Source organism: Sorangium sp. So ce117 (assembly GCF_051524395.1).
GTDB lineage: Bacteria > Myxococcota_A > Polyangia > Polyangiales > Polyangiaceae > Sorangium > Sorangium cellulosum_B.
Map to the genome: position 1 here is coordinate 576,717 of NZ_CP150309.1, position 230,686 is coordinate 807,402.

166 protein-coding genes and 6 tRNA genes (2 of these 172 only partly in view) are annotated in these 230,686 nt (G+C 71.4%); 102 read left to right on the plus strand and 70 right to left on the minus strand.

The window, feature by feature from the left end; genetic code table 11:
* Together WMF46_RS02205 and WMF46_RS02210 are read left to right on the plus strand one after the other, a co-directional pair.
* Positions 1–33 carry the 3' end of a hypothetical protein gene (locus WMF46_RS02205; protein ID WP_437984081.1) on the plus strand. 720 nt of this gene lie to the left of the window's left edge, so only the last 33 of its 753 coding nucleotides appear in the window; its start codon lies beyond the left edge, outside the window; it ends in the stop codon at positions 31–33.
* 5 nt (positions 34–38) lie between these two features.
* Positions 39–1,517, plus strand: a complete 1,479-nt coding sequence (locus tag WMF46_RS02210) for an MXAN_5187 C-terminal domain-containing protein (protein WP_437984082.1) — start codon at positions 39–41, stop codon at positions 1,515–1,517.
* Between the two features lie 662 nt (positions 1,518–2,179).
* On the opposite strand, the gene WMF46_RS02215 is transcribed toward WMF46_RS02210, so the two are convergent.
* Positions 2,180–3,982 (minus strand): serine/threonine-protein kinase, encoded by a 1,803-nt coding sequence (locus WMF46_RS02215; RefSeq protein ID WP_437984083.1) that lies wholly within the window; start codon positions 3,980–3,982, stop codon positions 2,180–2,182.
* A 590-nt stretch (positions 3,983–4,572) separates the two neighbouring features.
* On the opposite strand from WMF46_RS02215, the gene WMF46_RS02220 reads away from it, so the two are divergent.
* The 18 genes from WMF46_RS02220 to panB all read left to right on the plus strand — a co-directional run bounded on the left by WMF46_RS02220 (position 4,573) and on the right by panB (position 23,663).
* A tRNA-Thr gene (locus tag WMF46_RS02220) sits at positions 4,573–4,645 on the plus strand.
* 81 nt (positions 4,646–4,726) lie between these two features.
* Positions 4,727–4,808: transfer RNA gene (locus WMF46_RS02225), tRNA-Tyr, on the plus strand.
* Positions 4,809–4,881: 73 nt separating this feature from the next.
* Positions 4,882–4,957 (plus strand) — tRNA-Gly (locus WMF46_RS02230).
* Positions 4,958–4,970: 13 nt separating this feature from the next.
* Positions 4,971–5,046, plus strand: a tRNA-Thr gene (locus tag WMF46_RS02235).
* Positions 5,047–5,098: 52 nt separating this feature from the next.
* A complete protein-coding gene (gene tuf / locus WMF46_RS02240) occupies positions 5,099–6,289 on the plus strand; it encodes an elongation factor Tu (RefSeq protein ID WP_437984084.1) in 1,191 nt (396 codons plus the stop codon).
* 9 nt (positions 6,290–6,298) lie between these two features.
* Positions 6,299–6,469 (plus strand): 50S ribosomal protein L33, encoded by a 171-nt coding sequence (gene rpmG, locus WMF46_RS02245; protein ID WP_437531315.1) that lies wholly within the window; start codon positions 6,299–6,301, stop codon positions 6,467–6,469.
* A 29-nt stretch (positions 6,470–6,498) separates the two neighbouring features.
* A tRNA-Trp gene (locus WMF46_RS02250) sits at positions 6,499–6,571 on the plus strand.
* Between the two features lie 87 nt (positions 6,572–6,658).
* The gene (secE, locus tag WMF46_RS02255) at positions 6,659–7,288 is read left to right on the plus strand and encodes a preprotein translocase subunit SecE (protein ID WP_437984085.1); all 630 of its coding nucleotides are present in this window, start codon (positions 6,659–6,661) and stop codon (positions 7,286–7,288) included.
* A gap of 30 nt (positions 7,289–7,318) precedes the next feature.
* Positions 7,319–7,849, plus strand: coding sequence for a transcription termination/antitermination protein NusG (gene nusG / locus WMF46_RS02260; RefSeq protein ID WP_012233040.1), 531 nt, complete (start codon positions 7,319–7,321; stop codon positions 7,847–7,849).
* 117 nt (positions 7,850–7,966) lie between these two features.
* Entirely contained in the window at positions 7,967–8,410 is a 444-nt protein-coding gene (gene rplK, locus WMF46_RS02265; RefSeq protein ID WP_272097520.1) for a 50S ribosomal protein L11, read from the plus strand.
* 145 nt (positions 8,411–8,555) lie between these two features.
* The gene (gene rplA / locus WMF46_RS02270; protein WP_272097521.1) at positions 8,556–9,266 is read left to right on the plus strand and encodes a 50S ribosomal protein L1; all 711 of its coding nucleotides are present in this window, start codon (positions 8,556–8,558) and stop codon (positions 9,264–9,266) included.
* Positions 9,267–9,269: 3 nt separating this feature from the next.
* Positions 9,270–9,800 carry a 50S ribosomal protein L10 gene (gene rplJ / locus WMF46_RS02275; RefSeq protein ID WP_437549104.1) on the plus strand — a complete coding sequence of 177 codons (531 nt, stop codon included), beginning with the start codon at positions 9,270–9,272 and terminating at the stop codon, positions 9,798–9,800.
* Between the two features lie 98 nt (positions 9,801–9,898).
* Positions 9,899–10,285 carry a 50S ribosomal protein L7/L12 gene (gene rplL, locus WMF46_RS02280; protein WP_437743924.1) on the plus strand — a complete coding sequence of 129 codons (387 nt, stop codon included), beginning with the start codon at positions 9,899–9,901 and terminating at the stop codon, positions 10,283–10,285.
* Positions 10,286–10,651: 366 nt separating this feature from the next.
* Entirely contained in the window at positions 10,652–14,788 is a 4,137-nt protein-coding gene (rpoB, locus tag WMF46_RS02285) for a DNA-directed RNA polymerase subunit beta (RefSeq protein WP_437976274.1), read from the plus strand.
* Between the two features lie 141 nt (positions 14,789–14,929).
* Positions 14,930–19,213, plus strand: a complete 4,284-nt coding sequence (rpoC, locus tag WMF46_RS02290) for a DNA-directed RNA polymerase subunit beta' (protein WP_437984086.1) — start codon at positions 14,930–14,932, stop codon at positions 19,211–19,213.
* Between the two features lie 406 nt (positions 19,214–19,619).
* The gene (locus WMF46_RS02295) at positions 19,620–21,857 is read left to right on the plus strand and encodes an HD domain-containing phosphohydrolase (RefSeq protein WP_437984087.1); all 2,238 of its coding nucleotides are present in this window, start codon (positions 19,620–19,622) and stop codon (positions 21,855–21,857) included.
* 21 nt (positions 21,858–21,878) lie between these two features.
* Positions 21,879–22,508 carry a GNAT family N-acetyltransferase gene (locus WMF46_RS02300; protein ID WP_437984088.1) on the plus strand — a complete coding sequence of 210 codons (630 nt, stop codon included), beginning with the start codon at positions 21,879–21,881 and terminating at the stop codon, positions 22,506–22,508.
* A 207-nt stretch (positions 22,509–22,715) separates the two neighbouring features.
* Positions 22,716–23,663 carry a 3-methyl-2-oxobutanoate hydroxymethyltransferase gene (gene panB / locus WMF46_RS02305; RefSeq protein WP_437549113.1) on the plus strand — a complete coding sequence of 316 codons (948 nt, stop codon included), beginning with the start codon at positions 22,716–22,718 and terminating at the stop codon, positions 23,661–23,663.
* Positions 23,664–23,780: 117 nt separating this feature from the next.
* On the opposite strand, the gene WMF46_RS02310 is transcribed toward panB, so the two are convergent.
* Positions 23,781–25,925: a VWA domain-containing protein gene (locus WMF46_RS02310; protein WP_437984089.1), complete on the minus strand. Its 2,145-nt coding sequence runs from the start codon at positions 25,923–25,925 to the stop codon at positions 23,781–23,783.
* The gene (locus tag WMF46_RS02315; RefSeq protein ID WP_437984090.1) at positions 25,922–26,881 is read right to left on the minus strand and encodes a DUF58 domain-containing protein; all 960 of its coding nucleotides are present in this window, start codon (positions 26,879–26,881) and stop codon (positions 25,922–25,924) included. The genes WMF46_RS02310 and WMF46_RS02315 overlap by 4 nt, the downstream gene beginning before the upstream one ends.
* A 255-nt stretch (positions 26,882–27,136) precedes the next feature.
* Between WMF46_RS02315 and ftsH the strand changes: the two genes are divergently transcribed.
* Positions 27,137–28,996: an ATP-dependent zinc metalloprotease FtsH gene (ftsH, locus tag WMF46_RS02320; protein WP_437984091.1), complete on the plus strand. Its 1,860-nt coding sequence runs from the start codon at positions 27,137–27,139 to the stop codon at positions 28,994–28,996.
* A 3-nt stretch (positions 28,997–28,999) separates the two neighbouring features.
* Here the strand turns inward: ftsH and WMF46_RS02325 are convergent, their stop codons facing one another.
* The 3 genes from WMF46_RS02325 to WMF46_RS02335 form a co-directional block, all read right to left on the minus strand.
* Positions 29,000–30,445 carry a choice-of-anchor D domain-containing protein gene (locus WMF46_RS02325; RefSeq protein ID WP_437984092.1) on the minus strand — a complete coding sequence of 482 codons (1,446 nt, stop codon included), beginning with the start codon at positions 30,443–30,445 and terminating at the stop codon, positions 29,000–29,002.
* A 105-nt stretch (positions 30,446–30,550) separates the two neighbouring features.
* Positions 30,551–31,819 (minus strand): serine/threonine-protein kinase, encoded by a 1,269-nt coding sequence (locus WMF46_RS02330; protein WP_437984093.1) that lies wholly within the window; start codon positions 31,817–31,819, stop codon positions 30,551–30,553.
* Positions 31,816–32,769: a LysM peptidoglycan-binding domain-containing protein gene (locus WMF46_RS02335; protein WP_437984094.1), complete on the minus strand. Its 954-nt coding sequence runs from the start codon at positions 32,767–32,769 to the stop codon at positions 31,816–31,818. The genes WMF46_RS02330 and WMF46_RS02335 overlap by 4 nt, the downstream gene beginning before the upstream one ends.
* A gap of 163 nt (positions 32,770–32,932) precedes the next feature.
* Here WMF46_RS02335 and WMF46_RS02340 point away from each other — a divergent pair, with 163 nt between their 5' ends.
* A complete protein-coding gene (locus WMF46_RS02340) occupies positions 32,933–33,955 on the plus strand; it encodes an OmpA family protein (RefSeq protein WP_437984095.1) in 1,023 nt (340 codons plus the stop codon).
* Positions 33,956–33,995: 40 nt separating this feature from the next.
* Here the strand turns inward: WMF46_RS02340 and WMF46_RS02345 are convergent, their stop codons facing one another.
* Both WMF46_RS02345 and WMF46_RS02350 read right to left on the minus strand, forming a co-directional pair.
* The gene (locus WMF46_RS02345; protein WP_437984096.1) at positions 33,996–35,531 is read right to left on the minus strand and encodes a glycosyltransferase family 39 protein; all 1,536 of its coding nucleotides are present in this window, start codon (positions 35,529–35,531) and stop codon (positions 33,996–33,998) included.
* Positions 35,524–37,182 (minus strand): helix-turn-helix domain-containing protein, encoded by a 1,659-nt coding sequence (locus WMF46_RS02350; protein WP_437984097.1) that lies wholly within the window; start codon positions 37,180–37,182, stop codon positions 35,524–35,526. Before WMF46_RS02350 ends, WMF46_RS02345 begins: the two co-directional genes overlap by 8 nt.
* A gap of 218 nt (positions 37,183–37,400) precedes the next feature.
* Here WMF46_RS02350 and WMF46_RS02355 point away from each other — a divergent pair, with 218 nt between their 5' ends.
* From WMF46_RS02355 to WMF46_RS02375, 5 genes are all read left to right on the plus strand, one after another.
* On the plus strand, positions 37,401–38,624 hold the full coding sequence (locus WMF46_RS02355) for a DUF1015 domain-containing protein (RefSeq protein ID WP_437984098.1): 1,224 nt from the start codon (positions 37,401–37,403) through the stop codon (positions 38,622–38,624).
* Positions 38,625–38,657: 33 nt separating this feature from the next.
* On the plus strand, positions 38,658–39,095 hold the full coding sequence (locus tag WMF46_RS02360; RefSeq protein WP_012233061.1) for a rhodanese-like domain-containing protein: 438 nt from the start codon (positions 38,658–38,660) through the stop codon (positions 39,093–39,095).
* 95 nt (positions 39,096–39,190) lie between these two features.
* Entirely contained in the window at positions 39,191–39,901 is a 711-nt protein-coding gene (locus WMF46_RS02365; RefSeq protein WP_437984099.1) for a glycosyltransferase family 2 protein, read from the plus strand.
* Positions 39,902–40,187: 286 nt separating this feature from the next.
* Entirely contained in the window at positions 40,188–42,332 is a 2,145-nt protein-coding gene (locus WMF46_RS02370) for a HAMP domain-containing sensor histidine kinase (RefSeq protein WP_437984100.1), read from the plus strand.
* Positions 42,329–42,697, plus strand: a complete 369-nt coding sequence (locus WMF46_RS02375) for a response regulator (protein ID WP_437549138.1) — start codon at positions 42,329–42,331, stop codon at positions 42,695–42,697. Before WMF46_RS02370 ends, WMF46_RS02375 begins: the two co-directional genes overlap by 4 nt.
* On the opposite strand, the gene WMF46_RS02380 is transcribed toward WMF46_RS02375, so the two are convergent.
* Complete coding sequence (locus WMF46_RS02380; RefSeq protein WP_437984101.1) at positions 42,685–43,680, minus strand: squalene/phytoene synthase family protein; 996 nt, start codon at positions 43,678–43,680, stop codon at positions 42,685–42,687. The genes WMF46_RS02375 and WMF46_RS02380 overlap by 13 nt on opposite strands.
* A gap of 947 nt (positions 43,681–44,627) precedes the next feature.
* Complete coding sequence (locus WMF46_RS02385) at positions 44,628–48,587, minus strand: serine/threonine-protein kinase (RefSeq protein WP_437984102.1); 3,960 nt, start codon at positions 48,585–48,587, stop codon at positions 44,628–44,630.
* 716 nt (positions 48,588–49,303) lie between these two features.
* Between WMF46_RS02385 and WMF46_RS02390 the strand changes: the two genes are divergently transcribed.
* Positions 49,304–49,828: a hypothetical protein gene (locus WMF46_RS02390; RefSeq protein ID WP_437715353.1), complete on the plus strand. Its 525-nt coding sequence runs from the start codon at positions 49,304–49,306 to the stop codon at positions 49,826–49,828.
* A gap of 323 nt (positions 49,829–50,151) precedes the next feature.
* On the plus strand, positions 50,152–51,321 hold the full coding sequence (locus WMF46_RS02395) for a hypothetical protein (protein WP_437984103.1): 1,170 nt from the start codon (positions 50,152–50,154) through the stop codon (positions 51,319–51,321).
* Between the two features lie 85 nt (positions 51,322–51,406).
* Here the strand turns inward: WMF46_RS02395 and WMF46_RS02400 are convergent, their stop codons facing one another.
* Genes WMF46_RS02400 through WMF46_RS02410 form a run of 3 tightly spaced genes read right to left on the minus strand, consistent with a single transcriptional unit; the run spans position 51,407 to position 54,609 of the window.
* Entirely contained in the window at positions 51,407–52,909 is a 1,503-nt protein-coding gene (locus WMF46_RS02400) for an AMP-binding protein (RefSeq protein WP_437984104.1), read from the minus strand.
* A 10-nt stretch (positions 52,910–52,919) separates the two neighbouring features.
* Positions 52,920–53,189 (minus strand): acyl carrier protein, encoded by a 270-nt coding sequence (locus tag WMF46_RS02405; protein ID WP_012233072.1) that lies wholly within the window; start codon positions 53,187–53,189, stop codon positions 52,920–52,922.
* Between the two features lie 34 nt (positions 53,190–53,223).
* Positions 53,224–54,609, minus strand: a complete 1,386-nt coding sequence (locus WMF46_RS02410; protein ID WP_437715358.1) for a cystathionine beta-synthase — start codon at positions 54,607–54,609, stop codon at positions 53,224–53,226.
* A gap of 378 nt (positions 54,610–54,987) precedes the next feature.
* Between WMF46_RS02410 and WMF46_RS02415 the strand changes: the two genes are divergently transcribed.
* On the plus strand, positions 54,988–56,355 hold the full coding sequence (locus tag WMF46_RS02415; protein ID WP_437984105.1) for a sigma 54-interacting transcriptional regulator: 1,368 nt from the start codon (positions 54,988–54,990) through the stop codon (positions 56,353–56,355).
* 118 nt (positions 56,356–56,473) lie between these two features.
* Here WMF46_RS02415 and WMF46_RS02420 read toward each other — a convergent pair whose 3' ends face one another.
* The gene (locus WMF46_RS02420; protein ID WP_437984106.1) at positions 56,474–56,773 is read right to left on the minus strand and encodes a CsbD family protein; all 300 of its coding nucleotides are present in this window, start codon (positions 56,771–56,773) and stop codon (positions 56,474–56,476) included.
* A gap of 433 nt (positions 56,774–57,206) precedes the next feature.
* On the opposite strand from WMF46_RS02420, the gene WMF46_RS02425 reads away from it, so the two are divergent.
* Entirely contained in the window at positions 57,207–57,464 is a 258-nt protein-coding gene (locus tag WMF46_RS02425; protein ID WP_437984107.1) for a GlsB/YeaQ/YmgE family stress response membrane protein, read from the plus strand.
* Positions 57,465–57,881: 417 nt separating this feature from the next.
* Positions 57,882–59,096: a pyridoxal-phosphate-dependent aminotransferase family protein gene (locus tag WMF46_RS02430; RefSeq protein WP_437984108.1), complete on the plus strand. Its 1,215-nt coding sequence runs from the start codon at positions 57,882–57,884 to the stop codon at positions 59,094–59,096.
* On the opposite strand, the gene WMF46_RS02435 is transcribed toward WMF46_RS02430, so the two are convergent.
* Both WMF46_RS02435 and WMF46_RS02440 read right to left on the minus strand, forming a co-directional pair.
* Complete coding sequence (locus WMF46_RS02435; protein ID WP_437987841.1) at positions 59,093–60,922, minus strand: chloride channel protein; 1,830 nt, start codon at positions 60,920–60,922, stop codon at positions 59,093–59,095. The genes WMF46_RS02430 and WMF46_RS02435 overlap by 4 nt on opposite strands.
* A gap of 61 nt (positions 60,923–60,983) precedes the next feature.
* The gene (locus WMF46_RS02440; protein ID WP_437984109.1) at positions 60,984–61,529 is read right to left on the minus strand and encodes a MarR family winged helix-turn-helix transcriptional regulator; all 546 of its coding nucleotides are present in this window, start codon (positions 61,527–61,529) and stop codon (positions 60,984–60,986) included.
* 268 nt (positions 61,530–61,797) lie between these two features.
* On the opposite strand from WMF46_RS02440, the gene glyQ reads away from it, so the two are divergent.
* On the plus strand, positions 61,798–62,745 hold the full coding sequence (gene glyQ, locus WMF46_RS02445; RefSeq protein ID WP_437984110.1) for a glycine--tRNA ligase subunit alpha: 948 nt from the start codon (positions 61,798–61,800) through the stop codon (positions 62,743–62,745).
* Positions 62,746–62,859: 114 nt separating this feature from the next.
* Here the strand turns inward: glyQ and pyrE are convergent, their stop codons facing one another.
* From pyrE to WMF46_RS02465, 4 genes are read right to left on the minus strand one after another with little or no spacing between them, the layout of a single operon-like run.
* Complete coding sequence (pyrE, locus tag WMF46_RS02450) at positions 62,860–63,438, minus strand: orotate phosphoribosyltransferase (protein ID WP_437984111.1); 579 nt, start codon at positions 63,436–63,438, stop codon at positions 62,860–62,862.
* Positions 63,435–64,136: a bactofilin family protein gene (locus WMF46_RS02455; RefSeq protein WP_437984112.1), complete on the minus strand. Its 702-nt coding sequence runs from the start codon at positions 64,134–64,136 to the stop codon at positions 63,435–63,437. Before WMF46_RS02455 ends, pyrE begins: the two co-directional genes overlap by 4 nt.
* Positions 64,137–64,139: 3 nt before the next feature.
* The gene (locus tag WMF46_RS02460; RefSeq protein WP_012233083.1) at positions 64,140–64,454 is read right to left on the minus strand and encodes a bactofilin family protein; all 315 of its coding nucleotides are present in this window, start codon (positions 64,452–64,454) and stop codon (positions 64,140–64,142) included.
* Positions 64,455–64,508: 54 nt separating this feature from the next.
* The gene (locus WMF46_RS02465) at positions 64,509–64,937 is read right to left on the minus strand and encodes a bactofilin family protein (protein ID WP_437715364.1); all 429 of its coding nucleotides are present in this window, start codon (positions 64,935–64,937) and stop codon (positions 64,509–64,511) included.
* Between the two features lie 610 nt (positions 64,938–65,547).
* Between WMF46_RS02465 and WMF46_RS02470 the strand changes: the two genes are divergently transcribed.
* Together WMF46_RS02470 and WMF46_RS02475 are read left to right on the plus strand one after the other, a co-directional pair.
* Entirely contained in the window at positions 65,548–66,912 is a 1,365-nt protein-coding gene (locus WMF46_RS02470; protein ID WP_437984113.1) for a styrene monooxygenase/indole monooxygenase family protein, read from the plus strand.
* Between the two features lie 166 nt (positions 66,913–67,078).
* Positions 67,079–67,552: a hypothetical protein gene (locus WMF46_RS02475; RefSeq protein ID WP_437984114.1), complete on the plus strand. Its 474-nt coding sequence runs from the start codon at positions 67,079–67,081 to the stop codon at positions 67,550–67,552.
* 258 nt (positions 67,553–67,810) lie between these two features.
* Here WMF46_RS02475 and WMF46_RS02480 read toward each other — a convergent pair whose 3' ends face one another.
* The 6 genes from WMF46_RS02480 to WMF46_RS02505 form a co-directional block, all read right to left on the minus strand.
* Entirely contained in the window at positions 67,811–68,518 is a 708-nt protein-coding gene (locus tag WMF46_RS02480) for a hypothetical protein (RefSeq protein ID WP_437984115.1), read from the minus strand.
* The gene (locus WMF46_RS02485; protein WP_437984116.1) at positions 68,515–69,498 is read right to left on the minus strand and encodes an alpha/beta fold hydrolase; all 984 of its coding nucleotides are present in this window, start codon (positions 69,496–69,498) and stop codon (positions 68,515–68,517) included. The genes WMF46_RS02480 and WMF46_RS02485 overlap by 4 nt, the downstream gene beginning before the upstream one ends.
* A 75-nt stretch (positions 69,499–69,573) precedes the next feature.
* Complete coding sequence (locus WMF46_RS02490) at positions 69,574–70,629, minus strand: AraC family transcriptional regulator (protein ID WP_437984117.1); 1,056 nt, start codon at positions 70,627–70,629, stop codon at positions 69,574–69,576.
* 393 nt (positions 70,630–71,022) lie between these two features.
* Positions 71,023–71,670, minus strand: a complete 648-nt coding sequence (locus WMF46_RS02495) for a hypothetical protein (RefSeq protein WP_437984118.1) — start codon at positions 71,668–71,670, stop codon at positions 71,023–71,025.
* 11 nt (positions 71,671–71,681) lie between these two features.
* On the minus strand, positions 71,682–72,047 hold the full coding sequence (locus WMF46_RS02500) for a hypothetical protein (RefSeq protein WP_437984119.1): 366 nt from the start codon (positions 72,045–72,047) through the stop codon (positions 71,682–71,684).
* Positions 72,048–72,420: 373 nt separating this feature from the next.
* Positions 72,421–75,528, minus strand: coding sequence for a VWA domain-containing protein (locus WMF46_RS02505; RefSeq protein WP_437984120.1), 3,108 nt, complete (start codon positions 75,526–75,528; stop codon positions 72,421–72,423).
* A gap of 385 nt (positions 75,529–75,913) precedes the next feature.
* Here WMF46_RS02505 and WMF46_RS02510 point away from each other — a divergent pair, with 385 nt between their 5' ends.
* Positions 75,914–77,053: a serine/threonine-protein kinase gene (locus tag WMF46_RS02510; protein ID WP_437984121.1), complete on the plus strand. Its 1,140-nt coding sequence runs from the start codon at positions 75,914–75,916 to the stop codon at positions 77,051–77,053.
* A 42-nt stretch (positions 77,054–77,095) separates the two neighbouring features.
* On the opposite strand, the gene WMF46_RS02515 is transcribed toward WMF46_RS02510, so the two are convergent.
* The 3 genes from WMF46_RS02515 to WMF46_RS02525 form a co-directional block, all read right to left on the minus strand.
* Positions 77,096–78,802 carry an FG-GAP repeat domain-containing protein gene (locus tag WMF46_RS02515; protein WP_437984122.1) on the minus strand — a complete coding sequence of 569 codons (1,707 nt, stop codon included), beginning with the start codon at positions 78,800–78,802 and terminating at the stop codon, positions 77,096–77,098.
* A gap of 381 nt (positions 78,803–79,183) precedes the next feature.
* Positions 79,184–81,226 (minus strand): vWA domain-containing protein, encoded by a 2,043-nt coding sequence (locus tag WMF46_RS02520; RefSeq protein WP_437984123.1) that lies wholly within the window; start codon positions 81,224–81,226, stop codon positions 79,184–79,186.
* 1 nt (position 81,227) lies between these two features.
* Positions 81,228–82,274: a DUF58 domain-containing protein gene (locus WMF46_RS02525; RefSeq protein ID WP_437984124.1), complete on the minus strand. Its 1,047-nt coding sequence runs from the start codon at positions 82,272–82,274 to the stop codon at positions 81,228–81,230.
* Between the two features lie 159 nt (positions 82,275–82,433).
* On the opposite strand from WMF46_RS02525, the gene WMF46_RS02530 reads away from it, so the two are divergent.
* The 5 genes from WMF46_RS02530 to WMF46_RS02550 all read left to right on the plus strand — a co-directional run bounded on the left by WMF46_RS02530 (position 82,434) and on the right by WMF46_RS02550 (position 89,123).
* Complete coding sequence (locus tag WMF46_RS02530) at positions 82,434–83,591, plus strand: zinc-dependent alcohol dehydrogenase (protein ID WP_437984125.1); 1,158 nt, start codon at positions 82,434–82,436, stop codon at positions 83,589–83,591.
* A gap of 354 nt (positions 83,592–83,945) precedes the next feature.
* Positions 83,946–85,508, plus strand: a complete 1,563-nt coding sequence (locus WMF46_RS02535) for a hypothetical protein (protein ID WP_437984126.1) — start codon at positions 83,946–83,948, stop codon at positions 85,506–85,508.
* A gap of 11 nt (positions 85,509–85,519) precedes the next feature.
* Complete coding sequence (locus WMF46_RS02540) at positions 85,520–87,085, plus strand: vWA domain-containing protein (RefSeq protein WP_437984127.1); 1,566 nt, start codon at positions 85,520–85,522, stop codon at positions 87,083–87,085.
* 266 nt (positions 87,086–87,351) lie between these two features.
* Positions 87,352–88,209: a hypothetical protein gene (locus WMF46_RS02545; RefSeq protein ID WP_437984128.1), complete on the plus strand. Its 858-nt coding sequence runs from the start codon at positions 87,352–87,354 to the stop codon at positions 88,207–88,209.
* Between the two features lie 8 nt (positions 88,210–88,217).
* Positions 88,218–89,123 (plus strand): hypothetical protein, encoded by a 906-nt coding sequence (locus WMF46_RS02550; RefSeq protein ID WP_437984129.1) that lies wholly within the window; start codon positions 88,218–88,220, stop codon positions 89,121–89,123.
* Between the two features lie 95 nt (positions 89,124–89,218).
* On the opposite strand, the gene WMF46_RS02555 is transcribed toward WMF46_RS02550, so the two are convergent.
* Positions 89,219–90,760 (minus strand): WD40/YVTN/BNR-like repeat-containing protein, encoded by a 1,542-nt coding sequence (locus WMF46_RS02555; protein WP_437984130.1) that lies wholly within the window; start codon positions 90,758–90,760, stop codon positions 89,219–89,221.
* A gap of 74 nt (positions 90,761–90,834) precedes the next feature.
* Here WMF46_RS02555 and WMF46_RS02560 point away from each other — a divergent pair, with 74 nt between their 5' ends.
* Both WMF46_RS02560 and WMF46_RS02565 read left to right on the plus strand, forming a co-directional pair.
* Positions 90,835–93,468 carry a hypothetical protein gene (locus WMF46_RS02560; RefSeq protein ID WP_437984131.1) on the plus strand — a complete coding sequence of 878 codons (2,634 nt, stop codon included), beginning with the start codon at positions 90,835–90,837 and terminating at the stop codon, positions 93,466–93,468.
* A 43-nt stretch (positions 93,469–93,511) separates the two neighbouring features.
* Positions 93,512–94,267, plus strand: a complete 756-nt coding sequence (locus WMF46_RS02565; RefSeq protein WP_437984132.1) for a hypothetical protein — start codon at positions 93,512–93,514, stop codon at positions 94,265–94,267.
* Positions 94,268–94,313: 46 nt separating this feature from the next.
* Here WMF46_RS02565 and WMF46_RS02570 read toward each other — a convergent pair whose 3' ends face one another.
* Positions 94,314–95,282 carry a hypothetical protein gene (locus WMF46_RS02570; RefSeq protein ID WP_437984133.1) on the minus strand — a complete coding sequence of 323 codons (969 nt, stop codon included), beginning with the start codon at positions 95,280–95,282 and terminating at the stop codon, positions 94,314–94,316.
* 386 nt (positions 95,283–95,668) lie between these two features.
* On the opposite strand from WMF46_RS02570, the gene WMF46_RS02575 reads away from it, so the two are divergent.
* Positions 95,669–97,042, plus strand: a complete 1,374-nt coding sequence (locus WMF46_RS02575) for a hypothetical protein (RefSeq protein ID WP_437984134.1) — start codon at positions 95,669–95,671, stop codon at positions 97,040–97,042.
* A gap of 18 nt (positions 97,043–97,060) precedes the next feature.
* Here the strand turns inward: WMF46_RS02575 and WMF46_RS02580 are convergent, their stop codons facing one another.
* Positions 97,061–98,035 (minus strand): tetratricopeptide repeat protein, encoded by a 975-nt coding sequence (locus WMF46_RS02580; RefSeq protein WP_437984135.1) that lies wholly within the window; start codon positions 98,033–98,035, stop codon positions 97,061–97,063.
* Between the two features lie 467 nt (positions 98,036–98,502).
* Between WMF46_RS02580 and WMF46_RS02585 the strand changes: the two genes are divergently transcribed.
* Positions 98,503–100,212 (plus strand): serine/threonine protein kinase, encoded by a 1,710-nt coding sequence (locus WMF46_RS02585; protein ID WP_437984136.1) that lies wholly within the window; start codon positions 98,503–98,505, stop codon positions 100,210–100,212.
* A gap of 99 nt (positions 100,213–100,311) precedes the next feature.
* On the plus strand, positions 100,312–102,501 hold the full coding sequence (locus WMF46_RS02590; protein WP_437984137.1) for a bifunctional alpha,alpha-trehalose-phosphate synthase (UDP-forming)/trehalose-phosphatase: 2,190 nt from the start codon (positions 100,312–100,314) through the stop codon (positions 102,499–102,501).
* Positions 102,502–102,517: 16 nt separating this feature from the next.
* Here WMF46_RS02590 and WMF46_RS02595 read toward each other — a convergent pair whose 3' ends face one another.
* Complete coding sequence (locus WMF46_RS02595; protein ID WP_437984138.1) at positions 102,518–104,230, minus strand: right-handed parallel beta-helix repeat-containing protein; 1,713 nt, start codon at positions 104,228–104,230, stop codon at positions 102,518–102,520.
* A gap of 178 nt (positions 104,231–104,408) precedes the next feature.
* On the opposite strand from WMF46_RS02595, the gene WMF46_RS02600 reads away from it, so the two are divergent.
* The gene (locus tag WMF46_RS02600) at positions 104,409–105,188 is read left to right on the plus strand and encodes a Maf family protein (RefSeq protein WP_437984139.1); all 780 of its coding nucleotides are present in this window, start codon (positions 104,409–104,411) and stop codon (positions 105,186–105,188) included.
* Between the two features lie 409 nt (positions 105,189–105,597).
* Entirely contained in the window at positions 105,598–106,932 is a 1,335-nt protein-coding gene (mgtE, locus tag WMF46_RS02605) for a magnesium transporter (RefSeq protein ID WP_437984140.1), read from the plus strand.
* 78 nt (positions 106,933–107,010) lie between these two features.
* Here the strand turns inward: mgtE and WMF46_RS02610 are convergent, their stop codons facing one another.
* Entirely contained in the window at positions 107,011–107,616 is a 606-nt protein-coding gene (locus WMF46_RS02610; protein ID WP_437715422.1) for a hypothetical protein, read from the minus strand.
* 314 nt (positions 107,617–107,930) lie between these two features.
* Here WMF46_RS02610 and WMF46_RS02615 point away from each other — a divergent pair, with 314 nt between their 5' ends.
* The 3 genes from WMF46_RS02615 (at position 107,931) to purU (ending at position 110,095) form a co-directional block, all read left to right on the plus strand.
* Complete coding sequence (locus WMF46_RS02615) at positions 107,931–108,236, plus strand: hypothetical protein (protein WP_012233127.1); 306 nt, start codon at positions 107,931–107,933, stop codon at positions 108,234–108,236.
* 122 nt (positions 108,237–108,358) lie between these two features.
* Positions 108,359–109,096, plus strand: coding sequence for a histidine phosphatase family protein (locus WMF46_RS02620; RefSeq protein ID WP_012233128.1), 738 nt, complete (start codon positions 108,359–108,361; stop codon positions 109,094–109,096).
* Positions 109,097–109,189: 93 nt separating this feature from the next.
* Positions 109,190–110,095: a formyltetrahydrofolate deformylase gene (purU, locus tag WMF46_RS02625; protein WP_437906858.1), complete on the plus strand. Its 906-nt coding sequence runs from the start codon at positions 109,190–109,192 to the stop codon at positions 110,093–110,095.
* A 290-nt stretch (positions 110,096–110,385) separates the two neighbouring features.
* On the opposite strand, the gene WMF46_RS02630 is transcribed toward purU, so the two are convergent.
* From WMF46_RS02630 to WMF46_RS02640, 3 genes are all read right to left on the minus strand, one after another.
* Positions 110,386–111,096: a hypothetical protein gene (locus tag WMF46_RS02630; RefSeq protein ID WP_437984141.1), complete on the minus strand. Its 711-nt coding sequence runs from the start codon at positions 111,094–111,096 to the stop codon at positions 110,386–110,388.
* A gap of 503 nt (positions 111,097–111,599) precedes the next feature.
* Positions 111,600–112,289 (minus strand): glutathione S-transferase N-terminal domain-containing protein, encoded by a 690-nt coding sequence (locus tag WMF46_RS02635; RefSeq protein ID WP_437984142.1) that lies wholly within the window; start codon positions 112,287–112,289, stop codon positions 111,600–111,602.
* A gap of 168 nt (positions 112,290–112,457) precedes the next feature.
* Positions 112,458–113,348, minus strand: coding sequence for a homocysteine S-methyltransferase family protein (locus tag WMF46_RS02640; RefSeq protein ID WP_437984143.1), 891 nt, complete (start codon positions 113,346–113,348; stop codon positions 112,458–112,460).
* 397 nt (positions 113,349–113,745) lie between these two features.
* On the opposite strand from WMF46_RS02640, the gene WMF46_RS02645 reads away from it, so the two are divergent.
* From WMF46_RS02645 to WMF46_RS02680, 8 genes are all read left to right on the plus strand, one after another.
* Positions 113,746–114,366, plus strand: coding sequence for a hypothetical protein (locus WMF46_RS02645; RefSeq protein WP_437984144.1), 621 nt, complete (start codon positions 113,746–113,748; stop codon positions 114,364–114,366).
* A 119-nt stretch (positions 114,367–114,485) separates the two neighbouring features.
* On the plus strand, positions 114,486–116,018 hold the full coding sequence (locus tag WMF46_RS02650) for a S53 family peptidase (protein WP_437984145.1): 1,533 nt from the start codon (positions 114,486–114,488) through the stop codon (positions 116,016–116,018).
* A 23-nt stretch (positions 116,019–116,041) separates the two neighbouring features.
* Positions 116,042–116,971, plus strand: a complete 930-nt coding sequence (locus WMF46_RS02655) for a hypothetical protein (RefSeq protein ID WP_437984146.1) — start codon at positions 116,042–116,044, stop codon at positions 116,969–116,971.
* Between the two features lie 133 nt (positions 116,972–117,104).
* Positions 117,105–118,655 carry a L,D-transpeptidase gene (locus WMF46_RS02660; RefSeq protein WP_437984147.1) on the plus strand — a complete coding sequence of 517 codons (1,551 nt, stop codon included), beginning with the start codon at positions 117,105–117,107 and terminating at the stop codon, positions 118,653–118,655.
* A 207-nt stretch (positions 118,656–118,862) separates the two neighbouring features.
* On the plus strand, positions 118,863–119,210 hold the full coding sequence (locus WMF46_RS02665; RefSeq protein WP_437984148.1) for a hypothetical protein: 348 nt from the start codon (positions 118,863–118,865) through the stop codon (positions 119,208–119,210).
* Complete coding sequence (locus WMF46_RS02670) at positions 119,200–120,681, plus strand: TolC family protein (protein ID WP_437984149.1); 1,482 nt, start codon at positions 119,200–119,202, stop codon at positions 120,679–120,681. Before WMF46_RS02665 ends, WMF46_RS02670 begins: the two co-directional genes overlap by 11 nt.
* A gap of 1 nt (position 120,682) precedes the next feature.
* On the plus strand, positions 120,683–122,017 hold the full coding sequence (locus tag WMF46_RS02675; RefSeq protein ID WP_437984150.1) for a multicopper oxidase family protein: 1,335 nt from the start codon (positions 120,683–120,685) through the stop codon (positions 122,015–122,017).
* 241 nt (positions 122,018–122,258) lie between these two features.
* Positions 122,259–122,861 (plus strand): DUF2914 domain-containing protein, encoded by a 603-nt coding sequence (locus WMF46_RS02680; RefSeq protein ID WP_437984151.1) that lies wholly within the window; start codon positions 122,259–122,261, stop codon positions 122,859–122,861.
* A 44-nt stretch (positions 122,862–122,905) separates the two neighbouring features.
* Here the strand turns inward: WMF46_RS02680 and WMF46_RS02685 are convergent, their stop codons facing one another.
* The 8 genes from WMF46_RS02685 to WMF46_RS02720 all read right to left on the minus strand — a co-directional run bounded on the left by WMF46_RS02685 (position 122,906) and on the right by WMF46_RS02720 (position 134,710).
* Positions 122,906–123,511, minus strand: coding sequence for a Uma2 family endonuclease (locus WMF46_RS02685; protein WP_437984152.1), 606 nt, complete (start codon positions 123,509–123,511; stop codon positions 122,906–122,908).
* Positions 123,512–123,597: 86 nt separating this feature from the next.
* Complete coding sequence (locus WMF46_RS02690) at positions 123,598–124,935, minus strand: metallophosphoesterase (RefSeq protein ID WP_437984153.1); 1,338 nt, start codon at positions 124,933–124,935, stop codon at positions 123,598–123,600.
* A 58-nt stretch (positions 124,936–124,993) separates the two neighbouring features.
* Positions 124,994–127,096, minus strand: a complete 2,103-nt coding sequence (locus tag WMF46_RS02695) for an alpha/beta hydrolase (protein WP_437984154.1) — start codon at positions 127,094–127,096, stop codon at positions 124,994–124,996.
* Between the two features lie 42 nt (positions 127,097–127,138).
* Complete coding sequence (locus tag WMF46_RS02700) at positions 127,139–128,185, minus strand: hypothetical protein (RefSeq protein ID WP_437984155.1); 1,047 nt, start codon at positions 128,183–128,185, stop codon at positions 127,139–127,141.
* Positions 128,178–129,407 (minus strand): tyrosine--tRNA ligase, encoded by a 1,230-nt coding sequence (tyrS, locus tag WMF46_RS02705; RefSeq protein ID WP_437984156.1) that lies wholly within the window; start codon positions 129,405–129,407, stop codon positions 128,178–128,180. The genes WMF46_RS02700 and tyrS overlap by 8 nt, the downstream gene beginning before the upstream one ends.
* A gap of 158 nt (positions 129,408–129,565) precedes the next feature.
* Positions 129,566–129,910, minus strand: coding sequence for an HU family DNA-binding protein (locus WMF46_RS02710; RefSeq protein ID WP_437297590.1), 345 nt, complete (start codon positions 129,908–129,910; stop codon positions 129,566–129,568).
* 134 nt (positions 129,911–130,044) lie between these two features.
* A complete protein-coding gene (locus WMF46_RS02715; protein WP_437984157.1) occupies positions 130,045–132,447 on the minus strand; it encodes a hypothetical protein in 2,403 nt (800 codons plus the stop codon).
* A 1-nt stretch (position 132,448) separates the two neighbouring features.
* Entirely contained in the window at positions 132,449–134,710 is a 2,262-nt protein-coding gene (locus WMF46_RS02720) for a hypothetical protein (protein ID WP_437984158.1), read from the minus strand.
* A 584-nt stretch (positions 134,711–135,294) separates the two neighbouring features.
* Between WMF46_RS02720 and WMF46_RS02725 the strand changes: the two genes are divergently transcribed.
* From WMF46_RS02725 to WMF46_RS02825, 21 genes are all read left to right on the plus strand, one after another.
* Positions 135,295–137,724 carry a thioredoxin domain-containing protein gene (locus tag WMF46_RS02725; RefSeq protein ID WP_437984159.1) on the plus strand — a complete coding sequence of 810 codons (2,430 nt, stop codon included), beginning with the start codon at positions 135,295–135,297 and terminating at the stop codon, positions 137,722–137,724.
* A 463-nt stretch (positions 137,725–138,187) separates the two neighbouring features.
* Complete coding sequence (locus tag WMF46_RS02730; protein WP_437984160.1) at positions 138,188–140,083, plus strand: GAF domain-containing protein; 1,896 nt, start codon at positions 138,188–138,190, stop codon at positions 140,081–140,083.
* 12 nt (positions 140,084–140,095) lie between these two features.
* Positions 140,096–141,787 carry a sensor histidine kinase gene (locus tag WMF46_RS02735; protein WP_437984161.1) on the plus strand — a complete coding sequence of 564 codons (1,692 nt, stop codon included), beginning with the start codon at positions 140,096–140,098 and terminating at the stop codon, positions 141,785–141,787.
* Positions 141,784–142,782, plus strand: coding sequence for a TIGR02757 family protein (locus tag WMF46_RS02740; protein WP_437984162.1), 999 nt, complete (start codon positions 141,784–141,786; stop codon positions 142,780–142,782). Before WMF46_RS02735 ends, WMF46_RS02740 begins: the two co-directional genes overlap by 4 nt.
* Before the next feature lie 819 nt (positions 142,783–143,601).
* Positions 143,602–144,801: an alpha/beta fold hydrolase gene (locus tag WMF46_RS02745; protein WP_437984163.1), complete on the plus strand. Its 1,200-nt coding sequence runs from the start codon at positions 143,602–143,604 to the stop codon at positions 144,799–144,801.
* 134 nt (positions 144,802–144,935) lie between these two features.
* A complete protein-coding gene (locus tag WMF46_RS02750) occupies positions 144,936–147,839 on the plus strand; it encodes an MXAN_6577-like cysteine-rich protein (protein ID WP_437984164.1) in 2,904 nt (967 codons plus the stop codon).
* A 232-nt stretch (positions 147,840–148,071) separates the two neighbouring features.
* Positions 148,072–150,609, plus strand: a complete 2,538-nt coding sequence (locus WMF46_RS02755; protein ID WP_437984165.1) for an MXAN_6577-like cysteine-rich protein — start codon at positions 148,072–148,074, stop codon at positions 150,607–150,609.
* A 362-nt stretch (positions 150,610–150,971) separates the two neighbouring features.
* Positions 150,972–152,078 carry a hypothetical protein gene (locus WMF46_RS02760; RefSeq protein WP_437984166.1) on the plus strand — a complete coding sequence of 369 codons (1,107 nt, stop codon included), beginning with the start codon at positions 150,972–150,974 and terminating at the stop codon, positions 152,076–152,078.
* Positions 152,079–152,334: 256 nt separating this feature from the next.
* Positions 152,335–152,691 (plus strand): NADH-quinone oxidoreductase subunit A, encoded by a 357-nt coding sequence (locus tag WMF46_RS02765; protein ID WP_437297602.1) that lies wholly within the window; start codon positions 152,335–152,337, stop codon positions 152,689–152,691.
* Positions 152,692–152,717: 26 nt separating this feature from the next.
* On the plus strand, positions 152,718–153,263 hold the full coding sequence (locus WMF46_RS02770) for an NADH-quinone oxidoreductase subunit B (protein WP_437987842.1): 546 nt from the start codon (positions 152,718–152,720) through the stop codon (positions 153,261–153,263).
* Entirely contained in the window at positions 153,260–153,913 is a 654-nt protein-coding gene (locus tag WMF46_RS02775) for an NADH-quinone oxidoreductase subunit C (protein ID WP_437984167.1), read from the plus strand. Before WMF46_RS02770 ends, WMF46_RS02775 begins: the two co-directional genes overlap by 4 nt.
* A 3-nt stretch (positions 153,914–153,916) precedes the next feature.
* Positions 153,917–155,131 (plus strand): NADH-quinone oxidoreductase subunit D, encoded by a 1,215-nt coding sequence (locus WMF46_RS02780; protein ID WP_437984168.1) that lies wholly within the window; start codon positions 153,917–153,919, stop codon positions 155,129–155,131.
* A 79-nt stretch (positions 155,132–155,210) separates the two neighbouring features.
* Positions 155,211–156,893 carry a 2Fe-2S iron-sulfur cluster-binding protein gene (locus WMF46_RS02785; RefSeq protein ID WP_437984169.1) on the plus strand — a complete coding sequence of 561 codons (1,683 nt, stop codon included), beginning with the start codon at positions 155,211–155,213 and terminating at the stop codon, positions 156,891–156,893.
* Entirely contained in the window at positions 156,890–158,656 is a 1,767-nt protein-coding gene (locus WMF46_RS02790; protein ID WP_437984170.1) for a complex I subunit 1/NuoH family protein, read from the plus strand. Before WMF46_RS02785 ends, WMF46_RS02790 begins: the two co-directional genes overlap by 4 nt.
* Before the next feature lie 11 nt (positions 158,657–158,667).
* Complete coding sequence (locus tag WMF46_RS02795; protein ID WP_437984171.1) at positions 158,668–159,342, plus strand: NuoI/complex I 23 kDa subunit family protein; 675 nt, start codon at positions 158,668–158,670, stop codon at positions 159,340–159,342.
* A gap of 102 nt (positions 159,343–159,444) precedes the next feature.
* Positions 159,445–160,902 (plus strand): Asp-tRNA(Asn)/Glu-tRNA(Gln) amidotransferase subunit GatB, encoded by a 1,458-nt coding sequence (gatB, locus tag WMF46_RS02800; protein WP_437984172.1) that lies wholly within the window; start codon positions 159,445–159,447, stop codon positions 160,900–160,902.
* A gap of 141 nt (positions 160,903–161,043) precedes the next feature.
* Complete coding sequence (locus tag WMF46_RS02805) at positions 161,044–161,889, plus strand: lysophospholipid acyltransferase family protein (protein WP_437549283.1); 846 nt, start codon at positions 161,044–161,046, stop codon at positions 161,887–161,889.
* 105 nt (positions 161,890–161,994) lie between these two features.
* The gene (locus WMF46_RS02810; protein ID WP_437984173.1) at positions 161,995–165,396 is read left to right on the plus strand and encodes a GAF domain-containing protein; all 3,402 of its coding nucleotides are present in this window, start codon (positions 161,995–161,997) and stop codon (positions 165,394–165,396) included.
* Between the two features lie 635 nt (positions 165,397–166,031).
* On the plus strand, positions 166,032–166,814 hold the full coding sequence (locus WMF46_RS02815) for a hypothetical protein (RefSeq protein ID WP_437984174.1): 783 nt from the start codon (positions 166,032–166,034) through the stop codon (positions 166,812–166,814).
* Between the two features lie 79 nt (positions 166,815–166,893).
* The gene (locus tag WMF46_RS02820; protein WP_437984175.1) at positions 166,894–167,724 is read left to right on the plus strand and encodes a hypothetical protein; all 831 of its coding nucleotides are present in this window, start codon (positions 166,894–166,896) and stop codon (positions 167,722–167,724) included.
* A 98-nt stretch (positions 167,725–167,822) separates the two neighbouring features.
* Complete coding sequence (locus WMF46_RS02825) at positions 167,823–168,146, plus strand: hypothetical protein (protein ID WP_272097631.1); 324 nt, start codon at positions 167,823–167,825, stop codon at positions 168,144–168,146.
* 6 nt (positions 168,147–168,152) lie between these two features.
* On the opposite strand, the gene WMF46_RS02830 is transcribed toward WMF46_RS02825, so the two are convergent.
* The 4 genes from WMF46_RS02830 to WMF46_RS02845 all read right to left on the minus strand — a co-directional run bounded on the left by WMF46_RS02830 (position 168,153) and on the right by WMF46_RS02845 (position 171,800).
* On the minus strand, positions 168,153–168,296 hold the full coding sequence (locus WMF46_RS02830) for a hypothetical protein (RefSeq protein WP_437984176.1): 144 nt from the start codon (positions 168,294–168,296) through the stop codon (positions 168,153–168,155).
* 118 nt (positions 168,297–168,414) lie between these two features.
* Entirely contained in the window at positions 168,415–169,584 is a 1,170-nt protein-coding gene (locus tag WMF46_RS02835; protein ID WP_437984177.1) for a hypothetical protein, read from the minus strand.
* A 212-nt stretch (positions 169,585–169,796) separates the two neighbouring features.
* Positions 169,797–170,393 (minus strand): RNA polymerase sigma factor, encoded by a 597-nt coding sequence (locus tag WMF46_RS02840; protein WP_437984178.1) that lies wholly within the window; start codon positions 170,391–170,393, stop codon positions 169,797–169,799.
* 237 nt (positions 170,394–170,630) lie between these two features.
* The gene (locus tag WMF46_RS02845; RefSeq protein WP_437984179.1) at positions 170,631–171,800 is read right to left on the minus strand and encodes a sigma-70 family RNA polymerase sigma factor; all 1,170 of its coding nucleotides are present in this window, start codon (positions 171,798–171,800) and stop codon (positions 170,631–170,633) included.
* A gap of 425 nt (positions 171,801–172,225) precedes the next feature.
* Between WMF46_RS02845 and WMF46_RS02850 the strand changes: the two genes are divergently transcribed.
* From WMF46_RS02850 to WMF46_RS02860, 3 genes are read left to right on the plus strand one after another with little or no spacing between them, the layout of a single operon-like run.
* Complete coding sequence (locus WMF46_RS02850; RefSeq protein ID WP_437984180.1) at positions 172,226–173,188, plus strand: hypothetical protein; 963 nt, start codon at positions 172,226–172,228, stop codon at positions 173,186–173,188.
* Positions 173,189–173,223: 35 nt separating this feature from the next.
* Complete coding sequence (locus WMF46_RS02855) at positions 173,224–174,318, plus strand: hypothetical protein (RefSeq protein WP_437984181.1); 1,095 nt, start codon at positions 173,224–173,226, stop codon at positions 174,316–174,318.
* The gene (locus WMF46_RS02860) at positions 174,294–175,397 is read left to right on the plus strand and encodes a hypothetical protein (protein ID WP_437984182.1); all 1,104 of its coding nucleotides are present in this window, start codon (positions 174,294–174,296) and stop codon (positions 175,395–175,397) included. Before WMF46_RS02855 ends, WMF46_RS02860 begins: the two co-directional genes overlap by 25 nt.
* A 120-nt stretch (positions 175,398–175,517) precedes the next feature.
* Here WMF46_RS02860 and WMF46_RS02865 read toward each other — a convergent pair whose 3' ends face one another.
* On the minus strand, positions 175,518–177,092 hold the full coding sequence (locus WMF46_RS02865) for a hypothetical protein (protein ID WP_437984183.1): 1,575 nt from the start codon (positions 177,090–177,092) through the stop codon (positions 175,518–175,520).
* Positions 177,089–177,520: a hypothetical protein gene (locus tag WMF46_RS02870; protein WP_437984184.1), complete on the minus strand. Its 432-nt coding sequence runs from the start codon at positions 177,518–177,520 to the stop codon at positions 177,089–177,091. Before WMF46_RS02870 ends, WMF46_RS02865 begins: the two co-directional genes overlap by 4 nt.
* 988 nt (positions 177,521–178,508) lie before the next feature.
* Between WMF46_RS02870 and WMF46_RS02875 the strand changes: the two genes are divergently transcribed.
* From WMF46_RS02875 to WMF46_RS02885, 3 genes are read left to right on the plus strand one after another with little or no spacing between them, the layout of a single operon-like run.
* Positions 178,509–178,787, plus strand: coding sequence for a metal/formaldehyde-sensitive transcriptional repressor (locus WMF46_RS02875; protein ID WP_437987843.1), 279 nt, complete (start codon positions 178,509–178,511; stop codon positions 178,785–178,787).
* 11 nt (positions 178,788–178,798) lie between these two features.
* Entirely contained in the window at positions 178,799–179,824 is a 1,026-nt protein-coding gene (gene dmeF / locus WMF46_RS02880) for a CDF family Co(II)/Ni(II) efflux transporter DmeF (RefSeq protein ID WP_437984185.1), read from the plus strand.
* A complete protein-coding gene (locus WMF46_RS02885) occupies positions 179,821–180,396 on the plus strand; it encodes a manganese efflux pump MntP (RefSeq protein ID WP_437984186.1) in 576 nt (191 codons plus the stop codon). Before dmeF ends, WMF46_RS02885 begins: the two co-directional genes overlap by 4 nt.
* Before the next feature lie 79 nt (positions 180,397–180,475).
* Here the strand turns inward: WMF46_RS02885 and WMF46_RS02890 are convergent, their stop codons facing one another.
* Both WMF46_RS02890 and WMF46_RS02895 read right to left on the minus strand, forming a co-directional pair.
* Positions 180,476–181,828: a glycosyltransferase gene (locus tag WMF46_RS02890; RefSeq protein WP_437984187.1), complete on the minus strand. Its 1,353-nt coding sequence runs from the start codon at positions 181,826–181,828 to the stop codon at positions 180,476–180,478.
* A gap of 600 nt (positions 181,829–182,428) precedes the next feature.
* Positions 182,429–184,771: a membrane dipeptidase gene (locus WMF46_RS02895; RefSeq protein ID WP_437984188.1), complete on the minus strand. Its 2,343-nt coding sequence runs from the start codon at positions 184,769–184,771 to the stop codon at positions 182,429–182,431.
* Between the two features lie 420 nt (positions 184,772–185,191).
* Here WMF46_RS02895 and WMF46_RS02900 point away from each other — a divergent pair, with 420 nt between their 5' ends.
* Both WMF46_RS02900 and WMF46_RS02905 read left to right on the plus strand, forming a co-directional pair.
* Positions 185,192–190,876: a DNRLRE domain-containing protein gene (locus WMF46_RS02900; RefSeq protein ID WP_437984189.1), complete on the plus strand. Its 5,685-nt coding sequence runs from the start codon at positions 185,192–185,194 to the stop codon at positions 190,874–190,876.
* A 91-nt stretch (positions 190,877–190,967) separates the two neighbouring features.
* Entirely contained in the window at positions 190,968–192,632 is a 1,665-nt protein-coding gene (locus WMF46_RS02905; protein WP_437984190.1) for a VWA domain-containing protein, read from the plus strand.
* A gap of 73 nt (positions 192,633–192,705) precedes the next feature.
* Here WMF46_RS02905 and WMF46_RS02910 read toward each other — a convergent pair whose 3' ends face one another.
* From WMF46_RS02910 to WMF46_RS02935, 6 genes are all read right to left on the minus strand, one after another.
* Positions 192,706–193,704, minus strand: coding sequence for an AraC family transcriptional regulator ligand-binding domain-containing protein (locus tag WMF46_RS02910; RefSeq protein WP_437984191.1), 999 nt, complete (start codon positions 193,702–193,704; stop codon positions 192,706–192,708).
* Between the two features lie 149 nt (positions 193,705–193,853).
* Entirely contained in the window at positions 193,854–195,245 is a 1,392-nt protein-coding gene (locus tag WMF46_RS02915; RefSeq protein ID WP_437984192.1) for a DUF1552 domain-containing protein, read from the minus strand.
* The gene (locus tag WMF46_RS02920) at positions 195,242–196,987 is read right to left on the minus strand and encodes a DUF1592 domain-containing protein (protein WP_437984193.1); all 1,746 of its coding nucleotides are present in this window, start codon (positions 196,985–196,987) and stop codon (positions 195,242–195,244) included. The genes WMF46_RS02915 and WMF46_RS02920 overlap by 4 nt, the downstream gene beginning before the upstream one ends.
* A gap of 161 nt (positions 196,988–197,148) precedes the next feature.
* The gene (locus tag WMF46_RS02925) at positions 197,149–197,856 is read right to left on the minus strand and encodes a hypothetical protein (protein WP_437984194.1); all 708 of its coding nucleotides are present in this window, start codon (positions 197,854–197,856) and stop codon (positions 197,149–197,151) included.
* A complete protein-coding gene (locus WMF46_RS02930) occupies positions 197,853–198,605 on the minus strand; it encodes a tetratricopeptide repeat protein (protein WP_437984195.1) in 753 nt (250 codons plus the stop codon). The genes WMF46_RS02925 and WMF46_RS02930 overlap by 4 nt, the downstream gene beginning before the upstream one ends.
* Positions 198,605–199,150 (minus strand): RNA polymerase sigma factor, encoded by a 546-nt coding sequence (locus tag WMF46_RS02935; protein ID WP_437984196.1) that lies wholly within the window; start codon positions 199,148–199,150, stop codon positions 198,605–198,607. The genes WMF46_RS02930 and WMF46_RS02935 overlap by 1 nt, the downstream gene beginning before the upstream one ends.
* A gap of 209 nt (positions 199,151–199,359) precedes the next feature.
* On the opposite strand from WMF46_RS02935, the gene WMF46_RS02940 reads away from it, so the two are divergent.
* Entirely contained in the window at positions 199,360–200,352 is a 993-nt protein-coding gene (locus WMF46_RS02940; protein ID WP_437984197.1) for a hypothetical protein, read from the plus strand.
* 788 nt (positions 200,353–201,140) lie between these two features.
* On the opposite strand, the gene WMF46_RS02945 is transcribed toward WMF46_RS02940, so the two are convergent.
* The 3 genes from WMF46_RS02945 to WMF46_RS02955 form a co-directional block, all read right to left on the minus strand.
* On the minus strand, positions 201,141–201,287 hold the full coding sequence (locus WMF46_RS02945) for a GxxExxY protein (protein WP_437984198.1): 147 nt from the start codon (positions 201,285–201,287) through the stop codon (positions 201,141–201,143).
* A 149-nt stretch (positions 201,288–201,436) separates the two neighbouring features.
* Positions 201,437–205,969, minus strand: coding sequence for a two-component regulator propeller domain-containing protein (locus tag WMF46_RS02950; RefSeq protein WP_437984199.1), 4,533 nt, complete (start codon positions 205,967–205,969; stop codon positions 201,437–201,439).
* Positions 205,966–207,420 carry a TIR domain-containing protein gene (locus tag WMF46_RS02955; RefSeq protein ID WP_437984200.1) on the minus strand — a complete coding sequence of 485 codons (1,455 nt, stop codon included), beginning with the start codon at positions 207,418–207,420 and terminating at the stop codon, positions 205,966–205,968. Before WMF46_RS02955 ends, WMF46_RS02950 begins: the two co-directional genes overlap by 4 nt.
* 199 nt (positions 207,421–207,619) lie before the next feature.
* Here WMF46_RS02955 and WMF46_RS02960 point away from each other — a divergent pair, with 199 nt between their 5' ends.
* The 5 genes from WMF46_RS02960 (at position 207,620) to WMF46_RS02980 (ending at position 210,565) form a co-directional block, all read left to right on the plus strand.
* Positions 207,620–207,928: a hypothetical protein gene (locus tag WMF46_RS02960; RefSeq protein WP_437987844.1), complete on the plus strand. Its 309-nt coding sequence runs from the start codon at positions 207,620–207,622 to the stop codon at positions 207,926–207,928.
* Positions 207,913–208,323: a hypothetical protein gene (locus WMF46_RS02965; protein WP_437984201.1), complete on the plus strand. Its 411-nt coding sequence runs from the start codon at positions 207,913–207,915 to the stop codon at positions 208,321–208,323. Before WMF46_RS02960 ends, WMF46_RS02965 begins: the two co-directional genes overlap by 16 nt.
* A 326-nt stretch (positions 208,324–208,649) precedes the next feature.
* Entirely contained in the window at positions 208,650–209,597 is a 948-nt protein-coding gene (locus WMF46_RS02970) for a hypothetical protein (protein WP_437984202.1), read from the plus strand.
* Positions 209,598–209,719: 122 nt separating this feature from the next.
* Complete coding sequence (locus tag WMF46_RS02975) at positions 209,720–210,028, plus strand: hypothetical protein (protein ID WP_437984203.1); 309 nt, start codon at positions 209,720–209,722, stop codon at positions 210,026–210,028.
* 105 nt (positions 210,029–210,133) lie between these two features.
* Positions 210,134–210,565 carry a DUF6968 family protein gene (locus WMF46_RS02980; protein ID WP_437984204.1) on the plus strand — a complete coding sequence of 144 codons (432 nt, stop codon included), beginning with the start codon at positions 210,134–210,136 and terminating at the stop codon, positions 210,563–210,565.
* Between the two features lie 102 nt (positions 210,566–210,667).
* On the opposite strand, the gene WMF46_RS02985 is transcribed toward WMF46_RS02980, so the two are convergent.
* Positions 210,668–210,931: a hypothetical protein gene (locus WMF46_RS02985; protein WP_437984205.1), complete on the minus strand. Its 264-nt coding sequence runs from the start codon at positions 210,929–210,931 to the stop codon at positions 210,668–210,670.
* A gap of 268 nt (positions 210,932–211,199) precedes the next feature.
* Here WMF46_RS02985 and WMF46_RS02990 point away from each other — a divergent pair, with 268 nt between their 5' ends.
* Together WMF46_RS02990 and WMF46_RS02995 are read left to right on the plus strand one after the other, a co-directional pair.
* Entirely contained in the window at positions 211,200–211,532 is a 333-nt protein-coding gene (locus tag WMF46_RS02990; protein WP_437984206.1) for a hypothetical protein, read from the plus strand.
* Positions 211,533–211,589: 57 nt separating this feature from the next.
* On the plus strand, positions 211,590–212,732 hold the full coding sequence (locus tag WMF46_RS02995; RefSeq protein WP_437984207.1) for a D-alanine--D-alanine ligase family protein: 1,143 nt from the start codon (positions 211,590–211,592) through the stop codon (positions 212,730–212,732).
* A gap of 9 nt (positions 212,733–212,741) precedes the next feature.
* Here WMF46_RS02995 and WMF46_RS03000 read toward each other — a convergent pair whose 3' ends face one another.
* Both WMF46_RS03000 and WMF46_RS03005 read right to left on the minus strand, forming a co-directional pair.
* Entirely contained in the window at positions 212,742–213,836 is a 1,095-nt protein-coding gene (locus WMF46_RS03000; protein ID WP_437984208.1) for a GHMP family kinase ATP-binding protein, read from the minus strand.
* A 160-nt stretch (positions 213,837–213,996) separates the two neighbouring features.
* Entirely contained in the window at positions 213,997–214,500 is a 504-nt protein-coding gene (locus WMF46_RS03005; protein ID WP_437984209.1) for a hypothetical protein, read from the minus strand.
* 349 nt (positions 214,501–214,849) lie between these two features.
* Between WMF46_RS03005 and WMF46_RS03010 the strand changes: the two genes are divergently transcribed.
* The 4 genes from WMF46_RS03010 to WMF46_RS03025 all read left to right on the plus strand — a co-directional run bounded on the left by WMF46_RS03010 (position 214,850) and on the right by WMF46_RS03025 (position 222,149).
* Entirely contained in the window at positions 214,850–217,192 is a 2,343-nt protein-coding gene (locus WMF46_RS03010; RefSeq protein ID WP_437984210.1) for an ATP-binding domain-containing protein, read from the plus strand.
* A 160-nt stretch (positions 217,193–217,352) separates the two neighbouring features.
* Positions 217,353–217,429 (plus strand) — tRNA-Met (locus WMF46_RS03015).
* 765 nt (positions 217,430–218,194) lie between these two features.
* Positions 218,195–220,171 (plus strand): globin family protein, encoded by a 1,977-nt coding sequence (locus WMF46_RS03020; protein ID WP_437984211.1) that lies wholly within the window; start codon positions 218,195–218,197, stop codon positions 220,169–220,171.
* A 97-nt stretch (positions 220,172–220,268) separates the two neighbouring features.
* A complete protein-coding gene (locus WMF46_RS03025; protein ID WP_437984212.1) occupies positions 220,269–222,149 on the plus strand; it encodes a protein kinase domain-containing protein in 1,881 nt (626 codons plus the stop codon).
* Between the two features lie 99 nt (positions 222,150–222,248).
* Here the strand turns inward: WMF46_RS03025 and WMF46_RS03030 are convergent, their stop codons facing one another.
* Positions 222,249–222,887, minus strand: coding sequence for a hypothetical protein (locus WMF46_RS03030; protein ID WP_437984213.1), 639 nt, complete (start codon positions 222,885–222,887; stop codon positions 222,249–222,251).
* Positions 222,888–223,357: 470 nt separating this feature from the next.
* On the minus strand, positions 223,358–224,641 hold the full coding sequence (locus WMF46_RS03035; RefSeq protein ID WP_437984214.1) for an MFS transporter: 1,284 nt from the start codon (positions 224,639–224,641) through the stop codon (positions 223,358–223,360).
* A 261-nt stretch (positions 224,642–224,902) separates the two neighbouring features.
* On the opposite strand from WMF46_RS03035, the gene WMF46_RS03040 reads away from it, so the two are divergent.
* Positions 224,903–225,112 carry a hypothetical protein gene (locus WMF46_RS03040; RefSeq protein WP_437984215.1) on the plus strand — a complete coding sequence of 70 codons (210 nt, stop codon included), beginning with the start codon at positions 224,903–224,905 and terminating at the stop codon, positions 225,110–225,112.
* A 12-nt stretch (positions 225,113–225,124) separates the two neighbouring features.
* Here WMF46_RS03040 and WMF46_RS03045 read toward each other — a convergent pair whose 3' ends face one another.
* From WMF46_RS03045 to WMF46_RS03055, 3 genes are all read right to left on the minus strand, one after another.
* The gene (locus WMF46_RS03045) at positions 225,125–226,051 is read right to left on the minus strand and encodes a glutamate--tRNA ligase family protein (protein WP_437984216.1); all 927 of its coding nucleotides are present in this window, start codon (positions 226,049–226,051) and stop codon (positions 225,125–225,127) included.
* A gap of 67 nt (positions 226,052–226,118) precedes the next feature.
* Positions 226,119–227,915, minus strand: coding sequence for a glutamate--tRNA ligase (locus tag WMF46_RS03050; RefSeq protein WP_437984217.1), 1,797 nt, complete (start codon positions 227,913–227,915; stop codon positions 226,119–226,121).
* Between the two features lie 132 nt (positions 227,916–228,047).
* On the minus strand, positions 228,048–229,802 hold the full coding sequence (locus WMF46_RS03055; protein WP_437984218.1) for an adenylate/guanylate cyclase domain-containing protein: 1,755 nt from the start codon (positions 229,800–229,802) through the stop codon (positions 228,048–228,050).
* Positions 229,803–230,239: 437 nt separating this feature from the next.
* Here WMF46_RS03055 and WMF46_RS03060 point away from each other — a divergent pair, with 437 nt between their 5' ends.
* Positions 230,240–230,686, plus strand: the 5' portion of a protein-coding gene (locus WMF46_RS03060; protein ID WP_437984219.1) for a hypothetical protein. It continues 279 nt past the right edge of the window; only the first 447 of its 726 coding nucleotides appear in the window; it begins with the start codon at positions 230,240–230,242; the stop codon falls past the right edge of the window.

Genomic DNA, 230,686 nt, shown 5'->3' on the forward strand with positions numbered 1-230,686 from the left:
TGCTTCGACAACCTGCGCATCACGCCCCTCTAGCCGCGATGGAATCGGGTGAGGTCGAACGGGAGCTCGAGGAGCTGGAGACGCGCATCGAGCGGCTGCGCGCGCTCTACGAGCAGTACTTCATGGGGATCGAACGGCTGGAGCCGCTCATCCCGCGCAAGGACGTCGAGCGTCGCATCTGGGTGATGCGGCGGGAGCAGATCAGGAACACCGGACTCCGGTTCAAGTTCCAGATGCTGATCCAGCGCTACAACACGTTCCAGCAGTACTGGGGCCGCATCTCGCGCGAGATCGAGAGCGGCACGTACCGTCGCGACGTCATCCGCGCAGCGAAGCGGGTCGGAGCGAAGGAAGCGCTCACGATCGTCGGCCGCAAGCGGGCAGAGCGCTACGCGGAGCTCGCCGAGCAGCAGGAGACAGCGCGCGAGCCGGTCCACCGCGCCGAGGGCAGCGGCGATCACGAGGAGATCGACGTCGACGACGAGGCGGTCACGCTGGCGCCCCCGCCTTTGCCCGCCGCGTCGCTGCTGGGAAAGCGATCGCTGGCCGCGCTGGCCGCCGAGGAGGCCGCGCCTCGCGCCGCGGTCGCGCCGCTGACCGCACCGGAGGCGTCGAGCGCGGCGCCCCCGAGCTCGCCGGTGCGCCCCGCGCTCGCGCCGCCTGCCATGCCGCAGGCCGTCGCGGTCGTGAAGCCCGCGCCGCTGGGAGGGCTGCCCCGGGGGCTCGGCCTGACCAGGCCCCAGCAGAAGCCGGCGGAGAGCAAGCCGGCCGAGGCCTCGCCAGTGGGCGCGAAGTCGCCGGCGCGCCCTGCCGTCGACAAGGCTCAGCCTGCGGCGGGCGCGAACAGCCGTCAGCGGCTCGCCGAGCTCGCGGCGGAGATGCGCGCTCAGCGCACCAAGGCCGGCGACGCGGCGAAGACCGCGGCCGGGCCTCCAGACGTGTTGACGGACGTCGCGTCCGAGCCTCCGCCTGCTCCGAAGCGACCGCCGCCACCGAGCCCGGTCAAGCCTTCTCCCGGCGCTCCGGCCGAAGCCCCAGCGGTCGCTGCCGCCGCCGCGGCGGGCGAAGCGAAGGGCACCGGAGCGAGGCGGCAGGAGCGCGTCCACTCGGAGCGCCCGCCGTCGGCCCGGCGCCGTCGCTCCACCGCGCCGCCTGCCGCGGAGACCGGCGCGGCCAGCGGCGCTCGGCATACGGCGCCGCGGACGCCGTCGCGCCCCCCGGAGGCCGCGCGCGCCGGCGTCGACGCCGCCGCGGTGCGCGCGCGACCCGCGCCCCCGCAGCGATCTGCTGCGCGCGACGACGAGCTCCCGGAGCAGCGGCTGCGTCAGATCTACGCGAAGTACGTCGAGACGAAGCGCGCTGCGCGTGAGTCGACGGCCGGCGTCACCTACGAGCGCCTGGCCGAGAGCCTCCGCGCGCAGGCCGCGAAGCTGCGTGCGACGAACCCGGCCAAGTCCGTCGACTACGATGTCGTCGTCAAGGACGGCAAGACCCTGCTGAAGCCGATCCTCAAGTAGCCGAAGATCGGCTGGCGGCAGGGCGGACGCGACGTCCCAAGGCAGGGATCGACGCGGGACCGACGCTCGGCGAACGTGAGGAGCATGAGCGCTCCGAGCTACGCTCGGTTCGCCGAGACGCTCCCGAGGGCGCTCGCCTCGTCAGACGGTCGGGCTGGGCGGATGAGGATGTTCCGGCGGATCAGTGGTGCGCGACGCGGCGCCAAAGCTGCGGCAGTCGCTGGACCCGCGGAGGTACTCCGGCGTCGTCCTCGACGAAGAGGATCGCACACGCCGTGCGGTCGGCCTCGCGCATCCTCGCGCATAAGTCGGCGAGGTCATCGTCGGCGTCCACAACGTCGGCTTCGGCCGGCTGGGAACAGCCTTGAACGTATTTGACATTGTCAAGGGCGATCCATCGCCCAGCGAACTCTCTAGATCGACATATGTCGCGCCAGCTCATTCGAGGCGCGACCAAACGAATCTTACTGCCCATTTCCCGTGAGCGACCTTCTCCCCCGTGTTCCAAAGTCAAGCGCCGACCAAGCAAAGCCAGGGCGCGGCGTGCACTGAACTTTCAGAACTGTCAGGGCAGGATCTAGCACCGGTCAAAATCGGGCGTCAAGGCAAGCCTGGAACAGCCCGGACCCGCTGAGCGTTGTGCCCGATCCGACCCACCTCCTTCATCGACATTGCGCTGGCAGCTGGGACATCGCCTCGCCCGCCCCGATCCGCGCGGCGGCCAAAGCGTGGGACTTCGCCGCGCACCCCTTGGACGCGACCGCCCGCTTGGCGCTCGCGCTGATGGCGGCCCTCGCCTCGGCCTTCTTGGGGCCATCGCACGACGCAAAGCGCTTCACTGCGAGATCCGTGTTGCCGCCGTTCGCCAGGTTGATCGCGGCCCTGCACTCCTGCTCCGCCTTCTCGTTGCCAGGCGGCGGGGCCTTGGGCCCGGTGGTCGCGGTCGGGGTCGTCGGGGTCGTCGTGTTCTTCGGGGTGTCCGGAGCCGTCTTGTCCGGGCTGGTGGGCTCGGGCGGGGGAGGCTCCGGGGTGGCGGTGGGCGTGCTCGTGGGCGTGCCCACGGGATCCGACGCCACGGTGACCGACGGCGCGCCCGTGGGCAGCGGGATCGCGGTCGACGTGCTCTCCTCCGTCGTGCTCCCGCCGCTCCCCTTCGTCATCATGACGACGCCCACGACGCCGAGCACCGCGACGGCCGCGACCGCGGCGAGGATCGGAGCTGCCTTGCTCTTCTGCGGCGCCGGCGGCGGCGCGGGGAACACCTGGCCGCTGCCCGTGGGCACGGCCGGGTGCGCCGGAACGACAGCCTGATCCATGACCGTCGGGGCCTGATGGGCCTGATGGTTGACGACGGTCCTCACCGGTCCCGATCCCGTGGGCGGCCCCGCGACGAACAGCGGCTCCCCGAGCTGCGTCTGACCCGAGCGCGACGGCATCAGCGCCGTCCCGCTGGTCGGCGCGTCGCTCCCGACGAGGGTGCGCGGCGCCGCCGCGAGCACCGAGAGGCGAGCGCCCGCGCCGATCGTGAGATCCTCGTAGAAATCCCGCGCCGACTGCTGCCGGTCCTCGCGCCTCTTGCTGAGGGCCCTCATGACGGCCGCCTTCATCTTCGGCGGGGCCGCGGCGCCCATCGGCACGGCCTCGAACGGGAACGGCTGCGCCGTCATGTGCTGCGTCGCCCATGCCCACGGCGTGTCGGCGTCGAACGGCAGGCGCCCGGTGAGCATCTCGTAGGTCAGCACGCCGAGCGAGTAGATGTCGCTCCGCGCGTCGAGCTCGGTCCCCGTGAACTGCTCGGGGCTCATGTACGGCGGGGTGCCGAGCACCGTCCCCTGCTGCGTCAGCTTCTGCTCGGCCTTGGCGCTGCGCTCGTCGCGCTTCGCGATGCCGAAGTCGAGGACCTTGACGTAGTCCTCCTCGCCGGCGCGCTTGGTCAAGAAGATGTTGGCGGGCTTCAGGTCGCGGTGGACGATCCCCTTCTCATGGGCCTCCTGGAGCGACCCGCACGTCTGCGCGATGATGCGATCGACGCGCTCGGGAGAGAGCGCGCCGCCCCGCTCGAGCGCCGTCTCCAGCGACTGCCCGTTGAGGAGCTCCATCGCGATGTAGAGCTCCCCGGTGTTCGTCTGCCCGAAGTCGTAGACCTTGATGGTGTTCGGGTGCTCGAGCTCGCTGACCGTGCCGCACTCCCGCATGAAGCGCGCGACCACCTGCGGATCCTTCGCGTGCTGCGAGAGGAGCGTCTTGATGGCGACCTTCCGCACCGACGTCCCCATCGGCTGCTCGCCGTTGTAGACGCGGCCCATCCCGCCCTCGCCGAGCACGCCCATGATGCGGAACCGGCCGCCGACGATGGCGCCGATGAGCGGGTCTGCTTCCACCGGCGCGACAGGGAGGAGCGCGCCGCACGTGGCGCAGAAGCGCGCCCCATCGATGTTTGGCTGATGGCAAGCGGGACATTCCATGCGATCGAACCTCTACCCCCGAAGCATGACGGAACGCGATCGTCGCCTCGGGCCGCTCCGCGGCGCGCCCGGGCGAGCGTGCGCCGGGCAGGATCGCAGCAGCCGCGAGCGGAGCGCAAGGGACCCGGGCGAGCAGCTGCGCGAGCGCCTCGCCGCTGCGCTCCGCGCGCCGCGGGAGCGTGCTTCTCGACGTCCGCACTTGAAAACCGGGAGCGCTCGAGCGAGATCGGCGCCGTCGGAGGACGCCGACGCTCTGGAGCGCCCAGCTCGACCGCGCGGCCAGACCGCGCTCTCGCAGCCGATTCCAGCGAAACGGACGAAAACGATGCACACCGCTTGACACGTCTCTTGCAGGGGGCTAAGAGCCTCCTCCCTTCGCGGGACTCGTCTACCTTCGGAGCGACGTGAGCGGCACCAACAGCTTCACCTCGCTGCGGTCCAGCCCGGTCGGGACACTCCGAACCGCGCAGGCAGGTGGTCCAGCAGGGCCGGGAGTTGATTGCTCGCACAGAAGTGATCGGTCTTGGGACATTTCGCTAGGTCAGCACGCACGTTTCCCGGAGCCCGGGGACGGGCAGCGGGTGGATGCCGCTGGCGTAGCTCAATCGGTAGAGCACCTGCCTTGTAAGCAGGGGGTTAGGGGTTCAAGTCCCCTCGTCAGCTCCGATGCAAGGCGACCGGTCGGTGATTCGGGAGGTCAGGGCAGAGACAAAGTCGGCAAAATCTAATAAGTAGAGAAAATCTGGAGGGTTGCCCGAGCGGCCAAAGGGAGCAGACTGTAAATCTGCCGGCAATGCCTACGATGGTTCGAATCCATCACCCTCCACCGGAGCGACGCTTCGCTCCGAAGGCGGTCCGACCAGGAACCAGATCCGCCGGGTCACTCCCGACGGAAGCGCGCGGGCGTAGCTCAGTTGGTAGAGCGTCAGCCTTCCAAGCTGAACGTCGCCGGTTCGAACCCGGTCGCCCGCTCCATGGTCGGTCGTTTGCCCACCTAGCTCAGTTGGCAGAGCACGTCCTTGGTAAGGACGAGGTCGTCGGTTCAATCCCGATGGTGGGCTCCAACGAGGACAGCGAAACGCAGTCGCGAACTTCATTTCGGCAGGAGACATCTCGATGGCCAAGGAGAAATTCACTCGTACGAAGCCGCACGTGAACGTGGGCACCATCGGCCACATCGACCACGGCAAGACCACGCTCACGGCGGCGCTCGTCAAGGTGCAGTCGAAGCGCAACCTTGCGAAGGCGATCTCGTACGCCGACATCGCGAAGGGCGGGACGGTCCGTGACGAGACCAAGACGGTGACCATCGCGGCGGCGCACGTCGAGTACGAGTCGGCGAACCGCCACTACGCGCACGTCGACTGCCCCGGGCACGCCGACTACATCAAGAACATGATCACCGGCGCGGCGCAGATGGACGGGGCGATCCTCGTCGTGTCGTCGCTCGACAGCGTGATGCCGCAGACGCGCGAGCACGTGCTGCTCGCCCGCCAGGTCGGCCTGAACCACATCGTCGTGTTCCTCAACAAGTGCGACGCGGTGGACGACCCGGAGATGCTCGACCTTGTCGAGATGGAGGTCCGCGAGCTCCTGTCGAAGTACAAGTTCGACGGGGACAACGCGCCGGTGGTCCGCGGCGCGTCGCTGCCCGCGCTCCAGGGCGACCCGAAGTGGGAGGAGACCATCCAGCAGCTGCTCAGCGCGCTGGACAGCTACATCCCCGAGCCGGTGCGCGACATCGACAAGCCGTTCCTGATGGCGATCGAGGACGTGTTCTCGATCAAGGGCCGCGGCACGGTGGCCACGGGCCGCATCGAGCGCGGCGTGATCAAGGTCGGCGACGAGGTGCAGATCATCGGCTTCAAGGACACGAAGAAGTCGATCGTGACCGGCGTCGAGATGTTCCGCAAGCTGCTCGATCAGGGGCAGGCGGGCGACAACGTCGGGTGTCTGCTCCGCGGCGTGGAGAAGGAAGAGATCGAGCGCGGCCAGGTGCTTGCGAAGCCCGGGTCGATCACGCCGCACACGAAGTTCACCGGTGAGGTGTACGTCCTCAAGAAAGAGGAGGGCGGGCGCCACACGCCGTTCTTCACCAACTACCGGCCGCAGTTCTACATCCGGACGACGGACGTGACCGGCACGGTGAACCTCCCCGAGGGGGTGAAGATGGTGATGCCGGGCGACAACATCACGATGACGATCGAGCTCATCGCCCCGGTCGCGCTGGAGGAGCAGATGCGCTTCGCCATCCGCGAGGGCGGCAAGACGGTGGGCGCCGGCGTCGTCACCAAGATCCTCGCGTAGGAGGCCGACGTGGGCGAGCAGGCCGGTGGGTGGCGTGCGGCGCGCATCGCCGTCTCACTGGCCTGCAGCGAGTGCAAGTCGCGGAACTACAAGACCACGAAGGCACCGGATCAGGTGGTGTCGCTCAAGAAGTTCTGCAAGCAGTGCAAGAAGCACACGGTTCACGACGAGACGAAGTGAACGAGTGCTCAGGAAGGCGCAGCGATTCTAGGGGTATAGCTCAGTTGGTAGAGCAGCGGATTCCAAATCCGCAGGTCGGGAGTTCGAGCCTCTCTGCCCCTGCCGGGGGATGTGGGCGCCTCAGGGCCGCCCCTGGATCCTCACCGAGCAGGCCTTTGTCTGCCGCGGTTCGGCGCGTTTGGTGTTGTTATGGCGAAGGGTCAAAAAGACAAGCCGCCGACGAAGGTCGCGGAGGACGAGGAGCCGGAAGAATCCGGACCGAACTCGCCTGCCGAGGACTCGTCCCTCGTGAAGCAGAGCGAGGGGACGGGGGCTGCTGACGCGAAGGACGCCGAGGCGCCGCGTGCCGATGAATCGAACGACGCCGATGAGGCCGAGGACGAGGAGGTCGCGGCCACTCAGCTTGGCTCGGAGCGCTATGTGCTCGCGGGCTTCTTCGCCGCGGGGATGCTGCTCGCCTACCTGCTCGGCAAGGTCGTCCATGGCGTCTGGGCGACACTCGCCAACAAGGACTGGTTCAGCCGGACGCTGCCGGCGCTCTCCGCGGTGGGTGACGACGACAAGACGACGTACGGCATGATCGTCGGCGGCGTCGTCGCGCTGGTCGTCGTGTTGCGCGCGTTCCGCAACCCCGAGCTTCGCGCCTGGAGCGACGAGGTCGCCGCCGAGCTGGCGAAGGTGAAGTGGCCGACCAAGAAGGAGGTGACGAATGCGACGTTCGTCGTCATCGCGACGACCACCGTGGCGACCCTCTACCTGGCGCTGCTCGACCGCTTCTGGGCATTCGTGACCAACATCGTTTACGGCGATGGAAGCTGAAGCAGGGAGACCCTGAGGGAATCAAGCGCCATGGCCAAGAAGTGGTACGTCATCCATACCTACTCGGGATACGAGGCGAAGGTGCGCGACGCGCTCCAGCAGCGCGTGAAGCAGTACAGCCTGGAAGATCGGTTCGGCGAGATCCTCATCCCGAGCGAGACGGTCACGGAGAACCGTCCCGGCGGTAAGACCCGCGTTCGTCAGAAGCTCAGCCTGCCCGGCTACATCTTCGTGGAGATGGAGATGAACGAGCAGGTCTGGCACCTGGTCAAGGACACGCCCAAGGTGACCGGCTTCATCGGCAACCAGACGCCGCAGGAGGTCCCGATCGTTCAGATCGACAATCTCCGGCGGGGGATCGTCGAAGGGGCGGTCAAGCCGAAGCCGCGGCTCACGTTCGAGGTGGGTGAGGAGGTGCGGGTCCTCGACGGCGCCTTCGCGAACTTCACCGGCACGGTCGATGACGTGAAGATGGACAAGCAGAAGCTCAAGGTGAAGGTCAGCATCTTCGGCCGACCCACCAGCGTTGAGCTCGACTTCTCAGCCGTGGAGAAGCGCTAGCCAGGAACGGACGGCTGCAAACCTGCGGGCGAGCACCGCGCCTCCGCGGTGCTTCGCTGTTTCTCTGAATAGTAGACCGCCCGTCGGGCGGCGGTTCGATAGGGTGCGAGATTCATCATGGCGAAGAAAGTCACAGGGTACGTGAAGCTGCAGCTTCCGGCGGGCAAGGCCAACCCGTCGCCCCCCGTCGGTCCGGCGCTCGGCCAGCACGGCGTCAACATCATGGCGTTCTGCAAGGACTTCAACTCGCGGACGGCGGCGCAGGGGGACATGATCATCCCGGTGGTGATCACGGTCTACTCGGACCGCTCGTTCACGTTCATCATGAAGACGCCGCCGGCCTCCGTGCTCCTCAAGAAGGCGGCGGGGCTCGAGACGAAGAAGAAGCCGGGCGCGGGCTCCAAGGAGCCCAACAAGGTCAAGGTGGGCAAGGTCACGCAGAAGCAGCTGCAGGAGCTTGCCCAGCTCAAGATGCAGGACATGAACACGACGAACCTCGAGTCCGCGATGCGCAGCATGGCGGGCACGGCGCGCTCGATGGGCATCGACGTCGTCGACTGAGGTGGTCGTGGCGCTCCCCGCCGTCGGGGATGCGCCCCGCCGCGCCGGGCGCCTGAGAGGGGCGCCCAGCGGGGCCAGAAGCAAGATTTACCACGGTAGTTTTAGGCGCACCGTGGGAGGCGAGAGCCGTTAAGAAGGAGGGCATGTGCCGAAAGTCGCCAAGAAGAAAGTCGCAGCGCGGGCGGTCGTCGACCGCGCTCGAAAGTACACATTGCAGGAGGCGTGCGCGCTCGTGAAACAAGCGGCGCCCGCCAAGTTCGACGAGACGGTGGATCTCGCGGTCCGGCTGGGTGTCAACCCGCGGCACGCAGACCAGATGGTCCGTGGCGCCGTCGTGCTCCCGCATGGGACGGGGCAGTCGCTTCGGGTCCTGGTGTTCGCCAAGGGCGAGAAGGCCAAGGAGGCCGAGGCGGCCGGCGCCGACTTCGTCGGCGAGGCGGATCTCGTGAACAAGGTCCAGGAAGGCTTCATGGACTTCGATCGCGTGATCGCCACGCCGGACATGATGGGTCTGGTGGGCAAGCTCGGCCGTATCCTCGGTCCGCGCGGCCTGATGCCGAACCCGAAGGTCGGGACCGTGACGTTCGATGTGAAGACGGCCGTCTCGGAGGCGAAGGCCGGCAAGGTGGAGTACCGTGTCGAGAAGGCGGGCATCGTGCACGCGCGGATCGGCAAGGTCTCCTTCGCGGAGAACGCGCTCCATGTGAACGCGGACGCGCTGATCCAGGCGCTCGTCCGGGCCAAGCCGGCGACGGCCAAGGGCATCTACCTCCGGAGCATCACGCTGTCTTCGACGATGGGCCCCGGGGTTCGCATCGACCCGGTCCATTTCATCGGCAAGACGGAGGAGGCGTAGCCCATGGAACGGTCCCAGAAGGAAGTGCTGATCGGCTCCGTCCGGCAGAAGTTCGAGCGGATGTCTTCCGCGGTCTTCCTGGATTTCAAGGGGATGAACGTCGAAGCGGTCACCAAGCTTCGCGATGAGTTCCGGAAGTCCGGCGTGGAGTACCGGGTCGTGAAGAACACGCTCGTCCGCCACGCCATCAAGGAGCACCCCTGGGCGAAGACCCTCGCGAAGAGCCTGACCGGCATGACCGGCGTGGCCTGGAGCTACGAGGATCCGAGCGCGGCAGCCAAGGTCGTCAAGGCGTTCCGCAAGGACAACCAGAAGCTGCAGGTCAAGGCGGGGCTCATCGAGGGGCAGATCCTCTCGGGGGATGCCGTCGAGACGCAGCTCGCGACGATGCCCGGCAAGGATGAGCTTCGTGCCACGCTGCTCGCGACGCTGCAGGCGCCGCTCCAGCAGTTCGTGCAGCAGCTCAACGCGCCTCTCCAGAATTTCGCCTATCTCCTGAAGGCGAAGGAAGAGGAAGCGGGCAAGCAGGCCTGAGAGGGTGCTTTCGTATCAATTGGGCCTTGCGCCCGTCTGGTTTTGGTTTACATGGCCCCCTCCCCGGGGCGCGCAGAAGAGTTTGAAGGAGTCTTGCAATGGCTGAGATCACGCGCGAGCAGGTCGTCGATTACCTCTCCAACCTCCCTGTCATCCAGATCGCCGAGCTCATCAAGGACCTCGAGAACAAGTGGGGCGTCAAGGCTGCCCCCGCGGCCGTCGCCGTCGCGGCCGGCCCCGCGACCGCCGCTCCGGCCGAGAAGGCCCCGGAGCAGACCGAGTTCGACGTCATCCTCGCGAACGCGGGCAGCAACAAGATCGGCGTCATCAAGGCGATCCGCGAGATCACCGGTCTGGGCCTGAAGGAGGCGAAGGACCTGGTCGAGGCCGCGCCGAAGACCGTCAAGGAGCAGGTTTCCAAGGCGGACGCGGAGGAGATGAAGAAGAAGCTCGTCGAGGCAGGTGCTACCGTCGAGCTCAAGTAACGATCACCGCTCCCTGCAAGGGAAATCGGGATCCGCCGGCGGACGGCGGCAGGGGCGGTCGTCCCTGCCGCACGTCCCGCTTTTGTCTGATGAACGGGACCGCGTTTGCGGGCCCTCGCGCAACGCTGAAGAGGGCCGCGAGTACGGGTCCTCGGTCAATCCTGAAGAGGACCGCGGGTGCGGGTCCTCGGCCAACGTCGGAGCTCAATGGGTCGCCACGCGGTCCGCTCTGCCCCCACAACCAAGATGTTTTGGGTCCTCATACCCTGGGGACGCTCGCTCGCCATTCGTGCGTAGCTTCGTGTTCGTTGCTCGGTTCGAGCCGTGCGCCCGCCCCGCACTGCTCGTGTGAGCCGGAGGAAATCGATGCCGTCGGTCGTCCAATCCAACTTCCGCGTCCGTAAGAACCTGGGTCGCGTTCGTCGCATCATCGACGTCCCCAACCTGATCGACATCCAGAAGTCGAGCTACGACAAATTCCTCCAGATGAGCGTTCCGCCGAACGAGCGGGAGGAGGTCGGGCTGCAGGCGGTGTTCCGCTCGGTCTTCCCGATCAAAGACTTCAACGGCACGAGCGAGCTCGTCTTCGTCTCGTACAACCTCGAGCCGCCGAAGTACGACGTCGATGAGTGCCGCCAGCGCGGTATGACCTACTCGGCGCCGATCAAGGTCACGAACCAGCTGATGATCTACGACACCCGCGACGGCGGGGAGCGGATCGTGCGCGACATCAAGGAGCAGGAGGTCTACTTCGGCGAGCTCCCGCTGATGACCGAGACGGGCACGTTCATCATCAACGGCACCGAGCGCGTCGTCGTCAGCCAGCTGCACCGTAGCCCCGGCGTCTTCTTCGACCACGACAAGGGCAAGACGCACTCGAGCGGCAAGCTGCTCTACTCCGCGCGCGTGATCCCGTACCGCGGCTCGTGGCTCGACTTCGAGTTCGACCCGAAGGACATCATCTATGTTCGCATCGATCGCCGGCGGAAGATGCACGCGACGGTGCTTCTGCGCGCGCTCGGGTACTCGACGCAGGACCTGCTGAACTACTTCTACTCGACCGAGACCGTGTACCTCGAGAAGGGTGGCAAGTACGCGAAGAGCATCGAGTACGATCTCCTCGCCGGCCAGCGGACGACGCGCGACATCAAGATCGGCAACGACGTCATCGTCAAGAAGAACACCAAGTTCACCCGCGCCGCCATCCGGAAGATGAAGGAGGCGAAGCTCGAGCGGCTCAGCCTCGAGCCGGAGGAGCTCGTCGGGAAGGTCGCGGCGCACGACATCGTCGACCCGGAGACCGGCGAGGTCGTGGTCGAGGTGAACGAGGAGCTCACCGAGGCGAAGCTCGAGCGGCTGCGCGACGCGAACATCGAGCAGTTCCGCATCCTCTTCATCGACGGCCTGAACGTCGGCTCGTACCTCCGCGACACGCTGCTCACCGACAAGGTGAAGACGATGGAGGACTCGATCCTGGAGATCTACCGGCGGCTGCGGCCGGGCGATCCGCCGACGCTCGAGACCGCCAAGACCCTGTTCCACAACCTGTTCTTCAACGCCGAGCGTTATGACCTGTCGAAGGTCGGCCGGCTGAAGCTGAACTACAAGTTCTACCGCGATGTCCCCGAGGACGAGCGGCCGGGGCTCGACCTCACGGTGCTCACGCCGCAGGACATCCTGGAGACCGTGCGTCACCTGATCGAGCTCAAGAACGGGCGCGGCTCGGTCGACGACATCGATCACCTCGGCAACCGCCGCGTGCGCGCGGTCGGCGAGCTGATGGAGAACCAGTACCGCATCGGCCTCGTCCGCATGGAGCGCGCGATCAAGGAGCGCATGAGCATGTCGCAGGAGATCGACACGCTCATGCCCCACGATCTGATCAACGCGAAGCCGGTCAGCGCGGTCGTGAAGGAGTACTTCGGGAGCTCCCAGCTCTCGCAGTTCATGGACCAGACCAACCCGCTCTCGGAGGTCACCCACAAGCGCCGCCTCTCGGCGCTCGGCCCGGGCGGCCTGACCCGCGAGCGCGCCGGGTTCGAGGTGCGCGACGTCCACGCGACCCACTACGGTCGTATCTGCCCCATCGAGACGCCGGAAGGTCCGAACATCGGCCTCATCGCCTCGCTGTCGACGTTCGCCCGCGTGAACGAGTTCGGGTTCGTCGAGACGCCGTACCGGAAGGTCGAGAACGGCCGGGTGACGGAGGACGTGATCTGGCTCTCCGCGCTCGAAGAGGAGGGCAAGTACATCGCGCAGGCGACCGTGAACCTCGACGAGGGCGGTCGCTTCAAGGAGTCGCTGGTCTCGGCCCGCTACAACGGCGAGTTCAAGATCGTCACGCCCGAGATGGTCGAGCTGATGGACGTCGCGCCGAACCAGATGGTGTCGGTCGCCGCCGCGCTCGTGCCGTTCCTCGAGCACGACGACGCGAACCGCGCGCTCATGGGCGCCAACATGCAGCGTCAGGCCGTGCCCCTCGTGCAGTCGCACGCGCCCCTCGTCGGCACCGGCATGGAGGAGCGGCTCGCCCGCGACTCCGGCGTCTGCGTCATCGCGCGGCGCCCCGGGGTCGTCGAGAGCGTCGACGCGACGCGCATCGTCGTCCGCGCCGAGGGCGAGGGCGCCGAGGTGCCCGATATCTACCACCTCATGAAGTTCCAGCGCTCGAACCAGTCGACCTGCTACACGCAGAAGCCGGTCGTCAGGACGGGCGAGGTGGTGAAGAAGGGCGACGTGCTCGCCGACGGCCCGTCGACGGACATGGGCGAGCTCGCGCTCGGCCAGAACGTGCTCGTCGCGTTCATGCCGTGGCAGGGCTACAACTTCGAGGACTCGATCCTGGTCTCGGAGCGCATCGCCAAGGACGACGTGTTCACCTCGATCCACATCGAGGAGTTCGAGTGCGTCGCCCGCGACACGAAGCTCGGCAAGGAGGAGATCACCCGCGACATCCCGAACGTCGGCGAGGAGGCGCTCAAGGACCTCGACGACTCCGGCATCGTGCGCATCGGGGCCGAGGTGCGGCCGGGCGACATCCTGGTCGGCAAGATCACGCCGAAGGGCGAGACCCAGCTCTCGCCCGAGGAGAAGCTGCTCAGGGCGATCTTCGGCGAGAAGGCCGGCGACGTCCGCGACAGCTCGCTCAAGGTGCCGCCCGGCGTCGGCGGGATCGTCATCAACGCCCGGGTGTTCTCGCGCAAGGGGACCGAGAAGGACGACCGCGCGCGGGACATCGAGGATCAGGAGCGGGCCAGGATCGAGCGGACGCGCGACGAGGAGATCAAGATCCTCCGCGACTCGTTCTTCCGCCGCATCCGCGAGCTCCTCCTCGGCAAGGAGGCGACAGGCAAGCTCGTCGACGACAAGGGCAAGGTGCTCTTCCAGAAGGGCGCCATCATCGACGAGCCCTCGCTCGCCGAGATTCCCCGCAAGTACTGGGGGGAGATCCCCGTGGACGACGCCGAGCGGGTCCAGCAGATCCTGCGCGACCTCGAGGAGCTCGTCCGCACGCGCGAGGAGCACTTCCGCGACAAGATCGATCGCCTCTCCAAGGGCGACGAGCTGCCGCCGGGCGTCATCAAGATGGTGAAGGTCTATATCGCCATCAAGCGCAAGCTCCAGGTCGGCGACAAGATGGCGGGCCGCCACGGCAACAAGGGTGTCATCAGCCGCATCCTCCCCGAGGAGGACATGCCGTATCTGCAGGACGGCAGGCCGGTCGATCTCGTGCTGAACCCGCTCGGCGTGCCGAGCCGCATGAACGTCGGTCAGATCCTCGAGATCCACCTCGGGTGGGGCGCCTTCGAGCTCGGCAACCAGCTGCAGCGGATGCTCGAGCAGCAGCGGGCGAGCGCCGAGATCAAGGAGCACCTGAAGGCCATCTACGCGGGCGACGAGACGATGAACGGCTTCTTCGACAACCTCGATGACGGCGACGTCAAGCGCTTCGTCAAGACGGTCGATGAGGGCGTGTTCATGGGATCGCCGGTGTTCGACGGCGCTCATGAGTCGGATATCAAGGGCGCTCTCGCCCTCGCGGATCTCCCGACCTCGGGCCAGGCGATCCTCTTCGACGGGCGCACGGGTGACGCGTTCGATCAGAACGTCACGGTGGGCATCATGTACATGCTGAAGCTCCACCACCTGGTCGACGACAAGATCCACGCTCGCTCGATCGGGCCCTACTCGCTCGTCACGCAGCAGCCCCTCGGCGGCAAGGCGCAGTTCGGCGGGCAGCGGCTCGGCGAGATGGAGGTCTGGGCGATGGAGGCCTACGGCGCGGCCTACGCGCTGCAGGAGTTCCTCACCGTGAAGAGCGACGACGTGATGGGCCGCACCCGGATGTACGAGGCCATCGTGAAGGGGGACTACACCCTGGAGGCGGGGCTGCCGGAGAGCTTCAACGTGCTCATCAAGGAGCTCCAGTCGCTGTGCCTGAACGTCGAGCTGGTCGAGACGAGCGCAGGGGTGGAGGCGTCGGCCGCGGAGGAAGAGGAGTGATGCAGTTCGTCACGTCACGAGCGCCGCGCGCCTTCTCGGTGACGGCAGGGGAGGCGCGCCGCGCGGGCGGCGCGCTCCCGAACGCTCAAGCAGTGGGCGCGGACAGGTTCATCGGTTTCGTTTCTGTCTCCGGAGGTCTCCATGCGTGACATCTTCAGCTTCTTCGAGAAGCCCAAGGACCCGCTGTCGTTCAGCGCCATCCGCATCTCGCTCGCGAGCCCGGAGAAGATCCGCGAGTGGTCGCACGGCGAGGTGAAGAAGCCGGAGACCATCAACTACCGGACGTTCAAGCCGGAGCGCGATGGTCTGTTCTGCGCCAAGATCTTCGGGCCCGTGAAGGACTACGAGTGCAACTGCGGCAAGTACAAGCGCATGAAGCACCGTGGCATCGTGTGCGAGAAGTGCGGCGTCGAGGTCATCCAGTCGAAGGTCCGGCGCGAGCGGCTCGGGCACATCTCGCTGGCCACGCCGGTCGCCCACATCTGGTTCCTGAAGAGCCTGCCGTCGCGCATCGGCAACATGCTCGACATCACGCTCAAGGACCTGGAGAAGGTGCTCTATTGCGAGGCGTACATCGTCATCGATCCCAAGGAGACTGGCCTCATGCGGGGCGATCTCCTGAGCGAGGAGCGGTATCTGCAGCTCCTCGACGAGTACGGTGACGACAAGTTCAGCGCCGGGATGGGCGGCGAGGCGATCCTCGAGATGCTCAAGCAGGTCGACGTCCACGGCCTGGCGGAGCTGCTCAGGACGGAGATGCGCGCCGCGACCAGCGAGGCCAAGCGGAAGAAGCTCGCGAAGCGGCTCAAGGTCGTCGAGGCGTTCCGCGAGAGCGGCAACCGGCCCGAGTGGATGATGCTGACCGTGATCCCGGTGCTCCCGCCGGATCTGCGCCCGCTCGTCCCCCTGGACGGCGGCCGCTTCGCGACCAGCGATCTCAACGACCTCTACCGCCGCGTCATCAACCGCAACAACCGCCTGAAGCGGCTCCTCGAGCTGAACGCGCCGGAGATCATCATCCGGAACGAGCGCCGGATGCTGCAGGAGGCGGTCGACGCGCTGTTCGACAACGGCCGCCGCGGCAAGACGATCACCGGCCCGAACAAGCGCCCGCTCAAGTCGCTCTCCGACATGCTGAAGGGCAAGCAGGGCCGGTTCCGCCAGAACCTGCTCGGCAAGCGCGTCGACTACTCGGGCCGCTCCGTCATCGTCGTGGGCCCGACGCTGCGCCTGCACCAGTGCGGCCTGCCCAAGAAGATGGCGCTCGAGCTCTTCAAGCCGTTCATCTACAACAAGCTGGAAGAGCGCGGCTACGTCAACACCATCAAGAGCGCCAAGAAGATGGTGGAGAAGGAGCGCCCGGAGGTCTGGGACATCCTCGAGGAGGTCATCAGCGAGCACCCGGTGCTCCTGAACCGCGCCCCGACGCTCCACCGCCTCGGCATCCAGGCGTTCGAGCCCGTCCTCATCGAGGGCAAGGCGATCCAGCTGCACCCGCTGGTCTGCGCGGCGTTCAACGCCGACTTCGATGGCGACCAGATGGCGGTCCACGTGCCGCTGTCGGTCGAGGCGCAGATGGAGGCGCGCGTGCTCATGATGAGCACGAACAACATCCTCTCGCCCGCGAGCGGCAAGCCGATCATCAACCCGACCCAGGACATCGTGCTCGGGCTCTACTACGCGACCCGCGAGCGGAAGTTCGAGAAGGGGTCGTACCGCGCGGACACCCTCGCCTTCGGCGAGGACGGCGTGGCGCAGGGCTACCTGCGGGGCGTCTACGCCTCCCTCGAGGAGGTGCGGATGGCGTACGACAACGGCGAGGTCGCGCTGCACGCCGGCGTCCGCGTCCGCGTGCCGATCATCGACGACGACGGCAACCCGCAGCTCGACGAGTTCGGCCACGTGAAGCGCCGCATCGTCGAGACCACGGTGGGCCGCGTCATCATCTCCGAGGTCCTCCCGAAGGGGGTCGCGTTCGAGTACGCGAACAAGACCCTCGACAAGAAGGCGCTCTCGGCGCTCATCGACGTCTGCTACCGCATCCACCGCAACAAGGAGACCGTCCTCCTCGCGGACCGGCTCCGCACGCTCGGCTTCGACCACGCGATGCGGGCGGGTATCTCGATCTGCATGGATCACATGGTGATCCCGGCGGCCAAGAAGGTTCTTCTGGGCGAGGCGCAGAAGGAGGTCGAGCGCGTCGTCGAGCAGTACCAGGAGGGGCTCATCACCGACGGCGAGCGGTACAACAAGATCGTCGATATCTGGGCGAGCATCGCCGACCAGGTCACGACCGAGATGATGGCCGGCATCGGCAAGGAGACGATCGTCGACCACGAGACGGGCAAGGAGTCGATCGAGCCGAGCTTCAACCCGATCTACATCATGGCCGACTCCGGCGCGCGCGGCTCCACGCAGCAGATCCGGCAGCTGGCCGCGATGCGCGGCCTGATGGCCAAGCCGTCCGGCGAGATCATCGAGACGCCGATCACCGCGAACTTCCGCGAGGGTCTCAGCGTGCTCCAGTACTTCATCTCGACGCACGGCGCCCGGAAGGGGCTCGCCGACACGGCGCTCAAGACGGCGAACTCCGGGTACCTCACCCGGCGGCTCGTCGACGTGGCGCAGGACGCGGTCATCTCCGAGTTCGACTGCGGCACGCTCGACGGCATCCGCGTGGCGAAGCTCGAGGAGGCCGGCGAGGTCATCCAGCCGCTCGGCGACCGCATCCTCGGCCGCGTCGCGCTGGAGGACGTCGTCGACCCGCTCACCGGCGAGGTGCTCATCACGGCGAACACCGAGCTCGACGAGCAGGCGGTGCGGTCCATCGAGGACGCCGGCATCGAGGAGGTCGTCATCCGCTCGGTGCTCACGTGCCAGCTCCGTCGCGGGGTCTGCGCGCTGTGCTATGGGCGCGACCTCGCGCGCGGTTACCGGGTCAACATCGGCGAGGCGGTGGGCATCATCGCCGCCCAGTCGATCGGCGAGCCGGGCACGCAGCTCACGATGCGCACCTTCCACATCGGCGGCACCGCGGCGCGCGGCAAGATCGAGGCGAGCTACCTCGAGGCCCGCACCGAGGGCACCGTCCGCCTCCGCCGCGCGGTCGTCCAGAAGAAGAAGGACGGCACCATGGTGGTCATGAACCGCCACGGCGAGATCGTGGTCGTCGACGAGACGGGGCGCGAGCGCGAGCACAACCGCCTCGTCTACGGCGCCATCCTCAAGAAGGCCGACGGCGAGCGCACCAAGCCCGGCGAGCTGCTCGCCGAGTGGGACCAGTTCGCGACGCCGATCCTCACCGAGGTCTCCGGCGTGGTGAAGTTCGGCGACCTCATCGAGGGCGTCAGCGTGCAGGATCGCCTCGACGAGGTGACGGGCCTCTCGCGAAAGGTCGTCATCGAGTCGAAGGCGGCCGACGTCCGCCCGCGCATCTCGCTGAAGGACCCGGAGTCGGGCAAGACGCTGAAGCTCCTGAACAGCGAGCTCGAGGCGCGCTACCTGCTCCCTGTCGGCGCCCACATCGTCGCGCAGGAGGGGGATCTCATCGAGGCCGGCGAGGTCATCGCCAAGATCCCGCGCGACACGACGAAGGTGCAGGACATCACCGGCGGTCTGCCCCGCGTCGCCGAGCTGTTCGAGGCCCGAAAGCCGAAGGATCACGCGATCATCAGCGAGATCGACGGCGAGGTCACGTTCGGCAAGGACACGAAGGGCAAGCGGAAGGTCATCATCACGCCGTACTCGCCGGACGGGCACGCGCTCGGCGATCAGGCGCGCGAGTACCTGATCCCGAAGGGCAAGCACATCCAGGTGCAGCCGGGTGACCGGGTGCGCGCGGGCGATCCCCTCCAGGACGGCCCGCCGAACCCGCACGACATCCTCCGGGTGAAGGGCGAGAAGGAGCTGTCGGCCTGGCTCGTGAACGAGATCCAGCAGGTGTACCGGCTCCAGGGCGTCGGCATCAACGACAAGCACATCGAGGTCATCGTCCGGCAGATGCTCCGGCGTGTCCGCGTGCGCGAGGTCGGCGACACGAACTTCCTGGTGGACGAGCAGGTCGAGAAGCACATCTTCGAGAAGGAGAACGAGACCGTGCTCGAGCGCGGCGGCAAGCCCGCCATCGCCGAGGCGCTCCTCCTCGGCATCACCAAGGCCAGCCTGTCGACCGAGTCGTTCATCAGCGCCTCGTCGTTCCAGGAGACGACCAAGGTGCTCACCGAGGCCGCGATCAACGGCAAGACGGACGATCTCCGCGGTCTCAAGGAGAACGTCATCATGGGCCGCCTGATCCCGGCCGGGACGGGGCTGCCCGCCTACAAGCGCCTCCAGGTCGTGGTCGAGGGCGAGCCGGTGGCGCAAGCGCCGTACGTCGCCCCCCGGCCGCGTCCCGAGGAGACGCTCACGGCCGTGAACGAGGAGTAGCCGGCCTGCCGGCGCGCCCAGGGCGGGATCCAACCCCGACCCCGGGCGCGCCGCCCATCTCCCGAAGCACGCTCGCAGCGGCTCGGGAGGCGTTTTGCCCTTCGCCCCAGGCTTATCGGCCTCGCGAGTCGCGCCGGACGTGGCGCGCGCGCCTACCCGGAGCCAGTCTTCACTTCCACGTCGCAGCGTATCGGGTCGAGCGGGCCTCGCCAGCCTCGCCAGCCAACCGGCGTCGGCTGGAACGCTCACGGGGCTCGCGCGCCGCGCCGAGCTCTGCTCTCATTCCTCGAGCGCACCCCATGGCTGCATACGCCGCGAGCGGCTGGCCAGCTCTCCCCGCGTGCTCCCGTTCCGCGAGGGTTCTTGGGCGCGCCACCTCCAATTTCTGGGTAGAATCAGGGTTTCGATGGCTTCCGTTCAAGGATTGAACCAGCGGATTGCCGATCGCCTCGTCCTCGAGGGGCGCATCACCCCGGACGATCACCGTCGTGCGGTGGAGTACGCGATGCGTACGCGCGGCCGTATCGAGGACGCCATCATCGAGCTCGACATCGTCAACGAGGCCGAGCTCCTGAAGTTCATCGCGACCGTCCACAACACCCGCTTCGTCTCGACCGAGAAGCTCTCGAAGGCGATCATCGAGCCCCGCGTGCTCGCCAAGGTCTCGGCGATCACCGCGACGTTGCACGGCGTCTTCCCGGTGCTGCTCGACGATCGGAACACGACGCTCTCGGTCGCGACGGCGGATCCCGACAACGACGTCGCGCTGCACGAGATCCGGCTCGCCGCGGGCGTGCGGGACGTACGCGCCATCGTCGCCAGGCCGGCCGCGGTCCGCGCGGCCATCGCGTACCACTACCGGGGCGACACGACCGCGTTCAACTCGCTGCTGCGCCCGGTCAACTCGTTCGACGAGATCCTCTACACCAACAGCAATAACCCCTTCGAGCGCGCGTCGATGACGCACGAGCGCGCATCGATGACGCACGAGCGCGCGTCGATGACGCACGTGCCGGCGGTGGTCCCGCAGCCGGCGCACGGGCAGACGATGCACGGCATGCCGGCGCACGGGGCGCCCACGCAGGCGGCGCCGATGCACCCGCAGGCGATGCACGCGCAGCCGGCGCACGCGGCGCCCACGCAGGCGGCGCCGGTGCCCGCGGCGCTCGTGACGTCGCCGCAGGTGCCCGCGGTGATGCGGGCGCCCTCCGCGCCGCCCCGCGTGGCCCCGGCCGGGCCGCCGCCCACGCCGGTGCCCCCATCGCCGCCCCCCCAGCAGCACGTCGCTCCCGCGCCGATCTCCGCGCCGGTCGCCGCGGCGCCGCCCCCGCCGCCGCCGCACCCGACGACGACCCACGCGTACGTCGAGACGCTCAACGTCCTTGTGAGCCTGCTCGAGAACGCGCGGCAGGACCTCCGAGGCCACTCCTCCACGGTCGCCCGCATCGTGCGCAAGCTCTGCGAGCGCATCGGCCTGCCGCCGACGACGGTCGCGAGCTACGTGGCCTCGGCCTACCTGCACGACCTCGGCAAGAACGGCCCGTACCACCTCACCGCGCTCAACGTCGCCGAGTACGAGGGGCACCGGCTCGCCGCGACGAAGAGCGTCGATCTTCCGGCGCACCTCATGGAGTCGGTGGGGCTGCCGCAGGAGGTCGTCTCGGCGATCAGCATGATGTACGAGCGCTACGACGGCAGCGGCTTCCCCGATGGCCTGTCCGGCAAGGAGATCCCGCTCGGCGCGCGCATCCTCGCGGTCGCGGACACCTACGCCGATCTCACGCAGAACCCGCGCAACCCGTACCGCAAGGCGCTCCGCCCGCCGGAGGCCTGCGACGTGCTCGCCCAGTACCGCGCCACCATCTTCGATCCGAACATCGTCGATCTCTTCCGCCAGGTCATGACGGGCGACGACATGCGCGCGAAGCTGCTCTCCGATCGGCACCAGGCGCTCATCGTCGACCCGGATCCCGAGGAGACGACGGTGCTCGAGCTGCGCCTGCTCGAGCAGGGCTTCGAGGTCTCGATCGCGCGCAACGTGGCGCAGGCGCGCCGCGAGCTCGAGACGAAGGACATCGAGGTCGTCGTCAGCGAGATCGACCTCGAGGAGCCCGACGCCGGCCTCGCGCTCCGCTCCGACGCGCTGAAGCTCGGCTTCGGCCGCGACAAGACGTGGGTCATCCTCACCGCGAAGACGGACCGGCAGACCGCCCAGCGCGCCTTCGATCTCGGCGTCGACGACTTCGTCTCGAAGCCGGCGTCGACCGACGTCATGGCCGCCAAGCTCCGCCAGCTCATCGAGCGGCGCTCCACGACCACCGTCCCCCGCGGCGTGTCCGGCTCGCTCGCCGAGATGGGCCTGCCGGACATGATCCAGATCCTCTGGCACGGCCGGAAGACGTGCGCGCTCAAGATCCAGGCGAACTCCATGGCCGGCGAGATCCACTTCGCCGACGGGCAGGTCGTCCATGCGCTCTGGGCCGGCGCGCTGGGCGAGGACGCGTTCTACCGGATGCTCACGCTCCGGGAGGGCGACTTCCGCCTCGACCCGAGCTTCTCGCCCAGCACCCGCAGCATCACCGCGTCACCCGAGGCGCTGCTCCTCGAAGGGATGCGCCGCCTCGACGAAGGGACCTTGTCCTAGGCGCGTCGCGCTGGAGGCCCCTTGAAGAGCCCCGTCTGCATCGAGACCCCGCGGCTGCGCCTCTTCATCCCTCCCGTCGAGCTCGCTGGCCGCTACCTCGCCTATTTCGAGCGCAACCGCGATCACCTGGCGCGGTGGGATCCGCCGCGCCCCGAGGGCTTCTACACCGAGGCGTTCTGGCGCGAGCGCCTCCTCCGCGACCTCGAGGACTTCGCCGCGGATCGCGCGCTCCGGCTCGCGCTGCAGTGGCGCGGCGCCCCCGGCGGCGAGGTGATCGGGGTCTGCAACTTCACGCAGTTCGTCCGCGGCGCCTTCCAGGCCGCGACCCTCGGCTACTCGCTCGACCAGCGCGTCGTGGGCTCGGGCCTGATGTTCGAGGCGATCGAGGCGGCGATCGCATACATGTTCGACACGCTCGGCTTCCACCGCGTGATGGCGAACTACCTGCCGCACAACGAGCGCAGCGGCCGGCTGCTCCGGCGCCTCGGCTTCGCCGTCGAGGGGTACGCGCGCGATTACCTGTTCATCGACGGCGCGTGGCGCGATCACGTCCTGACCGCGCTGACCAACCCGAGGCCCGCGCCTCCGGGGGGCTCGCGAACGACGGGGGCAGCGCACCCCGTCCGCGGCGCCGGCCCCCGCCACGGTTGATCCGGCAGCTCCTGGGATCGCGCCGCCGCGCGGCGTCCTGGCCGCACGCCCCTGCCGGGCGGCGACCGGCCGGCAACCAGGCGAGAACGCTGAAGATTGCGGCTTGCCGGCCCGCGACCGCCGCGCGCCGCGTCTTGCCCCGCAGCGGGCGCCGCCCTAGCTTGTCCCGAGGCGTGGACCGCGAGTGCGGCCGCGACCCGGAGGCACATGTACGGTCCGCAAGGCAACGGTGGCGGCAGCGCACGCAGGCCAGCGCAGCGCTCGACGAAGGTCACGGTCCCCGAGATCCGCTCGCGCAAAGGGGCCTCGCCGATCGCGATGGTGACTGCCTACGACTTCACGATGGCGCGGCTGCTCGACGAGGGCGGCGCCGATCTGCTGCTCGTCGGCGACTCGCTGGGGATGGTCGTGCAGGGGCACACGACGACGCTCCCCGTGACGGTCGAGGAGATCTGTTACCACGGGCGCGCGGTGGCGCGCGGCGCGCGGCGAGCCCACGTCGTGGGCGACATGCCGTTCATGAGCTTCCAGCTCTCTCCGATGCACGCGCTCGAGAACGCCGGGCGCATGATGAAGGAGGGCAGCTTCGAGAGCATCAAGCTCGAGGGGGGCGAGGAGATCGCCGAGCACGTGCGCCGGATCGTCGCCGCGGGCATCCCGGTGATGGGTCACCTCGGGCTCACGCCGCAGTCGGTGCACGCGATGGGCGGGTTCAAGGTGCAGGGCAAGGGCGACGAGGCGGCCGAGCGCCTCATCGCCGACGCGCGCGTCCTCGACGAGGCGGGCGCCTACGCGATCGTGCTCGAGGCCATCCCGCCGGACCTCGCGCAGGAGGTGACGGCCGCTGTCTCCGTCCCGACGATCGGGATCGGCGCCGGGGCCGGCTGCGACGGGCAGGTGCTCGTCTGTTACGACCTGCTCGGGATGTTCCGCGAGCTGACGCCGAAGTTCGCGAAGCGCTTCGCCGAGGTCGGCGATCAGATCGTGGAGGCGACGCGCGCCTACGTGGACGAGGTGCAGTCGCGCACGTTCCCCGCCGCAGAGCACAGCTTCAAGCCGAACGGGCCTCGCCGGGCCGCGACCGTGCCCGCCGCGCCGGCCAAGCCCGAGTTCGCGCCGGCGGACGAGATCCCCCCGCACTGGCAGACGCACTGAGCGCGGCAGCGCGGCGAGGCGCGGTGCGGTCGGTTGACTCGACTCGACTCGACGCCGGCTGCTCCGCGTCGGCAGGCGCGCGCCCCGCGCGGGCAAGCGCGCCGGAGGGGGCCGGCCTCAGCTCGCCTGGCCTTCCGCCGGCTCCTGCCGCCCTCCGATGGAGCGCAGCAAGAGCTCGACCGCGAGCAACAGGAGCAGCAGGAGCGCGACGTAGGGCGACCCGTCGATGGATGCGGCCATGCCGCCCAGCTCCGCCGCGCGGGCGCTCTCGGCGACGCGCCTGGGGCGGAGGTCGATCTCGCGCTCGGGGACCGACACGACGCGCGTCGAGCGCTCGCCGTCCAGGGTGAGCTCGTAGAGGCCCGCGAGCGGCGGAGAGACGCGCAGGCGCCGCTCGACCTCGGCGACGGGGAGCGCCTCGCGCGACCGCGAGCCCTGCGAGGCCCCGTCGCGGTCGACCCGCACGCGCTCGACCTTGACGTCGTGGTAGCCGTCGAACGTCCACAGCTCGCCCGCGGCGAGGCGCCGCGCGCCGCCGCGGGCGCGCGCGGCGCCGACGAAGCCGTCGAGCAACGACAGGAACGCGGGCCGCAGCGCGACGTCGCTCTCCTCCGTGCTGAGGGGCAGCGTCATGAACAGCACCACGCCGCGCCCGAGCGGGCGGCGCACGAGGAATGGGGCGCCGTCCGCCCACCGGGCGAGCACCTCGGCGCCCTCCGAGGCCTCCGCGCCCAGCGTCGCCCGGCCGCGCGGGGCGACGTCGGCGAGGCCGGGCGCGGACGGGCCGAGCCAGCCCGCCGTCGCCGGATCCACGCCGGGCACCGGGGAGGCCGACCAGCGGACGACGCCCGGGACCAGCGGCTCGAACCCGGCGCCGAGCGGTGCCGCGGCCGCGCGCTGGCCGAGCGTCAGCAGCGCGACGCCGCCGCGCTCGACCCACGCGGCGAGCGAGCGGCGCACCTCCGGCGTGAAGCCGGGCGCGTCGTCGACGATGAGCCCCGCGTGCGCGGCCAGCTCGTCCGCGTGCTCCGGGACCGAGGGCAGCGGCCTGATCTGCGCGTCCAGGTCGAGCGCCGAGAGGGCCTGCTCGAGCGGCGGCGGGCCGCCCGTCTCGACGTGCGTGGTCGCGGGGTCGACCACGACCGCGATTGAGAGCGGGCCGCCGGCGGAGATGATCGGGGCGCGGTCGTCCTCGACGATCGCGTCGCCGCCGGTGAGCGCGGCGATCAGGATCTCGGGCGTCCCGGCCGGGAGGTCGATCGAGAGCTCCTCGGCGCGCAGGGCCGGATCGAGCGCGACCTTGCCGAGCACGGCGTCGCCGGCGCGCACCTCGAGGGATCGCCCCGCCGCGGCGGAGGCGCCCGTCGCCGAGGCGCCTGCGGCGGGCGGCGCGTCCGCGCCGCCGTCTCGCTGCGCGACGGCGATGTCGGGCCCGCGCGCCGCGGTCGACGCGGCGGTGCAGACGACGCGGACGCGCGCCTTCTGGCCGGATCGATCGGCGCGGACGATCCCGCAGTCCTGGCCCGTCGCCTCGAGCTCCTGGAGCGGCACCCACGTGGCGATGTCGGGGGTGCCCGAGATGGGCGGGGCGCCGGGCGTGCCGTCAGCGAGGTCGCTGAGGAGCACGATGCGTTTGTCGCTCTGAGGCAGCCCACGGAGCAGATCGCGAGCGAGCGCGAGGGCGCCGTCGATGTCGGTGGCGCGGTCCGACGGCGCCACAGCGTCGAGCGCCTCGCCGACGGCGGCGAGGTTGGTTGTCGACGCGAGGGCGACGCGGGCCGGGGCGCCCGCGAGGACGAGCGCCGCGGCGTCGCCGGGAGCGAGGCCGCCGGCGAGCTCGCGCGCGGCCGTGAGCGCGCGCTCGAACCGCGAGGGCGCCTGCGAGGAAGCGCGCGAGGAATCGTCGATCGACCGCGCGGCGCCCTCGGCGCCGTCCGGGCGCGCCCGCATGCTGAGCGAGTCGTCGACGACGATGGCGAGCGCGACCGACGCACCGGCCCTGCGGCTGAGCGACAGGTGCGAGCAGCGCAGGAGCGGCGTGGCGCCGAGCACCGCGAGCGCGATCACCGAGACGGCCCGGGTGGCGAAGAGGGCGCGGTCCTCGAGGAGGCTCCGGCGCCGCGCCGTCGGCGGCGTGGGCGGGACCAGGCGCGCCGGCGGGAACGGCCGCTCCTCGGCGCGGCGGCGGCGCAGGAGGTGCGCGGCGACCGGCGCCCCGACGAGCAGCGCGACCAGCAGCGCGCCGAGCGTGACGAAGCTCATCGGCGCACCTCGGCGATCGCCTGCACGAGCGAGCGGACGACGTCGGTCGGAGGATCGGCGCTGGTCGCGCGGAGCAGGCGGCCGCCGCGCGACGCGAGCGCCCGCGACCAGGCCTCGGCCAGGGCGGCGAGGCGCGCCTGGTACTCCGCGCGGACCGCGCCCGCGTCGGCCTCCACGACGGCGCCGCCCTCCAGGGCGCGGAGGCGCACGTTGCCCTCGAAGTCGAGCGTCGCCTCGCTGGGATCGAGGACCTGGAGCGCGATCAGCGTGCGGCCGCCGGTGCTCAGCGACGTGAACGCCGAGAGCGCGCGATCGACGCCCGACGGGGCCGCGCCGGGTTCATGAGCAAGATCGATGAGATCGGAGATGAGCAGGACGACGGCGCCGCGGCGGGCCTTCTTCGCGATGGGCGCGAGCGCGCGCTCGACAGCGCCGGCGTCGCCGCTCCAGTCCTGGGCGGCGGAGGTGGCCTCGAGGGCGCCGACGATCCGCTCGAACGCCTCGCGCCCCGCCATCGCGGGCAGGCCGTGGGTGCCGGCGCCGCCGAGCCAGGCGAGCCCCACCGGGTCGCCGGTGGCGAGCGCGACGCGGGCCATGGCCGCGGCGATGAGCGCCGCGTAGGCCAGCTTGGCGCCGGGCGCGCGCCGGCCGCGGTACGACATCGAGGCGGTCGCGTCGACGCACAGCCACAGGGCGCGATCGGTCTCGGTCTCGAACTCGCGCACCATGAGGCGATCGTGGCGGAGCAGGGCGCGGCGATCGAAGAAGCGGAGATCGTCGCCGGGCACATAGGGCCGCTGGCCGCCGAACTCGACGCCCGCGCCCTTGCGGACGCTCCGGTGCATGCCGGCGTAGACGCCCTCGGCGACGGCGCGCGACTTGAGGCGGAGCGGGGCGAGCCCGCCCCAGTCGATGGGGAACGCGGCGAGCGAGGCGCGGTCGGAGGCGAGCGGCACGGTGTCGCTTCTTAGCCTGGATCCACCGGGCGATCACCTCGCGGCAGCGGCGCGCCGGCGCTGCGGGGGGACGCGCGGCAGCCGTGCGCCGGCGCTGTCGGTGGACGCGCGGCAGCCGTGCGCCGGCGGCGCGCCGAGCCGCGCTCGGGGACGCTCCTGGGCTCCCTCCCTCGCGCGGCTTTCTCGTGGGCTTTCCCGTTGTTCCGGGGGCGAGGGCTTGCCGAAGCGACGCCCGCCGCACATCAGCTCCGTGGAATGGCTGACGAGAAGAGGCCGGCGTCGCGCGCGTGGCTCGGGTACCTGCTGATCGCCGTCGGGATCCTGGTCCTTTCCGGGATCGTCAGGTCACGAGGGCGCCCGCTCGTGCCGTACGACGAGGCGGTCGCCGAGGTGCAGCGCGGGGAGGTCTCCGCGGCGATCGTGAAGCCCGACGAGATCGAGCTGATCCGCCGCGAGAGCCCGCAACGACCGGAGGAGCGCGTCCGCGTGACGCGGCTGCCCGGCGTCGAGGACGAGCCGCTCGTGAGGGCGCTGCTCGACAAGCAGGTCCGCATCGAGGCGAAGAGCCCCCAGACGTCGGTGTGGATGCAGGTGGCGATCTGGATGTTGCCGCTCCTGCTCATCAACGCGGCGTTCTTCATGGTGCTGCGGCGGGCGGGGCAGGGGGCCGCCGGGCCGCTCGGGTTCCTGCGCAGCAAGGCGAAGATCTACGATCGATCCAGGCAGGATCCGGTGCGCTTCTCGGACGTCGCCGGCGTCGACGAGGCCAAGGACGAGCTCGTCGAGGTGGTCGACTTTCTCAAGGAGCCCTCGAGGTACCGCTCGCTGGGCGGGCGGATCCCGCGCGGCCTCCTGCTCATCGGGCCGCCGGGCACCGGCAAGACGCTGCTCGCGCGGGCGGTGGCGGGCGAGGCGAACGTGCCGTTCTTCTCGCTGAACGCGAGCGAGTTCGTCGAGATGTTCGTGGGGCTCGGGGCCGCGCGGGTCCGCGAGCTCTTCGAGGAGGCGCGCAAGAGCGCGCCCAGCATCGTGTTCATCGACGAGATCGACGCCGTGGGCAGGACCCGGGGCGGCCTCGGCGCCCTCGCGACCCACGACGAGCGAGAGCAGACGCTCCACCAGCTCCTCGCCGAGCTCGACGGCTTCGACGCGCGCACCACCGTGATCCTGATGGCCGCCACCAACCGCCCCGAGGTGCTCGATCCGGCGCTCCTGCGGCCCGGGCGCTTCGATCGCCAGGTCATCGTGGATCGGCCCGATCTGCGGGGCCGCGAGGCGATCCTCGCCGTCCACGCGCGGCGGGTGCCGCTCGCGAGCGACGTCGAGCTCGGGCTCGTGGCGCGCCGCACGCCGGGCATGGTCGGCGCCGATCTCGCGAAGATCGTCAACGAGGCCGCGCTGGCCGGGGCGCGGCGCGGCGCAAGGGAGATCGGACAGGCCGATTTCGACGAGGCGCTCGATCGCTCGCAGCTCGGGCTCCGGCGCCGCGGGCAGATCATGACCGCGGAGGAGCGGCGGCGCGTGGCCTACCACGAGGCCGGGCACGCCCTCGTCGCGCTCGCGCTGCCGGCCGCCGATCCGGTGGAGCGGGTGTCCATCGTGGCCCGCACGATCGGCGCGCTCGGCGTCACGATCCAGGTGCCCCGCGACGAGCGCCAGCTGGTCACCGAGCAGGAGATCGAGTCGCGCGTCACGGTGATGCTCGGGGGCAGGGCGGCGGAGGAGATCGCGCTGGGGCAGGTGTCGAGCGGCGCGCACGACGATCTCGGGCGCGCCACGGCGCTCGTCCGCGAGATGGTGACCCGCCTCGGGATGAGCCGGCGCCTCGGGCTGGCCGCGCTCGCGCGCACCGTCGGCGCGCCGATGCTCGGCGTGCTCCAGGAGGAGCGCACGTGCAGCGAGGAGACCGCCCGCGAGGTCGACGAGGAGGTGAGGGAACGGCTCGGCGAGATGTACCTGAAGGCCAAGCAGCTGCTCGTCGATCGCCGCGAGGGCCTCGAGGCGGTCGCGGAGGCGCTCGTGCTCAAGGAGACGCTGCGCGGCGAGGAGCTGGAGGAGATCGCGGCCGTGTCGACGCGGCGGAAGATCGCCGTGGGCCCGCCGAGCGCGGCGTGAGCCTCAGGCGGCGCGCCGCCGGCGCCTGAGGCCGCCCGCGAGCGCGGCGAGCGACAGGCCGGCGGCCGCCCACGCCCGGCCGCCGGCGCTGCCGCGCGGCGCGCCCCCGGCCGCGCGGCAGGCGCAGCCCCCATCCTCCTCCGCGAGGTCGCCGCCGCCTGCCGGTGCCTCCGGCTCGCCGACGCCGATCCCTCGCACCGCGATCATCTGCAGGGGTCGATCGGGGTCGTTGGACTCGACGAGGACGGTCGCCGCGAACGCGCCGCTGGCCTTCGGCGCGAAGCGGATCGCGAAGTCGACCTCCGTTTCCGGATCGATCCCGAGCGCCGCGTCCGCGAGCTCGAAGCTCTCCGCGTCGTCGGTCGTCACGACGGCATCGAGCAGCGCCTCTCCCGCGTTCGACAGGCGGACGAGCTCCACGTTGGCCTGCCCCACCTCCACGGCGCCGAAATCGATCTCCTGCTTGTCCAGCGCGAGGTCCGGGAGCGGCACATGGACGCGCTCGCTCTCGAAGATCCATTCCCGCTCGGTGAGCGGGAAGGCGAGCGGGATGTCGGCGAGCGGGATCGACCACGAGCGGCCCAGCAGGCTGACGCCGAACGCGGGGACGAGGTGGAGCGTGCCGTCGTACCGCACCGAGCCCTCCGGACGAACGTTGAGCTCGACCGACGGGCCTCCCAGGTAGTCCACGGAGGAGGCTCCGCCCTCGGAGGTGATGTCGCCTCCGCTCACCGTCGCCTGATCGAGCGTCTCGATGGCCACGCGATGGGTCGTGTAGCGGGCCGCGACGTCCATCGCGATGTCGAGCTCGAACCTCCCGTCGATTCCGGGGATCGAGCCGCCGATGAGGTCGCCGAGCGACACGGACGCAATGCGCTGCAGCGCGGTGGAGCTCTCCAGCGTGATGCCCGGCTCCCAGCCCCAGGCGTCGAACTGCTCTCGGGTGTGCACCTGGAGATCGATCTGGGGCAGATAGGGGATATCACCCGTCCAGTCGAAGTCCTGGCCCAGGACGGAAATGCTGATGCGTCCCTGTGCGCTGACATCGAGTCCGTAATCGCAGCTGAACGCGCCGCCGTCCGGGGCGCCTGGTGCCTTGAGCGCGAGCGCCTCTGGCCACGACGCCTCGAGCGCTCCGCTCAACGAGACCTGGGTGTCGGCGTAGACCGCCGCCCCGAGGTTGACCTGGAGCGGTGAGCCCGGCGGGACCCAGCCTGTATCGAAGTCGAGCTCGAGCGGGATGGCGTCTTTGCGCTGGAACGTGAGCGGCCCCCGCGCGCACTGGAGCGGGTCGTCCGCGCACGGCACGGCGAGCGAGTCATAGGCCGAGGCGGCCGCGGGGACGAGGAGCGCGAGCGCGGCGGCGACGCCGGGGAGAGCGCGCCGCCGCCGGGGCCGAGCAGGGCGGAGCGCCGCGAGGGCTGCGCCGCCGGACAGCAAGGAACGCATGAGAACGATTACCACGATCCTCGCGCTCCACGCCATAGCCGCAGCCCCCCGATGGCGGCGCGCCAGGCACGCCCCAGCTGCGTTTCAGCTGCGTTCCAGCGCGTCCTAGCGCGCCCCGAACAGCGTGCCGACCACGATGCCGGCGGCCGCGCAGAGAATGGCCACCACGGTCCAGAGGATGAGCTCACGCGAGGTGCCGCCCGCCGTCGGAGCAGCGCCAGCGGGCGTCCCGCGGACCACCGCGGCCGCGCTTTCGGGCAGCGCTCTCCTCACCGCGCTCGCCACCGCGCTCGCCACCGCGCTCTCCGGACGCGTAACCGGATGGCCGACGTGGCCAACATGGCCGACGCCCGAGACGGAAGCGCCGTCCTGGAGGGGCGCGGCGTAATCCAGGCCGGTCCGCTCGAGCGCGAGATCGGTGATCGAGACGGCGTCCGCGAGGCTCGCGGGGGTGTGGTGCACGACGCGCCGTTCTTCTCGGCAGGCGCGCAGGGCGTCGGCGAATGCCCTGGCGCTCGGGTGCCGCTCGGAAGGGCTCTTGGCGAGGGCCCTCAGGAGGACCGCCTCCAGGCCGGCCGAGATGAGCCCGGAGCGCTCGCTGGCGCGCGGCGGCAGCGGCTGCTCGGCGATCTGCGCCGTCATCACGGCGATGGGCGTCCGCTTGCTGAACGGCACGGCGCCGACCGCCATCTCGTAGAGGATGCAGCCGAGCGCGTAGATGTCGCTGCGCGGGTCGACGTCCTCCCCGCGCACCTGCTCCGGCGCCATGTACTCCGGCGTCCCGAAGATCATGTCCTTCTCGGTGAGCCCGGTCGTCTGCTGCTCGCCGTGCACCACCTTCGCGAGCCCGAAATCGACCACGCGGACGCGGCCCGCGAAGGGGGACGGCGCGGCGCCCGAGCGCCCGTCCGGGCGCTCGATGAGCACGTTGGCCGGCTTGAGATCGCGGTGCACCACGCCCGCCGCGTGCGCGGTCTCGAGCGCGGCGCAGATCTGCAGGGCGATCTCGATCGCCAGGTCGATCTCGATCGGCGCGTGGTCCCGCAGGAGCTCCTCGAGCGAGCTGCCGTCGATGTGCTCCAGCGCGATCACGAGGAGCCCGCCCTCCTCGACGAAGTCGAGCATCCGGACGACGTGCGGGCCCTCGACGCGCTCCAGGATGGCGGCCTCCCGGTGATAGCGCCTGAAGATCTGGGGCGTGCCCGAGAGGTGCCTGTGGATCACCTTCAGCGCGACGGGCTGGCCGTCCTCGTCGCGGGTGGCGCGGTAAACGACGCCGGACGCCCCCTCGCCGATGACGGACTCGACGGTGTACCGCGACGCGACGCCGTGCCCGGCGGGCAGGCGATCGGGCGCGGGCTGCTGCGAGGTCACCGCCCACCGCCCGCGTCCGCCGGGATCGGCGGCGCGGGGTCCGGCGACGGCGCCCTGAGGTGCAGCTCCGTCGACGAGGTGCAGGCGCGCACGATCTTCGGGCTGAGCTCGATGGGATCGAGCCGCGCGGCGGGGTCGGCCTCGCGCCACGCGGCGCACGCGGTCTCGGCGAGCCCTGTGGCGTCGAGCGCGACGTAGGCCTCGAGCAGGTGCCGCTGCACCGTGGCGATCTGCACCCGGGCGAGATCGCCGTAGCCGAGCAGGCGGCTCGCTCGCGCCACGGCGTCGATGTAGCGGCCGCTCCGCACGTCGCCGGCGAGCTGCGGCAGCTCGGCGTCGACCCGGCGCTGGGCGTCGCGCGCGCGGCCGGCGCCCTCGGAGCGCACCAGCGCGCCGGAGCTCGCGGCCTCGGCCTTGCCCTCGGCCGAGAGCGGCAGATCCGTGAGCGGGACGAGGATCACCATGCCGCGGCGCAGCGGGCGCTGCTTGAGGTGGTTGTACTTGTCGAGCATCCACGCGTGGTCCCGCTTGCCCAGGAAGCGATAGGCGATGGTGAGCAAGGTGTCGTGCTGGCCGACGACGTACCGCAGGTTGTACGGCACGATGATCTCCTGCCCGTCGGTCGGCTCGAGCCAGGGCCACGTGTCGTTCGAGATCGCGAGGACGTCGCTCCGGTTGGCGGTGCCGAGCAGCCGCTCCGCGAGGATCGCCCAGGTCTCGCCCGCGGTGACGCGGTGGTGGCCCAGCGCGGGCACCTCCAGGCGCAGGCCGGGCATGATCGGCACGCCGGCGCCCGCGTCGAGCGCGTTGGCGGCGACGAGCACCTGCTCCATCTGCACGCGGCCGTAGGTGCGCTCCGCGATCTGCGCGAGCGTCTCGCCCTCGCGGACGACGTGCGGGAACGCCGCCGCGGCGCTGCCGACCAGCGTCGTCGCTGCGAGGGCGCCCACGGAAAACCAAGCTCGCGGAGACATCACGCCGCCGAGGGTACCAGGGGTTCGCGCGCGGTGGGACGGCTCGCGACGGCTCGCGACCGCTCGCGCGGCGGCGCGCGGGGAACGTTTGCCACGATTTCGTCGCGCCCGGGGTTTCGTGCCAGAGTGCGCGCGACGCATGAAAGACACGACGACGTCCGGCAGGATCCCGACGTGGCTCTCGCGGCGCTCGCCTGCGGCGGCGCGGCTCCTCACGGCCGGCCTGCTCGGGCTGGCGACGCCGGGCTGCCTCGTCCGGCAGGGGCTCTACGACGAGGCGCGCGCGGAGATCCGGAGAGAGCGCGAGGCGGGTGACAAGGCGCGGGCCGAGGCCCAGAGCGCCCGCGCCGAGGCCACACAGCGGTCCGCGCAAATCGCCGCCATCGAGGAGGAGCTGGCGCGCCTTTCGGACGACGTCCGGGCGCGCGATCTCAGGCTGTCGGAGGCGACGACGGCCGAGGCGGGGCTCGCGCGGCGGCTCGACGAGCTCGCCGCCATGAACGAGGAGCTGTCGGCGCGGCTCCGGAGCGCCGGGCAGAGCGTGGGGCAGCTCGCCGGCGAGCGGGGCAGCCTGTCGGCGGAGCTCGCGGAGACGCGGGCCAAGCTCGACGATCTGCGCCGGAAGCAGGCGGCGGCGGAGGCGCGCGCGGCCGGGATCCGCGACGCCGTGGACCGGCTGAAGGGCGCGGCCCTCGCGGGGAAGGTCCGTGTCGGGCTCCGCGCCGGGCAGCTCGTGATCGAGGTGCCGAGCGACGCGCTGTTCGCGGCGGGGAAGGCCGAGATCCAGCGCGAGGGGCGCGCGGTGCTGGCCGAGATCGCCGCGGTGCTCCGGACGATGCCGGAGCACAGGTTCCAGGTCGCCGGGCACACCGACGACGGCGGCGACGCGAAGAGCAAGAAGGCGAAGGGCGCGCGCTTCCCGTCGAGCTGGGAGCTCTCGTCGGCCCGCGCGGTGGCGGTGGTCCAGGCGCTGATCGCGGAGGGCATGGCGCCCGGGAGCCTGTCCGCAGCTGGATACGGGGAGTTCGCGCCAGCGGCGACGAACGTCACGGCGGAGGGGCGGGCGAAGAATCGGCGGATCGAGATCGGCCTGGTGATGGACCAGGAAGCGTTGGAGAAGGAGAGAGCAGGCGGCCCGAGCGTGGCGGCGCCAAAGCCCTGACGGGTCGCCTCCTGCGCCTCCGGGCGCCGCCCGCGTCACGTCATCGATCGCCCGCCGGCTCCCCGGCCGCCTCTCCTCGCCGCAGCGCGCACGCCGCGAGGATGCACAGCGCCGGCGTCACGACCATGTGATACCGGTCCTCGCCGAAGAACACGGCGTGCGTCAGCGCCACGGACGCGACCGCGAACGCGAGGTAGCCGACGACGCCCCCGTTCCCGGGCCGGCCCGGCAGCGGCAGCGCGGCGATCAGCGGGATCGCCACCGCGAGCGGCCAGAACGCGTGCACGTCGCCGAGCACCCCCCACGCGACCAGCCCGAGCACCGCCGCGAGCGCGAGGAGCTGCGCGACGAGCTCGCGCCGCGTCTTCCGCCGGGGCATCGCCACGACCCCGAGCGCCGCGGCGGACAGCAGGCCGAGGTGCGACGCCGTGAGCACGCGGCGCCCCGCCGCGCGCCGCTCCTCGGGCCACGCCGCAGGGTTCGCCTCGCCGAGATAGCCGATCGGGAACGACTCGTGATCGAAGGTGAAGCCCAGCTTCCTCGGGATCAGGGCCAGCCAGCGACCTGGATCATCCTTGATCCATTGAAGCCCCGCGGCCATCCAGCAGCGGTCCTGCGCCACCTGGCCGCGCGCGATCGGGCAGCCGTCTCCCGCGCGCAGCGTCTCGAAGCGGCCCGTCGCGCGCGGGAACGCGCCGATGGCGAGGTTCCAGCCGCCGTTCGTCGACACGAGCGCGCAGCCGTCCATCACGCGGCAGTTGCGGATCGTCCACGGCGCCACCACCGCGAGGGCCGTCGCGGCCGCGAGCGCCGCCGTGAGCGCGCCGCGTTTCCACGCGGCCGCCCCTCCAGACGCCGTTGCCGCCGCTCCTCCGGACGCCACCCCCTGCGGGGCACGCATGGCCAGCAGCGCGAGCGCCGGCGCGCAGAGCAGGCTCTGGGGCCGCACCAGCGCCGAGAGCCCGAGCGCCACGCCTGCGAGGACCGCGCCGCGGGCCGGGCGACCGCGCGCGGTGTCGCGCGCGAGCAGCCAGGGCGCCGTCACCAGGCCGAGCGCCGCGAGCGGCTCCGTCATGAGGAGCGCCGCATAAACGATGAGCCCCGGCGAGAGCGCCGCGAGGAGCGCCGCCACGCGGGCGCGCGCCGGCGTTGTCGCGTACCGGGCGAGGCGGTGGACCACGACGACGAGCAGCGCGCCGGTCACCGCGTTCGCGACGGTCGCCGCGTGCGGCCCGGCGCCGAACAGCCGGTAGACGAGGGCGAGGAACCCGCTGTAACCGACCGGATAATGGCACCACGGGTGCCATACGGCCTGGCCCCCGACGATGAGATCGTCCGAGTAGCCGAGCCCGGCGGCGATGCGGCGCGCGCCGAAATCGTAGTAATGGCCGTCCCACACGGGCTCGCGCGCCCACGCGATCGCCACGTAGAGCCGCGGCAGCAGCGCGAGCGCGAACGCGAGCGCCGAGAACGCGAGATCCCCGCCGGCGCGTTCTGACGTGCCGCCCGTGCCGCGCCCGCCGCGCCCGCCTCCGATCCGCGCCGCCCCGTCGCTTCCGCGCGACGCCTCAGCCATGCGGCTTGGCGCGCGAGCCGGCGGAGATCTCGCGCAGGCGACGCATGTAGGTCTTCGCCACCTGCGCCCGATCGAGCCGCAGGTACTTGGCAATTTCCTGAACGAATCCCTGTACGTAGACGGTCGCCGGAAGGTCGCCTATCGCCTCGTTCTCGATCGCCTGGAGGTGCGCCAGCGAGATCTTGGTCCGCTGCGAGATGTCGGTGAGCTCGACCCCCTGCGACTCGCGCACCTTGCGGAGCAGCGCGCCGCTGAACTGCGTCTCGGCGTTGATCTCGCGCGCGAGATCGGCCTGGAGCATGGCCAGCTCGGCCACGGCGGCGGCGTTCTCGGCGCGCACCGGGCCGAGCTGCGTGCGCGGATCGTCCGGGTAGGTCGAGAGATCGTACGCGCGGCGGCGCACCGGATCGAGGAGGGTGTCGTGCGCCTCCTCGATGCGCGCCTGCTCCTTCTGGAGCACCGCGGGGCTCAGCACGCTGACCACGGGCAGGCTCCCCTCCCGGTAGGTGTCGCGCTGGCGCTTGTAGGCGCGCCGGATCTCGTCGTCCGCGGCCGTCCGCGCGAGGCCGAGCGCCTCGTAGAGCGTCGGCGGCGCGGCGCTCTTCGAGGCGGCGGCGAGGGCGCGGGCGTGCGCCTCGGCCGGGCGGGAGTCGCGCGCGGCGAGCAGCGCGAGGATGCGCCGGGCCACGCGCTCGAGGTTGCGCGCGCTCTTCGACGTCGGGCTGTCGATGAGGAGCGGCTGGCGCCGGCGCGCGGTCAGCCACACGGCGTCGTCGTGCTCGATGTGGCCGAGGTAGTCGAGGGAGATGCCGAGGAAGCGCTCCGAGACGGCGCTCATCGCGGGGCCGAGCTCCAGGTCCGAGCGGTGCCGGGTCTGGCTGACCACGAGGTGCGGCTTCACCCGCGGCAGCTGCGCGGCCGCGAGCGACGCGACCCCCTCGTCGAACCGCTTCACCTCCATGATGAAGTCGCGCGGCGTCGCGAGCGCCGGGAGCGACGCGGCGACCTTCTCCACGAGCCGGATCTTGAAGCGCTCCTTCATGAGCGCCCGGCGCAAGGTGCGCTGGTAGAGCGCGCGGCAGAAGCGGTAGGAGTGCTCGACCGCGAGCGGCTCGGGCGTGGTGGCGCAGATGCCGACGTCAGCGTGCAGGAAGAGGTCGAGCGTCGAGGAGCCGGTCGCCGCGCCGAGGCTGACGATCACGTAGTCGACGTCGAGCTCCTGGATCATCTTCATCCAGTAGGCGGCGCGGCTTGGCCGGTGCGGCGTGGCCGTCATCGGGTCGTACGCGGTCGGGACGAGCCGGAGCCCGGGCACCGTTGTCGCGATCGGCTCGGCCTTGCCCTCCTCGATGTCCTCGCGCGTGACGAGCGACGGCGCCTCGATCCCCAGCGCGGCGTGCAGCCCCGGGCTGTAAGCGTCGGTGTCGATGATGATCACGTCGCGCCCGAGCTGCGCGAAGTACACCCCCAGGTTGACCGCGAGCGTCGCCTTGCCGACGCCCCCGCGGCCGCCCCCCACGGCGATCACGCGGCGGGATCGCGAGCTGGAGAACGAGGTGATCTCGCCCGGCAGGGGGAGATCGTCGTCCGCCGAGCCGGGCGGGAGGGTCGAATAGCGCGGCGGAGGGTAGGACTCACCGGAGCTGGACAAGGTTCCTCTTCGTGCGGCGCGCGGCTGCGCGGGCGGGATGGTGCGGCGGCGAGCGGATGCGAGCGGCTCGCGGCGCGAGTCCCTCCTAGCACGCGCCGCGCGCGGCCATGAGCGCCGCCGACGCCGGGGCTCCGCGCCGGTTTGCCCGCCCCGCCTGCCGCGGCTCCCGCCGCGCGAGCCGCCTCGACGCGCCCAGGCCGCTGGGCTAGTCGCTCCGCGTGGCTACCGTCCGACCTTTCCGCGCTTACCGACCCCCCCAGGCCCAGGCGGCTCGCGTCGCGAGCCCGCCGTACGACGTCATCTCCACCGCCGAGGCGCGCGTCCTCGCGGCGGGAGGCCTGCACAGCTTCCTCCGCGTCTCCCGCCCCGAGATCGACCTGCCCGAGGGGACGGACGAGCACGACGACGCCGTCTACGCCCGCGGCGCGCAGAACCTCGCCGATCTCATCGCGAGCGGCGACCTCGCGCAGGACCCGGAGCCGCACCTCTACCTCTACGCCCAGAGGATGGGTGCTCACCGGCAGATCGGCGTCGTCGGCTGCGCCGCGGTCGCCGAGTACGAGCAGGACGTCATCAAGAAGCACGAGAAGACGCGCCCCGACAAGGAGGACGACCGCACCCGCCACATCGAGGAGCTCGGCGCCCACGACGAGCCGGTGTTCCTCACGTACCGCGCCGACGCGGGCATCGACGGCGCCGTCGCGGAGGCCTTGCAGTCGCCGCCCATCTACGATTTCACGACGGCCGACGGCGTCGAGCACAAGCTCTGGGTCCTCGGTCGAGCGGCGACCGCCGACCTCGAGGAGCGCTTCCAGGCGATCCCGACGCTCTACGTCGCCGATGGCCACCACCGCAGCGCCGCGGCGGCGCGCGTCCACAGGAAGCTGCGCGGCGACGGCGGCGAGCACGACGTCTTCCTGGCCGTGGTCTTCCCGCACGACCAGATGAACATCATGCCGTACAACCGCGTCGTGCGGGACCTCGCCGGCCGCAGCGCGGAGGCGCTGCTCGCGGCCCTCGGCGAGCGGCTCGACGTCGCGCCGGCGACGGACGGCGCGGCCGCGACCCCGGCCGAGCCGCGGACCTTCGGGCTCTACCTTGGCGGCCGCTGGTACACCGCCAGGGTCCGCCCGGGGTCGTTCGACGCGAAGGATCCGGTGGCCTCGCTCGACTGCTCCATCTGCCAGGACCAGATCCTCGGCCCGATCTTCGGCGTCAGCGATCCTCGCCGGGACAAGCACGTCGATTTCGTCGGCGGCATCCGCGGCGTCGCCGAGCTCGAGCGACGCGTCGACTCGGGCGCGTTCACGATGGCGATCCACCTCTATCCCACGCAGATCGACGAGCTCTTCGCGGTGAGCGACGCAGGGCTGCTCATGCCGCCGAAGAGCACGTGGTTCGAGCCGAAGCTCCGCAGCGGGCTCTTCATTCATACGTTCTGACGAGCGCGCCGCGCCGGGGGTAGACTGCGCCCCATGGCGGACATCAAGCGTGTATCCCCCCAGCAGGCCAAGAAGCTCATCGACGAGGAGGGGTATCTCTACCTCGACGTCCGGAGCGAGCCCGAATATGCGGCCGGGCACCCGAGCGGCGCGCACAACGTGCCGCTCATGCACGCCGGCGCCGGCGGCATGAAGCAGAACCCCGACTTCCTCGATGTGGTCCGCGCCCTCTATCCCAGGGACGCGAAGATCATCGTGGGCTGCAAGTCCGGACAGCGCTCGATGCGCGCGGCCGAGGCCATGGTGTCGGCCGGCTACACGGCCGTCATCGAGCAACGCGCCGGCTTCGAGGGGCCGCGCGACGCGTTCGGCGCGATCACCGAGCCGGGGTGGGGGCCGGCCGGGCTGCCCGTCGAGACGGCCACGCCTGGCGGCTCCTACGCCGAGCTCCGCAAGAGCGCTGGCAGGTAATACGTCCGGCGCGCACGGCTCGCGGCGCGGCGCCGAGCGCGTCGTCGCGGCGTCGATCGCGTTGCCGGAGACCGCTCGCTCCGCTAGGAATCCGCGTGCTCCACGGTGCGCGCGTCGCAGTGGTCATCCCCGCGCGGGACGAGGCGCGATGGATCTCCGAGGCGGCGGCGTCGGTCCCCGCCTTTGTCGACCACGTGATCGTCGTGGACGATGCCAGTCGAGATGGCACGGCCGAGATGGCGCGCGCGGTCGGGGACGAGCGCCTCGAGGTGCTCGTCCACCCGGAGTGCCGCGGCGTCGGCGCGGCGATCGTCGCTGGCTACCGGCGCGCTCGCGCCCTCGGCGCCTCGGCCGTCGCGGTCATGGCCGGCGACGGGCAGATGGATCCGCGCGATCTCCCGCGCGTCGTCGCCCCGATCGCCTCGGGCGAAGCCGATTACGTGAAGGGCGATCGGCTGCGCCACCCCGACGTGTGGCGCGTCATGCCTCTCCAGCGGCTCGCCGCGACGGCGGCGCTCGCAGAGCTCACCCGCCGTGCGGCGGGGCTCGACGCCCTCTCCGACAGCCAGTGCGGGTACACCGCCATCTCGGCCCGCGCGATCGACGCGCTCGACCTCGACGGCCTCTGGCCCCGCTACGGTTATCCGAACGACTTGCTCGCCGCCCTCGCGGCTCGCCGGCTCCGCGTCTGCGAGGTCAGCGTGCGTCCCGTCTACCGCGGTGAGGCGAGCGGCCTGCGCGCGCGCCACGTGCTTACCATCCTTTTCCTGATCGCCAGGAACGCCATAAGGCAGTCCCTGAGCTGATCAGGAAAATCGCAGAACGCCCGCGCGCGGACGGAACGTGTGAGTCGGAGTCGATCGAATCGACACGAGCCGCTGCGCAAAACGGTCGACAACTCGCTCATTGGTTTTCATAGCAAAGCTGCCTGGCGACCTGACTCATCAACTTGGCGCGGAGGGGCTCCAGAGGCGCGAGCCCCGCAGCCATGCTTCAACAAGGGGGGTGACGGACGTGGCCATCAGCCGAGCCGCCTGGGCTAGAATCTGGAATCCGGGGAGGTCGCGGACTCTGTCGTTCACGCCTCGGGTCGTGGCCTATGCATTCGGCATCGAGCTGCCGTACAGCCTGCTTGTCCCGGTCGCTCACCTGCGCCTCCTCGGCGTCGTGGACTCGGCGGTCCAGGCGCGGCTGCTCGGGCTGATCGGGCTCATGTACCTCGTCAAGACGGGGGGGCTTATCGCGCTGCTCGTCCACATGCTGCGCCCGATCGAGCGCCTGCGGCAGTACTCCGTGGCCCATCGCCTCCAGAGCGGCGCGGGCGTCGAGGACACGAGCAGCGGCGGCGCGGCGCCCCCGGAGGAGGTCGTCCTCGCCGCGGCGAACGCCGCCTACGACACCCCGCTCGCGTTCGCGACGGTCTGGGCCGTGTCGTGGGGGCTCCTGTACCTGCCGGTCACGATGGCGCTCTACGTCATCGCGCCGGACCAGAGCCCGCTCGGCGTCCAGCGCGGCGTCGCGCTGGCCCTGTTCGCGCTGGCCCTGTTCGCGGCCGCGCTGCCGCTCGCCTACAGCATCCTCGGCCGCCTGCTCGCCCCCGCCGCCGGCGTGATCTCGCTCATCGCGCGCGAGCGCGGCCTCTCCATGCCTGGCAAGGGCTACTCGCTCGCCGTCCGCCTCGTGATCCTCGGCGCCTGCCTCGCCATCGCGCCGACGAGCTGGATGGCGGCGATGGTGCTCGGCGAGACGGCGGGGCCGGCCAAGCCCGGCCTGAAGCTCACCCTGGCGATCTTCTCGATGGTCGCGGTCACCTGGGCGCCGGTCTGCGCGGGCTTCCTCGCCGGCGCCCTCGCGGGCCCGCTCCAGCAGGTCGCCGCGGTCATCCAGAAGATCGTCCAGCGCGGCGAGGTCGACCGGCTGGAGCGGATCCCGGTCTATTTCAAGGACGAGATCGGCGCGCTGGCGGGCGGCGTCAACGCGATGGTCGATCGCCTGGAGGAGTCGTCTCGGCGCACGCGGAGCTACCTGGCGGAGCGCGAGCGCCTGCTGCAGGACGCGGCGCAGCGCGCGGCGCAGCTCGGGGCCGTGCTGGACAACCTCGTCGAGGGGGTGTTCGCGTGCGACCGCCAGGGCCGGCTGACGATGATCAACGCCTCGGGGCTCAGGCTGCTCGGCCTCTCGGGCCGCTCGGAGCAGGCCGGCCGGATGGTCGAGGAGGTGATGGACCTCGGCCGGATGCGCCACAGCGACGGTCGCGCCTTCACGCGCGACGAGCTGCCCATGGTGCGGGCGCTCGCCGGCGAGACCATCGTGCAGGAAGAGCAGGTGCTCGCGGACGGCCGCGCGGGCCGCGACGTCTTCCTGCGGACCAGCGCGGCGCCGATCCGCAGCGAGGGCGGGGCGGTCCTCGGCGCGGTCGCGGTCGCCCGCGACGTGACGGAGCTCATGGAGCTCGATCTCGTCAAGGATCAGTTCATCCGGGTCGGCGCGCACGAGCTCAAGACGCCGGTCGCGATCATGAAGGGATACGCGCTCGCGCTCCTGCGCAACTCGAACGATCTGCCGGCGCCGCGCCGCAAGATGCTGGAGGCCATCGACCGCGGCGCGGACAGGATCAACCGCATCGTCGACGATCTCCTGGCCATCTCGCAGGTCACGCTCGACGTGCTCCAGGTCTCCGAGGAGGACGTCGATCTGAAGGAGCTCGTGCAGGAGTCGGTCGATCGCGTCGCGAAGTCGGCGAGCCGCCACCGGGTGCGGCTGTCGCTCGACGCCGAGCGGCCGCCCGTCGTGCGCGCCGATCCGGAGCGGCTGCGCCAGGTGCTCGCGAGCCTCCTCGACAACGCGGTGAAGTACTCGCCCGACGGCGGCGATGTCGACGTGCGCGTCGCCGTCGCCGAGCGCGCGCCGGCGTCGTCGCGGCCGTCCTCCTGCGACGCCGCGCTCTTCTCGCAGCGGCACGGCGCGGCGCCGCGCTTCGAGGCGGTCGTGTCCGTGCGCGACCAGGGCGTCGGCATCCCCGCCCACAGGCAGGAGCGCATCTTCGAGCGCTTCTTCCGCGCGCACACGGACACCCGACACGACTACGGAGGCATGGGGATAGGGCTGTTCCTTGCGAAGGACATGATCACCCGCCATGGCGGCCGTATCTGGTTCGAGAGCGAGGAGGACAGCGGCAGCACGTTTTATTTCACCCTTCCACTCAGCAGCGAGGCCCCCGCGGCCGATCGACGATGAGCGACAGACACGCAAAGACGGTGCTCCTCGTGGAGGACGACGCGGATCTCGTGGCGCTCGTCTCCCTCGTGCTCCAGGAGGACGGCTACCGGGTCAAGATCGCGTGCAACGGTCGCGAGGCGCTGGCCAAGCTGGAGCACGACCTGCCGGATCTCATCCTGCTCGACATGAAGATGCCGGTGATGAACGGCCCGGAGTTCGCGCGCGAGCTCGAGGTCCGGCACGGGCGTCAGGCGCCCATCGTCGTGCTCACCGCGGCGGCGGACGCGCACCGGCGGGCGGCCGAGGTCGGCGCGGACGCGTGGCTCGGCAAGCCGTTCGATCCGGACGCGCTCCTCTCGACGGTGAGGCGTTACACGGGGTGAGCGCGGAGGAGCTGCCGCCGCTCGGCGAGGTCGCGCCGCACCTCGGCCCAGTACCGCGCGGGGAACCGGCGGTGATCGAAGCCGGTCGCGCGGAACACCCGTGTGATGCGGGCATAACGGCGCAGGCTCCACTCCCTCATGATCTGGAGCGAGGGGTGGAGGCCGCGCGCCTCGATGAACGGCGCCGCCCGCGCGTAGAGCGATGGCATGACCTCATCGAGCCAGTACCGCATCAGGGCCTGGTATCCGGGCGTGTCGACGCACCGTCCGGAGATCACCTGAGCGCGCGTGACGCCGTGGCGCGCGAGCTCCTCCTCGGGCAGGTAGCAGATGCCGCGATCGGCGTCCTCCTGCATGTCCCTCAGGTTGTTGAAGAACTGATCGAGCCGGCCGAACTCCCCGGCGGCGTCCCAGTGCTCCTTCGTCAGGAACGGAACCAGCTGAAAGATATGGCCTGACAGCCGCACGAGCATCGTGTCGTGCTCCTTCAGGGTGCGGATGAGCAGGCTGGGAGCGTGGTAGTCGGCGAGGGCGAGCAGGTAGGCGTCCCAGGCGGCGAGCGAGCGCGGTTGCATCTCGTCGAGGTCGGGACGATCGAGCGCGGGGCGGCGGAGCCACAGCGCGTGGATGGCGGAGAGCTCGCGCGCGAAGGGGCAGCACGGATCGACGAAGCCGCAGGAACGGACGCGCCTCCACGCCACCATGAAGCGGCTGAATCGCCGCGCGTGCGGCTCGATGCGCTCGTTCTCGGCGAGGCGATCGACGATCCGGATCCAGCGGATGCGATCGAGCCACGCCCGCTTCACGTCGGGCGCGAGGCCGAGCACCCACGCGGCGTTGTCCTCGTCTTTCAGCGCGTCGTCCGACAGGGCGCGATAGTGCGATGAGCCGACGATCGCCGAGATCGGCTGGTAGGGAGTCCGCTCCGATGCCGGTGCGGCAGCGGGCAAGTAGGGCGCGGAGATGTGTTGAATAGGTTTCACGATGTCGAGTGCCGCACGTTGAACGTGCTTGTCGCCGGTGTGTCGCCCTGGCTTCGCGCGGTCACTGGCGATGATGGACGTAGCTCACCGTGTTTGCTTGGGGGCGCCTGCGTCGGTGATGGATGGTGGCTCTCTACCGTGTAGAACTTTCCGATCCTCCGAGAGATGCGCGGTGACGCCTGTTCGCCTTCCTTTATGAGGCCTTATCGTCCCCCAGTCGACGCGGAAATTCGTCGTCCAGGGCACGGGCGCCGGAGATAATGCATGGATTCCCTGTGTGTTTTGCCGGTGTGTTGGGAACATGCCGTCAATGATCGTCGGTGTATACCCTGGGTCGCTACATTGTCCAACGGATAACGTCAGTGATGGCCTGACGTCTCGGCCCTGTCTCGCTCCGTCTCGGCGGTAGATCGCGTGTTCTAGGCACATGGATTATTCCGGAGTTCCTGGCGGATGGCCTCTACGCCCCACGTGAGGGCGGGTGAGCGCCGGGGGCCAGCCTCTCTCTCTGCTGCTCGGTCTGCCTCGGTGAGCGGCGCGACGGGAACGCTCCGATTCGCGATCGGACGCGATGCTAGACGCGCTCGTGAGAGGGGGGATTCAGCGGTTGTGCTCGCGCCGTGCGTGCTGCGGTGAACGGCCCCGATCTGTGATTGTGACCACGGTCCAAAACGGTCATCCGCGCTCGGCGCGCCCGAGCGGCGTCCGCTCCAGACAGAGGGGATCGAGCCGCGTCCCCGCGCATTCATCGTGTTCAGACCTGCAATCGAGAATCTCAGGTTCGAAAGACGTCAGGAGCATCCTTAAGGTCAACTCCATGAATCAAGCAAGGTCGGGCCCTGGCCCATGTCCTGCTAAAGCGGAAGGGCAGAGCGCCCGTGACGGCTTCCCCCCCGCCGTCGAATGGGCGCTCTTTTTTTTGTGTTCTTCGTCCGGGACGCGAGGTCCTAGCGCTCGCGCAGCCGGGCCACCCGGTCGCGCCAGTACTGGAGATCGAGCGAGGAGAAGACCGCTGCGGCGCGCGCGATCTGGCGCTCGCGCTCCGGATCGCGGCGCGGGAGGTGCCGCGCGAGCTCGAAGCGGGCGCGCGCCTCCTCGACGGGCAGGCCGCGCTGCAGGGCGTCGTCGATCGCCGCGGTCCAGAGCCGCCTCGCACGCGCGTGGCCGCCGGCGAGCCACGCGGCGAGGCCGCGCAGGCGGAGCGAGGTCGAGCGGCCGAGGGGGAAGATGCGCGCGTACCGGCCGAGCGCGCGGCACGCCTCCGCAGAGAGGTGTGAGAGCTCGCGCCGCTCCGCCGGGCCAGGCGCGTCCTCGAGCAGCGCGAGCAGCACCTCGCACGCCGCCGCATAGCCGTACAGGCAGTGGTAGCCGGCCGGCTGTCCCTCGCGGAGCATGGGGAGCGTCCGCTCGGCGGCCGCGCGGGCCTCGCCCTGCGCGCCGCGGAGCAGGTGCCCCAGCGCGACCTGGCCGTGCGTGATCTGCTGCGTGCGGTCGCCGAGCCGCTGCACCTCGGCCGACAGCGCGTCGAAGATGGCGATCGCGCCCTCGCCGTCGCCGAGCAGCAGCCGGCACTGCGCGCGGCCGCTCTCCGCCCAGATGTGGCCCTGCGCGTTGTCGCTCTCGCGCGACGCGATCACGAGCGCGCCGTACAGGTCGAGCGCCTCCCTCCAGCGGCCCTCGGAGTACGCCGCGCCGGCGAGCAGCGTGATGCACTCCTCCTTGCGGCGGCGGTCGTGCAGCGCCTCGGCCAGCCGCTCGGCCTGGGTGAGCAGCGCCCGCGCGTCGCGGCACCGGCCCTCGCCGAGCGCTGTCAGCCCGCGCAGGCACGAGACGAACGCGACGCCTTGCGGATCGTCGAGCGCCGCGGCGACCGCCGTCGCGCGCGCGGCGTAGGCGTCGACGACGGCCTTCCACGGGACGTACCCGAACGCGACGCTCAGGGTCGCGTACCCGCGCGCGAGCGCGAGCGACGGGCCGAGCCGCGCCGCGGCGTTGGTCGCCGCCAGCGCGGCCAGGAAGGCGAGCGTCGGCTCGTTGCGGAACAGGTAGGTCTCCGACAGCTTCTCCGCCGCGAGCGACGCCTCGGCGAGGCGCTCGCGCTCGGCCGCGTCGCGCGCGACCGGGGCCGGCAGGCCAGCGACGTGCGCGAGCTGCAGGCCGAGCTGCTTCAGCGAGGCCATCGCCGGGCGCAGCCGCTCCCCGAGGCCCGCGCGGCCGCTCGCCGCGCGCTCCCCCGCGCGGAGCCACGCGGCCTCGTCCCGGGAGAGCAGCTCCAGCGCCGCCGCGCAGTGCCGCTCCGCGCCGAGCAGATCGCCGAGGTTGTAGTGGGCCTGGCCGAGCCGCCGCTCCCAGCGCGCGCGCCGGATCGGCGGCGCGCGCTCCTCCGGCGGGTGCGCGCCGTCGAGGTCGAGCGCCCTCTTGTAGAAATCCACCGCGTCGCCGGAGGCGCCCGTCGCGAGGGCCTGGGCGCCCGCCTTGTCGAGGTACTCCAGCGTCTCCTGGACGGCGCCCGCGATTCCATAGTGGTGGGCGAGGAGCGGGTACGACAGCGCGAGGCCCGGCGCGTCGCGGTGGCGCTGCTCGATCGCGCGCGCGGCGGCGGCGTGCAGGGCCCGCCGCTCCGACTCGGGGATGCCCGCGTAGACGATCTCCCGCAGCTTGTCGTGCACGAAGCCGAGCCGCCCCGGCTCCGTCTCCTCGAGCACGTGGCGGCGGGCGAGCTCCGCGAGCGCGTCCATGGCGTCGACCTCGGCGAGGCCCGCGGCGTCGAGCAGCAGGCGCTCCTCGAGCTCGCGGCCCAGCACCGAGGCGAGCCGCGCGAGCGCGAGCGCCCCGTGGCTCAGCCCCGACAGCCGGCGCGCCACGAGCTCGCGCAGCGAGCCCGGCAGCGGCAGCGGCGCGGGCGGCTGGCTCCCGCGCGCGGCGCGGGCGAGCCGCTCTGCGGCGGCGCCCTCGGCGCCCGCGCGGATGCGCCACGCGTAGGCCTCGTCCCGGTAGATCACCCGCTCCTGGATTGCGGCCCGGAGGTACTCGGCGATGAAGAACGGGTTCCCCTCCGACTGCTCGAAGAGGTACTGCACGAACGCCTCCGGCGGCTCGTCCAGGGCGAGCATGTCGCGCACCATCCGCCCGACCGAGCCGCGGTCGAGCCGCCCGAGCTCGAGCCGCGAGGCCCAGGGGGCGCCGAGGAGCGAGGAGAGCGCGGGCGACGTCTCCTCGGTCCGGTACGCGCACAGGAGGACGACGGGATGGGCCGAGAAGTAGTCGGCGTCGAGGTGCTCGAGGACGGCGCGCGAGTTCTCGTCGGCCCACTGGAGGTCGTCGAGAACGAGCAGGACGGGCCGCGCCGCGGCGAACGCGGCGAGCGTGTCGGCGAGCGCGGTCCGCAGCCGGTAGCGGGCGGCGTCCGGCGGCAGCTCGGGCGGCTCGGGGTAGCGGTCGTGGCCGCGGAGCTGGGCGAGCGACGGCTCGTGCGGCGCGAGGACCCTGCCGCGCGGGCCGAGCAGCGCGTCGTAGCCCGCGGGGCCGAGCTCGTTGCACCGGTCGGCCACCGCGAGCAGGAGCGGCCGGAACGGGTGCAGCGGCGCGGCCTTGACCGCGCCCTCGCGCTCGACCTCGGCGGACACGGCCGCGCACGCGCCCGTGACCACGGCCATGCGGTTGAGCGCCGCCTGGTGCGCCGCCTCGACGGCGAGGCGCGTCTTGCCCACGCCGCTCTCGCCGCCGACGACGACGAGGCTGCCCTGGCGCCGCTCGTGGGCGCGCTCGAGCGCCGCGGTGATCTGCTGCAGCGCCTCCCCACGCCCGGCGAGGCGAGGCCGGTACAGGTACGGCTGCGCGTTCGGCACGCGCACGCGCGCGCGCGCCGCGCCGCTCCAGTCGTGCGGCGGGGTGTCGGCCGCGCCGAGCTCGGCGAGGGCGGTCGCGACCTCGTCGGCGTAGCCGAGCCGGTCCTCGGGGCGCTTCTTCAGGAGCCGCGCGATGAGGGCGTCAAGCGCGGGAGGCACGTCGGCGACGAGCTCGGAGGCCGGGAGCGGCTCGGCGTAGAGGTGCATGGACAGCACGACGGCGCTCGAGTCGCCGAGGAACGGGACGCCCCCGGTCACGGCCTCGTAGATCATGCAGCCGAGCGCGTAGAGGTCCGCGCGCGCGTCGACGAGGTCGCCGCGGATCTGCTCGGGGGACATGTAGTCGGGGCTGCCCATCAGCCTGCCGCCCGCCTGGAGCACGTCGCGCCCGGTGTGCCCTTCGAACTGGAAAGCGAGGCCGAAGTCGAAGAGCACCGGCGTGCCGTCCGGGCGGATGAACACGTTGTCCGGCTTGAGATCGCGGTGGACGAGGCCCCGGCCGTGGACGTACGCGAGCGGCCGGCAGATCGCGCGGAGGAGCGTGAGCGCCTGGCGGAGCGCGCCGCCCGCCGCGCGGTGGAACGGGCGCGGCGCGAACGGCTGGCACGAGCGCGGGATGATCGACGCGGGCGCGATCTCCGCCGTCGCGGTGCTGGCCTGCGCGTTCATGGCCGTGGAGACGCTCACGGTCGGCTCGCTGCTCACGCTCCCGCGGGCGCGCCAGCGCTCCTGGTTGTGATCGCGGAGCGTGCGCCCCTCGATCAGCTCCATCGCGTACCACGGGAGCCCGCCCTGGACCCCCTCGTCGAGCACCCGCACGACGCCCGGGTGCTCGACGCCGCGGAGCGCGTGGATCTCGCGGCGGATGCTGGAGACGAGGCTCTCGTCGCCCACGCAGACGGTCTTCAGCGCCGCGAGCGCGCCCGTGACGCTGTGCTGAGCGCGGTAGACGACCCCCATCCCGCCGCGGCCGAGCGGCGCGAGCACCCGCCACGGCCCGATGGACACCGGGACATCCGGAGGGTGCCTGGCCTGTTGCGAGCTCGGCGTCGTGATCATCGAGGGACCGACGCAGCCTTGGCCCGGGCCTGGATTCGCCCCAGGTGGTAGGTCAAAAGCGGTTTCCCGACATCCACGCTGGAGCTGAGTACATCCACCCGACGGCGCGCGATGATGTCACGGCGCGGCCGACCGTACAACAGGTCTGTGTGGAGGCCAGCTCATCGCACGAACGCCGGGCGGCGGGGCTGCCGCACCGACAGACGACTACACATGAGGCGGCGGAGCGTGGCTATCGAGGCTCGCGCCGGGGCGGAGGCGCGGCGCGTCTCGAGGCGCCGGCGCGCCGCGCCGCGCCGCCGTCACGCCGCGCCGCCGTCGCGCCGCGCGTCCGCGCGGCGCGTGCACGGAGGGAGCGCCGGCGCGCGGGCCCTCTGGACGCTAGCGCCGCGCGAGACACGGTGAACCCGGGACTCCGCGGAGGCGCGCTCTGCCGCCGCGGTCGTCGCCGCATGTCGAGGCGCGATGTCGAGGCGAGCCCCGCCGCGCGGCGCTCGGGCGGGGACGTCTCGGTCTCTCGCGGCGAGCGGAGCGCCGGGGATCGCCTGCTTTCCCCGCTTGGTGGATTCGACATCTCCGATGTCGTTGTCCCGTTTCATCGAGCTTCGACCGCGCCGTGCGATCCCATCGTGCACAGCTGAGCTTGCGGTACACGGTTTGCTCCCGGTGCGCTCACGGCCCGCGCTGGCGGCCGCACTTAGAAAGGGAACCAACGAATGAAGCATTCGACTCATCTCGGGGCCTTGTTGACCGTCCTGTTCCTCGCTGCGTGCGGCGGCGAAGGTGCAGATTCCGCCCCGACGGACAGCGCCGTGAGCTCCAAGCAGCTCAGGGATCTGACGGCCGATGACGTCCAATCCGCCTGCGATTCGCTCGCGGCGAGGGTGAAGCTCTCCAAGGAAGATGCCTGTGAGTACCTGGGCCTCGTCGCGTCTCCCGCCGTCGGGCAGCCGTGCGGCACGGTGAAGGACGAGTGCCTCTCCACGGCCGACGAGGCGGCCGCGGAGCAGGACGACCACGCAGCGGATTGCATGCCTCCGACCGAGCACCGCGCCGGCTGCTCCGCCACGGTGGCCGAGTACGAGGTCTGCTTGCTCGCCCAGACGCAGCGGGTCCGGGCGCTCACGTGCGACTCGGCGCTGAGCTCGCTCGAGACGGCTCCTCCGGAGTGTGATGCGGTGGCGCGCAAGTGCCCGCAGATCCTGGACGCAGGCGGAGATCAGGGCGCCGAGAGCCCCTGAACACGGCGCCGGGGCGCGGGCGGCCACCGATCATGGGCGATCGATCATCGATCATCGCGCTCGACGTGGACGCACGGCTCGCTGAACGAATCGCCGGTAGGCACGACACGGCCGCTTGGCGGCCGTGAGTGCCATTGTCCTACCTCTGTTTCCCTGGATCTTTTGATTCCTACCGATATTCGTGCTCGTCCGCGCCTTCCAGGGCATCTCGGCGTATGATGGGCTCCGCAGCCGGCGCGCCCGGGGAGGTTCAACCCTCGGCGTCTCGGCTCAAGCGAAGTCGCGGCTCCCGCCGAGGGTTCGCTGGCACAGAGGAGGATTTCATGAAGATCACCAAGGTTTCCGGAGTGCTCGCCCTGCTGCTGATCGCCGCCGCGGCTGCTTGCGGCAAGAGCGAGCAGCCGGCTGAGGCGAACGCGACGGTCGAGGTGACCGCCACCGCCACCGCCGAGTCGGCGATCGGCGAAGGCGCTTACGTCGAGGAGCACGAGAGCGGCAAGGCCGCCTTCAACGTCGCTGCCGACGGGAACGTCAAGGCCGCGGTCACGGGTCCGGACGGCAAGCCGATCCGCGAGGACGTCAGCGGCACGCTTGTGTGGAAGGACGCTTCCGGGGAGAAGACCGTGCCGCTCACGCTCGACGCGAAGACCGGCCTCCTGGTCGCCGCCGGCCCGAAGCTGGAGGCGGATCTCACCGAGATCGGCTACACGCTCAGCGTCGCCGGCAAGCCGTGGAACGGGACGCTGCACGTGCCCGCCGGCGGCACCGCCGAGCTCTTCGCCAACGCCAAGGCGTCGGCGGAGCTCGGGCTGCCGGAGGGCAAGCTCGGCCCGCACGGCGGGCGCATCGAGATCGTGGGCGACGACCGCCTCGAGCTCCTGGTCGACGAGGTGACCGGCGAGGTCCGCGTCTATGTGCTCGACGCCGACCTGAAGCCCATCGACCTCGGCGAGCGCAAGATCACGCTCGGCGTGGTGGCCGAGGCGCCGCAGGTGGTCGTCCTCGCTCCGGCGGTCGCGACCGCGGACGTGGCCGCGACCGCGGCCGCGGGGGTGGCCGCGGGGGCGTACTTGACCGGCAAGCTCGCGCTCGCCGCCGATCCGCTGAAGCTGACCATCGCGGTGCGGAACACGGGCCGCTCGGCGGTGGCCCTGTGCGGCTACCGTGCCGGGGCGGCGTTCGCCGTCCACGCGCGCGCCCCGCGGGTGAAGGTGCGCGTGAAGACCGACTGGGACGCGCACGCCCGCGCGCTCGCGCACGCCGACCTGAAGGCGAAGGCCGACATCGACCCGAAGGTCCACGTCCACGCGGGGGCCGGCGCCGCTGCCAAGGCCAACGCGAAGGCCAACGTCCACGTCAAGGCGCCGAGCATCCGCGTGACGCCGCCCAGCGTGAACGTGCAGATCAAGGCGCCGAAGATCTCGATCCCCAAGCCGAGCTTCAAGGCGTCGGCGTCGGCCCGCGCGAGCGCGGGCGCCAAGATCGGGCATTGATGCATTGATGCGGCGCGCGGCGGTGACGGGCGCGCCTGTCACCGCCGCAATCCACGAAGCCGCGGCGCCGGCTCGCGACCCGCGCTCACCCGGGGAGCGCGCGATAATCGATCTTCCCCGTCGAGGTCCGCGGCAGCTCGTCCATCGCGACGATCGTGTCCGGGACCATGTACGGGGGCAGCCGCTCCGCAAGATACAGCCTGAGCGAGCGATCGTCCGCGTCCCCTGCGAGGGCGACGAAGCCGCGCAGCGTCTTGCCGAGGCGCGCGTCCTCCACGGCGATCACCGCGGCCTGGCGCACGGCGGGGTGCGACGCCAGCGCGGCCTCGACCTCGCCCGGCTCGACCCGGTAACCCCGGATCTTCACCATCCGGTCGATGCGGCCGCGGAAATAGAAGAGCCCGTCGGCCTTGCGCTCCACCCGGTCGCGGGTCCGGTACGGGCCGCCGTCCACGGTCGTCGGCCCCGAGACCACGAGCTCGCCCGTCCCGGGGCCCTCGATGACCTGGCCGCTCTCGCCGTCCGGGTCCAGCGCGCGCAGCGCGCAGTCGGCGTAGGGGCACGCGACGCCGATCGGGACCTCGCTCGCCCCGTCGAGCGCCGCGCGGTCGACCTGGTGGAACGTGCAGACGTTCGTCTCGGTCGGGCCGTAGAGGTTGTAGAGCGCCGCGTCGGGCGCCCGCGCCGCCAGGGCCGCGAGCTCGCGCGGCGGGAAGACCTCGCCGGCGAAGAGGATGGCGCGCACGGGCGAGAGCGCGAAAGCCGGCGCCGGCGCGCCCGCGTCCGCTGCGGGGAGCGCCGCGACGAGCTTCATGAACATCGACGGCACGCCGTAGATGACCGTCGGCGCGAGCGCGCTCACCGCGTCGCGGAGCGCGCGGCCCGAGGCGAGGTCGCGCCGCGCCATCGTGGCGAGCGTGGCGCCCGCGCGGAACGTCGCGAGGTGGTCGAACCAGGCGAGATCGAAGACGAGCTCGGCCACGCGGAGGACCCGATCCGCCGGCGTGAGCCCGACGAGGTCGATGCAGAAGGCCGTGAACGCGTCGAGCCCCGCCCACGTGATGGGGACCGGCTTCGGCTCGCCCGTGCTGCCCGAGGTGTGCAGGATGCACGCGACGTCCTGCGCCCCGGCGCCGCTGGCCCCGCCGCCGCCCGCGTCGGCGCGCGCGGCCCCGCGCAGGGTGCGCCCCTCGGCGTCGAGCTCCACGCGCGGCAGGCCGCCGCCGAGCTCGGCGTCGATGCCGTCCGCAAGGCCCGCGGCCGCGACGTCGAGCACGAGCGCCCGGCACCCCCGGGCCCGCGCGATCCGCCCGAGCCGCGCCGGCGGCGCCGTCGCGTCGAGCGGGACCGCCGCGGCGCCGGCCGTGAGCACCCCGGCGAGCGCCACCGGCTCGTCGTGCGCCCGGCCCAGCGAGAGCAGCGCCACCCGGTCGCCCGGGCGCACGCCCGCCCCGGCGAGCGCCGCGCCCACGGCCGCCGCGCGCGCCGCGAGCTCGGCGTAGGTCACCGCGGCGCCGCGCGACGCGAGCGCGACGGCGTCGCCGCGCGCGGCCAGGTCCTCGGCGCGCAGGCGGAACGTGCCGGCCACGCGCTCCCCGCTAGCCCTGCGCGGCCGCGATGCGGCCGGCGACGAAGCGCGCCATGCTGTCCACGGTCGACACCGCGTCGAGGTCGACCTCCTCGTCCGGGATCTTCACGCCGAAGCGCTGCTCGATGAACACGAGCACCCGCGTCAGCGACATCGAGTCGAAGCCGGACCCGCCCGCGAACAGATCCTCGTCCAGGGCGAGCGGCGCCTTGCGCAGCAGGATCTCCTTCGCGATATGGTCGTGCAGCGCGCGCCGCACCGTGTCGAGATCGTAGGTCACCGCAATGGTCCCTTTCCAGCCGGAGCCCGGGCGCTCAGCCGATGGCCGGCGTCGCCTTGCGGGCAAGATAGTCGATGAGGTCGATCTTGGACACGACGCCGAGCACCGTCTCCTTGTCGACGACGAGCGCGATCTTCGCGTCGCTCAGGACGCCCTTCAGGAGCTCGACCTTCGTCGCGGGCGTCACGGTCGCATAGTCGCTCTCGACGAGCCCGCCGATGCTCGAGTCGAGCGTGCCGCTCCCCGTCACGAGGTGCCGGAGCAGGTCGATCTCGTGGACCATCCCGCGCAGCTTGCCGTCCTGGGTCACCGGGAGCTGGCTTATCCCGTGTGATTTCATCATGTCGATGACCTCGCGGACCCGGGCGTTCGCGTCGGCGGTGACCACCGCCCCGCTGGGCTTGACGGCGAGCAGGTCGCGCACCGTCCCGAGGCCCTTGTCCTCCTCGAGGAAGCCGTTCTCTCGCATCCAGTCGTCATTGAAGATCTTCGAGATGTACTTGGATGCGCCGTCGGGCAAGAGGACGAGGATGTTCTCCTTCTTCCCGCTCTGACGCGCATACTTGATCGCGCCGGCCACCGCCGCGCCCCCGGAGCCGCCCACGAAGAGGCCCTCGAGCCGCACGAGGTCCCGCGTCATGAGGAAGCACTCCTTGTCGTCGACCCGGATGATCTCGTCGATGATCTTGAGGTTCATCGTGCTCGGGAAGAAATCCTCGCCGATCCCCTCGACCTTGTAGGCAAACGGCTTCGTGATCCGCTGGGTCTTCACGTAATCGTAATAGAGCGAGCCGACCGGGTCGACGCCGACCATCTTGATCTCCGGCTTCCTCTCCTTGAGGAACTTGCCAATGCCGCTCAGGGTGCCCCCTGTCCCCATGCCGGCGACGAAGACGTCGAGCTCGTCGCCGCACTGCGCCCAGATCTCGGGGCCGGTGGACTGGACGTGGGCCTCGGGGTTCGACGGGTTGTGGTACTGGTTCGCGTAGAAGCAGTTCGGCGTCTCGTCGGCGATGCGCTTCGCCACCTGGTAGTAGCTGCGCGGGTCGTCGGGCTCGACGGCGGTGGGACAGACCACGACGCGGGCGCCATAGGCGCGCAGCGTCGCGATCTTCTCCTGCGACATCTTGTCCGGCATGACGAAGACGCACTTGTATCCCCGGATGGCCGCGACCATGGCGAGCGCGGCGCCCGTGTTGCCGCTGGTCGCCTCGACGATCGTCCCGCCGGGCTTGAGCCCGTTCGCCTCGGCGTCGCGGATCATGTTCAGCGCGACCCGATCCTTGTGGCTGCCGCCCGGGTTCAGGTACTCGCACTTCACATAGATGTCGCTCTCGAGCCCCTCCGTGACCCGGTTCAGCTTGACGATCGGCGTGTCACCGACGGCCTTCGTGATATCGCTGCGCGCGCCTCGCATCATGGGGAGACCTCTTAGCCGCCGCGCGCCGAAGCGACAAGGGGAGCACGCGAGAGGCAGGCTCGCCGAGGCGCTGGCGAGGGCGCGCGCCTGCCGTGACGGCCGTGACTGCCGGGCCCGGCCGCCGGTCATCCTTCCTATCCTTCCGGAGACAACGACAAAAGAAATTGTATTTACGATGAGTCCACACTGCCCCTATCCGGCACGTCATCGTGACGGGCTCAAAGGCCCTGACGGTGGCGAGCCAGAGCTCTCCGGCGCGAGCCGCCGGGGCGCGGCGCTGGCGCGCTGACGTCAACGCCACGCGGCGCTGCTGCGCGCGCCGGGGCGAGCGGGCCGGCGGGCGAGCTCGCGCCGCGCTCCCTGTGGTAGGCTGGCGAAATGGCGTCCGAGCCGAAGATCCATCCGAGCGCCGAGACGGCGCTCCTCAAGGTCCGCTCCAAGGAGATCGCGTTCAGCCGCTTCCGCGTGCAGGTGACCGCCGGCCCGGACGCCGGGGCGTCCCAGACGTCGGACGCGACGGAGTTCGTGATCGGCACGGCGCCCGGCAACCAGCTCATCCTCACCGACCGGGCGGTGTCCCGGCACCATTGCGTGATCTCGGTCACCCCGCGGGGGTTCTTGCTCCGCGATCTCGGCAGCAAGAACGGCACGACCCTCTCCGGCTTCCGCGTCGAGGCGGCCTATCTCCTGCCGGGCGCCTCGCTCGGGGTCGGGCAGTCCACGCTCCGCTTCGAGCCGCTGGCCGAGGAGATCCGCGAGCCGCTCGGCGACGAGGAGCGGTACGGCCGGGTGCTCGGGCAGAGCGCCGCGATGCGCCGCATCTTCGGGGCGCTGCCGCGGATCGCCGCGTCGGACTCGACGGTGCTGATCGAGGGCGAGACGGGCACGGGCAAGGGCCTGCTCGCCGAGGCGATCCACGAGAGCAGCCCGCGCGCGGGGGGGCCGTTCGTCGTGATCGACTGCGGATCCATCCCGCCGACGCTCATCGAGGCCGAGCTCTTCGGGCACGCGAAGGGGGCGTTCACGGGCGCGCAGGCGGCGCGCGCCGGCGCCTTCGAGGCGGCGCGGGGCGGCACCGTGCTGCTCGACGAGATGGGCGAGCTCCCGCTCGACATGCAGCCGAAGCTCCTGCGCGTGCTCGAGGAGCGGCAGATCCGGCGCATCGGCACGATCGAGCCGACCAAGCTCGATATCCGGGTCATCGCCACGACCAACCGCGATCTCCGCCAGGAGGTGAACCGCGGAAACTTCCGGTCGGATCTCTACTACCGGCTCAACATCGTCCGCCTCCGCGTCCCCGCGCTGCGCGAGCGCCCCGACGACATCGCGCTGCTCACCGCGCATTTCTACCGGCAGCTCGCCCAGGGGCAGGACCAGAGCCCCCCCGGCGAGCTGCTGGAGGCCTTCATGCGGCAGGACTGGCCGGGCAACGTCCGCGAGCTCCGCGGCGCGGTGGAGCGCGCGGTGCTGATGATCGATCCCGCGCTGTTCCGCGAAGCCGTGATGGGCTCCGAGGGGGCGGACAGCGGCGCTCCGGCGCTCCCGGCGCCCCGGGACGACGAGCTCAGCCTGTCGTTCCGCGAGGCGAAGGAGCGCGCCGTGGCGCGCTGGGAGCGCACGTTCCTCACGGCGCTCGTGCGGGCGAACGGCGGCAACCTCTCGCGCGCGGCCCGCGCGGCGCGGATGGACCGCAGCCACCTGCGCGAGCTCCTCCAGCGGCACGGCGTCTCGGCGACGGAGGCGTGACGGCCGGGCCCGCGGGCCAGCGCCGCGCGCGCGCCTGGTGAGCGGTTAGGGCGGCGCCGGGGCGGACCGCCACGCCGGACCTCCGGCGGACGGCGCCAGGGCGCGCCCTCTCGCTCGGCTACTGATTGGCCTTCTGCCGGTTCTCTCCCTTGAGCTCCTTGGCCTTCCCTTCGGCGGCCATCTGCTCGTTGTCGACCAGCTTGCCGACCCGGTTCTTGATCGCGCCGGCGGCCTCCTCGAGCGCGCCCTTCGCGCGCTCCTCCGTCTTGGCGTCCTCCTTTTGGACCTTTCCCCGGAGCTCCTTGGCGCGCCCCTCCGCTTCCATCTGCTCGTCGCCGAGCACCTGGCCGAGGCCCTTCTTGATCTTGCCGCCCAGCTCTTCGGCGGCCCCTTCGTTGCGATCGCTTGCGTTGCTCATTGCATCCTCCTCGTGGCGTGGCCGCCGCAGAGCCTCTCTGCGGCGCGCCGCCGCCGTTGACCTCGCATTGGCAACCTCCGGATCTAGCAACCGGTGCGCCATCCCATCGCAAACGGTCTTTTCGAGGACGCGGAAGGGCGATTGGGGCAGGCTACCTCGCCTGCGCTCTGCCTCTCGGCTCGCCTGAGGCAATACGCCACGCGGCGGCCAAGCAAGCAGTCCCACGGTCCGACCGGACGGCCCCCGCTCTTCTGGGGGCGCACCGCGCTGTGGTCGGATTTCGCGGCGAATGCGGCGATGCGAGCGCTCTGTCCGCGGCGTTCAGCTCGGCTGGGCGTCTGTGGAGAGCCGGGACTCCAGGGCATGGCGCGGCGTTTGCTGAACAGCCTGCATAGCAACGAGGAGCGCTTCGCTCCTTTCTGGGAGGTTCACCATGTCGTTCATTCTCTTTCTCCTGTTTGGCCTCGTCGTCGGTGCTCTGGCGCGTCTCATCGTTCCTGGACGTGAGCCGGGCGGGTGGGTCGTCTCGATGATCATCGGCGTTGTCGGCTCGTTCATCGGCGGGCTGCTCGGCCGCATGTTGTTCATGTACCGTGAGGGTGAGCCGGCCGGCTTCTTCATGTCGCTCATCGGCGCCATCGTGCTGACCGCCGGCTATCAGGCGATCGCGCGGCGCCGTACGGTGGCATGAGCGGGCGGAGCGATCCTCTGTTGAGGCGCCACGCCCGATACCGGCCCACGGCGCTGCATGAAGGAGCTCTCGATCCGCCGCCCCGATCTGTAACGTCCGGGAGCACCTCGGGCCGAGAGCGGGAGGCGTGGAGGAGGCGCCGCGGTCCGTGAGCGCGATCTCGGCTCAGGCGGCGCGGCGCGCTCCCCACCCGCTCGTCCCGCTCGGCAGGCCGGAGGGGCCCCGCTCGTCGCACGGCCCATCCCCCAGGGTCGTACGACGAGCAGGGCCTTCGGCGGCCTGTGGCGGCCTGACGCGGACTCCAGCGCCGGCTCCGCATTTCCGCCGGCGCCGCGTCCGCTCGCCGGGTAACGCTTGACGCCGCAGGACGCTTTGGGCTTGCTAGCGGGCTCCGCGCTTTTGCCCAAGGTCCTGGCCATGTCGTTCTCGATCCTGCCCCCGCCGATCACGCCCCTCGCCGCGATCCTGCCGTCCGAGCCGCTGCTGCTCATGGGCGCCGGGCCGGTGCCCATCCCGCAGGCGGTGGCCCAGGCGAACGGGGTCATCATCAATCACCTCGGCCCCACCATGGATCGCGTCATCCAGAACGTGAAGTACATGGCGGCCTATGCGTTCCAGACGCGCAGCGACAAGATCCTCGGCATCGCCGGGCCCGCGTCCGCGGCGATGGAGATGGCCGTGGCGAACCTGTGCTGGCCCGGGCGCAAGGTCCTTTGCCTGAAGGTGGGGACGTTCAGCGGGCGCCTCGGCGAGATGGCGCTCGGCGTGGGCGCCGATGTCACGTTCCTCGAGGGGCCGCCCGGGCGGCCCGTGTCGCTCGCGGACGTGCGGGAGGCGATGAAGAAGCAGCGCTACGACGTGGTCACGATGGCGCACGGCGAGACGTCCTGCGGCGTCCGCATGGTCGAGATGCCGGAGATCTGCAAGCTCGCGAAGACGCAGGGCGCCCTCACGATCGTCGACGCGGTGGTCACGCTCACGGCCATGCCGGTGCACATGGACGAGTGGGGCATCGACGTCGGCATCGTCGGCGGGCAGAAGGCGCTGTCGTCGATCCCGGGCGTCTCGGCCTGCGCGTTCTCGCAGGACGCGTGGAAGGTCGTCGAGGAGCGCCCCCTGCCGCGCCCGCACTGGTGCTACGACGCGACGCGCGCGCAGCGGTTCTGGGGCTACCAGCAGTACCACTACACGGCGCCGGTGCCCGGCGTGCTCGCGCTGCACGAGGCGCTGCGCCTCGTCTGCGAGGAGACGCTCGAGCGGCGGTTCCGTCGCCACGAGATGAGCTCTCTGGCCATGCAGGCGGGACTCGAGGCCATGGGGCTCGATCTGTTCGCGTCGAAGGACGTGCGCCTCAACAGCGTGCTCGCGATCAAGCTGCCGTCCGGCGTCGATAGCGCGCGGATCCGCGAGTACATGACCAAGGCGTTCCGCGTCGAGATCTCGGGCGCCTTCGGCCTCAACATCGTGCGTGTGGGCCAGATGGGCGAGCAGTGCCGCTCGCACAACCTCTTCAAGACGCTCTATGCGATGGGCATGAGCTTCCAGCGAGAGGGCGTGAAGCTCGACGTCGCCAAGGGAATGGCCGCGCTCGAGCAGGGTCTGGCGGGCGATCGCGATTACTTCGTGGACTAGCCCTGCCCCACGGTGGCCCGGTCCGGGATGGCCGGAGCTCCGCGCCGCCTCGCGGCGGCAAGGGCTTGCTCGCGGCGCTTGCCAGCGTCGATCCGGCTCCGATGCGCGTCGAGCAGGTCGCTGCGCGTCAGGATCCCGAGGACCTTGCGGGGGGCCTGCCTGGACACGACAGGGAGCCTCCCCACCCCCTCGGTGACCATGTGATCGGCGGCTTCGCGCAAGGAGCTGTCCTCGAACACCACGGCGGGCGGCCGCCGGACCAGGTGGCGGATCGAGATGGTACCGGCCTGCTCGGTGAGCACATCGCGCTGGGTGACCACGCCGACGAGCTCCCCCCGATCGTCCACGACCGGGAAGCCCTGGTGGCGAGAGCCCGCCGCCTGCGACAGCAGGAAGGCGCGGGCCGTCTCGACCGTATCGTCGGCGGCGAGCGTCACGACGGGGCGCGAGGCGGCCTCGCCGGCGGTGATCTGCGCCAGGTGATCGGCCGCGTACTCGACCGTCACGCGCGCGCCGCGGCGGGCGATCTTCTCCGTCATGATGGAGTGCCGCATCAGCAGGCTGGAGACAAGGAAGGCCGCGCTGCAGCCGCCGAGCAGCGGCAGCAGCCCCATGGGCTGCCGCGTCGTCTCGAAGGCGAAGACGACGGACGCGAGGAGCGCCCGGGACGCGCCCGCGAAGATCGCCGCCATCCCGACGAGCCCGGCGACGCGCGCGTCCACGCCGAGCCCAGGGAGGAGCGCTGTCGCGGCCAGGCCGAGGATCGCGCCGAGCCCGCCGCCGACGGTGAAGAGCGGCGCGAGCGTCCCGCCCGAGGTGCCGCTGCCGAGCGCGATCGACCAGGAGACGAACTTCATCAGCGAGAGCGACACGAGCGCGGCGAGCGCCAGGCGGCCGCTCAGGATGTCGTCGATGTTGCTGTACCCGACCCCCAGCGTCCGCGGCGAGAAGTAGCCCACGACGCCGATCGCGACGGCGCCGATCGCCGGCCACCACATCCAGTGGAGCGGCAGCCGCTCGAACGCCTCCTCGATCGCGTAGATCGCGCGGGTGGCGCCCATCGCCGCGAGGCCGAGGACCGCGCCGAGCACGATGTAGAAGGCGAGCGCGGGGCCTGTCGAGGGCGCCACGGACGCCATCTCGAACGCGGGCGCGGTGTGGCCAGCGCAGAGGCGCGCCGCCGTCGCCGCGGTCGCGGCGAGGGCGACGGGGATCACCGAGCGCGGGCGGTACTCGAAGAGCAGGAGCTCGATCGCGAGCAGCACGGCCGCCACCGGGCTGCCGAAGGTCGCCGACATGCCCGCCGCCGCGCCCGCGGCGAGCAGCGTCTTGCGCTCGTCCGCCGTGATCCGGAGCAGCTGCCCGAGCAGTGAGCCGAGCGCGCCGCCGGTGGCGATGATGGGGCCCTCGGCGCCGAACGGACCGCCGGTGCCGATGGCGATCGCCGCGGAGAGCGGCTTGAGCAGCGTCATCCGCGGCGGGATGCGGCTCTGGTTGAACAGCACCTGCTCCATCGCCTCCGGGATGCCGTGGCCGCGGATCGCCTGCGAGCCGTAGCGCGCCATCACGCCGACGACGAGCGCGCCGAGGATCGGCACCACGAGCACGAAGAGGCCCAGGTGGTGCTCGGCGGGCGACGCGGGGGCGGCGGATAGCCGGCCGAAGAACGCGAGGTTCGTGATGACGGCGATGAGCGTGGTGAGCAGCTCCGCCGCGACGAAGGCCACGCCGCCGAGCGCGATCGCGAGGCCGCTGACGAGGACGACCCGCCGGTCGACGGCGGCGCTGGGCGCGGGGACGCGGAGGTCCTCGAGGGTCGGGCCCATCGAGGGGGCGACCGGGATGCTCTCGGTGACTGTTGGAGGGGGGGCGTTCGATCTGGACAATTCAGCTCTCCTCGCGGTCTGTCGCTTCGGGTCCGGCTCCGGCGGGGGTCTCCTCGCCTTCGAAGAACAGCGGGGGGGCCTCGTCGCCGGCGCCGAGCGCCCGGGCGAGGGTGGCGAGGCTCTGCGCGAGCGCGCAGCGCTCGTCGGCGGGCAGGCGGTCGACGGCGGTGACGAGCTCGGCCTGCGCGGTGCGGGGCGCGCGGCGGAGCAGCGCGCGGCCGGCCGCGGTGAGCGAGATCTCGGTCCGGCGCGCGTCCTCGGGCGAGGCGCGCCGCGTGACCATCCCTCGCTCGGCCAGGCGCGTCACCACGACCGACACCGAGCTCTGGTGCGTCAGCGTGCGCTGCGCGAGCTCGGCGATCGAGGACGCGGCGGCCTGATCGAGCTGCTGCAGCACGAACAGCTGCGCGCTGCTCAGGCCGAGCTGCCGCTCGCACGCGCGCGACGAGACGCGCAGGCGCTGGACGATGGAGCGGATCGCATCCATGACCCGCTGCGCGTCGGGCCCGCCGGGGGGCAGCCGTGCGGGGCTCTTTCGCCGCGTCATCGAGGATGCATGGGCTCCCATATAATTGCGCGGGAACCTACGCCGCTCGCCGGTCGACCGCAAGCAGTCCGCGGACCTCCGAGGGGCTCGGGCGGATCGAGGCGGGCCGTCCTCGACGGGGTGGTCGCGGGCGGCGGTGGATGGCGGCGGGGCGCCGGTGCGGCGTCCGGCGCGCGGGCCCGGAGGCAGCGCGCCGGGCGGACCGTGCGGGCGACGCTACGCGGGGCGTCGCCTGCGCGGGCGATCCAGGCTAAGAACCGGCCCTCCCATGACCTTCCAAGACCTCATTCTCACCCTGCAGAAGTTCTGGGCCGATCGCGGCTGCCTCATCGTGCAGCCGTACAACTCGGAGGTCGGCGCCGGCACCTTCAACCCGGCGACGTTCCTGCGCGCGCTCGGCCCCGAGCCCTGGAATGTGGCCTTCGTCGAGCCTTCCCGGCGGCCCGCGGACGGTCGTTACGGGGAGAACCCGAACCGTATGCAGCAGTTTCACCAGTTCCAGGTGATCCTCAAGCCGAGCCCGATCGACATCCAGGACCTCTACCTGGAGTCGCTGCGGGCGATCGGCACGAACCCGCTCGATCACGACGTCCGGTTCCTCGAGGACGACTGGGAGTCGCCGACGCTCGGGGCGTGGGGGCTCGGCTGGCAGGTGTGGATCGACGGGCTCGAGATCTCGCAGTTCACCTACTTCCAGCAGATCGGCGGGATCGACTGCCGCCCCGTGTCCGGCGAGCTCACCTACGGGCTCGAGCGGATCGCGATGTACCTGCAGGACAAGGACAGCATCTACGACGTCGTCTACTCGAACAGGGGCGGGAAGATCGTGCGCTACGGGGACATCTACCAGCGCGCCGAGTGGGAGTGGTCGACCTACAACTTCGAGGAGGCCGACATCGCCGAGCACTTCGCGGCGTTCGACGTCTGCGAGGCCGAGGTGAAGCGGCTCCTGTACCGGGGCGCGGATCCGGCGGCGAAGGGGGCGGCGATCGATCCGAAGAAGGCGCTGGTGCTCCCGGCCTACGATTTCGTCGTGAAGGCGGCCCACCGCTTCAACGTCCTCGACGCGCGGGGCGCGATCAGCGTCACCGAGCGGCAGCGCTTCATCGGCCGGGTCCGCGCGCTCGCGCGGGCGGTCGCCGAGACGTACGTCGCGCAGCGCGAGGCGCTCGGCTACCCGCTCCTCGGCGAGCAGCACGCGAAGGCGGCGGAGTAGCGCACGCAGCCGAGGTGGTGGAGCAGCGCGCAGCCGAGGCGGCGGAGCAGCGCGCCGCAGTCGAGGCGGCGGGCAGCGCGCCGTCGCCTCGGCCAGGCCGCGCGTCGCGCAGCCTCAGCCGGGAGGGTTGTCGGGGATGAAGTCGTGGCGGGTGCAGATCGCGACGACCGGCAGCCCCGCCGCGCGGATCGCCTCCGCGCCGCCCTCGAGGCGGTCGACCAGGGCGATCACGCCGACCACGGAGGCGCCCGCGGTGCGGAGCTTCTCGACCGCCTTCAGCGTCGAGCCGCCCGTCGTGATCACGTCCTCGAGGATCGCGACGGGCATCCCGGGCACGAGGCCGCGATCGCCCTCGACGAGGCGCCGCGAGCCGTGGTCCTTGACCTCCTTGCGCACGTAGAGCGCGGGGAGGGGGCGGCCGCGCAGGAAGCTCGTGAGCGACACAGCGCTCGCGAGGGGGCACCCCCCGAGCTCGACGCCGGCGACGGCCTCGCACCGCGGGAGCGCGCCGAGCGCCTCGAACATGAGCGAGCCGACGAGGGCGTGGCCCTCGGCGGTCAGCACCGACTGCTTGCAGTCGATGAAGAAGTCGCTCTCCCGGCCGGACGCGAGGACGACGCGCTTCTGCTCGAACGAGCGCTCGCGCAGCAGCGCGACGAGCCGCTCCCGCTCCGAGGCGCCGGCGGCGCTCACCGGCCGCCCCGCTTGCGCAGCGAGGCCTTCGCGGCCCCCTTCCGGAGCGCGGGGACCACGGGCGGCGGCGGCCCGCCGGCGCTCTCGGCCGCGTCGGGCTCGTCACCCTCACCGGCGGCCGAGGCCGACAGATCGGCCTCCTCGTCGTCGTGAACGGCCGCGAGGCGCGGCTCCGGCGCAGGGGCGGGCCTCGCTTCGACGACCGGGCGCGCCGCCGGGGCGGGGCGCGCGGGGACAGGCGCGGCGCGCGGCGCAGGCCGGGCGGGCGGCGCAGGCGCTCGCTGCTCCGCCGGTGCGCGCGCCGGCCGCGCCGCGGCGGCGCGCGGCGCAGGTGCAGCGGCGGCGGCCCGCGCTGGGGCGGGGGCGGCGGCGGCCGCGAGCGGCGCGCCGGTGGTGACGTTGCCGCGCACCAGGGCGCCCGCATGGATGCCGATCTGCGGCGCGCCGAGGTCGCCGACGACGCGCGCGCCGGGCTCGAGGATCACGGCCTCGTCGCCGGAGATGTTCCCGGCGACTGCGCCGCGGACGACGACGCGCCGCCCGCGGACGTCGCTCTGGATGAGCGCGCCCTCGCCGATGGTCACGTCGCCGGTCATGACGACGCTCCCCTCGACGCGGCCGAGGATCTCGAGATCCCCGTCGCCCTGCACGTTGCCGCGGATGGCCGTCGTCGGCCCGATCGAGGACTGGGCGGTCATCGGCTACACGTCCATGTCGACGTTGCCCTTGAACGAGGCTCCGTCCGCGATGGTCAGCCGCGACGCCTTCACGTCGCCGACGAGGCGACCGCCGGCGAGGAGATCGACGCGATCGGCCGCCGTGACGTTGCCGGTCACGTTGCCGCCCACCTGGAGCGACGCCGCCCCGATGTCCGCTTCGATCAGCGCCCCTGCGTCGATGGTGAGAGGCCCCTCGACGGTGAGCTTTCCGCGCACCGTCCCGGCGACGATCACCTCCTCGTCGGAGGTGATCTCGCCCTCGATCGTGAGCCCGTTTCCGATGATCGTACCCGCCACGTTCGTGCTCCTCGCCGCGCCCTCGCGGCGCGATTCTTCGTCCGTCAACGCGCGCTATCGCCCTGCCGGTTCACGCCGGGGGGCGTGCCCGCGCCCGGCGGTCGCCCGCTCCGAGAGCTCGGCCGGGAGGTCGAACTCCGCCTCGATGCGGCCGGCGAACGCCGCGCCTTCCTCGAGGATCACCTCGCTGCCGCCCACGTTTCCGGCGTACTGCGCGGTCGCCCGGATCGTGACGGGGCCGCGCGAGACCACGTCCCCCGTGAGCTGGCCGGAGACGACGAGCGAGCTCGCCTCGACGTCTCCGGTGACCGTCGCTCCGTCCTCGATCTCGAGGTCGCCAGCCAGCTGGATGTTCCCCTCGACGCTCCCCTCGACCCGGAGCGAGCCGTCGCCGTGGACGCGCCCGCGGATGCGGGCGCCCCGTCCGATGAGCGATTCGGCAGCGTCCGATTCGCTGCGCGTCGTTGTCGAGCCTCGGGCCATTCTCGTCTCCTGTGCGCGGAGGGAGCCGCGCGAGCCGGGGCGCGCACCAGACGCCCGGCTCGTCCGCTGGAGCTGGGCGAACAGGATCGCTCGGCCCCGCGGCGGCGCGGACGCTACTCCAAGCGGCTGCGCCTCGCAACCGGCGGGCGGCCTCGGTGGCGGCGCGCTCCATGGACCGACTGCAGCGGAGCCCTCGGGGGGAGGGGGCGTCGCGCGGGGGGGTGAGGGGGGCCCTCCCACGAACTCGCGCCTTTTGGTGGCAATGACCTGCTGAACGGAGCTGGCGAGTCCGTGAGGCGTCGCTGCGATGCGGGCCGGCGCTCGGGTTCGTGGGGCCCTCCCCCTCACCCCCCCGCGCGACACCCCCTCCCCCCGAGGGCTCTCTCCGGCGGACACGGGGAGCGTGGTGGGAGAGCGAAGCGCGGTACGGAGGGGGGAGCGCGGTACGGGGGGAGCTTCCTGCGGGGCTGGCTCGGGTGATACGGTCTCTCTTGACTGGGCTTTCCTTGCTCGCGACGCCTGCTGTGGTCCTGACGGCGAACCGACTCGGATGGCTCGGCGCGCGTCGCCCGTGAGGCGAGCGCAGACCAACCCAACCCGGGGGTTCCTCATGCGGAAGATAGCTATCGTGGGGTCTGGACAGGCCGGCCTGCTCGCGGCGCACGCCCTGGTGAAGGCCGGCTACGAGGTGACGCTCTACTCGGATCGCACGCCCGAGCAGTGGCTCAACGAGTCGAAGCCGACCGGCACCGCTGCGCGGTTTGACGTGGCGCTCGCGTTCGAGCGCGAGCTCGGCTTGGCATTCTGGGAGGACGCCGCGCCCCGGGGCCACGGCGCCCAGCTGACCGCGTGCGCCGCTCCGGGCAACCGCCTCCTGACGCTGGCAGGCCGCCTGGAGCAGCACTTCTTCGCGATCGATCTCCGGCTCCAGAGCCACCGGTGGATGCTCGAGCTCGAGCGGCGGGGCGGCAAGATCGTGATCGAGCCCGTCACGATCGCGCGGCTCGACGCGATCGCCGCCGAGAACGACCTCACCGTCGTCGCTGCTGGACGGGGCGATCTGTGCAACCTGTTCGAGCGAGACGCCGCGCGCAACGTCCACTCGGAGGCGCAGCGCAACGTCGTCATGATGTGCGTGACCGGCCCGAAGCTCGGGTTCGACGGCATCCCGATGCTGCCCGTCAAGTTCAACCTGTTCGCGGGCATCGGGGAGGCGTTCTGGGTGCCCTACCACCACAAGGACGTGGGACCGAGCTGGAACTGTCTCGTCGAGGCGGTGCCCGGAGGGCCGCTCGACAGGTTCCAGGGCGCGAAGTCAGGCGAGGAGATCATCGCGATCGCGAAGGGGCTGGTGAAGGAGCTCATCCCCTGGGACTACGAGTGGTTCAGGGGAGCCGAGCTGTCGGACAAACACGGATGGCAGAACGGGCGGGTCGTCCCCGCGGTGCGCAAGCCCGTCGGACGGCTGCCCTCCGGCCGGATCGTGACGCCGCTGGGCGACACGGCGATGTCGATCGATCCGATCGGCGGCCAGGGCGCCAACAGCGGCAACAAGATGGCGCGCAACCTGGTCGAGTGCATCGTGCAGCACGGCGAGCGCCCGTTCGACGCCGACTGGATGACGCGCACCTTCGATCGCTTCTATGCGCGGCACGGCGGGCCCACCGACCGGTTCAACAACATCCTGCTCGCCGGGGTTTCGCCCGCGATGGCCCACCTCCTCATGGCGCAATACGGCAGCGACGGGCGGGCGGACAACACGAGCGGGCAGCAGGCGCTCGCCAACGCCTTCGTGAACAACTTCAACGATCCGGCGCGGCTGACGGCGGTGCTCGAGGACGTCGGGCGGGTGCGCGCCTTCATCCGGCAGACGACCGGGAGGCCATGGCCCCTCGCGCTCGCAGCAGGGGGCGTGGGCGTCGGCATCGCGCAGGTGCGGCAGCGCATCGGGCTCCTGCCCGGGCACCCGGCGTAGCGCGGCATGACGCAGCAAGAGCTCGCCAGCGCAGCCGGAATCGCCCTGATGGGCCGCGACTTGTCCTCGGGAATATGGAGATGGGGCGCCACGGTTCGCGGCCTACATGTGAAATTGCGTAGACTTGTCGCGCATCACGGCTGATTGCGACGTTGGGTGTTTCGACATGACGAAACAATGCGACAATGTTCTATTTCGTGAGAAGATTCGCCAGTACGACGCGCTGTTGATGCGAGTTCAGGTATGCGGCGCTCAGCAGTACACAGGCTTCGTCGAGAAGGTTTTCTCGAGACGGTTCGAGGGCCCAAAGCGCTATGGTGACGGCCTGTTGGAATTTGTCGGTTCACCGGGTCATTGGGGCCAAGTGACCCTTAAGGACGGAGAGAGGGCGATAGTCTTTGTTCGCTACCTGACTCACTCCGACCGCTACTACCAAGACCATTGGCGAGGGCACCTGACCATCGTCGAGGGTGGCGATATCGCTGTTGCAAACTGGCCGCTCCTCAAAGAAGGAGGAGTCTGGGAGCCCGAGTATTTGCGCAGTGCTGCGAGGCTTCTTGAACCGTCAAACCCAGGAAAGGTTGCGCTTCCCTATAAGCTGTTGGAGCAGCATCTACACGAAGAAATCGCTCTCCTATGAAGCAAACGCCTGACCCTTCCATCGAGCGGATGTCCTGCCGGCTGCGCCGTCAAGTCACCGCTCATGTCAAACGTTAGGCCACTCCGCGCGCCCACGTTCGCCCGCATCGAGTGAGGTCGCGCCCCACCGCAGGCCAGCGATCGCGGCGACAAAAACAAGCGTGGTGCCGAGCACTTGCCCTCCCGTCCACGCCACCGCCTCGCGATGGCCGAGAATCCATGTCACAGGCGAGCGGGGGAGGGCCGCCCGTGCGCCACGCTACTGCGTGATCTCTCGGGGCGCCGCCGACGCTCCGAACGCGTAGGACACGCCCAGTTCGGCGCGGAAGGGGACGAGCGGGGGCGGCTCGAGGCCGTGGGTGGAGCGATAGCCCGCGCGCAGCCCGAGCTCGACGCTCGAGCCGATCGACAACCCGAACGCGAGGCTCGCGTCGAGGTAGCCCCCCGTGGGCGCATAAAAGCCGTCGCGAATGCCCTCGTAGGTTGCGCGCGCGCGATCGCTCGCCGCGATGTACGTGCTCAGGATCGCCGTGTACTCCACCTCCAGCGCGATGAACCAGCCGCGCTGGAAATACCCGCCTGCGAGCCCGGGGTGCGCGCCCACGCTCACGAACCGAAACGTCTGGTTGTCGCCCGTCTGCACCGGCAGCCCCAGGCGCCCCGCGAGCCCCCAGCCGCCGTGCTGCAAGAGCGTCGCGCGCGCCGCCGGCTCCAGGCGGAAGGAGTCGAGCGCTGGCACGAGGAAGACCGGCAGCGTCAGCCCGATCTCGAGGTCGAGGCGGCGCACGAGCCGTTCCACCGGGATCGCCCGCCCGTAGGCGAGCTCCAGAGCGGGCGCGGAGTTCCATCCGAGATTGACGTGCGTCGCGTTCTCTTGCTCCCCTTGATACCCGCTGATGGGCGCGGCCGACGCGACAGCGGAGACCGCCGTCGTGGCCACCGCCGCGGCGAGGGCGACGGCCCTCATCGCGCCCCCTCGTATGCGCCGAGATGGGCGCGCAGGACCTCCATGACACGATCGGGGTGCTTGTTCACCCAGCCGTGGTCTTCGCCTTCGATGCGGACGAGCTCGACGTCGCAAAAAAGAGGGGCGTGGCGGCGCTCTTGTTGCTCGAACCCGATGACGGTGTTGATCGTCGTTCCGATCAGGGTCACCGGCTTGCAGAAGCGATCGAGGCCGGAAGAGAAATCGAAGTCCCACTCTCCGTCCGTCTTCGCCGAGCGCTGCAGGTCCCGCATCGCGCGCGCGCCCAGGCGGAAGGCCTTGAAGTTGTCGGGGTCGTCCGGGTCTTCGTAATACCCTGGCTGCGACCAGCCCTGTCCCAGCGAGAGGAGGAAGTCTGCGCGCGCGTCTCCGTCGGGGCTCATGGCCCACTCCGACCAGCCGAGATCGTTCAGCCCCTCGGCGGTGAGGCCGAACGTGAAGAGCTCGGTCTCGTTCGCGATCGCCGCGTTCAGGAAGCCCGGCTCGCTGAGGACGGCCTCTCCGACGCGGTCGGGGTGCCTCTGGATGTAGAGGGCCGCGTACATGGCGCCCCACGAATGCCCGAACAGCGTGACCGGCGCGTCGGGGGAGAAGTGCTGGACGAGCTCGTGGAGATCCGCCGCGTACGTCTCGGCGGTGAAGTCCGATGAAGGGACGCGCTCCGAGAGGCCGGTGCCTCGCTGATCCCAGTGGACGACGAAGTACCGCTCGGAGAGCGCGCCGAGGCCGAGCATGCCGCGCATGTCGCCGCCGGGGCCGCCGTGCAGCGTGATGAGGGTGGGGTTCCTCGGGTCCCCTTGCGTGCGAAGGTGAATGAGGGCGCCGTCGCGGAGGGTGAAGCGAGGCAGCGTGCCGTCCTCCGCGACCGTCCTCGGGGCGAGGTTTCCAGGCGCGTCCGGATCCAGGCAGCCCGAGGCGAGCACGACGCACGTCAGACAACAGCGGCGGGCGAACAAGCGCATGAACGAAGCGTACGAACCCGGGCCGCCCCCGGCATTGTGCCGCCACGCCAATCGATTGTCCGGCGGTGCCTTCGGCTACGCCACGGAGCGCTCGCGGAGCTGGCCCGGCGTGCTCCCCGTCCACCGCCGGAAGGCCTTGTAGAACGCGCTCACATCGGAGAAGCCCACCAGCGAGCCGATCTCCGCGAGCCCGAGGGCGGGATCCTCCAGGTAGCGCAGCGCGAGCTCTTCGCGGGTCTTCTCGACGAGCGCTCGGAAGGGAAAGCCGTCCTCCGAGAGGCGTCGTTGCAGCGTGCGCGCGCTCAGCCCGAGCCGCTTCGCCACCGTCGCCAGCTTGGGAGCGCCGCCGTGCAGCTCGAGGGCGAGCGCGTGCCGCGCGCGCTCCACGAGGCTCGCGTGGGCGGGCGGGAGCTTTTGCACGAGCAGGGCGGCGTGGCGCTCGAGGACGGCACAGAGCTCGGGGGCGGCCCCTTTCATCGGCGTCGCGAGCGCCGCGCGCGGGAGGACGATCGCGTCGCAGGGCGCTCGAAATCGAACCGGGCAAGCGAAGATCCTGGTGTACGCCTCGATCTCTGCGCAGCGGGGGTGGCGGAACTGGACCGAGGAAGGCGATAGCGGCGTGGCGGCGAGCGCGCGGAAGCGAAGGACGATGTTCGCGAAGCCGAACTCGGTCGCGACCCGGTGCGGGGTCGCGCCGGGGGCGTGCTCCCGGACGAGCCGGGCCTCCGTGCGATCGACGTGAAGGACATGGCGCACGGCCGTGCTGATGACGGCGAAGTGCCGCGAGAACCTCTGGAATGCGTCGCCCACCGTGTCGCTCGACGCGACGACGTAGTCCATCACATCCCAGTGGCCGATCGAGAGCGCCTCCGCCGCGCGGAGCCCGACGCCCGGATCGCCGGCCCTCTCGACGACATCGTCCCAGAGCGCGATCCACCGGCGGTAGGAGAGCCGGAAGTCGGGGTTGCGCAGCTCCTCCGGCGTGAGCCCGTGCGCTCGGGCGAGCGAGCCCCCGTCGATCCCGGCAGCCTCCGCGGCCCCGAGCACGCTCCGCAGCGCCTTCACGCCGACGTTCAGCGCGCGCTCGCCCTCCGCCTTCACGAGCGGGTCGAGCCCCCGGCGAGAGCTCACGAGGCGAGGCCTGCGCGACACTCGCGAAAATCGCATGGCCCGTCAGTGACGTCAACCTCACCCGCGGGCTTCGCGTGGCGCCGGCAGCTCGGGTTCAGGCGCCCGAGCGAGATCCCGTGGTTCACCTGGAACACGGTAATGGCCGCCAAGGAAAGTCTCGATGGGATTATAGCTCCGCTCACCCATCGAGTTCTCCGGAGGTTCGATACCCGTTCGGTGGCGGCTCTGGGGCGCCTTGACCTTCGCGCTCGATAAGCTGGACGATGGGAGGAGCGACCACGCGTGCGACACGCAAACATCTTGGTCCTCCTTCGACCTGGTCCGTTCACCTATCGCCTATCGAAGCTCCACCCGCCCAGACGGTCTGGGAGATGACGTTATGAACGCGTTCGTTCATTCGGAAGACAGTCCGAATCTCTTGTGGCACCTGCGGAGTGTCTCTTGTACGCCGCGGGTCAAATCACTCTTTGTCCTGAGTGCGCGGTTTTGCTGTGACTGCGAGATTATGAATTTTTCTTCTTGTGTTAGCTTGTCTTCGTCTAAATGCGCTGGAAAGTCATCGAAGTTTGTGCACTTTTCGAGGCTGCTGACGAGAAACTCTCCAACTCTCGCCTCGTCCACGCATGGCGCGCTGTATGTCAAGACGAACAGCAGGTTTCTGTGATTTGTAATGGTGCCGCAAACGTAGGCATTGGCCAAGGTCTCTCGTGCTCTGCATTCTTCCACCTCTTTTTGCAGTGCCTCGACCTTGGCGGTGGCTTTCTCCACCCCGGCGTCGTCCGTTTCTCCCGGGGGAGACGTCGCCGTGGCCGGCGGGATGGCTGTGGCTTTCGCGCGCGCTTTCACCGCGCGCCGGCACGCAGCGAGCTCCCGCTTCACCTCCGCATCAGGGATGGACGCCGCGCTCTTTCCGATGGCCGGAGGTCTTCGCTCCCGCGTCGCCCAGCCGACCACCACGCCACCCCCAAAGACGACGCCGAGCACGGCCACCGCGATGAGGAGATGAACCATGAGGCCGGCGCTCTCGGGGCGTTTGCTCATGTGTCGACCTCCTAAGGCTTCGGCGCCTGCTTCATCATCGGTGGGAGCTTCGGGGGCGTCTCCGTGCACGTCCAGACGAACTCCTTCAGGCTGCGGAGCAGCTCTTCTTCCGTGAGCGTCTCACGAACCCGGATCGCTTCCTCGACGAGGCTCGACTCTTCCTTCGTGAGGTCGCCCGAGCGAAAATCCGCGGGAATGTCCGAGAGCGCCGCGCAGCTATCGAAGTTCTGCTCGATGAGATCGGCAGACCTGGACTTCGGCCCGCATATCAACCCATCCTTCGGCAACGCCATCAACGCGCTGAACTGACGAGCCGCGGCGCTGCAAATCTCGGCGTTGACCAGGATTTCGCTCTTCCTGCATCGCTTCAGCTCCACCTCGAGCTCATCGACGGTGGCTGCTCTTTCGGGAGCGTCTTGTCGTCCTTCCCCCGGAGGCACCTCGGCTGCCGGAGCCGTCGAGCGCGGCTCCGGACGGGCTGCCAGCTGTTCTCGACATGCAGCGAGCTCTCTCCGGTCTATCCGCATCCAGGGATCCGAAGCAGGCTCCGCGCTCTTCTCCTTCGCCGGCGGCCTCCGATCCAGGAGCGATCTGCCGACGAGCACGCCGGAGCCAAAAGCAGGGACGAGCAAGACCGTCGCTGCCAGAACACGAACGGCGTGCCCCGGTGTTTTCGGCACGGAAACGAGGCTACACCCAGGTGCGCGCGGCATCTCGCAGACGTGCGCGGCACGGCCGCGCTCTGTCGCGTCACCTCCGCCCACGACGCCGCGCCAAGATCTTCTCCGCCGCCGTGAGCGGTCGTCCCTCCGGCGCCGCGCCGCCCGCGCCCGTTGCGTGTCCGCCCCCCGGGGACGCGGGTTGAGGCCCCGCCGCCGACCCAGGTTGAGGCCCGGCCGCCGACCCAGGTTGAGGCCACGAACCAGGCTGAGGCCACGACGCTGCCGACCCAGGTTGAGGTCCCGGCGTCCCCGCCGGCGGCGCTGTCCTCCCTCGCATCGTCCCCGCCTGTGCGGCCTCGCCGCGCTCACCGGCGCTCGGCGCCGGGCTCGCCTGCGCGCCCTCGCGCCGCTCGCGCCCCCGCTCCCGCGCCGACAGCAGCGCCCCCACGGTCGCGCCCGCGGCCGCCGGCTCCGCGGCGGCTCCCCACCGCGCCGCGCGGAGCCGCTCTCCCGCCCGCGCGATCCACGCCGCCGCGGCCTCCGGCAGCGCGAGCCGCCGCGCCGCCACCGCGAGCAGCAGCGCGAGCGCGGCGAAGAACACCAGGCTCGGCGTCGCGTCCCGGTACGCGAAGCGCTTCGACGCCCGGTCCTCGAAGATGCCCGCGAGCGTGTCGCGCCGCTTGCCCCCGGTGAACTCCGCGATCCGCCGGAGCAGCGACAGATCGCTGCCCGTCGGGCGCAGCTCCTCGCCGGCGGTCATCGCCGCCCCCGTGGTCCCGACCGCCTCCCCCGTGAGCTCGTCCCGGGCCACCGCCACGTACGTCCCCGGCCGCGACAGCGGCAGCTTCGCCGTGTACGCGCCCGCGCCCGTCGCCTCGAGCGGCAGCTCTCGCGAGAAGCCGTCGGGCCCCGCGACGTGCACGACCAGCCGGCGGAACGACTGCGCACGCCCGTCGTCGCCGATCACGCTCGCCCGCACCGACAGCTCGCCGCCCGACGCGTCCGCTTCCAGGCGCACGCGCGGATCCTCCTCCTTGCGCGTCACGTCGCGCGCGGCCTGCGCGATCATCCGCGCGGCGCCGGGCCAGCGCGTCCACGCGGCGCCCCAGCGGCCCTTGAGGTCGCTCGTGAACGCGGCGGCCCGGCCGAGCCCCGCCGACCACACGGCGAGCACCGGATCGCCCTCCGGCCCGGACAGCAGCACCGTGGACCGGCTCTTCGGGACCGTCACCACGTAGCCCCCGAGCGGCGGCGCCTCGCCGAACGGCACGCCGGCGGTGATCGACGACGGCGCGCCCAGCGCGACGTGGAACGGCTCCTCCACGATCGCGCTCTTCGCCGCCATGATGGTCTCCTGCGTGAACACCGCGGGCAGCCGCGTGGCGTCCTCGACGAGGTAGAAGCGGCCGCCGCCGATGCGCGACAGCGCCTCGAGCTCCGGCACGTCGCTGCCCTGGCCCAGCGCCACGACGCTCGTCGTCGTCCCGCGGCGCATCGCCGCCTCCACCATCGCGCGGCACGGCCCCATGTTCTCCGCGTCCGACCCGTCGGCGAAGAGCAGCACGTGCTTCAGGCTCGAGGTGTCCCGGTCGAGCGCCTGGTAGGCCGCCTCGAGGGTGATGTCGACGTAGATGCCGCCGCCGCCCGGGCCCACCGCGCGGATCGCCTTCTCGATCGCGGCGCCGTCGGCGACCGGCCCGAGCGGCACGCTCCACCGCACCGCCGTGTCGACGTGCGCGACGCCGAGCCGATCTCCCGGGCCGAGCAGCGAGGCCGACCGGGCGGCGGCCTCGTTGGCGAGCTCGAGCTTCGTGTGGGCGCCGGCGGTCGCCGCCATCGACCCGGAGATGTCGATGCCGATCACCTCGGCCAGGCTCGCCCGCCGCCGCTCCTGCTTCAGGTCGAACGCGACGGGCGAGATCTCCTCGAGCGGCGTCCGCGCGTAGCCGCCCGGCCCCATGCTCCGATCGCCGCCCATCAGGATGAGCCCGCCGCCGAGATCGCGGACGTAGCTCGCGAGCGCGTCGATCTGCCCCGGCGATAGATCCGACGCGCGGATGTCGCTCAGCACCACGACGTCGTAGCCGGCGAGCTCGCCGAGATCGGCGGGGACGCGGCTCAGGCCGCCCTCGTCCACGCGGAACGCGCCGTCCGCGAGCGCCCGCGCGATGAACGCGCCCTGCCCGGCGTCGCCCTCCAGCACGAGGGCCGCGGCGGCCCCGCGGACGCGCAGGAAGGCGCTCGCCGCGTTGTCCTCGGCGGCCTCGTCGAGCCTCGGATCCTTCGCGGTGATCTCGACGTCGTAGCGGTGCAGCCCGGGCCCCGGCGCCTTCTCCCGGATGCGCAGCACGTCTTCCCCCGCGGCGATCGAGGCCTCGGTGCGGGCGATGAGCTCGCCGTCGCGGCGGAGGCGGATCTCGACCTCGGCCGGCGACGGCGACGAGGTGACGAGCCGCAGATCGAGCGCCTCCCCCTCGTCGGCCCGCGCGGGCGCGCGGAGGGCGACCACGCGGACGTCGGGGACGAGCCGCTGCTCCAGCGGGATCACGTCGACAGGGAGGCCGGCGGCGACGGCGGCGGCGGCCGCGGCCATCGTGTCGCCGCGGGTCGCGACGCCGTCGCTGAGCAGCACGACGCGCGCCGCGGAGTCCGGCGGCACCTCGGCGAGCGCGCGCCGGAGGCCGGCGGCGAGGTCCGTCCCGTCGCGACCGAGCGCGACCCGCTGCGGGGCCGCGAGCTGCGAGCGCGGGCGCGGCGGATCCTCGGTCGCCGCGCCCGCGGCGAACGCGATGGTGGCGATCCGATCGTCCTCGCGCATGCCGAGCTCGGCGACGGAGAGCTCCTGCGCGACGCGCCGGTCGGCGCTCGGTACGAGGTCGATCGAGCGGCTGCGATCGATTGCGACAAAGACGGTGAGCCGGTCGAGTGGCCGGCCAAGCTCTGGCCCGGCCACGGCCATGGCCGCGGCGAACGCGGCGAAGGGGGCGAGGAAGTCGCCGAGCCGCGAGCGCCACGCCCCCTGCCGGCGGGCGTGCGCCGAGGCGAGCGCGAGCGCGAGGTACCGGAGCGCGATGAACGACGTGGCGCCCAGCGCGAGCAGGGCGCCCCAGGGCCGCGCGAGCCGGAGATAGGCGTCCGGGAGCAGGCCGCACCAGACGAGGCCCACGTAGAGCGCCGGCAGCGCGCCTGCCACCATCCAGCCGAGCAGGATCGGGCGGCGGAGCGCGCCGCGCCGGAGGGCGAGGCGCAGCAGCGCCGCGAAGACGAGCGCGCCGGCGAGCGTGGCGGCGTAGGGGAAGGCGCGCAGCGCGGCCGCCGGGATCAGGGAGGCCTCCGTTCGGTCCGCATGCGGGGGAGCCGCAGTAAATCATCTTTGCGCGGGCCCGGGGACGCCGCTTCGGCGGGTGTGGCCGAGTGCCCCATCGGCGACGCCGTGGGGCGTCTCTGTCGGTGTCGAGGGGGTTTCATGGGGCGCTCCGGCGCATCGGAGCACCTTTCCATGTTTGTCAGAGATGGCACGCAGTCTGCTTGAGCGCGGGTCATGGGCGTGGCGAGGCCGCGCAGCCGGGGCAGGAGAGAGCATGTCGCGCATCGAGACCACGGACACCTGGAACGGCACGGGCGGCGGCGCGTGGGATCTCGACGAGGGCCTCGGCGAGCCCGCGGGCAGCGTGCACGACCAGGAGGGGGATCTCATCGCGGGCAAGTACCGCCTGGTCCGCAGGATCGGCGAGGGGGCGATGGGCACGGTCTGGCTCGCGACGCACGTGGCGCTCGGGTCGGAGGTCGCGATCAAGCTGATGCGGCCCGAGCTCCGGTCGCCGGAGCTCGCGGAGTACTTCGTCCGCGAGGCGCGCGCCGCCGGCCGGCTGAACCACGCGGAGGTCGTCCGGATCTTCGATCTCGGCGAGACCGCGGCGGGGGACCCCTACCTGGTGATGGAGCTCATCGAGGGCGAGTCGCTGAGGAGCGCGCTCTCGCGCGAGGCGGCGATGACGCCGGAGCGGGCGATCGCGCTGCTCCTCCCGGTCGCGGGCGCGATGCACGCGGTGCACGAGAAGGGGGTCGTCCACCGCGACCTCAAGCCGGACAACGTGATGCTGGTGCGCCGCGGCGGCGGCCGGCTCCAGCCGAAGATTGTCGATTTCGGCGTCGCGAAGATCGTCTCCGAGCGCGAGGCGAGCCAGGCGTCGTCGAGCTTCGAGGTCTTCGGCACCCCCGATTACATGCCGCCGGAGCAAGTGCTCGCCGTCCCAGACATCGATCGCCGCGCCGATGTCTGGGCGCTCTGCGCGATGCTGTACGAGCTCCTGTCGGGCCGGCCTCCGTTCTCGTCAAGGAACGCGCTGGACGGCCTGCGGGCGGTGCTGCAGGACGCGGTGCCGTCGCTCGTCGACACGTGCGGCCTCGACGCGGAGCTCTGGGCGATCGTGGAGCGCGGGCTGCGGAAGGAGCCGTCCTCGCGCTGGTCGAGCATGCGCGAGCTCGGCGAGGCGCTCGCGGCGTGGCTAAGGGCGCGGGGCGTCCTGGAGGACGTGCGCGGCGTGTCGCTCCAGGGGGAGTGGCTTCCTCGCGAGGAGCCCTGTGTGCCTGAGGGCAATGGCGCGACGCCGCGCGTATCCTGGTGGGTGGAGGAGCGGAGCCGGCCGAGCCGCCGGTGGTCGTCGCGCCGCCGGGTGCACCGGGGCCGGCCTCACGGCGAGCAGACGGCCTGCCCTTGAGCGATCCCCCTGAATCGGCCGGCGTACGCCATGCGAGCGCGGTCACCGCGAGGGCTGACCCGTGCGCAGCGGGCCACCTCGCGAGGTGGGCCAGAGCATGCAATTGGCCGCCGATCCCGGGATCGTGAAGACATCCATCCCGTGCTCGAAGGTCTGCACGAAGACCTCGAGCTGGCCATCTCCGTCGAGATCACCCACCGCCGGCGCGGCGGGCGCGCCGTTGCCGTTGCCGTTGCTGCCGGGGTTCGGCAGGGGCACGTCGTGCAGGACCGCGCCGTTCGCGCCGAGGATCACGAGGTTGCCGGAGTCGAGCACGTCGGGAGCGCCGTAGGTCGCCAGCAGGACCTCGGGTGATCCATCCTGATTCAGGTCGGCCACGGTGGCCTCGGTCGCGAACATGATCGATTTGCCGTGCATGTAGTTGTATCGCCACAGGAGCGACGCATCGGGGCCGAACGCATAGAGATAGCCGTCGTTCATCGGGACGATGATCTCGGGCCGCGCGTCCCCCTGGAGGTTCACCGTCGTCGGCGAGGGCACGCCGTGCGGCGGGTAATAACCGTCGATTTCGAGCGGCCTCTCGCCGCGCGGGAGCGTCTCCCACCCGGGCTTGCGCATCGCCGAACGGCTGCCGTCGCCGTGCGCGCCCTCGAGCACCATCACCGCATACGCCTGCGTCTCGTAAGGCTCGTGCATCTCGACGTTCGGTACGCCGACGACCTCGTTCCGCCCGTCCCCGTCGAGATCGACCACGTTCGGCGGCGACGCGGTCCACTGCAGCCACTCGGCGGAGCTCGGGTGCGGCCACGTCCCGGTATGGAAATGATAGTGGTCGCCCTCCACCTTCGGGTCCGCCCACCGGATGAACTGGCCCCAGGTCAGCGGCTGGTCGGTGAACGCCTCGTCGCGATTCTTGAAATACGGCGCGGCGTCGATCGCCACGCCGTCGTGGTTGAACGCCTGGATGTGGTGGTTGTCGTAGGTGGCCAGGATCTCGAGCTCCGGGTCGTCGTCGATATTGCCGATGCCAACGTTGAGCCCATAACACCCGAACCCCGAGTGCCCCATGCCGTTGCGATCGGCGTCGTTCCCCGGGCCGCTCTGGCTGTTGTACCGAGGCCAGGCCGCGAAGGCGGTATCCGCGGGTGCGGGTTGATAGAGCGATCCATCCGCGCTGAAGACGAAGACCTGCGCGCCGCCGTCCTCGGTGGTCGCGGTCTGGGTCGTCGTCGCCACCACCTCGATGGTGCCGTCGCCGTCGAGATCCGCCGCGGCGAGCCCGCGCACCTCGGGGGCGCTGCCGGCCGTGGTGGTGTCCACCGGCCACCCGGCTTTCGGCGCGAGCGCGTCGTTCCATTCGAATGCGAAGACCTGATGACCGTTGCCATAAACGATGTCGATCGCGCCATCGCCCTCGAGGTCGGCGACCACGTGCGGCGCGTAAACCCGGTCCTCGCCGGCCTCGGCGCGATCGATCTCCTTCCCGTTCGAGTCGAAGACGAAGAGCGCATAGTAAGCGGCGATGAGCTCGTTCCGACCGTCGCCGTCGAGGTCCATCACCACCGGCGACGCGTACCAGCTCGTCTGCCCGGGCAGGACCATCCGGTGCTCGGGCGCCTGCACCTCGCCGGCGCTCGTGCCCACCTCGCAGATCGGGTTGCGCGTGCCGCCCGTGCCGCCGCCGGCGCCGCTCGCGCCACCCCCGATCTCGCCCCCGGCGCATGCCGCCGCGAGCAGCGCGAGGAGCAACGCCGCGCTGCCGAGACGCCACGCACCCGGGCCGGTGTGCGCGGCCCGCGGCGAAGGGGGCGGGTGCTGAGGTCCGGTGGGGAATCCGCGACCGGAACGGCACGGGTGGCGCTGGGTAACCATGGGTCCTCCGGGGGATGCGCCCGCGGGCGACGCCCGCCGGTGGAAAAGGACAGGAGCCAAGCTCATCGAGATTACCAGGAACCTTCAACGCCGTGGATACGAGAGTCCACCCGAGGGGAGCCTCACGGGTTTGCTGTGAGGGTGGTTGTCCAGAGCAGGGTGTGGTTCGTCGTCCGGGGATGAGTCCCGCACCTCAAGCAGGGATTCGCCTGCATCGGCGAACTCGCCGAGCACACTGCGCTCCTGCACGCAGCGTGCTCACGACCGCATCGGCACGCGCGTGAAATACCAGACGTCGAAGACCACGAAGCCGAGCGCCGCGAGCGCGAGCAGCCACGTCCACTCGACGTGGGCGTCCGGCTGTCCCGCCGCGCTGGAGACGGCGACCTCGCCGCCTCCCTCCGCGAGGAGCGGCCTCGTCGTGAGGTCGCTCTCGGCGACGCTCGTGAGGTTCGCCGGCACGACGACGGACCCGGCCTGCGGTCCCTGCCAGGCGAGGCGGTAGAACCCGGCGCGGGGCGTCTCCGCGATCACCGCGACGCCGGCGCGCTGCGCGACCTCGAGCCGCTCGCCCGCAGGGCCGATGGCCTGGAGGTCCCGCGCGGTCGCGGGGACGCTCACGCGCAGCGGCTCGCCGGTGCGCGCGGGGCCTGTGATGCCGTGGGCGCGGTGGGCTCGCGCCTGCTCGAGCAGGTTGCGCATGAAGAGCACGAACGACGCCTTGAGCGGCCAGTCGCTCTCGCCCACGTCGAAGCCGAGCAGCGTGCCGGTCCGCGAGGCGGTGGAGATGTCGGTCGCGATCGCGCCCTCCTGGGCGCGGATCAGCTCCTGCGTCGCCGCCTCCGGCTTGAGGGACGAGGCCACGCGGAGGTTCACGCCGTCCAGCGTCAGGAAGCGCAGCCGCGGATCCGCCGTGTCCCACGACGTGATCGTGGGGCGATCGAGCGCCTGCCCGACGAGCGTGCCGGCGCAGCGCCCTGGCGGCGGGTTCACGATCAGCAGATCGCCCCCCGGAGGATCGGGCGGGCACGCGCCGTCGATCACCACGAACGTGTCGGGATCGAGCCCGGACTTCGCGAGCAGATCCGCGAGCACGCCCGAGGTCACCGAGGTCATCGGATCGGACGCGAGCGCCCGCTCGATCCAGACGGAGCCTCCCGAGGGCGCTCCCGGCTGCGCGCCCTGGGCGTCGCCGCCCTGGCCCTTGCCGGCCGACGCGAGGAACACCGGGAGCTTGCCGCCGGCCGGCACGCGCCCGTAGGCGACGTCGTCGAGCGGCATCGCGTCGCGCGGCGAGAGCTCGAAGACGAGCCCCTTGCGGTGGTCGCCGGGCGACGGGCGGAACGTGAGCACGACAGGGAGGCGCTCGCCCGGCTTGACCAGCACGCGCCGCGAGCCGAGCACGTCCGACGCGTTGTCCTGCCGCATCGTCACGTACACATCGCGCGGCTGCGCCCCGAAGTTCGCGACCACGAGGAAGGCCTGCACCTCCTCGCGCTGCTCCGATCGCTCGCCGTCCGCGCCGCTCGCGCCGCTCACGTCAACCGCCGCGCTCCCGGAGCGCACGTCGACGCGGACGATGGCGGCGTTGTCGACCGGATCACCGACCGTGATGACCTCCACCGGCAGCGACACGCCGCGCAGCGAGGCGGGGCGGGCGAGGTTGCCGTCGGTGATCGCGACGACCCGGCGGGCGCCGCCGAGCTGGCGGAGCCGGTCGATCCCGAGCGCCACCGCGGCCTCGAGGTCGCCCTCGACGTCGCGCGCCGCGATGGGGTCGATCGCCGCCTTGAGCCGGACGAGATCGCGATCGAGCGCCGCGACGAGGCGCGCGTCGCGCCCCGCCTCGACGATCAGCGCGTCGCTGCCCGGGGCGAGGCCGGAGAGGAGGTCCCTGGCGAGCTGCTTCGCGAGCTCGACGCGCGTCGTCGCCTCGCCGGCCGGCCCTCGAGCGGCCGCGGACATCGAGGCGCTCGTGTCGAGGACGATCGCCACGTGATCGCCCGTGAGCTCGCGCCCGCGCGACGCGGGGCGGGCGAGGGCGAGCGCGAGGAGCGCGAGCGCGAGCGCCTGCAGCACGAGCGGCAGCTGGGCGATGAGCTTCCTGAAGGGCGCGCGCGCCATGAGATCGCGCTGCGCGGCGGCCCAGAGCCACGTCGAGGGGACGCGCCGGCGGCTCCGCTTGATCTTGAGGATGTAGAGCAGGACGAGCGGGCCGAGCAGCGCGAGCAGCCACAGGCCGCCGGGCGAGAGCAGCGCGAGCGGGGCGCCCGCGGAGGCCTGTGCGAGCGGGGCGGCCACGTCAGTCGACGCTCCTCGCGACGAAGCGGCGGACGGCGCCCTCGAGCGGCTCGTCGCTCCGCGCTCGCACGTACGTCGCCCCGTGGCGGCGGGCGAACGCGCGCAGCGCCTCACACAGACCGGCGAAGCGGGCCGCGTAGGCGGCGAGGGCCGCGGCGTCCAGCGTCACGTCGACGAGCGCCCCGGTCTCGGCGTCCTCGAGCGTCAGGTCGCCCTCGAAGCTCGGCTCGATCTCGTCGGCGGCGACGACCTGGAGGGCCGCGACGTCGTGGCCGGCCTGCGCCGCGCGCCCGAGCGCGGCGGTGACCGGGCCGGGATCGAAGAAGTCGGAGACGACGCAGAGGAGGCCTGGCCGCGCGCTCTGCCGCACGACGGCGTCGATGGCGCGCGCGAGGTGCGTCCCGCCGGAGGCCCTCACGCCGTCGAGGGCGCGGAGGAGCGCGGCGAGCCCCGCGCGCCCGCGCACCGGCGCGTGCTCGCGGGCGATGCCGTCGCCCGCCACGAAGAGCTGCGCGCGCTCGGAGCGCGCGAGCGACATGTACCCGATCGCCGCCGCGAGCCGGCGGGCCGCCTCGAGCTTCGTGGGCTCCCCGAAGTCGAGGGACGCCGACGCGTCGCACACGATGCGGGCGATGACGTCCTCCTCGGCGCGGAACAGCTTGAGCACCGGCTCCCCGGTGCGGGCGTACGCGGCCCAGTCGATGCGCCGCATGTCGTCGCCGGGCGCGTACGCCCGGTGCTCCTTGAACTCGGCCGAGCCGCCGCGGCGCCGCGCGAGGTGCTCGCCGGCGCCGCCGGAGCGGGCGCGGATCTCGAGCCGCCGCTGGAGCACCTCGAGCTCGCGGACGAAGCTCGCGCCGAGGAGCGGCTCGGGGGACGAGGGGAGCATCGGAGGGGAGTAGACCTCGGCGCGGGCGGGGGTGCCAGCGGGGTCGCGGAGGAGCGGCGGCCCGCGCTCGGCGGGGGCGCCGGCCGCGCTCGGCCCGTGGTCGTCGCGGTCGCTCCCCGGCGTCGAGACAGACCGCCACGGTGGGGCAGGGCACCCCACTCGCGTTCGTCGTGGCCGACAGGGCTCCCGTCAGCGGGCGCGCCGCTGCTCCGTGGCTCGCTTTATGCGAGCCAGCGCTGTGGTTCAGCTGTCGTGCGCCGGCCCGGCCGGTAGAGCCGCCGAGCGCCCGTACCGATGTGTCACCCGAAAGGAGGCACCGTGAAGGCCCTGGTTTTCCACAAACCTTCGGACGTCCGCGTCGAGGACGTCCCGGATCCCCGGATCGAAGAGCCCACCGACGTCATCGTGCGCGTCACGGCGACCGCGATCTGCGGCTCGGATCTGCACATCTACAATGGCTTCTTCCCCCAGGCGAAGCCCATGGTGCTCGGCCATGAGTTCATGGGCGTCGTCGAGGAGATCGGCCCGCAGGTCACGAAGCTGCGGAAGGGCGACAGGGTCGTTGTCCCGTTCCCCATCGCGTGCGGGCGTTGCTTCTTCTGTCATGCGGAGCTGCCCGGCCATTGCGAGAGCTCCAATCCCAAGCACTACGGCCCCGAGGGCGGCACGCTCGAGGGCAAGGGCGGCGCCCTCTTCGGGTACACGGACCTCTACGGCGGTTACAACGGAGGTCAGGCCGAGTACGTGCGCGTCCCTTACGCCGACTTCGGGCCACGGAGGGTGCCTGAGCGCCTCACCGACGAGCAGGTCCTCTTCACGACCGACATCCTCCCCACCGGGTGGACGGCGATCGAGTGGGCCGAGCTCAAGGGTGGAGAGACGGTCGCCGTGTTCGGATGCGGGCCTGTCGGCCTCGCGACCATGAAGTGCGCCTGGCTCCGCGGCGCTGCGCGCGTCATCGGCGTCGATCGGGAAGAGTACCGCCTGAAGACCGCCCGCGAGGTCGCCAAGGCCGAGACCGTCAACGCAGACAAGGTCGACGCCGTCGAGGCGATCCGCGCGATGACGGGCGGGCGCGGCGCGGACGTGTGCGTCGACGCGGTCGGGATGGAAGCGCACCGCGGCCTCCTCGAGAAGGCCTCCAGCGCCCTTCACGGCCAGGTCGGGACGATATCGGCCCTCCGGCTCGCCCTGAGCGCCGTGCGCCGTGGCGGGGTCGTGCCGGTCGTGGGGGTCTACGGCGTGTCCTACGACAACTTCCCGCTGGGCCAGGTCTTCGACAAGGGCCTGAGGCTCCAGGCCGGCCAGGCGCCGGCGCACAACTTCATCGACCGGATCCTCAAGCACATCGAGGACGGTCACCTCCGGGCGGACGACATCATCACCCACCGCCTGCCGCTCTCGCGCGCCCCGCACGGCTACGAGATCTTCAACAAGAAGCTCGACGACTGCGTCAAGGTCGTCCTCAAGCCCTGACGCAGGGCGCGGATCACCCCTCCGGACGCTCGTCCGGCGCGCCGTCATGCACCCTCCGCCCTTCGAGCACCGCCATCACGCCCCCTCGTCGGCGGGCGATGCTCCGCCGGTCGATCCGGCGCTCGGGAGCGGCCGCGCGCTCGGGCGCCGCGGACACGCGAACCAGGGCCCGCCGCAGCCCTGACGCCTGACACCGGCGTCAGGGGCGCGCGGCCGCGTTGCTTTGTAATTGGTTGAATTGATGTTTGTTTGTTCAGGGTATGGCGCTTGCTTGGGGCCGGACCTCGGCGAGCGCCCCGCTCGCTTGCTCAGCCGCCCGCGATGGCCTCTGATCGCACGGAAGGAGAGCTCCCGATGGCTCGAGATCTGCGCTCAACTCGAATGCTCCTTCACCCCTTATGGTTAGGAGCCCTGGCGCTCCTCGTCCTCAACGATCACGCCCTCAAGGGCTCCGGCCTATTCCCTGGCTGGTTGACCGGGAAGCTCAGCGACTTCGCGGGGCTCCTTGTCGCGCCCGCGGTCCTCGCCTCGCTGCTCCGCGTGACCTCGCGCCGTGGATTCCTCGGCGCGCACGTCGTCATCGGCGTCGTCTTCTCGGCCATCAAGCTCGCTCCGGAGGCCGCCCGCGCGGTCGAGGGGCTCATGGCGCTCACGCCGCTCCCGTGGCGGATCACCGTCGACCCGACGGACCTCATCGCGCTGCCGGTCCTCCTCGCCTCGTACCGCGTGCTCGGCGAGGCGATGGCGCGGCCGGCGCCCGCGCGCGCGGTCGCCCACCGCCTGGCGCTGATGGCGGGCAGCCTGTCCTGCGTGGCCACGAGCTACGACGCGCCTCCGTGCGGCGAGGCCGAGGGGTGCGTACCGCCGCAGCCGCAGGAGCTCGCGTCGCTCGTGATCGGCAACACGACCGGGACCGAGCAGCTCATCCGCGTCCGGCGCCTCCGGGAGTCGGTGCGGGTCGACTGCGGCGTCGTGCTCGACGACCCGACGAGCGCACTCTCGCGCGATCTGTTCGCGAACGCCGAGACCTGGCTCATCGCGCCGGGCCGCGCGCTCCCGCTGGGCAACGCGGGGTGCGATGCCTACCTGATCGACGCCGACGGGCTGCCGCTCACGCTCCTCGCGTGGTCCGCCGCGGAGCTTCCGGAGCAGCTGCTCGTCACGTCGACGGAGAACCCGCAGCCGGATCGGATGATCGCGCTGCAGCGCGCCGGGGCCAGGCTCGAGCTCGCCGAGCACCCGGCGGTGTTCCCGGCGCCGCCCCTCGAGACGCCTTCGCCCGTGAGCGCGTGCGGCGTGTACGCCGCGGGGAGCGGGCTCGACTGGACCATCCCCGTCCCCGGGGCAGGGGTCCTCACCGGCGTGACGTCGTCTCCGGACGGCTGCCATGCCCTCACGCTCGAGCGCGGTGAGACGTTCTTCCTCTGCGCTCCCGCCGAGGCGATCCCGTTCAGCGAAGGCGACGTCCTCCGCGTGAGCTCCGTCGCGATCGACGGCGGCAGGTACCCGGAGCTCCTGCGGGACCAGCTCGCCTTCGCGCGCGGCATCCACATCGAGAGCGCGACGCACGCCGTGCTCGCGCTGCGAGGCAACGTGCTCGCCCGCTGGTCGATGGTCGGCCGGCAGCCGGCCGCCGATTTCTCGGCCGATCTCTCGCCGCTCCCGGGCTGCGACGCGTTCCACGATGCCTGCGGAAGCCTCGTCGCGCCGCTCGAGGCGTCGCTCCTCGGCGAGGGCGTCTCCGGGGTCGTCTCGCTGCGGCCCGGCGAGAGCGCGGAGCTCGCCGAGGGCGCCGGCGCGCTCTTCCTCGTGCGCGCCGACGACATGCCCGTGCGCGACGCGGAGTGCTTCACCGCTCCCATCGATCAACCCCGCCTGCTCGAGTCGGTCTTGGTCGCCGCCACCGCGGCGCCGTAGGAGGTCACGCCATGAAGCTCCGAATCCATGATGTCCTCGCGCTCGGCGCCGCCGCCGCGCTCGGCGCGGCCGGCTGCGCCGATTCCGGTGACGCTCGGGGCAGCGTCGCCGCGCCCACGGATCCCCCGGGCAGCGTGGGCGTCTCCCAGGGGGGCGCGCAGGATTTCGGCCTGTTCCGGCAGATCCTCGAGGACGGCGAGATCCCCGGGCCGGACACGCTCGACGACGTCGGCTTCTTCGCCGAGCACAAGCTCGATTACCCGGCCGCGACCTGCGGCGAGGACGTGTGCATGCACGGGCTGCTCGGGATCATGGGCAACATGATCAGCGGCTCGCCCTGCACGCTCATCCAGATCGGGATGAACTCGCCCGTGGATCTCGGCGCGCTCGAGCGGCCGCCGCTGCACCTCGTCATCGCCGTCGACACGAGCGGCTCGATGGAAGGCGACCCGATCGCCTACGTCAGGGCGGGGCTCGTCGAGATGATCGACGCCCTCGAGCCGACCGACCGGATCTCGCTCGTCCGCTACGCGGACGCGGCCGAGGTCGTCCTCGATCAGGCGGAGGGCTCGGACAGGGAGGCGCTCACGGAGGCGTTCGAGGGCCTGACCGCGCGGGGGTCGACCAACCTGTACGAGGGGCTCTTCACCGCGTATGCGCTCGCCGAGCAGCACCTCGATCCGGCCTGGCAGAACCGCGTGATCTTCCTGTCCGACGGCGTGGCCACGGCCGGGCTCACCTCGCCTCAGCGGCTCGTGTCGCTCGCGGCCGGGTACGCGGAGAAGGGGATCGGCCTCACGGCCATCGGCGTCGGGGCCGAGTTCGACGTCGACGCGATGCGCGGGATCAGCGAGGTCGGCGCGGGCAACTTCTACTTCCTCGAGGACCCGAAGGCGGTGGAGGAGGTCTTCGCCGAGGAGGTGAAGACGTTCCTCGTGCCGCTGGCGCTCGACGTGGAGCTCGACGTCGCCGTGGGCGACGGTTACGTCGTGCGCGGCGCGTACGGCACGAACGGCTGGCAAGGCGGCGAGCGCGGCGGCGCCGTGCACATCCCGAGCCTCTTCCTCGCCGGCCGGACGAGCGCCGCGGAGCCCGTCGGCTCCGGCCGGCGCGGCGGCGGAGGCGCCATCCTGCTCGAGCTCGTGCCGAAGCCCGATCAGCAAGGCGTCGAGGACCCGCGCGCCGTGGGCAGCCTCGCGCTGTCGTGGCGGCACCCGCTGACGGGCGAGGCGCACGCGCAGGCGGTCGACATCGAGGCGCCGAGCGCGCCCGACGCGCCGCCGGAGGCCGGCTATTTCTCCGGCGACACCGTCGAGAAGGGCTTCGTGATGTTGAACCTCTTCGCCGGGTTCAAGCTCGCCGCCCAGCTCGCCGCGGACGCCGACCCCCGCACCGCGCGGCGCACGCTCGAGGCGCTGCGGCCGAACGTCGAGGCGTGGCTCGCGGATCATCCGGACCCCGACGTCGAGGACGACCTGCGCTACGTCGATCTGTTCATCGAGAACCTCATCACGGCGGAGGCGAACGTGCAGCCCTACACGCCGGCGGATCCGCCGAACCCCTGGCCCGCCGATTGAGCCCCGCGCGCCGCGCGCCAGGTGACGGCGACGCGCGCCAGGTGACTCCAGCGCGCCGCGCCCGTGACCCCCATTCACGTCGATCCCCCTCAACACGCGTCTCGACGTCTCCACGTCTCCACATGCGCTACGCGTGTACGCGTGCATGCGTACACAACAACGCGTCCCGTGCGCCGCGAACGTGCGCCGCGGCGATGTCGCTTCCTCGCGGCGATCGCCTTGTGTAGGATCGAATTTTCCCGGCCGTCGAGGAGGAGAGTGCACCTATGCGAAGATCCATGTGGTTCGGGCTGGCGAGCATCACCGTCGGTCTCACGGCCGCTCTCCCGGCGAGCGCGGGTGTCCCGGAGTGCGGCAACATCCGCTTCGAGGGCCTGTCGAACTGCGAAGTGCGCGTCACGGGCGAGTGCACCGCGGGCTGCAGCGAGCTCGGGATCTACAAGACCGCGTGCGCCACGAAGCTCGTGCAAGTCTGCAAGACGGAGTGCACCCTCTCGGCGGAGGCGGGCTGCACGGACAGCTGCACCGAGCAGTGCAGCGCGGACTGCGACAGGGGCATCAATGTCATCTGCTCCCACAACTGCTTCGTCGAGTGCACCACCACGCGGGACGACGAGTGTCGTGGCGCCGTCGACGCCGCCCAGTGCGCCGCGACGTGGGACGCGAACTGCGACAGCGAGTGCGGCGCCAAGTGCGTGACGGTGGATGGCGGCTGCTACCAGCACTGCATCGAGTGCTGCGGAGGCTCGTGCACGGCCGACGCGAACATGGACTGCCAGACCACGTGTCAGAACGAGGAATTCGAGGACTGCGAGCACGAGTTCCGCGCGAACTGCGACGCTTCCTGCAGCGGCGACGGCGCGCTCTTCTGCGATGGGAAGTTCATCATCTCCGGATCGCAGATCCCGGCGTGCGTGAACGCGCTGCTCGCGCAGGGCGTCAGCGTGAAGGCCGAGGCGGAGGTCACCATCGGTCCAGACGGCATCGACGGGAACCTCGCAGCCGGCATGTGCGCCGCCAGGCCTGCGAGTAAGGCCTCCCTCACCGCGCCGCTCGCGGTGCTCGCCGCCGCGGCAGGCTGGCTGGCGCGGCGCCGCAAGCGCTCATCGCGTACGTCGGGCTGAGCGTCCAGGTGAGCGTGCGGCCGACCCACGAGGCGCTGTTCGCGCTGCTCCTCCTGTGCTCCACGGGCTGTGCGGGCGAGGCGGCTGACGCGCTCGTGGTGATCGGCCTCACCACGGATATGGCGGTCGGCTTCCAGTTCGATCACATCGAGACGACCACGAAGGTGGATGGCGTCGTCACGGGCACCGAGCGTCTCTCGTATGGCGGGGGAGAGCTGTCGCTCCCGGCCGAGCTCGTGGTCGGGCCAGCGCCCGACGGCGCGGAGATCGAGCTGTCCATCGCGGCGTTCCGCGACGGCGAGGCCTCTCCCATCGTGACGCGGAGGGGCGCGACCCGCGCGGCTGGCGGGCGGAGTCTGCTCCTGCCCGTCTCGCTCGACGAGGCGTGCTGCGCGACCCCCTGCGCGGCGAGCGCGACCTGCGCGGCGGGGGCGTGCGTCGAGCCCTTCATCGCCCCCTCCGCCCTCACCGACTACGACCCGCTGTGGATCGCGTCGGCGAGCGATGCGTGCAAGACGCCGGGCTCTGGCGACCCTGCGGTCGTGATCGGGCAGGGGGAAAGCGCGTTCGCTTCGCTGGAGCCTGGCGAGGTGGTGCCGATCGAGGCGGGCCCTCAAGGGGGCCATCACGTGTGGCTCGCGCTGCGCGTGACCGGCCTCCGGCAGATGGGCTCGCGCCTGACCGTGGAGGGGTACTTCCCCGAGCTGGAGTTCGAGCTCCTTCCCTTCACCGCCCAGGTCACGATGCACAAGGCCGGGGAGGACCGCTGCGAGATCGATGGCGTGCGCTTTCAGGTGGACCGGGGGCTCCCGGTCGAGGCCGTCCGGGGGCAACCGCTCGATATCGAGGTTGCCCTGGAGGACCCGAACGGCGACGTCGCGATGGCCGCGCAGCGGGTCGTCATCTCTCCCTGACTCGTCACCTGTCGGAGCGGCCTCATGAGGGGTCCGACCCCGGTTCCGGATCGACGTGCCCCCTTCGCGAGGGGGCGCCGGCACGTCGCGATCTCTCAGAGGCGGCCCTCGAGGCTGTCCGTTGTGGTCCTGGCTCGGCCGAGCGCCCCTCGTACGATGACGCCAGCGCATCGCCACCTCCGTCGCGCCGCCGCGGCCGCCGCCAGGCACGCGGCGGAAACGGCGCCGGCCCAGCCCTCCTCCGCGCCGCCGCCACGGCAGTTGCAGCCCGCTCCGCCCGGCCGCGCCCCTCCAGGAGGCGGCGCCCCGCCTCCTGGTCCGTCGGGCGCTCCGCCTACACCCGCGGCGCTCGTCTGGCCGCCGCCGCTCGCCGCCGCGCCGGCGCCGGTCGCGCCGGTCGCGCCGGTCGCGACGGCGCTCGTGCCGCTGCCGGCCGCGGGTGAGCCGGCGTCCGGCGTGCAGTCCCGGTGGCCCGTCATCAGCGCGATCCTCGGCCAGTCCGCCGGGCAGACCGCTCCGACCGCGGTGCTCGCCGCGCACTCCAGAGGACCACGAATGCAGCTCTGCTGGAGCAGCGGCTCGAACGTCGCGCCGCCGTCGAGCGAGCGGCCGATCGTGAAGCCGTCCAGGAACTCGCTCGCGCACGCGTAGAGGCCCGAATCCGTCCAGGCGAGGCAGCGCGGCGCGACGCTCGAGACGCGCTCGAAGGCTAGCGTCGACGAGGGCGCGCGGAAGACGCCGTCGACGTCGCTGCCCACCGCCACCGTCGCGCCGTCCGGCGAGATCGCGAACGCGCGCACGAAGCCCTCGGTCGTGAACACCGGCGCGAACGCCGCCCCGCCGTCCGTCGAGACGAACAGGCGCCCCGGCGCGCTCGCGATCCGCACGTACAGCACGTCGGCGTCGAGCGGATCGACCCCCGCGATGTAAGGCTCGCGCGACGTCGTGCTCCCCGGCACCGCCGCGGTCTGCCACGTCTCCCCGCCGTCGGCCGAGCGCGCGAGCACCCCCTTGACGGAGCCGCCCTCGCTCGCGAGGCCGCTCACGTAGACCCGCCGCGGATCCGACGGCGCGACGTCGACCGTCCGGGCCACAAAGCCCGCCGGGAGCAGCGCCCCCGCGCCGGTCCAGCTCGCGCCGCCGTCGCGCGACGCCCAGAGGCCGTGCCTGGTCCCCGCGGCCACCGCGACGACGTACGACGGATCGCCCTGCCGGACCGAGAGATCGATCACCTCCCGCCCCGCGAGCTCGGCGGCGCGCGCCCAGGCGCAGCCGCCCTCGGCGCCGACCGCGATCCCGTCGGCCAGCGCGGCGAGCACCCGGCCGCTCGCCGCCGCCGCGATGGGCGGGGATTGGCCGGCCGTGTCGTCGTACCCGACCGCGCCCTCGCAGATCCAGCGCCAGCTCGCGCCCCCGTCTCGCGTGGTCAGCAGGCCGTACGTCATCCGGGCGACGGCGCGCGCTGGATCCGCCGGGTCGAACACGATCTGGTCCGCCGAGGGAAAGACGCCGTTCGCGGCCGCAGGGGAGGGGAGCGCCATGGCGACGAGCGCGACGGCGCGCGGCACGGCGGCGAGCGCGGCAGCGCGCGCCGGGCGAGAGCCCGGCCTCACGGCGCGCGGGGGAGACGATCGCATCAAGGGATCCATCGTACCGCGGCGCGCGCCGAGAACCGCCCACGCGCCCTCCGCGCCCCGCTACACTCGCCGCAATGCCGGAGCGCATCGTCGTGTCCTTTCGAGGTACTGCGGCCCTCTCGCAGCCAGACAGCACGGACGCGGTCGCGCCGTGGCCCGGCCGCCGCGGCGCGGCGCGGGCGCCCGCGCCGCCGTCGCGCCAGAAGGGCGCCGCGCGCGCCGCCGGCGGCGCCGCGCGCGGCGAGGAGAGCTACCTCGCGAGGGCGCTCGCGCTGAAGAAGCGCGCCGAGGCGCTCGGCGCCACCCTGTGCGCCTGGAGCGCGCAGACCTTCTCGTTCGAGTTCACCCCCGACGACGTCGAGGAGGCCGTGCTGCTCGCCGCGCTCGCCGCGGAGGACGCGTCGGTGCACCCCGACGCGCGCTTCGCGGTCGGCATCGCGCAGGGCGAGATGACCTACGTCGGCGAGGCGGGGCGCTTCACCGCGCTGTCCTGGGGGCAGCCGCTGCTCGTCGCCGTCATGCTCGCCCGCGTCGCGCTTCCCGGCGACGTGCTCCTCGATCCAGCGCTCCCCGGCGTGATCTCGGGCGAGCTCATGACCCTCGGCGCCCACCGCGGCATCGACGGCGCGCGCCGGGTGCGCGGCCTCCGCCTCGACGCGCAGCAGCCGCTGCGCAGGCAGGTCGCCGAGAGCGTGGCGCGCCTGTGCAAGCCGCCGCTCATCGGCCGCGACGCCGAGCTCGCCGAGCTCGCCGTGCCCCCCGGCTCCCTCGCGATCGTCCGGGCCGAGCCCGGCGCCGGCGGCACGCGGCTGCTCCTCGAGCTGGAGCGGCTGCTCGCGCCGTCGCGGAGCCTCTTCGTCGCGCCGATCGGGGCCTCGCGCGAGCCGTTCGGCGCGCTCCGGCGCGCCCTCGCGCGCGCGGCGCTCCGCGCCGACAAGGGCCGCGCCCGCGCGCCGGTGCTCCCGGATCGGCTGAAGCCCGCGCTCGCCCGGCTCCTCGCCGGCGAGGGCGTCGAGCCTAGGATCGCCGCCGAGGTGCTCGCCGTGTGGCTCGCCCCGTCGGACGTCCGCGTCGGCCTGCTCGCCGTCGACGACGCCTCCGAGGTCGACGCCGCGAGCCTCGACGCGATCGCCCTCGCCCTCTCGCCGGGCGGCCCGCGCGCCGTCGCCCGGCTCGGGCGCTCGGATCCGCTCCCCGCGCCGCTCACCGCGCTCACCCCCGCCGCCACGGTCACGCTGGGGCCGCTCCCCGCGCCGGGCGCGCAGGATCTCGTCCGCCGCCTCCTCGACGGCTGCATCGACGAGGCGGGCGCGCGCCGCTGGGCCGCGCGCGCGCCCGCGTTCCCGCTGGCCGTGCGCGAGCTCCTCTGCGAGGCCCTGGAGAGCGGCGCGCTGCGCTGGATCGGCAGGAGCGTCGGGCCGCGCCGGCGCAGCGCCGGGCGGGGCAGGCCCCCGCGCACGATGACCGGCGCCGAGCTCGCCGCGCCCCCCGCGCTCCGCTCGATCGAGGGCCGGCTGCGCCTCCTCGCGATCGGCCAGCGCACGGTGCTCACCGCGCTCGCGACCCTCGGCGGGGACGCGTCGGACGCGGCGATCGACGCGCTGTGCGACGGCACCGGCGCCCCGAAGGTGGCCGCGGTCCAGGCGGCGCTGCTCGGCGCCGGCTGGGTCTTCCGGCCGGAGCCTGGCTGGCTGCGGCTCTCCTCGCGCACGCTGCGCGACGCCCTGCTCGCAGGCGTCCCGCCGGGCGAGCGCGCCGCGTGGCACCTGGCCGCGGCGCGGGTCGTCGAGGATCACGCCAGCGTCCTCGGCCTCGCCGACGCCGCGTGGCACGCCGCGAAGGCGGGCGATCGGCGCTCCGCGGCCGATCTCGCCGGGCGCGCCGGGCGCGCGGCCGGCGACGCGCTGCTCGAGGGCGCGGCCGCGGAGCTGCTCGCGTTCGCCGACGAGCAGGAGACCGCGAGAGATCACCGGGACGTGGCGCCGGACAGCTCGTCGAGCCAGCCGCCTACCTACCGCACGCCCATCGAGGTGGTCGGCGACGCGCCGGAGCCGCAGCGCGCGGCGCGCTCCGCGCTCGCTGCGGAGGGCGAGCGCGGCGAGGGCGCGGGCGACGTGGCCGGCGCGCCCGCGGCGCAACCGGACGAGGCGCCTAGTGATTTTCCCGACGCGACCTCCCCGGACGTCGCTCTTCCGTGCGGCGACGCCTCCGGCGATCCGCTCGCGAAGACCACGGAGTCGCCCGTCCTGTCGATGAACGACATCGCGGTCCGCCTCGCCGAGCTGGCCAAGCAGGCGCTCGTCCAGGGCGACCTCCGCACGCTCGAGCGGCTCGTGGGCGAGCTCCGCCGCACCGGCGAGCACCTCGAGCTGGCGGAGCGCATGACCGGCCTGATCTCGCTCGGGCGCGGCGCGAAGGAGGAGGCGCTCCGGCGCTTCCGGATCGCCGCGGAGGCCGACGCGTCGCCTTCGCAGCGGGCCCGGGCGCTGCTCGCGTACGGCGTCGCGCTGGCCGCCGCGGGCCGCACGGAGGGCGCGCTCCTCGAGGCGCTGAGCGCCCTCGCGCGCGCCCGCGAGGCCGAGGATCTCCACGGCGAGCAGGCGTGCGCGCAGTTCCTGGCGCAGCTCGCGGCCGCGACCGGGCACGAGGGGGCGGCCCGCGCGTGGGCGCAGGTGGCGCGCCTCGCCGGCGCGGAGCTCCCCTCGTGACGGCGCATTGACAGCGTCGTCGCGGCTGTCCATACCGCCGGCCATGTCGTCCCGAGAGCCCTCCGGCGAGCCGGCTCCCGCGCCGGAGACCGGCGAGGAGCGCGCCTCGCCGCCAGCGCGCGCCGCCGGAGAGCGCGCCAGCGCCGGGGCGCGCCTCGGCGTGCGCCGGGTCGCCGCGCTCCTCGCGCTGGCGCTCTCGCTCGGCGCGATCGCCGGCGTCGCGTACCAGCGCTACGCCGCTGTGCACCTGCGCGCCCTCCCGAGGGTCCCGAGCTGCGTCCGCGGGGCGCGGGTGGCGCTGCGCAAGCCGGTCGCGGCGTCCGGCACGGAGCCGCGCCAGACGGCGTCGGGCGAGACGGTCTACCTCACGCCTGGGGAAGATCGCGCCGTCGCCTGCGCCTTGCAGGTCGACGAGGCGCTCGCTCGGCACCTCGCCGGAGCGCTGGCCGAGCAGGCGCCGGCGCAGCGCGCCGCCCGGCTGAGCGAGCTCGTGCGCGACCGCGTGCCGGCCGACCCGGCCCACGATCGCGCCGCGTCTGCGGCGTACATGATGGCCTCCGCGGCCCTGCGGGGCCTGCCAGACGACGTCCCCGAGGTCCGCGCCGCCGCGGAGGAGCTCGATCGGCATCACACCTGCCGCTTCGACACGCGCCGCCCCTGTCCGACGCGCCCGCCGCTGCCGGCGCTCGTCTGGCTCACCGGCTTCCCGGCGGCGCTGAGCCTGCTCGGGCTGCTCTGGATCGGCCTCGCCGCGAGCGCCGCGCGCACCAGGCGCTGGAAGGCGCGCCGGGGCCGCTGATCGCCCGGGCTCGCGCGCGTCGCGCGCCTCCGCCTCTGCGATCGCCTCAGTCGATCGCCTCGACGCGAAAGCTCGACTGGACGAGGCGGCGGGGCCGGGCCCCGATGTCGGCGACGTCGAACCCGAAGCCCGCGCCCTGGTGGTGGATCCCGCCCGACGTGGCGCCGCTCGGCATCTGCACCGACGAGCTCACCGTGACGTAGACCTTCGCCCCCTTGGTGAACGCGGCGGTCATCGCGAGCACGCGCCCGGCCAGCTGCGCAGCCGCCTCGCGCGCCACCCGCGCCCAGAGCGCCGCCGCTCCGGCCGTCGATGACAGCGCGCGCACCCCGAGCACCGCGCCGGCGCCGCTCAGGTGCACCTCGAACACCGCGCGCGCCGTCGAGGGCGTCTCGGCGCTGCGCACCGCGTCCGCCACCACGGACGCGACCGTGCCGGCGGCGGGCAGATCCAGCCCCAGCGTCTTGTCCCGATCGCGCATCGCCTCGCGCAGCAGCTCGCCCGCCCTGTCCGCCGAGACCTCGCGCGGCGCGGCCGGCGCGGTCGGCGCCGGCGCCGGCGGCGCGCGGTCCGGCAGAACGCCGGGCAGCTGCCACACCGGCGCCCCCCCGAGGCCGGCGACCCCGCGCGGCGCCTCGGCGGTCGGCGGCCCGTCGTACTCGCTCGACGGCGCGGGGGCCGGAGGCGCCACGGGACCCTCCCGCGGCTCGACCGGCGCCTCCGTCGGCGCTTGTGGATCGAGCGGCCGCCGCTCGCGGCGCGCCGTCCGGCCGAGGACCGGCTCCTCCTCGCGCGGCCGTGCCTCGTCCGGCGTGCGCGGCGGGGGCGTGCGCGCCTCGTCCTGCTCCGGCCCGCGTGGCGCGATGGGCTCTATCTCGATCTCCACCTCGCGGCGCGCGCCGCTCGAGCGGGCCTCGAGCACCGGCCCCGGGGCGCCCGCGATCCGCGCGAGCAGCGGGATGGCGGCATGGAGCAGCGTCGCTGCGAGCAGGAAGCGGACCTCGCGGGAGAGCAAGCGCCGAGCACCTTGGTGGGTGCCGGACAGGGGCGCAAGTGCGCGTTTCGTCGCCGGCGTGCTCACGTCCCCGCTCGCGCGCACCAGCGCAGCCCCGGGCACACCCCGCCCGCTCCCTCGCTTTGCGGCCCGACAGGCTCACCCACGCGTGTTCCAGCAGGGGACAGGGTATTACGGCCACGCTTAAATATGCGCGTACGGAACGGTTGTCGCTTGAGCTGGAGACCGTACTGGTCGATGCTCCGCCTGCCGCGACGCCTTCCGGGCTCACGGCAGGAGCAGAGACGCAGCGCGCTGCCGCCATGCGGCGCGCTCACGGAACAGACGCAGCGCCTGGCGAACCAGGGCTCGGCGCTACATCCCCGTTGTAAGGGAGGGGTATCGAAATGAAGGGAAACGTGCGCGCTGACGGGTCGCCTGCGGACCTGTCGCCGACGCCCACGCCGCCGCCCGTCACCGTGATCCAGGGTTGCGCGGATCGCGGTGTTCCCCTCGACCTGCCCCCCCTCGGCATGGCCCCCGCGCCGGAGGAGCAAGCGTTCCTTCCCGGTTTCGCCCCGCCAGCGCCGCAGGGGACGCCGCCCTTCCCCATGGCCGGGGCCGGGCCGTACGGCTCCTGGTCCGCGCCCTCGCCGGACGAGCGCCGCGCGCGCGTGTGGCGCGCCCTCGGGGCGTTCGTCCTGGCCGCGGCCACCGTGATCGTCGTCGTCGCCGCCGCCGCGCGCGGGATCGCCGCGCGGATGCCGATCGCCTCCGCCGAGGCCTTCCGCGCCATGACCCCCGTCAACCGCGCGTCGCTGCTCGCGCTGCGCTCCTCGCGCGAGGACGCCGGGGCGAGCGCGGCCGTCGCGCCGGAGGGGCTCGCGCGCTTGCAGCCGCCGGCGCCGCCGCCCGCGCCGGTGACGCCGCCGCCCGCGATCCGGCACGACGGGTACGCGTCGATCCGCGGCGGCGTGCTCTTCACGCCCGACACGTTCAGGCCCGCCGGGTCGAGCTACGATCTCCTGCTGCACTTCCACGGCAACACCCAGCTCGTCCGCGAGAGCGCCGAGGTCGCCGGGCTTAACGCCGCGGTCGCCGTCATCAACCTCGGCATCGGCTCGGGCGCCTACGAGGACTTCTACGCGACGCCGGGCGTCTACGAGAGCCTGCTCGCGGACATCGACCGGGCGCTCGCGCAGCGCGGCCTGCCGACCCCGCGGCTCCGCCGGGTCGCCCTCTCCTCGTGGAGCGCGGGCTACGGCGCGGTCGCCAAGATCCTGGAGCTCCGCCGCGGCACCGAGGCCCTCGACGCGATCCTCGTCACCGACGGCATCCACTGCGGCTTCGTCCCGGAGCAGCCGAGCGGGCTCAACCCGCTGCAGCTCGCCTCGTTCGCGCGCGCCGCGCAGCTCGCCGCCTCGGAGAAGCTGCTGTTCACCATCACGCACTCGGAGATCGACCCGATCGCGTACGCCAGCTCCGCCGCCACGGCCAGCTACCTGCTCGACGCCGGGGCAGGGCGCCACGTCGAGCGGTCGCCCGCGTCGGACGCGCCCCCGCACCTGCGGCTGCGCGCGGCCGAGGGCGCCGTCTCGAAGAAGCTCGAGAAGCAGATGATCCCGACCACCGAGGCGAGCGTGGGCGAGCTCCATGTCCGCGGGTTCCGGGGCAACACGCCCGAACACCACATGGCGCACCTGCTCCAGATGGCCTCGACCGTCCTCCCGGAGCTCGTCGAGCGCTGGCGCGAAGGCGGCGATCCGTCGTCCGAGCGCTGATCGACGGGAGCGGCAGGGTCAGCTCCGGCTCCGCGCCTCGGCCATCCAGGCCCCGATCGCCGTGGCCACCGGGTGATCCGCCCCGAGCTCCGCCTCGGCGAGCGCGAGCGCCCGCTCGTACAGCGGCAGCGCCGTGGACGGCCGCCCCGCGGCGTGGTGGACCTGCGCGAGCCGGACCAGCGTCGGCCGGAGCGACGGGTGGGCGGCCCCGGCCAGCGCCTCCCGCGCGGAGAGCGCGCGCTCGTACAGCGCCGCCGCCTCGGCCGCGTCCCCGAGCGCCTCCCTGGCGGCCGCCAGGTTGTGCAGGATCGACGCAAGGAGGGCCCCGTCCACGCCCGCCCCCGCCTCGGCGATCTCGAGCGCCCTCCGGAGCATCCTCTCCCGCTCGGCGGTCGGGAGGTCCTCTTCCAGCTCCAGGAACGTGGCGGCGTTGTAGAGCGCCTCCGCGACGAGCGCGTGACGGGCGCCGAGCGCCCCCTCCCGCAGCGCGATCGCCCGCCGGAAGAGCGGCGCCGCCTCGGCGCGGGCCCCCCGCCTGCCGAGCAGCAGGCCGAGCCGGTTCAGCAGCGCCGACAGCTCGATGGGGTCGGGATCGCGCATCCGCTCGTAGCCCGCGAGCATCCGGCGGAACAGCGCCTCGACGTCGTCGAGCTCGCCCTGCCGCTCGAGGATGGCGGCCAGCTGCTCGAGCAGCCTCGGCAGCGGCGGATCGGCGCTCGCCGCCGCCTCGGCGATGGCGATCGCCCTCGCGGAGCTCGCGCGCGCCTCGTCCAGCCGCCCCTGCGCGAGCCGCGCCGAGCTCAGCGCGTAGAGCGGCGCCGTCAGCTCGGCGTCCCCGTCACCGTAGATCTCCTCGGCGATCCGGAGCGCCCGCGCGCATGTCGCCTCCGCGTCGGCGTGGCGCGAGCCGGCAAGCTCGGACGCGGCCACGTCGAGTAGGCGCCGGTACTCTCTTCCCCTCCACCAGCGCAGCACGGCGCGATCCGGTCGCATCCTCCTCTACTACCTCGTCCCCACCCGGGAGGGCGAGAAGGCCGGCAGGGACGTCCGGCGCGCACCGGCCGGCGTCCGGCGGCGGCACCCGACAAGGATGATCGGAAGAGCATCGCGCGGGCGCGGAGCAGTGTACTCTGCTCGCAGGATCTCGTGGCGCGAAGGTGCGATGCAGACGCTCGATGCCAGCAACTGGCGGCTCCCGTCGATCGGGGCTATGGCGCACGGCGCATGGTGCAGCGCCTCACGCTCGGCCTCTCGCGCGGGGGCCCCGGCCTCACGAGCGGGGCGATCGTGGAGGCGATCGAGGAAAGGTCGCCAAGGACATTTCTTCCGTTTAGACTGCCCCGACGGCCCCACGCGCCGACGCTCCCCACGATCATGAGGTCCAGGCTCACGCATCGCGAGGCATCGTCACCGAGGGGAGGGCTCGCCCGCGCCCGCACGGGGAAGGCGACGGAGTTCATATGAGTGGTGCCAACGAAAACGTCGTCGATGAAGTAGCGCGCAGCGAGCCGATCGATCCGTTGCTCGGAAAGGTGCTCAACGGAAAGTTCAAGATCCTTTCCCAGCTCGCGACCGGCGGCATGGGCACGATCTATCGCGGCGAGCAGCTCCCGCTCGGGCGCCAGGTGGCGATCAAGGTCTTGATCCCCAACCAGGCCTCGCGGCAGCTCGACCCGAACTTCCACAAGCGCTTCTTCCTCGAGGCGAGCATCCTCGCGCGCCTCCAGCACCCGAACATCGTCACCGTCTTCGACTACGGCCGCATCGAGGCCGACGATCAGGAGCGGTTCTTCATGGCGATGGAGTTCCTCGAGGGCGAGACGCTCTTCCGGCGCGTGCGCCGGCAGGGGCGCCTGCCGCCGCCCGAGGCGATGCGCATCGCGCGGCAGATCGCGCGCGGGCTGCGCGAGGCGCACAAGCACGGCGTCGTCCACCGCGACCTCAAGCCGTCGAACGTCATGCTCGTCTCCAACGAGGACGCGGAGGAGGCGGTCAAGATCCTCGACTTCGGCCTCGTGAAGCAGCTCGGCGACGACTCGGAGGAGCTCACGCAGCAGGGCGCGTTCCTGGGCTCGCCCCGCTTCATGTCGCCGGAGCAGATCTCGCACGGCAAGGTCGATCTCAGGACCGACATCTACTCGCTCGGCGTCATCCTCTACCAGATGCTCTGCGGGAAGGTCCCGTTCGAGTCCGAGAAGTCCATCCAGATCCTGATGGCGCACCTCCAGCAGCCGGTGCCGCGCATGAAGGAGCGGAACCCGGACGTCGACATCCCGGAGCCGCTCGAGGCGCTCGTGATGCGCTGTCTCGCGAAGGATCCGGACGGCCGGCCCGCGACGATGGACGCCCTCATCCAGGGCCTCGGCGAGTGCGCCCGCGGCATGGGCGTGACGACCGCGTTCGGCGGCACGCAGATCACCTCGTTCGAGTCGCTGCCCGGCGTGCAGATCTCGTCGCGTTCGTCCACGGTGCAAGCGCTCAAGGACGCGGTGACGCTCCCGGCGCCGTCGAGTGATGACGATCCGAGCGGCCGCACCTCCGGCGTCGGCTCGGGCCCGGGCGCCGCCTCGACCGCGGCGGGCGCGTCCAAGGGCGCGACCGGCGCGCACGAGGCCCCCTCCGGCGGCGGGCGCAAGGCGGTGATCCTCGCCGCCATCGGCGCGGTCGTCGTGGCGGCGGGCGCGTTCATGCTGACCCGCAAGCCCGCGCAGACCGAGGCCGCCACGCCCGAGGTCGCGACCGCTCCAACGACGACGCCCGCGGCGACCGGCACGCCCGGCGATCACAAGGGCGCGCCCTCGTTCATGCTGATCATCGAGTCGATCCCGCCGGGCGCCGACGTCCTGGAGGACGGGAAATCGCTCGGGCAGACGCCGCTCCAGCTCTCGATCGCGAACGAGGAGGTGCGCGCGTCGCCTCGCCGGCTGACCCTGCAGAAGGAAGGCTTCCAGCCCTACTCCATCGTCCAGGGGCCGTCGGAGATGTCCGTGCAGACCGTCGCGCGGCTCGCGCAGGTGGCCGCGCCTGCGAAGACCGAGGACGCGCCGTCGAACACGAGCTCGGGCGGCCGGCGAAACTGGGGCCGGCCCGTTCGCCCCGCAGCGCCCACGGCCACGTCGAAGCCCAATCCTCCGGAGAACACGGCGCCGTCGATCCGGATCGACCGGTAGCGATCAGGGCGCGCCCGACGAACACCATCGGCTAGCCCCTGATTTCACCGCGCCCCAAGGGCGTGGTGCAGGGGCCATGCGCTAGCTTCCTGGCCGCGCATGTCCCGCCTGCTCATCGTCTCGAACCGCCTTCCGGTGACCGTCCACGCCGATCAGGGGGACGTCTCCGTCGTCCCCTCGGCGGGCGGCCTCGTGACCGCGCTCCGGGGCCCTCACGAGCGCCACGGCGGCCTCTGGCTCGGATGGCCGGGCGACCTCGCGCGCCTCACCGAGGAGCAGCGCCGAGAGGTCGAGGATCGGCTCGAGCAGCTCGGCGCGGTCCCGGTGCACCTCACCTCGGCCGAGGTGAGCCGTTACTACGACGGCTTCTCGAACGGCGTCCTGTGGCCGCTGTTCCACTACCTCGTCGAGAAGTTGCACCTCGACGCCCGGCACGACTGGGAGAGCTACCGCGAGGTGAACGAGCGCTTCGCCGAGGCCATCGTCGCCCGGTACAGGCCGGGCGACAGGGTGTGGATCCACGACTACCAGCTCACGCTCGTGCCGGCGATGCTGCGGAGGCGCATCCCCGACGCGCGGATCGGCTTCTTCCTGCACATCCCTTTCCCCGCGGCCGAGGTCTTCCGGATCCTGCCCTGGCGGGAGCAGGTGCTGCGCGGCATGCTCGGCGCCGACGTCGTCGGGTTTCACACGACGGCCTATCGCTACCACTTCGTCTACTCCGCCGCGCGCGTGCTCGGGCTCGATCCCGACCTGGAGACGCTCGCGTACGAGGGGCGGCGGGTGCGGCTCGGCGCCTATCCGGTCAGCATCGACGTCGACGAGTTCGTGCGGCTCGCGCGGGACGAGGAGGTCCGCGCCGAGGCGCGGCGCATCCGCGAGAGCGCCCAGGGCCGGAAGATCGTGCTCGGCGTCGATCGGCTCGACTACACGAAGGGCATCCCGCGGCGCATGCTCGCCATCGAGCGCTTCCTGGAGCGCGAGCCCGAGCTCCGGAGCAAGGTCCGGTTCATCCAGCTCGCGGTGCCGACGCGCGAGAGCGTCGACGCCTACGCCGAGTTCCGGCGCGTCGTGAACGAGCTCGTCGGCCGCATCAACGGCAGCTACGGGACGCTCGACGATGTCCCCATCCACTTCCTGCACCGGTCGATGCCCATGGCCGGGGTCGTCGCGCTCTACCTCGCGGCCGACGTGATGATGGTGACGCCGCTGCGCGACGGGATGAACCTCGTCTGCAAGGAGTACGTGGCCTCGCGGCTCGACGACACCGGCGCGCTCGTGCTGAGCGAGTTCGCGGGCGCGGCCGCCGAGCTGATCGAGGCGCTCCTGGTGAACCCGCACGACATCGACGCGGTGGCGTCGACGATCCAGCGGGCGCTCGTCATGTCGCCGTCCGAGCAGCGCGTCCGGATGCAGGCGCTCCGGCGCCGCGTCGTGACGCACGACGCGCACCGCTGGTCGCACCGCTTCCTGAACGATCTCGAGCGCGCGGGCGGCGCCCCGCCCGCGGTGGGGGCCGTCCGGCGGCCGGAAGGCGCGCCCCGGGGGAGCACGATCGCAAGCGCGCGCAGCGCGCCGTCGCTGATCGTGATGCTCGACTACGACGGCACGCTGGTCCCCCTCGAGGCCATGCCCGAGCTCGCTCAGCCGGACGAGGCGCTCGTCACCGAGCTGCGCGAGCTCGCGGCGCGCCCGCGGACGCAGGTGCACGTGGTGAGCGGCCGGCCGCGCGAGGACCTCGAGCGGTGGCTGGGCGAGCTGCCCATCAGCCTCCACGCGGAGCACGGGTTCTTCTCCCGCGCCGCGCCCGGAGAGCCCTGGGTCGCGCTCCGCGAGGCCGCGCTCGGCTGGAAGCCGAGGGTCCGCGACGTCCTCCAGGGCTTCGTCGACCGCACGGCGGGCAGCTTCATCGAGGAGAAGATGGTCTCGATCGCGTGGCACTACCGGGCCGCCGACCCGGAGCTCGCCAGCCAGACGGCCCGCGAGGTGCCCCTGGAGCTCGGCGAGGCGCTGCGCGAGCACGATCTCGAGCTCATCCCGGGCCGGAAGGTGCTGGAGGTGCGGCTCCGCGGGGTCAACAAGGGGGTGATCGTGCCGCGGGTGCTCGCCACGATGGGGCCCGACGCGGTGGTGATCGCGCTCGGCGACGACAGGACCGACGAGGATCTGTTCGCGGCGCTCCCCCCGACCGCGCTCACGATCCACGTGGGCGGCGGGGAGAGCTCCGCGGCGTTTCAGCTGCCCGACCCGGCCTCGGCGCGTCGCTTGCTGCGCGCGCTCATCGCCTGAGGGCTCGCGCTGCGGCTCACGCCCTGGGGCGGCGACCGCGCCGCCGGAGGGCGGCGCCGAGGAGCGCCGCCGCCCCGGCGAGGAAAGCCCCCGAGCCGGCGACCGGGCCACCCGCGAGCGCCCCGCCGACGCTGCACGCGCTGGCGTGGGCGCCGCGCGGAGCGTCCGCGCTCCCCTGCGCGGCCTCGGAGCACGCAGCGGCGCGCGCTGCGGTGTCGTCGCCGTCCGCGGCGCAGTCGCCGGCGGACGCGTCGCTTTCCGCGTCGGCGTCGCTGGCATCGCCGTCGTCGGTGTCGCTGGCGTCCGCCTCACCGTCGCTCGGGGCGGCATCGCCGTCGACGGTCCACCCCTCCTCTGCGGCTCTGCCGTCGCTGTCGTCGAGGTCCCGATCGCTGTCCGCGGCCCTCATGGTGAGCGCCGCGAGGCCGGAGCCGGACTCGTAGGCTCCGATGTCGATCGCGCCAGCGACCGACCGCAGCAGCGGTCCGCTGGCCGTGCGCACGCCCCTCCTGGGCGAGGACTGCGGCGCGGTGAGCGGCTTCGGGAACGGGTACCCTGCCGGGCTCGGCGTCGCGCTGGAGCCGGCGTTGACGAGCGGGCTGTTCGACGCCGGGCGGAGGTCCAGCGAGCTGAGGTTGGCGAAGCCGGGGTCGGTGCCCTGCACCGTGCCCGTCCACGCCGCGGGGGTGGCCGAGGAGCCGGTGGGCACCCAGTTGTTCGCGCCCGAGATCAACGCCGTTCCGGTCTTCCAGGTCGCGCTCCTGTCGACATAGACCTCCACGCCGCCGCCGCCGCGCCGATAGAACACGTTGTTGCTCATCTCGACGCTCTCGATCCCGTCGAACATCCTGATCGCCGGCCGCGACCCGGGGGCGAGCAGGAAGGTGTTGTTGACGAACCGGAAGCGACCCCACGTCTGCCCCGTGCCGTCGCCCCCGACGCGCACGGCGAAGTGCTGGCCGGTCTTGACGATGACATTGCCGACGACGTCGGAGTCCTCGCGCGCGAGCCCCTCGTCCTGGCCGTCCGGCCCGATCAGCTCGAGCTCGTGGTATTTCGCGCCCTCGATCCAGTTGTAATAGATCTCGTTCCGCTCCGCGCGGCTCTTCACGCTGTTGCCGCCATTGCCGTCGTGCACATAGCAGTGCCGCATGCGGAACACCGAGCCGAGGCGCGTCTCCTCGTCGGTCGCGATGTAGATGGGGTGCCTGGTGTCGCCCGAGCCGCAGGCATAGACCTCGACGTACTCCAGCGTGAGGGAGCCCGACTCGGAGTCGGCGCCGAGGATCCCGTGCCCGGCGCAGTCGTGCACCACCGAGTCGCGGATCGTGATGTCGTGCGCTTTGTTGAACACGCAGCGGCCCGAGCCGCCGGTGATGTCGAAGCCTTCGAAGGTATAGTGATTGCCTGCGAAGATCACGGTGTTCGTCCCCCCCGATAGGACAGGGCGGCGGCCGTTCACGCGAACGCCGCGGATCGTGATCTTCTGCGCCTCGGTGCCCGACTTCTTGAAGAACAGATCCCCCGGATAGGTCGCGTCGCCCTCGACCAGAACCACATCCCCGGCAGCGAGGCGAGGGGCGACCTCCGCGAGGCTCGCATAAGGCTTGCCCCGCCCCACCTCGTACGTCGCTGCGCTCGCCGGCGAGGCGGCGAGCAGCACGGAGAGCCCGATGCCCGGCGCGACGAGAGAGAGTGTGACGAGGTGCCTTGTGTTGAGTTGCTGCATTGGCGTACTGTCGCGTGCTGTAGAGTCCGAGTGCAAGCTGCTTTTTAATGAAATGCATGATGGGTAATTCAGGCGACACCTGACGGCAGGAATTCCTGCCGCTATTCCCGTGTCCACAGCGGCTGTCACCATTGCTGAAAATCCGTGGCGTCTGCCATTTCTCGATAAATTTTGGTAAATGAAAGCAAATCGGTGCGAACGCCGCGAAGAGCGTGAAGAGCAGGGTTGCGCGGGTGAAGCGCGGGAGGAGCGGGAGGAGCGCGAGGGGCTGGAGGAGCGCGAGGGGCGAGGCGGGCGGTTCCTCTCGGCGCGCGCGTCGTTCCGTGCCATGGAGCCCACCATGTTCCCGGTTGTCCTCGCCTCCACGTCGCCCTTCCGGAGGGCGCTCCTCGATCGCCTCGGGCTCGCGTACGAGGCCGTCGCGCCGGCGTTCGAGGAGATCGCGCCCGAGGGGATGTCGCCCCTCGCGTGCGCCCGCCTCTTCGCGGAGGCGAAGGCGCTGAGCCTCGCGCCCGCGCGGGAAGGCGCCCTGATCATCGGCGCCGATCAGGCGCTCGAGCTCGATGGGGAGCTCCTCCGCAAGCCGGCCTCGCTCGACGAGGCGGCAGACCAGCTCGGGCGGCTCGCGGGGCGCGTCCACGCGCTCCACACCGCCGTCGCGGTGCACGCGCCGCCGGGGGTGCCGCTCGCGGCCGGCGAGCCGCGGACGCTGGCCGAGATCGTCACGGTGGAGCTCCGCGTCCGCCCGCTCGACCGCGCGCAGATCCGCCGCTACGTCGAGCTGGATCGGCCGATCGGCAGCGCGGGAGGATACCTCTTCGAGAAGCACGGACCGTGGCTGTTCGACGACGTGCGCCACGCCGACGAGGCGGCCATCGTGGGGCTGCCGCTCGTCCCGCTCTGCCGCCTCCTGCGCCGCTTCGGAGTCGATCTGCTCGATCCGCCCGCGCGCGCGTGAGCGCAGACGTGCGCGCAGACGTGCGCGCAGACGTGCGCGCAGACGTGCGCGCAGACGTCAGAGAGAGCGCCGGCTGGCTCCACGCAGGCCAGAGAAAGAGCCTGCATCCTCGGAGAGACGGTAGGTTCCCGCCAAAACGTGCCATTGCGCGTCGGCGCGATGCGAGCACCTGAAAGAAGCCCGAGGGAGCCAGGAATATGCCGGCTGCTCCAGGCGCTTCGCTGTCTGACGGCGCAGGCGGGGGGCTGCGGCGCTGTGTGCGCGCCGGGGCATCCAGGGAGGGGCGGCCGTGGCGCGCGCGTTGCTAATCGTGGTTCCAGGGTCGAGCCTGCCGCTGGGCCCTCACGAATGAGCATCTTCTGCCGGGCGACGCCGACGGGGCGGGCCAGGCGCTCGACGAGGTGAGGCGATGATGGAACGCCCGCCCTTCAACGCGGCCGAGGCGCTCACGGCGGCTGATCTTACGCTGTCCTGGTCGGCCCTGCAGAACGAGGAGCGGGTGCAGGCCTATCGCCGCCTGCGGCGCGAGGAGGCGGAGGATTTCTTCGAGGGTCTCCCCACGGCCGACCAGGCCGCGCTCCTCGCGGGCCTCACGAGGGGCGAACGCAGGCTATGGCTCCGCCTGCTCGCGCCCGACGACGTGGCGGACCTCCTCCTCGAGGTGTCGCCGGCCGACCAGGCGGAGCTCCTCTCCTTGCTGGACGAGCCGACGCGGCGCGAGGTGATCGCGCTCCTCGCGTACGCCGAGGACGAGGCCGGCGGGCTCATGAGCCCGTGGTTCGCGCGCGTGCGGCCGGAGGCGACGGTCGACCAGGCGATCAGCTATCTCAAGCGGCAGGCCAGGGATCACCTCGAGACCATCTACTACGGTTATGTGCTCGACGCCGAGCAGCGGCTGCGCGGCGTGGTGTCGCTCCGGCAGCTCATGATCGCCCCCGGCGACCGGCGCGTCAGCGACGTCATGAAGACCGACGTCGTGTCGGTCAACGAGGACGCCGACCAGGAGGCGGTGGCGCGGACCTTCGCGGAGCACGATCTCGTGGCGATACCCGTCGTCGACAGCGAGGGTCGGATGAAGGGGATCGTCACGGCGGACGACATCGTGGACGTCGTGGAAGAGGAGGCGACCGAGGACATCCAGAAGCTCGGCGGCATGCAGGCGCTCGACGCGCCCTACCTCCGGACCCCCCTCTCCAGGATGCTCGGCAAGCGCGCGGGCTGGCTGTCCGCCCTGTTCGTGGGCGAGCTGCTCACCGCCACGGCGATGGGGCACTACGAGAGCGAGATCGCCCGCGCCGTCGTGCTCGCCCTCTTCGTGCCGCTCATCATCTCGAGCGGGGGCAACTCCGGCTCTCAGGCGACGACGCTGGTCATCCGGGCGATGGCGCTCGGCGAGATCCGGCTCGCCGACTTCTGGCGCGTCAGCCGCCGGGAGCTCGCGTCGGGCCTCGCGCTCGGCGGGATCCTCGGCGCCATCGGCTTCGCGCGCGTCATCGCCTGGGAGAAGCTCTTCGGGGCCTATGGCCCGCACTACGCGCTCCTCGCCCTGGCCGTCGCGATCAGCCTGGTCGGCGTCGTGACCTGGGGCACGCTGGCGGGGGCGCTCCTGCCGTTCGTGCTCCGGGCGCTCCGCTTCGACCCGGCGAGCGCCTCGGCCCCGTTCGTCGCGACCCTCGTCGACGTCTCCGGCCTCGTGATCTACTTCAGCGTGGCCGAGCTCCTGCTCCGCGGGGTGCTGCTGTGAAGCGGGCGAGCGCCCCCCGCGCACTTCCCTGGGGCTTCCCCGAAGCGCGCGGCCGGGGAGAGCCCCGGCCGCAGGGGCCTAGGGGCTGACGCGCGACGCGAGGTAGCGCGCCACATACGCGCCGAGCACGCGCGCGTCCTCGCGCCAGCGGCCGCCGGGCTTCAGCTTGTCCGCGTCCGCGGAGCTCAGGTTCGTGTTCGGGATGGGCGACGCCGTGCGGCTCGAGAACTGGACCTCATCGAGCACCCGGCCGTCCGGCGTCGTGAGCCGGAGCGTCAGCCGGATCTGGCTCGGGGCCGAGGAGACGACCGCGTAGAAGCCTGGATTCATGTAGCCGACATAGGGCTTGATCACGAACGGCGCCGACGTGTGGCCGTCGGACGGCGCGACCTCGATGCCCTCTTCCTGGGCGGCGGCGACCAGGGCCTTCGTGAACTCCTCGTTGATGGTCTCCTTGTCCTCCACGAAGCGCTGGTGATCGTCGGCGTCCTTGCCGGCGAGGTACTGGTCCTCGCGCTGGTCGAGGATGAAGAGGCCCACGTAGTCGATGGGCATCAGGGCGAAATACCGCTGGCCGACGAACGTGTCGGGGCTCGCCTGGGTCACGACGCGCCAGCGCGGCCCGCACCCGGCGAGGGCCGCGAAGCCGAGCAGCGCGGCCGCGATGAAGCTGCGACGGTGCATGAAAGTCTCCTTCAGAGGGCCCGCCTTGTAGGCCATGTCCGAGCGAGCTGGCAAGGGCGGCGCAGCGCGCCGCGCCCGGGCGGGCCGGTCCGGCGCGCCGCGCCCAGGCGGCGGCGGCCCGCGCGGCCCTCCGACCCGGACGGGGCAGGCGGCCGCGCATTCGATCGATGGCGCGCGCGGGCTCGCCCCGCGCTCGCGCGCTGTGCAATGGGCGGACATGACCGGAGCTGGCCTGTCGAATGCATGTTGGATTCGACAGCTGCAATGGCCACCTCGCACGAGGGTGCCTTTCTATCGACGTTGGAGGTAAACCCATGATCCCGAATTTCGTGGCCGGTCTCTTCAGCATTTTTCCCATCTTGGTGCTCCCGTTGCTCGGCGTCGATCCGCCGGAGGACGCGGGTGGCAGCGGCTCGCAGGTGGGCGAGGGCTCCGAGCTGGAGATCCCAGGCTTGCCCGGGGAGGGCGCCTCGCGGTTCGTCTATTCGATCTCCTGCATCGAGGGCAGCACCGGAAAGAAGACCTTCCTGACGGAGGACGACTTCTGCAGCGCCCTGCGCGACGAGCAGGTCTGCTCCGAGAGCGCGGCCATCTTCGCGCTCTTCCACGGCTGTCCCTGAGCGCCCGCGCGGCGGCGGTACAAACCCTTGACATTCGAGGGGGGCCTTGCTCTTCCTAGCGAGCGCGGACCGCCCCGCGCGGCCCTCCCCCCACAAGGTCGCGCGCCTCGGAGGCTCAGATCGTGACGAACCTCTATCTCATCCGGCATGGAGAAGCGCTGGTCAACGTGAACCATATCGTGGGCGGGATGCGCGGGGACACCGGGCTGACGCAGCTCGGCGTGCTCCAGGCGGAGCGCCTGCGCGATCGCCTGGCCGCGACGCGCGAGATCCCCGCCGACGTCCTGATCGCCAGCACCTATCGCCGGGCGCAGCAGACGGCCGAGATCGTCGCTCCCGCCCTGGGGCTGCCCGTCACGCTCGACGACGAGGTGCAGGAGCTCCGCCCCGGCGAGGCGGACGGGATGCCGGTCGGCGAGGCGATGGTGCGCTACGCGATCGATTTCGAGCGCGAGCCGTACCGGCCGGCGAGCCCCGGTGGAGAGAGCTGGGCTCAGTTCATGCTGCGGGTCTCCGTCGCCCTCGATCGCGTCACCCGTGAGCACGAGGGGCGGACGATCGTCGTCGTCACCCACGGCGGCTTCATCGACGTCGCGTTCCTCCACTTCTTCAGGATGAACGCGCTCGCCTTCCCGAGCGCGCACTTCGCCACCCGCCACACCTCGCTCACCCACTGGCAGCGAAGGCGGCGCTGGGGTCGGGCCGAGGCCTGGCACCTCATCTATTACAACGACAGCGCGCACCTGCGCGACGTCGAGCGGACCGTGCGCATCCCCTGGGCGGAGCTCTCCACGCTGGCGCCGAGGCTCGTGGATGATCCGTCTGGGCCGCCGTCCTCCGAGAGCGGCGAGGGGCGCTAGCACGCCCGGCCAGGCAGCCTGGCGGACAGGCTGCCGCCCGCCCGCGGTCCCTCCCGGCCCTCGCGCTTGCGCCTCCGCCTCGGGGCGAGCTACATGACCCGTATGACGGGTCCCGTTCACGCAACCTTCCTCATCGCCGCTCCCGACCAGCCCGGTCTCGTCGCGCGACTCGCGGGGTTCTTCTACGACATCGGCCTGAACATCATCGACGCGAGCAATCACACCGATGCGTTCATGGACGAGGGCCCGCGCTTCTTCATGCGTCTCGTCGTCGATCTGTCCGGCCTCGCCTCGCCGGCCGCCGTCGCCGCCCTGGGCGGCTCGGCCACCCGCGGCGCGATCGAGGCCGCCTTTCGCGAGCTCGCCGCGTCGCTCTCGGCGCGATGGTCGGTGGAATACAGCGATCACGTCCCGAAGATGGCGATCCTCGTCACCAGGGATCCTGCGTGCCTCTACGATCTGGTGCTCCGGCAGCGCGCGGGCGAGCTTCGCTGCGAGATCCCGCTCGTGATCTCCAACCACCCCACGCTCGAGGCGGTGGCCGAGAGCTTTCGAATCCCTTTCTTCTGCATCCCGATCACCCCGGAGACCAAGCGCGAGCAGGAGCGTCAGGTGCTTCACCTGCTGAAGAGGCACCATGTCGATCTCGTCGTGCTGGCGCGGTACATGCAAATCCTCTCCGAGCAGATGCTCGATGAGGCGCCGCCCGTCATCAACATCCACCATGGGTTCCTGCCCGCGTTCCAGGGCGCGAAGCCTTACCACCAGGCGCACGCGCGCGGCGTGAAGCTCATCGGCGCGACGGCGCATTATGCGACGCGGGACCTGGATCAGGGGCCGATCATCGAGCAGGACGTGGCGCGCGTGAATCACCAGATGGGCCCCGAGGAGATGACCCGGATGGGGCGTGACGTGGAGCGGCTCGTCCTCTCTCGCGCCGTCCGGGCGCACCTGGAGCGGCGGGTCATCGTCGAAGGCCGCCGCACCGTCGTCTTTTAGAGCGGCGGTCGCCCGCTTCGGATACGGGCCCACCTCGGCGTTTTCGGTGCTCAGCGCACCAGAGTGCGCTTGCGCGCCGAAAACGCCGATCTGGGCCCGTCTCCTGTGCGGGAGACCGCCGCTCTGCGGCTCTGCTCTGGAGGGTGCAGAGGGGGCGGAGAGCGCTGTAGATCTCCAGACAATGCCCCGACCGACCTGGCAGTCGGGGCAACCTGGGCGATCGAGCGCGGGTGAAGTGCGCGCGCCCGGGCGTGCTCTCCTGGGAGCCCCACGAGCGCGCGCGCGAGGCGTTACGGCCGGCCCTGCTGGCCGGGCGCGGTGATCTGGCCCGTGACGGAGGGCCCGATCTGCCCAATGACGGAGGGCCCGATCTGCCCGGCGACGGAAGGCCCGATCTGCCCGGCGACGGAGGGCCCGATCTGCCCGGCGACGGCCGACTGGCCAAGGCCGGCCTGCTGACCAGCATAGCCCTGCATACCCTGGCTGGATTGCTGGCCGGCATATCCGCCGAACCCGGCCTTGGACGGCATCTGGGCCTGGCCGGGGAACATCCCGGCCTGGCTCGGCACGAGCGCGCCCTTGCCAGGGAACACCTCACCCTTGCTGGGCCCGAGCGCGCCCTTGCTCGGTCCGAGCGCGCCCTTGCTGGGGAACATCTCACCCTTGCTCGGGCCGAGCGCGCCCTTGCTGGGGAACATCTGGCCTTTGCTCGGGCCGAGCGCGCCCTTGCTGGGGAACATCCCGCCCTTGCTCGGGCCGAGCGCGCCCTTGCTGGGGAACATCTGGCCCTTGCTCGGGCCCATCTGGGCCTGTCCGGGCGCGAGCTGCGCCGCGCCCATCCCCAGGTATCCGCCTCGCTCCTCCTCCAACGCTTGCTCGACGGCCCCGATCTCGTCGTCACCGAGATCGCTCTGATCGAGGTCCGCGTCGTCCGTATTCACCGCACAACCGGCGGCCAGAGCAGCCAAAAGAAATGCAGGCACCAGCATCTTGCTATGCATCGACATGATCGTTTCCCCCCGATGTCCGCGAGGGCCCACCAGGCCCAGACATCTCGGCTCACCGCAGAGCAGAGTGTGTGCCCGGCGGAGCTGTGCAGACGTTTCCGCTCCCGGCGTGCTTGACGTCCGCGAGGGCATCAATGCAGCGCGCTCGCGCGATCGGCGCCCCGCAGCGGAGCCCGCGCGATCCGGGCTGAGCGGATCGTCGAGGAGCGCTCGTTGCCCTTTTCTCCGGCGAAAGGACGTGTCGGGTCCAGCCAGGGCGCACCGGCGGCCCGGCGCGCCCGGTGAAGCCCTGACGGCAGGGCGCGCTGCGCTGGTGGCCCCGTCCTGCTCAGGACGCTCCGGGGTGCGGCGCGCGTGGCGCGCTGGCACGCTGTACGGCTCGCTGGAGCTTGGTTTGTCCGCCCCGGTCGCAGTCCGTCAGCGAGGCGCCGCGCGCCCAGGGCGCACCACCGCGCAATCGCGGGGGGCGCGGCCCCTGCGCGTGCGGGACGGTCGGCTCACTCGGGCTTCTTCCCGAACAGCCACTTCTTCGCCTCGTCGTCGATGGGCTGGCTCGCGTTCCGCAGCTCATTTCCGACCGCGAGCCCGCGCTCGACGGCGGGCCTCGCGCGCACCGCATCGAGCCACCGCTTGAAGTTCGGGAGCTCGTCGGCCGACACCCCGTACCGCTCGTGCGGCATCGCCCAGGGATAGCTCGCCATGTCGGCAATCGAGTACTCGCCCGCCAGGAAAGGCCGGTCCGCGAGCCGCTTGTCCATCACGCCATAGAGCCGGCGTACCTCCTTGGTATAGCGCTCGATCGCATAGGGGATCTTCTCCGGCGCATAGTGATTGAAGTGGCCCGCCTGGCCGCTCATGGGGCCGAGGCCGCCCATCTGCCACATGAGCCACTGGGTCACCTCGTGACGACCGCGGACGTCCGAGGGAATGAACTTGCCCGTCTTCTCCGCGAGGTAGAGCAGGATCGCACCCGACTCGAACACGGAGATCGGCGCCCCGCCGCCCGGAGGGTCGTGATCGACGATGGCGGGCATCCGGTTGTTGGGGCTGATCGCGAGGAACTCCGGCTTGAACTGCTCGCCCCGCCCGATGTTGACCGGGACGAGCTTGTAGGGGAGGCCCGTCTCCTCGAGCATTATGCTGATCTTCCAGCCGTTCGGGGTGGGCCAGTAATAGAGATCGATCATCTTGCGCTCCGTGTCCGTGGGTCGTCGCCGATCGCGACGGCGTGCTGTCTCAGGCGATGGATCGTGTCTGCCGGGCGCCGCGCCGCTTCGCGCTGGCGCCGCCCGGCCCGTCGGACAATCGGTGGCACGTCGCCCCGTGGGGAGCAACCGGCGTTTGGGCGCGTCGCCTCACCGCGGCGATCCCGTCGGTTCGCGTGCGGGCCTCGCCCCGTCGACGAGCGCGCGCAGCGCCGCGATGTGCCCGGGCCCCGTCCCGCAGCACCCGCCCACGATCGTGGCGCCCGCCTCGAGCCAGCGGCGCGCGAGCTCCGCATAACGCGCGGCCGCTGAGCCGCGCTGGTCGACGCCAACGCCCCAGCCGAGCCCCTCGGCCTCCGCGCCCGCGTTCGCGTAGGCCCCGAACGGGACGCCGCACGCCGCGAGCCGCTCGATGTGCGCGAGCGTGCGAGTCGCAGGGGTGCAGTTGACGAGCACGGCCCTCGCGCCGCGAGAGGCCGCCTCCCGCGCGGCGAGCCCGATGTCCTCGGGCGAGAGCAGATCCGACCCCGGACCCGCCGTGAACGACACCCATGCTTCGACGCCCGTGGCGACCGCCTCCTCCAGCGCCACGAGCGCCTCGCCGACGTGCGGGAACGTCTCGCAGAGGAGGAGGTCGACGCCCGCACGCGCGAGCGCCTGCGCGAGCTCGCGGTGCTCCTGCCGCGCGTCGGCCGGGCTCAGGTCGGGCCGGTAGCAATCCTCGATCGGCGCGATGCTGCCGGCGACCCGGTGCCGTGGGCCCTCGCCGCGCACGGCCTCGCGCGCCAGCGAGACCGCGCGCGCTGTCAGCTCGGCCCAGGCGGCGCCCGCCTGCCTCCGCCTGGTGCGGAACGTGTTCGCCGTGTGCACCGTCGCGCCTGCGCGCGCGTAATCCCGATGGATCGCGCGGACCACATCGCGGCCGCGCGCATCGAGCAGGGCCGCGGCGCTCCAGAGCGGCGCCGGCGTCTCGACCCCGCGCGCGGCGAGCTCGGTCCCGAGCGGGCCGTCGAGGACCACGATGGCAGCCTCGGCGGACACAGCAGCTGAACCGAACGGCGATCTGGCCACGTCCTCCATGTAGGCTCCGGTATGTCCGCGGCCGGCTTCCACGGCAACCCCTGAGTCGGGTCATGGCCCGTCTGCGGCTCGGGGTAAGCGAGGCCCCGCACGGTGCACCGTCCCGACCACTGTGCGGTAGAAAGAACGATGGAATTGTCTTTCGCGCCGGGAAATTACTTGCCAGGTATGGGGTGCCTGCGGCACCGTTGAAATGAATTCATCTTCCCCTCATTCCACTCGACTCGCCGGAGTCGTGGCGTCCGACAAGCAAGCGATCGTTTGCAGGACCGACGCAGGACCGACATGGGGGAGCTCCCGCTGGCCGCGCGAGGCCAGGCGAGCGCCGTCAGTGAGCCCATAAGAAAGGAACGCCATCATGATTCGACAGTCCATCCGTTCTTCCAAATCGCTCGCTCTCAGTGTTGCGCTCGGCGTCATCGCAGTGGCCGGTTTCACCGGATGCGGCGCGTCGGAGGAGGCTCCCGTCGATGACGCGGCGGCGCACGAGCGGATCACCCAGGCGGAGGTCTCGAAGGCCCTCGAGACGAGCGAGTTCCTGAACCTCGACATGAGCCGAGACACGGTCTACGCCCTCGATTACTCGGGGGGGGCCATCGACTACGCGCGCATCAAGCTCTCCACCGGCAACGGCAAGGAGGTCTTGCTCTCGGAGCAGATGGCCGCCATCGAGCAGGCGGACTACGGCGACTACCCGGCGCCCGTCCTGACCGAGGCGTCGGACGATCGGTTCAGCATCTCCTCGGACGAGGCCGCCTTCGGGAAGCTGTCGGAGAGCGAGCTCGATCAGCTGAGGACCGACGGGTTCTTCTACACCGAGGAGCCCCCGGCGGGCCCCGGGGCGAAGCCGCAGAGCACCGACCCCGACTGCATCCACGCCTACTGCGAGGTATGTACCGACAACACGACCGGCGGGCGCCCCGAGACATGGAAGCCGGGGACCTACACCTGCTACCTCATCGAGCACGTGTGGTGCTGAGACGCGCCTGACGGACTCCTTCCCCCCTCGCTCGCAGGGCCTCGTTGATGCGTTCGCTCTCGGTTTGGTGCGTTGCGCTGCTCGCCCTCGGGGGCACAGCGTGCGGAAAAGACGGACCCGTGCTCCCGAGCGGCCTTCCCCGGCCGCTCGCGGGGATCTACATGGACTTCGGCGCGGCGCCGGAGGAGGACCGCTTCCGCGCGCTGATGGGGTTCCCGACCCGGGATGTCCCCGGGCTCGAGAGCGCGATCGAGGACATGTACGATCCCGGGAAGCCGGACACGTTCCGGAAGTACATGTCGGTCGAGACCTGGATGGAGCGCCACGCCCCGTCCGAGAGCGACGTGGCGGCCGTCGAAGACTGGCTCGTCAAGCAGGGGATGGAGATCCGGCGGCGGTCCAAGAACCGGCTCCTGCTCGAGTTCGCGGGCACGGTCGAGCAGTTCAATACCGCGTTTGACACCGAGCTCCGCGACTTCGAGCGCGAGAACCCCGCGGCCGGCGGCAAGCCGCTCCGCACGTTCGGCGCGCTCGATCCGCTCAGGCCGCCGCAGCGGATCATCGACCTCGCGTCGGGCGTCATCTCGGTCGAGATCCCCGCCGACACCGAGCCGCTCCCGGCCGAGGGGGGCTCGATCGAGGAGGAGCCACCGCCGGAGGTGGAGCAGGGGTACACGCCCGCGCAGATCGCGCGGGCCTATGGGGTCGAAGCGCTCCACACCGCCGGCCACAGCGGGCAGGGCGTGAAGCTCGGCGTCGTTGTCGGGGCGACGTTCAAGACCCGGGATCTCCAGTCGTTCTGGCGGTCGTTCGGCGTCTCGCGCAACAACCCCGAGGAAGTGGTCACCGCGGATCCGATCTCCACGCGTTATATCGAGAGCACGCTGGACATGCAGTGGTCGGGCGTGATGGCGCCCATGGCGGAGCTCATCGCGTACCAGGGACCGGACGCGCGCACCCACTCCATCCTTTATGCGTGGAACGAGGCGATCGCTGCCGGAGAGGTGTCGGTGCTCTCGACGTCGTTCGCGCACCGCGAGGAGACGGAGGCGCAGCCGATCCGCGAGCAATACAACGAGGCGGCGCGCATGGGCGCGGCGCTCGGGATGACGATCGTCGTCGCGAGCGGCGACTCGAGCAGGCCCGACGTGCCGTCGTCGAGCCCGTATGTGACGTGCGTCGGCGGGACGGTGCTCGAGATCGGCGACGGCGGCGAGGTCGCGCGCGAGGTGGCGTGGCGCGGCTCCGGCTCGGGCCGATCGCGCGCCTTTGATACGCCGTGGTGGCAGGAGAGCGTCGTGACGGACGCGCAGGGCACGCGCGCGGTCTCCGACGTCGCGCTGAGCGCGTCGTCGGACTTCCCGTACTGGCTCTACTTCCTGGGCGAGTGGGATCAGCGCGGCGGCACCTCGTTTGCGGCGCCTGTGTTCGCCGGGCTGATGGCGTCGGTGAACAGCCACCGGATCGCGCAGGGCAAGCCCGTCGCCGGGTGGCTGAACCGGGCGCTTTACACCGATGCGGGCGTGCAGGCCGCGTTCCGCGACATCGCCGAGGGCAAGACCCCCGAGGGGTTCAGCGCGGGGCCCGGCTGGGACTATCCGACCGGCTGGGGCGCTCCGCTCGCGGACAAGCTCGCGGAGGCGCTCCCGTAGGAAAGCGTCATCCTCTGGGTCGGATGGCGTTCCCTGTCACGTTCCTCTTCCTCTCGCTCGTGTCGCTGCCGCTCCTTGCGGCGGCGGCGCTCGGCTGTGACCGCTCAGGCCGCTCCGCCGGTCCGGCGCCCGCGCCGCCCAGCGTCGCGCTCGCCCCGGCGCGGGAACAGGCAGCGCGGGTCGCGGACGGCGGCGTGACGCCGGAGGCCGCGGACGGCGGCGCGACATCGGCGGCCGCCGCCGGGGACGCGGCGGCCGCAGCGCCGAGGGCCGCGCCGCTCCGCGCGGACGCGCCGTTCGTGGAGCTCCCTGTCGAGGGGTTTCCGAGCGCCGTGGTGTCGGTGCCGAACGGCGCCACCGCGCGGCGTCCCGTGCTCATCGCGTCGCACGGCAACTACGATCGGCCCGAGTGGCAGTGCCAGGTGTGGCGCGACATCGTGGGAGACGGCGTCTTCGTCCTGTGTCCGAGGGGCGTCGCGCGGCCCGATTCGCCGTCGGCGAGCGACGTCCGCTTCACGTACGAGAGCAACGCCCGCCTGGAGCAGGAGATCGACGCGGGGCTCGCGGCGCTGCGGGCGCGCTTTCCCGAGCACGTGGATCCCGGCGCGGTGCTCTATACAGGCTTCTCGCTGGGCGCGATCATGGGCTCTGCGATCGCCGCGCGCCGGGCGGCGCTCTTCCCGCGCCTCGTGCTGGTCGAAGGCGGACACGACAAGTGGACCCCGGCGACGGCCAAGGCGTTCGCGGACGGCGGCGGGCAGCGGGTCCTCTTCGTCTGCGCGCAGGCCGGGTGCGGCGGCGCCGCTGCGGCGGCCGCGGCGCGCCTGGAGAAAGCGGGGGTGCTCGCTCGCGTGGCGCGCAGCAAGGAGGCGGGCCACCGGTACGACGGGCCTGTGGCCGAAGAGACCCGAAGAGCGCTTGATTGGCTGATCGACGGCGACCCGCGCTGGTAAACGCCGCTCGGCGACGCGAGGGGGAGCGCGCGCGATGAACTGCCGTGGCTGCTCGGTCGGGTCGAGACGTCGCGCCGCGCGGGCGGTCTGGTCGGCGGGCGGCCTCTGAGCTAGACGAGTCCCGTTGCTCGTCATGGCTTGCTCTTTCCCGGATGCGCGCGCGCGTCGCCGCGGTGGTCTGGATCGGCTGCGGCGCGCATCGGCGCTCGCTGCGTCGGCGCTCGTGGCGGCCTGCGGCCCGGGCGAGGAGCCGCCGGGGCGCTCGGCCGCCGCGCAGCCGGCGCTCGCCGCCGCGGGCGTCGTGGAGCCGCTGGACGGCGGCGCGGATGTCGAGGCCGCGCCCGCGGCGTCCAGGGAGGCGCTGCGGCCCGGGCGCGGCGACAAGCTCGCGAGCATCGCCATGCGCACGTTCGTGTACGCCGCGCCCGAGCGCGGCGCGCGCAAGCTCGGTTACCTCCGGGCCGGCGCGCTCGTCGAGCGCGCGGCGGCGCCGTCGGGCGACGCGGGGTGCGCCGGCGGGTGGTACGCCATCCATCCCCGCGGCTTCGTGTGCGTCGGCAAGGGCGCCTCGCTCGACCTGGACCACGACATCGTCGCCGCGACGCCGGCCGGCCCGCGCCGTGGCGAGCCGTATCCGTACCGGTACGTCGTGTCGCGGAAGCCGCCGCCGCACCTCTATGTCCACCTCCCCAGCGAGGCCGAGCAGCGGCGCGTCGAGGGGCGCTCGCGCGCCCAGGGCACGCCCGCGTGGTCCCGCCGCGACGAGGCGCTCCTGGGCGAGCCGGAGCCGCTCACGCCCTTCTTCGCGAGCCGCCGCGACCTGCCCAAGCCGGTAGGCGCTGCCGAGAAGGTCCGCTTCCCCGCGCACCGCGGGCGCGCGCGGGCCGACTCGGCCTTCGGCTTGATCTCCACCTTCGCGTGGACAGGGCGGCGCTTCGGCCTGACGACCGAGCTCGACCTCATCCCGATCGATCGCACCTCGGCCGTCGCCCCCACGGCGATGCGCGGCGTGGAGGTGAAGAGCGAGGGGACCCCCGCGTTCGTCATGCACCACGGGGTGCGCACGCTGAAGCCGGACGCCTCGGGCGAGCTCAGGCCGGACGGCTGGGCGGCGCACCGCTCCGGCTGGGTGCTCACCGGCAAGACGGCCGCCGGCGGCGCCTATGCGGAGACCGACGCGGGCGTGTGGATCCCCGCGTCCGCGCTGCGGGTCGCGCGGCTGGGCCGCGATTTCTGGGGGCACGCGGCGCGCGGAAGGAAGTGGATCGACATCTCCATCGAGCTCCAGACGCTGGTCGCCTACGAGGGCGAGCGCCCGGTCTTCGCGACCCTCGTCTCGACGGGCAAGGGCGAGCTCGGCGATCCCGCGACCACCAGCGCCACCGTGCAGGGCACGTTCTTCATCCGCGAGAAGCACGTCACGGCGACGATGGACGGCGACGAGCTCAGCGAGTCGTCCGTCGACCTGCGGGACGTGCCCTATGTCCAGTACTTCCACAACAGCTATGCGCTGCACGGCGTCTACTGGCACGACGCGTTCGGCAAGGTGCGGAGCAGCGGCTGCGTGAACCTCGCGCCCGCCGACGCGGCGTGGCTGTTCGCGTGGACCGATCCCCCCGTCCCCGAGGGCTGGCACGCCGCGTTCAACGACAAGGGCGGGACGCTCGTGTACATCCACGCCTGACCGCGCGCGGCCGGGAGCGGCGACGTGTAATACCGCCGGGCCGCGCGCGTCGGCCATGCATGCAACCCGGGACGACGCTGCTCGCGATCCAACTTCCTGCGCTGAGCTCTGGAGCGCTCGAGCTCAAATGCGGCATGAAGCCGCCGCGGGGCGCCGTCGCCCTCGGGCCCCGCACGTGATCGCACTCGCCACGCTGGAGCGGCTTCCATGAAATCACCTCACCTCGCCGGCCTGAACGCCCTGCTGATGCTCGTCGCTGCGCTCGCCGGCTGCGCGCCGCGCAGCCTTCCCGCGAGCTTCCCCGCGTCCTCTGCTGCCTCACCGCAGGCCGCGGAAGCTCCCTCGCCGCGGATCGGCGTCGCCCTCTCGGAGGAGCCTCCGCTGCCCGGCGAGCCCGCCGCGGGCTGGGTCGGGCTCGAGCCGGCGGGGGCCGCGGGCGCCGGCGCCGACCCTCACCAGCACCACCACCACCATCATCACGGCCCGGCGCCGGCGAGGCCGCCGGAGGGCGGCCCGGCGGCTGCCACGCCCGAGGAGCCCGTCCATGCGCACTGAACGCCGGCGAGCCCGCGCGCGCGCCTCGCGCCTCCTGCCGCTCGTGGCGGGCCTCGTGCTCTCCTCGGCGGCCGCGGCCGGCTGCGCCGCCCCGTCGTCGACCGCCGACATGGCGCGGATCCGCGAGCTCTCCCGCCTCGAGCTCCCGCCGAGCGCGGCGTCGGAGGAGGTCGATCCGGCGCCGGCCGAGGGCGCGCGCGCCCTCGGCCAGGCGCCGCGGCAGCCGCTCACCGCGGACGCCGCGGTGCGGATCGCGCTGCTCAACAACCGCGAGCTGCGCGCCGTGCTGAAGGAGGTCGGCGTCGCGCGGGGCAACCTCGAGCAGGCGGGCAAGCTGCCGAACCCGGAGATCGCGATCGGGGTCACGCCGCAGCAGGAGGGGGTCGAGCACGCGCACCTCGAGCTCGAGGTCGAGATCGACCTCACGTCGGCGCTCCTCTCGCCGCTCCACGCGAGGGCGGCGCGCTCGGAGCACGAGGCCGCGCGCTACCGCGCCGCGGGCGCGGTCGTCGATCTCGGCTACCAGGTGCGCGCCGCGTTCTACGCCGCGCAGGCGGCGGAGCAGCGCCTCGGCATCGCGAACCGCGCGCTCGACGCGTTCGCCGCGGCCCGCGACGCCGCCCGCGCGCTCTTCGAGGCGGGAAACGTCCCGGAGCTCGACGTGGCGACGCAGGAGGCGGGTTACGAGGAGGCCCGCGTCACGGCCGCGCAGATGGAGCTGGAGCTCCTCTCGCAGCGCGAGCGGCTCACCCGGCTGCTCGGCCTCTCCGGCGCGGCGACCTCCTGGACGATCGCCGGCGCGGTCCCCGCGGCGCCCGAGGCGCTCGCGACGCCGCCGCGCGCGGAGTCGCTGGCCTTGCGGGCGAGCCTCGAGCTCGCGGAGCTGCGCAGCCGGCTCGAGGCGGCGGCGGGGCGCGCCGGGGCCTTGCGCGCCGAGGGCTGGGTGCCGGACGTGGCGATCGGCGTGCACGGCGAGCGGGAGCTCGGCGCGAGCGGCGAGGCGCACGAGCACCCGTGGGTCCTCGGCGCCGGGGTCCGCCTCTCGCTCCCGCTCTTCGATCGGCGTCAGGGGGCCGAGGCCGCGCAGGCGGCGGAGTTCGACGGCCTGCTCGAGCGCTACCACGGGCGCGCCGTCGACGTCCGCTCGGCGGTCCGCGAGGCGCAGAGCAGGCTCCTGTTCGCGCACGCGCGCGCGCGGCACTACGCGCGCGTGATCCTCCCGGCGCGCAAGCGGGTGCTGGAGCAGACGTTGCTCCAGTACAACGCGATGCAGGTCGGGGTCTTCCAGCTGCTCTCGGCGCGCCGGGAGCAGCTCGACGCCGAGCTCGCGGCGGTCGAGGCGCTGCGCGAGCACTGGACGGCGAAGGCTGCGTTCGACGCGCTCCTGGCAGGGCGCCGCGTCGAGGCCGCGGGGGCGGGAGCTCCCGCCGCGATGCCGAGGGCCTCGGCCACCGGCGAAGGAGGGCATTGACATGGACCGACGTGCTTTCATCCACGCGGGCGGTCTGGCCGCCGGCGCCGCCATCCTCACGCAAGGGCTCGCCCATGCGCAGCAGCGCCCTGGCGCGCCGCCCGCCGCGGGCACCGCGACGCCTCCGTCTCGCCGGACCGCGGCGCCCGGGGGGCAACCCGCCGTGGTGACGCCGAACGGCAGCACGCTCCCGCTGCGCGTGGTGGACGGCGTGAAGGTCGGCCACCTCGTCGCCGGCCCCCTCGAGCACGAGATCGCCCCCGGCCTGAAGAGCGAGGTGTGGGGCTACAACGGGAGCACGCCCGGCCCGACCATCGAGGCGGTCGAGGGCGATCGACTGCGCATCTACGTGACGAACTCCCTGCCGGAGGCCACCACGGTCCACTGGCACGGCCTCGTGCTGCCGAATGGCATGGATGGAGTCGCCGGGCTCACCCAGCGCCCGATCGAGCCCGGCGAGACGTATGTTTACGAGTTCGTCGTGCGGTATCCGGGGACGTACATGTACCACTCGCATTTCGACGAGATGACCCAGATCGCGCTGGGCGCGGTGGGGATGTTCGTCGTGCACCCGAGGAGGCCCAGGGGGCCGCGCGTGGACCGGGATTTCGTGCTGATGACGCACGAGTGGAAGATCAACGCGGGGGCGCGCCGGCCCGACCCGAACGCGATGAGCGACTTCAATGTCCTCACGTTCAACGGCAAGGCGTTCCCCGCGACGGCGCCGCTCGTCGTCGGCCGCGGCGAGCGCGTGCGCGTGCGCCTCGGGAACCTCGGCCCGATGGATCACCACCCGATCCACCTGCACGGCCTGTCGTTCCAGGTCACGGCGACGGACGGCGGGTTTGTCCCCGAGTCGGCCCAGTACCCCGAGACGACGGTCCTGGTCCCGGTCGGCAGCACGCGGGTCATCGAGTTCGTCCCCGAGGAGCCGGGCGACTGGGCGATGCACTGCCACATGACGCATCACACGATGATGCAGATGGGCCATGGCCTGCCGAACATGGTCGGCGCCGAGACCCGCGCGCTCGATCGGCGGATGAGCCGCGTGATGCCCGGCTACATGACGATGGGGACCACGGGGATGGGCGGCATGGGCGAGATGCCCATGCCGATCCCCGCGAACAGCCTGCCGATGCGCGGCGGGGCCGGGCCGTTCTCGTACATCGACATGGGGGGAATGTTCACCGTCCTCAAGGTCCGCGACGATCCGGACAAGGCGGATCCGGCCGGGTGGTATGTGCACCCGGCCGGCACCGTGGCCGGGCCGGCGAGCGCCGAGCGGATGCGGGCGGACGGGATTGACCCCGCTTCTGGAGGGAAGCCGGGCGGGTGAACCTCTCGACGTGAGCGAGAACTCGCGGTCGGCATCTCGTCCGCGCGTCGACTCGAGGAGGCCGGGGGCTCGGGTCGATCGCGGCGGCGCGGGTCGGCCGTCTCGACGGACACACGGGGCGCGGCCGAGCGACCACAGGTCAGCCAAAATCTTCAGTGATTTCAATGAGCCAGAAGCGGTCCACGCCTTGCCATATCCGGTGGCGAGGCCGGGACGCCCCGGATTGCGGAGGAGTGCTTCGATGGCAATGAAGATGGCTCGACGGATGACGTTTCTGGCGCTTTGCACGGTCTGGCTCGCCGGCTGCGGCGAGCGTCACGACGCGCGGCCTCCGGCGCCGGCCGCTGCCGCGTGCCCCGCGGCGACGCAGTGCCCCGAGCCTGCTGCCGCCACGGCGGCGGCGCCCGCAGGCCTGCCGGCCGCGACGGTGACGGCGCCCGCGCCGGACGCGAATGTCGTGGCGGACAAGGGGAGCCGTGAGGCCAAGGAGAAGGGGAGGGGGGCGGCGGAGCTGAAGGTGAAGCGGCTGGTGATCGCGGAGGGGGTGAAGGACCGCGAGCCGGTGGCGCCGGGGACGACGTTCCACGCGCCGGAGACCCCGCGGCTCTATGCGTACCTGGAGGTCGAGAACCGGAGCGACGTGGAGGGCGAGGTGACGGTGGCGTTCGTCCCGCCGGGCGGCGGGGAGCCGGTCGGGAACGTGACGCTCGGGGTCGGGCCGTCGCCGCGGTGGCGGACGTGGGCGTTCACGCGCGGGGCGCGGAAGGCGGGGGAGTGGACGGCGGTCGTGCGGTCGGAGACGGGCGAAGAGCTCGCGCGCGCGCCGTTCGAGGTGACGCTGTAGCCGAGGGGGGCTGGCCCCGGGAGACGCCGGTCGCCCTCAGCGCGTCAGGGCGCGTCCTTCGGCGCTTCTCCCATCGCATCCCGTTCGAAGACGTCCAGGTACACCCGGTCGACGTCGAGCGCGCCGCCGAGGGACGACAGCTCTGCTTGCTCGCCCGGGCCGTGGATCCGGAGCAGCCAGCTGCCGTCTGGCTGCCGCGTGAACACCTCGATTCGCGGCGCCTTCTGCGATGCGAGCACGTACTCCTCGAGCGACGGTAGCGTCCGGTACTGGGCGAACTTGTCCCCGCGATCATAGGCCTCGCTGGAGTCGGAGAGCACCTCGAGGAGGACGCGTGGGTTCAGGAGCGTGTCGCGTTGCTCGTCTTCGAACTCGGGACGCGCGCAAACGACGGCGCCGTCGGGGTACACGTAGCGGCGCGTGGCGGCGATCTTGATGCGCATGTCGGAGGTGAGCACCCGGCACCCCCGACCGCGGAGCGCGTTGCGCAGCTCCCCGAGGATGTTCGCGGCGATCGCGCTGTGCTCCAGCGTGCCGCCCGCCATGGCGAAGAGCTCACCGTCCGCGTATTCGTGACGAAGCGGCGACGAACGCTCGAAGTCCAGGTATTCCTGCGGCGAAAGGCCGGTGCGGACCGCGGCTTGTGCCATGTCCCGCAGTTTCACCCGGGAGACGGAGCGCGTCCACCGGGCGAGAGCTCCGCGGGCGCAAGGGGGTGGGGACCCTTCCTGCGGCGTCACGCGGGCACGAGCTCGACGAGCGTGATCTCCGGTGGACAGTTGATGCGGACCGGCAGCCAGCCCCCGGCGCCGGCGTTGACGTGGAGGCGCCGGCCGCCGTGCTCGTAATGCCCGTTGTGGTAGAGCCCGGCGGGCAACATCGGCGTGAGCGCGTAATCGCCGATCCGGCCGAGCGAGATCTGCCCGCCGTGCGTGTGGCCGGACAGCATCAGATCGAACGGCAGCTCGCGCGCGGTTCGGAACGTGCCCGGGTGGTGGCTGAGGAGGACGCGCGGCGCGCCGTCGTCCCGCATCTGGCCGAGCGCTCGATCGAGTCCGTCGCGCGTCGGGCGCCGGGCGGGCTCTCCTGGGCGCGCGCGGCTCGGGTAGTCGATGGCGCCCATCCACAGGCGATTACCGCCAATGCGGACCTCCCGCGCCTCGTCGACGAGCACCTGGGCGCCCGCTTCCTCGAGGCCCTTCACGATCGTCCCGACGCTGGCCGAGCGGGCGGCGATGTACTCGTGGTTGCCCATGCAGAAGAAGAGCTGCCCTCGGGCGGGGCGCAGCCCCCGGAGCAGCCGCGCGGACAGCTCGAGCTGCGACACGTGGTGATCGAGCAGATCGCCGGTGACGACGTGGATGTCCGCGCGGAGCGCGTTCATGGCGTCGCGGAGCTCGTCGAGCCGCTCGGCGTCCATGAAGCTGCCGACGTGCACGTCGCTGAGCTGCGCGATGGTGACGCCGTGCAGGCTCGTCAGCTCGCGGCGCACCGGCAGCGCGAGCCTCACGACGGCCGGACGCTGTCGCGACGCGAGCACGCCGCCCATCGACACCGCGACCGCCGCCGCGGGCAGCGCCCATGTCGCGCCGACGACGAGGCGGCGGCGGCGCTCGTCGATGGCCTCCGGCCGGGCCTCGACCTCCGCAGGCACGCGGATGTCCCGAGCGGCCGAATCGGCCTGAGCGCCGGCGCTGGCCTGCGCGTTCGTCGCAGTCTGGACGTCAGTTGAAGGCCCGGCGTTTCGGGGCGGCTGGAGCCGTCGGAGCGCCCGGACGGCCGCACTCGCGAGCGTGACGAGCCCAAGGAGCAACCCGTAGAGGAGCAGGCCCACCTGCGCGCCCATGGCGATCAGCGCCAGCGGCTCCGGCGCGTGACGCTGGAGCGCGCGCAGCCCCGAGAAGCTCGCCGCGGCCATGAGCAGCGCCGGGAGCGCGGCCAGCAGCAGGCCCGCAGCGCAGAGGCCGCTGATCAGCGCTGCATGCCGAGGGAACGCCGCGCGGAGCCGCCGCCAGAGGATCAGGCCGAGGAGGCCGTTGACGAGCGTGACGACGAGGCCGCCGAGCTGGTACACGCCACGGAAAGTAGCATCGCGTCGATCGCGCGTCCGGCCGCGGCCCCGCCGGCTGCGCCTAGGAGCCAGTTGCTCCGTCAGGCACCTCGGCGCTGACCGGGATCTCACGTGCTTCGAGCCCCTCGAGCGACGCCTTGCCCGAGAGCGCGTCGAGGTCGCCGCGCGCGTCCCGGAGGTAGCCATTGAAGAACGCGGCGAGGTAGCCCATCGCGATCGCCTGCTGCTCGCGCCGCGAGAGCCCGGCGCGGCCGTCGAGCGGCTCGGCGAGGCCGAGCGACGTGGTGTAGCCGAAGTGGTTCGCGCCGGGCAGGGTCACGAGGTGCTTCGGAGCGCGCGCGCGGTCGTAGAGCGCCGCCGGGACCGCGGCGGCGATGGGGTCCGCGGTGCCGCGGACGACGAGCGCCGGCCGAGGCGCGAGCGCGTCGATGGACAGCGCGCGCTCGGGGGCGCCCGCCGGCGCGAGGAGCGCGAGGGCGCGGACGTCGAACGGGCAAGCGGCGTCGAGCGCGAGCGCGAGCGCCGCCTGCGCGCCGAGCCCGTGGCCGAGCAAGCCCACCCGAGCGAAGTCGGCCAGGAGCGGGCCCCGGGAGCCGGCCCGGAGGTGCGTGAGCGCGTCCCGGAGCACCGCGGCGCGGCGCAGCGGCGCGTCGTCGGGCGTGAGCCACGAGAGATCGGGCGCGACGACGACGAAGCCCCAGCGCGCGAGGTGCGCCATCACGCCGGCGAGCTGGCGGTAGTCCTGGGCAAGGCCCGCGGGCGACCCGGCGGTGGCCGCGCTCGTGGCGAGGCGCCGCTCGTGGGCGATCGCGATGACCGGGAACGGGCCTCCCGACGAGATCGGCGCCTCCTCGCCGTCCGCGGACGCGGGGTAGTAGAGCAGCGCGGCGCTCCGCGCGGGGCACCGGTAGAGCGCGCCCTGGAACGGCCACGTGTCGGGGTAGCAGGCGTCCGCCGACAGCGAGAGGGCGCCGATGCGCCGGAACCCCGCCCGGTGCGGCCCGGCGCGCAGCCGCGGCGAAGCGCCGGTGGGGAGCGGCGCAGGCGGAGGCGAGCTCGTCGAGGGGGGCGGGCGAGAGGTGGTCGCTGCAGGCGGGCGAGAGGTGGTCGCAGCAGGCGGGCGATTCGTCGTGGCGGCGGGGGGGCGAGAGGTGGTCGCAGCAGGCGGGCGATTCGTCGTGGTGGCAGGCGGAGGGAGCGTCGCCGGAGAGGGGACGTCCGCCGGTGAAGGGGACGCGTTGCCGACGATCGCGCGCTGCGACCAGACCGCGCCGTCGCGCGTCGCGTGGACGATCCGCCCTTCGGCGCGCACGGCGAGCTCGATTCGCCCGAGCGGCCAGCTCTCGATCACCGATACCGCGTCGCACCGGCCCAGATCGGTGGCGAACACCGTCGGACCGCGGAAGCGGGCGCCGTCGTCACGGCTCCACCGCGCGAGCCCCACGCGCGCGAGCGGCGAGAACAGCTCGAGCGTCCCAGGTCCGCCGATCGTGCTCCGGACGAGCGCCGGTGCCCCGCGGACCCCGGAGACCACCTCCTCCGGGCCGTGCCACGCAGCCCCGGACCCGGGAGAGCGCCGGAACATCACCAGGCGATCGCCGACGCGCGCGACGACCTCGAGGTCGCCGGGCGCGTGGGGTCCGTGCGGCGCGCCGGCCACGCGCTGGATCATCGCGACCGCCTCGAATCGACCGAGCCCCTCGCCGAAGATCAGCGGGCCGCGCCAGCCGAGCTCCGCGGTGTCGTTGTCGCGGTGGTAGTGCGCGATCCCGCCGCGCGCGTGGGGCACCACGAGCTCGAAGTTGCCTTTGCCCCCGAAGCCGCCCTGGATCAGGGCGGGGTCGCCGGCCGCGCCCTCCGCGAAGAAGCGCGGCTCGCTCCACGACGGCTCGCTCGATGGCGCGCACCAGAACGCGGCCAGCCGATCCCCGAGGCGCGCCACCGCCTCGAGGTGGCCTGGATCGCCGAAGTTGCTCTGGATGAGCGACACCGCCTCGACCGGGCCGAGGCCGCTGGCGAACGTCGCCACGTGACGCCATGGCCCGGAGGCCTCCTCGCGGCGGTGGTGCTCGACGCCGAACGGCGTGTCGGCGGCGGGCAAGACGAGCTCGAGCGTGCCGCGGGAGGCACATTGCAGGAAGAAGCCGCTGGTCGTGGTGGGCATGGCGCTGACGGCGTCCAATTTAGCGGCGAGGCGCCGCCGCGCCTACCGCAGCATCTCGGCGAGCCGTTCGCCGGTCGCCGCCGCGAGCCCCCGGGCGAGCGCCCGCGGGTTCAGCTCGACCGCGACGGCCACCGCGTCCGGCGCGTGGGTGGCGAGCGGCGGCTCGACCGGCGCGTCCAGCCCGAGCAGGTGGCCGAACGAGCCGCCCGCCAGCTCGTTCCAGGCCGCCAGGAGCTCCTCCGAGGCGGCCTCCCCGCTCGCCGAGAAATCGCCCGCCACCGCGATCGCGAGCGCGATCCCCTCGCGGGCGCTCGGCCTCGCGGCCGCGCCCACGGCGGTCGCCGCCGCGAGCAGCCCCCGCGCGCCGTGGGCGAGCTCCCCGTCGAACGGCCCCGGCGCGAACGCGCGCACGGGCGCCGGGCCGAGGCGGGCCTCGAGCGCGCGCAGCGGGCCGCCCGAGAGCGCCGCGGGCGAGCGCTTGAGGCGCCCGAGCGCGTACAGCGACGCGACGCGCGCCGGCCCGCGCAGCGGGCTGCCGCCGTCCTGCACGCAGGCCACGTCCTCGCCGAGCAGCACCAGCGCGTGCGGTCTCGTGCCGATGTCGCCCGTCACGCGCACGACGTCCGGGCGATCGAGCGCGCGCCGCTCCTTGCCCGTGAGCCGCCGCCGGAAGAGGCGCTCGATGGCGCGCGGATCGCCGCTGTGGCGCGCCACGTAGAGCGTGGCGCCGCCCGCCGGCCCGGCGCCCGCGTACGACGCGATCGCGGCCTCGCGCACCTGCCGCAGATCGACGCCGGTCGCGCGGGCGTGCCGGGCCAGGTTCTCCTCGGGCGCCACGAGCGCGATCGACGGGATGAGCCACGGCACCGCCGCGACCTCGCGGGGCCGGACGAGGACCAGCCACCTGAGCCCCGCCTGCGGCAGGAGGCGTGTCAGGTCCGCCGTGGCGAGCGGCGGCAGCGGCGGGCTCGGCCGGGCGGGCGGCCGCGGCGCGCCGCCGCACGAGGGCAGCGCGAGGCCGAGGGCGCAGCCCAGGACGCCGCCGAGCACGGCGCGCCGGCGAGGCGCTCGCCCGCGCGCGTCAGCCAACGACGAGGTAGGCGAAGCGGCGGTTCTTCGAGCCGACGCGGACCAGGTAGCGCTTCCCACGCTCGAGCTTGAGCTGCTCGTCCTTGACCACCTCGCCCTCGAGGTGCACCGCGCCGCCCTTCACGAGGCGCCGCGCCGCGGAGGTCGACTCGGCGAGCCCCGCCAGCGCCAGCGCGTTGGCGATCGGGATCGTGTCGCGGTCGCTCGCCACCTGGAGCTCCTCGATGTTCTCCGGCAGGCCGCCGGCCGCGACGCTGCGGCGCCGCTCGAGGGCCGCGCGCGCGTCCTCCGCCGAGTGGAAGCGGGTGACGATCTCCTGCGCGAAGAGCTCCTTCACCGCGATGACGCCCTGCTCGCCGCGGAGGACCGCCCCCCGCAGGGCGGCGATCTCCTCGGGCGGGCGCGACGACAGGAGCTCCATGTACCGCCAGATCACGCCGTCATCGACGAGCATCAGCTTCTGCAGCATGTCGAACGGCGGCTCGGTGATGCCGACGTAGTTGTCCGCGCTCTTCGACATCTTGGCGCCGACGACCTTCCCGTCCTCGACGCGCGCGTTCGTGCCCTCGAGGAGCGGCATCGTCATCACCATCTGGGCGCGCTTGCCGTAGCGGGGCATCAGGTCGCGCGCCACGAGCAGGTTGAAGAGCTGATCGGTGCCGCCGAGCTCGATGTCGGCCTCGAGCTCGACCGAGTCGTAGGCCTGGAGGAGCGGGTACATGAACTCGTGCACGTAGATGGGCCGCGCCTCCTCGTAGCGCTTCTTGAAGTCGTCGCGCTCCAGCATGCGGGCGACGGTGTACTTCGCGCAGAGCTCGATCATCTGCGTCGGATCGAGCTTGTTCAGCCACTCGGAGTTGTAGCGGACCTCGGTCCTGTTCTTGTCGAGGACCTTGAACGCCTGCGCCTGGTAGGTCTCCGCCGCGGCGACGACCTCCTCGCGCGAGAGCCGCGGGCGCAGCTCGTTCTTGCCGGTCGGGTCGCCGACCATCGCCGTGAAGTCGCCGACCACGAAGACCACGTGGTGCCCGAGCTCCTGGAACTCCCGCATCTTCTGCATCACCACGGTGTGGCCGAGGTGGAGATCGGGCCGGGTCGGGTCGAAGCCGGCCTTCACGCGCAGCGGCTTGCCCTCGCGTATCCGCTCCTCGAGCTCGGCTCGGACGTGGAGGTCGACGACACCCTTGCAGAGGATCTGGAGCTGACGTTCGGCGGGGACCATGGGGGCCCGCTTCTACCGCGCAGCGGAACCGCCCGCCAGGGGGGGCGACGCGCCTCGGCGCGCGGAGAGGGCGCAGGAGCGAAGAGGGCGCCGCGAGCGACGTCGTCACGTCGCCTCGCCGTGGGGCGCGTCACGTCACGGACGCGCCGCGCGCCGCCTCATTCGTCGTCGGTCTCCTCGTCGTCCTCGTCCTCGTCGTCGTCGTCACCCGAGATCGCGTACGCGCGGCTCGCGTTGACGAGCTCCTTGAGCTCCTTGCCGACCTTGAAGAACGGAAGGCGCTTGGCGGGCACGGGCACCGGCTGGCCCGTGCGCGGGTTCCTGCCGCTGTAGGGCTTGTACGGCCTGACCGTGAAGCTGCCGAACCCGCGGATCTCGATGCCTTCGTTGCGCTGGAGCGCCTGCGTCATCGCGTCGAAGACGCAGTTCACCACGAGCTCCGCTCGAGCCTTGGTGAGCTCCCCCCGTCCCGCGATCGCGTCGATGAGCTCGCTTTTCGTCATGGTCGACCTCCCCCACCCGAGCGGACCGCCGCCGGCGCTCGACTTGCCGCTTTCCACCGCAGAGCTCCAGGGGATGCGCCGCTCCAGGAGCCGCACGACAACAGAATCCTATGAAAAGCTCGCATGTTACGGGACTAGCGGTCAACCGAATTCCCGCCCACAACGGAGAGCGCGTCGAGCGCGAAGAGGGCTCCGGTTTCTCCCTGCCCGGTCTGCCTGGTCTCCCACGTTGCCGCCGCGTCCTCGCGGGCGAGGGAGAGCTCGATTCCGACGGCACCCTCGGGGATCGGATACGGCGGGAGCTCGGCGCAGGCGAGCGGCGCGCCGGGGGGGCTCGGCGCAGCGGGCTCGACCCGCCAGATGTGGAGCAGGGCGCCATCGACGAGGAGGCGCACCTCGCCGGCGCCGTCGCCGGAGAGCGCCACGCGCGGGCTGATCCGGGCGCCGCGGAGCCAGGGGGCGGGCAGGCCGACCCGGACGACCGCCTCGCCGCGCCCCGCCGCGTGCACCGCGAGCAGGCGCCCGCCTGACGCGCACGTGCCGCCGGCGTGCTCGGGCAGCGCGAAGGCGCCGCGCTGGTCGCGGGGCGGCCACAGCGACTCGCCCTCGATGCGGGCCTCGCCGGGCGGCACGGCGTCGAAGACGAGCGGCGTGATCGAGACCGAGGCGAGGCCGCCTCCGTCCGGGATCGTAAAGCGGTAGCGGTACGCGGGGGGGCGACCGCGGGCCTCCCACGCCATGCGGTCGATCGCGTCGCCTCGGTAGCGCAGCACCGCGATGTCCTCCGGCGCGGGATCGAAGCCGAGGTTGAAGCCGTGATCGGTGTCGACGAACACGAGGCCGCGCGAGACGCCCGCGCGCGCGACGGCTCCGGGGTCGAACATGGGCAGGCCGCCCTCGCGATCGCGGAGCGCGGCGTGGTCGAAGCCCGCGCGGAAGGCGAAGCCGGCGAGCGGGAGCGCCGCCGCGAGGAGCGCAGCCGGGAGGAGCGCTGCCGGGAGGAGCGCGCCACGCCGGCGCGCGGGGCCGCGCTCCGCGTGCGCCGCCGTCGCAGCGCGCTCGGCGAGCGCGAGGGCGGCCATCGCCGCGAGGACGTGCTCCACCGGCAGCACGTCGGCGAAGAAGCGCGCGCCGCCTCCCGGGTAGTTGCCGTCGAAATAGAAGGGGGCATAAGCGGCGACCTGGAGGAGCGGGGCGATCGCGAGGGCGCGCGAGCGCGGCCGCCGCCAGGCGATCACGGCGCCGGCGAGCACGAGCAGCGCGAGCGGCTCGGCGTTGAGCGCGTCCACGAGGTGGAGCTTCAGGCGGCGCAGCGTCGTGCCGGCAGCCGCCAGAAAGCCGTATCCTTCCGCGAGGTTGTGGCGGACGAAGTCGCCGTGCTCGCCGAGGCAGCCGACGCCGGCGCCGAAGCCGTAGCGGAAGCAGCCGGGCGGGCCGTCCGAGACCGCGTAGTACGCGGCCTGCGACGAGGCGAAGGCGCCCGTCGCGGCGCGCTGGTGGGCCGCGAGCAGCGCGAGGCCGGGGAGGGCGCCGATCGCCATCGCCGCGGCGAGCCGCGCGAGCCGCGGCGAGGGGCGCGGCGGCGGATCGCCCTCGCGTGTGCCGGCCGCCGCGCTCCCCGGCGCGATCGCCGGCAGGATCACGAAGGGCAGCGTCGCGGCGAGCGCCAGCGCGCTCGGCGGGCGCGTCGCCGCGAGCCAGCCGGCGGCGAGCCCGGCGAGCGCGGCGGCGCGGACCGCCGGATCGAGGGGCCCCGTCGCGGCGCCCGTCGATGCGGCGGCGCGGGCCTCGTCGAGCGCGCGCCGCGCCGACGCGAGCGCGACGGTGAAGCAGAGGGCCGCGAGCCCGTGCGACATCGTGTCGGCCGTGTGGTAGCGGAGCGCGGCGCAGAGCGCCGAGAAGAGCGCGGCGACGAGCGGAACGAAGCGGATCGGCGCGGCGCTCCCGGACGGGGCCGGGCCCTCCGGCGCGAACCGCGCGGCCAGGTCGTAGGTGGCGATCGCGAGCGCCGCGGCGAGCGCTGGGCCGACCGCGAGCGGCGCGCCCGCGAGGAAGCCCAGCGCGAGCAGGGCGGGGTAGCCCGGGGGGAAGAGGACCGCGACCTCGGCCGCGCCGCGCCCGGCCATCGTGTCGCCCATCGCGTCGCTGCGGACGAGGAAGCGACCGAGCACGGAGGCCGCGGGCTCATCGACATCGAGCGGCCACGCGAGGTAGCCGGCCGCCATCGCGCGCGCCTCGAGCCAGTAGCTGGTCGCGTCGATGATGCGGGGGCCGCCCCGCAGGTAGACCGCGACGTACGCGGCCGAGAGCAGCGCCGCGACGACCGAGAGGGCCGCGGCGATCGCGGCGCCCAGGGCCGCGCCGGAGCGGGGCGCGGGGTCGCGGCCCGAGCGCGCGGCGCCGGGGCGTGGAGGCGCGGGGCCGGCCCGCGCGGTGGCGGGCGAGCGGCGGAGGAGCCAGGCGCCGGCGAGCAGCGCGGCGAGGGCGAGCGCGAGCGCGATCCATTGCGCGGGGTCGCGGGGCAGGCCGGCGCGCACGTCACTGTCCGGCGAGCGGGCGCGCGCCGGCGCCGCGCGCGGGGCGATCGAGGATCCAGACGTGGTGATCGACCCACTCCCCGTCGACCGGCGTGAGCGTGAGCGTGAACGTCTCGGGCAGGCCCTCGGGGAGGTCGAGCGAGGCCTCGGTCCAGCCGCCGCTCCTCTTGAGCGCGAGGTGGCCGATCTCCCGGCCGTCCGCCGTCGCGCGGATCGTGGCGGCGCGGGGCGCGGCGGTGCGGACCACGAGCCTGCCCTGGCCCTCGCGGGGGGCGCGAAGGCGGGCCGCCTCGCTCCTGCCGCCCGGGATGACGCGCCCCGCGTCGAATCGATCGTGCCCTGATCCGCGCAGATCCGGGAGGACGCTGAAGCCGACGAAGCCGGCCTGAGGCCGCGGGAAGGCGTAGCCGTGCTCCCGCTCGCTCACGAGATCGGCGACGTCGAGCTCGTCGACGATCCGCTCGTCCTCGCGCATCGACGCGGGCGCCTCGCCGTGCGCGAGCGGGCTCCAGTCGGCCTGGTAGATGACCTTCTCCGCGCCGCCGCAGATCACGTTGCCGACGACGGGGATCGCGGCGATCCGCCTGCCGAAGATGGCCGGGAGGTCGCCCCACCAGCCCGGGTAGATGGCCAGCGTGTCGGGGCGGTCGTCGGCGGGGATGCGCTCGATGAGCTCCAGCGAGGCGCCCAGGCCGTGAACGCCCGCGCGGGCGAACGGGAGATCGTGGTAGCCGCCGAGCCCGATGATGTCGAGGCCCGGCCGGTCCGACGCGTAGAGGAGCGCGCCCGCGTCGCCGACGAGGACGCGGCGCACGTCGAGCTGGGCGAGGAGCTTGCCGGCGACGAGGTGCTGATCGCGGATGTTGCGGCTGGCGCGGCCGAAGAACCAGATCTGGTCGCGCATCCTGGGCAGCTGGTGCGCCCAGAAGAGCGCGGCCACGGCGAGGGCGAGCGCGACGCGCGCGCACCAGAGGCCGCGCGAAAGGGCGCCGCCGCGGGCCGCGGCCGCGATGCCGCCGAGGGCCCCGAGCCGCGCTCTGATCCCGGCCGGGGCGCTCTCTGGCCGCTCCTGGCGGCGCTCGCCGCCGTTGGCCCACGCGGCGCGCGCGACGAGCAGCGCGAGCCCCATCGCCGCGAGCACCAGCAGCCAGGCGACCGCGGGCATTGTGTAGCGCTCGTTCTGCCAGCGGACCTGACCGTTCAGGGCCACGAGCGCGAGCCACCCGGCGACCTGGACCCAGAGCAGCGCCGCGGCCCCGCGGGTCCTGCGCGAGGCGAGGGGGATGAGCGCGAGGGCGGGCACGAGCCAGCCCCAGGGGAGGGCGTCCGAGAAGTGGTGGTTGGTGTTGCGGGCGACGACGTACGTCGCGAGGAACTCGTAGGTGTCCCACTTCTCGGAGGACGTCATGTACGGGTTGTTCAGCGCCAGCTTGGCGATGGCGCCGCTCGCCGCCCATTCGCCGGTGAACACGCGGTTGGCGACCGCCTGGGCGAGGCACGCGAGCGCGCCGGGCACCGACGTCCGGAGCAGGGTCGCGATCGCTGCGCGCGCGCCGTGGGCCCGCTTCACGGCGATGGCCGCGTACACGCTCAGCGCCGCCACGCAGATGACCGACTCCGGCCGGGTGGCGTAAAGGAGCGCGCCGGCGAGGCCGGCGGCCCAGCCGAGGTGGGCGAGGCGCCTCGGCGGCGCCTCGGCGCGCGCGCCGTCCATCGTCCGCGCCGCCCCCGTCGCCCGCTCGCGCGGCGCGTCGGCCGCGCGGGCGACCGAGAGCGCGGCGAGGGTGGCGAGCGCCCAGACGCCGAGGTGGAAGGCGTTCTCCATCCCGCTGAACAGCGACCAGTCGAGCGCGCCGATGGAGAGCGCCACGGGCGGCAGGAGGTACTTCGCCCAGCGCCCGACGGGATCGAGGAGGCGCGCGCCGACGAGCAGGAAGCCGAGCGTCGAGGTGCACGCGACGATCGCCGCCCACTGCATCAGCAGGACGCCGCGGAAGCCGACGAGATAGCCGAGGGCGAGGACGAACGGGTAGCTCAGGCTCGTGTTCCCGCTCGAGAAGCCGTTGCCCTCGGACCACTCGAACGGGTACCCGCGCGCGGTGGCGCGGGCGTAATCGAAGTGGATGAATACGTCGTCGAGCGGCGCCGACCACATGCCGCCCGTCTGCTGGTGCATCGCGCTGTAGAACGCGACGGCGGCGTAGAGGACGCATGCGCCGGCGTAGGCGGCGAACAGGACCGGATCGACGCGCGGCCAGGCCACGACCAGGCGATCGATCCAGCCGGGTGGCACCGCCGGGCCGGCGCTCCGGGAGGTCGCGGTCCCGGTTCCGTCCATTCCGTCGGGGGAGGCGCTGCTCGGCCGGGGCGCTGCGCTTCCGGGCGGCGAGGAGGGACCAGGGTCGGCGCTGGACGGTGACACGCGGCTCTTTTACACGACTTTCACGCAGCCTGGCCCGAGGAGCCCGCCTGCGAAGGCTGAGGCCGCCAGCTCTGCCCAGCACGTTTGCAAGCGGCTGCTTCAGGATTGAAATGGGAAAGTCATTTTACTAGCGAAAGTCCACGAACTCCGAAGGGAAGCTCCTGGCCCGCATCCTGCTCATTAAGCAGGTTCAGAGCGCCCGTGACGGTCTCCCCCCCACCGTCGAGCGGGCGCTCTTTTTTTGTCCGTCGCCTCCGGGCTTCAGGCGAACCGACCCACGGCGGCGTCTTGGCGGGTGATCGCTGTCTTTGCCGCCGCGACTCTCGTCGTGCGCCTGTTCCTGCTCCGGTGCGCCGCAGCCCGGGCGACCTGAGGGCTGGTCGTCCGTGTAGGATCCTGCGACGGATCACGACCCACGAGGCCCCATGCCTGCGTCAGCCCCTGTTTCCCGCCTGTTGTTGCTGCTGTTTCTCTGGAGCCTGCTCGCGGCGTGCGCGCCGGGCTCCGCGACGGCGCCCGCGGTCGAGCCGCCGAAGACGGTGGTCCTCCCGCCGCCCACCGCGCCGACTGCTGCCGTCGCGGCCGAGCCGGAGCCGGGCACCGCCGTGCCCGTCACCCGCGCGGATCCGTGGTGGGGCGAGCCGCTCGCGCCGGTGACCCTCGTGGTGTGGGGCGACTACGAGTGCCCCTTCACCTCCAGGTACATGGCGACGCTGGAGCAGCTGAAGGAGGCCTACGGGCCCGATCGGCTGCGCATCGTCTGGAAGCACTTCCCGCTCGCGTTCCACAAAAATGCGCGCCCGGCGCACCTGGCGGCCGAGACGGTGTTCCGGCTCGGCGGGGCCGAGGCGTTCTGGAGATTCCATCAGCTCGCCTTCGCCAACCAGCGCTCGCTCACGCCGGAGTCGTTCGATGCGTGGGCCGCCGAGGCGGGCGTCGATCAGGCGGCGTTCCACGCGTCCTTCGAGGAGCAGCGGCACGCGCCGAAGATCGACCGGGACGTCGAGGCCGGCAAGACCGCGGGCGTCACGGGCACCCCGGCGACCTTCGTGAACGGGGTGCTCGTCAGCGGGGCGCGGCCCATCGACGACTTCCGGCCCATCGTCGACGAGCAGCTGCGGGCGGCCGAGGATCTCCGGCGATCCGGCGTCCCGCAGGAGCGCGTCTACGCGGCCCTGTCCGAGCAGAACAAGACGCGCGCTCCGGCCCCGAAGCCGCCCACGCCGCCGGCCCCCGAGGACACGACCGTGTGGAAGGTGCCTGTCGACGGGTCGTCCACCCGGGGCAACTCGGACGCTCCCGTCACGCTGGTCATGTTCTCGGACTTCGAGTGTCCGTTCTGTCGCAGGGTCGCCCCGACCGTCGACGGCCTCGAAAAGAAGTACGGCGCTCAGCTGCGCGTCGTCTTCAAGCACAACCCGCTCCCCTTCCACGAGCGGGCCGAGCCCGCCGCGGAGCTCGCGCTGGAGGCCAAGGCGCAGAAGGGCGACGCGGCGTTCTGGAGCGCGTACGAGCTCTTGAAGACCGGGGGCCTCGAGGACGCAGACCTCGCGGCACACGCGAAGACCCTGGGCCTCAACGTGGCCCGCGCGCAGAAGGCCATCGCCGCCCGGAGCCACGCGGCGCGCATCGAGCGCGATCAGCGCCTCGCCGACGACCTCCAGGCGAGGGGGACGCCCCATTTCTTCATCAACGGCAGGCGGCTCGCCGGCGCCCAGCCGGCAGCGCAGTTCGAGGCCCTCATCGACGAGCAGCTCGCGCTCGCAGCGAAGCTCGTCGCGGCGGGCACGCCGCCCGCGAAGGTCTACGACGCGCTTCAGAAGGACGCGAGGGCTGGCAACCCGCCCGAGCGGATCCTCGCCCCCGCGCCGACCAGGGACAACCCCGGCAAGGGCGCGAAGCCTGGCGCGAAGGTGACCATCCAGATGTTCGCCGACTTCCAGTGCCCGTTCTGCAAGCGCGTCCAGCCCACGATCGACGAGGTCATCGCGGCCTATCCGGGCAAGGTCCGCGTCGTCTTCAGGCACCTGCCGCTCCCCTTCCACGCGCGGGCGCCCCTCGCCGCCGAGGCGTCGATCGAGGCGTTCCGGCAGAAGGGCGAGGCCGGGTTCTGGGCGATGGCGCAGCGCCTGTGGGAGGACCCGTCCGAGAGCGGGCTCGGCCGGGGGGCACTCGAGGGCCACGCGGCCGCGATCGGCCTCGACGTGGCGAAGTTTCGCGCCGCGCTCGATTCGGGAGCGCACCGCGCGGCGGTCGAGGCGGATCAGAAGCTCGCCGAGCGCCTGCACATCACCGGCACGCCGTCCTTCGCCATCAACGACTACTTTCTCGGCGGGGCGCAGCCGATCACGCACTTCAAGCGGCTCGTCGCCAGGGCGCTCGGCCCGCACGATCCCCCCACGAAGGAGTCGCTTCACGGCGCGAGCAAGCCCGCGGTCCAGCCGGCCGCAGCGCAGCCGGCGCCGGCCCAGCCAGGGGCGGCCCGGCCGGGCGCGGCGCAGCCGACGCCGGCCCAGCCCCCTGCGGCGGTCGGCCAGATGGGGGCGAAGCACCTCCTCATCATGTATGCCGGGTCACAGCGGGCCCCGGCGCGCATCGTTCGCACGCGGGACGAGGCGCGCGCGCTCGCCGAGCAGGTGCTCAAGAGAGCGCAGCAGGGGGCGAGCTTCGAGGACCTCGCGGCCCAGTACAGCGACGAGCCGGGGGCGGCGGCGCGCGGCGGCGACCTCGGCACCTTCTCGAAGGGGATGATGGTGCCCGAGTTCGAGCAGGCGGTGGAGAAGGTCGCTGTCGGCGCGCTGAGCGGGGTCGTGGAGACGCCGTTCGGCTTCCACATCATCCTGCGGACGCGATAGCGAGCGTGGGCGGGCCCCTTGCAGGGGCCGAGCTGCGCACGAAGCGAACTGCAGAGTCGAGCATCACGGATCGTCCCCGGGCTGGATCGGAGGTACGCCGGGTATCCCGCTTGCGCGCAGGACGGCGGATCGCCTGGAGACGAGCGGCGCGGGGTGGCCCCATTCACCGCGCGCTCCATGGCGCTGCCTCCACGGGGACACCCGGCGGCCGTTCAGTGGACGAACGGGTTCGTCCGCGGCGCCCCGCCTCGCCGCGCGGGCGGCGTGATTTCAGGACAGGCCCGATTCTTCTTGCCGGTCCCGGTTGAGAAGATTTCGCGCCATCTTCCAAAGGCGTCCGCGCGCTCTCTGCGCGGTCCCGTGCGGCCTGCGCGTTGACCCCTCTCGCGCGCGTCGAGTAGAACGATCTTCGCGCCCGAGCGCGCCACCCAGTCAGCGCCAGCGCGGATTGGAACCGCAAACGATGCGTTGGTTCGTCGAGATCTCGTCGTTAGGCCAGAACGCTCCGCCGAGCAGGAAGGTGTGCGTCGAGGCCCCGCAGTGGCAGCCCGCGCTGCAGAAGGCCCGGGCGCTCCGCGGCGATGGGGGCCCGCTCAACAATTTCTCGGTGGATCTGCTGGAGAGCGGCTACCGAGCGATCGATCCGGCGACGCGCGTGCGGTACGTCGTGCAGCGCGCCCCGGACGACGCGGCGCTGACCGACGGGACCGACACGCCGGCGGGCGCCTCCCCGGCCGGGGCGGCTTCTCCAAAGCCGGCCGAGCCAGCGGGGCGTGTCGCAGGGAAGCGCCCGATCGCGCCCACGGTCCCGTTCATCTCGATGGGGACCGCGCTCCTCGTCTCGGAGCCAGCGGGCGCCCAGGCGCAACCGGCGAAAGGCGGCGAGGCCGCGCCGGGGCGGGATGCGCCGCAGGAGCGAGCCGCCGAGCCGGAGCGAGCGCCCGCGGAGCTGCCGCCGTATCAGCTCATCTCGCAGCGCGAGGAGAACCCGTCCGAGCGCTCGCCGCTCACGTACCGAGAGCTCGTCTATGCGGTCGCCACCGGCACCCCGCGCGATCTCGTCAGCGCGCTGCTGATCGATCGGCTCGAGCGCGCACGGCAGCGCATCGACGACGCGCGACCGGGGAAGTTCATCCATATCGCCGTGTTCGATCACGTCTTCGACGGCCGGCCTCAGCGCAGCCCGCTCGCGACCCTCGCCTGGAAAGACTGGCGCTCGGCCGAACCCGAGATCCAGTTCCGCCCGCGCACCGGCGGCACCGCACCGCCGCCGGCCATGCCGCCCGCGGACGTGGCGCCGCCGGTTGCCGTGCCGCCGGCCGTTGCGCCGCCTGCGGACGTAGCGTCGCCGGTTGCCGCGCCGCCGGCCGTTGCGCCGCCTGCGGAGGTAGCGCCGCCGGTTGCTGCGCCGCCTGTGGACGTGGCGCCGCCGGCAGGCGCCGCGCCGCCTGCGGACGCGGCGCCGCCGGCTGCCGCGCCGCCTGTGGACGTGGCGCCGCCGGCAGACGCCGCGCCGCCTGCGGACGTGGCGCCGCCGGTTGCCGCGCCGTCGGCCGACGCGGCGCCGCCTGCGGACGCGGCGCCGCCGGCAGACGCCGCGCCGCCTGCGGACGGGCCCCCGCCGGCCGCCGCATATTCTGCGAACCTGCCGCGGCCAGCCCTCACGCCGCCGGCCGACGTGGTGCTGCTCGCCGTGCCGGCCGACCAGCAGGGGGCGCCGCCGCGTCTCCAGCTCGTCCCGGAGCCGCCCGATGTCGCTACCCCCACGCCGGCTCCCCCGCGGCGGCGCTCCTCCTTCCCTCCGAAGAACGGGCGCCTCTCCGGCGACGACCTCATCGCCGAGCTGTTCGAGGCGTGCAGCGACCTGCACTTCCTCCAGGACACCCTCGCGGGCGCCGACTTCATCCTCGCGCTCACGCTCGACAAGATCCCCTGCGCCTTCGGCCTCGTGTCGCTGTTCGACATCAACCGGCGCGAGTTCGTGGTCGTCCGGCAGTACGGCGGCAAGAGCGCGCTCCTCGCCAGGCTGTCCGAGCGGGCGCCGCTCCCGCTGGCCGCGATGCGGTCGAGGCGCGCCGTCGTGGTGCCCGACGCGGCCAAGGACGAGCGCGTCGTGGACGAGCGGTGGAAGGCGATGGGCGTCGAGCTCCGGAGCGTCATCTGCGCGCCCGTCGAGCTCGCGGGCCGCTACCTCGGCCTCCTCGAGATCGGAAACCCGCTCGACGGCAAGCCGTTCTCCGAGAGCGACGGCAACGCGCTCACCTACATCGGCCAGCAGTTCGCCGAGTTCGTCGGGGCGCGCGGCGTGGTCCTCGAGCCCGGCCTCGTGACCGCGGGGGCCAAGAAGGCCGCCCGCTAGCGGAGCCGAGCGATGGACCTCCTCCCCTCCGCTGGGAAGCGCCATCGCGTCCCGTACTTCGCCCTCGTCCCCGCCATCGTCGTCGCCGTGCTCGTGCTCGGCGGGATCGCCCTGCGCACGACGCTGCAGATCGAGAAGGCGCGGCAGCAGACCGTCTTCGACGCGACGCTCACCCTCGCCGACGAGCGCGTCGACCGGCTCGACAAGCTGATCATCGCCCAGGACAACGTCGTCGCCGCGCACGTCGACGTGGCGAACCTCTCGGTCATCGCGCGGCGGTGGCTCCCCACGGCGGCCCGCGAGACGCCGACCGTGCGCGCCATCCTGGTCCTCGACATGGACAACGAGGCGCACGACGTGCTCGCGTTCGCCTCGCGCGGCGCGTCCGGGCGGGAGGACGACGCCTTCCGCAAGCTCCTGCTCGCCCGCCTCCTGCCGCAGATGAACTTCACCGGCGACACGACCGAGCTGCGCCACCTCCACCACGTCATCGATCAGCAGAGCCTGCTCGTGAGCTACTGGCAGCGCGAGCACGCGGGGCGCAAGTGCCTCATCGTCGCGTGGCACGAGGTGCCGCGCCTGGTCCACGAGGTGATGCCCCGGCTCTTCCGCGACCTCGATCGCGAGAAGAGCCGGATGAACGTCATCGACGAGGAGGGCCGCATCGTGTTCGGCCCGCCCATCATCGGCGGCGAGTTCACCGTCGGGCGCCCCTTCCCGACCACGCTCTACAACTGGCGCCTCCAGATGGCGCTCACCACGGCCGAGGAGCTCGGCGAGAAGGTCGAGCGGCAGCGCCTGATCGAGATCCTGATGGTCGGCTTCTCGGCCCTGGTCGCGCTGGCCGGGCTCGCGATCGTGGTGCTCGCCTCCGTGAACGAGCGGCGGCTCGCGGCGCTGAAGAGCGACTTCGTCGCGAACGTGTCCCACGAGCTCAAGACGCCGCTCTCGCTGGTCCGCATGTTCGGCGAGCTCCTCCTCGGCGGCCGCGTCCCCAACGACGAGAAGCGCCGCCAGTACCTGCAGATCATCGTGAGCGAGAGCGAGCGGCTCACCGCGCTCATCGAGAACGTCCTCGATTTCGCCCGCGTCGAGCGGGGCAAGGCCGCCTACGAGTTCGCGCGCGGGAGCGTCGCCGAGGTGGCGACGCGCGCCGTCGACATGTACCGCTACCGCGCCGAGCGCGAGGAGATGACCGTCGAGCTCACGATCGCCGAGGGGCTGCCCGAGGCGCTCATCGACGCGCGCGCGCTCGAGCTCGCCCTCGTGAACCTGCTCGACAACGCGCTCAAGTACGCGAAGGACGGCGGCCGCGTCGCCGTCGCGGTGGAGGCCGAGGGCGGGGGCGGCGGGCGCCTCGCCGCGCTGACGCGCCAGGCGAGGCAGGTCACCATCCGGGTGAGCGACCGCGGGCCGGGCATCGATCCCGACGAGCAGAAGCACATCTTCGAGCGCTTCGCGCGCGGACGGCGGGCGAGCGAGCGGCAGGTGCGCGGCAGCGGGATCGGGCTCGCGCTCGTGAAGCACATCGCCGAGAGCCATGGCGGCGCCGTGCGTGTCGAGAGCCCGCTCACCGACGACGGGCGCGGCAGCGCGTTCGTCGTGTCGCTCCCCGCGCTGGAGCACGACCGGGAGGCGCAAGAGCGCGCCGCGAGCGCCGAGCCGATCGCGGCCGATCCGGCGCCGGACGCGGGGTCGCCGTGAGGGCGCGCGGGCGCGGCGAGGCGGCGCCCCGGCCGGGCGACGTCGCGGTCAAGGCGGCGCCTCAGCAGCGGAAGGACGCCGCGGTCAAGGCGGCGCCTCAGCAGCGGAAGGACGCCGCGGTCAAGGCGGCGCCCCGGCCGGGCGACGCCGCGCGGGGCGCCGCGGTCAAGGCGGCGCTCGACGGGGTGCGCGCGCGGTGCGCCGTCGAGGAGCGCCGCGCGCGAGACCCTGTCTCCTTCGTCCATCGCTACACGGACCCGGCCGATCAGGAGCTCGTGGCGCTCATCGCCGCGTCGCTCGCCTTCGGCAACGTGAAGGCGCTGCACGCCAAGATCGGCGAGGCGCTCGAGCGCCTCGGGCCGGAGATCGCCCTCACCGCCGACGACGCCCGGGCCGTCTCGGCGCGGCTGCGCGGCTTCCGGCACCGGATCTACCGCGATCGCGACCTCGTCGGGCTGATCGTCGGCGCGCGGCGGGTGCAGCGGGCCTCGGGCTCGCTCGGCGCCGCCTTTGCGGCCGAGCTCTCGCGCACCCGCGACCTGCGCCAGGCCCTCGGGGCCTGGGTGCGGGCGATCCGACGCGCCGGCGGCCTCGACCGGCGTCCGGACGACCGCGGAGCCGCGCACATCCTCCCCGATCCCGAGAAGGGCAGCGCCGCCAAGCGGCTCATGCTCCTGCTGCGGTGGATGATCCGCCCCGCGGACGGCGTGGACCTCGGCCTGTGGCAGGTGCCCCCGTCGGCCCTCCTCATCCCGGTCGACACGCACATCGAGAAGCTCGGCTACAACATCGGGCTCACCGATCGCAGGGGCGCCACCTGGAAGACGGCAGAGGAGATCACCGCGGCCCTCCGCGGCTTCGATCCAGCCGACCCGGTCAAGTACGACTTCGCCCTCTGCCACCTCGGCATGCTCCAGCAATGCCCGTCGCGGCGCGATCCGGTCCGCTGCCAAGGGTGCGGCGTGAAGCCGGTTTGCCGCCACTGGGACGAGTGAACACGCCCCGCACGGCAGATTTCCGTCCGGAACAGCTACAGCCCCGATCAGATCGAGAACGCGAAGGCCTTCGAATTTGAATCGGATTGCAACTGTGATTTTCAGTCGTGCAATGGTGGCTGGTCGCGTTTGGTGTAAGTATTTGAAATTCTATCCTGCGTGGGGTGGCACGGAGCCTGCAAAATGACACGCGAGCGCCGTCGCGGAGACCTTCCCCCCCCAGGTCCGCGAGGCGCTTTTTTCATTTTGTCTCCGGCAAGCGCATGAGCGCGGCCGTCCGGCAGACGGCGCGGCAAGAAGAGCGCCGCAACCGAGCCCCCCCGAGCTCTGCTGCGGCGTTCTTCTTGCCGTGCCCCCTTTCGCGGGTGCTTACGGGACCCTTGCCAGCTCTCTCCTCGCCCTGGTGTATTGCGATCCGCATGCCACGTTCCGGGTTGGTAGATCTGGAACCTTTGTGCACGCCTGTGCTGGAGCTCTCGATCTCGCGCCACGGTAGGCCTGGGCACATGATCATGTCCCCGCGAGACGCGAATCCCAGGGAAAACGCGCCGTTGCCAACGTGCGTTTCCACCAGGGGCAGTCGCCCCACGCGCTGTCCGGCGCGATGGGGTGGAGTGGCTTCCGGAACGCTGTGTGACTTTTTCACGCGCTCCAGGAGATGATCGTGAAACGTGCTGTTCCCATGGATTCATGATCATCCAGACGAGCGAACTGGGTTGCGGCCTCGACGAGCGACTGGCCTGTGTTCCGTCCATCCTGGTGAAAAGAATGTCGAGGTTGCCTGCATGCGGAAGCAACGCCAGCAGGTAGATTGACCGTATGGTCTGGACATTCGGGGCAACCCTCCTGGTGGCGCTGGCGCTCGCGGTGCTGGCGGCGATCGGGCTGTGGGCGCACCTCCTTTACTGGGTCAAGCGGCTGACGCTGCCGCTCGAGTACAGCGTGGAAGAGGTCCTGCGGACCGAGGATGGCGCGCCGATCGAGATCCGCCGCGTCCCGCGCCCGGACGGCGCGGAGGCGCAGCCGGACCTGCCGCCGATCCTGCTGGTCCACGGGATCGCCGCGAACCACAGGAACCAGGACATTCACCCCGATTACTCGCTCGCTCGCCACCTCGCCACGCTCGGACGCGACGTGTGGTTGCTGACGTTGCGCAGCGGCCGCCTCCTCACCCGCGCCGAGCGCCGCAGCGTCCGGTTCTCCGCCATGGTCCGGTACGATCTTCCCTGCGCCATCGAGGCGATCCTGGAGCGCACCGGCGCCCGTTCGCTGGATTATGTCGGCTTCTCCATGGGGGGCATGCTCCTCTATGCGGCGCTTGGCCGGAGCGTCGCCGGCGATCGGGTCCGCCGCGTCGTCATCGTCGGCTCGCCTGGCCGGGTCACCACGCCGGTGCGCCTCATGCGCTTCCTGCCGGGCCGGCTGCTGCCGGGCGTCCCGCTCCGCCTCATGGCACGCAGCGTCGCTTTCGCGTCGGAGTGGCTGCCGACGCCGATCCATCACGCCGTGGCCAATCCGCGCAACGTGCCTCCCGGCGTCACGCGGCTCGCGCTCGTCAACTGCATCGAAGACATCCCAGCAGCGCTGAACGCCGACTTCGCCGCGTGGATGGCGAGCGACGGGGAGATCCGCGTGGACGGCGAGAGGGTCCTGGACGGCCTCGCCTCGGTCGCGGCGCCAGCCCTGTTCATCGCGGGCAGCGCCGACAGGATAGCGCCCGCCCCGGCGGTGCGCGCGGCGTTCGATGCATGGGGGCGCGATCGCCCGGAGACGCCGAAGCGCTTTCTCGTGCTCGGGCGCGACTTCGGAGCGCGGGAAGATTACGGTCACGGCGATCTGGCCGTCGGCGCCTATACAGGCGTCGAGCTCTTCGAGCCGATCGCTCGTTTCCTCGGCCCCGATCTGCAGGCAGAAGACGCGCCGGGGCCCGAGACGGGCGCTGTGGCCCTGGAGGCCATCCAGGCGCGTCAGCCGACATCCGATGAGACCGCTCCGATGCCGGATCTCCCGGCCGCCTGACGCCCGTGGAGGTCGAACGCGCGCGCGTGGACGTGCGCTGATCGACGATTGCAGAGCGAAAGCGAAGAGGCGTATCCTCGGCGCCGGATCTCTCGGAGCCACGCGGTGGCCGGCCTGTCCGCCGAAGGATGTTCATGAGTCACCCCGGATTGCGCGCGAGATTCGAGCCGTCGTTGATGGCGCTCTGGCTGGCGGTCGCGGCGCTTGTCGCCCTTGCCGCCCTCGCCGCGTCCTGCGCGGAGGACCCGGCCGCCGCGCCGTGTGATGACGGCCTCACGCCGTGCGGGGGAGCGTGCTTCGACACGCAGGCCGATCCGGACCACTGCGGCGGCTGCGAGGGCGTCTGCGCGAGCGGGACGCGGTGCGAGGCGGGCGTGTGCGTCGGCGGGGGCGGGGGCGGGGGCGGGGCAAGCGGCGAGCTGTGCGCCTCCGGCCTCGTGGCGTGCAGCGGCGGCTGCGTCGACCTCGCCACCGACGCCGCCCATTGCGGGCGCTGCGGACAGGAATGCGCGGCCGAACAGCGGTGCGAGGGCGGCGCCTGCCGCTGCGCCTCCGGCTTGACCGAGTGCGGCGGCGGCTGCGTGGACGTGAAGAGCGATCCGCTGCATTGCGGGACCTGCGAGGTCCGTTGCCCCCTCCACGAGACGTGCGTGGAGGGGGCGTGCGTCTGCGACGAGGGCTTCGCGGTCTGCGGCGGCAGGTGCGTCGATCTGGCCGTCGACCCGGCGCACTGCGGCGCGTGCGGCGCGGCGTGCGCCCCGGGGCTGTTCTGCCGGGAGGGCGCGTGCGCCTGCGCCGCCGGCGACTACGAGGACATCGGCTCGACGGTCCCTCAGCTCCTGACGGGCACCACGGTCGGCGCGGAGACCTATTTCCCGCTCGCCTGCATGGCCGTCGGCTCGACCCAGTTCGTCTACAGGTTCACGGCGGAGGAGGCCGGCAGGTACAAGTTCGACACCGCCGGGTCGAGCTACGACACCGCCATCGGCGTCCTGGACTTCGACGCCTGCGAGGAGCTCGCGTGCAACGACGATCGCGGGGGAGCCGTGACGGGCAGCGCCTCGGCGGCCCTCGAGGAAGGGCAGAGCGTCCTCCTCGTCGTCTCGGGCTACGACGGCGCGCAAGGCGACTTCGCCCTTCACCTCGACCGGATGGCGCCGCCGGCGTGCCCGCTCGACACCCTCGCGACGGCGCTCCCGCTGAGCATCACCGGCGACACCTGGGGGCTCGGCGACGCCGTCTCGACGGGTTGCGGTTCAATCGACACCTCCGACGCGAGCTATAGCTTCACCGCGCCGCGCGCTGGCAGGTACATCTTCGACACGTCCGGCTCCACGTTCGATACCGTCCTCGAGCTGCGCAAGAGGTCCTGCTCCGGGGTGGTGATCTCGTGCAACGACAACGAAAGCGCCATGGGAGCCAAGACGTCGCGCCTCGTCGCGAACCTCGCCCAGGGCCAGACGGTGGTCGCGGTCGTCGACGGCATCGACGGCGGAGCCGGGCCATTCACGCTCAACGTCTCCGAGTACGTGCCGCCTCCATGTCCGGAGTTCACGCTCGGCACCACGTTTCCGCAGAGGGTGACGGGCACCACGGCTATCCCGGATCGCGTGAGCGCGCTCCGGTCGCCCTGCACCAGCGACAGCGGCCCCGAGGCCACCTATGCCTTCACCGCGCCGGCGACCGCGCTCTACACCTTCGATACCTTCGGCTCCTCCTTCGACACGGTCCTGCACGTCCACAAGGGGACATGCAGCGGCGCGAGCGTCGCGTGCAACGACGACACCTCTGGCCAGCAATCGCAGGTGAAGGTGATGCTCCGCGAGGGAGAGACCATCTCCGTCGTCGTGGACGGCTACGCAGCAGTCGCCTCCGGCCCCTTCGAGCTCAACGTGAACCAGACCTTCGTCCTCCCGTGCCCGCTGATCGATCTCGGCTCGACGGTGCCTCAGACAGTGACGGGGACCACCGCGGATTCGGCCGACGTCCTGCGCCCGAGCTGCGGCGGCGGCGGCGCCGGCGAGGTGACCTACCGCTTCATCGCGCCCGCGGCCGGCACCTACATCGTCGATACGCTCGGATCGAGCCTCGACACCGTCCTCTCCGTCCTCGGCGGCAGCTGCACCGGGGCCGAGCTCGCGTGCAACGACGACGCGCCGGGAAGCGAGCAGTCGCGGCTGACGCTGGAGCTCGCCGAGGGGCAAACGATCGTCCTCCTCGTGGACGGCAGCGCCGCGGGCGCGTCGGGCGATTTCACGCTCAACATTGCGCCGTTCTCCGGCGGCGGCACCTGCTCGACGGCGATCGATCTCGGCTCCGTCGTCCCGCAGCTCGTGACAGGGAGCACCGCGGAGCGGCCCGAGTCCGTCCGCCCGTCCTGCGGCTTTTCGTCGAATGCTCCAGACATGATCTACCGCTTCACCGCGCCGGAGGACGGGCTCTACATCTTCGATACGTTCGGATCGAGCTTCGACACGATACTCCAGATCTTGAAGGAGAGCTGCACGGGGACGTCGCTCGGGTGCAACGACGACACGGACGGTCAGCAGTCGCGTGTCGCCCTCAGCCTGGCCGCCAATCAAACCGTCCTCGTCGTCGTCGACGGCCTCGGATCGAGCTCCGGCGACTACGTGCTCCAGGTGGACCGGTTCACCGGCCCAGGGACCTGCGCGACGGCGATCCACCTCGGATCGCCGCTGTCGCTCACCAGGACCGGCACCACGCGCGGCCAGCCCGACGCGGTGAGGCCGACATGCGTGTCCGCCGCGTTCGCGTCCTCTCCGGAGACAGTGTTCACCTACACCGCCCCGATCCGCGGCACCTATGTCATCGACACGATCGGTTCGTCGTTCAACACCGTCCTTCACGTCCACACGGGGGGCTGCGGCGGCACCGAGAAGCAATGCAACGACGATCTGACCAGCTCACGAGCGTCGAAGGTGCAGATCGATCTCGTCCCCAACCAGACCATCACCGTGGTCGTCGACGGGTATGACGGAGCGTCCGGCGACTTCACGCTGAAGATCGCCAAGCTCTGAGTCCGCGCTGGATGTGCCCTGGCCGGCCCGACTCGCGTCGAGCCCGCGAGGGCGCCTCTCCACGGCGCGGCGAGCGCGGTCCGGACCGCGGCTCGACCAGCTCGCCGCCAGCCGAGCACCCCCGCCGGTTGCGGATGCGCCGGCCGTAGGCGTATCCTGGCGCGCGCCTCGTTATCCGCGCGCCTCGTTATTCGCTCGCCTCGATCGGCCACGCACCCCCTCAAGGATGGCTATGAACAGATCCGGATTGCGCCTCAGGCCCGCCCTGTCGTCCGCCGCGCTGCTCCTGGCTGCGGGGGTCGTCCTCGCGGCGTCCTGCGCGGAGAGCCCCAGCGCGTCGAGCGAGTGCGCCGAGGGGCTGTCGCGGTGCAATGGAGAGTGCGTCGAGCTCCAGGCGAACGCCGAGCACTGCGGCGCGTGCGGCGACGCGTGCGAGGCGGGGCAGCTCTGCGTGAAGGGCCGCTGCAGCGAGGGCGGCGGCGGCGAGGGCGGCGGCGGCGGTATAGGGACCGGCGTCGGGGGCGGGGAGGGGTGCGGAGAAGGCCAGACCGACTGCTCGGGCGAATGCGTGAACCTCGAGACCGACCTGCGGAACTGCGGCGATTGCGACGTCGCGTGCGCGGAGGGGCGCGTCTGCGCGGACGGCTCCTGCGCGTGCGCGGGCGACCTCACGGAGTGCGAGGGCGCCTGCGTGGATGTGCGGAGCGACAGGCGCAACTGCGGCGAGTGTGAGTCCAGCTGCGCGCCTGCCCAGCTGTGCGTCGACGGCGTCTGCACCTGCCCCGCCGGTCTCGCGGCGTGTGATGGCGCGTGCGCCGATCTGCAGACGAGCCAGCTCCACTGCGGCGCCTGCGGCGTCGCGTGCGAGCGAGGGGCGTTATGCCAGGCAGGCACCTGCACCTGCGTCCTCGGGACGTATGACGAGCTCAGCAACACGTTCCCGCAGACGATCACGGGGACCACCCTCAGCGGCGAGACGAACTACGATCTCGCGTGCGTGGCCGCCGGCTCGTCGGAGCGGGTCTATCGCTTCACGCCTTCCGTGGCGGGGACATACACGCTGGACACCGTCGGGTCCACCTTCGATACGGCCATCGGGGTGCTGGGGGCGACCACCTGCGCTCAGCTCGCCTGCAACGATGACATTGCCACCGGGGTCGCCCAATCGAGGGTCCGCGCGGTCCTCGAGGCGGGCCAGCAGGTCCTCATCGTCGTGACCGGCTTCGACGGAGGGGAAGGCGATTTCACGCTCAACATGGCGAAGGCCGATCCGCCGAAGTGCCCTGGGTGGGCGATCGACGCTGCGCTCCCGACGACCGTCACCGGCAACACCGAGCACTCCGGCGACGCGATCAGGCCGAGTTGCGGAGGCGCGGACAGCCCCGACGCGAGCTACATCTTCACGGCGCCGGCGGCCGGGACGTATGTATTCGATACCTTCGGCTCCGCGTTCAATACGATCCTGGAGCTGCACGACGGCGCGTGTGATGGCGACGTGCTCACCTGCTCCGACGACTCGCGAGAAGGGTCGCAGTCGCGCGCCACGGTGGAGCTCGACGCCGGCCAGAAGGTCGTGGCGGTCATCGACGGCTTCGAGGGCGCGCGTGGGCCCTATAAGCTGAACGTCGACGCGTGGGCTCCGCCCGCGTGCCCCATGGTGGATCTCGGCTCCACCTACCCGCAGACGGTCACGGGCCACACGTCAGGCCTCGACGGCGTCCTCCAGCCCCCGTCGGAGTGCGCCACGGGCAATTCCCCCGAGATCAGCTACAGCTTCACGGCGCCCATCGCCGGCCGGTACACGTTCGATACGCTCGGCTCGACCTTCGACACGGTGCTCCACGTTCACGCCGGCAGCTGCACGGGCGCCTTGCTGGGGTGCAGCGACGACGCGGAGGGCTTGTCGTCCCAATCGCGGGTGTCCACGCCCCTCGCGCAGGGGCAGACGGCGTATGTGGTCGTGGACGGCGCGTCCGGGAAGCACGGCGCGTACACGCTCAACGTGAGCGGCACCCCGGGCCCCCCGTGCCCGGAGAAGGCGCTGGCGTCGGTCGTCCCGCAGACCGTGTCGGGGACGACCGCCGGCGCCGGCGACTACGTGAGCGCGCCGTGCGGCGTGCCCGGCGGCGAAGACAGGGCGTACAGCTTCACGGCGCCGGCCGACGGATTGTACGTCTTCGATACGTTCGGATCGAGCTTCGACACGCTCGTCCACGTGCACGCCGGCACGTGCGGCGGCGCGGTGCTCGGCTGCAACGACAACGCCACGGGCGTCCAGTCGCGGATCGTGGTGCCGCTCGCCGCGGGGCAAGAGACCGTCGTCGTGGTCGATGGCGCCAGCGCCAAACCTCAGGCCGCGGGCGAGTTCGAGCTCAACATCAGCCTGTTCCAGGAGAACGGCATCTGCGGGAACCCCGTCGATCTCGGCTCGACGGTCCCGCAGACGACGAGCGGCTCCACCTTGTTCCAGCCGAACTCGGGCACGCCGAGCTGCGTCGCGTCGAGCGGCAACGACAGGGTCTATCGCTTCACCGCGCCGGCGGACGGGACCTACGTCATCGACACGCTGTCGTCGAACTTCGACACCGTCCTTCACGTGCACGACGGCGACAGCTGCTCCGGCCCCGAGCTCGCGTGCAACGACAACGCGGTCATGGCCAGCTCGCGCGTGACCGTGACCCTCACCGAAGGGCAGGTGATCACGATCATCGGCGACAGCCGGCGTTCCTCCTCCGGCAACCTCACCCTCAACATCGCCGCTGTCCCTTGAGCGGGGCGGGCCCCGCTCGGTGACCCGCCGGCCGGGGCGAGCGGGGCGGCACGGGCCGCTGTGGCGGGTCGGCCGCCGCGGCGGGCCCGGCCGGGGGCCGGGGGCACGGGCCGGGGAGGGAGGCGCGGATCGGCGCGCGTGGGGGCAGGTGGAGCGGCATGGAACGATAGGGAGCCATGGAAGGCGGCCAGCGCTCTCGTCGGTGAGCGACGCGGGCGACGTGTCGACGCTGTCGACGCGCACGCCCTAGGAGTTTTCTTGAGAGCGGCGCCCGCCCGTGCGAGTCTCGGCCCCCTTGGGACTTGCGCCCGTCGTCCGGGACGCGCCCCTGTGATCCGGGTCGAACCATGCCAAAGGAACGCGTGTTCTCCCTCGATGCCGTTCGGACCGACGGCTGGTTCGAGCGCATAGGCGACGGCATCGGCAGCTTCCAGGCGCTCTGCGAGATCGTGGGCGAGGCGTTCTTTGCCTTCTCGATGATTACGGGCGCCCGGATCACGGCGCTCACCGTCGACCGCCGCAACCCGGACAACACCCTGGTCGACTTCGTTATCGCGCCGCCGGGCGAGGAGGACATCGACGGCGACGTCCAGCGGCTCACGCTCGCGGACTTCCGCCACCGCCTCGTCGGCGCCCTCCTCACAGAGGACACGACGCCGCCCGCGCCCGAGCGGGACACCGACCTCGAGGGCATCCAGCTCCACATCGGCGTCCGCTACCTGCTGCTCGCCCCGCTCTACGGCTACAGCCTCCGCAAGCTCGCCGTCGAGGGGAAGACCTCGCGCCTCCTCCTCCTGCGCGACGGCATCGAGGAGACCCACGAGCTCAACGAGTTCCGCGCCCGCATCCGCTCGCACGTGCGGGACGAGCTCGAGCGCGCCTCGGCCGGCGCGCGCTCCGCCATCGATCTCACGAAGGTCGCCGAGGCCGAGGTCGCCTCGCAGCGCGGCGACTTCCCGAAGGTGATCCAGCTGCTCGGCACCTGGCCGGCCCCGCTCGCGATCTTCCTGCGCACGCCCGAGGGGCAGATGCTCACGCCGGACGCCCGCAGCCTGATCGCCAAGGGCCTCGGCCTCCTCGGCACCGCGTGCGTCAAGCTCGGCGAGGAGCACCAGGGCGAGGAGGTCATGCGCCTCGCCGTCCAGTATGCGCACGACGGGGCCGCGGCCGGCGACATCTTCCGCCGGCTGGGCGAGGCCATGCTCGAAGACGGGCGGGCCGGCGAGGCCATCGGCCCCCTCCGGCGCGCCGCCAACCTCGGGGCCCCGCCGAAGCAGCTCTGGCCGCTGCTCGCGCGGGCGTTCGTGCAGCGCAAGAAGTTCGTCGCCGCCCTCGCCTGTGTCCGCGAAGCGCGGAGCGTGGGCGTGGCGGACGCCGACATGGTGGAGGAGATCCGGGAGATCGAGGCCAGCCTGGGGACGGCGCTCACCGCGTGGCGAGGGCTGGTCCTGGCCGCGAACCGCTCCTAGAATTGCGGCCCTCCGGTTGCCCGCCGGTTGACCGACCGCCTCCATTGACACCCCCGCGGCGGCCGACTAGATCCGGCGCGGATTAAGCCGGGATCGCTCGGATTTTTGCTGCTTCAGGCAGCATCGCCGCGTCGCTCTCACCTTTTTGGACTGCATGGTTCGGGGCCGTGGGCCCCGAGGTCTCGCCCCGAGACGCCGCGCGCCTCGGCGAGATGGTCGACCCCTCCAGGGGTCGACGCGTAGGAGTGCTCTCTCGATGGCCACCTACATCCCCCTGTTCCTGCTGTTTCTCGTCGCCGCGATCATCGCGCTCGCGATGTTCACGCTGACGTCGCTGCTCGGCCCGAGGAACCCGACGCCCGAGAAGATGATCCCGTACGAGTGCGGCAGCGACTCGACGGGCGGGCGGTTCGTCAAGCCGAGCGTGAAGTTCTACCTGACGGCGATCCTCTTTGTCGTGTTCGACATCGAGGCGGTGCTCATCTACCCGTGGTCGGTCCAGTTCCGCACCCTCGGGTGGACGGGCCTCGCGACGATGAGCTCGTTCGTCGCGCTGCTCGTCGTGGCGCTCGTGTACGTGTGGAAGAAGGGAGCTCTGGAATGGGAGAAGTGAAGGCCGGTGGGCCCTCGACGCGGGTGATGGAGGGCTCCGAGCACGGCTTCGCGACCACGCGCGTGGACGCGCTGCTGAACTGGGCGAAGAAGTACTCGCTGTTCCAGTACCCGTTCGTGACGGCCTGCTGCGGCATGGAGTACATGGCGATGGCGAGCCCGCGCTTCGACATGGCGCGGTTCGGCGCCGAGGTGCCGCGCTTCTCGCCGCGCCAGGCCGACCTGCTCTGGGTGGTGGGGACCATCAGCCAGCGCCAGGCACCCGCGCTCAAGCGCATCTACGAGCAGATGGCGGACCCGAAGTGGGTGCTCGCCTTCGGCACGTGCGCCTCGTGCGGCGGCTTCTACGACAACTACACGACCCTCGCCGGCATCGACAAGATCATCCCCTGCGACGTCTACGTGCCCGGCTGTCCGCCGCGCCCCGAGGCGGTGCTCGACGGCCTCATGCTGCTCCAGGACAAGATCGCGCGCGGCGATCGCACGCCGGCGATCGTCAAGCCGCGCGAGGACCCGGCGCAGACGACGGAGCACCTCGTCACCCTCCAGCGCAAGGAGCGGAGCCTGCGATGAGCAAGAAGGTCCTAGAGCTCCTCACGGCGCAGTTCCCGGGCGCCGTCCTGGAGACGCACTCGCAGTTCGGCGACGACACGGCGGTGCTCGATCCCGCCGTGTGGCGCGACGCCGCCCTGTTCCTCCGCAACGACCCGCGGACCCTGATGAACATGTTCGTCGACCTGACCGCGGTCGACTACCTGTGGCGCGGCGACGTGCCCCGCTTCGAGGTGGTCTGCCACCTGCGCTCGCTCGAGCGCAACCACCGCGTCCGGATCAAGGCGCGCGTAGGCGACGAGGAGGGCAACGGCGCCGAGATCGACTCGATCGTCCCGGTGTGGAAGGGCGCGAACTGGTTCGAGCGCGAGTGCTACGACCTGCTCGGCATCGTCTTCAAGGGGCACCCGGATCTCCGGCGCATCCTGATGTACCCGGAGTTCGAGGGGCACCCCCTACGCAAGGACTATCCGGCCAACCGCATCCAGCCGCTCATCCCCTTCCGGGACGTGCCGAACACCGGCAAGCTGCCGCCGTTCGGCCCCGACGAGGGCATGAGCTTCGGCCGCCAGTCGCACGACTTCGCGCTGAGCGGCCCCGGGGCGTCGATCGACGGAGACGAGGCCGTGAGCAACGGCAAGCGCGCGGGCGCGCTGGAGGAGCGGAGCTGACCCATGGAACCCCTGGATCGCGAGCTGGACGAGGCGGAGCTCGACCTACCGAGCGAGCCGATGCTCCTCAACATGGGGCCGTCCCACCCGGCGATGCACGGCACGGTGCGCATCGTGCTCGAGCTGTCCGGTGAGACGATCAACAAGGCCGACGTGCAGATCGGCTACCTGCACCGTGGCTTCGAGAAGATGTGCGAGCGCGGCACGTGGTCGCAGGTCTTCCCGTACGTCGACCGGCTCAACTACGTCTCGCCGATGCTCAACAACGTCGGCTTCGCGCTGGCGGTCGAGAAGATGCTCGGCGTCACGGTCCCCGAGCGCTGCCAGTACTACCGCGTGATCCTCGGCGAGATGGCGCGCATCTGCGATCACATGATCTGCAGCGGCGCCATGGCCATGGAGCTCGGCGCCTTCACGCCGTTCCTCTACCTGTGCCGCGCGCGCGAGATCTTCTGGGAGATCTTCGAGGAGGAGACGGGGGCGCGCCTGACGCACAGCTTCGGCCGCGTCGGCGGCATGGCGCGGCCGCCCACGGCCGACTTCAAGGCGATGGTCCGCGTGGGCCTCGCGCGCGTGCTCGCGCTCATCAACGACGCCGAGAAGCTCATCCTCAAGAACCGCATCTTCCTCGATCGCCTCGACGGCGTCGGGCAGATCTCGCAGGAGGACGCGCTCGCGCTCGGCTGGACCGGCATCGTGCTCCGGGCGACCGGCGTGCCCTACGACGTGCGCCGGGCGAACCCGTACATGGTCTACGACCGCTTCGACTTCGACGTGCCGGTCGGCACGCGGGGCGACAACTACGACCGGTTCATGTGCCGCCAGGAGGAGATCCGCCAGGCGGGGAGGATCATCGAGCAGGCGCTCGAGCAGATGCCCGACGAGGGGCCTGTCAACATCGACGATCCGCGCATCGTGCTGCCGCCGAAGGAGGAGGTCTACACGACCATCGAGGCGACCATCCAGCACTTCAAGATCGTCATGGAGGGCATCAAGGTGCCCGCGGGCGAGTGTTACTCGTACACCGAGGCCGGCAACGGCGAGCTCGGCTTCTACCTCGTGTCCGACGGCAGCGGCACGCCGTACCGCGTGCGCATCCGCCCGCCGTGCTTCGCCACGACGCAGGGGCTCTCCCAGCTCATCACCGGGCTGATGATCCCCGACGTCGTGCCGACCTTCGGCTCCCTCAACATGATCGGCGGGGAGTGCGACCACTAGCGACGGCGCGAGGAGCGCTCCCGTCATCGACTTAGGAAAGCAAGGGCCCTCCGCGGCCCCGCCGGGAATCGAGAGCACGATGCCTACGATCAAGATCGACGGAAGGGAGATCCCCTTCGAGAGCGGTGACACGATCATCCGCGCGGCGCACCGCGCCGGGATCGACATCCCCCATTACTGCTGGCACCCGGGCCTCAGCGTCGCCGCCAACTGCCGGATGTGCCTGGTCGAGGTGCTGCCGCCGCCGGGGCGGCCGGCGATGAGCCTCGACATCCTCCGCTGGGACGCGGCGAAGCAGGACTACGTGCCGGCGGCGAAGCCGAAGCTCCAGCCGTCCTGCCAGATGGCCTGCGCGAACGGCATGGAGGTGCTGTCCGACAACAGCGACCACGTGGCCGAGGCGCGCTCGGCGGTGCAGGAGCTTTTGCTGCTGAACCACCCGGTCGACTGCCCGATCTGCGACCAGGCCGGCGAGTGCCGTCTCCAGGACTACTGGCTGGAGCACCAGCGCAAGGGCAAGCGGATGCGGCAGGAGCCGGTGCACAAGCCGAAGGCGGTCACCTTCGGCCCGACCATCGTGTACGACGCCGAGCGCTGCATCGTCTGCACGCGGTGTATCCGCGTCTGCAACGAGCTCGCCCGGGATCCGGTGCTCTCCGTCCGCGAGCGCGGCAACCTCGGGGAGATCACGGTCTCGCCGGGGCGCGAGCTCGACCACAACTACACGCTCATGACCGAGCACGTCTGCCCGGTCGGCGCGCTCACGTCGCGCGACTTCCGGTTCAAGGCGCGCGTCTGGTTCCTCCGCAGCGCCCGGACCGTCTGCCAGGGCTGCGCGACGGGCTGCAACGCCTACCTCGACTACGATCCGCGCAACAACACGCCGTACCGGCACCGCCCCCGCGAGAACATGGCGGTCAACACGTACTGGATGTGCGACGAGGGCATGCTCTCGTACCGGCACGCGGTCGACGGGCGGCTGCTCACGGCGCTCGTCGGCAACGACGACGCGAGCGTCGACGACGCGCTCGCCGCGGCCAAGGAGCAGCTCGCCGGCCACGGCGACGACCCGCAGAAGGTCGCGATCGTCCTGTCGGCGCAGCACTCGAACGAGGACAACTTCGCGCTCTACCACCTCGCCACGACGTACCTCGGCGCGACCGACTTCTTCGTGTCGGGCAAGCCGCTCGGGCAGGGCGACGACATCCTCATCAGCGAGGACAAGAACCCGAACACCCGCGGCGCCGTGCAGATCGCGGCGGCGACCCCGCCGCGCCCGGTCGCGGAGCTGATCCAGGGGATCGCGTCCGGGCACTACGCGTACGTGGTCGCCCTCGGGTCGGACCTCGAGGTAGACGCGGGCGAGGCGCAGCGGGCGTTCTCGCGGCTGAAGGGGGTGGTGACGATCGCCGCCCACGAGGGGCCGCTCGCGAAGGCCGCGCGCGTCGCCCTGCCAGCGTGCTCCTGGGCCGAGGCCGAGGGGACGTACGTGAACGGCAAGGGCCTGGCGCAGCGGAGCGAGCGAGCGCTGCTCCCGCACGGCGACGCGCGCCCGGCCTGGGAGCTCATCGGCCGGCTCGGGCGCGCGCTCGGGTACGAGACCGGGTGGAAGACCCTGGCCGAGCTCCGCCGCGCGATGCCGCCCGGCGCGGCGCTTGGTGGAGCAGCCGGGGCAGCCGTTCCCACCGCGGCGCTCGGCGCTGCGCCCGCCATCGCCGACGGCGCGCGGGTCGAGCCGAAGAAGACGGAGGCCACGGCATGACCAGCGTCGAGCTCGTTCTCGCGATCGTCAAGATCCTCATCGTCGTCCTGTTCCTGCTGAACATGGCGGCGATCGCCACCTGGGCCGACCGGCGCCAGGGCGCGATGGTGCAGGACCGCGTCGGCCCGAACCGGGCGGTCGTCTACCTGCCGTCCCTGGTCGTGCGGGGCATCGTGTTCTTCCCCCCGGCGCTGCTCGCGGCGCTGTCCGTGTTCACGGCGACGCGCGCGGCGTCCGCGCCGGCCGCGGCCGAGACGATGGTGGCCGCCGCGCAGTTCGCGGTGGCCGTGGCCTGGCTCGGGCTGATCGTGTTCTGCGCGTCGGCCCGCAGCGGCGGCCCGATCAACCCGGCGGAAGAGGCGCTCGCCCGCGTCGAGCCCCGCAACATCTTCTACGGGGGCGTCATGGCCCACGTCGCGGTCTTCTTCCTGACGCAGGCGGTCCCGCTCTCGGCGGCGCCCGTCGTCGCGCGGATCGCGTGCGTGCTGCTCGGCGCGCTGCTGCTCGTCACGGGCGCGTACGCCGCGCTGCGCGTGCCCGAGGGCAAGATCCCGCTGCGGCTCCTCGGCACGCTCCACGCCGCGGCCGACGCCATCAAGATGATCTGGAAGGAGGACTTCATCCCGAAGAACGCCGACCGGCTCCTCCACTCGCTCGCGCCGCTGCTCGCGATGTTCCCGGCGCTCGTGACGTTCGCGGTCATCCCGTTCGGCGACAAGCTCTGCTTCGAGGACAACGGCGACGGGGTCTTCGGCTTCGGGGACCTCCCGCTGCTCAAGCGGACGGTCGACCAGGCGTTCACGTGCGGCGGCCACGTCGTGAACCTCCAGGTCGCGGACCTCAACGTCGGCATCCTCTACATCTTCGCGATGGCGGGCACCGGCATCATCGGCGCCGCGCTCGCCGGCTGGGCGAGCGATAACAAGTTCTCGCTGCTCGGCGGCCTGCGCGCCGCGAGCCAGATGGTCAGCTACGAGGTCGCGATGGGCCTCAGCGTCGTCGGCCTCTTCATCATCTACGGCAGCGTCCGGCTCGGCGACATGGTGCAGTGGCAGGCCGAGCACACGTGGGGGATCTTCGTCCAGCCGCTCGCGTTCATCCTGTTCCTCGCGGCCCTCGCGGCCGAGACGAAGCGCATCCCGTTCGATCAGCCCGAGGGCGAGAGCGAGATCGTCGCCGGCTACTTCGTCGAGTACTCCGGGATGAAGTTCGGCATGTTCATGACGGGCGAGTACGTGGAGCTCATCACGTCGAGCGCGCTCCTCGTCACGCTCTTCTTCGGCGGCTACCACCTGCCGTTCCTGGACCGCGATGGCATCAACATCGCCTTCGGCGACGCGACGCTCTTCCAGTACAAGATGACCCACTTCGCCGTGAGCCTGACCTATGTGCTGGCGTTCTTCGGCAAGACGATCCTCATGGCGTGGGTGCAGGTCTTCTTCCGCTGGACGCTGCCGCGCTTCCGTTACGACCAGGTGATGCGGCTCGGGTGGACGAAGCTCCTGCCGCTCACGATCGTCAACATGATGGTCACGGGCATCGTCGTGCTGGCCGTCGACTCGGCGCCCGCGGGGCTCGTCGGCGGTCTCCAGGTCGCGGCCGACGTCACCCACGCGGTCGTCGCCCTGGGCGGGTTCGCGGCGGTCGTGGCGCTGATCGCCGGCCTGCTCGAGCCGGTCGAGCGCCAGCGCACCGTCAACTCCACCTCGTCCCGGTTCGCGGCCGCGGCGGGGGGCACCAAGGCGTCGCCGCAGCAGGCGTAGAGGAGGATCTCATGGCGAGAGCTACCCCCAGCACCACGTGGACGAAGCCGGCCGGAAGGCCGGTCGCCGGCAAGCCCATCCCGCGCCCGACGCGGAGCGCCGACGTCCAGGCCTACATCCCCGAGATGGTCAAGGGCCTGGGGATCACGATGAAGCACTTCTTCAAGAACACGAAGGAGATGGTGCTCGGCCAGAAGCCCGACCCGGTGCTGCACGCGCTGGAGCCGGGCGTCACGACGATCAGCTACCCCGAGGAGAAGCGCCCCTACCCGGAGCGCTTCCGGGGCATCCACCGGCTCACGCTGCGCGAGGACAACTCGCCCCGCTGCGTCGCGTGCCTCTGCTGCTCGACGGCGTGCCCGGCGCAGTGCATCGCGATCGAGCCGGCCGAGTACCCCGACGGCGATCGGCGGAAGGGCTACGAGCGGTACCCGAGCAGCTTCGTCATCGACGAGCTCCGCTGCGTCTTCTGCGGCTTCTGCGTCGAGGCGTGCCCCGTCGACGCCATCCGGATGGACACCGGCCTCCACGCGGTGCCCTACGACTCGCGCGAGCAGTTCATCTACCGGCGCGATCTGCTCATGAGCCTCTCCGATCGCACGGGCTCGCGGCTGACGGCGAACACGCGCCACGAGCCCGGCGACCCGACGCACCCCGGCCTCTCGCGCGACCACGCGGATCACTGAGCCGGTCATCCCCCCCCGGTAGGCCGTGTCGTTGCCTGCCGGGCGGTGGAGCCCGGGCATCTCGCCTCTCGTCCGGCCGAGGTTCTGCTAGAAGGGCGGGTCATGGCGACGACGTACGGCTCCTTCGAGGCGGTCATCGGGCTCGAGGTCCACGCGCAGCTCCTCACCCGGACCAAGGCGTTCTGTGGCTGCGCGACCAGCTTCGGCGATCCGCCGAACACGCACACGTGCCCGGTCTGCCTCGGTCTCCCGGGGGCGCTCCCGGTCCTGAACCGCGAGGCGGTCCGGATGGCGGTGAGCGCGGCGCTCGCGCTCGGCTGCGCCGTGCAGGAGAGCAGCGTCTTCGCGAGGAAGAACTACTTCTACCCCGACCTGCCGAAGGGCTTCCAGATCAGCCAGTTCGATCGGCCGCTCGCCCTGCGCGGCCAGCTCGAGATCGAGACCGAGGCGGGCAAGACGCGGGCGGGGATCACGCGCGTCCACATGGAGGAGGACGCCGGCAAGAACGTCCACGGCATCGGCGGCCTGTCGGTCGTCGATCTCAACCGCGCCGGCACGCCGCTCATCGAGATCGTCGGTGAGCCCGACCTCCGCTCGGGCGTGGAGGCGGCCGAGTACCTGAAGCGGCTGCGCGAGATCCTGATGTTCATCGGCGTGAACGACGGCAACCTCGAGCAGGGCAGCTTCCGCTGCGACGCCAACGTCTCGGTCCGCAAGGTGGGGGAGACGAAGCTCGGCACGCGGACGGAGCTCAAGAACATCAACTCGTTCCGCTTCGTCGCCGAGGCGATCGACCTCGAGATCCGGCGGCAGATCGCGCTCATCGAGCAGGGCGGCCGCGTCCGGCAGCAGACCCGCGGGTACAACGCCGAGAAGAAGGAGACGTACCTCCTCCGCGACAAGGAGAACGAGTCCGGCTACCGCTACTTCCCCGAGCCGGATCTGCCGCCGCTCGTCGTGGACGAGGCGTTCCTCGCCGACGTGCGCGGCGCGCTCCCGGAGCCGCCGGTCGAGAAGCGGCGCCGCTTCACCGAGTCGCTCGGCCTCACCCCGTATGCGGCGTCGGTCCTGACCGGCCACCCGCAGATCGCCGCGTTCTTCGAGGAGGCCGCGCGCCTCCACGGCGACGCCGTGAAGGTCGCGAACTTCGTCCAGGGCGAGGTGCTGCGCGACACCCGGACGACGGGGCTCTCCGCGACGTTCCCTGTCGCCCCCGGCCAGGTGGCCGCGCTGCTCCGCCTCGTGGACGAGGGCGCGATCAGCGGCAAGCAGGCCAAGGAGGTGTACACGGAGATGGCCGGCACGGACCGGGCGCCCGGCGACATCGTCCGCGACAAGGGCATGGCCGTGATGAGCGACGCGGGCGCGATCGAGGCGGTCGCCGCGTCGGTCATCGCCGCGAACGAGAAGCAGGCGGCGGCGTACCGCGCCGGCAAGACCGCGCTGTTCGGCTTCTTCGTGGGCCAGATCATGAAGAAGACGGGGGGCAGCGCGAACCCGGCCGTCGTGAACGACGTGCTGAAGCGGCTGCTCGACGGAGCTCCCGCCACGGGCGGGTGACGGGGCTTTCTCCGAGCGCAAGCGTGAAATAGGGTGCCGCCGGCAGGCGCTCTCGCCGCGCGAGCCGGGGCGCGCCCGGCGCCTCCGCCTCGCTCAAGCCCTGGTTCCACCATCGCCCCGAGCGGGCAGGACATCCGACGCATGGTCAGCGCTCGTCCCCTCGACGCCCTCCGCTTCCCTCTCCGCACGGCCGGCTTCGTCGGCCTCACCTTCGGCATGTACGGCCTGCTCGAGGTCGACACCGCGATCTCGCCCGCGGCCGACCGCGAAGTGGTCCTCCACACATGGATGCGCCGGTATGGGCGCGCGCTCCTGAAGCTCTACGGGCTCGACGTGCGTGCGGGCGGCCTCTTCCAGGGCGAGCTCGCGGCGGGGCGGGCCGCCGGCGCGGCGGATCCGGAGGGCGCCGGGTACTGCCCTGGGCGTGACGCCGCCGGGCTCGGCCGGCTGTTCGTGATGAACCACCGCTCCGCGCTCGACATCATGATCACGCTCGCCTTCTTCGAGGCCACGGTCGTGAGCCGGGCCGACCTCGCTGGATGGCCGGTCATCGGCATGGCGGCGCGCCGCGTCGGAACGCTCTTCGTGGACCGTTCCAGCAAGCGCAGCGGCTCTGCGGTCGTCCAGGCGATGTCCTCCGCGCTCAAGGGCGGCCGTGGTGTGATGGTCTACCCCGAAGGGACCACGTTCTCCGGAGATGAGGTGCGGCCGTTCCGCGCGGGCGGCTTCACCGCGGCATGCCGCGTCGGCGCGGAGATCGTCCCTGTGGGGCTCGTGTACGGCGGCGCCGAGTCCTCCTACGTCGACGAGTCGTTCACGGCGCACATGGCCCGGGTGAGCCGTGCGCGACGTATCCCGGTGGCGCTCGAGGTCGGCGCGCCCATCGCCACGGTAGGCCAGGACGTCGGCGAGGTGCGCGACGAATCGCACCGCGCCGTCCAGGCGCTCGTCCGCCGCGCCCGCGCGCGGCTCGCCGCAGACGGTTAGGCGCCGCGCTCTTTCCTGCGCCGCTGGCTTCTGCGATCGGCCCTCGCTACGATGCGGGCCGCCGGCGACCCCATGGAGCGTGAAGGCAACCCTAGCGAGACCGCCATGATGTGGCAGGTCCTGAAGCCGCCCCGCGGAGGGGCGATCCATAATGAGCTGATGTTCCTGGCGGACGCGAGCGAGCAGCTCACCGGATCGCTTGACCCTCATACGATCCTCGAGCGGCTCGCGCGTCTGTCGGTGCCCTACCTGGCGGACTGGTGCACGGTCGATCTCATCGAGCGTGGCGCCGCGGACGCCATGGGCCTTGTCGGCTCCGTGCCGCCGCCGCCGCCGTCGTCGGACGGCGGTTCCACGTTCGTGGCCGGGCCGGACGGGATCGACCCGGCGCCCGTGGCGGGCATCTACGCGGCCCGGCGCCATCGCGCCGCGGACTCCGACCCGGCGGGCTCCGATCGCGCGGGCCAGGCGGGCGCGACGCGGCGGCGGTTCTGCCGCGTCGCCGCGAAGCACGTGAACCCCGAGCGCGAGGGGCTCCTGCGCGCGATCTCGCCCGACGCCGAGGAGCGCCTCGGCATCGCCAAGGTGCTGCACAGCGGCGAGTCCGAGCTCTTGCACGAGCTCGATCGCGACAAGAGCGACGAGGCCGCCGAGCGCGCCGCCGCGCTGGAGCAGCTCGGCACGCGGTCGGCGATGGCGGTGCCGCTCATCGCGCGCGGCCGCAAGCTCGGCGTGCTGTCGTTCGGCGTCTCGGAGTCGAACCGCATCTACTCCGCGGACGATCTCGTGCTCGCGGCCGAGCTCGCGCACCGCGTGGCGCTGGCGCTCGACAACGCCTACCTCTACCGGAAGGCGGAGGAGGCGCGCCACGCCGCGGAGCGGAGCGCGGACCGGGCCGCGTGGCTCTTCGCGGTGACGGCCGCGCTGTCCGACGCGATCACGCCGCCCGCGGTGCTCCGCGTGCTCGCGAGCGACGTCGTCGCGGCCGCCGGGGCGATGACCGGCGTGGTGGCGCTGCGCGCCGGGCTCGGCGGCGAGCTCGAGACGGTGCGCTCGACGGGCTACCTCGAGGCGCAGATCGCGCGCTTCAAGAGCTTCGACCTCGGCGCGGAGCTGCCGCTCGCGCGCGCGGTCCGGGAGCGGCAGCCGATCTTCCTCGAGTCCGAGGGGCGCTTCGGCGAGTTCGAGCCGGGCTTCGCGTCGTGCTGCGTCGCGACGGGCGAGCGCGCGTACGCCGCGATCCCGCTCTTCCTCGAGGGGCGCGTGCTCGGCGCCGTCGGGTTCGGCTTCTCGGCGCCGCAGTCGTTCACCGAGGACGATCGGGCGTTCATGCTCGCGCTGGTCCAGCAGAGCGCGCAGGCGCTCGAGCGGGCGCGCCTCTCCGCGCTGCAGACGGAGGAGGCCATGCACCTCTCGCACGAGGTGCTGAAGCAGATGCCCGAGGCCATTCTCGTCACGGACGTCGAGGGCAACATCCGGTACTGGATGGGCGAGGCCGAGTCGATCTTCGGCTACCTGTCCGAGGAGATCGTCGGCAAGAGCATGGCGCTCCTCCACCGCGAGGACGTCCGCGAGGAGAGCACGGCCCGGATCCTCCAGCAGATCGAGGACGCGCGCACCTTCGTCGGCGAGGTCCCGTGCGTGCGGCGCGACGGCTCCGAGGTGCCGATCGAGATCACGGCGTACGCGGTCCACGACCAGGAGGGTCGCCCGCTGTTCCTCGTCGGCATCCACCGCGACATCACCGATCGCAAGCGGGCCGAGGAGGAGCGCGCCCGGCTGATCCGGGTGCAGGCGGCGCGGGCCGAGGCCGAGGAGGCGGCGCGGCGGTTCGCGTTCCTGGCCGAGCTCAGCACGGCGCTGGCCGCGTCGCTGGACTTCACGGCCACGCTCCAGTCGCTCGCGCGGCTCGTCCTGCCGGTGCTCGCCGATTTCTGCCTCGTCGACATCGACGACGGCCTCGGCCTGCGCCACGTCGCGGCCGCGCACGTGAGCCCGCTGAAGGAGCCGCTGCTCCGGTACTTCCACCCGAGCCGGGTCGACGGCGAGCCGGGCCCGGTGGCGCGCGTGCTGCGCACGGGCCGGTCGGAGCTCTACGCGGACGTCCGCGGGGACGTGCTGCTGCACGAGGCGATGACGAGCGAGGAGGCCACGGCCAACCGGACGCTCGCGCCGCTCTCGTACCTCGTTGTGGCGCTCCGGGCGCGCGGGCGCATCCTCGGCGCGATCTCGCTCGTGTCGTCGGAGTCGGGCCGGTTCTTCGAGCGGTCCGACGTGGCCTTCGCGGAGGAGGTGGCGCACCGGGCCGCGCTCGCGCTCGACAACGCGCGCCTGTACCGCGAGGTGCAGGACGCGAACCGGCTGAAGGACGAGTTCCTCGGGACGGTGTCGCACGAGCTGCGGACGCCGCTCAACGCGATCCTCGGCTGGGCGAGGATGATGCAGGCGGGCTCGCTCGATCGGGTCGCCGAGACGCGGGCGCTGTCGGCGGTCGAGCGCAACGCCGAGCACCAGGTGACGCTGATCGACGAACTGCTCGACGCGTCGCAGGTCGTGACGGGCACGCTGAAGATCGAGCGGCTCGCGGTGGAGCTGACGCTGCCGGTGCAGACGGCGGTCGAGTCGATCCTCCCGTCGGCCGCGGGCAAGGGCGTGGCGATCGAGACGAGGCTCGATCCCGAGGGCGTCTTCGTCGAGGGCGACCCTGCCCGGCTGCAGCAGGTCGTGTGGCACCTGCTCTCGAACGCGGTGAAGTTCGCGCGCCCCGGCGGGCTCGTGCAGGTGCAGCTCTCGCAGGACGAGCGCTTCGCCGAGGTCAAGGTGATCGACGACGGCGAGGGCATCTCGGCGGACTCGCTCCCGCACGTCTTCGAGCGCTTCCGGCAGGAGGACAACAGCGGCGCGCGCCGGCACGGGGGGCTCGGGCTGGGCCTGTCGATCGTGCGGCACATCGTCGGCCTGCACAGCGGCATGGTGCGCGTGACGAGCCCCGGCCCCGGGCGCGGGACGACGTGCACGGTGCAGCTGCCGCTCTCGACGGGCGCGACCGCGACGGCGCTCACGAACGCGGGCATCGCGCCGGATCCGCGCAACCCGTTCCCGCGGCTGACCGGGGTGAGGGTGCTCATCGCGGACGACGATCCGGATACGCTGGCGATGCTCTCGGCGGTGCTGCGGCGCTGCGGGGCCGAGGTCAGCACGGCGACGTCGAGCAACGAGGCGCTGAAGCTGCTGGAGACGTCGGAGCCGGCGCTGCTCGTCGTCGACATCGGGATGCCGGGGGAGGACGGCTACTCGCTGATCCGGCGGGTGCGGGATCTGCTGCCGCGCAAGGTGGGGCGCACGCCGGCGCTGGCGCTGACGCCGTACGCGCGGACCGAGGACCGGGTGCGGGCGCTCGCGGCCGGCTACCAGATGCACGTGCCCAAGCCGATCGAGCCGATCGAGCTGGCGGCGGCGGTGAAGTGCCTGGCGACCGGGTTGATGCCCTGGTCCCGGGACGAGTGAGTGACGGGGGAGCCGGGGGGCACGCGCCGGGGTGGGGGTGTGCGCGGCAGCGCGCGGGGGGCGCTGGCCATCCGCCAAGACGGGGGCGGGGGAGCTTGCGCATGAAACACCGCCCGGCATGTCTCACTTCGGGCCTTGCCCTCTGAGACGTTTCGTCGCGCGCCACACAAGGCGCGCCTGGGACGTGGAGCTGGCTGGGACCTTATGGCACCTCGTTCGGTGCTCCAGCGCGCCCCCCGCGCGCTGCCGCGCACACCCCCACCCCGGCGCTCACGGCCCTGACGCCCATGCCCCCTGACCGAGGGCGCTCTTGATTCGGTAGGGGCCGGGCCGCTCGGGGAGCGCGGCTGCGTTCATTCAAGCGCCGACGTCGCCCTCCCCACGTGCGCCGTCAATGGTTGTCTCGGGGCGAGGGCAAGTTGTTGCCCTGGGCAAAGTGTTGCCGGCAGGGGCGGGGCCGCCGGGCAAGTTGTTGCCCTCCCTTCCGGTCGCGCGTCCGTGAGGCCATGTTTTTGATTGGCATTCTGGTTGCAATTCTGGACGCAGCATCGCCCGGATCCCATGACCTGCGTCGATGCGCGGCGCCGGAGGGTCCAGGCGAATGCACAAGGATTCTCGGAGAGGAGAGCACCGCCATGGCCACGCCCTATCAGATCGACATTGCTATGGACCAGAACACCTTCAACGCCCTGGAGTCGGGCGGATTTTATCTGTATGGATTCAAGGGGGTGCAGACGAGCATCCAGGGCGGCGCGCCGCTCGTGTGGTTCCAGACCAAGAACTTCTCCCTGGATACCACCATCTCGTGGGAGGAGCAGTATCAGGGGTACACCTCGCAGAGCGCCATCATCCCCGGCGGCAAGATCAAGGCGAGCGCGTCCTACGACATGAACACCAGCGACATCCTCCAGGTCACGAGCCCGGCGGGCACGGGCACCGTCGTGACCGGTGGAACGCAGAACGCGCTCTCGATCGCGAACCAGACCACGACGCAGATGGTCTGCGGCATCTCGCAGGTGCAGTCGGTGAACGGCAGCGCGGTGGCGACGCCTCTCTGCGCCTTCCCGCTCTACGGCAACATGCTGGATGTGTTCGCGCCCATCCAGCTCGTCTTGCTGGAGTTCGCCACGACGGCGGTGAACACGGGGACGGTCATCTTCCAGGCGTTCAGCCAGGCCGCCCTGATCAACCTCTCCACCGAGTCCGAGGTCTCGTTGAGCTTCGACATCAACACAGGCTGGAATTCCAGCGGCAACCCGGACGTGCAGCTCGTCCCCGCGGGCGCCAACCTCGCGCCGCTCCTGCTCCAGTCGTCCGCCGGCCTGAACCGAAGGATCCTCGCGACGCAAAGCGTCCACGCGCCGGAGCCGGCGGCGCGCCACGCCTCCCGCAGCAATGGCGGCTTGATCCAGGCCTGACGTGGCGCCCGCGGGGCGGACCGGCTGCCGGTCCGCCCTCCGTGGTCGGTCGACGAGCGCGACGCGACAAGGAGGCCTCATGCGACGACCTCTTCGTGGACAGGCCGCGCTCGTCGCCGCGTCGTTGCTCTCCCTCACGTGCGGCACGGGTCTCAGGACGCCCGGCGAGCGGTCAGGTGCGGCGACATCGGCGGCCGCGCGCATCGACGACGCCGCTCCGCCCATTTCAACCTCAGCGCCGACCGAGAGACGGCTGATCGTCTCCATGAGCGCCGAGACAGCGAGCGCGCTCGCCGCCTCCGAGATGTCGCTGTACGCCTTCAAAGCGGTGGGCGCAGAGGACGCCGCCGGCGTGCCGCTCGTGTGGTTCCAATCGAGGACCTACTCCCTCACCACGACCCTGTCGTGGGCGGCGCTTCATCGGGCCTACACCGCGACCCGCACGCTCCTGCCGTCGGCCCGGGTGGACGCCTCGGCCTCGTACGACATCGAGCCCGGACAGGTGCTGTACGTGCAGGAGCCGACGGGGACCGGCGTCGTGCTCCTCGGGGGACCGGCGAACGCCATTTCGATTCAGAACGACACGTCGACGCCGTTCACCTGTGGCATCGCGCAGCGCCTCGGCGAGACCGCCGCGCCGATCGCCTCCTTTCCGCTCTATGGCAAGACCCGCCAGGTCTTCTATCCCATGGAGACGGTGCTCCTCGTCTTCGCGGCGTCGAGCCTCCGCCCCGGCGACCCGGCCACCACGTCGCCGGGGCCAGGCGTGCTCGTGGAGCTGGGCCAAGAGAGCGCCCGCCGGCTCGCGTTCGAGATCAACGCGGGGTGGAGCTGGGGCTCCGAGCCCTGGGCCATGGCCGTGCCGGCCGGCGCGGACATCCTCCCCCTGCTCGTCGTCCGGAGCCCCTGAAGGACGATGTCCTGGCATCGACGTTGCTATTCATTGCCATCGCGTGTTGCACCGGCACGACCTGTTCGTCGTGCCTTGATACAAGACAGGAGACAACCATGGCCGTCGTCAATATCCCGCCCAATCAGGTCATCTACAAGCTCGGCCCCATCCCCGGGACGATGCACGTCTACAACACCGGCAACCCCGGAGGCGGCGCGACCACCTACAACATCACCATTCTCAACGTCGGCGTCTGGACCGACGTCGTCATCCAGACGGGCCACACCGACACCTACCAGCCCAACGGCAACGTCGTCTTCGTCCAGAACCTCGGGCCGAGCAGGCTCCAGGTCCTCTACGTGGAGAGCGAATTGACGGTCGAGCAGGCGGGCGGCCGCTCCGTGAAGGAGTTCCCCGTGCTCGACGCGCCCGCTGGCTAGTCGTCCTCAGCGCCGCTTCGCGCAGAGCGCGAACGCCAAGGTGAAGAGATCCGCGCCGGAGAGCAGCTGGCTGCCCGCTTCCGTCGTGGCGAGCAGCCAGCTCACGTCGCTCGCGGAGATCGACGTGATGGGCGTCGTCGAGGCCTGCATGCCTCGGCCGCGTGTATCCCTCTGGCTCCGGGATGTCGAGGTGCCATGGGCGCGAGAACGGCGGAAAACCGACGATTATTTTTTTTTGGAAATCGGGCGCCCTTGATCGGAATGCGTCCTAGATCTTCTGGAGAAGCCAGCGCATGAAGGGCCCAAGGAAGGTCTGTTTCCAGTGGACGTTGAAGTACACGTCCGCTTCGCCGAGCTCGGGGTTGTGATCGATGGTGACGGACGCGGCGCGATCGAAGAGGCCTGCGGTGTCGAACATGGCCGGGCCGAAGCCGGTGCCCTCGACGTAGATGAGCACATCGCCGCGGAAGGCGGAGAGGTTCGACGTGTGGCTCGCGTCGCGCCCCGAGAGCCCGCACGCGAGATCGCGGACGGCGGCGAGGGAGCCGTAATTGTCGAAGAGGGGGCCTACGAGCTCGAGCCGGGACTGGTCGCTATAGACGAGGCTCTGGGTCTCGAAATCGGCGACGGCGCGGATGAACGACGGAGTCGGGGCGAGCGCGCCCGGAGGGGGCGGGGCGCCGAAGACGAGCAGCATGGCGAGCTGGTTGGTCGTGCCCGGGGGGAAGATGGGCAGAGGAAACGCGCCCTGAGGATCGGCGGCGGCGCCGCGCAACGCGAGCCCGAGGACGGCGATGCTGGGATCGTAGGTCGAGCCCGCGGCGAGCGCCCCCTCGAGGTTGCTGCAGATCGCGTCGTTGTGCGCGGCGATCTCCGGATCCTCGGTGTAGAAGGTGCCCTCGTAGAGGAACACGCCCGAGAAGGCGCGGGGCGCGCGATTGACGAGCGCCATGGCCGTGTTGGCGCCCGCGGAGAATCCTCCGATGACGGGCCGCGCGCCGGGGTTCTGCGAGCGCACGAGGGAGAGCGCGAAGAGCCCGTCGTTCGAGAGGGTGTCGAAGTCCCAGTCGGCCATCACGCTGCAATCGGCGGCGCCGGACTCGCACGCGCCGGGCGGGAGCTCGGTCCTCCGCTGGTCGACGAGCCAGACGTCGTGGCCGGCCATGGCGAGCTCGCCGGCCGCGGACTTCGCATACCTCCCGGTCTCGCTGATCTCGTAGAATTCGCCCGGAAATGTGAAGGGGCTGAAGAGGATCACGGGCTCGCCGCAGCCGCGGCCGGCCCCGCGCTTGCTCACGTGGATGATCGAGAATCGATCGAGAGGGCTGTCCCCGGCGTCCACTTCGTAGACCACCCTCTCCAGCGATGGATGCGGTCGTGTGACCTCGACCGAGGCGATGTCGTACGCGCCGAAGGCGCTGCCCGCGAGAAATCCCAACCATCCAAGCATAGGCGCTTCCCTCCATGGGAACGGGGTGAACACCACGATGTTCACCGTGGTGCTTCGAGCGGCGCTCGCCGCTCGATGCGTCCATCTTCCGCTCGCGCACGCCCGAACGCTTGGTTGAAATGGACGAAAGCGTGCGCGTTGCCGCGTGGTGATGCTGGTGGGGTGTAGTCCAGTGTGTGCTGCTCGCCAGTCGTCGGACGCTACCGTTCAAGGAGACCCCGCAGCCTCCTTCGCGCTCCGCCTAGCTGCTGCACCGCCATCGAGGCCGGCATGCGGAGCCTGCGCGCGATGTCGCGGGTGCCATGGCCGACCGCGGCGAGGGCGAGCGCCGCACGGTCGCGCCGCGGCAGCTTGGATATCGCGAGGCGCACGGCGAGGAGGCGCTCGCGCGCGTCGACGAGGAGCTCGTCGTCCCGCGGCTCCGGCCAAGCGCTCCATGGATCGGCCACCGGAACCTCCTGGCGCACGCAGGCGCGCTCGCGGTAATGGCTCACTTTTCGCCAGGTGATGCCCTGCAGCCAGGCGCGGAGCGCTCGTGTCGGGTTCACCGACGGGTCCGGGCGGTACCTGCCCGCCTCGACAGCCATCCAGGCGGCCATGAGCACGGCCTGGACCAGGTCGTCACGATCGCGGCGCGGCACGCCGCTGCCCGTGACGAGCGCGGCGATCCAGCCACGCTCGGCGACGATGCGCTCGACAGGGAGGCGGACGGCGGGGTTCTTCGCGAACGAGGGGAGGCGGCGTCCGGGCGCGCTGCGCTTGTGCACATCGGAGCTCGTGCGGCGTCGGGTCTGCATACCAGGATCTCAGCAAGACACGTCGAGGAGCTATCGAAGCCATCGCGCACCCGCGCGGTTACCGCGCCGATGGGCTGCAGGCCGACATCGCTGCTGCCGGTCGAGTCAGCCCGTGTGGGCGCCGTCTGCCACCGATGCCGGTGATGACGCGTGGCGATGTGGAGAGGCGCTCTTTGCGCCGATTGAACGGTTCATCGACCCATCGATCCGGCGATTCGCCGATTCACCGAACGCGTGTCACGGGCGCGGGGGAAGCGGCGGCCACGTCGCGGTCAGGCGCGGGAGCGACGCGGCAGAGGTCGTGATGGCGCCCGCCAGCAGCGCGTGCGCCAGCGCGTCGTCCCCGATGGCGCGCGCGGCGGCCGCCATCCTCCGGTGCTCCTGCTCATCGCCCTGCGCGCCGGGCCAGCGCCGCGGCGACCGGGAGGTGTGCCGATGGCGCGCGGGTACGGTGTCGCCGCCGTTCGATGCCCCTTTCTCTCCTGATGAAGGTGTCTTGTCGTCGGCGGGTGAATACGAGAGCTCGCCGGCGTGCGCTGCAGGCTCCACCGTGGAAGACGCGTGTGCTCCGGCGGTGGAAGAGGCGTCCTGTGTCGCTGCGCCGCCGGGGTGGATCCCGCCGTGCCGGAGGCCGTGTCCGGCCATGAGGAGCCCTGCGGTCAGGAGAACGCTCCAGGCGCTTGCCGCGAGCGATGCAAAGGCGTGAGCGACCGCTCGCGCCCGCGGCGTCCTCGCGCCGGACACTGCGCGACGGAGCCCGCGCCGCACGGGTTGGAGCAGGAGCCGCCACGACGCGGCGCGGCTGGCACGCTTCTCCGGGCCGGCCCCATGGATCGCCAGCAGGACGGCGAGGCGGCGCTGGCGTCGCGCCTGCCAGCGGCGCGCCGCCGCCTTGAGGTCCGCGAGTCCGTGGCGAACACGGCTCTTCGCGGTCGTGGCGGGTATCGAGAGCAGCGCTGCGACGTGCCCGATTCCGGCCTCGTCGAGCTCGTGGGCAATCACGGCCTGGCGGCGCTCGGGCGGCAGATCGAGGAGCAGCGTCGACAGGAGCTGCCGCCGCTCGGCCTCCATCCGGCGCTCCTCGGAGCTCGGCGCCGCGTCGGCGATCTCCAGCGGCTCGTCCGGCCACGGCTGCTCGCGCCGCCGGCTGGCGCGGCGCCGGTAGTTGGAGGCGTGGTTGTGGACGATGGCCTTCAGCCAGGCGCGCAGCTCGCCCCGGGCCGGATCGAAGGTGGGAAGGGCCCGCGAGATGCTGTGCAGCACCTCCTGGAGCACATCCTCCCTGTCGGCCTCCGGGATCCGCTCCGATAGGACGCGATTCCGCAGGTAGCCGAGGTGCTCGCGGACGAGGGCGTCCCAGGCGGGCGGCGTCGCTCCGGGCACAGCGGGCGGGTCCTTTGTCTCCATGCCCGATCCATTAACCGCAGGTTACCTGATGGTGCCCGAAATCGTTCCTGCGGCCTCGATCTGCCGGCGGAGCCTCGTGGGTGAGCCTTGCGCTCCGGCGAGCTTCCCCGGGCGCTGAGCCGATGGGGAAGGCGTGAGCAATTGGCCGTGCCGCCGCTGCATTACGGGGAGCCGTCTCGTTGGCCATCAGAATTTTTTCATCGTTCAGCGCCGGAGGGCGCGCTTGCCGGCGATTGGCGGGCTGACTAGGGTCGGCGCGCATGCGCGGGACCAGGTGCTGGGGGATTGCGCTCTTGTTGTGCGTCTCGGGCTGGAGCCGCGGCGCAATCGCCGACGTGCCGCGGTCGCCCGGGACGGGGGCGGAGGGCGCTCCGTCGGCGGCTGCGCCCCCGGGGGTCTCGCCCTCTGCGGCTTCGCCGTCGGCCGTGTCTCCTGCTGCGACGTCCGCCGCGCCCCTCGCGGAGACGCTCCGCCGTGCGGAGCAGGCGCGGCGCGCCGGGCGATGGGACGACGCGGCGGCGGCCTATCGGACGGCGTGGGAGTCGACTGGCGACCCGCGCTGGGCCGGGGAGCTGGGGCTCCTGGAGCTCTCGCTGCGCCGGTACCGGGACGCCGCGGAGCACCTGCGCCGGGCGCTCGAAGGGGGGGACGCGCTCGCGTCCGGCGCGAGCGCGCGGCTCCGGGGAGCGCTCCAGCAGGCCGCGCAGGAGGTCGTCGAGGTCGCGATCGTGGTCGGCAAGCCCGAGGCCGAGCTGTTCATGGACGGTCGGCGCGTGGGCCAAGGGTTCGTCACGTACGTCGTTTATGTCGAGCCCGGCAGCCACGAGGCGCGGGCGACGCTGCAAGGCCATGAGGACGGCGTGGGTCGCTTCGAGGCGCAGCGCGGGGACAAGCTGCCGCTCGGCCTGGCCCTCAAGGAGAAGCCGCCGGCGCCGCGGCCGGCGCAGCCGGCGGTTGCGCCCCGCGCCGCGGCGGCCGCGCCGGGGCCGGCGGCCGGGGGGACGGCGATAGGGCCGGCGATCCGGGTCGGGGGGCTCGCGCTTGCGTCGGCGGGCGTCCTGGTCGGCGCGGGGTTCGCGATCGGGTCGGCGGTGAAGGACGGCGAGGCCGAGTCGCTGCGCGAGGAGCTGCTCGCCACGGGTGGGGAGCGTGCGTGCCACGAGCGGGCTTCGGTCGACGATGCGCGGTGCCCCGAGCTAGAGGACGCGATCCGTTCCCGCGACGCCCTGGGCCTGGTCGCGCTGGTGAGCGTCGTCGCGAGCGGCGTGGTCGGCGCGGCGGCGCTCTCGTCGTTCTGGTGGGCGCCCGCGCCGGAGCGAGGGGGCGTCCGGGTGGTCCCGCAAGCGACGGCGCGCGGCGGCGGTGTCCGGATCGAGGGCGCATGGTGAGGGCGAGGCGCGGAGGGCGCGGAGGAGGAGCGGCGATGGCGCGGTGGGGTACGGGGCGGATCCTGGCGGCGGTGATCGGCCTGAGCGGCGCGGCGGTCGCGACGGCGAGCGGCTGCGGGGCGGTCGACGGCTACGACTGCGCCGAGCTCCTGGCGTGCGACTTCATCACCGAGGACGGCACCAACAACGGGGCCTGCGACGGGATCTGCGTCGATGCCACGTTCGGCAGCTTCAAGGAGCAGCCGTTCCTCGTGTGGATGGGGCATGCGGACCTGGCGCCGCGGTGCGGCGCGGTGCTGCGGGGCGAGGAGCCCGACGACGCCGCGGGGCCCTTCTCGTTCGCGCTCCTCCGTGCGGAGCCGGCGCCTCATCCAGGATGCGACCCTTGCGCGTGCACGCAGCCTGCGTGCGCCTTGCCGGCCGGCCTCTCGGTCACCTCGGGCTACATGTGCGACGAGGGCCCTGGCGAGACGGTGACCCCGTTCGAGCCGCCGGCCGGCTGGGACGGGGCGTGTGTCGCGCCCGGCACGGTGCCCGCCGCCGCGTTCGGCTCCTTCGCGATCGCGCCGGTGACGGAGCGCGCCTGCGAGGTCGTGGAGGCCCCGGTGCCGCGCGACGGCGCGCTGCCGGGGAGCATGGAGGTCGCCGTCGTGTGCGAGGACGCCGACGCGGAGCGTTGCCCGGAAAAGGGCCATCGCTGCGTCGCCGAGGAGAGGCTCCCCGCAGGCTGGCGCCACTGCATCCTGTCGGAGATCGAAGCGGACTACATCGAGTGCCCCAACGGCGAGGACATCGAGGGCCCCAGGCACTCGGAGAAGTTCACGTTCTGGATGGTGGCAAAGGACGAGCGCAAGTGTAAGAAGTGCTCGTGTCACGAGACCGCTCCGAGCGAGTGTGAGGCGATCGTGTCGACATTCGAGGACGCCGCGTGCGGCGAGATGGTCGCCTCTGCCATGGTCCGTGAGAACGGCGTCTGTCACGACGCCGAGCCCGGCTCGACGCTGGGGAGCATGAGCGCGGCGTGGCGGGTCAACGCGCCGGGGAGCTGTGCGCCGAGCGGCGGGGAGCTCACCGGCGAGCGGCAGGTGGAAGGAAGAAGGACGCTGTGCTGTCTCCCGGAGGGAACGTGATGCGGGCGACGACGACGGTCTCGGCGCGGGTGGGGTTGAAGGCGGTCGCGCTGCTGGCGCTCGGCGCGAGCGTGACGCTGCTCGGGGCGTCGTGCTCCTATGAGTACGAGATGCCCCCTCTCGACCCGTACTATCATAGCTGTCTCCACGAGTGTGTTCACTACCCCAGAAATTTCAGGGGTGACCTGGCGCAGCCCGTTCACGCGTGGCTGGGGAAGGCGAGCGAAGCGCCCAGCTGCGAGTCGGTCGGCTTGAGCGCTTCCTTGGCGATCGAAGGTATCTACGGCGATCTGAAGGAGACGGACCGCTGCCCGCGGTGCCTGTGCGAGGCCCGCCCGTGCCTACCTCCCGCAAAGATCAACGTGGAATGGAAGCGGGACACCGAGGCCCCTGCCTGCGAAGGGACACGCTCTCGCTATGCGGACATGCCGGCCGCCTGGGACGGTGGCTGCTTCGCGCCTCCAACGGCGTTCGCCGAGGCGGCACGGCGCGTGGTCGACGTATACTCCGTCGATCGCCGACTTGAGCACACGCCTTGCGGCGCATACCGCGCCCCGGAGGACGTGGATGCGATGTGGGGGACGTTTGCGGTCATCTGTGATGGGCAAGCCTACGGTCACGGTTGCGATGATCCGGAAAAGGGATGTGTCCACCCCAAGCCCGAGGGCTTTCGCGCCTGCGTGCGGCTCCGCGAGCTGTTCAACGACTTGTCGGCGTCGTGCCCACCGGAGTTCCCCGAGCGACTCGAGCTCTATCAGAACATCGATGGCTGCGGCATCTGCCGCTGCGACGAGGTGAAGCCCCGAGAGTGCGACATGACGGTGTCGCTGTACGAGGACATGGACTGCACGCGGCACATCAACACGAGGCCGCTGAGGGCGCCGATGCCGCTGACGGGGGAGGCGCGGGAATGCGTGGACACACCCGGCGAGGCGGGGATGAAGAGCCTGAGCGTGGCCGTGGTGAAGGAGGAGCGCGCCACGTGCGTGCCAGTCGGCGGGGAGCGGCAGAGCCCCAGTATCCCAGTGGGAGGCGAGGACGCCAAGGTCTATTGCTGCGAGCCCGCGCCCGGGGGTTGAGCCTCGCGCCGCCGGATCAGTCCATCACGACGCCCGAGATGAAGGACCTGGATCACGCGCCTGACCGGCGCGGTCCGTGGCATCGAGGAGGTGGCTCAGGAAGGCGCGCGCCTCGACGCGTCATCCCGCGTCCTGCGCGGCGGGCTCTCCGAGGCGCTGGAGGCGCTTTTGCCCTGCGCCGTCATCCACCACGACCCAAGGAGCCCCTGGGTCGTACGCCGTGACGCCCCACATCGGCAGCGGTGGCCCTTGAGCGATTTCAGCGAGACCGCGTCGCTTTATTTCATCGCCGACAGCCGTCAACCTGTAGCGAGCCTCTAGCATAGGTGCTCTGTCCGCCCTGTAGGGAACGCTCTCCAGCGCGGCCTCGGCCCCACGGTGCTCGGCCCACTGGCGCAGCCGCATGGCGAGAAAGCAATCGCCGATGCGCGCCCCCCAACCATTACGCAGCTCTTCGCCAGCCGATGAATGGTGCACAAATACGTCGACGGGCGTCATCCAGTCTTTGTCGAGACACGCGAACAAGAGCTCGTCAACCCAAGATAGGGTGAGCGCGCTACCGTCCAACCGAGGAAAGAATGCCGCTTGGTGGGTGCCCAGCTCTACGAGATCCTTCCGCACTCGAGCTGCGCGCCCACCCTCGGTGGCCAGCACAGGAGACCGACCGGATAGCTTTCGCCAGGAGCGCGCCATGTGCCGGACGCGCGTCAGAGATTGCGCGCGCGCGTCGTCCAGACCGCGGCGCGCGTCAGCCGGCTTCACGTGGACGAATCCACGGCCAAACCCATCCTCCGGCGCATCTCCAAGGACGACGATGTCGAGATCCGGGTGCTCGGGCCGATTGCGGAGCCTCCACGCGCAGAGCGCCCACAGCATCAGCCTATCGCTCCACAACCCGGACGTCCATACGACGATTCGTTGACGCGATTTCACTGCGCTGATAAGATCGTCAAACGTCGAACGGAGCTGTGTCCCTTCCCGCCCTCGAAGGTTCCAATAATCGCACCGCCGCTCACAATGGTCTTCGGGATCGGACGCGCACGGCCCCTCCAGCACGTTATCGCGCACGAAACGCACAGGAAGGCGAAGCCCGCGCCGGATCGCTTTCCGAATGTCCTCATTTGTAGTGATGTGAATAGTCATTGAAATCTCAGAATAGACACTTTTTGCAGTCCGGCGATGGTGGATCTCCGGACTTGCATCGTCTATAGCAGGTTCGACACTTCGTCTCGCCTGCGTCTCCAGATTTTGGGCTTGCACAAGACTGCCACGGAGCGCGGTCCATGCAATCCTGATATTCTCATCGCAGCTGCGATTGATTGTCTGCTCGCAACCTTCTCGGCAGCTCTTATACTTCACGTATGCGCTATCCCGACACGCTGTCCGCTGCGCTTCGTCCTCCATTTTTCCACACTGAATATTGTCAGACTCGGAGTCCGCCTCGCATTTCTCCTCACATGGCGTCTGGGCCGCGATGTTGCAGACGGGAGGAGGCGGATCCATGTCTTGCGGCTCCAGCGGCACGGGCCCGATGCCACCGACCCCTGTCGCGCCGAACCCGAAGCCGCCGGCTCCTGTCGCGGTGATGATGATACCGCCGGCGCCGCTCTCGCCCTCGCTCCGGAGGTAGCAGTCTCCAGCGTCGAAGTTGCACCCCGCCAGACCGAAACATAGAATAGCGAAAGGCCTGTTCATTCTCTCTCTCCCCCAAATCTCCACACAGGTCCGGCGGTGACCATCGTAACCACGCTGCCAGGAAGGACGCGGCTGCTCCCACCGGCCCAGTCTACATTGACGCTCACCGACACGCCCAGACGTCCGGCAAAGTACCAGTCGGACTGGGCGCGACCTCCTGGAGCGACGCCCGTCACGCGGTCACAGAACTCGACGCCGCACACCGGCATCGAGTAAATCGACAGGGATGGCCCGAGGCTGACGTTGCCTGTCTTCGTGTCGTACCCAAGCGTGACCGCCGTTCGGTCGTAGAGCCCTACGCGCGAGCCAGGGACGATGCTGAACATGTTATGAACTTCGAGGCGGAACTCGCTCTTCTTTCGCCAGAGCATCTTGGCGAACGGGCTCACCGCGAGCCTGGACTCGGTCCCGACCTGGATCCCGCCCACACTCACGCCAGCGCTGAACTCGCGTGCATGTACCGGCGTGGGCGCGACGACGAAGAGCCACAGGCACAGAGAAGGCAGAGAAGCCGAGGTGGACGAATCACGCAGATGTCCCCCCTTCTGCGATCATCTTGGATCACCGGATAGCGCGTGATCCGAGGAGCGTGGGGGATTGTTCCATGTGTAACCCGGCTTTCCAAGAGAAATTGGAAAGATTCCGTAAGCGTCACGTGACTGGTGAAGCACAAGCCGTTCCGGACGGGGACTGACGCGTAGGTGATTACGCGGTTCGGATGTCCACCCTATGTTTGGCGAGGCCGGTGCGCAGAAGCCCGCGGAATCGCGGCGATTCTAGATGTCGGTTCATGTTCGCGGGCGCGGGGCGCACGCGCTCCTGCACGTGACTTCTTCGCGTATAGACAGAATTGGATTGAGAAGAGCGATCCCTCCGTGCTCTGGCACAGTCGGACCTACCAGCTATTCCCTTGGACCTACCGCGGCTGGCATATTGGTTGATAAGTCGAGAAAAATCCAGTTGTGGAAAACTGGGCGCTAGCGAGGTGCAGAGAGCGCACCCGCATACGCGATGGTGGGGCCGGCCATTTCGGTTTCGTCACGACCATCCGCGAGTCCTTGCTTCGACAGGCGCCGCTGAAGCGATCAGCCGTTCAAACGCAGACGCGCTCATCCTCGGCGAGTCGGAGCCCGGCATCGACGGGTTGCTCGGACCGTCCGACCGCTACGCCCGCCACGCCTTCAACGTCGAGGTGGCGCGCATCCTTGCCGACAGCTGCGGGCCACCGTCGAGTACCTCAAGCCGGCGCGCACCCATCTCGTGGACCTGATCGACCCCCTGCCGCCCACCTGCCGGACCACAGGGAGCTCGGCCCCAGCAACCCTCGGCGAGACGGCGGACCTGCACCGACCGTCGCCGGGCTCCCAGAGGAGCCAGCGCGCGGCGCTTGACCCATATAGTATACCCCCCTATACTATGTGCGTGCACACGGTCGAGAACAAGAAGAAGCTCATCGCTCGCGTCCGGCGGATCCGTGGGCAGCTCGAAGCGGTCGAGCGGGCCCTCGAGGGCGAAGCGGGTTGCTCGGAGGTCCTGCAGACGGTGACCTCGGCGCGTGGCGCTCTGAACGGCCTCGTGGGCGAGCTCATCGAAGGTCACATCCGTACGCACGTCATCGACGGGGAGCGTGCAACGGCACCTCAGCGGGAGGCCGCGGAGGAGCTGGTTCAGATCATCCGCGCCTATGTGAAGTGAAGGAAGCGACGATGAGCGACTCCATGGGATCCGATCGGCTCGCCCAGCTTCGACACGCCCACGACCACGGCGCCGCCGCGCCTTCGCACGAAGCCAGGACCCGGTGGGTCGTCGCGCTGACCTTCGCCATGATGGTGGCGGAGCTCGTGGCCGGCTATGCGACGAACTCGCTCGCGCTCACGGCCGACGGCTGGCACATGGCCACGCATGCGGGCGCGCTCGGCATGTCGGCCTTCGCGTACTGGTTCGCGCGCAAGCAGTCCGGGTCGAGCGCGTTCTCCTTCGGGACGGGCAAGGTGCACGCCCTCGCCGGGTACACGAGCGCGGTCGTGCTTGCGCTCATCGCGCTCCTCATGGTCGTCGAGTCGCTGCGCCGTTTCCTCCATCCCGAGTCGATCGCCTTCTCCGAGGCGCTTCCCGTCGCCGTCGTTGGTCTCGCGGTCAACCTCGTCAGCGTGAAGCTCCTCCACGCCGACGAGCACCATCATGAGGCGCACGACGACCATCCCGACCACGATCACCACGACCATGACCATGGCCACGGCGATCACGACGACGAGCACGCTCATGGCCACGACCACCACGGGCCGGACCACAACTTGCGTGCGGCGTACCTCCACGTCCTCGCGGACGCGCTGACCAGCGTGCTCGCGATCCTCGCCCTCCTCGGTGGGCGCACCTTTGGCTGGACGTTCCTCGACGCCGCGATGGGCATCGTCGGCGGGCTCGTCATCGCGAAGTGGAGCTACGGACTCTGCCGACAGGCGGCCAGGCAGCTGCTCGACGTCGTCCCTTCCGAATCCCTCGCTCGGCGCATCCGCGATCGCATCGAGTCCACCTTCGCAGGAGCGAGCGTCGTCGATCTCCACCTGTGGGACATCGGTCCCGGCGCGCGCGCGTGCATCGTTTCGGTCGCGGTGCCGAGCCCACTGGCGCCTTCCGCCTACCGTGACGCGCTGGTCCCGATCGCGAGCCTCCAGCACGTCACGGTCGAGGTTCACCCGCTCTCTGCCGGTGACGCGCGGGGGGGCTCATGAATTTCGGCGCGATCTTGCTCCTCGCGCTCGGGCTCGCGATGGACGCGACCGCTGTCGCGGCGGCACGAGGGCTGTCTGTTCCGGCGATTCGAGCGCGCCATGTCCTGCTCGTTGCGGGGTTCTTCGGCGGCGCTCAGGCGCTGATGCCCGTCATCGGCTGGCTGCTCGGAGAGCGGATCGGTCCGCGCGTGCAAGCGTGGGACCACTGGATCGCGTTCGTGCTGCTCGCGTTCATCGGCGGGAAGATGCTCTGGGAAGCCCGTGGCGACGGCGACGGCGGTGGCGACGGCGAGACCACGGCCGATCCCTTCGCGTTGAGCTCGATGTCCGTGTTGGCGATCGCCACGAGCATCGACGCCCTCGCCGTGGGCATCACGCTGCCGATGCTGAACGCCCCGTTCGCGATCTCCGTCGTGACGATCGGCGTCGTCACGGCGCTGCTCAGCGCAGCGGGGCTCTTCGCGGGACGGCGGTTCGGGGCGATGCTCGGCAAGCGTCTCGACCTGGCTGGAGGGGTCGTTCTCATCGGCCTCGGGTTCAAGATTCTCCTCGAACACCTTGTGCTGTCGTAGGCGTGTCCCCGCAGACCGCGCCTGCCGGCTTCCGAGCGCTCAGGGACGAGGCGAGTTCGAGGTGCGCCGCAGCGCCCGCTCAGATCGAGAGCGCGATCGGCGAGCGCGGCCGCGCGCTGGCCGCCGCGTCGCTGCGCGGCGCGCCCCAGCCGTCGCCCGGCGCCTCGGCGGCCGCGCTGACGCCGAACGCGCGCTGCACGAAGGACGAGCTCCGCGCATAGGCGAACAAGTCGCTCGGCCGGATGGCGGGCATGCCGCGGTGCAGCCGCCGTACGAGCAGCAGCGTGTAGAGGTCCATGTAACGCTCGACCATGCGGGCAGCGGAGTAGCGCTGGAGCGTGACCTTCCGGCCGTATCGACCCATGCGCACGGCGAGCGCGGGGTCGTCGCGGAGCTCCGTCAGCCTCGCCGCGAGCGTCTCGGCGTCCCCGGAAGGCACGAGGAAGCCCGTGTACCCATCGGTGAGGGCCGTGGGCACGCCGCCCACCGCGGTCGCGACGACGGGGAGCCCGGCGGCCATCGCTTCGAGGACGGCGAGCGGCAGGCCCTCGGCGACGGAGGTGAGGGCGAACGCGTCGAGCGCGGCCAGGATCTGGGGGACGCCGTGCCGCCCGCCGACGAAGAGCGCGCGGTCGGACAGGCCGAGCTCGCGCGCGAGCGCGACGAGCCGCGCTCGCTCCGGGCCATCTCCGACGAGGAGCAGCCGCCCGTGCTCCGGCAGCGCCTGCGCGGCCGCGCGCAGGAGCAATGCATGGTTCTTCACGGCAGAGAGGCACCCCACGCTCCCGAGCACCCAGGCCCGCTGCGAGATGCCGAGCTCGGCCCTGACACGGGCCCTGGCCACGGGATCGGGCGCGAACCGCGTCAGGTCGAGGCCGCTGGCGACGACGTGCAGCTTCTCGGCGCTGACCTGGCCCTGGCTGACCAGGGCCTCGGCGGCCGGCCGCGATAGCGCGACGTGGGCGTCGACGAACGCGGCGGCGGCGCTGCGCAGCCATCGCCGGCCCTGCAGCTCGTCCGAGACGCCGTGCTTCGTGTGGACGACCGGTACGCGGTGCAGCCAGCCTGCGGGCGCGGCATAGATGAGCGGCTGCAGGTTGTGCGCATGGACGAGCGAGATCCCTCTCGCCCTGAAGAGCGCGACGAGCCGGGCGGTCATGCTCACGTCGAGGCCGCGGCGCTTCGGCAGGAGCTGCACCTCGACGCCGCGCCGCCGCAGCTGCTCTGCCCGCGGACCGTCCGGATCATCGGCGATGGCGATCACGGTCACGTCATGGCCCGCAGCGCGCTGGAGCGCCGTCAGATCGACGACCACCTGCTCGGCGTCGCCGGCCTTCAAGCTGCTCACCACGTGCGCGATCCCGAGCTTCCATGGAAGCCCCGCCCGGTCCCGGTCTTGGCCTCCCGCGCCGTAAATGTCACGAACATCCATGTCTCCCCCCCTCGAACGAATGAAACGGTGTCGACGCGCGCTGCTCGTCCAGCGTGCCTGCGCTGCCTGGCTCCTCGAGGCGTGATCTGGCTTCTCCGATCGGCGGAGCGGCGCTCCGCTCCCTGGCCGACGCAGCGAAGCGATGGTGGACGAGCGTCCTGGGCTTGAGAAGCGTAAGCGCCGCTGCACGCCGAGGCCGATGCGCGGCGGATGGTAGGAAAATTGATTGGTGTGGAATATAGGCCGAACCCGGAATGTGGCAATACAAAACTGTGATGAATGGTAAGACGGGAGTGCGCGAGGAGGGTTGTCCAGCTGTCCGGGCCGGGCCGGGTGCCGTGCGCTCGCTCCGGCTGGACGGGATCCGTCCGCGACTTCCAGCCTCGGCGCGAATGTCGGGTTTCTTCCGGGGCCGCGTACGGTTTTGTCCCGCGGAACCGGTGTCTCAGCGACGGAGAGGCATTGAAGAAGGTGTGAGAGCGCTCGTCGACGACGGGCAGGTCCACGCGTCATCGCTCCCGTCGCGGTCAGTCGGGCGCCGGCGATCGATCTGCGTCCAGGCATGTGAGATGGGCGACGTGTGGCGTATCGCGTGACGCGTCAGCGGCAGAAGAGGAACCTGCAGTTCCCGGATGCGCACTGGTTGTCCTTCGTGCACGCCGCTCCCCGGCCGCGCTTGTCGACGCACGCGCCCTCGTTGGTACCCCACCCGCAGAACTGGCTCGCCGCGCAGTGCGCGTCGGAGCGGCAGAGGCACGTCTGGGTGAGATCGCCGCAGCGGTTGCTGGGGCACTCCTCGTTCACACGGCACCCCTGGCCGATGCGCTTCGAGCCGGGCGTGTAACAGAAGCCCGCGCCGGCGATCAGCCCGCCACAGCGGCCGGAGGCGCACTCGCTGTCGCGCGTACACAGCTGATGTTCGGCCTTCTTCGGCTCGCAGGCGTTGTCGCCGCCGACCCCGGGCGTCTTGAGCGCGCAGCGTAGGCCGCTGCCGCAGTCGGCGTCGTCGTTGCAGACGCAGCGCCCCGGGATGGCGTTGCAGGCGACGGCGGTGCACTGGCCGCTCTCGCACTCCTCATCGAACCGGCAGCTCCCGCCCAGCACCTGAAATCCAGGGCAGTAGGCCGCGCCGCACTTCGTCGGATAGGCAGACTCCCGCTCCTCCGCGGTCGCGAACGGCGCGATGCCGCTCTGGTCGAGATCGGCGGCGGGATCGGCCATCCCGGCCCGCGGCCCCTGGGCGCGCTCCCACATGCGGAGGAAGGACTCCGTCGAGGATCTCAGGCCGGTCGTGTCCACGCCCAGGCGATCCAGGTCGGCCACGAGGTCGGGCAGCATCCCCTCGTGGGCCAGGCCCTTCTCGTCGAACTCCGTCCCCAGGGGGCCGGGCCCCTGCTCGCGCTGCTCCCAGGCCTGGCAATCGGCCTCCGCCTGGAACGCCGCCGAGCACGCGCCGTCCTCGCCGAAGCGCGGCCGGGTCTGCTGGATGAAGCCGTTGAGATCTGCCCCGAAGGCCATGGGGACCTTCAGGCCGAGCCGCCCGTACTCGTAAGCCTGCGCGAAGGAGCGCGACGAGCCCTGACAGCTGTTCTCGACGGAGCTGCGGCTGTACTGCCGGGTCTCGTCGTGCGCGGTGCGCAGGCCGAAGATGCCGCCCGTCTGCCGGAGCATCCGGATCACCCGCGCGGGCGTGGACTTCTCCTTTTCCGCCACCGTGGGGGCCATGATCTCCCTGAAGTGACCGTGGGAGATGTAGATCGGATAATAGTCGCGCGCCCGCGCCAGCTCGAACACCCGATCCACGCCGCGCTCCGAGAGGTGCGCTACGTCGAGCAGCATTCCCCGGTCCATCATCTCGCCGACGAGCGCTTCGCCGAGGGGCGTCAGCCCGCGCACGTTGCGGCAGCTCGCGTCGACATCCATGCCCAGCGTGATCCCCGCGAGGGTGGCGCCGCAGTCGGTGTCGATGGAGCAGTTCTCGGTGTACTGCGCGAGCTGGAAGATCGGGTTGTGCAGCGCCGCCCCGCCAAAGGCGTTGTCGACCTGGTGCACCGGCTGGAGCGTCCGGACCCCCAGCGCGTGGTACCTGGCGAGCTGCGCGCGCATCTTCGCCGCGTCGACGTCGCGGCCGAACAGGTGGCTGGCCTCGATGGACAGCACCACCGCCAGCTTGCCCGCGCCGACGATCTGCCGGGCGTGCGCCGGTGAGAGCGCGACCTCCATCCAGCCGGCGTTGCGAGCGGCCAGCGCGTGGGTCATCTGGATCTGGAGATCGACATCCACCATCTCGTCGCACGCCCGTTGCCTGTTCTGCTGCGGCAGGATCGAGCAGAGCCAGTCGTAGCTCACCGCCGACATGACGATGAGGCTCAGCCCGCGATCGTGGGCCGCGCGCAGCCAGCTCACGTGACCCTGCTGGTGAGCGATGGTGTCCCAGCGCGGCCACCCCTCGGAGGAGCGCTTTCGCTCGAGGTGGAGCCCTGTGTCGCCGCTCGTCCCCTCCGCCTGGCCGATCACCTCCGAGCCGAGGACGCCGCCTCCCAGGCCGAGCAGCGCCGACAGCGCGCCGTTGCTGGCGAAATCGAGCATCGTCGACTGGGGGCACCGGTCCAGGAGCGCGCTGAGATCCTGTCGAACGCGCGCGTGATCGCTCCCTGGACTGCCGCCGTCGCAATCGTCCAGGGCGCCGGCGCCGTCGTGCTTGCCGTGGAGCCATCCACCCCCGAACGCCTCCTCCGACATCATGTGGAAGTGCAGGTCCGCGAACCCGCTCACCGGGGCTTCGCCGAGCGCCGCCGGGGAGGGGACCGGGAGCGCCGCCGCGGTGCCGTCTGCCGTCGCGGCGCCGGCGGAGAGGCCGAGCGAAGCAGAGAGCGCGAGATCGTCTGTCGTGCCCTGTTCACCGGGAAGCGACGGCGCTCGCGGGTCGCACGCGGGCGCCATGAGCGCGAGGGCGGCCAGGGCGGCGGTCGCGAAGGGGCGCGGCCAGCACCGGCGGCGCGCTCGGGGCGCCGGGCCGGGTCGAGTCGATAGGGCACGTGTCAGGCGATCGTCGGGGCAGGTCATGGGTGTCGCGGTCCGGGGGTTCGGTCGTGGGTGTTCTAGGCACCGAGGACGCCTGGTTACTGGGGTAGCTCCCACCGCATTTTCAAGCGGTGAACCGGGCCCGCGCGGCGCGTGGCGGGTTTTGTCAGCGCCTGGCGCGTTTTGTCGCCTTCGCCGCCGGTCCAGCGACAGCTAATTCACGCAACGATGGGAGACCGCGAGCCGCTCCGCGAGCGGGCACGGCGGCCGACCGCGTCACGTCCGCTCATCTCGGCCGACCAGGCCGTCGGGGTTGATTCAATGACAGTTCTCAGGTCCATGCTGATACGTCAGCTCATCCAATCACGAGACGCCCTCGCGGATCCCAGGCGCGCGGGGCGCCTCCCGCTCCTCCTGTGCCTGGGCATCGTCACCTCCGCCTGCGCGGGCGGCGCCGACGAGCCGAGCGAGCTGAACGAGCCCATCGGAAGCGTGCAGCAAGCGCTCTGCTCCGCGGACGACGTGGGCTGCCAGAGCGGCGCCCCGAGCTGGCCGAGGTGGTCTCAGCAGCCCGATCGGCCGGACGCCGTCTTCGAGGAGTTCGAGACCGGCTCGGGCGCCGGGAGCGCGTCGAGCAGCGCCAGCGCCAGCAGCGCGTCGAGCAGCGCCAGCGCCAGCAGCGCGTCGAGCAGCGCCAGCGCCAGCAGCGCGTCGAGCAGCGCCAGCAGCGCGAGCGGGGCCGGCGGAGGCTCCGGCGTCGAGTTCAAGGTCAAGGCGTGCGACCCGAACCAGCTCGGCAAGATGCCGGAGAGCCCCAACCCGAAGGGCGCCGACCTGCAGAACATCACGACGAACTTCCACGTCCTGCAGTCGATGCAGCTCCTCTCGTCGATCATCAACAAGACCTCCGAGGCGATCAACGCCTCCGACACGGAGACGGTCGAGGACGCGGACAAGGGAAAGTGCATCTGCACACAGCGCGTGGCCGCTGAGTGCCTCGACGTCATCCAGAAGAGCAAGACGACCTACGAGGAGTGCTCCGACTTCTGCGACCCGGTCACGACGCCGACGAACGACTGCAGCACCGGGGTGCTCGTCTGGCTCGCCAACGACTTCCAGCAGACCGAAGCGGGCAAGTTCAAATGGGCCTTCGCCACGGTCAAGTGGCTCGACAAGATCGCGGGCGAGATCTCCGACGGGCGCTTCGCCGACTTCCTGGAGCAGGCCGGCGGCGAGCTCGAGAACGCCACGGAGCTGCTCGCGAAGATTCAGTGTTACATCGACCTGTACACCGAGGGCTACCACCTCGGCAGCTACTCCGAGCAGCGGCCCGACCTGCACATGTGCATCCCCTGGGCCGGACACGGCGCGTACGCCACGCTGGTCGAGAGCGGCGACGGCCGCTGGGGCATCGGCGGCCGCTACACGTCGCACAACCTGAGCGAGGAGCGACGCGCCCAGATGCGCACCGGCGGCTTCGCCGTGACGGCGTTCGGCAAGACGCTGAGCATCCTCCCGGGGATGGAGTTCGACATGCAGCTCGACGGGTACAAGTGGTTCAACCGCGAAGCCCCTCTCGGCATCGAGGCCTTCGGCCACTCGGGCGGCGGGGGCCTCAGCCTCTCCGCCGCCAAGAAGAAAGGGGTCTTCTACCTCGCGGACGAGGATCAGACCGAGTCGCTCGACACCGACGGCGACGGCCGGGTGGCTCCGCAGGAGTTCCTCATCGGGACCTACATGCCGTTCTCCTACACGGCGGACTACACGCCGAGCGGCGCTCCGAGCCCGGCCACCTGGCCCAGGGACGCGGCGGAGCCCGTCGAGGGCTGGGAGGGGCGCTCCGCCGCCGTCATGGCCGCGGCGCTCAACCTGGATCTGCAGATGAAGCCGATCGAGAAGGAGCTGACCAAGATCCCCCTCCCTCCGGTCCCCGGCGCGTTCCTCATCCCGTACTTCCGGCTCGGCGCCGGGGTCAAGTGGTACGACGAGGCCTATTTCATGCGCAAGCGCCTGCAGGAGGCGCTCAACAAACACACGAACCACAAGATCGAGAACGTCGATTTCGATCGCAACATGCACCCGTTCCAGGCGCCGGACGTGACGGCCGAGGCGGGGACAGAGGTCTCGGTGAAGCCGGAGGTGGGCGCGAAGCTCTTCCTCGGCGTGCCGCTCGGCAAGCGGCTGAAGGTCGGCGTGGAGGCGAGCATCGGCTTCTCCGTGGATCTCAGGCCGAGCGGCTCCGGCGGCGTTGTCGACCTCAACACATCGCTCGAGCGGGCGCTCGTGAACAGCAACCCTGACGAGTCCCTCGAGTGCAAGCCTGTCTTCAACTACAAAGATCAGACGTACTGCTCGAACCGCCTCGTCGAGGAGTCCGAGATGAACCTCGGCTGCTCCCCGCTCGACACCAACAACTCCTGCTGCCTCACCTTCGTCACCGGCGGCCGCGCCTGCGTCGACGACTGGACGGGGATCACCGAGGAGCTGTGCGATTCAGGCAAGCTCTCCTACGAGCTGTTCTCCACCTTCATGAAGGAGAAGACGGCAAAGCAGCTCAAGAGCGTCTTCCAGCAAGGCTTCAGCGCCACGTGGAACGCGAACAAGACCTGTGACGAGTGCGACAGCGACGGCACCTGCGTGACCGACGTGCGCAGCGACGATCTCCGCGACATCTCGGGCTGCCAGAAGCACGGCGTCTGCTGCCTCCCCGTGGCGTCGTCGCCCTTCGGCCTGGCGGGGTCGCGCGGCCTCGTGAACGGCACGTACGGGCAAGCCCGGTTCCTCCAGGCCGGCGACCTGGCCTACGACGCGGCCGCTCGGCTGCTCTACGTCGCGGACCGGACCGCCGTTCGCCGCATCGACCTGACGAGCGGCGCGGTGACGACGATCGCGGGGTCGACCGCCTCGGGCACCACCGACGGCGTGGGCACCGCCGCGCGGTTCAATACCATCTCGGGCATCACGCTCCATGGCGGCGCCCTCTACCTCGCGGATCGCGGCGCCCGCACGATCCGCAAGCTCACGCTGAGCAGCGGGCAGGTCACGACGGTCGCCGACCGCACCGTGCTCGGCACGCCCCGTGACGTGGCCGTGGACGGAGGCAACCTGTACGTCACCGACAGCGGGAGCCGTACGCTGATCCGTATCGACCTCGCGACGGGCGCGAACATCGCGGTCGCCGGCCAGGCCTCCTCGTCCGGGAACGTCGACGGCGTGGGAACGACCGCGCGGTTCGCGGAGCCGTCCGGCGTCGTCGCCGACGGGCGCGGCAACCTCTACATCGCCGACGCGTTCAATCACTCGCTGCGCCGGTTCGAGATCGCGACCTCGGCGGTCACCACCGTGGCAGGCAACGGCACCGCGGGCTCCGCGGACGGCGTCGGGACGGCGGCTCGGCTCACCTCCCCGCAGGCGCTCGCGATCGACGGCGCTGGCAGCGTGTTCATCGGCGAAGGCAACAGGCCCGGTCGCATCCGGCGCTTCGACCCGGCGCTCGGCGCCACGGCCACGGTCGCCGGCGCGCCTGGCGCCGTGTGGCAAGACGGCCTGGCCACGACCGCCGTCTTCGAGCTGCCCGGCGGCATCGCCGTGCTGCCCTCCGGCGACATCTACGTGAGCGACACGCTGCCGTCGACGGTCCGCAAGATCGGGAGCAACTGCGACGCATCGGTCGCGGGGGCCGTCGTGTACGACGTCACGGAGGCCGAGTGCCCTGGCACCTTCGGCGCGTACCGTTGCGTGACCGAGACCAAGAGCGATGTCGTCGAGTGGAGGGGCCCCGGGTGCCACCCGCTCCACTCGGGCTTCCAGTCCGCGTGCGGCTGCACGTCGAACGCCGACTGCGCGAGCGGCGAGACCTGCGATCCGGTGAAGAAGCTGTGCACCGCCTCCGGCACCCCCGTCGAGTGCCTGTGCAGCGCGGACCCGAACCCGACCTGCGCGAGCGAGCCGGGCCGCACGTGCGTCGAGGGCGCGTGCACCCGCCGCTGCAACTACAACGCTGCCACGGCGGACACCGTCTGCGGCTACGGTCAGGTCTGCACGCCCGACGGCGCGTGCGCGCCGCAGGGCGGCGCCCAGTACGCCGAGCAGGTGATCTGGGGGCTGAAGAACCAGGAGGCGCCCGCCCACGCGATCGCCACCTACGGCATGAGCGAGATCGAGCTGATAGCGGCGCTCAACGCGGGCATTCACATCGGCCTCGAGGTCAAGCTGTTCAAGAAGCCGAAGAAGTTCACGCTCTGGGACTGGCGCCGATCCTGGGATATCGGCTCTGTCGAGAAGGCCAAGTTCCAGCCCGGGCTCGAGGCGACGTACCAGTGGGACAGCACGTCGCTCGGCCAGGTGACGAACTACCAGCCGGACGAGGTGACCCGCTACGCGACGGTCATGTCGGAGACCGCCGACTTCCTGGCGTGGTGCAAGGACGAGCTGCCGCTCTATGCGGAGGACCCGCTGCCCCCCACCACGGACGATGTCACGGGCGGCGTGCAGGAGGTCATCAACTTTGGCTTCGACCTGGGAGAGCAGGTGTCCACGATGGAGAACCTCTGCATCGAAGGTCGGCCCATGATGGAGTGGCTGCAGGACAAGGACGCGCTCGCCGAGACGTTCGTGACCGGGACCTGCACGTATGTCGGATCGCAGAGCGGCTCGCGCGGCAGCCTCGATTTCCCGTGCCAGGACGCGCACATCCACCTGCTCAAGCACTGGGGCTGCCTGGACACGCAGCGCTCCTTCGTCTCCAGCCAGCTGCGGGTGGGCGCCTTCAGCGGCGCCGTCATCAACACCCCGACGCCCACGTTCGACCTGACCGAGCTGCTGTTCGATACGAGCAACGGACTCGAGGCGTTCAACCTGGTGCACCGCGTCCCGCTGGCCGAGATGTGGCTCGCCGAGGTGGAGGCGTGCTTCGACGACCACTCCGAGGACACCGTCCCGTGCGCGTGCGACGACGACGCGGATTGCACGACCGGGCCCGGGCAGACCTGCGTGAGCGGCACGTGCCATGGCCCCGAGGACGACGTCATCCAGTGCTCCGTCGTGAAGAACGCTGGCGTGACCGTCGAGCGCTGCTGCGGCGACGGCGTGCGGCAGGCCTCCGAGCAGTGCGACGACGGCAACGTGCAGGGCGGCGACGGGTGCTCGTCGAGCTGCATGCACGAGACGAAAGGCGCGTGCTGCCGATCCCTCGGCTGCACCGACCTCGGTACGGGCGGCGTCAGCTCCAGCGCGACGTGCCGCGAAGCCGGCGGCTACTTCCTGAGCGGTACCAGCTGCGCCGAGATCGACGCCTGCGGGGCCGAGCCCATCGGCTCCTGCACAGAGCCCGACGGGACCTGCCACACGCCGACCTATCAGGCGCAGTGCGACGCGGTGAGCGGCGTGTTCACCGTCAACGGCCAGTGCGAGAACGAGGCGGAGCGGCTGACGCTGCAGTCCGGCAGCGCCGGGATCGACGCGACCATCACCAGCCTGAGCGCGGGCGTCGGGACCAACAACGGGAGCTCCCCGAACATGACCGCAGGGGAGTGGACCGCCAGCGGCGTCGATTACGTGAACCGGAGCCTGTTCAGCTTCGATCTGTCGCCCATCCCGGCGGGCTCAACGATCGAGCGGGCGCGCCTCACGCTCTACGGCGATCCCGACGCGCGCATCTACGGTCAGGGCACCTGGAACGGCCTGCCCCCGGGGCACTCGACGCACGGCGGCTCCAATGCCTTCCTGCTCCAGCGCGTCACCTCGCCGTGGCAAGAGAGCACCGTCACCTGGTCGAACCAGCCCACGACAACGACGCTGCACCAGGTGCTCCTGCCGCAGAGCACGTCGCTCGGCCAGGACTACGAGGGCGTGGACGTCACCGAGCTCGTGCGGGACATGCTGAGCGCGCCCGCGAGCAACAACGGCTTCCTGATGCGGCTCGAGGACGAGGTGACGCGGTACCGAGAGGTCTCGTTCATGTCGAGCGACAACGCGAACGCCGCGCGGCGCCCCAAGCTCGAGGTGGTGTTCCGGAGGCCCTGAACGCCGGCGCGATGGAGCGGGGCGCAGATACGAAGATGCGCCCCGCTCTCACTCTTTGGTTTTGATCGACACTCAAGAAGGATTGGAGAACATGAGAAGCTCATTCAGAAGGTTCGCAGGCGTCGCCGGCGGTCTCCTCGCCGGCGTGGCGGGGCTGTCCACGGCGCTGGCCCAGGTCGCCCCGCTGGACACGAACCATGTGGTGATCATCGACCGGTCCGGCAGCATGGCCGGCGACCGCATCGCGCTCGCGAAGAAGGCGGCCAAGATCTACTGGAACACGCTCGTATCGAGCAACGTGCCCGCGTCACAGTCGTTCACGGAGCTGCTCGGCGTGGCGAGCTACTCCGACACCTCGTCGATCACGTACCCCATGACGGCGCTGCCGGCGTCCGGCCTGGATGCGGCGGTCGACGCGCTCGTCGCGGAGGGGGGGACCTCGATCGGGTCTGGCCTCCAGGAGGCGCTCGACATGTTGATCGCCGAGAGCCCGATCAAGAGCGCGCGCGAGTGCGTGATCCTGCTGTCGGACGGGCAGCACAACACGCCGCCGGCCCCGAGCGACTTCTATGCGGACTATTTCAGCCGCGTGGACGAGGTCCACTCGATCGCGCTCGGAGCGGGGGCGGACGAGGCGATGATGAGCGACATCGCGGCGAACTACGGGTTCTCGCCCGGGCTCTACCTGCGCGCCGACAGCGACACCGCGATTGACCAGCTCGAGCTGATCGGCGCGTTCAACCGCATGGCGAACGACTGTCGCGACGGCGGCATGATCGATCAGGTGCTGACGCAGATCCCGCCGCACTCGACGTCGTGCGCGGACACGCTGGTCTCGGCGGCGCAGATCGTCGATTTCACGATGATCTTCGTCGGAGCGGTCGCACCGGAGGTGTCCTTGCAACCCCCGTCGGGGCCCACGATCACCGAGCTGAACTACGCCGCGTCGGGCTCCGACCTGACCTTCTTCTCGGCCGAGAGCTTCAAGCGCTTCTCCCTGAACCTGACGCAGCCGTCCGAGGAGGGGTTCTGGCAGTTCTGCGCGACCAACAGCTCGGATCAGCCCATCTACCTCTATTCCGCGGTGTCGACCCTGGCCGACACGATCTCGCTCCGGGTCACGCCGAGCACGCTGAACGTCGGGGCGGCGCCGCTCATCGTGGAGGCCGAGGTGAGCCACCTGGGCAGCCCGGTCCTGGGCGCCACGGTCAGCGCGGAGATGACCGGCCCGAGCGGCGCGGCCACGCCCCTGTCGTTCCACGACGACGGCGCCGCCGCGCACGGCGACACGACCGCCAACGACGGCGTCTACTCGCTGAAGGTCGGCCAGTTCGCCGAGGCGGGGAGCCACGACATCACGGTGTTCGCGGACTACGCCGGCAGCGCCACCGTCCCGATGTTCACGCGGCAGCACACGTTCGGGTTCTACAAGAACCCCGCGCCCCCCTGCCAGAGCCTCGGGCCGATGAGCACGGCGATCGTCGCGTCGGTCAACGGGACCTCTTGCTTCCAGATCGATCGGTCGAGCCTCCCGACCGTCTGGACGCCGGCGACCCTGACGCTGCAGATGAGCCCGACGGACGGCGTCCCGCTGAACGGCGTCAGCGTGTCGGTCAACGGCGGGACGCCCCAGAACGCCCCGTCGAACAGCTGGTCCGCGACGACCACGATCCCCTTCCCGGGCACCGCGAACGACGTTGTTTATCAGGTGAGCACGACGAGCAACAGGCAGCTTCGGATTCAATGGTATCCGTGACGCTGCGCGACGGTCTCGGCGCGATGCGCCGCTGACCCGTCATGGACCGCGCGGACCGCCGGTGAGCTCCGGCTCACCGGCGGCGCAGCGCGCGGGACACCGAGCGCGTGCTCGCATAGCCGAGCCCGGCGGCGAGCGCGCGCCTCGTCGGGTTGGACGAGGCCAGGTAGCGGTTCGCCAGCTCGGTTCGCGCTTCCATCAAGAGGGCGCGGTGGGACGTGCCCTGCTCTCGCAGCAGCCGCTGGAGCGTCCGCGAGCTCACGCCGAGGTGCTCGGCGACGCGATCGATGTTCGGATTGCCCTGAGCGATGCAGAGCTGGAGGGCCTGTCGGACGTCATCGACGAAGCTCGACGGGACGCCGGCGGCGGTCGCAGGCGCCCCGCCGACCTTGCCGAGCGCCTGAAGCCGCGCCGCCGCGCAGTCCTCGAGGATCTCACCGAGGCGCGGCTCGGCGGAATGGAAGGGCAGCTCCAGGAGATCCCGATCGAAGACCAGCTCGTCGTGGGGGGCATCGAACTCGACCCGCGCGTCGAAGACGCGCTCGTACTCGCCTGCGACGCGCTCGCGGCGGTGCCGGAAGCGCACCGCCAGCGGGCGGATGTGCTCGCCCGAGAACGCCCGCGTCCGGAGCACCATCAAGCTGACGATGAGATCCGCGACGGCGGGCACGCCGTCCGGCGAGAGGTGGCGGAAATGCGCGCGGCGACCGGTCACCTCGAGGCTCAGGACGCCCCCATCGGCGACCAGCGGAGCGAAGCGGATGACGCGTTCCAACGCTATGCCAAAGCTGCTGCTGCTGCGTGTCAGGTAGTCCAGGAGATCGAGCGAGCCGACCTCGAGCCCCTCCGCGGCGTGCAACCCGAGCAGCGGATTGCCGCTCATCTTCTCGGCGGAGGACCATATCTGCCGCGCCACGCTCAGAGAGATCGGCAACCCGCGCTGGCGGAGCGCCTCCGGCGGGAGCGCTGCGTCGCGCAGGACCGCGTCGATCGGCAGCCCGAGCTTGGGCGCTGCGGAGAGAAGGAGCAGGACGAAGTCAGAGAACGCGGACTGGGCTGGCGCATGGACCACGGTTCCTCACAAGCCAAATGTGTCGGAGCGTAGTGGCCGAAGCCGTCCGGGGCAACCCGGATCCTGGCGCTGGGCAGCTACCCGTCCGGCGTCCCGCGGCGGCGTGCGCGGGCGCGCGGGCGCTCGGGGGGGCGAGGCGAAAACGGGGCTCAGGCCAGGAGGCCTGGCAGCGGCCCGGTGCACACGCCGGGAATGCCGAAGGTGGTCACGTCGTCGAGGCCCATGGCGTTGCATACCGACACGAGCAGGTTGTTGTGCGGCAGGTCGGCGTACTTCATGTAGCGGCCCATCTTGAAGTAGCCGCCCGCGCCGCCCGCGAGCACCCAGGGGATATCCTTGTACGTGTGCGTGTTGCCGACGCCGAGCTCGTTGCCCCAGAGCAGCAGGGTGTTGTCCAGCACCGAGCTGCCGTCCACTTCCTTCGCGAGCGCCAGCTGATCCAGCACGTATTTCACCTGCTCGCTGTGCCAGACGTTGATCTTCACGAGCTTCTCGTTCGCGACCGCATCGTTGTCGCCGGCGTGGGAGAGCTCGTGGTGCTCCTCGTTCACCCCGATCCAGGGATAGTACTGCCAGCTATCGGCGTTGGCCCACATGAACGTGGAGACGCGGGTCATGCCGCAGATGTGCGCGAGCAGCATCAGGTCGGTCTGCAGCCGGCCGACCTTCGGATAGTTCTCCATCGCTCGCGTGTCGAACTTCTCCGGCATCGTGAGCGGCGTGCACGAGACCACCGCGCTCTGCAGCCGCTGCTCGATGTTGCGGATGCCGCCGAGGTGCGCCTCGAGCCGCGCCTTGTCCTCGGAGCTGACGCGCGACTTCAGTCGGCCGATATCGTCCTTGAGGAAGTCCAGCACGCTCTGGCGCTCGGCGATCAGCCGCTGCAGCTCCGTTTCGGAGAGATCCGCGTTGGCGAAGATGCGCGAGTACATCTGGAATGGATCGTCGACGGCCGTGTTCGGCTGGTTCGGACCGCGGTACGAGATCACGCGGAGCGGCTCCTGCCCCTCGATGCGCACGCCGAACTCGAGCGACGGGAACTGGCTGCTCTTGCCGATGCGATTGGCAATGTGCTGGTCGACGGAGATGCGATCCGCCCAGCCGGCGGGGCCGCCCGCGCCCGTGAAGCTGCCGGCGAGCAGCGAGCCGCCCGTGAGCATCGCGCCGGGGCCCTTCATGTGCGGGCCGCCTGGTTTGTTCTCGCTCGTGACGCCGAGCTCGTCCTCGACCGTCGAGTTCATGTGCACGCCCTTGAGCACAAGCATCCTCTGCTTGTGCTCCTCGAGCGGCGCCAGGATCGGGCCGAGCGAGAGCGGCGCCTCGTGCGCGTCCCCTGCCGGAAAGAACGCCGACGGCACGGTGCCGTTCGCCGAGAAGATGCCGATGAAGCGCTTGGCGCCCGGCTGCTTCGCGTCCTGACCAAAGACGGTGGCGCTCCGCCAGACGGGGCTCGTGAGCGCGACGGTCAGGGCGCCGAGCCCGCCCAGCAGCTTGCGGCGGCTGATCTGGGTGCGGAGGTCGATAGGGCCTCTTCGGTTCATGGCATCTCCTTCGTGTGCGCGTCGATCGGACGGCGGTAAAGGAAGGCGTCCGTCTCCACGACGGCGCGGGGAAGCGCGTTCAGATCCTGGCCGGCGGCCTTGAAGGTCTCGAGCAAGCTCTCCATCGAGCAGCCATCCATGTCCTGTTCGAAGCGGGCGATGGCGAAGCGGAACCACTGGCGCGCCACGCACTCTTCCACCTCGGCGCTGCCCGCGAGCCTCTCGCCGAGCTCCGCCACGCCCTCGAAATCGCCGTCCATGTCACGGGTGGCGATGACCTTCCCGCTCGCGTCGACCGGCTCACCGCCGTCGAGCTCGCGGTAGCGGCCGAGCGCGTCGTAGTGCTCGAAGCCGAAGCCGATCGGATCGAGCAGCTGGTGGCAGCCGACGCAGCTCGGGTCCACCTCGTGCTGGGACAGCCGCTCTCGGGTCGAGCTGTTCGGGTCGACCTCGGGCGGCTTGGGGATGTTGGCCGGCGGGGCCGGCAGCTGCTGGCAGAGCAGGGCCTCGCGCACGAACTTCCCTCGGTAGATCGGCGAGCTCTCTGCGGGCTTCGCCTGGATGGCGAGCAGCGCAGGGAGCGTCAGGAGTCCCGAGGTGGCGCCGTCCGTGCGCTTCAGCGCCTGGAAGGACTCGTCGCCGGTGACGCCGTAGTAGCCGCCGAGATCCTTGTTGTAGAAGACCGTCGTCGAGGTGAGGAGCGCGCTCAGCTTGCCTCCCTCGTCGTCGAGCACGTGGTCGAAGAAGGCGTCGGCCTGCCCGCGCAGCGACTCGCGGAACGACCGCGATTGCCACTCGGGGAAGGCGTCCGCGTCCTTCACCACGCTGTTCAGGCCGTTCAGGTGCGTCCAGCTGCCGAGGAAGCGATGGACCAGCCTCTCGCCGCGCTCGTCCTCGAGCATCCAGTCGAGCTGCGCCGCGACACCCTCCTTCGTGGTCAGGCTGCCGTCCTCGATGGCCTCGTTCAGCCTGGCGTCCGGCAGCGTGCCCCACAGCATGTAGGAGAGGCGAGCGGCCACCTCGTAAGGAGAGAGCTTCACGGCGCGATCGCTCACCTTCTCCGAGGTGCCGATCTCGACGCGGTACAGGAAGCGCGGCGACTGCAGCATGCCGCGGAGCAGGAGCTCGACCCCGTGCTCGTAGCTCGTCTCCGCGCCGACGCCGAAGAGCTGCATGTGTCGCTCGATGTCCGCCGCGTCCGTGATCGGGGCGCGGTAGGCGCGGGCGCCGAAGCCCACGACCAGCTGGCGCGCGCACTCGCTCGGATCGGCTCCGGCCTCGCAAGGCGCGATCCTGTCGAGCGCCGCCGGATTGCCGGCGATCGCCGCGGCGATGACGTCCGCCGCGGCCTGGAAATGCTCGAGCTCGACCTGCGTCACGTCCGGCTGCAAGAGGCCGAACGCCGACGCCTCGATGGCGGGGCCGAGCGCCGCATCCAGGCCGGGCACGTCGCCGGCGAGGTCGCGCACGGTGTTCAGGTACTGCTCCCTCGAGAGCAGCCGCATCGGCGAAGGCCCAGGATCGATGGTGCTCGCGTCGCACTTCAATGGCTCTCCGGGGCCTGCCGACCCCGAGCCCGAGCCTCCGCTGCTCGAGCTGCCGCTCGTGCCGTTCGTGCCCTCCTGCGGCGATTTGCCGTCTTCGCTGCCCAGGTTGCCGATGCACGCCGACAGCGCGAGCGCCACGGCGAGCAGGCCCACGCTTCCGTGGGACTTGAATTGTTCAATCGATGATGTAGTCATTCAGGACTCCGCTCGGGGCTGCTGGCTACTCAGCCTCGGTGGGAGACCCGCTCGGGCGCGATCACCTTTTTCGTCGTCGAAGCGTGGAGACGTTTCGATTGGTACGAAGAGGTAGGTCTACGGTCGCCCAGCTCCGACCCGACGGCGGGAGCGCCGCCGGTTCACGGTCCTTCGATGCTGCAGCACACCGCGCAATCGTAGGCTTCGAGCAATTCGCGCCCGGCGCACGGGACGTCGCCGCACGCGGTTCCCTTCAAGGCGCCGCAGCTCGGGAGGCATTCCCCTTCGATCTCGATCGAGTGCGGCGGATCGCAGGGCGTGTCGTTGCCCGGAGGCTCGTCGCCATGCGGCGTGAAGTACAGGCGATCCAGCCCGACGCCCTCGACGGCGTTCGCGAGGACGAGCTCGTGAGCTCCGGCCGAGAGGGGAAAGCGGAGCGGCTCGCCATAGCTCGTGTTGTCGTGGAGATCGTCCCAGAACCAGATGTCGCCGACGCTGATGCGCCAGAGGTACCAGGTTCCGCCGTCCACCTGGAACCAGAAGCGGTTGTTGAGGGCGCTCGGAGCGTGGATCCGCCCCCAGATCACGTACTCTGCCCCGCTCGGCGCCTCGAAGCGGTAGCGAGCTCGCGCGAGCCCCGGCGTGCCGTCCGAGGTCACTCCGGCCGGGGGCGCGATGAAACGGCCCTCGGAAGCGCGGCTGTCTTCACCGACGGTGAAGCCGTCGCTCAGCTCGCCTAGCTCCGCCTCGATAAAAGACGATCCGGACACGACCGGCGCCCAGGCTCCGACCGAGGTGATCTCCGCATCACACCCGGAGCCCGCAAGGCAGCCGAGAGCCACGACGCGAGCGGCCGACCAGCGCTTCACGGCTGATCCAGGAACCGCCTTAGCTTCGCGCTGTGGGGGCTCTTGGGATACTGCTTGACGAAGGCCTGAGCGCGCCGCTTCGCCTCCTGTGCGTTGCCGCGCGCGGCCAGCACGTCGATGGCGAGCACCTCGCGCTCCTGCCGGAGCACGCCGTTCGGGAACTGCGCGCGCAAGCGCTCGAGGAGCGCCGTGGCTCCCGCCACGTCTCCGGAGCGCAGCTTGGCGCGCGCTTCCGTGAGGAGCGCGCTCTCCGCGCGCAGAAGATCTGTTTCCGTCGGCTTCGGTCCGCTCGGCCTCCGGGTCGGCTCTCCCGCGGTGGGACCATGGAGCGGCGGCTCCGGAAGTGCCTTGGGCTCCTCCAGAGGCAGAGGCGCCACAGGGGCCTGCGGCACCTCCGCAGGCGCGCGCTCCGGGGCCGCCGTGCGGGGCGGCGCAGGCGCCTCGTCCGGGGAGGAGAGGGCCCAGTACCCTCCGCCGAGCACCAGGCCGCCGCCCACGAGCACCGCCGCTGCCTTGACCGAGAGCGCCGACGGCAACAGCGAACCCACGCCAGCCTTCGTGGCCGCGGCGGCGCTCGCGCCGGCCGTGGCGCCGACGGCCGTCCCCGCCGCCAGCTGGCCCGCGATGCCGCGCCATGCGCGCTCCTTCGCGCCCTCGGGCGGACCCACGTGGCGCACGCTTCCAAGGAGCTCCCGCTCGAGCGGGTCCGCCCCGCTCTTGACGCTCAGCAGCCGTTCAGGATCCCCCATCACACGGCCTCCTTTCGGCTCGTGTCCTGTGCCAGCGCGAGGCGCTTGACCTCTCGCGAGAAGGTCTCGCGCGCCAGGCGGAGGCGCGAGCGCACGGTGCCCACGGAAATGCCCAGCAGGTCCGCGATCTCCTGCCCCGACTTCTCCTCGAGCTCGAACAGGACGAACACGAGGCGCTGCGGCTCCGGCAGCTTGTTCAAGATGGCCTCCGCCGCCTGCGCGCGCTGCCGCGACTCCGCGCTCAGCGCGAGCTCCTCGGACGCGCCTCCGTAGAGGTCCATCTCCGCGGCGTCCGTCGTGACCTCGCGCCGGAACCGCGCTGAGCGCCGGTAGTCGCTCGCGACACGCTGGCAGATGCCGAAGAGCCATGTCGTGAGGAGCGATCGACCCTCGAACTCGGCGAGCTTGAAATGCGCGGTCAAGAACACCTTCTGCGCCAGGTCGAGCACGTCTGCTTCGCGCACCCCGAGGCGCCTGAGCGAGCACCAGACGAAGTTGAAGTGCGCGTCGTAGAGGGCTCGAAACTCGGGGTCCGGTGTGCTCATGCCGTGACGTCCCGGTGACCTGTCAGCGAACGAGACGAGCAGACGCCGCCAGATCGAGCGCGGAATTGTGCAGGGACGATACCACTCGGTCTCCTAGTGGGGACGCCGGCCCGGGACGATCACAAATAAATGCGCGTGCTCCGCGCGGCGGCTACCCTCGCGTCGTCCCGATGCGGAGGCGTCGCGCTTTTCCCGTGGTTTTTGGTGCGATGCTGGCGGCTTCGGGGACCGCCGCGGCGCAGACCGAGCCGTTCCTGAGCGTGACGCGCGGCGCTGGCGCCGAGAGCTGCCCGGACGCGGCGCGCCTCATCGAGCGCGTCGAGCAGCTGCGCGGCCGGCCGGAGACGGGTGCGAGCGGCTCCTACGTCGTCGAGTTCACCCGGGAGGCCGACGGCTTCCGCGCGTCCATCCGCAGCGGGAGCGGCGCGCGCGAGCTGCGCGATCGCAGCCGCAGCTGCGCCGGGCTCGAGCAGGCGACGGCGGTGACGCTCGCGCTGCTGCTCGACTCCGACGGGCAGGCGTCGTCCCCGCAGGGGCCCGGGGCCGAGGCGCGCGACGCGCGCGACGCTCCGCTGCCCGCGCCTCCAGCGCCGGCGCCTTCGCCCAGCGCCTCGGCGGAGCGGCCGCTGGTCGCGCGGCCCGCGCCAGCGGGCGCCGGCGGCGGCGAGCGCGAGGCGTCGACGTCCGAACGTGGCGCCACGCGGCTCACGCTGACGGCGGGCGCTGCTGGCCTGTTCGGCGTGGTGCGTCCCTTCGCGCCCGCGCTCTCCGCGGAGCTCGGCATCGGCGGTGCGCGATTTCGAGCGGCGATCGGCGCGCTCTGGCTCGTCCCGCAGACGCTGGAGCTCGGGCCGGGCGAGCTCCGCGAGACGATGCTCGGCGGCGCCGTCCGCGCCTGCTTCGCGGCCGCGGGCGTGGGGGCCCTGCGCTTCGACGTGTGCTCCGGCGTTCACGCTGGCCGGCTGAAGGCGGCGGCGAGCGGCTTCACGCGGAACGACGCCGTCGAGAAGACGTGGCTGGCGGTGCCGATCGAGCTGTCGCTGGCGAGCCTGGCAGGTCCGCTCGGCTTCGAGGTCGGCGCCGCCGCGCTGGTGCCGCTCCGGCGCAACGATTTCTCGGTGGATGGCGTGGGGGTCGCGTACAGGTCGCCGCCGGTCGGCGCGCTGGTGTCGCTCCGTGGTGTTGGGAGCTGGCTGCTGTAGGGGCCCGGAGGGATCCCCTGTGCGCCGTGAAAGCGGCGCGTCCGTTGTGAGATGACGCGTCGCGTACTCGCTGGATCGCCAGGGCAAGCCTTCCCTACGCCGCCCCATCGCCCTCCTGCGCCGGCCCGTCGCGCCTCCTACGCCGCCCTAGCTGCCCTCCTGCGCGCCCATTTTTGTGTCCTATGTCACGATCGCAAGGCTCCTGCGCCGCCCCAGCTGCCCTCCTGCGCGCCCATTTTTGTGTCCTATGTCACGATCGCAAGGCTCCTGCGCCGCCCCAGCTGCCCTCCTGCGCCGTCCCAGCACCCTCCTGCGCCGTCCCAGCACCCTCCTGCGCGCCCATTTCTGTGGCCTATGCAACACTTTCCCCCGCCTGCGCATCCCCGCCAGGCCCCATGGCCCGCCGCTCGCGGCGCGGCCTCCGCCGCCTCCTCGACGCGTCGGCGCTCCGCATCTCCCGGCGCTCCGATTCGGCACCTCGCTCTCGACCTAAAAATCCTCCGGCCCCTCATGCAGAGCGGCCTGGCCCCGAGAAGGAGGCGTATCTTCACCATGGCACCGAAGGCATCCACCGCCACGTCGTCGAGGACCACGAAGGCCCAGAAGGACGAATTTGCGGTGGCGAACCGTCGCATTCTCAGTGGCCCCGTGTCGCTGCTCACCGTGATCGGACGCTTCACCTGGCAGCCGTCCTGGCGCTATCTACGTCGGTCAGGTCGAATGTGGCCGTCGCGATACCGAGCTCTGCGAGGCGTCCGCCGATCCTTGTACACGAGCGGGACGGCCCTTTACCGCTGGACCGTGAGCCCGCGTGACTCCAACTCGAAGGCGAGCGCCTCTTCGTACACCGCCTCCAGCAGCCCTGGTCCGCCGAGCGTCCGATGAACCTCGATCGCCGACTCCACCACGATCGTGACGATCTCGTTCTCGGTCATTCTCTCAGCGCCTTTCTGCGTCCCCGCGTCTCCGCGTCTCCGCGTCTCTGCGTTCAAATCCGAAACGGCACGTGGCGTCAGGTGGGCAGCGCGAGGAGACGCTCGCCTCATGGCACCCCAGGGTCGATGCCCGCCGGCCCAGCGTGCGCTCACCCGCCGTGAGCCATCGCCTCGACCAGCTGCTCGGCCTCGCGCGCCGGGTCGCCGGCGCGGAGCGTGTCGCGGAGCAGGGGGATGGCGAAGGAGAAGCGGTCGTCCTGCTCCACGAGGAAGCCGAAGAGCCTGAGCTCCTGGAGCGCCTGATCGACGGTCGCGGCGGGCACCGCGCGTCCGAGGGCGCTGGTGAGAGCCTGCTCCGCGTCGGCTGCGGAGAAGTCGTCCCGATCGAGCAATCGATGGACGAGGAGCTGCGCCGCGTCGCCGGCGTTGGAGCGGAAGATGTCGCGGAGCGAGATACCCACCTTCTGCTCGGCCAGCGCGAGGTGCTCCGCGGAGAGCACGAGGTCGCCGCTGCCGGCGTCCCGGAGCACATCGAGCGCGGCGTCGCAGAGGACCTGGACGAAGCTCGGGTATCCGCCGGTCTTCTCCGCGATCTGCGCTGGCAGCTCGGGGTCGGCGTAGGCGACCCCGAGGCGCTGCATGGGCTTGAGCGCGAGGTCGCGCGCGGCCTCGCGCTCGAGCGGGCCGAGCAGGCGGACGGTCGCGAAGTTGTAGAGAGGGGAGCGCTGGTTGAGCGACTCGCGGTAGAGGAAGAGATAGCCGGCCAGGACGAAGGAGCAGACCTCTTCGGCCTGGAGCGTCCGCATCGCGGCGAGCAGGGGAAAGCCCCTTGCCGCGTCCGCCTGGATCAGCCCATCGGCCTCGTCGAGGAGCACAACGCCCCTCTTGCCGCTGTCCTGGAACCGCGCGCGCAGGAGGTCGGCGAGCGCCGTCTCCGGGTCCTGGTCACGGGGCGCGTCGATCCTGAGCGCCCGGGCGAGCGCGCGGGCGGCGCGGGCGTGGTCGGCGACGCCGAGCAGATCGACGAACACGGCCTCGACGTCGGGCCGGCGGGCGGGGAGCTCGCGCAGGAGGCGCTTCAGGAGCGACGTCTTCCCGACGCGGCGGGGGCCGATCACGATGTGCTGGATGGAGCTCGCGAGCAGGAGCTCCTTGAGGAGCGCCACGCGGCCGAAGAACATCTGCTCGTCCTTCACCTCGCCGGCGGTGGCATAGGGCGAGAGGGCGACGAGGTGGCGGGCGTGGAGCAGGCCCGCGAAGGTGTGCTGTGGATTGCGGGCGAAGAGGAGGGCCTTGAGCTCGCGCTCGCCGAGGTGGAGGCTGTCCAGGTCGGCGGGGAGGAGGTCGCGCGCGACGTCGTCGCGGGCCAGCAGCACGAAGGGGAGCTCGAAGCGCTGGTGGCCCGCGTCCTGGAGGGCGACCTCGAAGGCGGCGCGGAGGTGGGCGGGCTCGGCGCGCCTGGCCTGGTCGAGATCGAGCGAGACGAGAGCGACGGTGTGACCGCGCAGCGGCGCCGGGTAGGGGAGGCGGGCGGCGAGGACCGAGAGGCCGTGCGGGAGCTCCTGCACGGGCGCGGAGGTGGCGTTCTCCATGCCGAGGAGCTCGGCCAGGGCACGGAGCTGCGTTGGGGCGTGCGGGGCTGTCGACACGAGCGCCTCGATCTGCGGAATGCGGGTCTTCGGCAGGTGACGTTGAGACCAGCCCTCGTCGCGCACGCGGGGGCGGCGCATGGAAGCGAGGGCCGAGGGTAGGCCGGAGGGGGCACGGCCGGCGAGCGGGGTACGGAGGTAGAGGTTGCGGCGATGGGCGAGGGCGACGATCGCGGCGGCGGTGGCGATTAGCGCGCCGAGCGCGCTGGCGACGAGCCAGTTCGGCAGCAGAGGGGGGGTGAAGGGGACGAAGACCCTACCTCTGGCGAGGGTCCCGCCGACCGCGACGACGAGATCCCCGTCTGGCGTCAACGCGAGATCATCGATGGCGCTACCCCTGGGAACGCCGAGATCGGGCGTCAGCGTGTAGACCCTGCCTGTGCCAGGGCGGTACCCGACGACGAACGGGGGCGTGTCGCCTTGCCGATCGACGCCCATCCAGAGGGTGTGGAATTCGTCGGGGGCGATGGCCAGCCGCCGGATCGGCATCGGAGGAAGGGGGCCCTTGCCGGTCATCGGCTCGAAGCGCTCGGCCGCCGCACCGGCGTCCTCTTTTCCGTTCGGCTTCATGACGAAGAGTCCCGCGGACGTGCCCGCCCAGAGACCGTGCTGGGGGCTGAAGGCGAGGGCGCGCACATCGCTGCTGGACACGGTGTCGCCGGTTGCGAGCTCGCGCGGCTCGCCTTGTGCGGAGATGTGAACGATGCGGGTGCGGGAACGCCGCTCGGCCGGCTCGGAATCGACGAAATGGTCTCTCGGAATGGCGTTGTAGGCGACGAACACGGAGCCATCCTCGGCGGCGGCCAGGGCGTCGACTGGACCGGTGGGCATGCGCTCCCAGCGGACGGACTCCACGCGAGGCATGTCCCCCTCCAAGGCGATCAGGGCCGGCCCGGCGCTGGTGCCGACCCATGCTCTGGCGTAGCCCGTACCGGGCACCGGAGAGAGGGCCGTCACCGTCGCGGACGGCAGGCCTTGGTCCGGGGTGATCTGGAGATCGTATTCCGGCCCGCGCAGTGTGAGGCCGCTGAGATCGGTCCCTACCCACACGGCACCGGCTGGGCCAGGAGCCAGCGCGGTGATGTTGGCGCCGGCGGGAAAGGAAGGCCCAGCGGCGAGTTGATCACCGTGTTCGCCTTGCTGACGCATCCACAGTGACAGGCCGCTGGGTCGAGCAACAGCGACGAGGGCACCCGTGATCGCGAGCCGTGTGATGGACGGCGCGGTGGTAAGCATTGCGCCGGATTCGTTCGATCCCGTGAGGACAAGGCGGGTTGCGCCCGAGCCTGTTGCTGTCCATACTGAGGTGCGTGAGTTCTCTCGAATCGATCGAATCGATGGGATGAGCGTGGAGTTGAGTTTGGTGGCGTGCGACGACCAGGAGCGAGTCTTGGGGTCGAAGCGGCTCACGCCACGCGCAGTCCCGAACCAGAGCGAGCCATCTGCATCCTGGGCGATGGCTTGGACATCGTTGCTGGCGAGGCCGTCTTTGGTGGAGTAGGTGGACCAGGAGCGAGCCTTTGGGTCGAAGCGGCTCACGCCACGCGCAGTCCCGAACCAGAGCGAGCCATCTGCATCCTGGGCGATAGCTTGTACATAGTTGCTGGCGAGGCCGTCTTTGGTGGAGTAGGTGGACCAGGAGCGAGCCTTTGGGTCGAAGCGGCTCACGCCACGCGCAGTCCCGAACCAGAGCGAGCCATCTGCATCCTGGGCGATGGCTTGTACATAGTTGCTGGCGAGGCCGTCTTTGGTGGAGTAGGTGGACCAGGAGCGAGCCTTTGGGTCGAAGCGGCTCACGCCTCCACTCAAAGTCCCGAACCAGAGCGAGCCATCTGCATCCTGGGCGATGGCTTGGACATCGTTGCTGGCGAGGCCGTCTTTGGTGGAGTAGGTGGACCAGGAGCGAGCCTTTGGGTCGAAGCGGCTTACGCCATCCGAAGTCCCGAACCAGAGCGAGCCATCGGCATCCTGGGCGATGGCTTGGACATCGTTGCTGGCGAGGCCGTCTTTGGTGGAGTAGGTGGACCAGGAGCGAGCCTTTGGGTCGAAGCGGCTCACGCCACGCGCAGTCCCGAACCAGAGCGAGCCATCTGCATCCTGGGCGATAGCTTGTACATAGTTGCTGGCGAGGCCGTCTTTGGTGGAGTAGGTGGACCAGGAGCGAGCCTTTGGGTCGAAGCGGCTCACGCCACGCGCAGTCCCGAACCAGAGCGAGCCATCTGCATCCTGGGCGATGGCTTGTACATAGTTGCTGGCGAGGCCGTCTTTGGTGGAGTAGGTGGACCAGGAGCGAGCCTTTGGGTCGAAGCGGCTTACGCCATCCGAAGTCCCGAACCAGAGCGAGCCATCTGCATCCTGGGCGATGGCTTGTACATAGTTGCTGGCGAGGCCGTCTTTGGTGGAGTAGGTGGACCAGGAGCGAGCCTTTGGGTCGAAGCGGCTCACGCCTCCACTCAAAGTCCCGAACCAGAGCGAGCCATCTGCATCCTGGGCGATGGTTTGGACATCGTTGTCGGCGAGGCCGTCTTTGGTGGAGTAGGTGGACCAGGAGCGAGCCTTTGGGTCGAAGCGGCTCACGCCTCCACTCAAAGTCCCGAACCAGAGCGAGCCATCTGCATCCTGGGCGATGGCTTGGACATCGTTGTCGGCGAGGCCGTCTTTGGTGGAGTAGGTGGACCAGGAGCGAGCCTTTGGGTCGAAGCGGCTTACGCCATCCGAAGTCCCGAACCAGAGCGAGCCATCGGCATCCTGGGCGATGGCTTGGACATAGTTGCTGGCGAGACCGTCTTTTGTGGAGTAGGTGGACCAGGAGCGAGCCTTTGGGTCGAAGCGGCTCACGCCTCCACCCGACGTCCCGAACCAGAGCACGCCGCCGCTGTCGCGATGGATGGCCGTGACCTGGTTCGACAGGAGCTCCGGCCCCTCCGCAAGCGGCAGCTCCCATGCCGCGAGCCGCGCCTGGTCTTCCCGGCACCCCGCGCCGGGCAGCAGCGCCAGCGCCGCCAGCGCGGCGGCCACGAGCGCTCGTCTCATGACCACTCTGCCGCGAACCGCTGCATCGCGGGCGCCACCCAGTCCCAGCGCGTGGCCCCCGCGTCCTTCAGCACGCCGAGCCAGGCGAGCCGCTCCTCGCCTCTCCGGCGCCGCGGCAGCGGCCTCTCCGCCACACCCGCGAGCGCTCTCAAGACCTCCTGCGCCTCCGCGTCGCCCCCCACGGTCCGCCGCAGCCGGTCCATGTGGTCGCTCGCCAGGATGCGCGCGAGGAGCGCCTCGCGATCGCCGGCCCGCACGTCGTCCGCGTGCCCGTCGACCAGCTCGCGCACGAGCGCCGGGTGCCCACCGGTCTCGTCGCACAGCACCTCGGCCGCCGCCTCCTCCCCGCCGCGCTCGAGCACGAGGTCGCGCACCTCCCCGGCCGACAGCGCGCCGAGCGAGACCGGCGTCAGCACGTGGAACGCCGAGTACAAGCCGCCCGAAGGTGGCCGTGTGCGGAGCTCGTGCAGCTCCCGCCCGCCCCAGACGAGCAGCTTCAGCCCCCGGTTCGAGAGCCTCGCCATCAGGTACCCCCACTGCTCGAGCTGCGGGGCCGGCACGTGCGCCAGCCCGTCGACCACGAGGAGCAGCTTCCTTCCGGCCTCGGCGACCGGCCCGCCGAGCAGGTCGTCCACCGCGTATTCGAAGCGATCCTTGGCGCTCCCCTCCGCGCGCGCGTCAACGAGCGCTCGCCACGGCGCCGGCAGCGCCCAGCGCAGGTCGCGCAGCAGGCGGCCATAGAACCGCTCCTCGTCCGTCGCCCTGACCTCCGGCACGAGCCGCACGGGCAAGAGCGCCTCTCCGGGGCGCTGCAGCCGGTGGAGCACCTCGCCGGCGACCTGGTGCGCCTCGAAGCCGAGCGGTGCGAGCAGCGCCACGCCGACGCACTCCGGCTTGCTCAGCGACTGCATGATCTCCCGCACCTTGTCGGCGCGCCTGACCTCGCCCTGCGCGCGCCGCGGCGCCCGGTGGGGGAGGGCGGCCGACCGGGCGCCCGTGATCGCGGTCACGGCCTCGCGGATCCCCCGCGCCACCTCGGCGAACGCTTCGTCCTCGTCCTCCCAGCTCCTCACCGGGCGCTCGTTCTTGGGCAGCGGCTTGAGCTCGCCGAGCTTCGTGTGGCGCCAGTCGCACGCCCGCAGGAGCACGGGAACGACCCGCGCCTGCCCGGCTTCACGGCGCGCGAGCGCGCGCGCCACGTCGCGCTCGTAGCACTCGCGCGAGGCGAGGAAATCCGCGCTGACGAGGAGCAGCACCAGGTCGGCACGCTCGAGGTGCCCCTCGGTGACCTCCCTCGACGCCTGCCCGGCGCCGACATCGCCGGCGTGGAAGCTCTGGATCAGCCCTTCGCTGCGAAGGGCGGCGAGGTGCTTTTCGAGCTTGGCAAGGAGCCCCCCGTCCTCGGACGCGTACGAGAGGAACACCTCGATGCGATGATCATGGCCCGGCACCGCGACAGGCTACACGGTTCCAAGCCTGCCGTGCATCGTGCACCTCGGCATCCGCAGAGCACGGGGGCTACCTCACCTCCTGCGGCAGGACGTCGCCACGGGGGCGATGGTCGTGACGGACGGCAAGGTGTTCGAGGAGAACGCTCGCAGCTCACCCCGCGGCCGTAACGTCTTCGCCAAGGCTTTGCTTCGGGCCCGAATGCTTCACCCATCTCGGGCGCGCTTGCGGCGCGAAAGGGGGGCACTGGCGGTGCGAGGCGAAGAGCGCCGTCGTCGAGCGGTTCGGGGCAGTCATCGAACGGTTCGGGGCAGTCATCTAGCGGTTCGGGGCAGTCATCTAGCGGTTCATGGCAGCCATCGAGCGGTTCATGGCAGCCATCGAGCGGTTCATGGCAGCCATCGAGCGGTTCATGGCGGCCATCGAGCGGTTCGTGGCGGCCATCGACCGGTGATGGCAGCCATCGAGCGGTTCGCGCGCGACGCGTCGCGACCGTGCGCACGTTCGTGACACTCTTCTACGGCCGAATAGCGCAGTCCGATATCCAGCCCGAGCAGGAGTTCGACGAACTCGCGCTTCAGGCATCCCGTGTAGAGGCGTTCGTCGAGCATGTGAGCCATGACCGCGCCGAGTTTGCCAATGTGCGCATCGATCTCCGCGTCCGCGCTGAGTTCGTCCGCGACGAATCGCAACCCGCTGCGATCTACTCGGGCTCGGCCGCGGAGCGGGGGCCTGATGAACGGCAGCGCAAGGACATGAGCAGTGATGCGAATCACCGTTGCGCCCGCCTCTCCGCGCGTGTATCCGGAATGACCTGGAGGAGGGGGCATGCGACGCAGGTCGAAAACGAAGGCGGCCGCTGTTCTCGTTTCCGCTCTCACGGCGTGCAACTTCGACATGGGTGAGTGCTATCTCAGGGGCCAGGGAACGGACGGCCCAGGTGGCAGTATCATCATCCCGTCAGCAGCTACAGGAGATGGATACCGAAACGGTGACGACGTGGGTAGCGGCGCCTCTGAGCAGATGGCAGGGTGCGCCCCGGTCACCAGGTGCAGCGAATACTTTGAAGCTTGCCAGGTCAAAGGACGGTCTTGTGCGCGCATAACGACAAGCGGTCATACGTTCTGTCGCGACTGTCTTGACTATTGCCTTCGCGGCGAGCCGTACGAATCTAGTGAGTGTCTCCGCTGTGGATATCGCTAGCGCGACACATGTGGTCTTCGAGTCTCGCGTGGCGGATCGCATCGCGCCGCTGGGGGCCGTCAACGTTGTCGTCGACTCCGACTGTGTTCTTGTTGGGCCGTCTCGCGTGGGTGCGTCCGAGCATGTTCTTGCGCGTCAGGCGTGGTGGGGTGATTTTGACGACCCTATCGGTGCTGAACGCAAGATAGGTCCTGTGGTTTTCGTATGGGTTTCGTCCACCAATCTGCGCGAGCGCGTGGCGCTCTGGAGAGTCTGCAGTAGGCTGCGCACGCGTGCCATTCCCCGCAAGGACATCGTCGTCGTCGATCTGGACCCTCCATTCCTGGGGCTGGACACCAACGACTCTGCCGTGCCGACGTGGTGCTCCGCCTCGGCGCTGGGTACGATCCCGGAGCGGCTCGGTGAAGCGCGTCCCTGGCCGCCCGGACGCTACCGGCGTGCCGTCCGCCTCTGGAGCCAGTACACGGCAGCAGACCCGAGGCCGTTCGCGCAGAATTGCGCACGTGGCGTCGAAGGGTTTCCAGAACTCGCGCCCTTGTGGGAGCTCCTCTCGTCCTTTTTTCCGAGAAGGACTGCGGAGGGAGCGCTGCGTCTCAGTCGATTCGACGAGCTGCTCCTGACCATCCTGTCTGCGGAGTGGCAGACTCCTCTCGCGGTGGTTGGGCGCGACTTGCGGGCTGGAATGGACTTGTGGCGGACGCTCTCCTGCACGGGCGACCTGTTCCTGCCACGCCGGCTAGAGCATTGGGCAGACCACGACGCCGGCGCGGCTGTGGAACGTGCGCCAGGGCCAGAGCCATCCGACTCGCACCCGATGCTCTCGCGAGTGTATCGGCTTACCGAACGTGGGTTGAAGCTCCGCGAAGGCATCGATGTCCTCGCCGACGCACCTGGTTTGCCCCTGGCAGGGGTCGAGGCGTACTCGACTTCAGCTCCCTGGGTGCTGCTCGAAGATGGACGGCTGGCTCGCTTGTGATGACTACGTATTCTGGCGTGATCCTGCCGCCCGTTTCGACCTGATCCTGCCACCGGTTCTAGCGCCACCCGGCCACTGATGCCGGTTTCGTCGAGAAGCTCGACGAGCTCTTCCCCGGCCTCGTGACGCTCACCAAGGAGCAGCGGAAGACCGCGCCGAGGCTGCGTGACGGCGAGCACGCGATACTGCACAAGGTGCTCGACGTGGTCGACATGAAGCCGGCCCTGTTCGAGTCGCTGGCCGAGCAGGACGAAGGTATGGACCCGAACCGCTTAGAGACGGCGCTGCTCCGCGAGCGGATCGAGAAGCACCTGCTCTTCAGCGAAACGTCGCCGCCGCGGCCGCCGCGAGGCGGACCCGCACGCCGGCCTCGGCCGAGCTGCCGAGCTGCGGAGAGGCGTAGCCTCGACCAGGGCGGGGGAGCGCGCTGATGCGGCCCCAGGAGAGGCCGCGAGCGTACAGACTCTGCGAGCTCGGCAGCATGGCCTGTCTGGCTCGTGTGGTGCACGGTCGAGTTCTCGTAGTAGCCTCATCGCATGGATGAGAAGGATTCGCCGATCGCGGAGCGTCGCTACAGCGTGGAAGGTCAGCCTGGGCGAGAAATCATCTTGAAGATTGGACGGCCGTTCGAGGTGAGCCCTCCTGGGGTGGACTGGGCGTGTCCCGTCGTCTTCGAGGGCCTGGACGACGGATGCAGCAAGTGCGTGTACGGGATCGACGGTGTGCAGGCGATCCAGCTCGCGATGCAGTACGCGCGCAACCAGCTGGAAGCCTCCGGGCTGCAGCTCCTCTGGATGACCGAGGAGCCGGGCGATCTGGGGCTCCCGCGCCCGATCGAGAGCACGCTCGGCGTATGGTTTCAGCGCGAGCTCGAGCAGATGGTGGAGAGTGAGCAACGCAGGATGCACGAGATCGTGCTCAAGCTCGGCGAGGTGCGCGAGCGGCGCCGGAGATCGACCGGAGCCTAGCTTCGGCGCGATGCCCGTTCCGTCCCGTGGGCGGGGCCGATCGACCGATGCGTGACCCTTTCCTCGTCGGCTCCTCCTCCGTCGAGAAGGCGGCGCGCCCCATCACATCGTTTCGATCGACTTGAGCATCTCCGGCACGAAGTGGAGTCTCGGTCGGAGCAGCCTGTCGCGACGCCCGGGCTGTCGGACCTGGAGCATGGCGCCGGTCGCGGAGCTGTTCGAGGCATCCATCAGATCATCGGTGAACGTATAACTATAATTCTCTTGCTTGGTCGGTGTCTTGTCCTCCGCAACGGCCTCGGGGATCGAGACGCCGAGAAACAGCAGCGCGGCTGTGACTGTAATAAGTGATCGCGGTTTCATCATGTCTCCTCGCCTTTGTCGGACACGAGCGAGGTCCGCAGATTGGGACCCTTTTTGTCGAGCTCGCCGGTGCGGCCCTGCTTGAGCGCGCTGAGCTCCCTGCTCGGGGCGCCCGCTCCCTGGGGCCCGCTCCATCCATGGGGACGATGCACCCCTGCGTTCCGCGCCGACAGGCGCGCTCGATGTCGTCGCGGAGGGCTCCCCGGACGGACCAGCCGATCCGGTGACAACGCAGGTGACATCGCTCTCCTTCCGCGTAGAATCGGGCCCGATGCTCACCTGCAGTCGAAGGAGCACGACGGGCGGCCTCATCGTTGCGGTCGTCGCGGCGCTGGCTGTTGTCGTCCCCGCCGGAGCGGCGAGGGCGACCGAGGAAGCGCCGGCGAAGGTGGAGAACGGCATCGCCGTCGGCGCTCAGCTGGAGGCGCTCGCGGACGTCAAGGTCGCGCGCGCCGAGGTCGCCCGGGGCTCCAGGGTGAGCGTGGCCAGGCTGATCGAGCGTCAGGGCCAGCTCACCGCCGTCGACGTCGAGCTCGCCGACGGGCACGTCGCGCGCGTGGCGATGGCGACCGTCCGCAAGTCGTTCCGTGTCCTCTCGGAGTAGCCTCTCCGAGTAGCCGGCTTCTTCGCCCCCGCGCGCGATCGCGGCTAGGGTGCCGCCATGCCGAACCCTGCCAAGGTGCGCGTCGCCGTCCTCTTCGGCGGCCGCTCGGCCGAGCACGAGATCTCCCTCCTGTCCGCCCGCTTCGTCGTCGAGGCGCTCGACCGAGACCGCTTCGAGCCGGTGCTCATCGGCATCGACAAGTCCGGCCGCTGGCTGCTCCAGGAAGAGGCGCTGCTCCTCGGCGCGGCGCGCGACCCCCGCCTCGCCCGGCTGAACGAGGCGATGCCGGAGATCGCCCTCGACGCCCACCCCGGGCCCGCCGGCGAGGCCACGCTGACCGTGCCGGGCGGCGCGCGCGCCCCGATCGACGTCGTCTTCCCCGTCCTGCACGGGCCCACGGGCGAGGACGGCTGCGTCCAGGGCCTCCTCGAGCTCGCCGGCGTCCCGTACGTCGGCTCCGGCGTGCTCGGCTCCGCCGTGGGGATGGACAAGGACGTGATGAAGCGCCTGCTCCGCGAGGCGGAGATCCCGATCGTCCCCCACGTCACGCTCCGCCGGGCCGCGTGGGACCGCGATCGCGGCGCGTGCATCGACCAGATCGCCGCCCTCTCCGCCGCCGGCAGCGCCGGCTTCGGGCCGATCTTCGTCAAGCCCGCGAACCTCGGGTCGTCCGTCGGGGTCCGGCGCGTCAAGGCGCGCTCCGAGATCGAGGCGGCCGTCGAGCACGCCTTCGAGTTCGATCTGAAGATCGTCTGCGAGCAGGGCATCGAGGGCGTGCGCGAGATCGAGTGCTCCGTGCTCGGCGACGACGACCCCATCGCCTCCGTGCCCGGCGAGATCGTTGTCGGGCACGCCGACGGCTTCTACTCCTACGCCGCGAAGTACATCGACGCCGACGGGGCCACGATCCGGATCCCGGCCGACCTCTCCCCGGCCGAGGCGAACGCCGTGCAGCTGGTCGCGCTCCGCGCGTTCCGCGCGCTGGAGGCGTCGGGGATGGCCCGCGTCGACCTCTTCCTCTCGCCCGATCGCGCGCTCTACGTGAACGAGATCAACACCATCCCCGGCTTCACGGCGATCTCGATGTACCCGAAGCTCTGGGAGGCGAGCGGCATCCCCCCGCGCGAGCTGATCGAGCGCCTCATCGGGCTCGCGCTCGAGCGCGGCGCGCGCAAGGCCCGCCTCAGGACGAGCGCCTAGCGCCGCGCGTCAGCCCCCGTCGAGCCGCACGCCGGGGGCGCCGAGCGCGGGCCGCCGCACGAGGCGCGGGCCGAGCGCCTCGAGGATGCGCGCGTGGCGCTCGGCGGGCGCCCACACGAGGATGTGCCCGCCGCCGCCTGCGCCGCACACCCGGAGGACCTCGACCCCGAGGCCGTCGAGCTGCCGCTCCAGCGAGAGCGCGATCGCGCTCGCCGCCCTCGAGAGGCGCACCTTCGCGGCCGCGCCCCGGCGCATGCCCGAGAGCACCAGCGAGAGCGAGCCGATCTCGAAGCCGCGCGCGACCTCGCCGGCCGCCGCCACGAGCTCGCCCTTCGCGTCGCACGCCGAGCCGGCGTCCATCCGATCCAGCACCTCGCCCGACACGCGCCGCACCTCCGTGTCCACGAGCAGCAGCCCCGCCGAGAGCGCGGGCACGAGGTCCGGGCAGCCGATCGCGAGCGGCCGCACCCCCGAGCAGCCGCCGGCGTCGAAGGCGAGATCGAGCAGCCCCCCGAACGCCGCGAACACCTGATCCTGCGCGCCGCACGCGTTGCACAGGCGGTCGCGCTCGATCGCGACCGCCTCGCGCGCCAGATCCTCCGGCGCCGCGGCCTCTCCGAGCGAGGCGCGCAGCGCGAACAGCGCCGCCACCGCCACCGACGCGCTGCCGCCCAGGCCGGCCCCGGGCGACGTCTCGCTCTCGACCCGCAGGGCGACCCCGTCGCCCACGCCCGCAGCGGAGAGCGTCGCCTCGACCAGGCGGAACGCGAGATCGTCGCGCGGAGGATCCGCGCGGCGCCGCAGGAGGACGCGCGCCCCTCCGGCGCCGCCGGCGCCCTCGGTCGGGTGCGGCTCCGCCCGCCCCTCGCCGCGCGCGGCGAGCTCGAGCCGCACCCAGCCTCGATCGAACGGCTCCACGATCACGCGCACACGCAGATCGATCGCGGCGCCCACGACGCGCCCGCCGTCCTGTCGGGCGATGCCGGGCAGGTCGCTGCCACCCCCGGCGAAGGAGACGCGCATCGGCGCGCTTGCGGCCGCGCGCCCCAGCGGGCTTCGCAGCGTTCGCGGCGCGGAGAGGGAGCCGGCGCAGGGGATGCTCATGCTGTCCTTCGGCGCGAGCGCGACCCGCCGGGACGCGAGCCCGCCCCAGGGACCGAGGCGGAGCGCCCCGCGGCGGCACCCGGTGCAGGGAGCAGGCCATCGATGGAGCGCCCGGCGTGCACGCTCCCGCGCGGTCCCGCGCGGTCCCGCTCGGTTCCGCTCAGTTCAGGTCCTTGCTCGCGGGCTCGCTCCGCGGCGAGGGCTGCGCGCGGGCCGCGTCGAGGATCCGGTCGATCACCCTGAGCCCGGCCGCGAACATGTCCCGCTCAGCGCGCTCGCCGCCGGCGTGCACCTCGGCCGCCTTCTCCCGGAGGGAAAGCGCGTCGCGGCGGACGACCGGGAGGCGGGCCGCGCCCGCCGCCTCGGCGATGCACCCGGCGAGATCGTAGATGAGGAACGCGTCCTCCTCGCTGATCCGGGCCTCCGTACGGCGCCCCTCGGCGCGGGCGCGCGCCGGAGATCCACCCGCGCGATCCCCCCGGGCGTGCGGCGCGACCTCCCGATCGTCGTCGTCCCCGATCGAGCCCGAGGAGACGCGGTCGAGCAGGCTGGTCAGCTCGACCCGGTAGGCGGCCAGGACCAGCGCGCAGAGCGCCCCGCGATCGCGCAGCGAGAAGAGGATCAGCTCGAGGAGCCGGTCGGACCGGGTCGCGCAGTTTTGCATCGCTGCCTTGTACGGCGTCCGCCCACGTGACCTCAATCCAGAACGCCACCGCCCGCGGCGGATCCGCCCTTGGACGCGGGGCACGTTACGCACCGAGGGCGCTCGCGTGGCGCGCGCCGGCCCGTCGAGGCGCACGCCGAGGCGCGAACCGCCCCGTCGAGGCGCGCGCCGGCCCGTGAAAACGCGCCGAAACGCGGATAGCGTGGGGGGCCCCACGCGACGGTTGCGGAGCTGTGCCGGATCGGTCAATAGGTCCGACCCTCCTGCGTCAACGGGCCGCGACGGATGTCTGGCGTGCTGACGCTCCGGCTCAGCCTGTCACCTCATCCACCATCGCATCGGCATCCCCGTGACCGCGAATCGTTCTACGAGCCCCACGCCCACCCGAGAGCAGTCCACCGCGCCGTCCTCGGCCACCATCACGACGTCCGCCCGGCCCGCGCCGCCCACGCCTCCCACGTTTGCGGACGGCGCGCCCGGTGCCGGGCTGAGCGAGCACGGCGCGGCGATCGTGCACGAGGAGGAGGCGCTGCTCGCCCGCGTCACCGCGCACCTCGCCGCCGCCGCGACCAAGCCGTCGCGCCCGCCGCCTGTCGAGAACTACGAGGAGCAGCTCCTCTCGCTGCGCGATCAGATCGCGGCGGCGCGGCTGGAGGACGTGCCGGCGCTTGTGCAGCAGATGGAGCGCCTGCAAGGGATCGCCGCGCGGCGGAACGAGAACGTCGTCGAGCCCGTCGATCCGAAGTCGCCCTACTTCGGCCACCTGCGCCTCCGGGAGAAGGGCCGCCCCGAGCGCGACGTCCTCATCGGGCGCACGACGCTCGTCGACGCGAGCGCGGGCGTGCGGATCGTCGACTGGCGCCACGCCCCGGTCAGCCAGATCTACTACCGCTACGAGGAGGGCGCGGACTACGAGGAGACCTTCGGCGAGCGCGACGTCGAGGGCACCGTGCTCGTGCGGCGCACCGTGACCATCGACGACGGCGAGCTCTATCGCATCTCGGCGCCGCAGGGGACGCTCGTGCGCGGGCCCTCGGGCGGCTTCCGCGAGATCGCGACGCGGGCGACCGAGCTCTCCGGCGGGCAGGGCAGCGCGGTGCGCCCCGAGGACATGCGGGACATCGCGCGCGCGGCGGCGGGCGGCGCGCGCGGCGGGCTCGGGACGGGGGCGGCGTTCCACGCCCGCGAGGACCGGCACCTCCCGGAGATCGCGGCGCTCCTCGACCCGCGGCAGTTCGAGCTCATCTCGAAGCCGGACGCCGGCATCGTGGTCATCCAGGGCGGCGCCGGCAGCGGCAAGACGACGATCGGCGTCCACCGGCTCGCCTTCCTCTCCTACAACGGAGGCCGCCGCTTCACCGCCGACAAGATGCTCGTCATCGTCGGCAGCCCCGCGCTCCGCGCGTACATCAGCGAGGCCCTCCCCGCGCTCGGCCTGGGCGGCATCGCTGTCGAGACGTTCTCCGAGTGGGCGCGCGCGGCCCGGAAGCGCGCGTTCCCGTGGCTCGAGGCGCCGATCGAGGAGAACACGCCCTCGGTCGTGACCCGCTACAAGACCCACCCGGCGATGCTCCACCTCCTCGAGCAGCGCGCGGCGGAGCTCAAGGACGACGCGCGGGCGCGGCGCGACTCGCGCGGCACCCTCGCGTTCTGGGCGGACGTGCTCACCGATCTCGACCGGGTGATGGCCGCCTTCGAGGCGGCGGGCGACCCCGAGTTCGGCCCGGAGCAGGTGAAGCGCGCGTGGCGCTGGTGCGCGGACCGCTGCCCCGCCGTGCTCGACCTCGACCCCGGCGACCGCGCCGAGCGCAAGGCGGCCATGGCCGACGAGCCCGCGGACGACGACGACGACCGGGGCGGGGACGGGCGCGAGGTCTCGAGCGACGACCGCGCGGTGCTCGACCCCGAGGACGACGCGCTCCTCCTGCGGGCGTACCAGCTGCTCCGGGGCGAGCTCCGCAAGGGGAAGAACGTGCTCGTCTACGAGCACCTCTTCGTGGACGAGGCGCAGGATCTCGCGCCGATCGACCTCGCGGTGCTGCTCGGCGTCGTGGCCGAGCCGCGCAGCGTGACGCTGGCGGGCGACACGGCGCAGCGGCTCTTCATGGACTCCGGCTTCCGCGACTGGCGGGCGACGCTCGACGACCTCGGCCTGTCGCGGGTCGACGTCGAGCCGCTGCGCATCGCGTACCGCTCGACGCGCGAGGTGCTCGCGTTCGCCCGCGGGGTGCTGGGCCCGCTGGCGGATCCGACGCCGCCCCTCGCCCCGCGCAGCGGGGCGCCGGTCGAGCACCACCATTTCCCGAGCGCCGGCGCGGCCGTCGCCTTCCTCGCCGACGCGATCCGCCCGCTGTTCGCGCGCGAGCCCCGCGCGACGCTGGCGATCCTGGCGCGCCACCCCGAGCAGGCGGACGTCTACTACGACGCCCTCAGGATGGCGGAGATCCCGAACCTCCGGCGCGTGCGCGCCTACGAGTTCGCGTTCCGCCCCGGCGTCGAGGTGACCGAGGTCCGGCAGGTGAAGGGCCTCGAGTACGACTACGTGGTGCTGGTCGACGTGAACGCGTCGACCTACCCGGCGGACGACGAGTCGCGGCACCTGCTCCACATCGGGGCGACGCGCGCGGCGCACCAGCTCTGGGTGATCTCGACGGCGGCGCCGTCGCCGCTCGTGCCGGACTGGCTGGGCTGAGGGCAGGGGGACGAAGGGGCCGCTCGAGCGCAGCCGAGCTGCGCCTCCCTCGGCAGGCCTTGGAAGGCATCGGAAAGCCTCCGAGGGGGAGATGGACACAATCGACACCGGGCCCTGAGAGAATCCTTGACCAAAACGAGGCCGTGAGTAGATTCCCTCTCGCGCGGTGGAGCAGCCTGGTAGCTCGTCGGGCTCATAACCCGAAGGTCGTGGGTTCAAATCCCGCCCGCGCAACCACGACCCAAGTAGCAAGAGAACGCGAGGATTGGCCGAAAGGCCACCTCGCGTTTTTCGTTTTCAGGGTCTGTGCGCTTGCGCCGAGCGTGAGACCGGAGAGGCGGCCTGAGCGAGCCCGCCGTCCGGCCGCTTCAGGCGAGCGCTGCTCGTCGCGCGCTTTGCCTGCTCGCTTGGTGTGTGCCTCTCGGGAGAGGTCCTGGTCGCCCCGGCGGCCTCGCGCGCCCTGGGTCCGAGTCGTTCCATCGGAGCGCGGCGGCACGGAGCGGCTCGAGCGCAAGGGCGATAAGACGCTCACCCCTTCTGGAACATCGAGCGTCGATGGCGCGAACTCCATCGCTCTCTGCGGCTCCGGCGCGCCGCCGCTCCGATGCCCTGTCCGTCGGCGGTGTCGCTCGGGAAGTGCGCCGCGCTACGGGGCCGGCACAGGTGCGGTTCGCCAGCGCCACATCCGCGGCCCCGGTCCGCTCGTCGCGCGGCCGCGCCCCCGGCGAGGTCGCCGCGATCTGTGCGCGTTCGTCGTGCGTTCGTTGCGCCTTGGTCGGGCGTTGGTGGCGCCTTGGTCGGGCGTTGGTGGCGCGTTCGTGGGCATGGCGCGCGCTTCCACGGGCGTCTCGCGCCGGCGGCGCAGCCCTCTCGCCGCGCCGTAGGCAGGCGCCGGCCCCCTGATGTAGGATGGCGGTAGAGGCGGCTCCTGTGCTCTGAACACGCGCGCCGCGGCGCGCACCTCACCGGCGCATTCCCGGTAACCTCCAGCGGACAACCACGATGGCCAAACCGAACGATCCCTTCGCACCCTCGACCAACACGCGCGGCGCTGCGACGCCGGGGGATGCTGCCAAGCCGCAACGCAGCGCCAGCGCGCCCGCGCCGGCGGCGCGGGCGTTGCCCTCCACGGGGCCTGCCACCCAGCGAGGGCCGGGGGCCTACGGCGCGCCCGAGTTCCTCAACAAGGCGCGCAGCGCGCAGCCGCCGGAGCTCCTGAGCCAGCGCACCATCGAGCTCGTGCAGTGGTCCTGGGCGAAGGTGATGCCCATCTCGGACGCCGCCGCGGCGCTGTTCTATGAGCGGCTGTTCACGCTCGAGCCGTCGGTGCGGCCGCTGTTCAAGAACGATATCGCCGAGCAGAAGAAGAAGCTCATGCAGACGCTCTCCGTGGCCGTCGATGGGCTGAACAACCTGCCCAAGCTCGTGCCGGTGCTCCAGGCCCTCGGCGTCCGGCACCAGGGCTATATGGTCGTCGATCGGCATTACGACGTGGTGGGCGAGGCGCTGCTCTGGACGCTGCGCGAGGGGCTCGGCGACTCCTTCTCCGCCGACGTCGAGTCCGCGTGGAAAGAGGTCTACGGCGTGGTCTCCGACGTCATGAAGAAGGCCGCCGCGGCGCACGCGGCCGTGGGCGGCGCGCAGGCGCACCCCTCGCCGGCGCCGGCCGGGAGGGAGGCCCCGCGGCTCGGCTCCTCGCAACCGGCGCAGCGCTCGGCGCCCGTGGAGCAGGCGGTGCAGCTGCCGAAGTCGGTGCCGCCGCCCTCGTCGACCAAGGCCTCGCGGACGCTCGTCGGGGTCGTGCCGCCCTGGCAGGGCGACCCGCCGCCGCCCGCGCCCGCCGCGGCGCCGGCGGGCGCGCCGATCAGCCTGCGCACGATCGAGCTCGTGCAGCGATCGTGGGCGAAGGTGATGCCCATCTCGGACGCCGCGGCGGCGCTCTTCTACGACCGCCTCTTCGAGCTCGAGCCGTCGGTGCGGCCGATGTTCAAGAACGACATGGCCGAGCAGAAGAAGAAGCTCATGCAGACGCTCGCCGTGGCCGTCGATGGGCTGAACAACCTGGGCAGGCTCGTGCCGGTGCTCCAGGCGCTCGGCGTGCGGCACCACGGCTACATGGTCGTCGATCGGCATTACGACGTGGTGGGCGAGGCGCTGCTCTGGACGCTGCGCGAAGGGCTGGGCGACGGCTTCACGCGCGACGTCGAGTCGGCATGGACCGAGGTCTACGGCGTGATCGCAGACGTCATGAAGAAGGCGGCCGCAGATCACGTCGCGAGCGGGGGCGGTCGCAAGGCCGACGCCGCGCCTGCGCGGGAGCGGGCGCCCGCGCAGCGGCCGCCCCTCTCGGAGCAGCGCGCGCCGGCGCCGTCGAGCGTCACGGAGGTGATGCCGGCGAAGAGGCGCCCGGGCCCGCTCGACGAGGACGCCGACACGCTGCACTACCAGACCAACCCTGCCCATGAGGCCATGATGACCAGCGGTATCCACCACGAGGAATCCCGGGCCGCGGCGCGCCCGGCATCCGCAGCGCCCCCTGTCACCGCGAGCGCGAGCCCGCAGGGGCTCGTCATCCCGTGGGCGGGCCAGGACATGGTCGTCAACGTCCACGTCAAGCTGGACGGTCCGCTGGTGACGGTCCCGGTCGCCTCGTCGGGGATCGCGTCGCCGGCGGCGGCGCCCGTCGTCCTGGAGCCGACAGGCCCGAGCGGCCTCGCCGCGGGGCTCGCGATCGCCCTGCTCTCGATCGCCGCCTCGATGGCCACGGCCATCCTGATGACGGTGGGCGGCGCCGACAAGGCTGCGGCCGGCGCGGGCGCCGCGGCCGGCGCGGGCGCCGTGCCCAACATCGCGTCCCTCGCGACCTACGCCGTGCCGATCATCGTCACGGTCCTCGTCCTGTCCGCGTTCACGATGGGACACATCCTGGGGCGGGGTCGGGCGCGGAGCGACGGGGGGCCCGGCGCGGGGCAGCTGTGAGCTCCTCGTGCGGGTCGTGAGCGGGTCGTGGACTGGAAGCCGACGCATTCGCCCGGCGAGCGCACGGGTTTGATGGCAAGATGGGAATGAGAGCCCGATGATCGCGGAGCCTGCGAGTACGCTGACCCACCTGGCGGGACAGTGGCTGGGACCGTTCCAGCTGATCCAGCTGCTCGGCATCGGCGCGATGGGCGCCGTGTACCTGGCCAGGGACAGCGTGCTCCAGCGCGACGTCGCGGTGAAGCTGATCGCGAAGGGGAGCGCGGACACCGATCCCGAGCGGCGCGACCGCTTCCTGCGCGAGGCGCGCGCGGCGGCGCGCCTCCTCCACCCGAACGTGGTGCAGATCTTCCAGGTCGGCGAGGACGAGGACGTCCGTTACATCGCCATGGAGTACGTCCACGGCCTCACCATGGCGCAGGCGGCCAAGCAGCACGGCGGCCGCCTGCCGGAGCAGTTCGGGATCGAGAAGATGCGCGAGGCCGCGGCGGCGCTCGAGCTCGCGGCGTCGTTCGGCATCTCCCACCGCGACGTCAAGCCCGCCAACCTCCTCCTCAATGCGTCGGGGACGCTCAAGATCGCCGACTTCGGCCTGGCGTCCCATCCGGAGAGCGGCCCGCTCGGGAGCAGCTCCGCCCGCACGCTGGAGGGCACGCCGTTCTACATGAGCCCGGAGCAATGGACCGGGCAGGACATCGCGCCTCCGTCGGACATCTACAGCCTCGGCTGCACGTTCTACCACCTGCTCGTGGGCAGGACGCCCTTCTCGGCGCGGGATCTCGCTGGCTGCTTCCAGGCGCACTGCCACGCGGCCGTCCCGGATCCGAAGCTGGCGATGCCGGACATCGACCCGCTCCTCGCGGAGCTCTTGCGCCGCTGCATGTCGAAGAGGCCGCAGGAGCGGCCGTCGGCCGGGCACATCGTGGCGTTCCTCGAGGACATGCTGATGCTCCGGCGCAGCAGCGTCAGGCCGCGAGAGATGGCGGAGCCGAAGAGCGCGCTGCTCGGCGCGCCCATGGATCTCGCCGATACGAGGATAAGCGAGCTCCCGGAGCCGCCGAGGGGCCCGCTCGCGACGCCGACGGGCACGATCCTGGTGAACAGCTCGACCGCCGTCGGGCACTTCACCGGCCAGTACAGTTACCGTGATCATTTCGGGCTGACCGGCTATCCCTTCAGCGACATCCGGCAGCCGAGCTACTTCTGGGACGCAGGCCCTTATGCCTGGATCCTGAGGACGCTGGCGTCGCAGATCGTCGCCGGGCAGCGCCCGGCGATCCTCGTGGGCGAGCCGGGGAGCGGCCGGACCTTCGTCTGTGAGATGATCAAGAACAAGGTCCCGCGGATCCACGTCTTCTCGGTCGAGCCGCAGCTGCTCTTCGGGACGCGGCCGCTCGTGTCGCTGTGCAGGCAGGTGGGGGCGACGGCCATCACACCGACGCTGAGCCAGCAGTTCCTCGTCGACGCGTTCCTCGGGCAAGCGCTCGTCCGCGCCGGGTCGGACGCGATCGCGGTGCTGGTCGTCGACGGCGTCGATCCGGAGGATCACGATCTCCTGATGGAGCTCCATGACATCCTGCGCTGCGCCCCGGCGGGCAGGCTCTCGATGATCCTGGTGGGCGCCCCCGATCTCCCCGCGACCCTCGCCTCGAACGGCGTGCCGCGCGAGCTCTACTCCGGCGCTCAGTCGCTCCTCTTGCCCGGCATGACGCAGCAGGAGATGATCGAATACATCGACTTCCGGATGTGCTCGGTCGGAGGGAGCAGGCGGGGGCTCCAGCTGGGCCTCGCGTCGCAGCAGCTGCTGCACGCGAGGAGCGGCGGCAGCCCGAAGCTCATCAACATCTACTGCCACAACGCGCTGACGATCGCCGCGCTCCAGGGCGAGACGGACGTGAGCCTGTCGTCGATCCGCCTGGGAATGAAGAGCAAGAGCTATCTCACCGCCGAGGCGGCCACGAACCTGATCCGGGGCTGAGCGCGCCGCCAGCGGTCGTCTGGCGCGGCCGGAGCGGTCGTGCGCGGGGCGATCGCGACGCGCTCGCGCGCTGGCCAATCCCCCTCATTCCTCGCCTCGTTAGCTGTCGTTTCCGGCGGTCCCGACTGGTGCGACCGTTCTAACCGCTCCGGTCGCGGACGGCGCGCTCGGCGGCGCCGCGGGGAGGGGGGCGCGCCCGGGCATTGCGGCGAGCACCGCCACGTCCGTCATCGGCGCGCGCGGCACGTTCAGCGCACGTCCAATGCGCGCCCTCGAATGCTTGTCGTTGTCGATGCACCTGCCGCGCGTGTATGCGCTGAGCCGGTCGCGCGGCTCCTGCTTGCGGCACGCCCCGAAGGATCCCTTGATCAGCGCGAGTCCCGCGCGAAAGCATTTCTCTCGATCCCCGACGAGATCCTCGTGCGACCACCCCTCCCGGGTCTTGCCGGCGCCGACGCGGACCTGGAGCAGACAGGAGTCGAGCCCCGAGCCGCGCGCGAGCTTCCCGAGCCCGAGGTCCACGTCGCGACGGTAACCGCTCTCGAAATACGCGATCGATAAGAGCAGCGCCATCGTCTCGGCTCGACCGCGCGGGCCTCCGAAGAGCGGCTTCAATGCAGGATCATAGGCAACCTTCGCCGCCGCGCGCGCGATCTCGTGGTAGCGCGCGCGGCCTTCCTCGGGCGTCTCGACCGCGTCCTTGATGAAGCTCTTCCCAGGCGGGGCCCATGTCATCATGATACCAACAGCCCACGCGATAATCGTATCCATAAGACATGTAAGGTCATGGGATACCTCTGTGTCAAGCAATTCGGACAGTCTGGCTGGGATTGTCGTCGTGCGTTGTATGATGGCGTGCCGCTCAGTGTGCATTATAACGTCCTCGTCAAATTGCGAATGATCTGGGAAGCGGTGCGTCGTAGGTGGTGCGCAATCGTTTTCGCACCGGTTCGCACTGGATTTGTGTTCGGTTGTTTTCGGTCGTGTTCGGTCGTGTTCAGTTACGTTTGTTACGCTTGTTGCGTATGTTGCGCTCGGCCTCGAGAGATTGCGGGTGTGCTCGCGGTCAAATTCGCGCCGAGTTGTCTCGTGCTCTCGCCGCGGGGCTCACGAATGGAGTGGTCGTCTCCAGTCCTCGAGAGAGCGACTGGCCCTCACCGGGCTGGGAGCGATGATGTGCTGCGCGCGCGCTCGACGCGAGGCGCGCGTCAGGCCTTCTCGGCGGCGTCTTCTTCGGAGGTCGCGCGCGTGTCTTCGAGCCGGTCGACCGCGCGCAGCTCGGGGAACAGCCGTGCCCAGAGCAGCACGACCGCGATCGTCCCGAGGCCGCCGAACACCACGGTGGGCACCGTCCCGATGAGCCTCGCGAGGGTGCCCGACTCGAGCTCTCCGAGCTCGTTCGAGGCGCCGACGAACACCATGTTGACCGCGCTCACGCGGCCGCGCATCTCGGGCGGCGTGGCGAGCTGCTCCAGGGTCATCCGCACGACGACGCTCACCATGTCGGCGGCGCCCATCACGGTGAGCGCGACGAGCGAGAGGGGGAAGCTCCGCGACAGGCCGAACACCACCGCGGCGAGGCCGAAGAGCCCGACGCAGAGGAGCATCCTCGGCCCGGCGCGCCGCGTGATGGGCCGGAAGGCGAGGACCACGGCCATGAGCCCGGCCCCGACGGCCGGCGCGGCGCGCAGGAAGCCGAACCCCTGCGGGCCGACCCCGAGCACGTCGGTCGCGTAGATGGGCAGCAGCGCGACCGCGCCGCCAAGGAAGACGGCCACGAAGTCGAGCGAGATCGACGCGAGGAGGACCTTCTTCCGGTAGACGTAGCGCAGCCCGGCGAGCGCCGTGGCGAGCGACGGCGGCTTCCTCTCCAGGCGGCCGGCGGGCGCCCGCACGGCCAGGGGCCCGGCGCACGCCGCGGCGAGCGCGAGGCTCGCGCTCAGGTACACGGGCGCGGGCGCCTTCCAGAGCGCGTAGAGCAGCCCGCCCAGGCTCGGCCCGCCGATGGCGCCGACCTGCCAGAGCGTCGATTGCCACGTCACCGCGTTCTGGAAGTGCTCCGTCGGCACGAGCGTCGGCAGGAGCGCCGAGCCGGCCGGCCCCTGGAAGGCGCGCACCGTGCCGAGGAGCACGAGGACCCCGTAAATCGCCGGCAGGTTCGGGCTCGGCGAGCGCGCGAGGAAGAAGAGCGCGAGCGCCGCGAGCGCCGAGGTGAGGTAGCAAAGGACGAGGATCCGCCGCCGATCGAAGCGATCCGCCGCGTGCCCCGACGCGAGGGACAGCCCCGCGACAGGGAGGAACTGGGCGAGCCCCACATAACCGAGCGCGAGCGGATCTCGCGTGAGGTCGTAGATCTGATACCCCACGGCGATCGATTGCATCTGGTAGGCCACCGTGGCCAGAAGGCGGGCCGCCGCGTAGACGCGAAAATCGCGCGATGTGAAGGCGGCGAAGGGCGACGACGGCTTCAGGGCGGCGGGGGCGGTGGCCATGAACGAGTCCGGGCGACGTGATGGCGCATTCCAGCGAGGGTCGCCAGGCTGCGATGCCGCGGTGACGGGCCGGGAGACCGAGGGAGACCGAGCGCCAGGTCGCTGCATCCAGCGCGCCGTGGAGGGGGTGCATCCCGGGCGCCGGGAAGGAGCAGAAACGGCCCGGGCACCACGGCCGGTCATCGGGACGGTCACGTTCGCGTGGCCTCGGCGTGGAACACTGGCGCGCCGACTTGGACCTGTGGTAAGCGGCAGCCACACATGATGCTCCTTGGACATGACACTTCGTCGGGACGGGCGCGCGACCTCGCCGAGCAGGCGTGGCGCGCCTGGACGCTGTTTGGCAGCCGCTCCCGCCGTGGGCGTGATGGCCGGCGCGACGACGACGACGACGACGATTTCCCGCGGCCGAACGCGATCCTCACGTGGTTCCCGATGCTGGGGCGCGCCGTCTCGCCGCTGCCCGCCTGATCTACGCGCCGCTCAGGGCCCGCTCGCCGTCAGCGTGAGCGAGCCGTCGCGGAGGCTCACGACGCGGTCCGCGGTCGCGACGCGCGACCAGTCGAACTCGCGGAGCAGCTCCGCCGGCGTGCACGGATCAGGGCGATCCCGCAGGCCGACGCAGCAGGCGAGCGCGCCGGTGAGCGCGGGCGCGCTCCGGGCGAGCGCCGCTCCGCGCGCCGCGCCGTGCGTCTTCGCCAGCTTGCCGCCGCGCTCCTCCAGCAGGAGCAGGTGGTGCCGGTAGACCGGCGCTGGCAGCCCGAGCAGCGCCTGGAGCGCCGCCTGCGTCGCGGTGCTCGGCGCGATGTCGCGCCCCCGGACGACGCGCGTTACGCCCGCCGCGCCGTCGTCGACCACCACCGCCAGCTGGTAGGAAAAGGCGCCGTCGCGCCGGCGAACCACGGGATCACCCATCGCGAGCGCGGGCTCCTGCGACAGGTCGAGCCCGCCCTCGTCCAGGGGCCGGAACACGCCGTCCGGCAGCCGCGCCCGGATCGGCTCCACGCTCGCGCGCCACCCGCCGGGCGGCAGCGCGCGGCCGCGCGCCCGGTTGTCGTAGGCGAAGCCGCCGTCCGGGGCGCGCCGGCCGATCGAGCGCACCTCCTCGCGCGTCGCGGAGCAGGGGTACAGCGCGCCGAGCGCCTCGAGCCGGTCCATCGCCGCCTCGTGGTGCGCCCTCCGCGCGTGCTGCTCGACGCGCTCGTCGAAATCGAGCCCGAGCCACGCGAGATCCTCCTCGATCGCGCGCGCGAACTCGGCCCGGCAGCGGTCGGGATCGAGGTCCTCCAGCCGGAGGACCAGCCGCGCGCCCCGCGACCGCGCGTCCAGCCAGCAGAGCAGCGCCGCGGCGAGCGTGCCGAGGTGGGCGGGCCCGGTGGTCGACGGGGCGAACCGGCAGACCTCGCTCATCGCTCTTCCTCCTGCCGCTGCCGGCCGCGCCCTCGTCGCGCGGCCCGCGGGCTCGCCGCGCCGCGCCTCAGAGGAAGCGCGCGATGCGCGCCCGCACGCGCGGCTCGCCCAGCACCGCCATGACCTCGGTCAGATCAGGGCTGTTCCTCGTCCCGCAGACCGCGACCCGGAGGAGCATCGAGACGTCGCCGACATGGCCCTTCCACGACTCGGGAGAGGCCTTGTACTGCTTCACCTCGCCTGCGTAGCCCGAGGCCACCGCGATCTGCCGGATCTTCTCGAACCACGCCTCCTTCGAGTCGGCCGGGTCGAACGTGTCGAGCATCTGCCGGAGCAGCGGCTGGCGATCGCCCTCAGGGACGTTCTCGGGGAAATCGAGCGCGTCGACGCCGCTGTAGAGCTCGTCGTAGAAGAAGAAGAGCTGGGCCCGCAGGTCGGGCCAGGTGGTGATGCGCTTGTTCGATTTCTTGCCGCCGCGCTCGATGCCGAGCGCGCGCTTCGTGTACTCCGGATCTCGCTCCATCAGCGCGGCGAGCTCCTTGTCGTGCTCCCTGGCCCAGTCGAGGCCCTGGGCATAGACGTCCTCGGCGCTCATCCGGCTCACGACCGCCTGGCTGACGCTCTTCAGCTTCACCATGTCGCTCAGCGCGCCGCCGGGGGCGAGCTTGTTGAGCTTGAGGGGGAAGGCGGAATAGGGCTTGTCGGGGTTCGCCTTGCGCCAGTCCTCGAACGCCGAGTTGGCGATGTTGAGGAGGTACTCGATGGTGCCTGTCTCGGGGACGCCGATCTCCCGGTAATACGCGATGTTCGCCTCGGGGTCCTTGCGCTTGCTCAGCTTGCGCCGGGCGTCCGAGACCTTCGTCTCGCCCGTCTCCGGGTCGACCTCTTCCACGCGATCGAGCTTCTGGATGGGCGGGACGTGGGCGTATTCGACCGGCCTGAAGCCGAGCGTGCGGAAGAGCTGCAGGTGGAGCGGCATCGACGAGATCCACTCGTCGCCTCGGATCACGTGCGTCGTGCGCATCAGGTGATCGTCGATCGCGTGGGCGAAGTGGTACGTCGGGATGCCGTCCGACTTGAGGAGGATGGTGTCGAGATCGTTGACGGGCATCGAGATGACGCCCTTCACGCCGTCCTTCCACTCGACGCGGCCGGAGACGTCGTCCGGGGCGCGCAGCCGGAGCACGAACGGGGTGCCGCCCGCGAGCGCCTCCTTCACCCGGGCGAGCGGCGCGTCGCGCCACTTCGCCCACCGGCCGTGGACCCCGGGCTTCACCGTGAGGGCCATCTGCTCCTGCCGGATGGCGTCGAGCTCCTCGACCGTGCAGAAGCAGGGGTAGGCGAAGCCACGGCGGATGAGGTCGATCGCGTAATCCCGGTAGATCTCGACCCGCTCCGTCTGGATATAGGGGCCGTAGCTGCCCTGCTGCACGAACTCGCCTCGCGAGGACGCGTCTCCGTCCTTCGCCGGCGCGCGGAGCACGCCCTCCTGAGGGGAGAGATCGAAGCGCGCGAGGGAGTCGACGATGGTGTCGAGCGCGCCGGGGATGGCGCGCTTCACGTCGGTGTCCTCGAGGCGGAGGTAGAAGACGCCCTCGCTCTGGAGCGACAGCCGCTTGTTGATGAGCGACACGAAGATGCCGCCAATGTGCATGAACCCGGTCGGGCTCGGCGCGTAGCGGGTGACCATCGCGCCTTTGGGCAGCGCGCGCCGGGGATAGCGCGCCTCGTACTCCTCGGGCCGCCTGGCCGACGCCGCGGCGTCGCCGAAGAGGAGGCGCACGAGCTCGTCGCGGTCCTCTCCGGGGCCCGGTTCGCGGATGGTGACGGGAAGCGTCGTCTCGTTCGAGGCCTGCTTGTCCATGAGGGCGCGTCGCTCCTGGTCTGACATCGGGCGGGCAGCCATTGCACGCCCGCCTGGCCTTGTCAATCGGCCGGGGGCCTGTCAATCGCGGGTAACGAGCGCGAACGAGCGTGGGTCGTGGCGCGCGCCGCGCTACTGCGGTGTGTTCTCGCCGATGAGCCAATAGGTCTTCATCGCGCCCTTGCCCTTGATCGCCACGAGGCCCCGCTCCTCGAGGAGGAAATCTCGCGCGAGCAGGGAATAGCTCGCCTCGCTCACCTGGATCCGGCCGGGCTCTCCGCTCGACTCCATGCGGCTCGCCACGTTCACCGCGTCGCCCCAGAGATCGTAGCTGAACTTCTTCTTGCCGATCACGCCGGCGATGACAGGCCCGGTGTTGATGCCGATCCTGAGCTGGAACGGCTCGCCGTCGTCGCCGACGAACTGGCGCACGGTGTGCGTCATGGCGATCGCCATCCGCGCTATGGCCCTCGCGTGATCGGGGCGCTGCGCCGGCAGTCCGCCGACGACCATATAGGCGTCTCCTATGGTCTTGATCTTCTCCAGGCCGTGCTGCTCGGCGAGCTGATCGAACGAGGAGAACATCCGGTTGAGCAGGCCGACGAGCTCCGCCGGGGGGAGCCGCGCGGCGAGCGGGGTGAAGTCCGCGATGTCCGCGAAGAGGACGGTCACCTCCTCGAAGTGCTCGGCGATGAGCTGCTCGTGCTCCTTCAGCTGATCGGCGATCGTCCTCGGCAGGATGTTGAGGAGGAGCCGGTCCGAGCGCTCATGAGCTTGCTCGGCCGCCGCCTTCGCCTGCTCGAGCGCCGCCTTCTGCTGGCTCTGCCGCCGCGCGTTCGCCTCCAGGGCCGAGAGCATGCCGTTGATCGAGCCGGTGAGGCGCGACAGCTCGTCGGTGCCCGGCATCGCGACCCGCGCCGAGAGGTCGCCGACGCCGCCGATCTCCGTGACCTCCCGGCTGAGGCGGGCGAGCCGGTACAGCACCAGCTTCTCCAGGAGCAGCAGCGTGACGCCGCCGAAGACCAGGCCCACGACAACGGTCACGAGCACGAGATAACGCAATGTGTCATGGCCCATCTTGAGGATGGCCCGATCGTTGTCCACGCGCACGAGCAGCGCCGGCTTGCCGTCGATGTCGTTGAGGACGGTGTATCCCGCGATCCGGTCGCTGCCGAGCGGGTGGACGAGGATCGGGTCGCGGTCGGACAGGGCGGCGCGGGCCTCGCGGAAGTCGTCGGGCAGCTGGGGATCGTCGAGGCGGTGGACGGCGAGCGAGAGGCCGGCGGGCTCGGTGAGGCGCTTGATCTCGGCGTCGGTCAAGAAGCGCCCGAACGTGACGGTGCCGGCGACCGGTCCGCGGCCGGAGCTGCCGACGCTCGGCTGGGAGCAGAGGAGCATCGGCCCGTCCGGGAGGAGGACGATGCCGCCTCGCACGGCGCTGCCGGGCGCGTCCCGCCCGAAGAGGAGATCGCCGATGCGGAGCCGCTCCTCGATGCCGCGCGGCAGGGGGGCCCAGCTCTTCGTGGCGTGGTCGTAGCCGGTGCTGTACACGGGCCTTCCGTCTGCGCCGGCGAAGACCGCGAGATCGATCCGGGCGATGTCGAAGAGCTGGGCGACGAGGTTCGAGCGAACGAACTCTTGATTACCGTCCTGCACGAACGCGTAGGCGTCATCCCACTGGCTCCAGTCGGTCCAGCGCGCGTTGAAGTCGCTGCTGGCCTGGCGGAAGAGGTTGAGCGCCACCTGCACGGTACGGCGGGTGTCCTGCGCCTCGGCGGCCATCGAGTTGGCGAGGAGCGCCCTCGAGGACACGCCGTACAAGGCAAAGCTGAGCCCGAGCAGCGTGGCGGCGATCGCCAGCAGCGTCTTCGCGCGCAGGGAGAGCAAGGCGTTGAGGGCGGGCTTCAGCGGCGCCGAGACTATCGAAATGCGGGACGGCGCGGAAGCGCGCCGACACCAGCCGGGACGGCGCGGGCCCGCGGCAGGTCGGGGAGGGAGCGCGGCGGCGTGGTGCGGCGGTGCCCCTGGCCCGGTCCGGGCCGCGCTCGCTTGGAGGGGTCTCCGGGGCGGGTCCGGAGGCGAGGTTTCATTCTCGTTCTACGGCGGGACGCGAGGCATCGAGTCCCAGATGTGTATCGTGGACGTTCCCGCCCGTCGCTCCGGGTCGAGTCCTCATCGACTTTCGCGGAAATTCAGGTCCACAGTGATGAAAACAACTTGAACGGTTGCCGCCGTTTCCGGCGGTGATGAACGACGCTACGGTATCTCACGTTGCCTCGTGGCTTCCTTGGACCGCTGTCGCGAGAGCAGATAGGATGCGTGCAATGCACACGCCCGGCCGGCTGCTTGTCGTTCCTGCGGTCCTTCTCACCGTCGCCGCGTGCGCCAACGGCACCGACGATCTGCTGCCCGGCTATTACGAGGAGCAGGCCGGCGGCGGCGGACTCGGCGGTGATGGCGGCGCCGGAGGGGAAGACCTGTCCGTGAGCTCGAGCTCTAGCTCGAGCGTGAGCGCCGGCTCCACCGGGGCCGGCGGCGATGGGGGCGAGGGCGAGGGCGGCGACGGCGGAAGCAATGAAGGTGACGGAGGCGACGGCGGCGGGGGAGCGGTGGCCGAGTGCGACTATGCGGCGCCCAATACCTGCACGGGAGCAGAGGCTCTCGGCAGTATCTCGGGCGACGTCGAGGCTGATTCGATGACGGTGACGGGGACCACGTCGAAGTGGTTCAAGATCCTGATCGTCGACAATGCAGATGAGGCCAGCTCCGAG

Bases quoted from the DNA above. Each gene is read 5' to 3' on its own strand.
- WMF46_RS03025 (WP_437984212.1), top strand. From the start codon at position 220,269: ATGATCGCGGAGCCTGCGAGTACGCTGACCCACCTGGCGGGACAGTGG.
- WMF46_RS02680 (WP_437984151.1), top strand. From the start codon at position 122,259: ATGGCAATGAAGATGGCTCGACGGATGACGTTTCTGGCGCTTTGCACG.
- WMF46_RS02935 (WP_437984196.1), bottom strand. From the start codon at position 199,150: ATGAGCACACCGGACCCCGAGTTTCGAGCCCTCTACGACGCGCACTTC.
- WMF46_RS02630 (WP_437984141.1), bottom strand. From the start codon at position 111,096: ATGCATAGCAAGATGCTGGTGCCTGCATTTCTTTTGGCTGCTCTGGCC.
- WMF46_RS02360 (WP_012233061.1), top strand. From the start codon at position 38,658: ATGGCGGACATCAAGCGTGTATCCCCCCAGCAGGCCAAGAAGCTCATC.
- WMF46_RS02710 (WP_437297590.1), bottom strand. From the start codon at position 129,910: ATGACGAAAAGCGAGCTCATCGACGCGATCGCGGGACGGGGGGAGCTC.
- WMF46_RS02555 (WP_437984130.1), bottom strand. From the start codon at position 90,760: ATGCGATCGTCTCCCCCGCGCGCCGTGAGGCCGGGCTCTCGCCCGGCG.
- WMF46_RS02560 (WP_437984131.1), top strand. From the start codon at position 90,835: ATGCCGGAGCGCATCGTCGTGTCCTTTCGAGGTACTGCGGCCCTCTCG.
- WMF46_RS03005 (WP_437984209.1), bottom strand. From the start codon at position 214,500: ATGCAAAACTGCGCGACCCGGTCCGACCGGCTCCTCGAGCTGATCCTC.
- WMF46_RS02695 (WP_437984154.1), bottom strand. From the start codon at position 127,096: ATGCCCACCACGACCAGCGGCTTCTTCCTGCAATGTGCCTCCCGCGGC.
- dmeF (WP_437984185.1), top strand. From the start codon at position 178,799: ATGAGCGACTCCATGGGATCCGATCGGCTCGCCCAGCTTCGACACGCC.
- WMF46_RS02610 (WP_437715422.1), bottom strand. From the start codon at position 107,616: ATGCACCGTCGCAGCTTCATCGCGGCCGCGCTGCTCGGCTTCGCGGCC.
- WMF46_RS02885 (WP_437984186.1), top strand. From the start codon at position 179,821: ATGAATTTCGGCGCGATCTTGCTCCTCGCGCTCGGGCTCGCGATGGAC.
- WMF46_RS02385 (WP_437984102.1), bottom strand. From the start codon at position 48,587: ATGATCACGACGCCGAGCTCGCAACAGGCCAGGCACCCTCCGGATGTC.
- WMF46_RS02840 (WP_437984178.1), bottom strand. From the start codon at position 170,393: ATGCAGACCCGACGCCGCACGAGCTCCGATGTGCACAAGCGCAGCGCG.
- WMF46_RS02215 (WP_437984083.1), bottom strand. From the start codon at position 3,982: ATGGAATGTCCCGCTTGCCATCAGCCAAACATCGATGGGGCGCGCTTC.
- WMF46_RS02985 (WP_437984205.1), bottom strand. From the start codon at position 210,931: ATGATGAAACCGCGATCACTTATTACAGTCACAGCCGCGCTGCTGTTT.
- WMF46_RS02805 (WP_437549283.1), top strand. From the start codon at position 161,044: ATGGTCAGCGCTCGTCCCCTCGACGCCCTCCGCTTCCCTCTCCGCACG.
- WMF46_RS02590 (WP_437984137.1), top strand. From the start codon at position 100,312: ATGTCCCGCCTGCTCATCGTCTCGAACCGCCTTCCGGTGACCGTCCAC.
- rpoB (WP_437976274.1), top strand. From the start codon at position 10,652: ATGCCGTCGGTCGTCCAATCCAACTTCCGCGTCCGTAAGAACCTGGGT.
- WMF46_RS02960 (WP_437987844.1), top strand. From the start codon at position 207,620: ATGCTTCACCCATCTCGGGCGCGCTTGCGGCGCGAAAGGGGGGCACTG.
- WMF46_RS02425 (WP_437984107.1), top strand. From the start codon at position 57,207: ATGTCGTTCATTCTCTTTCTCCTGTTTGGCCTCGTCGTCGGTGCTCTG.
- WMF46_RS02825 (WP_272097631.1), top strand. From the start codon at position 167,823: ATGGCCGTCGTCAATATCCCGCCCAATCAGGTCATCTACAAGCTCGGC.
- tyrS (WP_437984156.1), bottom strand. From the start codon at position 129,407: ATGGTCCCCGCCGAACGTCAGCTCCAGATCCTCTGCAAGGGTGTCGTC.
- WMF46_RS02375 (WP_437549138.1), top strand. From the start codon at position 42,329: ATGAGCGACAGACACGCAAAGACGGTGCTCCTCGTGGAGGACGACGCG.
- WMF46_RS02415 (WP_437984105.1), top strand. From the start codon at position 54,988: ATGGCGTCCGAGCCGAAGATCCATCCGAGCGCCGAGACGGCGCTCCTC.
- WMF46_RS03040 (WP_437984215.1), top strand. From the start codon at position 224,903: ATGATGCTCCTTGGACATGACACTTCGTCGGGACGGGCGCGCGACCTC.
- WMF46_RS02735 (WP_437984161.1), top strand. From the start codon at position 140,096: ATGGACCTCCTCCCCTCCGCTGGGAAGCGCCATCGCGTCCCGTACTTC.
- WMF46_RS02785 (WP_437984169.1), top strand. From the start codon at position 155,211: ATGCCTACGATCAAGATCGACGGAAGGGAGATCCCCTTCGAGAGCGGT.
- WMF46_RS02540 (WP_437984127.1), top strand. From the start codon at position 85,520: ATGAAGCTCCGAATCCATGATGTCCTCGCGCTCGGCGCCGCCGCCGCG.
- WMF46_RS02505 (WP_437984120.1), bottom strand. From the start codon at position 75,528: ATGGTGGCAGGCGCGCTGCCGGCGCTCTACGTGGGCCTCGTCTGGTGC.
- WMF46_RS02595 (WP_437984138.1), bottom strand. From the start codon at position 104,230: ATGCAGCAACTCAACACAAGGCACCTCGTCACACTCTCTCTCGTCGCG.
- WMF46_RS02475 (WP_437984114.1), top strand. From the start codon at position 67,079: ATGACGAAACAATGCGACAATGTTCTATTTCGTGAGAAGATTCGCCAG.
- gatB (WP_437984172.1), top strand. From the start codon at position 159,445: ATGGCGACGACGTACGGCTCCTTCGAGGCGGTCATCGGGCTCGAGGTC.
- tuf (WP_437984084.1), top strand. From the start codon at position 5,099: ATGGCCAAGGAGAAATTCACTCGTACGAAGCCGCACGTGAACGTGGGC.
- WMF46_RS02410 (WP_437715358.1), bottom strand. From the start codon at position 54,609: ATGATGCGAGGCGCGCGCAGCGATATCACGAAGGCCGTCGGTGACACG.
- WMF46_RS02930 (WP_437984195.1), bottom strand. From the start codon at position 198,605: ATGGGGGATCCTGAACGGCTGCTGAGCGTCAAGAGCGGGGCGGACCCG.
- WMF46_RS02855 (WP_437984181.1), top strand. From the start codon at position 173,224: ATGGCGCGGTGGGGTACGGGGCGGATCCTGGCGGCGGTGATCGGCCTG.
- WMF46_RS02895 (WP_437984188.1), bottom strand. From the start codon at position 184,771: ATGGCGCCCGCGTGCGACCCGCGAGCGCCGTCGCTTCCCGGTGAACAG.
- WMF46_RS02495 (WP_437984118.1), bottom strand. From the start codon at position 71,670: ATGAGCAAACGCCCCGAGAGCGCCGGCCTCATGGTTCATCTCCTCATC.
- WMF46_RS02905 (WP_437984190.1), top strand. From the start codon at position 190,968: ATGAGAAGCTCATTCAGAAGGTTCGCAGGCGTCGCCGGCGGTCTCCTC.
- WMF46_RS02420 (WP_437984106.1), bottom strand. From the start codon at position 56,773: ATGAGCAACGCAAGCGATCGCAACGAAGGGGCCGCCGAAGAGCTGGGC.
- WMF46_RS02810 (WP_437984173.1), top strand. From the start codon at position 161,995: ATGATGTGGCAGGTCCTGAAGCCGCCCCGCGGAGGGGCGATCCATAAT.
- WMF46_RS02755 (WP_437984165.1), top strand. From the start codon at position 148,072: ATGAACAGATCCGGATTGCGCCTCAGGCCCGCCCTGTCGTCCGCCGCG.
- WMF46_RS02750 (WP_437984164.1), top strand. From the start codon at position 144,936: ATGAGTCACCCCGGATTGCGCGCGAGATTCGAGCCGTCGTTGATGGCG.
- nusG (WP_012233040.1), top strand. From the start codon at position 7,319: ATGGCCAAGAAGTGGTACGTCATCCATACCTACTCGGGATACGAGGCG.
- rpoC (WP_437984086.1), top strand. From the start codon at position 14,930: ATGCGTGACATCTTCAGCTTCTTCGAGAAGCCCAAGGACCCGCTGTCG.
- WMF46_RS02440 (WP_437984109.1), bottom strand. From the start codon at position 61,529: ATGACGCGGCGAAAGAGCCCCGCACGGCTGCCCCCCGGCGGGCCCGAC.
- WMF46_RS03030 (WP_437984213.1), bottom strand. From the start codon at position 222,887: ATGATGACATGGGCCCCGCCTGGGAAGAGCTTCATCAAGGACGCGGTC.
- WMF46_RS02600 (WP_437984139.1), top strand. From the start codon at position 104,409: ATGAAAGCAAATCGGTGCGAACGCCGCGAAGAGCGTGAAGAGCAGGGT.
- WMF46_RS03035 (WP_437984214.1), bottom strand. From the start codon at position 224,641: ATGGCCACCGCCCCCGCCGCCCTGAAGCCGTCGTCGCCCTTCGCCGCC.
- WMF46_RS02465 (WP_437715364.1), bottom strand. From the start codon at position 64,937: ATGGCCCGAGGCTCGACAACGACGCGCAGCGAATCGGACGCTGCCGAA.
- WMF46_RS02510 (WP_437984121.1), top strand. From the start codon at position 75,914: ATGTCGCGCATCGAGACCACGGACACCTGGAACGGCACGGGCGGCGGC.
- WMF46_RS02545 (WP_437984128.1), top strand. From the start codon at position 87,352: ATGCGAAGATCCATGTGGTTCGGGCTGGCGAGCATCACCGTCGGTCTC.
- WMF46_RS02585 (WP_437984136.1), top strand. From the start codon at position 98,503: ATGAGTGGTGCCAACGAAAACGTCGTCGATGAAGTAGCGCGCAGCGAG.
- WMF46_RS02395 (WP_437984103.1), top strand. From the start codon at position 50,152: ATGAAGATCACCAAGGTTTCCGGAGTGCTCGCCCTGCTGCTGATCGCC.
- WMF46_RS02455 (WP_437984112.1), bottom strand. From the start codon at position 64,136: ATGACCGCCCAGTCCTCGATCGGGCCGACGACGGCCATCCGCGGCAAC.
- secE (WP_437984085.1), top strand. From the start codon at position 6,659: ATGGCGAAGGGTCAAAAAGACAAGCCGCCGACGAAGGTCGCGGAGGAC.
- WMF46_RS03045 (WP_437984216.1), bottom strand. From the start codon at position 226,051: ATGAGCGAGGTCTGCCGGTTCGCCCCGTCGACCACCGGGCCCGCCCAC.
- WMF46_RS02435 (WP_437987841.1), bottom strand. From the start codon at position 60,922: ATGGGCCCGACCCTCGAGGACCTCCGCGTCCCCGCGCCCAGCGCCGCC.
- rplL (WP_437743924.1), top strand. From the start codon at position 9,899: ATGGCTGAGATCACGCGCGAGCAGGTCGTCGATTACCTCTCCAACCTC.
- WMF46_RS02470 (WP_437984113.1), top strand. From the start codon at position 65,548: ATGCGGAAGATAGCTATCGTGGGGTCTGGACAGGCCGGCCTGCTCGCG.
- WMF46_RS02995 (WP_437984207.1), top strand. From the start codon at position 211,590: ATGCCGAACCCTGCCAAGGTGCGCGTCGCCGTCCTCTTCGGCGGCCGC.
- WMF46_RS02865 (WP_437984183.1), bottom strand. From the start codon at position 177,092: ATGAACAGGCCTTTCGCTATTCTATGTTTCGGTCTGGCGGGGTGCAAC.
- WMF46_RS02655 (WP_437984146.1), top strand. From the start codon at position 116,042: ATGGCGTTCCCTGTCACGTTCCTCTTCCTCTCGCTCGTGTCGCTGCCG.
- WMF46_RS02790 (WP_437984170.1), top strand. From the start codon at position 156,890: ATGACCAGCGTCGAGCTCGTTCTCGCGATCGTCAAGATCCTCATCGTC.
- WMF46_RS02635 (WP_437984142.1), bottom strand. From the start codon at position 112,289: ATGATCGATCTCTATTACTGGCCCACCCCGAACGGCTGGAAGATCAGC.
- WMF46_RS02685 (WP_437984152.1), bottom strand. From the start codon at position 123,511: ATGGCACAAGCCGCGGTCCGCACCGGCCTTTCGCCGCAGGAATACCTG.
- WMF46_RS02765 (WP_437297602.1), top strand. From the start codon at position 152,335: ATGGCCACCTACATCCCCCTGTTCCTGCTGTTTCTCGTCGCCGCGATC.
- WMF46_RS02580 (WP_437984135.1), bottom strand. From the start codon at position 98,035: ATGCGACCGGATCGCGCCGTGCTGCGCTGGTGGAGGGGAAGAGAGTAC.
- panB (WP_437549113.1), top strand. From the start codon at position 22,716: ATGTACGGTCCGCAAGGCAACGGTGGCGGCAGCGCACGCAGGCCAGCG.
- WMF46_RS03020 (WP_437984211.1), top strand. From the start codon at position 218,195: ATGGCCAAACCGAACGATCCCTTCGCACCCTCGACCAACACGCGCGGC.
- WMF46_RS02575 (WP_437984134.1), top strand. From the start codon at position 95,669: ATGAAGGGAAACGTGCGCGCTGACGGGTCGCCTGCGGACCTGTCGCCG.
- WMF46_RS02295 (WP_437984087.1), top strand. From the start codon at position 19,620: ATGGCTTCCGTTCAAGGATTGAACCAGCGGATTGCCGATCGCCTCGTC.
- WMF46_RS02645 (WP_437984144.1), top strand. From the start codon at position 113,746: ATGATTCGACAGTCCATCCGTTCTTCCAAATCGCTCGCTCTCAGTGTT.
- WMF46_RS02670 (WP_437984149.1), top strand. From the start codon at position 119,200: ATGCGCACTGAACGCCGGCGAGCCCGCGCGCGCGCCTCGCGCCTCCTG.
- WMF46_RS02340 (WP_437984095.1), top strand. From the start codon at position 32,933: ATGAAAGACACGACGACGTCCGGCAGGATCCCGACGTGGCTCTCGCGG.
- WMF46_RS02730 (WP_437984160.1), top strand. From the start codon at position 138,188: ATGCGTTGGTTCGTCGAGATCTCGTCGTTAGGCCAGAACGCTCCGCCG.
- WMF46_RS02325 (WP_437984092.1), bottom strand. From the start codon at position 30,445: ATGCGTTCCTTGCTGTCCGGCGGCGCAGCCCTCGCGGCGCTCCGCCCT.
- WMF46_RS02815 (WP_437984174.1), top strand. From the start codon at position 166,032: ATGGCCACGCCCTATCAGATCGACATTGCTATGGACCAGAACACCTTC.
- WMF46_RS03050 (WP_437984217.1), bottom strand. From the start codon at position 227,915: ATGGACAAGCAGGCCTCGAACGAGACGACGCTTCCCGTCACCATCCGC.
- WMF46_RS02990 (WP_437984206.1), top strand. From the start codon at position 211,200: ATGCTCACCTGCAGTCGAAGGAGCACGACGGGCGGCCTCATCGTTGCG.
- glyQ (WP_437984110.1), top strand. From the start codon at position 61,798: ATGACCTTCCAAGACCTCATTCTCACCCTGCAGAAGTTCTGGGCCGAT.
- WMF46_RS02820 (WP_437984175.1), top strand. From the start codon at position 166,894: ATGCGACGACCTCTTCGTGGACAGGCCGCGCTCGTCGCCGCGTCGTTG.
- WMF46_RS02890 (WP_437984187.1), bottom strand. From the start codon at position 181,828: ATGGATGTTCGTGACATTTACGGCGCGGGAGGCCAAGACCGGGACCGG.
- WMF46_RS02725 (WP_437984159.1), top strand. From the start codon at position 135,295: ATGCCTGCGTCAGCCCCTGTTTCCCGCCTGTTGTTGCTGCTGTTTCTC.
- WMF46_RS02920 (WP_437984193.1), bottom strand. From the start codon at position 196,987: ATGACTACATCATCGATTGAACAATTCAAGTCCCACGGAAGCGTGGGC.
- WMF46_RS02950 (WP_437984199.1), bottom strand. From the start codon at position 205,969: ATGAGACGAGCGCTCGTGGCCGCCGCGCTGGCGGCGCTGGCGCTGCTG.
- WMF46_RS02565 (WP_437984132.1), top strand. From the start codon at position 93,512: ATGTCGTCCCGAGAGCCCTCCGGCGAGCCGGCTCCCGCGCCGGAGACC.
- WMF46_RS02745 (WP_437984163.1), top strand. From the start codon at position 143,602: ATGGTCTGGACATTCGGGGCAACCCTCCTGGTGGCGCTGGCGCTCGCG.
- rplJ (WP_437549104.1), top strand. From the start codon at position 9,270: ATGGAACGGTCCCAGAAGGAAGTGCTGATCGGCTCCGTCCGGCAGAAG.
- WMF46_RS02915 (WP_437984192.1), bottom strand. From the start codon at position 195,245: ATGAACCGAAGAGGCCCTATCGACCTCCGCACCCAGATCAGCCGCCGC.
- WMF46_RS02900 (WP_437984189.1), top strand. From the start codon at position 185,192: ATGCTGATACGTCAGCTCATCCAATCACGAGACGCCCTCGCGGATCCC.
- WMF46_RS02345 (WP_437984096.1), bottom strand. From the start codon at position 35,531: ATGGCTGAGGCGTCGCGCGGAAGCGACGGGGCGGCGCGGATCGGAGGC.
- WMF46_RS02480 (WP_437984115.1), bottom strand. From the start codon at position 68,518: ATGAGGGCCGTCGCCCTCGCCGCGGCGGTGGCCACGACGGCGGTCTCC.
- WMF46_RS02845 (WP_437984179.1), bottom strand. From the start codon at position 171,800: ATGGAGACAAAGGACCCGCCCGCTGTGCCCGGAGCGACGCCGCCCGCC.
- WMF46_RS02945 (WP_437984198.1), bottom strand. From the start codon at position 201,287: ATGACCGAGAACGAGATCGTCACGATCGTGGTGGAGTCGGCGATCGAG.
- WMF46_RS02430 (WP_437984108.1), top strand. From the start codon at position 57,882: ATGTCGTTCTCGATCCTGCCCCCGCCGATCACGCCCCTCGCCGCGATC.
- rplK (WP_272097520.1), top strand. From the start codon at position 7,967: ATGGCGAAGAAAGTCACAGGGTACGTGAAGCTGCAGCTTCCGGCGGGC.
- WMF46_RS02310 (WP_437984089.1), bottom strand. From the start codon at position 25,925: ATGAGCTTCGTCACGCTCGGCGCGCTGCTGGTCGCGCTGCTCGTCGGG.
- WMF46_RS02665 (WP_437984148.1), top strand. From the start codon at position 118,863: ATGAAATCACCTCACCTCGCCGGCCTGAACGCCCTGCTGATGCTCGTC.
- WMF46_RS03000 (WP_437984208.1), bottom strand. From the start codon at position 213,836: ATGAGCATCCCCTGCGCCGGCTCCCTCTCCGCGCCGCGAACGCTGCGA.
- WMF46_RS02390 (WP_437715353.1), top strand. From the start codon at position 49,304: ATGAAGCATTCGACTCATCTCGGGGCCTTGTTGACCGTCCTGTTCCTC.
- WMF46_RS02615 (WP_012233127.1), top strand. From the start codon at position 107,931: ATGATCCCGAATTTCGTGGCCGGTCTCTTCAGCATTTTTCCCATCTTG.
- WMF46_RS02485 (WP_437984116.1), bottom strand. From the start codon at position 69,498: ATGCGCTTGTTCGCCCGCCGCTGTTGTCTGACGTGCGTCGTGCTCGCC.
- ftsH (WP_437984091.1), top strand. From the start codon at position 27,137: ATGGCTGACGAGAAGAGGCCGGCGTCGCGCGCGTGGCTCGGGTACCTG.
- WMF46_RS02660 (WP_437984147.1), top strand. From the start codon at position 117,105: ATGGCTTGCTCTTTCCCGGATGCGCGCGCGCGTCGCCGCGGTGGTCTG.
- mgtE (WP_437984140.1), top strand. From the start codon at position 105,598: ATGATGGAACGCCCGCCCTTCAACGCGGCCGAGGCGCTCACGGCGGCT.
- WMF46_RS02830 (WP_437984176.1), bottom strand. From the start codon at position 168,296: ATGCAGGCCTCGACGACGCCCATCACGTCGATCTCCGCGAGCGACGTG.
- WMF46_RS02675 (WP_437984150.1), top strand. From the start codon at position 120,683: ATGGACCGACGTGCTTTCATCCACGCGGGCGGTCTGGCCGCCGGCGCC.
- WMF46_RS02535 (WP_437984126.1), top strand. From the start codon at position 83,946: ATGGCTCGAGATCTGCGCTCAACTCGAATGCTCCTTCACCCCTTATGG.
- WMF46_RS02875 (WP_437987843.1), top strand. From the start codon at position 178,509: ATGTGCGTGCACACGGTCGAGAACAAGAAGAAGCTCATCGCTCGCGTC.
- WMF46_RS02775 (WP_437984167.1), top strand. From the start codon at position 153,260: ATGAGCAAGAAGGTCCTAGAGCTCCTCACGGCGCAGTTCCCGGGCGCC.
- WMF46_RS02210 (WP_437984082.1), top strand. From the start codon at position 39: ATGGAATCGGGTGAGGTCGAACGGGAGCTCGAGGAGCTGGAGACGCGC.
- purU (WP_437906858.1), top strand. From the start codon at position 109,190: ATGACCCGTATGACGGGTCCCGTTCACGCAACCTTCCTCATCGCCGCT.
- WMF46_RS02780 (WP_437984168.1), top strand. From the start codon at position 153,917: ATGGAACCCCTGGATCGCGAGCTGGACGAGGCGGAGCTCGACCTACCG.
- WMF46_RS02795 (WP_437984171.1), top strand. From the start codon at position 158,668: ATGGCGAGAGCTACCCCCAGCACCACGTGGACGAAGCCGGCCGGAAGG.
- WMF46_RS02940 (WP_437984197.1), top strand. From the start codon at position 199,360: ATGCTGGCGGCTTCGGGGACCGCCGCGGCGCAGACCGAGCCGTTCCTG.
- WMF46_RS02770 (WP_437987842.1), top strand. From the start codon at position 152,718: ATGGAGGGCTCCGAGCACGGCTTCGCGACCACGCGCGTGGACGCGCTG.
- WMF46_RS02980 (WP_437984204.1), top strand. From the start codon at position 210,134: ATGGATGAGAAGGATTCGCCGATCGCGGAGCGTCGCTACAGCGTGGAA.